183 protein-coding genes and 17 pseudogenes are annotated in these 186,294 nt (G+C 64.7%); 109 read left to right on the top strand and 91 right to left on the bottom strand.

Annotated features, from left to right (window positions below):
• Positions 1-393 precede the first annotated feature (393 nt).
• Positions 394-1,464, top strand: a complete 1,071-nt coding sequence (locus N8A90_RS08195) for a GlxA family transcriptional regulator (RefSeq protein ID WP_262074214.1) — start codon at positions 394-396, stop codon at positions 1,462-1,464.
• Positions 1,465-1,480: 16 nt separating this feature from the next.
• Here N8A90_RS08195 and N8A90_RS08190 read toward each other — a convergent pair whose 3' ends face one another.
• Positions 1,481-1,753, bottom strand: coding sequence for a DUF4242 domain-containing protein (locus N8A90_RS08190; RefSeq protein ID WP_126124158.1), 273 nt, complete (start codon positions 1,751-1,753; stop codon positions 1,481-1,483).
• 350 nt (positions 1,754-2,103) lie between these two features.
• On the opposite strand from N8A90_RS08190, the gene N8A90_RS08185 reads away from it, so the two are divergent.
• From N8A90_RS08185 to N8A90_RS08175, 3 genes are all read left to right on the top strand, one after another.
• The gene (locus tag N8A90_RS08185) at positions 2,104-2,439 is read left to right on the top strand and encodes a DUF2282 domain-containing protein (protein ID WP_262074208.1); all 336 of its coding nucleotides are present in this window, start codon (positions 2,104-2,106) and stop codon (positions 2,437-2,439) included.
• A gap of 63 nt (positions 2,440-2,502) precedes the next feature.
• Entirely contained in the window at positions 2,503-4,245 is a 1,743-nt protein-coding gene (locus N8A90_RS08180; RefSeq protein WP_262074206.1) for a DUF692 family multinuclear iron-containing protein, read from the top strand.
• The gene (locus N8A90_RS08175; RefSeq protein ID WP_262074204.1) at positions 4,239-4,709 is read left to right on the top strand and encodes a DoxX family protein; all 471 of its coding nucleotides are present in this window, start codon (positions 4,239-4,241) and stop codon (positions 4,707-4,709) included. Before N8A90_RS08180 ends, N8A90_RS08175 begins: the two co-directional genes overlap by 7 nt.
• A gap of 941 nt (positions 4,710-5,650) precedes the next feature.
• Here the strand turns inward: N8A90_RS08175 and N8A90_RS08170 are convergent.
• Entirely contained in the window at positions 5,651-6,364 is a 714-nt protein-coding gene (locus N8A90_RS08170) for a patatin-like phospholipase family protein (RefSeq protein WP_262074416.1), read from the bottom strand.
• Between the two features lie 33 nt (positions 6,365-6,397).
• Between N8A90_RS08170 and N8A90_RS08165 the strand changes: the two genes are divergently transcribed.
• On the top strand, positions 6,398-6,571 hold the full coding sequence (locus N8A90_RS08165; RefSeq protein ID WP_262074202.1) for a hypothetical protein: 174 nt from the start codon (positions 6,398-6,400) through the stop codon (positions 6,569-6,571).
• 55 nt (positions 6,572-6,626) lie between these two features.
• Here N8A90_RS08165 and N8A90_RS08160 read toward each other — a convergent pair whose 3' ends face one another.
• Together N8A90_RS08160 and N8A90_RS08155 are read right to left on the bottom strand one after the other, a co-directional pair.
• The gene (locus N8A90_RS08160; protein WP_262074200.1) at positions 6,627-8,354 is read right to left on the bottom strand and encodes an FAD-dependent oxidoreductase; all 1,728 of its coding nucleotides are present in this window, start codon (positions 8,352-8,354) and stop codon (positions 6,627-6,629) included.
• A 168-nt stretch (positions 8,355-8,522) separates the two neighbouring features.
• A complete protein-coding gene (locus N8A90_RS08155; RefSeq protein WP_262074198.1) occupies positions 8,523-9,512 on the bottom strand; it encodes a tripartite tricarboxylate transporter substrate binding protein in 990 nt (329 codons plus the stop codon).
• Between the two features lie 134 nt (positions 9,513-9,646).
• Here N8A90_RS08155 and N8A90_RS08150 point away from each other — a divergent pair, with 134 nt between their 5' ends.
• From N8A90_RS08150 to N8A90_RS08130, 5 genes are all read left to right on the top strand, one after another.
• Positions 9,647-10,573 carry a LysR family transcriptional regulator gene (locus N8A90_RS08150; RefSeq protein WP_262074196.1) on the top strand — a complete coding sequence of 309 codons (927 nt, stop codon included), beginning with the start codon at positions 9,647-9,649 and terminating at the stop codon, positions 10,571-10,573.
• 96 nt (positions 10,574-10,669) lie between these two features.
• Positions 10,670-12,031 (top strand): aromatic ring-hydroxylating dioxygenase subunit alpha, encoded by a 1,362-nt coding sequence (locus N8A90_RS08145; RefSeq protein WP_262074195.1) that lies wholly within the window; start codon positions 10,670-10,672, stop codon positions 12,029-12,031.
• Positions 12,032-12,035: 4 nt separating this feature from the next.
• Positions 12,036-13,034: a PDR/VanB family oxidoreductase gene (locus N8A90_RS08140; RefSeq protein ID WP_262074193.1), complete on the top strand. Its 999-nt coding sequence runs from the start codon at positions 12,036-12,038 to the stop codon at positions 13,032-13,034.
• Between the two features lie 15 nt (positions 13,035-13,049).
• On the top strand, positions 13,050-14,459 hold the full coding sequence (locus tag N8A90_RS08135; RefSeq protein WP_262074191.1) for an MmgE/PrpD family protein: 1,410 nt from the start codon (positions 13,050-13,052) through the stop codon (positions 14,457-14,459).
• Positions 14,460-14,496: 37 nt separating this feature from the next.
• Positions 14,497-15,318 (top strand): 3-ketoacyl-ACP reductase, encoded by an 822-nt coding sequence (locus N8A90_RS08130; protein ID WP_262074189.1) that lies wholly within the window; start codon positions 14,497-14,499, stop codon positions 15,316-15,318.
• Positions 15,319-15,358: 40 nt separating this feature from the next.
• On the opposite strand, the gene N8A90_RS08125 is transcribed toward N8A90_RS08130, so the two are convergent.
• A complete protein-coding gene (locus tag N8A90_RS08125) occupies positions 15,359-16,099 on the bottom strand; it encodes a hypothetical protein (protein WP_262074187.1) in 741 nt (246 codons plus the stop codon).
• A 239-nt stretch (positions 16,100-16,338) separates the two neighbouring features.
• Here N8A90_RS08125 and N8A90_RS08120 point away from each other — a divergent pair, with 239 nt between their 5' ends.
• On the top strand, positions 16,339-17,319 hold the full coding sequence (locus N8A90_RS08120) for a Bug family tripartite tricarboxylate transporter substrate binding protein (RefSeq protein WP_262074186.1): 981 nt from the start codon (positions 16,339-16,341) through the stop codon (positions 17,317-17,319).
• 239 nt (positions 17,320-17,558) lie between these two features.
• On the opposite strand, the gene N8A90_RS08115 is transcribed toward N8A90_RS08120, so the two are convergent.
• Together N8A90_RS08115 and N8A90_RS08110 are read right to left on the bottom strand one after the other, a co-directional pair.
• The gene (locus tag N8A90_RS08115) at positions 17,559-18,704 is read right to left on the bottom strand and encodes an acyl-CoA dehydrogenase family protein (RefSeq protein WP_262074185.1); all 1,146 of its coding nucleotides are present in this window, start codon (positions 18,702-18,704) and stop codon (positions 17,559-17,561) included.
• Between the two features lie 3 nt (positions 18,705-18,707).
• Positions 18,708-20,363 carry an FAD-binding protein gene (locus N8A90_RS08110; protein ID WP_262074183.1) on the bottom strand — a complete coding sequence of 552 codons (1,656 nt, stop codon included), beginning with the start codon at positions 20,361-20,363 and terminating at the stop codon, positions 18,708-18,710.
• Positions 20,364-20,440: 77 nt separating this feature from the next.
• Between N8A90_RS08110 and gcvA the strand changes: the two genes are divergently transcribed.
• Entirely contained in the window at positions 20,441-21,328 is an 888-nt protein-coding gene (gene gcvA / locus N8A90_RS08105) for a transcriptional regulator GcvA (RefSeq protein WP_262074182.1), read from the top strand.
• A 15-nt stretch (positions 21,329-21,343) separates the two neighbouring features.
• Here gcvA and N8A90_RS08100 read toward each other — a convergent pair whose 3' ends face one another.
• Positions 21,344-22,435 (bottom strand): Bug family tripartite tricarboxylate transporter substrate binding protein, encoded by a 1,092-nt coding sequence (locus N8A90_RS08100; RefSeq protein ID WP_262074180.1) that lies wholly within the window; start codon positions 22,433-22,435, stop codon positions 21,344-21,346.
• A gap of 197 nt (positions 22,436-22,632) precedes the next feature.
• Here N8A90_RS08100 and N8A90_RS08095 point away from each other — a divergent pair, with 197 nt between their 5' ends.
• The 10 genes and pseudogenes from N8A90_RS08095 to N8A90_RS08055 all read left to right on the top strand — a co-directional run bounded on the left by N8A90_RS08095 (position 22,633) and on the right by N8A90_RS08055 (position 30,528).
• Positions 22,633-23,838: a CaiB/BaiF CoA transferase family protein gene (locus N8A90_RS08095; protein WP_262074178.1), complete on the top strand. Its 1,206-nt coding sequence runs from the start codon at positions 22,633-22,635 to the stop codon at positions 23,836-23,838.
• Between the two features lie 101 nt (positions 23,839-23,939).
• Positions 23,940-25,097 (top strand): alpha-hydroxy acid oxidase, encoded by a 1,158-nt coding sequence (locus N8A90_RS08090; protein WP_262074177.1) that lies wholly within the window; start codon positions 23,940-23,942, stop codon positions 25,095-25,097.
• A 94-nt stretch (positions 25,098-25,191) separates the two neighbouring features.
• Positions 25,192-25,452 (top strand): LysR family transcriptional regulator, encoded by a 261-nt coding sequence (locus N8A90_RS08085; RefSeq protein ID WP_262074176.1) that lies wholly within the window; start codon positions 25,192-25,194, stop codon positions 25,450-25,452.
• Positions 25,443-25,670, top strand: a pseudogene (locus N8A90_RS25465) (LysR substrate-binding domain-containing protein); the annotation flags it as partial. The gene N8A90_RS08085 and the pseudogene N8A90_RS25465, both read left to right, overlap by 10 nt.
• Positions 25,671-25,710: 40 nt before the next feature.
• Positions 25,711-26,420 (top strand): annotated as a pseudogene (locus N8A90_RS08080) (IS30 family transposase); the annotation flags it as partial.
• A 156-nt stretch (positions 26,421-26,576) separates the two neighbouring features.
• Positions 26,577-26,837 (top strand): hypothetical protein, encoded by a 261-nt coding sequence (locus N8A90_RS08075; protein ID WP_262074175.1) that lies wholly within the window; start codon positions 26,577-26,579, stop codon positions 26,835-26,837.
• Positions 26,838-27,093: 256 nt separating this feature from the next.
• Positions 27,094-28,836 carry a PAS domain-containing protein gene (locus tag N8A90_RS08070; RefSeq protein ID WP_262074174.1) on the top strand — a complete coding sequence of 581 codons (1,743 nt, stop codon included), beginning with the start codon at positions 27,094-27,096 and terminating at the stop codon, positions 28,834-28,836.
• The gene (locus N8A90_RS08065) at positions 28,796-29,110 is read left to right on the top strand and encodes a response regulator (protein WP_262074173.1); all 315 of its coding nucleotides are present in this window, start codon (positions 28,796-28,798) and stop codon (positions 29,108-29,110) included. Before N8A90_RS08070 ends, N8A90_RS08065 begins: the two co-directional genes overlap by 41 nt.
• A gap of 238 nt (positions 29,111-29,348) precedes the next feature.
• Positions 29,349-30,021, top strand: a pseudogene (locus N8A90_RS08060) (tRNA-uridine aminocarboxypropyltransferase).
• Between the two features lie 162 nt (positions 30,022-30,183).
• On the top strand, positions 30,184-30,528 hold the full coding sequence (locus tag N8A90_RS08055; RefSeq protein WP_262074172.1) for a GFA family protein: 345 nt from the start codon (positions 30,184-30,186) through the stop codon (positions 30,526-30,528).
• Positions 30,529-30,641: 113 nt separating this feature from the next.
• Here the strand turns inward: N8A90_RS08055 and N8A90_RS08050 are convergent, their stop codons facing one another.
• Positions 30,642-31,232 (bottom strand): cupin domain-containing protein, encoded by a 591-nt coding sequence (locus N8A90_RS08050; protein WP_262074170.1) that lies wholly within the window; start codon positions 31,230-31,232, stop codon positions 30,642-30,644.
• 346 nt (positions 31,233-31,578) lie between these two features.
• Here N8A90_RS08050 and N8A90_RS08045 point away from each other — a divergent pair, with 346 nt between their 5' ends.
• The 13 genes and pseudogenes from N8A90_RS08045 to N8A90_RS07985 all read left to right on the top strand — a co-directional run.
• Positions 31,579-33,180, top strand: a complete 1,602-nt coding sequence (locus N8A90_RS08045) for an ABC transporter substrate-binding protein (protein ID WP_262074168.1) — start codon at positions 31,579-31,581, stop codon at positions 33,178-33,180.
• A gap of 66 nt (positions 33,181-33,246) precedes the next feature.
• Complete coding sequence (locus N8A90_RS08040) at positions 33,247-34,314, top strand: ABC transporter permease (protein WP_316044011.1); 1,068 nt, start codon at positions 33,247-33,249, stop codon at positions 34,312-34,314.
• Positions 34,301-35,152, top strand: a complete 852-nt coding sequence (locus N8A90_RS08035; protein WP_410087649.1) for an ABC transporter permease — start codon at positions 34,301-34,303, stop codon at positions 35,150-35,152. Before N8A90_RS08040 ends, N8A90_RS08035 begins: the two co-directional genes overlap by 14 nt.
• Positions 35,149-36,183, top strand: coding sequence for an ABC transporter ATP-binding protein (locus N8A90_RS08030; protein ID WP_262074165.1), 1,035 nt, complete (start codon positions 35,149-35,151; stop codon positions 36,181-36,183). The genes N8A90_RS08035 and N8A90_RS08030 overlap by 4 nt, the downstream gene beginning before the upstream one ends.
• Positions 36,164-37,135, top strand: coding sequence for an ABC transporter ATP-binding protein (locus tag N8A90_RS08025; RefSeq protein ID WP_262074164.1), 972 nt, complete (start codon positions 36,164-36,166; stop codon positions 37,133-37,135). The genes N8A90_RS08030 and N8A90_RS08025 overlap by 20 nt, the downstream gene beginning before the upstream one ends.
• An 87-nt stretch (positions 37,136-37,222) precedes the next feature.
• Entirely contained in the window at positions 37,223-37,477 is a 255-nt protein-coding gene (locus N8A90_RS08020; RefSeq protein ID WP_262074163.1) for a hypothetical protein, read from the top strand.
• A 4-nt stretch (positions 37,478-37,481) separates the two neighbouring features.
• Positions 37,482-37,952: a (2Fe-2S)-binding protein gene (locus N8A90_RS08015; protein WP_262074162.1), complete on the top strand. Its 471-nt coding sequence runs from the start codon at positions 37,482-37,484 to the stop codon at positions 37,950-37,952.
• Positions 37,939-38,937, top strand: a complete 999-nt coding sequence (locus tag N8A90_RS08010) for an FAD binding domain-containing protein (protein ID WP_262074161.1) — start codon at positions 37,939-37,941, stop codon at positions 38,935-38,937. The genes N8A90_RS08015 and N8A90_RS08010 overlap by 14 nt, the downstream gene beginning before the upstream one ends.
• On the top strand, positions 38,934-41,198 hold the full coding sequence (locus N8A90_RS08005) for a xanthine dehydrogenase family protein molybdopterin-binding subunit (protein ID WP_262074160.1): 2,265 nt from the start codon (positions 38,934-38,936) through the stop codon (positions 41,196-41,198). The genes N8A90_RS08010 and N8A90_RS08005 overlap by 4 nt, the downstream gene beginning before the upstream one ends.
• Before the next feature lie 234 nt (positions 41,199-41,432).
• Positions 41,433-41,813: a transposase gene (locus N8A90_RS08000; RefSeq protein ID WP_262074159.1), complete on the top strand. Its 381-nt coding sequence runs from the start codon at positions 41,433-41,435 to the stop codon at positions 41,811-41,813.
• On the top strand, positions 41,810-42,145 hold the full coding sequence (gene tnpB, locus N8A90_RS07995; RefSeq protein WP_262074157.1) for an IS66 family insertion sequence element accessory protein TnpB: 336 nt from the start codon (positions 41,810-41,812) through the stop codon (positions 42,143-42,145). The genes N8A90_RS08000 and tnpB overlap by 4 nt, the downstream gene beginning before the upstream one ends.
• A 71-nt stretch (positions 42,146-42,216) precedes the next feature.
• Positions 42,217-43,782 carry an IS66 family transposase gene (tnpC, locus tag N8A90_RS07990; protein WP_262074155.1) on the top strand — a complete coding sequence of 522 codons (1,566 nt, stop codon included), beginning with the start codon at positions 42,217-42,219 and terminating at the stop codon, positions 43,780-43,782.
• Between the two features lie 203 nt (positions 43,783-43,985).
• Positions 43,986-44,194, top strand: a pseudogene (locus tag N8A90_RS07985) (integrase); the annotation flags it as partial.
• Between the two features lie 360 nt (positions 44,195-44,554).
• Here N8A90_RS07985 and N8A90_RS07980 read toward each other — a convergent pair.
• The 4 genes and pseudogenes from N8A90_RS07980 to N8A90_RS07965 form a co-directional block, all read right to left on the bottom strand.
• Positions 44,555-45,139 (bottom strand): annotated as a pseudogene (locus tag N8A90_RS07980) (class I adenylate-forming enzyme family protein); the annotation flags it as partial.
• 12 nt (positions 45,140-45,151) lie between these two features.
• A pseudogene (locus N8A90_RS07975) lies at positions 45,152-45,403 on the bottom strand (ATP-binding cassette domain-containing protein); the annotation flags it as partial.
• Entirely contained in the window at positions 45,286-45,888 is a 603-nt protein-coding gene (locus N8A90_RS07970; protein WP_262074153.1) for an ATP-binding cassette domain-containing protein, read from the bottom strand. The pseudogene N8A90_RS07975 and the gene N8A90_RS07970, both read right to left, overlap by 118 nt.
• Positions 45,889-45,974: 86 nt before the next feature.
• Positions 45,975-46,292: pseudogene (locus N8A90_RS07965) on the bottom strand (DDE-type integrase/transposase/recombinase); the annotation flags it as partial.
• Between the two features lie 336 nt (positions 46,293-46,628).
• Here N8A90_RS07965 and N8A90_RS07960 point away from each other — a divergent pair.
• The 8 genes from N8A90_RS07960 to N8A90_RS07925 all read left to right on the top strand — a co-directional run bounded on the left by N8A90_RS07960 (position 46,629) and on the right by N8A90_RS07925 (position 54,169).
• Entirely contained in the window at positions 46,629-47,414 is a 786-nt protein-coding gene (locus tag N8A90_RS07960) for an ABC transporter substrate-binding protein (RefSeq protein WP_262074152.1), read from the top strand.
• A 16-nt stretch (positions 47,415-47,430) separates the two neighbouring features.
• Positions 47,431-48,102 carry an ABC transporter permease subunit gene (locus N8A90_RS07955; RefSeq protein ID WP_262074151.1) on the top strand — a complete coding sequence of 224 codons (672 nt, stop codon included), beginning with the start codon at positions 47,431-47,433 and terminating at the stop codon, positions 48,100-48,102.
• Between the two features lie 6 nt (positions 48,103-48,108).
• Positions 48,109-48,795 carry an ABC transporter permease gene (locus N8A90_RS07950; protein WP_262074149.1) on the top strand — a complete coding sequence of 229 codons (687 nt, stop codon included), beginning with the start codon at positions 48,109-48,111 and terminating at the stop codon, positions 48,793-48,795.
• 5 nt (positions 48,796-48,800) lie between these two features.
• Positions 48,801-49,388 carry a hypothetical protein gene (locus N8A90_RS07945; RefSeq protein ID WP_262074147.1) on the top strand — a complete coding sequence of 196 codons (588 nt, stop codon included), beginning with the start codon at positions 48,801-48,803 and terminating at the stop codon, positions 49,386-49,388.
• Positions 49,385-50,140: an amino acid ABC transporter ATP-binding protein gene (locus N8A90_RS07940; protein WP_316044010.1), complete on the top strand. Its 756-nt coding sequence runs from the start codon at positions 49,385-49,387 to the stop codon at positions 50,138-50,140. Before N8A90_RS07945 ends, N8A90_RS07940 begins: the two co-directional genes overlap by 4 nt.
• Before the next feature lie 243 nt (positions 50,141-50,383).
• Positions 50,384-50,974 carry a chorismate mutase gene (locus tag N8A90_RS07935; RefSeq protein WP_262074146.1) on the top strand — a complete coding sequence of 197 codons (591 nt, stop codon included), beginning with the start codon at positions 50,384-50,386 and terminating at the stop codon, positions 50,972-50,974.
• 179 nt (positions 50,975-51,153) lie between these two features.
• Positions 51,154-53,301 (top strand): aminodeoxychorismate synthase component I, encoded by a 2,148-nt coding sequence (gene pabB, locus N8A90_RS07930; RefSeq protein WP_262074144.1) that lies wholly within the window; start codon positions 51,154-51,156, stop codon positions 53,299-53,301.
• On the top strand, positions 53,294-54,169 hold the full coding sequence (locus N8A90_RS07925) for a DMT family transporter (RefSeq protein WP_316044009.1): 876 nt from the start codon (positions 53,294-53,296) through the stop codon (positions 54,167-54,169). The genes pabB and N8A90_RS07925 overlap by 8 nt, the downstream gene beginning before the upstream one ends.
• Positions 54,170-54,206: 37 nt before the next feature.
• On the opposite strand, the gene N8A90_RS07920 is transcribed toward N8A90_RS07925, so the two are convergent.
• On the bottom strand, positions 54,207-54,827 hold the full coding sequence (locus N8A90_RS07920; protein WP_262074142.1) for a hypothetical protein: 621 nt from the start codon (positions 54,825-54,827) through the stop codon (positions 54,207-54,209).
• Positions 54,828-55,265: 438 nt separating this feature from the next.
• On the opposite strand from N8A90_RS07920, the gene N8A90_RS07915 reads away from it, so the two are divergent.
• Positions 55,266-55,922, top strand: coding sequence for an acyl-homoserine-lactone synthase (locus N8A90_RS07915; protein WP_262074141.1), 657 nt, complete (start codon positions 55,266-55,268; stop codon positions 55,920-55,922).
• Between the two features lie 13 nt (positions 55,923-55,935).
• Here the strand turns inward: N8A90_RS07915 and N8A90_RS07910 are convergent, their stop codons facing one another.
• The 9 genes and pseudogenes from N8A90_RS07910 to N8A90_RS07875 form a co-directional block, all read right to left on the bottom strand.
• Positions 55,936-56,649 carry an autoinducer binding domain-containing protein gene (locus N8A90_RS07910; RefSeq protein WP_262074140.1) on the bottom strand — a complete coding sequence of 238 codons (714 nt, stop codon included), beginning with the start codon at positions 56,647-56,649 and terminating at the stop codon, positions 55,936-55,938.
• Between the two features lie 739 nt (positions 56,650-57,388).
• On the bottom strand, positions 57,389-59,338 hold the full coding sequence (locus N8A90_RS07905; protein ID WP_262074139.1) for a DUF3363 domain-containing protein: 1,950 nt from the start codon (positions 59,336-59,338) through the stop codon (positions 57,389-57,391).
• A gap of 757 nt (positions 59,339-60,095) precedes the next feature.
• A pseudogene (locus N8A90_RS07900) lies at positions 60,096-61,163 on the bottom strand (IS110 family transposase); the annotation flags it as partial.
• 444 nt (positions 61,164-61,607) lie between these two features.
• A complete protein-coding gene (locus tag N8A90_RS07895; protein ID WP_262074138.1) occupies positions 61,608-62,129 on the bottom strand; it encodes a S26 family signal peptidase in 522 nt (173 codons plus the stop codon).
• Positions 62,126-62,521 carry a DUF2840 domain-containing protein gene (locus tag N8A90_RS07890; RefSeq protein WP_262074136.1) on the bottom strand — a complete coding sequence of 132 codons (396 nt, stop codon included), beginning with the start codon at positions 62,519-62,521 and terminating at the stop codon, positions 62,126-62,128. The genes N8A90_RS07895 and N8A90_RS07890 overlap by 4 nt, the downstream gene beginning before the upstream one ends.
• Before the next feature lie 98 nt (positions 62,522-62,619).
• On the bottom strand, positions 62,620-62,916 hold the full coding sequence (locus N8A90_RS07885) for a helix-turn-helix transcriptional regulator (protein WP_262074134.1): 297 nt from the start codon (positions 62,914-62,916) through the stop codon (positions 62,620-62,622).
• Positions 62,917-63,008: 92 nt separating this feature from the next.
• Positions 63,009-63,605: a DNA -binding domain-containing protein gene (locus tag N8A90_RS07880; RefSeq protein WP_262074133.1), complete on the bottom strand. Its 597-nt coding sequence runs from the start codon at positions 63,603-63,605 to the stop codon at positions 63,009-63,011.
• Between the two features lie 40 nt (positions 63,606-63,645).
• Positions 63,646-63,822 (bottom strand): annotated as a pseudogene (locus tag N8A90_RS25460) (transcriptional regulator domain-containing protein); the annotation flags it as partial.
• A 104-nt stretch (positions 63,823-63,926) separates the two neighbouring features.
• Entirely contained in the window at positions 63,927-64,076 is a 150-nt protein-coding gene (locus N8A90_RS07875; RefSeq protein WP_262074132.1) for a hypothetical protein, read from the bottom strand.
• A 419-nt stretch (positions 64,077-64,495) separates the two neighbouring features.
• Here N8A90_RS07875 and N8A90_RS07870 point away from each other — a divergent pair, with 419 nt between their 5' ends.
• The 6 genes from N8A90_RS07870 (at position 64,496) to N8A90_RS07845 (ending at position 66,738) form a co-directional block, all read left to right on the top strand.
• On the top strand, positions 64,496-64,762 hold the full coding sequence (locus tag N8A90_RS07870; protein ID WP_262074131.1) for a hypothetical protein: 267 nt from the start codon (positions 64,496-64,498) through the stop codon (positions 64,760-64,762).
• A gap of 855 nt (positions 64,763-65,617) precedes the next feature.
• Entirely contained in the window at positions 65,618-65,851 is a 234-nt protein-coding gene (locus N8A90_RS07865) for a hypothetical protein (RefSeq protein WP_262074130.1), read from the top strand.
• Positions 65,848-66,048: a hypothetical protein gene (locus N8A90_RS07860; RefSeq protein WP_262074129.1), complete on the top strand. Its 201-nt coding sequence runs from the start codon at positions 65,848-65,850 to the stop codon at positions 66,046-66,048. Before N8A90_RS07865 ends, N8A90_RS07860 begins: the two co-directional genes overlap by 4 nt.
• 13 nt (positions 66,049-66,061) lie before the next feature.
• Positions 66,062-66,346, top strand: a complete 285-nt coding sequence (locus N8A90_RS07855; RefSeq protein ID WP_262074128.1) for a hypothetical protein — start codon at positions 66,062-66,064, stop codon at positions 66,344-66,346.
• 9 nt (positions 66,347-66,355) lie between these two features.
• A complete protein-coding gene (locus N8A90_RS07850) occupies positions 66,356-66,610 on the top strand; it encodes a hypothetical protein (RefSeq protein WP_262074127.1) in 255 nt (84 codons plus the stop codon).
• A complete protein-coding gene (locus N8A90_RS07845; protein WP_262074125.1) occupies positions 66,607-66,738 on the top strand; it encodes a hypothetical protein in 132 nt (43 codons plus the stop codon). Before N8A90_RS07850 ends, N8A90_RS07845 begins: the two co-directional genes overlap by 4 nt.
• A 44-nt stretch (positions 66,739-66,782) precedes the next feature.
• Here N8A90_RS07845 and N8A90_RS07840 read toward each other — a convergent pair whose 3' ends face one another.
• Positions 66,783-67,292, bottom strand: a complete 510-nt coding sequence (locus tag N8A90_RS07840) for an H-NS family nucleoid-associated regulatory protein (protein ID WP_262074124.1) — start codon at positions 67,290-67,292, stop codon at positions 66,783-66,785.
• 620 nt (positions 67,293-67,912) lie between these two features.
• On the bottom strand, positions 67,913-68,221 hold the full coding sequence (locus N8A90_RS07835) for a DUF736 domain-containing protein (protein WP_262074123.1): 309 nt from the start codon (positions 68,219-68,221) through the stop codon (positions 67,913-67,915).
• A 709-nt stretch (positions 68,222-68,930) separates the two neighbouring features.
• Between N8A90_RS07835 and N8A90_RS07830 the strand changes: the two genes are divergently transcribed.
• Entirely contained in the window at positions 68,931-69,227 is a 297-nt protein-coding gene (locus N8A90_RS07830) for a hypothetical protein (protein WP_262074121.1), read from the top strand.
• Positions 69,228-69,288: 61 nt separating this feature from the next.
• Here N8A90_RS07830 and radC read toward each other — a convergent pair whose 3' ends face one another.
• Positions 69,289-69,873: a RadC family protein gene (radC, locus tag N8A90_RS07825; RefSeq protein ID WP_410087648.1), complete on the bottom strand. Its 585-nt coding sequence runs from the start codon at positions 69,871-69,873 to the stop codon at positions 69,289-69,291.
• A 515-nt stretch (positions 69,874-70,388) separates the two neighbouring features.
• On the opposite strand from radC, the gene N8A90_RS07820 reads away from it, so the two are divergent.
• Both N8A90_RS07820 and N8A90_RS07815 read left to right on the top strand, forming a co-directional pair.
• A complete protein-coding gene (locus tag N8A90_RS07820; protein ID WP_262074116.1) occupies positions 70,389-70,658 on the top strand; it encodes a type II toxin-antitoxin system prevent-host-death family antitoxin in 270 nt (89 codons plus the stop codon).
• A gap of 7 nt (positions 70,659-70,665) precedes the next feature.
• Positions 70,666-70,983: a CcdB family protein gene (locus tag N8A90_RS07815; RefSeq protein ID WP_262074114.1), complete on the top strand. Its 318-nt coding sequence runs from the start codon at positions 70,666-70,668 to the stop codon at positions 70,981-70,983.
• 85 nt (positions 70,984-71,068) lie between these two features.
• Here N8A90_RS07815 and N8A90_RS07810 read toward each other — a convergent pair whose 3' ends face one another.
• The 7 genes and pseudogenes from N8A90_RS07810 to N8A90_RS07785 all read right to left on the bottom strand — a co-directional run bounded on the left by N8A90_RS07810 (position 71,069) and on the right by N8A90_RS07785 (position 74,766).
• Entirely contained in the window at positions 71,069-71,773 is a 705-nt protein-coding gene (locus N8A90_RS07810) for an SDR family NAD(P)-dependent oxidoreductase (protein WP_262074113.1), read from the bottom strand.
• 14 nt (positions 71,774-71,787) lie between these two features.
• Positions 71,788-72,123, bottom strand: a complete 336-nt coding sequence (locus N8A90_RS07805; protein WP_262074112.1) for a 4a-hydroxytetrahydrobiopterin dehydratase — start codon at positions 72,121-72,123, stop codon at positions 71,788-71,790.
• Between the two features lie 142 nt (positions 72,124-72,265).
• Positions 72,266-72,594: pseudogene (locus N8A90_RS25455) on the bottom strand (IS3 family transposase); the annotation flags it as partial.
• Positions 72,595-72,711: 117 nt separating this feature from the next.
• Positions 72,712-72,936, bottom strand: a complete 225-nt coding sequence (locus N8A90_RS07800; RefSeq protein WP_410087647.1) for an FCD domain-containing protein — start codon at positions 72,934-72,936, stop codon at positions 72,712-72,714.
• A gap of 77 nt (positions 72,937-73,013) precedes the next feature.
• Entirely contained in the window at positions 73,014-73,244 is a 231-nt protein-coding gene (locus N8A90_RS07795) for an FCD domain-containing protein (protein WP_262074111.1), read from the bottom strand.
• A complete protein-coding gene (locus N8A90_RS07790) occupies positions 73,238-73,576 on the bottom strand; it encodes a FadR/GntR family transcriptional regulator (protein WP_262074110.1) in 339 nt (112 codons plus the stop codon). The genes N8A90_RS07795 and N8A90_RS07790 overlap by 7 nt, the downstream gene beginning before the upstream one ends.
• Before the next feature lie 47 nt (positions 73,577-73,623).
• Positions 73,624-74,766, bottom strand: coding sequence for an MFS transporter (locus N8A90_RS07785; protein WP_262074411.1), 1,143 nt, complete (start codon positions 74,764-74,766; stop codon positions 73,624-73,626).
• Between the two features lie 200 nt (positions 74,767-74,966).
• On the opposite strand from N8A90_RS07785, the gene N8A90_RS07780 reads away from it, so the two are divergent.
• The 6 genes from N8A90_RS07780 to N8A90_RS07755 all read left to right on the top strand — a co-directional run bounded on the left by N8A90_RS07780 (position 74,967) and on the right by N8A90_RS07755 (position 81,489).
• Positions 74,967-75,677, top strand: coding sequence for a FadR/GntR family transcriptional regulator (locus N8A90_RS07780; RefSeq protein ID WP_262074109.1), 711 nt, complete (start codon positions 74,967-74,969; stop codon positions 75,675-75,677).
• Positions 75,678-75,742: 65 nt separating this feature from the next.
• Positions 75,743-76,693: a carbohydrate ABC transporter permease gene (locus N8A90_RS07775; protein WP_262074108.1), complete on the top strand. Its 951-nt coding sequence runs from the start codon at positions 75,743-75,745 to the stop codon at positions 76,691-76,693.
• A gap of 16 nt (positions 76,694-76,709) precedes the next feature.
• A complete protein-coding gene (locus N8A90_RS07770; RefSeq protein WP_262074107.1) occupies positions 76,710-77,519 on the top strand; it encodes a carbohydrate ABC transporter permease in 810 nt (269 codons plus the stop codon).
• 49 nt (positions 77,520-77,568) lie between these two features.
• A complete protein-coding gene (locus tag N8A90_RS07765; RefSeq protein ID WP_262074106.1) occupies positions 77,569-78,921 on the top strand; it encodes an ABC transporter substrate-binding protein in 1,353 nt (450 codons plus the stop codon).
• A gap of 14 nt (positions 78,922-78,935) precedes the next feature.
• Positions 78,936-80,342 carry an amidase gene (locus N8A90_RS07760; RefSeq protein WP_262074105.1) on the top strand — a complete coding sequence of 469 codons (1,407 nt, stop codon included), beginning with the start codon at positions 78,936-78,938 and terminating at the stop codon, positions 80,340-80,342.
• Positions 80,343-80,388: 46 nt separating this feature from the next.
• Entirely contained in the window at positions 80,389-81,489 is a 1,101-nt protein-coding gene (locus N8A90_RS07755) for an ABC transporter ATP-binding protein (RefSeq protein ID WP_262074104.1), read from the top strand.
• 70 nt (positions 81,490-81,559) lie between these two features.
• On the opposite strand, the gene N8A90_RS07750 is transcribed toward N8A90_RS07755, so the two are convergent.
• Complete coding sequence (locus N8A90_RS07750; protein ID WP_262074102.1) at positions 81,560-81,775, bottom strand: hypothetical protein; 216 nt, start codon at positions 81,773-81,775, stop codon at positions 81,560-81,562.
• Positions 81,776-82,165: 390 nt separating this feature from the next.
• Between N8A90_RS07750 and N8A90_RS07745 the strand changes: the two are divergent.
• Positions 82,166-82,354: pseudogene (locus N8A90_RS07745) on the top strand (transposase); the annotation flags it as partial.
• Between the two features lie 97 nt (positions 82,355-82,451).
• Here the strand turns inward: N8A90_RS07745 and N8A90_RS07740 are convergent.
• Positions 82,452-82,631, bottom strand: a complete 180-nt coding sequence (locus N8A90_RS07740; RefSeq protein WP_262074428.1) for a hypothetical protein — start codon at positions 82,629-82,631, stop codon at positions 82,452-82,454.
• Positions 82,632-83,209: 578 nt separating this feature from the next.
• Between N8A90_RS07740 and N8A90_RS07735 the strand changes: the two genes are divergently transcribed.
• The 4 genes from N8A90_RS07735 (at position 83,210) to N8A90_RS07720 (ending at position 86,389) form a co-directional block, all read left to right on the top strand.
• Positions 83,210-83,866, top strand: coding sequence for a TetR/AcrR family transcriptional regulator (locus tag N8A90_RS07735; RefSeq protein WP_262074100.1), 657 nt, complete (start codon positions 83,210-83,212; stop codon positions 83,864-83,866).
• 96 nt (positions 83,867-83,962) lie between these two features.
• On the top strand, positions 83,963-84,958 hold the full coding sequence (locus N8A90_RS07730) for an ABC transporter substrate-binding protein (protein ID WP_410087653.1): 996 nt from the start codon (positions 83,963-83,965) through the stop codon (positions 84,956-84,958).
• 11 nt (positions 84,959-84,969) lie between these two features.
• Positions 84,970-85,923, top strand: a complete 954-nt coding sequence (locus tag N8A90_RS07725) for an isopenicillin N synthase family dioxygenase (protein WP_262074098.1) — start codon at positions 84,970-84,972, stop codon at positions 85,921-85,923.
• Positions 85,924-85,999: 76 nt separating this feature from the next.
• On the top strand, positions 86,000-86,389 hold the full coding sequence (locus N8A90_RS07720; RefSeq protein ID WP_262074097.1) for a VOC family protein: 390 nt from the start codon (positions 86,000-86,002) through the stop codon (positions 86,387-86,389).
• 274 nt (positions 86,390-86,663) lie between these two features.
• On the opposite strand, the pseudogene N8A90_RS07715 reads toward N8A90_RS07720, so the two are convergent.
• The 5 genes and pseudogenes from N8A90_RS07715 to N8A90_RS07695 all read right to left on the bottom strand — a co-directional run.
• Positions 86,664-87,818, bottom strand: a pseudogene (locus tag N8A90_RS07715) (IS1182 family transposase); the annotation flags it as partial.
• A gap of 30 nt (positions 87,819-87,848) precedes the next feature.
• Positions 87,849-88,160 carry an HU family DNA-binding protein gene (locus N8A90_RS07710; protein ID WP_262074096.1) on the bottom strand — a complete coding sequence of 104 codons (312 nt, stop codon included), beginning with the start codon at positions 88,158-88,160 and terminating at the stop codon, positions 87,849-87,851.
• Between the two features lie 83 nt (positions 88,161-88,243).
• A complete protein-coding gene (locus N8A90_RS07705) occupies positions 88,244-89,794 on the bottom strand; it encodes a UxaA family hydrolase (protein WP_262074095.1) in 1,551 nt (516 codons plus the stop codon).
• 90 nt (positions 89,795-89,884) lie between these two features.
• Positions 89,885-91,030, bottom strand: coding sequence for an L-talarate/galactarate dehydratase (locus N8A90_RS07700; RefSeq protein WP_262074094.1), 1,146 nt, complete (start codon positions 91,028-91,030; stop codon positions 89,885-89,887).
• A gap of 62 nt (positions 91,031-91,092) precedes the next feature.
• Positions 91,093-92,052: a Bug family tripartite tricarboxylate transporter substrate binding protein gene (locus N8A90_RS07695; protein ID WP_262074093.1), complete on the bottom strand. Its 960-nt coding sequence runs from the start codon at positions 92,050-92,052 to the stop codon at positions 91,093-91,095.
• A gap of 224 nt (positions 92,053-92,276) precedes the next feature.
• On the opposite strand from N8A90_RS07695, the gene N8A90_RS07690 reads away from it, so the two are divergent.
• Together N8A90_RS07690 and N8A90_RS07685 are read left to right on the top strand one after the other, a co-directional pair.
• Positions 92,277-93,302, top strand: coding sequence for a LacI family DNA-binding transcriptional regulator (locus N8A90_RS07690; RefSeq protein ID WP_262074092.1), 1,026 nt, complete (start codon positions 92,277-92,279; stop codon positions 93,300-93,302).
• Positions 93,299-93,403 (top strand): annotated as a pseudogene (locus N8A90_RS07685) (IS5/IS1182 family transposase); the annotation flags it as partial. The gene N8A90_RS07690 and the pseudogene N8A90_RS07685, both read left to right, overlap by 4 nt.
• Before the next feature lie 279 nt (positions 93,404-93,682).
• Here the strand turns inward: N8A90_RS07685 and N8A90_RS07680 are convergent.
• The 7 genes from N8A90_RS07680 to N8A90_RS07650 form a co-directional block, all read right to left on the bottom strand.
• On the bottom strand, positions 93,683-94,654 hold the full coding sequence (locus N8A90_RS07680) for an MlaA family lipoprotein (protein WP_262074091.1): 972 nt from the start codon (positions 94,652-94,654) through the stop codon (positions 93,683-93,685).
• Between the two features lie 58 nt (positions 94,655-94,712).
• Positions 94,713-95,510: a MipA/OmpV family protein gene (locus N8A90_RS07675; protein ID WP_262074090.1), complete on the bottom strand. Its 798-nt coding sequence runs from the start codon at positions 95,508-95,510 to the stop codon at positions 94,713-94,715.
• 1,045 nt (positions 95,511-96,555) lie between these two features.
• Entirely contained in the window at positions 96,556-97,947 is a 1,392-nt protein-coding gene (locus N8A90_RS07670) for a sensor histidine kinase (RefSeq protein ID WP_262074088.1), read from the bottom strand.
• On the bottom strand, positions 97,944-98,609 hold the full coding sequence (locus N8A90_RS07665; RefSeq protein WP_262074087.1) for a response regulator transcription factor: 666 nt from the start codon (positions 98,607-98,609) through the stop codon (positions 97,944-97,946). Before N8A90_RS07665 ends, N8A90_RS07670 begins: the two co-directional genes overlap by 4 nt.
• Positions 98,610-99,309: 700 nt before the next feature.
• Positions 99,310-100,512, bottom strand: a complete 1,203-nt coding sequence (locus N8A90_RS07660; RefSeq protein WP_262074086.1) for a CaiB/BaiF CoA transferase family protein — start codon at positions 100,510-100,512, stop codon at positions 99,310-99,312.
• Complete coding sequence (locus tag N8A90_RS07655) at positions 100,509-101,330, bottom strand: MaoC family dehydratase N-terminal domain-containing protein (RefSeq protein ID WP_262074085.1); 822 nt, start codon at positions 101,328-101,330, stop codon at positions 100,509-100,511. Before N8A90_RS07655 ends, N8A90_RS07660 begins: the two co-directional genes overlap by 4 nt.
• Positions 101,331-101,338: 8 nt before the next feature.
• Entirely contained in the window at positions 101,339-102,337 is a 999-nt protein-coding gene (locus N8A90_RS07650) for a Bug family tripartite tricarboxylate transporter substrate binding protein (protein ID WP_262074084.1), read from the bottom strand.
• A 143-nt stretch (positions 102,338-102,480) separates the two neighbouring features.
• On the opposite strand from N8A90_RS07650, the gene N8A90_RS07645 reads away from it, so the two are divergent.
• On the top strand, positions 102,481-103,410 hold the full coding sequence (locus tag N8A90_RS07645) for a LysR family transcriptional regulator (protein WP_262074083.1): 930 nt from the start codon (positions 102,481-102,483) through the stop codon (positions 103,408-103,410).
• An 83-nt stretch (positions 103,411-103,493) separates the two neighbouring features.
• Here N8A90_RS07645 and N8A90_RS07640 read toward each other — a convergent pair whose 3' ends face one another.
• Complete coding sequence (locus N8A90_RS07640; protein WP_262074082.1) at positions 103,494-104,393, bottom strand: LysR family transcriptional regulator; 900 nt, start codon at positions 104,391-104,393, stop codon at positions 103,494-103,496.
• A 164-nt stretch (positions 104,394-104,557) separates the two neighbouring features.
• Between N8A90_RS07640 and N8A90_RS07635 the strand changes: the two genes are divergently transcribed.
• The 4 genes from N8A90_RS07635 to N8A90_RS07620 all read left to right on the top strand — a co-directional run bounded on the left by N8A90_RS07635 (position 104,558) and on the right by N8A90_RS07620 (position 107,395).
• Positions 104,558-105,190: an NADPH-dependent F420 reductase gene (locus N8A90_RS07635; RefSeq protein ID WP_262074081.1), complete on the top strand. Its 633-nt coding sequence runs from the start codon at positions 104,558-104,560 to the stop codon at positions 105,188-105,190.
• A 32-nt stretch (positions 105,191-105,222) separates the two neighbouring features.
• Positions 105,223-106,056 carry an isochorismatase family protein gene (locus tag N8A90_RS07630; RefSeq protein WP_262074080.1) on the top strand — a complete coding sequence of 278 codons (834 nt, stop codon included), beginning with the start codon at positions 105,223-105,225 and terminating at the stop codon, positions 106,054-106,056.
• Between the two features lie 258 nt (positions 106,057-106,314).
• Positions 106,315-106,608 carry a XapX domain-containing protein gene (locus N8A90_RS07625; protein WP_262074079.1) on the top strand — a complete coding sequence of 98 codons (294 nt, stop codon included), beginning with the start codon at positions 106,315-106,317 and terminating at the stop codon, positions 106,606-106,608.
• 88 nt (positions 106,609-106,696) lie between these two features.
• The gene (locus N8A90_RS07620) at positions 106,697-107,395 is read left to right on the top strand and encodes a YoaK family protein (protein WP_262074078.1); all 699 of its coding nucleotides are present in this window, start codon (positions 106,697-106,699) and stop codon (positions 107,393-107,395) included.
• A gap of 306 nt (positions 107,396-107,701) precedes the next feature.
• Here N8A90_RS07620 and N8A90_RS07615 read toward each other — a convergent pair whose 3' ends face one another.
• From N8A90_RS07615 to fghA, 4 genes are all read right to left on the bottom strand, one after another.
• The gene (locus N8A90_RS07615; protein ID WP_262074077.1) at positions 107,702-108,718 is read right to left on the bottom strand and encodes a GlxA family transcriptional regulator; all 1,017 of its coding nucleotides are present in this window, start codon (positions 108,716-108,718) and stop codon (positions 107,702-107,704) included.
• Positions 108,719-109,215: 497 nt separating this feature from the next.
• A complete protein-coding gene (locus tag N8A90_RS07610; protein WP_262074076.1) occupies positions 109,216-109,614 on the bottom strand; it encodes a VOC family protein in 399 nt (132 codons plus the stop codon).
• 50 nt (positions 109,615-109,664) lie between these two features.
• Positions 109,665-110,774: an S-(hydroxymethyl)glutathione dehydrogenase/class III alcohol dehydrogenase gene (locus N8A90_RS07605; RefSeq protein ID WP_262074075.1), complete on the bottom strand. Its 1,110-nt coding sequence runs from the start codon at positions 110,772-110,774 to the stop codon at positions 109,665-109,667.
• 55 nt (positions 110,775-110,829) lie between these two features.
• On the bottom strand, positions 110,830-111,735 hold the full coding sequence (fghA, locus tag N8A90_RS07600; RefSeq protein ID WP_410087652.1) for an S-formylglutathione hydrolase: 906 nt from the start codon (positions 111,733-111,735) through the stop codon (positions 110,830-110,832).
• 292 nt (positions 111,736-112,027) lie between these two features.
• Here fghA and dctP point away from each other — a divergent pair, with 292 nt between their 5' ends.
• Together dctP and N8A90_RS25450 are read left to right on the top strand one after the other, a co-directional pair.
• Entirely contained in the window at positions 112,028-112,606 is a 579-nt protein-coding gene (gene dctP, locus N8A90_RS07595) for a TRAP transporter substrate-binding protein DctP (protein WP_262074408.1), read from the top strand.
• 350 nt (positions 112,607-112,956) lie between these two features.
• Positions 112,957-113,163 carry a TRAP transporter small permease subunit gene (locus N8A90_RS25450; RefSeq protein ID WP_410087646.1) on the top strand — a complete coding sequence of 69 codons (207 nt, stop codon included), beginning with the start codon at positions 112,957-112,959 and terminating at the stop codon, positions 113,161-113,163.
• A 406-nt stretch (positions 113,164-113,569) separates the two neighbouring features.
• Here the strand turns inward: N8A90_RS25450 and ypfH are convergent, their stop codons facing one another.
• From ypfH to N8A90_RS07575, 3 genes are read right to left on the bottom strand one after another with little or no spacing between them, the layout of a single operon-like run.
• On the bottom strand, positions 113,570-114,190 hold the full coding sequence (ypfH, locus tag N8A90_RS07585) for an esterase (RefSeq protein WP_262074074.1): 621 nt from the start codon (positions 114,188-114,190) through the stop codon (positions 113,570-113,572).
• Positions 114,183-115,088: a DODA-type extradiol aromatic ring-opening family dioxygenase gene (locus N8A90_RS07580; protein ID WP_262074073.1), complete on the bottom strand. Its 906-nt coding sequence runs from the start codon at positions 115,086-115,088 to the stop codon at positions 114,183-114,185. The genes ypfH and N8A90_RS07580 overlap by 8 nt, the downstream gene beginning before the upstream one ends.
• Positions 115,066-115,503 (bottom strand): DoxX family protein, encoded by a 438-nt coding sequence (locus tag N8A90_RS07575; RefSeq protein ID WP_262074072.1) that lies wholly within the window; start codon positions 115,501-115,503, stop codon positions 115,066-115,068. The genes N8A90_RS07580 and N8A90_RS07575 overlap by 23 nt, the downstream gene beginning before the upstream one ends.
• Positions 115,504-115,924: 421 nt before the next feature.
• On the opposite strand from N8A90_RS07575, the gene N8A90_RS07570 reads away from it, so the two are divergent.
• From N8A90_RS07570 to N8A90_RS07540, 7 genes and pseudogenes are all read left to right on the top strand, one after another.
• Positions 115,925-116,119, top strand: coding sequence for a tautomerase family protein (locus N8A90_RS07570; protein ID WP_262074071.1), 195 nt, complete (start codon positions 115,925-115,927; stop codon positions 116,117-116,119).
• 586 nt (positions 116,120-116,705) lie between these two features.
• A complete protein-coding gene (locus tag N8A90_RS07565; protein WP_262074070.1) occupies positions 116,706-117,059 on the top strand; it encodes a putative quinol monooxygenase in 354 nt (117 codons plus the stop codon).
• 5 nt (positions 117,060-117,064) lie between these two features.
• Positions 117,065-118,072, top strand: coding sequence for an alpha/beta fold hydrolase (locus N8A90_RS07560; RefSeq protein ID WP_262074069.1), 1,008 nt, complete (start codon positions 117,065-117,067; stop codon positions 118,070-118,072).
• A gap of 34 nt (positions 118,073-118,106) precedes the next feature.
• Complete coding sequence (locus N8A90_RS07555) at positions 118,107-118,721, top strand: nitroreductase family protein (RefSeq protein WP_262074068.1); 615 nt, start codon at positions 118,107-118,109, stop codon at positions 118,719-118,721.
• A gap of 295 nt (positions 118,722-119,016) precedes the next feature.
• Positions 119,017-121,410 (top strand): membrane-bound PQQ-dependent dehydrogenase, glucose/quinate/shikimate family, encoded by a 2,394-nt coding sequence (locus N8A90_RS07550; RefSeq protein ID WP_262074067.1) that lies wholly within the window; start codon positions 119,017-119,019, stop codon positions 121,408-121,410.
• Positions 121,411-121,419: 9 nt separating this feature from the next.
• Positions 121,420-122,403, top strand: coding sequence for a zinc-binding alcohol dehydrogenase family protein (locus N8A90_RS07545; RefSeq protein WP_262074066.1), 984 nt, complete (start codon positions 121,420-121,422; stop codon positions 122,401-122,403).
• Positions 122,404-122,427: 24 nt separating this feature from the next.
• Positions 122,428-122,658: pseudogene (locus tag N8A90_RS07540) on the top strand (antibiotic biosynthesis monooxygenase); the annotation flags it as partial.
• Positions 122,659-122,853: 195 nt separating this feature from the next.
• Here N8A90_RS07540 and N8A90_RS07535 read toward each other — a convergent pair.
• The 7 genes from N8A90_RS07535 to N8A90_RS07505 form a co-directional block, all read right to left on the bottom strand.
• Complete coding sequence (locus tag N8A90_RS07535; protein WP_262074065.1) at positions 122,854-123,942, bottom strand: DMT family transporter; 1,089 nt, start codon at positions 123,940-123,942, stop codon at positions 122,854-122,856.
• Between the two features lie 55 nt (positions 123,943-123,997).
• Positions 123,998-124,300, bottom strand: a complete 303-nt coding sequence (locus N8A90_RS07530) for an antibiotic biosynthesis monooxygenase family protein (RefSeq protein WP_262074064.1) — start codon at positions 124,298-124,300, stop codon at positions 123,998-124,000.
• Positions 124,297-125,214 (bottom strand): NAD-dependent epimerase/dehydratase family protein, encoded by a 918-nt coding sequence (locus N8A90_RS07525; protein ID WP_262074063.1) that lies wholly within the window; start codon positions 125,212-125,214, stop codon positions 124,297-124,299. Before N8A90_RS07525 ends, N8A90_RS07530 begins: the two co-directional genes overlap by 4 nt.
• Positions 125,215-125,229: 15 nt before the next feature.
• Entirely contained in the window at positions 125,230-127,110 is a 1,881-nt protein-coding gene (locus N8A90_RS07520) for a TRAP transporter large permease subunit (protein WP_262074062.1), read from the bottom strand.
• Positions 127,111-127,122: 12 nt separating this feature from the next.
• Positions 127,123-128,130, bottom strand: a complete 1,008-nt coding sequence (locus N8A90_RS07515; RefSeq protein ID WP_262074061.1) for a TRAP transporter substrate-binding protein — start codon at positions 128,128-128,130, stop codon at positions 127,123-127,125.
• Between the two features lie 89 nt (positions 128,131-128,219).
• Positions 128,220-128,993 (bottom strand): SDR family NAD(P)-dependent oxidoreductase, encoded by a 774-nt coding sequence (locus tag N8A90_RS07510; RefSeq protein ID WP_262074060.1) that lies wholly within the window; start codon positions 128,991-128,993, stop codon positions 128,220-128,222.
• 5 nt (positions 128,994-128,998) lie between these two features.
• Positions 128,999-129,418: a VOC family protein gene (locus N8A90_RS07505; protein WP_262074059.1), complete on the bottom strand. Its 420-nt coding sequence runs from the start codon at positions 129,416-129,418 to the stop codon at positions 128,999-129,001.
• A 495-nt stretch (positions 129,419-129,913) separates the two neighbouring features.
• On the opposite strand from N8A90_RS07505, the gene N8A90_RS07500 reads away from it, so the two are divergent.
• Positions 129,914-130,789: an IclR family transcriptional regulator gene (locus tag N8A90_RS07500; RefSeq protein WP_262074058.1), complete on the top strand. Its 876-nt coding sequence runs from the start codon at positions 129,914-129,916 to the stop codon at positions 130,787-130,789.
• 285 nt (positions 130,790-131,074) lie between these two features.
• Here the strand turns inward: N8A90_RS07500 and N8A90_RS07495 are convergent, their stop codons facing one another.
• The 3 genes and pseudogenes from N8A90_RS07495 to N8A90_RS07485 form a co-directional block, all read right to left on the bottom strand.
• The gene (locus N8A90_RS07495; RefSeq protein ID WP_262074057.1) at positions 131,075-131,269 is read right to left on the bottom strand and encodes a CoA transferase; all 195 of its coding nucleotides are present in this window, start codon (positions 131,267-131,269) and stop codon (positions 131,075-131,077) included.
• Between the two features lie 160 nt (positions 131,270-131,429).
• Positions 131,430-131,599, bottom strand: a pseudogene (locus tag N8A90_RS07490) (IS630 family transposase); the annotation flags it as partial.
• A gap of 64 nt (positions 131,600-131,663) precedes the next feature.
• Positions 131,664-132,578 carry a LysR family transcriptional regulator gene (locus tag N8A90_RS07485; protein WP_262074056.1) on the bottom strand — a complete coding sequence of 305 codons (915 nt, stop codon included), beginning with the start codon at positions 132,576-132,578 and terminating at the stop codon, positions 131,664-131,666.
• Positions 132,579-132,644: 66 nt separating this feature from the next.
• Here N8A90_RS07485 and N8A90_RS07480 point away from each other — a divergent pair, with 66 nt between their 5' ends.
• Entirely contained in the window at positions 132,645-133,631 is a 987-nt protein-coding gene (locus N8A90_RS07480; RefSeq protein ID WP_262074055.1) for a 2Fe-2S iron-sulfur cluster-binding protein, read from the top strand.
• 2 nt (positions 133,632-133,633) lie between these two features.
• On the opposite strand, the gene maiA is transcribed toward N8A90_RS07480, so the two are convergent.
• The 9 genes from maiA to N8A90_RS07435 all read right to left on the bottom strand — a co-directional run bounded on the left by maiA (position 133,634) and on the right by N8A90_RS07435 (position 141,973).
• Complete coding sequence (gene maiA, locus N8A90_RS07475; RefSeq protein ID WP_262074054.1) at positions 133,634-134,272, bottom strand: maleylacetoacetate isomerase; 639 nt, start codon at positions 134,270-134,272, stop codon at positions 133,634-133,636.
• A 5-nt stretch (positions 134,273-134,277) separates the two neighbouring features.
• On the bottom strand, positions 134,278-135,189 hold the full coding sequence (locus N8A90_RS07470; protein WP_262074053.1) for a Bug family tripartite tricarboxylate transporter substrate binding protein: 912 nt from the start codon (positions 135,187-135,189) through the stop codon (positions 134,278-134,280).
• A 191-nt stretch (positions 135,190-135,380) separates the two neighbouring features.
• Positions 135,381-136,505 (bottom strand): cupin domain-containing protein, encoded by a 1,125-nt coding sequence (locus N8A90_RS07465; protein ID WP_262074052.1) that lies wholly within the window; start codon positions 136,503-136,505, stop codon positions 135,381-135,383.
• Between the two features lie 32 nt (positions 136,506-136,537).
• Positions 136,538-137,245 carry a fumarylacetoacetate hydrolase family protein gene (locus N8A90_RS07460; RefSeq protein WP_262074051.1) on the bottom strand — a complete coding sequence of 236 codons (708 nt, stop codon included), beginning with the start codon at positions 137,243-137,245 and terminating at the stop codon, positions 136,538-136,540.
• 53 nt (positions 137,246-137,298) lie between these two features.
• On the bottom strand, positions 137,299-138,573 hold the full coding sequence (locus tag N8A90_RS07455) for an NAD(P)/FAD-dependent oxidoreductase (RefSeq protein WP_410087645.1): 1,275 nt from the start codon (positions 138,571-138,573) through the stop codon (positions 137,299-137,301).
• Between the two features lie 27 nt (positions 138,574-138,600).
• Entirely contained in the window at positions 138,601-138,915 is a 315-nt protein-coding gene (locus N8A90_RS07450; RefSeq protein ID WP_262074049.1) for a non-heme iron oxygenase ferredoxin subunit, read from the bottom strand.
• A 9-nt stretch (positions 138,916-138,924) separates the two neighbouring features.
• On the bottom strand, positions 138,925-139,398 hold the full coding sequence (locus N8A90_RS07445) for an aromatic-ring-hydroxylating dioxygenase subunit beta (RefSeq protein ID WP_262074048.1): 474 nt from the start codon (positions 139,396-139,398) through the stop codon (positions 138,925-138,927).
• Between the two features lie 4 nt (positions 139,399-139,402).
• Positions 139,403-140,734: an aromatic ring-hydroxylating dioxygenase subunit alpha gene (locus N8A90_RS07440; RefSeq protein WP_262074047.1), complete on the bottom strand. Its 1,332-nt coding sequence runs from the start codon at positions 140,732-140,734 to the stop codon at positions 139,403-139,405.
• A gap of 330 nt (positions 140,735-141,064) precedes the next feature.
• The gene (locus N8A90_RS07435) at positions 141,065-141,973 is read right to left on the bottom strand and encodes a LysR substrate-binding domain-containing protein (protein WP_262074046.1); all 909 of its coding nucleotides are present in this window, start codon (positions 141,971-141,973) and stop codon (positions 141,065-141,067) included.
• A gap of 449 nt (positions 141,974-142,422) precedes the next feature.
• Here N8A90_RS07435 and N8A90_RS07430 point away from each other — a divergent pair, with 449 nt between their 5' ends.
• The 4 genes and pseudogenes from N8A90_RS07430 to N8A90_RS07415 all read left to right on the top strand — a co-directional run.
• A complete protein-coding gene (locus N8A90_RS07430) occupies positions 142,423-142,692 on the top strand; it encodes a type II toxin-antitoxin system prevent-host-death family antitoxin (protein ID WP_262074044.1) in 270 nt (89 codons plus the stop codon).
• A 7-nt stretch (positions 142,693-142,699) separates the two neighbouring features.
• A complete protein-coding gene (locus N8A90_RS07425) occupies positions 142,700-142,921 on the top strand; it encodes a CcdB family protein (RefSeq protein ID WP_262074043.1) in 222 nt (73 codons plus the stop codon).
• A gap of 460 nt (positions 142,922-143,381) precedes the next feature.
• Entirely contained in the window at positions 143,382-143,633 is a 252-nt protein-coding gene (locus tag N8A90_RS07420; RefSeq protein WP_262074042.1) for a hypothetical protein, read from the top strand.
• Positions 143,634-143,774: 141 nt separating this feature from the next.
• Positions 143,775-143,945: pseudogene (locus N8A90_RS07415) on the top strand (salicylate hydroxylase); the annotation flags it as partial.
• Between the two features lie 559 nt (positions 143,946-144,504).
• Here N8A90_RS07415 and N8A90_RS07410 read toward each other — a convergent pair.
• The 3 genes from N8A90_RS07410 to N8A90_RS07400 all read right to left on the bottom strand — a co-directional run bounded on the left by N8A90_RS07410 (position 144,505) and on the right by N8A90_RS07400 (position 145,354).
• Positions 144,505-144,663 carry a hypothetical protein gene (locus tag N8A90_RS07410; RefSeq protein ID WP_262074041.1) on the bottom strand — a complete coding sequence of 53 codons (159 nt, stop codon included), beginning with the start codon at positions 144,661-144,663 and terminating at the stop codon, positions 144,505-144,507.
• Between the two features lie 65 nt (positions 144,664-144,728).
• A complete protein-coding gene (locus N8A90_RS07405; RefSeq protein WP_262074040.1) occupies positions 144,729-144,923 on the bottom strand; it encodes a hypothetical protein in 195 nt (64 codons plus the stop codon).
• 212 nt (positions 144,924-145,135) lie between these two features.
• Entirely contained in the window at positions 145,136-145,354 is a 219-nt protein-coding gene (locus tag N8A90_RS07400; protein WP_262074038.1) for a hypothetical protein, read from the bottom strand.
• 249 nt (positions 145,355-145,603) lie between these two features.
• Between N8A90_RS07400 and N8A90_RS07395 the strand changes: the two genes are divergently transcribed.
• Complete coding sequence (locus tag N8A90_RS07395; protein WP_262074035.1) at positions 145,604-146,008, top strand: hypothetical protein; 405 nt, start codon at positions 145,604-145,606, stop codon at positions 146,006-146,008.
• A gap of 20 nt (positions 146,009-146,028) precedes the next feature.
• Here the strand turns inward: N8A90_RS07395 and ybaL are convergent, their stop codons facing one another.
• The 3 genes from ybaL to phbB all read right to left on the bottom strand — a co-directional run bounded on the left by ybaL (position 146,029) and on the right by phbB (position 150,315).
• Positions 146,029-147,720, bottom strand: coding sequence for a YbaL family putative K(+) efflux transporter (gene ybaL / locus N8A90_RS07390; protein WP_262074034.1), 1,692 nt, complete (start codon positions 147,718-147,720; stop codon positions 146,029-146,031).
• Positions 147,721-147,860: 140 nt separating this feature from the next.
• Positions 147,861-149,369, bottom strand: coding sequence for an anion permease (locus tag N8A90_RS07385; protein WP_262074033.1), 1,509 nt, complete (start codon positions 149,367-149,369; stop codon positions 147,861-147,863).
• A 208-nt stretch (positions 149,370-149,577) separates the two neighbouring features.
• The gene (gene phbB / locus N8A90_RS07380; protein ID WP_262074032.1) at positions 149,578-150,315 is read right to left on the bottom strand and encodes an acetoacetyl-CoA reductase; all 738 of its coding nucleotides are present in this window, start codon (positions 150,313-150,315) and stop codon (positions 149,578-149,580) included.
• A 133-nt stretch (positions 150,316-150,448) separates the two neighbouring features.
• Here phbB and N8A90_RS07375 point away from each other — a divergent pair, with 133 nt between their 5' ends.
• The 6 genes from N8A90_RS07375 to N8A90_RS07350 are packed head-to-tail and all read left to right on the top strand — an operon-like array spanning position 150,449 to position 155,602.
• The gene (locus N8A90_RS07375) at positions 150,449-151,477 is read left to right on the top strand and encodes an ABC transporter ATP-binding protein (RefSeq protein WP_262074031.1); all 1,029 of its coding nucleotides are present in this window, start codon (positions 150,449-150,451) and stop codon (positions 151,475-151,477) included.
• A 41-nt stretch (positions 151,478-151,518) separates the two neighbouring features.
• Positions 151,519-152,817 (top strand): ABC transporter substrate-binding protein, encoded by a 1,299-nt coding sequence (locus tag N8A90_RS07370; protein WP_262074030.1) that lies wholly within the window; start codon positions 151,519-151,521, stop codon positions 152,815-152,817.
• Between the two features lie 16 nt (positions 152,818-152,833).
• On the top strand, positions 152,834-153,730 hold the full coding sequence (locus tag N8A90_RS07365) for a carbohydrate ABC transporter permease (RefSeq protein ID WP_262074029.1): 897 nt from the start codon (positions 152,834-152,836) through the stop codon (positions 153,728-153,730).
• Complete coding sequence (locus N8A90_RS07360; protein ID WP_262074028.1) at positions 153,727-154,563, top strand: carbohydrate ABC transporter permease; 837 nt, start codon at positions 153,727-153,729, stop codon at positions 154,561-154,563. Before N8A90_RS07365 ends, N8A90_RS07360 begins: the two co-directional genes overlap by 4 nt.
• Positions 154,560-155,426 carry an endonuclease/exonuclease/phosphatase family protein gene (locus N8A90_RS07355; protein WP_262074027.1) on the top strand — a complete coding sequence of 289 codons (867 nt, stop codon included), beginning with the start codon at positions 154,560-154,562 and terminating at the stop codon, positions 155,424-155,426. The genes N8A90_RS07360 and N8A90_RS07355 overlap by 4 nt, the downstream gene beginning before the upstream one ends.
• Positions 155,427-155,437: 11 nt before the next feature.
• The gene (locus N8A90_RS07350) at positions 155,438-155,602 is read left to right on the top strand and encodes a hypothetical protein (RefSeq protein ID WP_262074026.1); all 165 of its coding nucleotides are present in this window, start codon (positions 155,438-155,440) and stop codon (positions 155,600-155,602) included.
• A 43-nt stretch (positions 155,603-155,645) separates the two neighbouring features.
• Here N8A90_RS07350 and N8A90_RS07345 read toward each other — a convergent pair whose 3' ends face one another.
• The 3 genes from N8A90_RS07345 to phnD all read right to left on the bottom strand — a co-directional run bounded on the left by N8A90_RS07345 (position 155,646) and on the right by phnD (position 158,733).
• The gene (locus N8A90_RS07345; protein ID WP_262074025.1) at positions 155,646-156,455 is read right to left on the bottom strand and encodes a hemagglutinin repeat-containing protein; all 810 of its coding nucleotides are present in this window, start codon (positions 156,453-156,455) and stop codon (positions 155,646-155,648) included.
• 198 nt (positions 156,456-156,653) lie between these two features.
• Entirely contained in the window at positions 156,654-157,772 is a 1,119-nt protein-coding gene (locus N8A90_RS07340; RefSeq protein ID WP_262074024.1) for a phosphate/phosphite/phosphonate ABC transporter substrate-binding protein, read from the bottom strand.
• Positions 157,759-158,733, bottom strand: a complete 975-nt coding sequence (gene phnD / locus N8A90_RS07335) for a phosphate/phosphite/phosphonate ABC transporter substrate-binding protein (protein WP_410087651.1) — start codon at positions 158,731-158,733, stop codon at positions 157,759-157,761. Before phnD ends, N8A90_RS07340 begins: the two co-directional genes overlap by 14 nt.
• Positions 158,734-158,939: 206 nt before the next feature.
• Between phnD and N8A90_RS07330 the strand changes: the two genes are divergently transcribed.
• The 6 genes from N8A90_RS07330 to N8A90_RS07305 all read left to right on the top strand — a co-directional run bounded on the left by N8A90_RS07330 (position 158,940) and on the right by N8A90_RS07305 (position 166,289).
• Positions 158,940-160,859, top strand: a complete 1,920-nt coding sequence (locus N8A90_RS07330; RefSeq protein ID WP_262074023.1) for a hybrid sensor histidine kinase/response regulator — start codon at positions 158,940-158,942, stop codon at positions 160,857-160,859.
• Between the two features lie 195 nt (positions 160,860-161,054).
• Positions 161,055-161,933 carry an ABC transporter substrate binding protein gene (locus N8A90_RS07325; RefSeq protein ID WP_262074022.1) on the top strand — a complete coding sequence of 293 codons (879 nt, stop codon included), beginning with the start codon at positions 161,055-161,057 and terminating at the stop codon, positions 161,931-161,933.
• Positions 161,930-163,933 (top strand): ATP-binding protein, encoded by a 2,004-nt coding sequence (locus tag N8A90_RS07320; protein WP_262074021.1) that lies wholly within the window; start codon positions 161,930-161,932, stop codon positions 163,931-163,933. Before N8A90_RS07325 ends, N8A90_RS07320 begins: the two co-directional genes overlap by 4 nt.
• A 122-nt stretch (positions 163,934-164,055) precedes the next feature.
• Positions 164,056-164,286 (top strand): hypothetical protein, encoded by a 231-nt coding sequence (locus N8A90_RS07315; RefSeq protein ID WP_262074020.1) that lies wholly within the window; start codon positions 164,056-164,058, stop codon positions 164,284-164,286.
• Positions 164,287-164,361: 75 nt separating this feature from the next.
• Positions 164,362-165,066, top strand: a complete 705-nt coding sequence (locus N8A90_RS07310) for a glutathione S-transferase N-terminal domain-containing protein (RefSeq protein ID WP_262074019.1) — start codon at positions 164,362-164,364, stop codon at positions 165,064-165,066.
• Between the two features lie 149 nt (positions 165,067-165,215).
• A complete protein-coding gene (locus N8A90_RS07305; RefSeq protein ID WP_262074018.1) occupies positions 165,216-166,289 on the top strand; it encodes a hypothetical protein in 1,074 nt (357 codons plus the stop codon).
• Positions 166,290-166,459: 170 nt separating this feature from the next.
• Here N8A90_RS07305 and katE read toward each other — a convergent pair whose 3' ends face one another.
• Complete coding sequence (gene katE / locus N8A90_RS07300; protein WP_262074017.1) at positions 166,460-168,640, bottom strand: catalase HPII; 2,181 nt, start codon at positions 168,638-168,640, stop codon at positions 166,460-166,462.
• Positions 168,641-169,167: 527 nt separating this feature from the next.
• On the opposite strand from katE, the gene N8A90_RS07295 reads away from it, so the two are divergent.
• Complete coding sequence (locus N8A90_RS07295) at positions 169,168-169,989, top strand: transglutaminase-like domain-containing protein (RefSeq protein WP_262074016.1); 822 nt, start codon at positions 169,168-169,170, stop codon at positions 169,987-169,989.
• A gap of 6 nt (positions 169,990-169,995) precedes the next feature.
• Here the strand turns inward: N8A90_RS07295 and ligD are convergent, their stop codons facing one another.
• From ligD to N8A90_RS07280, 3 genes are all read right to left on the bottom strand, one after another.
• Positions 169,996-172,557: a DNA ligase D gene (ligD, locus tag N8A90_RS07290; RefSeq protein ID WP_262074015.1), complete on the bottom strand. Its 2,562-nt coding sequence runs from the start codon at positions 172,555-172,557 to the stop codon at positions 169,996-169,998.
• Between the two features lie 10 nt (positions 172,558-172,567).
• On the bottom strand, positions 172,568-173,521 hold the full coding sequence (locus N8A90_RS07285) for a Ku protein (protein ID WP_262074014.1): 954 nt from the start codon (positions 173,519-173,521) through the stop codon (positions 172,568-172,570).
• A 91-nt stretch (positions 173,522-173,612) separates the two neighbouring features.
• Positions 173,613-174,569: a succinylglutamate desuccinylase/aspartoacylase family protein gene (locus N8A90_RS07280; RefSeq protein WP_262074013.1), complete on the bottom strand. Its 957-nt coding sequence runs from the start codon at positions 174,567-174,569 to the stop codon at positions 173,613-173,615.
• 87 nt (positions 174,570-174,656) lie between these two features.
• Between N8A90_RS07280 and N8A90_RS07275 the strand changes: the two genes are divergently transcribed.
• Positions 174,657-174,929 (top strand): hypothetical protein, encoded by a 273-nt coding sequence (locus N8A90_RS07275; protein WP_262074012.1) that lies wholly within the window; start codon positions 174,657-174,659, stop codon positions 174,927-174,929.
• Here N8A90_RS07275 and rpe read toward each other — a convergent pair.
• Complete coding sequence (gene rpe, locus N8A90_RS07270) at positions 174,919-175,614, bottom strand: ribulose-phosphate 3-epimerase (protein ID WP_262074011.1); 696 nt, start codon at positions 175,612-175,614, stop codon at positions 174,919-174,921. The two genes, N8A90_RS07275 and rpe, sit on opposite strands and share 11 nt — an antisense overlap.
• A 50-nt stretch (positions 175,615-175,664) precedes the next feature.
• Here rpe and apaG point away from each other — a divergent pair, with 50 nt between their 5' ends.
• The 5 genes from apaG (at position 175,665) to thiL (ending at position 181,639) form a co-directional block, all read left to right on the top strand.
• Complete coding sequence (gene apaG / locus N8A90_RS07265; RefSeq protein WP_262074010.1) at positions 175,665-176,060, top strand: Co2+/Mg2+ efflux protein ApaG; 396 nt, start codon at positions 175,665-175,667, stop codon at positions 176,058-176,060.
• Positions 176,061-176,257: 197 nt separating this feature from the next.
• Positions 176,258-178,225 carry a site-specific recombinase gene (locus N8A90_RS07260; protein WP_262074009.1) on the top strand — a complete coding sequence of 656 codons (1,968 nt, stop codon included), beginning with the start codon at positions 176,258-176,260 and terminating at the stop codon, positions 178,223-178,225.
• Positions 178,222-179,496 (top strand): cation:proton antiporter, encoded by a 1,275-nt coding sequence (locus tag N8A90_RS07255; RefSeq protein WP_262074008.1) that lies wholly within the window; start codon positions 178,222-178,224, stop codon positions 179,494-179,496. Before N8A90_RS07260 ends, N8A90_RS07255 begins: the two co-directional genes overlap by 4 nt.
• A 38-nt stretch (positions 179,497-179,534) precedes the next feature.
• Positions 179,535-180,659, top strand: a complete 1,125-nt coding sequence (locus N8A90_RS07250; protein WP_262074404.1) for a YbdK family carboxylate-amine ligase — start codon at positions 179,535-179,537, stop codon at positions 180,657-180,659.
• Between the two features lie 5 nt (positions 180,660-180,664).
• Entirely contained in the window at positions 180,665-181,639 is a 975-nt protein-coding gene (gene thiL, locus N8A90_RS07245; RefSeq protein ID WP_262074007.1) for a thiamine-phosphate kinase, read from the top strand.
• 28 nt (positions 181,640-181,667) lie between these two features.
• On the opposite strand, the gene N8A90_RS07240 is transcribed toward thiL, so the two are convergent.
• Positions 181,668-182,153, bottom strand: a complete 486-nt coding sequence (locus N8A90_RS07240) for a DUF2165 domain-containing protein (protein ID WP_262074006.1) — start codon at positions 182,151-182,153, stop codon at positions 181,668-181,670.
• Positions 182,150-183,610, bottom strand: a complete 1,461-nt coding sequence (locus tag N8A90_RS07235) for an MFS transporter (RefSeq protein ID WP_262074005.1) — start codon at positions 183,608-183,610, stop codon at positions 182,150-182,152. Before N8A90_RS07235 ends, N8A90_RS07240 begins: the two co-directional genes overlap by 4 nt.
• Positions 183,611-183,703: 93 nt before the next feature.
• On the opposite strand from N8A90_RS07235, the gene N8A90_RS07230 reads away from it, so the two are divergent.
• Positions 183,704-184,378 carry a helix-turn-helix transcriptional regulator gene (locus N8A90_RS07230; protein WP_262074004.1) on the top strand — a complete coding sequence of 225 codons (675 nt, stop codon included), beginning with the start codon at positions 183,704-183,706 and terminating at the stop codon, positions 184,376-184,378.
• 63 nt (positions 184,379-184,441) lie between these two features.
• Here the strand turns inward: N8A90_RS07230 and N8A90_RS07225 are convergent, their stop codons facing one another.
• Complete coding sequence (locus N8A90_RS07225; protein ID WP_262074003.1) at positions 184,442-185,152, bottom strand: DUF3053 domain-containing protein; 711 nt, start codon at positions 185,150-185,152, stop codon at positions 184,442-184,444.
• A gap of 99 nt (positions 185,153-185,251) precedes the next feature.
• Here N8A90_RS07225 and N8A90_RS07220 point away from each other — a divergent pair, with 99 nt between their 5' ends.
• Positions 185,252-185,839, top strand: a complete 588-nt coding sequence (locus N8A90_RS07220) for a phosphatidylglycerophosphatase A (RefSeq protein WP_410087644.1) — start codon at positions 185,252-185,254, stop codon at positions 185,837-185,839.
• Positions 185,840-186,050: 211 nt separating this feature from the next.
• Positions 186,051-186,223: pseudogene (locus tag N8A90_RS07215) on the top strand (IS110 family transposase); the annotation flags it as partial.
• Positions 186,224-186,294: the final 71 nt, after the last annotated feature.

The raw sequence follows: 186,294 nt of genomic DNA, 5'->3' as shown, positions 1-186,294 counted from the left end.
GCTGATGCTGATGCTGATGCTGATGCTGATGCTGATGCTGATGCTGATGCTGGGTGCATTGTCGACGCACAGAGCGAACGGGCCTGAAGATTGGCGGCGTTCACCCGCATCGAGGCCATGTGGTGCGACCTCGCGATGAGGCAAGAAAGCGCCGTGCACGCTCGCGGCTTGCCCGCCCCTCCCGAATGTCACTATCGCCCGGCAACAATGACAATATCGACATGTCGCAGGGCAGGAGCACTCGACGATCATTGTGGAATTCGGCCCGCGCCGCATTGCAAGCCCCGGAGATCCACTGCAGGTGCAACGCCCCGCTCCGCCGCCAGACAAGCCCGCCATACACGACTCCGGCGGAGTCCACGAACGCTTTCCTCGACCAAACTTCGCAAGCCCATGATGACCGCCCTGCCTCCCAAGCCCAGCCGAGAAGCGCCCGAGATCAAGCAGTTCGGCTCGGTGATCAACGTCACGGTCGTTCTGACCGAGGCCAGCTTCGCATCCACATCGATTGCGCCCATCGAGATCTTTCACTCGGCAGGCAGACTGTGGAACCTGTTCCACGGCGAGAACGCCAAGCCGCGATTCCAGGTGCGCGTGGCCTCCGTCGATGGAAGCAGCGTCTTGACGCTCTGTGACGTGGGCATCGTTCCGACGTGCGCGATCGAGGAGATCGTCGACATCGACATCATCATCCTGCCCGCCTCGGGTCTCGATGTTCAGGATCGGATCGCCAAGACGACGACACTGCTTCCCTGGCTGCGCAAGTGGCATCAGAAAGGTGCCTACATCGCCGGCATCTGCACCGGCGTGGCCATCCTCGCGGAGAGCGGCCTGCTCGATGGGCGACAGGCCACCACGCACTGGGCCGTGGCAGACATCCTCAAGGAAAAGTACCCTGCCGTCCTTTGGCAGCCGGACCAGTTCATCACGGAGGACGGCCAACTCTACTGCAGTGGCGGCGTGTACGCCTCGATCGACCTGAGCCTGTTCCTCGTCGAGAAGCTCTGCGGTCACGAGATCGCTCTGAAATGCGCGAAGTCCCTGCTGCTGAGCATGCCCCGAAGCAGCCAGGCAGGGTACGCCGTCCTGCCGCTGTCGCTGCCACACTCGGACGCCAAGATCCGAGAGACGGAGGAGTACCTGCAAGCCCACATGGCGCGCGACATCTCCATCGACTTCATGGCCGAGCGACTCGGCATGGGGCCGCGCAGCTTCATCAGACGTTTCAAGGCAGCGACGGGCCATGCTCCGGGCGCCTACCTGCAGTCTCTGAGAGTGGCGGCGGCCAAGGAACTGCTCGAGAACGGCAGCATCCCCGTTGTCACCGTCTCATCCACTGTCGGCTATTCCGATCTGGCCTTCTTCAGGCGTATCTTCAAACGCCACACCGATCTGACGCCCACCGAATACCGCGAGCGGTTCGGAAAGATGAGCTTTGAACGTGGTGCGCTGATGGGCGGCTGAGCAGACCAGGAGCCGCTCAGGGCGCGCTCATCGGATCGATGATGGCGCTGACTTCCGTGATCTTGGTGATCGGAAAGCCGCTCAGCTTCGCATGCGCCTTCAACGAGTCTTCGCCGTCGGCGCGGAAGACGCAGAACGTCTTGTCCGCGACGACGAACGACTGCTCCCATTGCACCTTTCCGGCCAGTTCGGTGATGGCCTCATTCCCGGCTTTCGCAGTCGATTGGAGTTGTTCGGCATCCAGGCTGCCAACGCCGGGAATGTCTCGTTCGATGAGGTATCGCTTCATGGTTGTTTTCACGAGGTAGTTAGGGTGTTCGAATCATGATGAAGAGGCGGCCGACGGGATAGACGCCGATGCTGACAAATGAGGGCGGCAAATCTGTCTCGATCACTCACGGACGACGACGTAGCCCCTGATCGCACCAAGTGCGCTTGTCACGATCGCCACCGAAGTCTGTCGAACTCGCCATCTGGCCTGTTCGGGCTCGATCCCGGACCATTGCGGTGCTGCTCGTTGCTGTCCTCGCTCTCGAGGCGCAACGTCGCAGCACCAGTCTCGCGGACCCCGCGAGTTCGTCCTCTGGAGAGGCTCCCCGCAACGGGTTGTCTCTCTAACCACTGTCTGGAAGAAAAGTCATGTCCATCAACAAATCGTCCCCCCTGGCCATCGGCGCGTTCGTCGCGGCCCTCGGCCTGATCTCCGCCACCGCAGCCAACGCCCAGGAGTTCACCGCGCAGCAGAAGAAGACCCAGGCCGAGAACACCGTCATCGTCAAGTCCGGTAAGCTCGAGCCCTGTTTCGGGACGGCCGTCAAGGGTCACAACGATTGCTTCGCGGGCCCTGGAACGACCTGCGCCGGCACCAGTACGACCGACTGGCAAGGCAACGCGTTCAAGCTCGTCCCCAAGGGCAGCTGCACGACTATCTCCACGCCGAACGGTCCGGGCAGCCTCGCACCCAAGTCCGCTTGAGTTGACTCATCCGTCGGGACGACTTCACTTGTGGAGTCGTCCCCCGATGATCGGAGCCCGAACGTGAACGATGTGTCGACCTTCTTCCCCTGCAATGCGCAATTCGCACGCGCAGGCGTCGGCTTGAAGCCGGAACACTACCGAGCGATCCTCGACACGTTGCCCGATATGGGCTTCTTCGAGGTGCATGCCGAGAACTACATGGGCGCAGGCGGCCCGCCGCATCGCTATCTGACTGCGATCCGTGAACGCTACCCGCTGTCGATCCACGGCGTCGGGTTGTCAATCGGCACTGACAGGCCATTGGCCCGTGACCATATTCTGCGGCTGAAGGGTGTGGTGGACAGGTACCAGCCCGCCTTCGTTTCCGAGCACCTCGCGTGGTCGACCCACGACGCGGGCTTTCTGAACGATCTCCTGCCAGTGCCGTACACGAAGGAGGCACTCGCCCGCGTGGTGAGCCACATCGACGAGGTGCAGGAAACCTTGGGCCGCCAGCTGTTGCTTGAGAACCCGTCCACCTATCTGGCCTTCGCCGAAAGCACCCTGTCGGAGACCGACTTCATCGCCGCAGTAGTCAAGCGCAGCGGCTGTGCGCTCTTGCTCGATGTCAACAACGTCATCGTCGCCTCGGCCAACCAGGGTGGCGACCCCATTGCCTACCTGGAAGCCTACCCGCTCGACCATGTTCGGCAGATCCACCTCGCCGGACACTTGCAGGAGGCAGACGAATTCGATCGCGCCTTGCTGATAGACACGCACGACCGTGAAGTCGGCCCGAACGTCTGGAACCTCTATCGCCACGCCATTCGCCGCACCGGCCCCGTTCCGACCCTGATCGAGTGGGATGCCAACGTTCCAGCCTGGCCCGTGCTCATGGCCGAGGCAACGCAGGCGGAAAAGATCATGCTGGAAGAAGCCACCGGGCGACGGAGGCCGCCGCGCCTCCACCGCGCACCGTGTCGGCCCTCCGCGACCGCCCCCTCCGGCGGCGGCGTCCTTGTTCGCCCGGAGAGTTTCTTCCGGCGTCAGGCGGCATTCTGTGACGCGCTGCTTGACCCGGCGCTTGCGGTTCCGGAAGGCCTCGTCGGCCCGGATGGCAAATCAAGCGTGCGGCGCTTCAACGTCTATCGCAACAACGTCATCGCAGGATTGACGGGCACGCTCGAAGCCGCCTTCCCGGCGGTGGTGCGCATCGTCGGCGACGAGTTCTTCGCCGCCATGGCACGCACCTACGTGGCGAACCATCCGCCAACCTCCCCCGTCATGCTCGATTACGGCGGCGGGTTCCCCGACTTTGTCGACGCATTCAAACCTGCAGTCACGAGCCTTCCCTATCTGCCCGATGTGGCCCGGCTTGAACGGGCGTGGCTCGAGGCCTATCACGCGGCCGAGACGCAGCCCCTTTCCGCAGAGGTGCTCGCCGCATTCAGTGCACAAGATCTGATGAATCTCCGCGTCGAACTGAACCCGTCGCTGCGCATCGTCTGCTCGCCGTTCCCGGTGCTCACGCTCTGGAAGACCAACATCGCAGACGGTGAGCCGGCCTGGGTCGACCTGGACGCTGGCGGCCAGGACGTGCTCGTCGCCCGGCCCGGCGCGGATGTCGTACTTCGATCGCTGCCGCTCAGCGGCGCCGTGTTCATCCAGGCGCTGGGCAGAGGCCTCTGTGTGCTCGATGCGATGGAGCAGGCGGTGACGGCCGACGACCGATTCGATTTAGCCATCAATCTCGCGGGGCTCGTCGAAATGGGCGCGCTCATCACGCCCGATCTTCAACCAAGCCGGAGCACCCAGTCATGGTGACATTCAAAACCTTCGTTGCCACTGCGTTGGAGTGGGTCCGAACAGCCGGGGTCATCGCCGCGCCGCCGGCGGCTCGCATCGCGTTGGCACTGCCCTTCCTGCGTTCCGGGATGACCCGTTGGAATGGCTTCTTGTCTCTGTCGCGGGCCACCACATTCCTGTTCGAGGAACAGTTCCGGCTCCATCTATTCGGCGGAACGTACAGCCTTCCATGGCCTGGTCAGCTCGCTTGCTTGGTCGGGCTCGCCGAGATCGTCCTTCCGGTTCTGCTGATCGCCGGCATGGCAACGCGCTTCTCGGCGCTTGGGCTTTTGCTCATGACAGGAATTATCCAACTCGTGTTTCCGGAGGGCTGGTCCAACTTCCATCTGTATTGGGCCGCCTTGGCGCTCGCTGTCATGGCCCTGGGCCCGGGGCGACTCTCCCTGGACCACCTCGTAAAGCAGCGCGAATCTTCAATCTGACGATGCATGCCTCTCCTGCAGGGTCGGGACTGCGAAGCAGCCACTGTCGCGGGCAGAAGGTGCGCCGTCGTCTTGGCGCACAAAATCCGTGCGTATCGGTCGGTGCCAAGCGGTGTGTCAGCGCCAGATGGTCTGGTTCAGGTTAGCCTACGGCTGCGCAGGGTCGCTGACCCGACATAGCATCCTGCCGTATTGGCAACGATCTGCGCCTGCGCAAATGCTTCGCCACCGCGTTACGGAGCGCAAACTCGGAGCACCCCTCAAAGTCTCCTCAGCCCATCTCTGGTGCTCGTGGAGGGGCAAGTGACGTCGATAGAACGGCCGGAGGCCTGCGACGATCGGGTAGTCAGGCTTGATGCGGTGCCGACATTGCGCAACAGGTACTACGGAATTCGCTCGGATACGCTGCAGTGTCCTGCCGCCCCACTCGATCATCTTGGAAGCCTGAAAACCCGCATCAAACCTGGACTTCGACGAAAAGCTGCGGCGCTTTACCGTCAGTTTTACCGTTGAACTGAGTGCTCGAAAGAGCATTTTTTACAGATTGCGATAGAACACTCTTTATCGCGCTGCAGCATTCACACGCAGATGGCATTGTCACGCGCTTGCGCCAACGAGCGAGGCGAATTGCAGTTATGTTGGGAGGTATTGACGACGGTTATTTTCCAAGCAGCCTGATTCGCTCCTGAAGCGCCAGAGCCGTGGGATCGCTGCCGCTGGCCAGCGTGGCGGCGACGCGAGGAGCGCCCCGCGCAGGGCAGTTCTTTTTGCCAGCAGCGGGTCATCCCCGATTAGCGAGGTATCGACGAGCCGATCAGCGCCTTTTGTGTGGTGCCGAGATGCGCATGGCGCACGGGATCGTCCGGTTCCCGCAGGCAGCAGTAAGCATCGAACGCCAAACGGTCCTCGAAAGCTACAGGCTAGGATTGCGAGTCGGAGGGTTAAGGCGCTAGCACCACCTTGGAATGCTCAGAGCTCCAGCGGTTGATCAGATCGAGGACCGCAGGCATGGAAAGCACTGCAGCGTCGTAACCGGCCCGGATTGATGCATCGCGTTGAGCTGCGCTCTTCATGTCGGTGACGCTGACGCTGGGTGCGATGATCACATCTGCCTCCGCGATCTCCGCACGGCTCACCAGACACGTTTGTGTCCGGGCGATCTGGAAAAAAGTGGTCAAGAAAGACCCACCGGTCTGGCGCGGGCTCTTGCAGTAGATGTCCACGCCGATGACCACGTCAGCGCCCATGGCGCGCGCGAATCGCACGGGGACGAGGCTGGCGATCCCGCCATCGACCAGCAGCCCGCGCACGGATTCAACTGGCTGCATGGCTCCGGGCACGGCCGCAGAGGCACGCACCGCCATCCCTGCATCGCCCTTGTCGATGAGAACAGGCTCGCCCGTGTCGAGGACGGCAGCCACCGCGCCGAAGCGCCGCTGCATCAACTCGATGGGGGTGTTGCGTGCCATCGTGGATACCCACTGCGTCAAGGCATCGACCCGCATGAAAGATGCCTTGCTGATGCGCCAATCCGTGAGACTCGAGTTATCGAGGTTCTCAGTCAGATGCCGGATCTCTGCCGGGCTCCGGCCGCTCGAATAGGCCGCGCCGAAGACCGCACCGGCAGACGTGCCGGCAACAACCTCGACATTGATGCCCGCCTCTTCAAAGGCCTATAACACACCAACATGGGCGTACCCGCGCAGGCCGCCGCCGCCGCCGCCGCCAAGGGCAAGGGCAAGGGCAAGGGCAAGGGCAAGGGCAAGGGCAAGGGCAAGGGCAAGGGCAAGGGCAAGGGCCACGATAGGACCGGGGGACTTCGTCTTCACCTTAGTCCAGAACTTTCACACGACGCTATCTAAGATATGCCGCCATGCAGGCACCCAGTGGTCACTGTGGCACAGTACCCAAATCTGACTACTTTGTTGGGCGGGCACCAGCGACGTGAAGGGCCGCGATATAGCCAAAAACCATAGCTGGGCCTAGGTTTATGCCCCCGGAAGGATAGAACCCTCCCATCACGCTGACCATGTCGGCGCCCGCAGCATAGAGCCCGGGGATGGGTCGGCTTGCCGCATCAAGGACTCGTGCATGCCTGTCCGTTTGCAGGCCGGCGAATGTGCCGAAGCATCCCGGTTGCACCTTTACTGCATAGAACGGGCCTGTCTCGATGGGCGCCACGCAGGGGTTGGGACCGGTGTGCGTCGGGTCACCGCCTTTCCGGTTGAACGGTGTGCCACCACGGTGAAACGCGGGGTCTTTGCCTCGCTGGGCATGCAGATTAAACTCTTTGACGGTCTCGGCAAGACCCTGCGCGTCGATACCGCAAGAATGTGCCAACTGCTCCAGCGTTTCGCCCCGCTTGAGATAGCCGCTGCGAATGTGTGAGGCCATTGGCAATGGCGCAGGTCGGGCGAAGCCGAGACCGTAGCGACGCTGAAAACGGTGGTCGCAGATGAGCCACGAGCAGACTTCGTTTCCTGCTGGTATTCGATCGAACATTGCCGTGACGTAGTCGTAGTAACCGTTGGCTTCGTTGACAAACCGCTTGCCACTACGCAACACGCCGATGATGCCGGGCTTGCCACGGTCGATGATGTGCGGGAATCGGCCGAAGCTGCCGTCACGATAAGGGACCTTGGACACGGGCGCCCAGGCAGCCGGTGACTGCAGCGTACACACAACATGACCACCCACGGATTCGCCTAGGCGAAGACCATCGCCGGAGCACGGAGTGGGCGGGAGGGCGAGATGCTCATGGTCAGGGCGCGCGAACAGTGCGCGACGCCGGGCCGGATCATGGGGGAAGCCACCAGTCGCAAGCATCACGGCCCTGGCCCGTACACGGAGCTCTCCCGTTGCGGTACCCAGCACTGCGCCACAGACCTCGCCTCGCTCCACGCTCAGACGCGACACAGGCGCTGAATCGAGCAAGTGCACGCCGAGATCGGACGCGGACCTGACCAGGCGGGCGACGAGGGCGACGCCGTTGACCAAGTGCATGGCACGGCCGTAACGGCCGAGATCGTAGAGATGAGTGAGGACGCGCCTGGCCACATGCATCAAGGCGCGTGGAGAGCGGCTACATGTCATGAATGCTGTTAGGTCGTCACCGGCCATGATCGGCATGCCCATGAACGATGTCTCGCGCATGGTTTTTCGCAGACGGGGCAACAGGTCGATGACCTCGCGCGCTGCATAAGGGGCTGCAATGACCTGGTGACCGCGAGAAGCCGCGCCTAGCGTGTCGCCATGCATGTCGGGAATCTCGTTGCCATCGGCGAACTGCAGCGCAGTATGCTGTTCGAAGAATTCGACCACGTGCGGACAGGCTTCGAGAAAGGCGTCCACAAGCTCGGCGTTAAATTGCTCGCCCAGTTCGTTGGACAGATAGTGGCGGGGTTGCTCGATCTCTTCCTCGATGCCGGCGCGGCGCGCCAACGGGTTACGCGGCAGCCACATCCAGCCGCCGGACCAAGCCGTCGCCCCACCGAACACCGAATCCTTCTCGGCCAGGATGACTTTTTGTCCATGCCAGGCAGCCGTGACGGCGGCCGACAGACCCGCGGCACCGGAACCGACGACCAACAGATCGCAGCTGAGATCCGAAGGAAGATTTAGGTGTTGAGTGTAGGCGGAGGGCATCGGGCAGTCCAAAGAGCAGGCGAACAGGAAATTCGGCGTTGCCGGCTGTTGAGAATCGGTTTTATTGGCACGCCACCCAGGGCGTCAGCAGCACGTCTAGCGGGTGCCACTCCACCGGCATTTTTTGGTTAGGATGCTGCCGCGCCACTGCGCCGCTGCGCTACCGCTCTACTGCACCTCAGCCCCAGAGGCCTTGACCACCGCGCCCCAGCGCGCCGTTTCGCGTGCCATGAATTCAGCGGCCTGGTCCGTCGTGCCACCTGTCGGCTCGGCGCCAAGCGCCGCCAACTTCTGTCGAACGTCGGGCATGGCAAGTGCTGCATTGACCGCGCGATTGATGCGATCGGCGACATCCTTGGGTGTACCGGCGGGTGCGACGATGCCGACCCATGCGGAGAATCCGAGGTCTGGAAACCCTGCCTCCGCCGCTGTGGGGACCTGAGGCATGCTCTCCAATCGTTTGTCGGTGGTGACAAACATGGGATGGATCCGCCCTGACTTGAGGAAGGGCGTGCTGGTGATCAGCGTGTCAAAGAAGATGTCGACCTGGCCACTGATGAGGTCTGTCATGGCCTGCGATCCTCCCTTGTAGGGGATGTGCAGCAGTTTGACCTTCGCAAGGTCGGCGAACCAATGCGCGCCGAGGTGGCCGATGGTGCCGCTGCCGCCCGAGGCGTAGGTCACCTTGTTCGGGTTCGCCCGAGCGTACGCCACCAGTTCGGAAACGGTCTGGTACGGAGCCCCTGGGCGTGAAATCATGATGAAGGGGACCTTGCCCGCCATGACGACCGGCACAAGATCGACCTGCTTGTAGGGCATCGTCTTGTAGAGCGAGGGATTGACCGTAAAGCTGTTGCCAACCATCGCGATGGTGTAGCCGTCGGCCGGCGCCTTGGCAACGATATCGGTGCCCACGTTGCCCCCTGCCCCCGCGCGGTTGTCCACAACGATCTGCTGCCCCAGCAGTTCGGACGTCTTACTGGCGACGATGCGCGCGATGCCATCGGTGGTGCCACCTGGCGCAAACGGCACAATCATGCGCAAAGGCTTGACGGGATACGCCTGCGACTGCACAGCGCCTGCCGCACCCAGCAACAGCGCGGCGGTGGCAGCACTGACGACGATCTTTGGAAAGCGGTGGGAAAGCAGCGCGCGCATCGTTTGTCTCTTTTGTATGGGAACAGCGAGACCGATTCTGCTGGGCGCCTCCACAGGCAGTCCAATGAGTATCGGCGCGGCCGCGCATAACACACCGTTATTCAACGGGTGCCTGCTTGCAGCAGAATCGACTCATGACCTCCATGCCTTCGACCAAAATCGCCTTGGCGTCCCCGGTCCGGACGCGGATCATCGAGCATGATCTTTTGCGGGTTTTTGTCGCGGTTGTCGACTACGGCGGTTTCACTGCGGCGGCGACGATTCTTCACCGAACGCAGGCTGCGGTCAGCCTGCAGATCAAGCGCCTGGAAGAAACAGTGCAGGTGGCGCTGTTCCAGCATCCTCGCCGCGCCGTGCAACTGACTCCGCGTGGCGAGCTGCTGCTGGAATACGCGCGACGCATGATCAGTCTCAATGACGAGGCCTTGAGCGCCATCCGTGGCGACGAGGTCACCGGTCGCGTCCGCATCGGAGCTATCAACAATTACGCCAGCGGCATCCTCCCGCCACTGTTGGCTGAGTTCTGTACCATTTACCCCGAGGTGCAGATCGAAGTGCACACCGGCGTCGCCGCCGATATGGAAAAAAAGCTCGGCAGCATCTATGACCTCACCATCAACCTGCACACACCAGGCACAGGCACCGGCGTGCTCATTTCGCAGCAGGAGCCTATTTGGGTGACGTCACTGCACAACTCACCGGACCGGCGTGACCCGTTGCCGCTGGCCCTGCTGCCCAACGGCTCGCTGTTTCGTCGCTACGCGCTGCAGGCCCTTGCCCAGCAGGGTCGAGCCTGGCACCTGGCCCATGAGAGCACCAACATCGCAGCAGTGGAGGCTGCTACGGCGGCGGGGTTGGCGATCACCGTGTTCCAGCGCAAGAGCGTGGACTTCAATCGACTGCGCGAACTCACCGAAGCGGAAGGATTCCCCAAGTTGCCCGGTGCAGACGTGCGGCTCGAGATCGCGGAGCGCTTCCTGCCGCAGGCGGCGGTTCAGTTGCGCGCGTTTCTGCTGGAGAAGTTCGCGCAACGCGTGAACAGCGCTGAAGATTCTTCATAACGCGGGCTTATTCGAAGACATCGAATTCTTCGTTGGTCGGGGCATGGTCCGGTTCCTAAACTTGGCCGTACTGCAGCCTACTGAAGGATTCCACACATGCTGACCCAAGAACAAAACGACCTCCTCACACGCGTCGGCCCTGGCACGAAGATGGGGGACTATCTTCGTCGCTACTGGATGCCGATTGCAGGCGTGAGCGAATTCGACCAACGTGCCACCAAGCCGGTTCGGTTGTTCGGCGAAGACCTGGTGCTGTATCGCGACTTGAGCGGCAACTTCGGTCTTGTGGCGCGGCAATGTGCGCATCGCCGTGCTGACCTGGCGCATGGCATTGTCGAAAAATGCGGCCTTCGCTGCAACTACCACGGTTGGACTTACGACGGCACGGGCCAGTGCATTGAGCAGCCGTTCGAAGACACTTCCGCACCCGAGCGAAACATCAAGGCGAGCATCAAGATCGCCGGCTATCCGGTGGGAATCCGCGGCGGGATGGTGTGGGCTTACATGGGTCCGTTGCCCGCGCCCTGCCTGCCTGATTGGGAGCCGTTCTCGCGCCCGAATGTCTTCACCCAGATCATCGTTTCAGAAGTCCCGTGCAATTGGCTGCAGTGCCAGGAAAACTCGATCGACCCTGTGCACTTCGAGTGGAATCACGAATACTGGGACAAGCGGCTGCGCGAAGGCGAAACAGCCAACGCCGGCCCAAAACACACCAAGCTGGATTTCAGTGAGTTCGAGCACGGCTTCGTCTACAAGCGTGTGCGCGAAAACAGCGACGAGTCTCACCCCTTCTGGACCATCGGGCGCGTGGCGCTTTGGCCCATCGGCTTCTTCCTGGGTGACCACTTCGAGTTCCGCGTGCCCATCGACGACGAGAACACGCTCAGCATCGCCTGGCGCCTCACGCATGTACCCAAAGACCGCGAGCCCTATGTGCAGAAGTCCATTCCGACCTGGTACGGCCCGTTGAAAGACGACGAGGGCGAATGGATCACGAGCCACGTACTGAACCAGGATTTCATCGCCTGGGTCGGGCAAGGCCGAATCATGGACCGCACCCAGGAGCGGCTCGGGGCGAGCGACCGCGGCATCGTGATGGTCCGACGCCGCTTTCTGGCCGACCTCGAGGAAGTGGCGCAAGGCCGGGACCCCAAGGGTCTGATCCGCGATCCGGCCCAGAACGTATGCGTGAAGTTGCCCATGGCCAATCACGACACCACACTCAGGGGATTTACCACCGCCGAGATCATGGCAGATCCGCGGCGGCGTGCCTTCCTCACTAGCTTCTATCTGCAGGCTGGCCAGCCCGAGTGGGTCAAGCGTGCAATGTCCGAAGCGATGGGCGTGGACTATGGAGACTTCAAGGGCATTGCCCAAATGGCGCCGGGCCGGAGCGTGAACGCGAGCGAGACAAAAGGTCGCCCTGCCGGCGAGCACGTCGGCGTGCACCCCGCGTGAGCCGATGAGCGACGCTACAAGCCTGTACGCCATCGTCACCGACAAGCACGCCGAAACGCCGGACATCTGCGCCATCGAGCTACGCGGCGCGGGAGGTCGGCCATTGCCCGACTTTTCCGCCGGGGCTCACGTCGAAGTCCGGCTGCCAGGCGGCCAAACACGCTCCTACTCCCTGTGCAACGCACCCTCAGACAGGGATCGTTACGTGCTCGGCGTGCACAAGAGCCGCACCTCGCGCGGCGGCTCGCGTGCCATGCACGAGGCCCTCAGGGTCGGCGACACGCTGCAACTCAGCGCACCGCGCAACTTCTTCGCGCTGGCGCCTGAGGCGGACCACAGCGTGCTGGTGGCCGCAGGCATCGGCATCACGCCTATCCTGAGCATGGCCGAGCACCTTTCGACGAGCGGTGCGAGCTTCGAGCTGCACTATGTCGCGCGATCGCGCGACGCAGCGGCCTTTCTTCGCCGCATCGAGGCATCCCGCTTTGCGAACTGCTTGCGGCTGCACCTAAGCGGGTTGGCGCTGGCGTCTAAAGGCGCCTCTGCAACTCCACGCGCATCGCGGATCGACCCTATCGCCCTGCTGCCCTCTCCGCGTGAGAACTCGCATGTCTACGTGTGCGGACCCGCGGGTTTCATGGAAGCCGTGCTAGCCGCTGCGCGCCAGGCCGGCTGGGCAGCGGCGCAACTGCACCAGGAGCACTTTGCGGGGTCGGTCATTGGGGCAGCCGCTGCGGACAGCTTCGAAATCAAGTTGGCACGGTCCGGTCGTACCGTTGCCGTGGGCCACGAAGAATCGGCTGTGCAGGCATTGGCGGCTGCTGGTGTACATGTGCCCACCTCGTGTGAGCAGGGCGTTTGCGGAACCTGTCTAACGCGCGTACTGGACGGCGAGCCCGACCACCGCGACCTCTTCCTCAGTCCCGAGGAACAGATGCGCAACGATCAGTTCCTGCCGTGCTGCTCGCGCGCCAAAACCGCCTGTCTGACGCTCGATCTCTGATCAAGATCCATCTTTATGTCGAATACCGATTCCCACGCGCAACACCCTCAGGCGATATTTGCCGCGCTCTCGGGATTCGTCAACGACCTGACGCTCGAAGCGCTGCCTGTATCCGTGGTGCAGCGAGTCGACCTCGTGGTCATGGACCTGATCGGCTCCACCTGGTCGGTGCTGGGCGGCCGTGGGGCGCGCGCGCTGTGGCGATACTCGCGCACCATGAATCCCAGTCCCGAGGCCACGCTCTGGGGCACACCGCACAAGGTCGCGGTGGCGGAGGCAGCCACCACCAATGGCGCGCTCGGTTACGAGGCGGAGTTCGACGACGGCAATTCGCTCGGCGGTCACTGGGGCAGTTCAAGCATTCCCTCCATTCTGGCGCTGGCGCAACGCAACGGCGCCTCCGCCGCCGAGGTGGTGTTGGCCATCGTAGCTGCCTATGAGGTCGGCAACCGCGTGAGTCGGCTTGTGGCGAAGGGCCTGCTGGACCGCGGCATTCACTTTCCGGGCACCATGGGCGCCCTGGCGGCCATCGCCGGCGCCGGCCGCATCATGCGGCTGGACCGTGACACGTTGGCCGGTGCATTGGGTCACGCCGCACTGCTGCCGGTTGCTCCCTACTTTCCGGGACACGTGGGCGCGGACACCAAGAATCTCTATTCGGGCTGGCCCAACCACTGCGGCATCCACTTCACGGCGCTGGCGCAGGCAGGCTACCTGGGGCCTGCCGGCCTGCTCGAAGGGCGCGACGGCCTGGCGAGCGCGCTTGGCTGGCAGGGCAAACCTGAAGAACTGGCCGCCTTGGCTCTGGGCGGCTTGGGTCGGAACTGGGCGATCTCGGAAACGTATTTCAAGGCCTACCCATGCTGCCGCTGGCTGCAGGCGCCAGTGCAGGGGGTGCTGGACCTCATGGCCAGCAATGGTCTCAGCCCCTTCGACGTGGCCGACATTCGCGTGCTCGGAGCTGCCTTTCTGGCAATGTATGCAACCGGAGAACCGTGCACCTTACCGATCCAGGGCAAATACAGCCTGTCGTATTGCGTGGCTGCGGCGGCCGTGCGCGGAGCGCTTGGGCAGGCCGAGTTTGACCAGGCGGCCCTGGGCGATCCCGTCATCGCCGAGGTATCGCAGCGAGTGGAGTTCGGCGTGGACGCGCAGCTGGAAGCGCAGTTTCCGGGCCGCTATGCCACCATCGTCGAGCTGGCATTGCGCGATGGCCGCAGGCTTCGTTCGCAGAACGTTCCGCCCTGGGGCCCCGACAACCCGCCAGACCTCGACGCGCTTGCGGGCAAGTTCATGCCCATCATGCGTAAGGCCTGCAGTGATGCGCTGGCAAACGACTGGCTTGCGCTGTTCCGGCGCGGCCTGCTGGCCGACCCACACCTCACAAGATTGTTCGAGCTGCTTCAGCGCTCGGTGGTCGATTGACGCGATTTTCTTTTCATCACATGAGGAATCTTGGCCTATGACATCCCACACCAACCGCGTTGCCGTCGTCACCGGAGGACGCCGCGGTATCGGCCGCAGCATCGCGCTCGCCCTCGCAGACGGAGGCTGGGACATCGTCGTCGTCGATCTGGTGGACGACGAAGCCACCCATCAGACCCTTGCGGCGTTGGACAACCGGAACGTGCGGCATGCCTTCGTGCAGGCCGACATGGCCGACGTCGGCCTCGCTGCGGACACGTGCAGGCAGGCCATGACTGCATTCGGGCGCATCGACGCGCTGGTCAACAATGCCGGTGTGCAGGTGCAGGACCGTAACGCCGACATCCTCCACGCGACGGTGGAGAGCTTTGACAGGCTGATCAATGTCAACCTGCGCGGGACGTTCTTCCTGACGCAGGCGTTCGCGCACGCGCTGATTGCGCAGGCGCTGCCCGATGACGCGTTCTGCTCCATCATCACGGTGTCGTCGTCCAACGCGCTGCACGCCAAGACGCGCGGTGCCGAGTACTGCATCTCCAAGTCGGGGCTGTCCATGATGAACAAGGTCATGGCATTGCAGCTTGCGCCGCACGGGATCGCCTGTTTCGAGGTGCAGCCTGGCCTGATCAAGACCGACATGAACAGGTCGATGCACGAGGTGTACGAGCCCATCGTGGCGGGCGGCCTGACGCCGATCCGGCGCTGGGGCTATGGCGAGGACGTGGGCCGCACCGTGGCGACACTGGCCAGCGGCGGCCTGCCCTTCTCAACCGGACAGACGCTTTACGTCGACGGCGGTCTGCATATCCCCAAGAGCCCTTTTGAGAGCCCGTTCGTGCGGGCTCACCTGCCAGGCTGACGCAGGCACGAGAGGCCTGCCACCCGCGCCGCGCTGAAGATCAGCGCGGCATCAGGTCCAGGCGGGAAGCCGGTCGGGCGCGAGCCTTCACGTCAGCGTGCAGCACGTGCGATACGAGCCGGTAACCACCGGCCTCTCGCCACAGGGGCGGGACGCGCCAATGCGACGCGTCCACCGATTCCACGAGCTGCGACAAGGACTCGAAGCGGTCGGCCTCGAAGCTTTCGACGATGCCGATGTATTCGGCACCGGTCGGCGCATGATCGACGTTGCCCAGGGCTTGTGGACCCACGTTCTCCACGCGCTGGATGCGCACGCGCGTCAAACCCAGCGCCGTGCCCGCCCGCAGCAGATGGTCCGCCATGCCTTGAAGCTCCCCTTGGCTGGGTGCGGCGTCCTGCAGCCAGACCCAGCGCACGAGCGAAGCCGCGCAGCCCAGCACGCTGCCGGCCTGCACGGCCACCGGCCCGGTCTTGCGCAGGAAGTTGGAGAACGAAGGCCGCATCAGCGCACTCCATGGGGTGGGGTTGTCGACGAGGTCATGGTACTCGGGGCTTTGCAGGCAGGCGAGGTTCGTCATTTCATACAGGGTGAAGTAGCGAACCTGGGCATCGGTCGCCGCCACGTAGCGCGTGCCGGACACATAGCCGGGTACCCACACCCGCTCGGGAACATGCTCCAGTGTGTGCCATTGGTTGTATTCGTCGATTCTGTGGGCCGCGATGTCGTTCCACAGGCACAGCAATGCGGCCGACTCGTTTTTTGGCGTGTTTGGGTTCATGACAGGCTGAATATTTGAGGCTCTGCATTTTTGCAACACGCGTGGGCTTTCGCCAACGCGTTTTTCTTATGCATGGATAAGCGGGATCGTTAAAAGCGCCAGTGACCACAACCGGGGGCGGGAACCCCGCAACTCGATAATTCCTGCTTATGCACGGCCTGTCGTGAACTAGTTTTGTCGGACTCTGCGTCCTCAATACCATGCACCCGGCGTGCATTCAATATAAGGAGACAAAATCCATGATCATCGGTCGCTTCAAGAAGGGGTTGCTGTGTTCAATGGCTGTGGCGTGCGCGTTGCTTGCCACCGGCACAACAGCGCAAACCTGGTCACAGAAGCCGATCACCATCGTCGTAGGCTTTGCGGCCGGCGGCCCTACAGACATAGTCACCCGCGTAGTGGCAAAGGCATTGGGCGATGAGCTTGGCAAGCCTGTCATTGTGGATAACAAGCCCGGTGCGGGCGCCACGATCGCTGCCGCTCAAGTGGCGCTGAGTCCGAATGACGGCCACACGATGCTTTTGGTCGTACCAGGCCTCACGGGGGCGGAGAGCCTGTTTCCCAATCGAAAGTACGACCTCACGAAGGACTTCGCAGCGGTCTCCTTGATCGGCACCTCACCGAACTGGCTGCTCACGTCTGCGGGCAGTGCGTTCAAAGACCTACAGGATGTGGAAAGGCTGGCCAAGGCAAATCCGAGCAAATACTCCTACGGTCAAGGTGCGACGGGTGGAATCTCCCACCTCACCTCCGAGTGGCTCAACACCTCCAAGGGATTGAGCATTGTGCAGGTGCCGTATCGCGGCAATGGCCCGGCGTTGCTCGACTTGGCAGGTGGTCGGATCGACATGATGTTCGATCAGCCGATCAGCTCAGAAGCATTCGTGACTTCCGGCAAGTTGCGTCCGCTAGCCGTCACTTCACCCAGTCGGTTGCCCGCTTACCCCGACGTACCCACGATGGAGGAGTCGGGCTATCCTGGCTTCGTCGTAGAGGTCTGGTACGGACTCGCCTTCCCTGCGCGAACGCCGGCGGCTCTGATAAATGCTGTCAACGTGGCACTCAGACACGGGCTGGGGAGGAACGAAGTCAAGGCAAGTCTTCTTCGCGCAGGTGTGAACCCACAGACTAGTACGCCAGAAGAATTTCAGCTCCGTATCGTCAGCGAGATCGAGCGCTGGAAGCAGGTAATAAATCGCGCCAATATTAAGGCGCAGTAATCTGCGTCTATAGCGCACGAGAATTTGTCTGAGAGATCCACGCTTCGAGATACCTATGATCATCAATATCGATTTGACGCTCGTCAGTCGTATAGCCTCCGCGGCAGCGCACAGACTCGAGGGCTCTCATCCCTGGCGATGAAGTCCCAGAGCATCTCGTGCGCATAGGCCACGCATATGTCCACCTTCTTGTCCAGTCGTGACTCACCAAATGTGTCGACGACATAGTCACAATGTCATCAAGAGAACGCGTCAATACCGGTAAGTTTTCTTCCAATGATCAGTTGGTTGATTTGCGTTGTCCCATCTGGAATGCTAAGCATCCGTGCGTTGCGAAAGTGGCGTTCAACCGGAAACTCTTTCGTAAGGCCAAAAGCACCATGCACCTGTATAGCCTTCGATGCAATTCTCTGAACTGCCTCGGTGGTAAAGCTTTTGGCGATGGAAGCTTCTAGCTCACAGCGCCGGCCTTGCGCCATCATCGACAGTGCGCGGTACACGAGCAATTGCGATGCCGCCAACTCCGATGCCATCTCCGCCAACATCGCCTGAACAAGCTGATGACCTGCGATGGGCTTACCAAACTGGCTTCTCTGCTTCGAGTACTCGATGGCATTCTCCAAGGCCGCCCGGCCAATGCCGAGTGCCAGGGTCGAAACAAAACAGCGCGAGCGATCGAACCCTTTCATGGTCTCACGCAGCCCGGAGCCAATCTCCCCCAACAGATTTCCTTCAGGAACGACAACATCGTTGAATTGCACTTGGGCCATGGGCCACCCACTGATGCCTAGTTTCTGGATTTCCTGCGCCTCGAAACCATGTTCCTCCCTGTCCACCAGGAACATCGAGAACTCATTTTCGTCAGTCTTCGCGACCACCAACACGACATCTGCGATGGTGGCATTCGAGATCCACATCTTCTCGCCGGTAATGCGGTAGTACTTGCCATCCCTGACGGCGCGGGTCCGCATTTCCCGGACGTTGGAGCCTATGCCTGGTTCACTGATAGCCGAACAGCCAATGACCTCGCCGGCTACCATCTTTTCAAGATACCGTGCCTTAATCTCTTCCGAGCCGTTTGAGTGAACCTTCAGTGCGGCTCCTTCGGCAACCCATGCCAGACCCGCTGCGTCCGGTGAAGTGCGCGACAGTTCTTCGAACAGCAATCCACTTGTCAGAAAGTCGAGCCCCATACCACCGCCCTCTTCCGGCACCCAACCCGAACCGACCCCGAACGGCACCATGGCACGCATGAGCTCATGGGCAGCTTCACGATCGAATGGCGAATCCATGTAAGGAGCCGCAAGGGGGGCGACATCTCGCAGAACCGCTCGACGCCACCCGTCCAACGCCATGGTCTGCTCTTCATTAGGTTCGAAATCCATCGCCTATTCCTTCGTTACTTCAATGGTTCTAGATGCAAGGCGCCCATCTGCTTCCTTGCGGTATTCGTTGTGGACGAGCCAGTTCAGTTCGTCGGTCGCCGGAAAGTCTGTTCGCTGGTGCGCTCCCCGACTCTCGGTGCGTAGAAGCGCAGAGCCGATGACGGTCGCCGCGACATCCGTCATCCGTCTCGCTTCCATCAGCTCCACGGCACTTGGCAGAGAGTCGCTTCGCGCATCCAGGAGTTCCTGGCGTATTTTTCCAATTCCCACCAACCCTTCTTCAAGCGAGACCGCTGAGCGCCAGATGCCTGCGGCTTTGGCCACGGTGTCCCGAATCTCATCCTTCAGGCGCCTCGCTTCGTCGATGGGAAATTGCCCGCTACTGAGCAGTTTTTGCTCCACCGCGCCCTCCATGCCACTCCAACGACCGCAATAGGACGGACGAATGCATCTGGCGGCGCTCCGGCCTGCCAAAGCGCCGAACACCAGGGTGTCAGAGCATCCATTGCCGGCGATTCGACTGGCTCCGTGAACACCGGCAGCAGATTCGCCGCCGGCATACAGGCCAGGAACACCCGTGGAACCGCGCTCGTCGATCGCAACTCCGCCCATGACGCTGTGAGCACCTGGCGCCACGATGGGAGATCGCGTCGTAGGTTCGAGACCCGCACCGCGTAATCTGCTGCAATGCGAGATGTAGCTCTCCAACTTTTCCCTCGGCACTGTCGTAGTATCGAAGATCACGCCCCCGGGGAACAATCCACGCCCTTCGTCGATTTCCCGCTGGATGTGCAGCGCCATCTTGGCCTTTTCAATGTGCTTCTCCCCGTGCGGCGGGTTGACACGCAGCATGAAGCGTTCGCCAATGGCATTGCGCAGTTGAGCACCGTCACCCAGCATCGCTGTGGGCATCTCCATTCCTCGGCACTGCTCCGGCCAAATCGTCACCACAGGCTCAAACTGCACGAACTCCATGTCGATCAGCGCGGCCCCTGCGTCGAGCGCAAAGCCCAGTGCATCCGCGGCCACGTCAGCCGGATAGGTACTGTCCGCGAACAAGCGGCCAATGCCGCCCATGGCTAGCACGGTCGCACCGGCACGGATGGAGGTCAGTGTCGCGGTATGCGGCTTCCACAGGAGCGCGCCGGCAACCGCATCGTTGTCGCGCAGAAGGTCGATGGCTCTGAGCCCTCCGAAGATCGACACGCCAAGCTCGCGCGCGCGCTTCTTGAGCGCCTTCATCAGGGCGCTGCCCGTACCTTCAGCGATGTATAACGAGCGTGGATAGGTATTCCCAGAAAGATGTCGCTGAGCGATCCGACCGCCTGATTGTGCGAAGGGCACACCCAACACGCTGAGTTCGCGGAAGGCGTCGATGGATTCCTCGGCAAGGATGCGGACCAAGGGCCTCTCATTCAATCCGTATCCTCCACGCACCATGTCCTCGGCGAATACATCTGGTCCGTCTCGCTCATCGGCCGAGCCGATGGGAGAGTTGAAGCCGATCACATAGGGCGAAGCCCCATGCCCTTTGTGGGCCAGTACCACTTCCGCCCCGGTCTCACGCGCGGCTATAGCAGCGCGGAAGCCCGCAATCCCACCGCCCAAGACCAGCACGTCGGTCTGAATTGTTTCCCTGTCGAGCCCCTGCTGATTCACTTGATTCCCTCATTCGGGCTGTGTTGTGCCTTCCGGTACGACCTTATGATCGACAGCTGACCTGAAAGCTGACGCTCATGACTTGGCAACTTCCCTCTCTCGCTGCACTGAGAACCTTCGAGGCCGCGGCCCGCCACATGAGCTTTACCAAAGCGGCGGAGGAACTTCATCTCACGCAGAGCGCGGTCAGTCGACAGATACGCACCATGGAGGAATACCTCGGGGTATTGCTGTTTCAGCGCGTCAAGCAACGCCTGGTGCTCACTGAGGTTGGCCGCAGCTACTTGATCGAGATTCGCAGTGCTTTGGAGCAGATGCAGGAAGCCACCGTAAACTTGCTTGCGCACCGGGGCCGGGGAGGCATGTTGGTGCTGGCAACACCGCCGGCGTTTGCGACAAAGTGGCTCATCCCCCGCTTGGCAGACTTTTATAAGCTCAATCCGCAAATTGTCATCAACCTTGTGACGCGGGCCAAGCCGTTTGACTTTTCCACGGAATCGATCGATGCGGCGATCCACTACGGAAACAACGACTGGCCTGGCGTCCTCTCTGACCGATTGATGGGTGACGACGTGGACATAGTGTGCTCTTTGAGCTACGCTAATGTCCGCCCACCCATACGCAATGCCAAGGATCTGGCCCTGCATGTCTTGCTGCAGCAAAGTACCCGGCCCCATCTCTGGCATGACTGGATGGAGACGAGGGGCGTTTCTCCATATAACGCTTGGTCCGGCCCCCGATTCGAGCACTTCTACATGATGATGCAGGCCGCGATCGGCGGACTGGGCATCGCATTGCTTCCAAGAATGCTGGTCAAGGATGACTTGGCCGAGGGGCGCTTGATCGTGCCTTTCGATGGCAGCCACAAGAGTCGGGACGCCTATTGCCTCGTGTACCCGCCCGAGAAGCGAAACGACCCGAAGATCGAAGTCTTCCGAAGATGGCTGACCGGGCAGTCCTCCTAAGCCTCTCACTGCGTCTCAATCGAGAGTGATGTTCAGGCGGCGTACGATCTTGCCCCAGTAGTCGGAATCCTTCACGACGGTCTGCTTGAGCTCTTCAGGGGTAGACGGCCGAACGACAACTCCCAGGTCTGCCAGCCTCTTGCCAAAATCTTTGCGCAGACCGTCCGTTACAATGGAGTTGATCTTGTTGATGATGTCGGCCGGTGTTCCAGCCGGTGCGAACAACGCATACCAGGTAATCGATTCAAAACCTGGGTATCCCGCCTCGGCCACCGTGGGCACTTCCGGCAGAACCGAAACACGCGATTTCGAAGTCACCGCCAGCGCGCGGATCTGACCGGATTTGATCAGTTCCAGTACCGCGGGCACTTGGTGGAACATGAGCTGAATCTGCCCGCCCATCAGATCCGTCACAGCCGCGGAAGACTGGCGATACGGGACGTGAATCATCTTGGTTCCGGACACATTCATGAATTGCTCCGCCGCCAGGTGCATGGACGTTCCGTTACCGCTGGTACCATAGTTCAATTCGCCGGCCTTACCCTTCAAATAGTCGATGAAAGACTTCGTGTCTTTCACGGGCAGATCCTTGTTCACCACCAGCACGTTGGGGATGTCGCCCATGTTGGTGATTGGGGCAAAGTCCTTCAGGATGTCGTAGGGCAGTTTCTTGTACAGCGACGCGTTGATCGCGTTTGTGCCGGCGGTACCTAGGTAAAGGATATAGCCGTCGGGCGCCGCCTTCGCCACAAACTCGGTGCCGATCACGCCGCCTGCACCGGGTTTGGATTCCACAAAGCAGGCTTGCTTGGTGGCGGCGGTGATGAGTTCGCCAACGCCGCGTGCAAAAGTGTCTGTCGCTGCGGCGGCGGAGAAGCCGTGAACTATCCGGATGGGTTTGGAAGGCCATTGCGGACTCTGAGCCCAAAGTCCAGTCGGCACGGCGGCGGCCATGGCTAGCAGCGTGCGTCGCGTTGTCTCGATCATGTGGTTTTTCCTGCTTCGTCTGAAAGTTGTGGTGACCCAGTGGACCGGGGCATCGTCTCCGGCAGGAATTCTCATGGCCTGCTGCTCCTGGAGGCAAGCGACCTGAAGTTGCGGGTTCATGAGTACAAATCATGACTCACGATGGCGCCCCCATCGCCCTCACATAATCGCCCTTGCGGCGCGGGCTTGCGGGCAAAAGGTTGATGCGCCTGACTCATGATCCAGTGCGCCTTGGTCGCTTTACCAAGAAGGGGTCCAGACTCAGAATCGACGCTCGGTTCCCGTTTCGGGCCGTGACCCCGCCTTATGGATCAAGTGTGACACCCCTCTCCCCCAAACCCCTCGCAGGCCTCAAGGTCATTGATTTCACACGCGTCTTTGCGGGGCCGTACTGCACGATGCTGCTCGCCGATCTCGGCGCCGATGTCGTAAAAGTAGAGATTCCTGGCGAAGGCGACCCGCTCCGCCGACAGGGTCCTCCGTTTCACCACGGGATGGGAATCACCTATCTCGCGGCGAACAGGAACAAGCGCTCGCTCACCCTAGACATGAGTCAGGCCGAGGGCAAGAAGGTCGCCAGCAGCCTCTGCAAGAAGGCAGACGTCATCGTCGAGAATTTCCGGCCCGATGTGATGGGGCGTCTTGGAATCGGCTACGAAGCCATCTCAGCCCACAACCCCAAGGTGATCTACGCGTCGATATCCGGGATGGGTGCCACGGGCCCGGACATGAACCTGGGCGCCTTCGACCTCACGATCCAGGCCATCGGCGGATACATGAGCATCACCGGCGAGCGTCACGGCGAACCAATCAAGCTTGGTACATCAGCCTTCGACATCGTTGCTGGCATGAACTGCTATTCCGGCATCCTTGCAGCGTATATCCAGCTTCTGCAGTCAGGCAATGGTCAGAAGGTAGAGACCAGCTTGCTGGAAGGCGAAGTCGCCTTCTTGGCCAATGCCGGCCTGGAATTCCTGCTCACCCGCAACAACCCGGTCAAGTGGGGCTCCGAACACGCACAACAGGTTCCTTACAAGGCCTTTGAAACCGCCGACGGGCATGCGGTCATTGGAGCTGCGTACCAGAATATTTGGGAAGCCTTCATGGGGGTGCTCGGCAGAGCAGATCTCATCTCGGACCTACGCTTCTCAAATCTTGAAGGACGCATTACGAACCGCGACGAACTCTACAGCCTGATCGACCCCGAAGTGCGTAAGCACCGTACAGCCGACCTGCTCGAGCGCTTGTCTGCAGCCAAAGTTCCATGCTCTCCGGTCAACAACATCGATCAGGTATTCGCCATGCCCCAAGTCCAGCATCGCGGCATGCAAACCGCGGTCTCGCACCCTTCGTACGGCACGTTGGCGCAGATTGGTCCCTCGACGAAGTTCTCAGCGTTCGATGTTTCCGAGGGCTGGACTGCCCCGCCCCTTCTCGGCGAACACAGCGCAGAAGTCTTGCGTGAATGGCTTGATCTGCCCTCTTCTGACATTGACGTCCTCATCGAGCATCGGGTGATATGAAATCTGGACGCACTCCGCCACGCGTTCGCGGCCGCCACTCGCCTTGATGCAGTCACCGGCTCCGCGCGCCAAGCGCTCTCAATTCACGCTTCCTTCATGTCATGACCTATAACCTCAGGCGCGTATACGCTCTCGACGATTTCGAGGCCCCTGCACGCAAGCGCTTGCCGCGCCAACTCTTCAGCTACATAGCCAATGGCGCGGACGACGAGCAGTCCTTGCGCAACAATCGCAAGGCGTTCAACGACTTTTCCTTCGTTCCTCGCATGCTCGAGGGCGTAGCGAACCGGACGCAGTCCATCGAGCTCTTCGGCCAACCATACAGATCGCCGGTCGGCATATCGCCCGTTGGCCTCGCTGCAATGTGGTGCTACCGCGGCGACTTGGTGCTGGCGAAGGTAGCCGAAGAATGCCAGGTTCCCGCTATCATGAGCGGCGCCTCGTTGATTCCAATGGAAGACGTCGCCAAGGCCGCGCCTGGCACCTGGTTCCAGGCGTACATGCCGGGGGACGCATCGCGCATAGAGGCCCTGATTCACCGGGTTGCTAAGGCAGGCTTCCGCACATTGGTCATCACAGTCGACCTGCCTGTGCAGGTTAATCCCGAACGCTACGCCCGCAACGGCTTTTCGACGCCGCTACGCCCGAGTACCAGGCTCGCATGGGACGGGCTTAGTCATCCGCGTTGGTTGATTGGGACGTTCCTGCGCACGCTGGCCAATCACGGCATGCCGCACTTCGAGAACTGGCGTGCCGAGCGCGGTGCGCCGATCCTGGCCGCGACAGTCGAACGGGACTTCCAGGCGCGCGATCATCTCTCCTGGGCTCATCTCAAAATGGTACGTGACCTTTGGAAAGGTCCGCTCGTAGTCAAGGGGATCCTGCGTTGTCAGGACGCTTTGATTGCCCAAGACCTCGGTGTCGACGGCATCATTGTTTCGAACCATGGCGGCCGGCAGATGGATGGATCCATCTCACCGCTCAGAACACTCGGCGAGATCACCAAAGCTGCGCCAGCATTGACCGTGATGGTCGATAGCGGTTTCCGGCGTGGCACCGACGTTCTGAAGGCGCTCTCCTTGGGAGCTCGCTGTGTTTTTATCGGCCGCTCTTTCAACTATGCAGCCGCTACCGCCGGTGCCCCTGGCGTGCGTCATGCCCTCGGCATCATGCAGACAGAGATTCAACGCAATATGGCCTTGCTCGGGATCAACAAACTCGAAGAGCTCGATGACTCGTTCGTGCGGCCCACTGCATGACCCGCCAGCCGCACTCGGGGTCTGCATGCTGAATTCGCGTTGGCCCAGCTTGCCGGTGCAGTGAAGAACAGCGGCCCGAAGTCAAAGTGAACCGATGGACGCCAACTCTCTTGAGATTTTCTATACCGTCGCGCACAGGGGAAGCATATCGGGCAGTGCCGGTGAATTGGGCATGGAGCCATCCACACTGACGCGACACATTGGCCGCCTGGAGCAGGATGCAGGGGTAAAGCTGTTTCACCGGAGCGGCCGGAGGATGGTATTCAGCGATGCGGAAGCACCTCTGCTTGAGGAAACCACGAAGTTTGTCGATGCACTCAACGCACTCGCCGCGCCGCCGCCGACATGGCTGTAGAGGGCCCATCGAGGATCGTCGTGGCAGCCCAGCCAACCATTGCACAGGTTTGCTTCGAGCCGGTAACACACGCACTCCGCGCCAGATTTCCACGCGCACGTCTGCAGGTAATAGAGGGATTCGGCCACGAAGTAGTCAGTTGGCTTCAGGCGGGCAAAGTCCATGTGATGCTTCTCTACGTCCCGAGCCGGACGCAGATCGTCGAATACGAGTTCCTGTTGCAGGAAGCTCTTCACTGCGTCCTTCCCGCCGGCTACTTATCCATGCGACGAGAGCCACCCCGTGTCACACGAGACCATCTACCGCAGCCTCTTCATTCAAGAGGTAGCCGTGCGGCGGCACGAGCTCGGCGCGTGGCGCCTTGAAGAAGGAATTGCTGCAGCATTTGAGACAGACACGCGGCATGCGCCGATCCCGGCATCACACGCAAAAGACCGATCCATGGACAGATCGTTGGCGCTGTCTCGATCAGCGAGCGGCCCGCATCGGTGGAGGATCGCGCAGTACCAGGCCACTGGGAGGGAGACCTGGTCTTCGGTAGCCACAACAGCCAGATCACCACACTGGTTGAACGCCAGACGCGGTACGTCATGCTGGTGAAGGTGGACGGCAAGGACACCGAAACGGTCGTCAACGCGTTGATCAAGAAGGCTCGAAAACTCCCTCAAGAGCTCTACAAATCGCTGACGTGGGATCGAGGCAACGAGATGGCCGGCCAAAAGCGCTTCACGCTCGCCACTGTCATTCAGGTCTACTTCTGTGATCCACGAAGCCCTTGGCAACGTGGCAGCAACGAGAATACGAACGGCTTGCTCAGGCAGTACCTTCCAAAGGGCGTCGACATCTCGAGCTACTCACAAGCCAAGCTCAACGCATTGGCGCGACAATTGAATGAAAGGCCGAGAAAGACCCTCGGCTTCCACACGCCGGCTGAGATGTTCGGCCTGACCGTTGCATCGACTGGTTGAATCCGCCAGCGATTGCCGTCGTAGACAGCTCACTGCCGAGAGGCGCTGATCGGCCACGAGCGGACGGCGTCGCGGTCAAGCTCCCGAAGGAGTGCGAGCACCGTGTATTCTCAAATCATGCCCACCTTTGCGACCTCGAAGAGCCGAAGCTCGGACTTGACCTCGATGCTTGTCGCCGCCGGCTACTCGGACCTGCGAACTCTTGGCCGTGAGGTCTGCGGCATCAAGCGATTCAACTTCACTACGGCTCTGGTGGTGGGCCTCGATGCCGCAGGCTACCAGCGTCGCTATTGCTTCGAGCACGATGCAGACGCACGCGCTGCGCTGCTCCAATGGAATGGCGATGGGCACCCGAGCGGCCCATGGATAAAGTGCAAAGGCGCTGGCATCGACCTTTTGAATCCGGAATGGCGCTAAGACGTGGCCGCCCGCATGCAGCCAAGACCGGACCTCTTCGGAGAGTTTCCAAAAGCGCGGTATGCGCAGGTGTCGCCCAGAGGAAATAAAGTCTGAACGCTGGCTGAACAAGGCGCAGGGAAAACTTGATGGAACCTCCTGTATTCTTGATTTGACTCAAGGATTTTCTGTCGGGGCGATGGATAGACTATCCCAAGCGACTGTCGGCGCCGCCACTGGGTGTCGCAGCTCATTCGCAAGATTGGAGCGTGACACCATGCAAGTTGCAGATTCCGAATGGAAGTTCTCGGACCCCATTTGGGCCATCCTTGAGAGCGTGCCATCGATGCTCGCGTATTGGGATACCGACCTTCAGTGCCGTTTCGCAAACAAGGCCTACGAGAGCTGGTTCGGCGTCACTGGCATATCGCTTTTCGGCTCCTCTCTCAAGGACCTGCTCGGGCCCACCCTGTTCGCACTGAACGAGCCGTACATCTTGGGCGCCCTCAGAGGTGAGCCGCAGCGCTTCGAGCGCTTAGTGCCCGGGCCAGGCGGAGTCAACCGACCGTCACTGGCCTCGTACATTCCTCACTTCGTCGATGGTCGCGTGGCCGGCTTCGTTGTCGAAGTGACTGACGTCTCCGCGCTGTTTGAAGAACGTGAAGGCCTCAAACGCCAGGTTGGGGAACTCAAGCACGTCAGCGGTTTGTTGCAGCGGACCGAAGCAGCGTTGAAAGATGCTCAGCGCCTTGCCGAAACTGGGAGCTGGCACTGGGAGGTCGACACCGACATCATGACGTGGTCGGACCAGCTCTACGAGCTTTTTGGCCTCAACCCTGCGATGCTGCCCCCAAACTATGCGGAGCATTCCAGCCTATTCCCGACGTCGAGCTGGCTGCGCTTGGAACAGGCTGTGCTGCGAGCCCTGGCGTTTGGCGACCCATACGTACTGGAGTTGGAGTTTTTCCATTCAAGCGGGCGGCGGGGCTGGCTGGAGTCGCGGTGCACAGTCGAGCGCGATGAGCAAGGAAAGATTGTTGGGCTACTTGGGACCGCACGAGACATTACAGCGCTCCATCGTGACGGGCGTCCGCTAGAGCAAGACAGGCGAATCGACGAGCTCGAAGCCGCGCTCGCTACGGCGACCCAGCGAACTCGCACATTGGAGGCTGCATTTACCAGAGCAAGGGCCTTGGAGGCGGTGGGCACTATGACAGCAGGCATTTCGCACGACTTCAACAACGTGCTGTCCGCGCTGACCGGTGCGCTCCAGGTTCTGAAGTTGACGACCGCGGAAGAGCGTTCGCGCTCCTTGGCGGAGCGTGGTCAGCAAGCCGTCAACCGTGCGGCAAGCCTGGTTCGGCAGCTTATGGATATCTCCAAGGTGCATGCGCCCGCGACGAGAGTTGTAAATCTGGGCGACCTTCTTCGAGACTGTCTGGACTTCTTCCGGGTTGCTGCGGGGTCGCGTGTCCAAGTTGTATTGGAGAGTCTGAACTCTGCTTGCGTGCTCGTCGACGCGTATCAGCTCGAGGTGGCTCTGTTGAACCTCGTCATCAATGCCCGTGACGCGATGCCTACTGGGGGGGTGCTTACCTTCAAAGTGACCGAGGAACCGAATGAGGGACACCTTACCATGCTTGCTCCGCGCGTCATGGTTGGCGTCTCGGTCCAAGACACTGGCTCAGGGATGTCGCAAGGAACGTTGGCGCGTGCGCGAGAACCATTCTTCAGCACCAAGGGCGATAACGGCGGCACCGGGCTGGGCTTGCCCATGGTGCACGCATTCGCGCAGGCTGCGGGGGGGAGCTTCGTTTTGGAAAGCACGCTGGGCTCCGGGACCACAGCCACAATCCTTCTTCCGATGGCTGAAGCCGCCGACGACCATGGAGCTCTGACCACCGACGAGCCCGTGGACCACAGGCTACACGGCAACGCCACGATTGTACTGGTGGATGACGATGACCTCGCGCCACACCTTGGCGGCCTATCTCAGAGAGCTCGGCTATCGAGTTTCTGAGATGAGTTCGGCGCAGGATGCCGAGGCCCACATCAAGCAACCACTGAATCAGGTCGATTTGGTCATCGCAGACGTGGCAATGCCAGGAGTATCAGGCGATGCCTTTGCGAGTTGGCTTTCCATTGAACGTCCAGAGCTGCCGGTCATTCTGATAACCGGTGGACAGTCTGATGCGCTCGTGTCGAGCTCCGCGCCAGTCCTGACCAAACCGTTTGCCATGTCGGAGCTTGCCCGGGCAATTCTGGAGCGGCTCGGTAGGAGATACGGCTCCTGAGAACCAGATGGCGGCTGGGCGCATTTTGAGCGAAGGCCCTAGACGACAATTTAAGCTAAAGCCGAGGTTCGGAGGTGGACGTCGCTGGCTGGCTTGATGAGCCCGTGCTTCCGCTTTAGCGGATGGTGTACAGCCGCCCGAAGCGGTCTTGCGACCTTGTCCAAAGCTGCCAGTCGTCGCGCCAAGGCTGAGCGACAGCCCCTTCCACGCACCGTCTTGCCAGGTGCGCTGACTAAAAATCCAGCCATGTCCGCCGCTTCAGTCGCACGCCCCCAGTGCACCGCGTGCCTGCGCCCGCTCCGCCGCCTGCATTTGCCGCTGGGTCGCGCCCACAGCCCACGCGGTAGAGGTAGTGGTGCTGCGGCACCCGCTGGAGGTCTACCAGGCCAAAGGCAGTGCCCACCTGCTGCACCTCAGCTTGGCGGACTGTCGCTTGGTGGTGGGTGAGGCATTTGCCGCGCCAGTCTGCCCGATTGACAGCAAGCACACGCTGCTGCTGTATCCGGACAGTCCGCGCGATACCGCCCCGGACCTGCGGGTCCCATCGCCGCTACCACCCGAGTGGCCGCAAGCCCAGTCGCGCCTGCGCCTGGTCGTGCTGGACGGCCTGGCGCAAAAGCCAAAAGAGACTCTGCCAAAGCCCGCCACTGCAACATTTGCCCCGCTTGGCCCTGCGCAACCTGCCGCCTTCGCGCTACCGCATCCGCAAGGCCCGTGGGCCTGAACAACTGTCCACGCGAGAGGCGACCTGCTACGCCTTGTGCCAACTGGAAGGCGGTGCGGAGCGGTTCCAGCCCTTGCCGGATGCCTTCGACGGGTTTGTAGAGTCGTGGAGCAGGCTGGGGGCCAGCGAGACGCGCGAATTGACAAGTCCTGTCCTCGACAAAGGGTTACGGGGTTCATTTAATTGAACAGCCGAGTCGCTGGTTCCGGCCGGATCAAGCCGTTGGCTTCATGTACGCAGGGGCCTGCGCATGGCTCGCGTATGCCCCGTAGCGAACGTCCGATGGGTCGTATTCCGATGAGAACTGCACCTTGCCCGCAGCATCGGCGCCGGCTTTACTTGCGATGACATGCTCGACAAGGACGGCGAGCAGCACCAGAGCGCCGGCCAGCGCGATTTCTGCGGTGTCTGCGGCGGCGCCCTGTGGATGTGGGATCCGACATGGCCCGACCTGGTCCACCCGAACGCCGGCGCGATCGACACGCCGCTGCCACCGCCACCGGCCAACGTGCACGCGTCCCTGGACTCCAAGGCCTCGTGGGTCCGGATGGAAGGAAAGGAAGGCGACGAACGCTACGACACCTTTCCCGATTACTCCCTCGCGGAATGGCACGAGAAGCACGCACCGCCGCGGGCGGACGAAGTGGCGACAGGCCCCGACAAGGCCGATACCGAGCCCGCAGCGCCGCGTTGACGCGCGAGACACCGGCATCTGGCCGGTATCGAGCCATGCGCAATCACCCGACTTCCAAATCACCGCCACACAAAGTTCGCAATGAAGGCATCCGCTGTCGGGGTCGCGGACCTTTACCCGGCCTCCTCAGACTTGATGATCCACATGACTCGCGTGGTTCCAGGCGCAACGTTGGTGAAGCGATGCGGTTGCGCACTGTCGAATTGAAAAGAATCGCCCTCATCGAGAACGTACCGCTGCTCGCCCACTTGCAGTTCGAATTTTCCTTGCAGCACCATCCCGCACTTCTCGCCGACGCGGCGCCATGGGTCGGCACCTGAACTACCACCAGGCTCGATGCTCAAAATGAGCATTTCGAGCTCGCGGTGACCTGCCGGGGAAAGCAGTTCTTTCGTCAGGCCGGATTCACTGAACAGCAGCGTCGATCGTTGATGAGCACGCGTCACGACCGCGCGCTCCTGGCTCTGCCCCGCGTCCGTGTCGAAAAAGCTCGCGAGCGGCACACCCAGTGCGATCCGCAGCCGATCCAGCGTTTTTAGTGAAGGTGAAGTCTTTCCTCGCTCGATGTTGCTCAGCATTCCCACTGAAATCTGGCTCCTGACGGAAAGCGCCGCCAACGTCATGTGACGTTCTGCACGCAGCTTGCGCAGGCGATCGCCCAACCCTTGCAACGTCTCAGTATCCAAGTCGTCATCGACAACCATGTGGCTTCCCATCCGTGATCGAACTAAGAAATGGCCGGCGGCCCCTCCGTCCAGCGCCGACACTTATATCACTGATGAACGTGCCTGCCGATTTGCGTATTCCCGGGTTGAATATTTTCACTGAGAAGATAACTTCTCGGTGCATTAGGCGCATCGTTTTGGGGTTTTAGGCTCCCGTTTGGTTCGGACCCGCCCCTGGTTTCCCTCCAGCATGTTCTAGGAAGGGTCGAGCCATACAGCGCCAGTCGCAGCGGCCGGAACGATTTGAATTTTCACTATCAATGAAACTGGCCCGGAATTTGCAATGTCACCGTCGTCTCGCATCCCTCACCTCAGGAGTATCCGAATGAAGTCAGTCCAGCGTCTTCGCCATCTCGCCTGTGCGCTAGCGGTCGTTCTGGCAACAACCACGGCCGGTGCTGCGCCGCAACCGGGCGGCACCGTGGTGATCACCACATCGCCCGAGCCCGCCTTGATCACCAATGCGCTGAGTTCCGCCCCGACCACTGCAGAACTGGCCACAAAGATCTTCGACGGCCTGCTCGAATACGACATGAATCTGCAGCCCAAGCCGTCCCTCGCAGAATCCTGGACGGTCAGCCCCGATGGAAAGAAGGTCACCTTCAAGCTGCGTGACGGCGTGAAGTGGCACGACGGCAAGCCCTTCTCGAGCGCCGACGTGCAGTTTTCTCTGCTCAAGGTCATCAAGGAATACCACCCGCGTGGCAAGGGCAACCTGGGGCCGGTGACCTCCATCGATGCGCCGGACGCCCGGACCGCGGTGCTCAACCTGGAGTACGCCTACCCGCCCCTGCTGATGGGGCTTTCCAGTCTCGAAGCGCCGATCGTTCCGCGTCATCTCTATGAGGGAACCGACTTCCGGAACAACCCCGCCGTCAACCAGCCGATCGGCACCGGCCCGTTCAAGTTCGTCAAGTGGGAGAAGGGCAACTTCATCGAGTTGGCACGCAACGAGAACTACTGGCGGCCCGGCCGGCCGTACCTCGATCGCCTCATCTTCCGCTTCATCGCCGACGGCGCGACGCGGGCTGCGGCCGTCGAGCGCGGCGAGATCGACGTGGCCACTTTCGGCACGATCAATCCGGTGGAGATGCGCCGCCTGGAGAAGCTCCCCAACCTCACGATCGCCAAGGGCGGTTATGAAGCCATCGCTCCGGTCATGATGCTCGAACTCAATGTCAAGCGGGCACCGCTGGACGACAAGCGGGTTCGTCAAGCCATCGCCTATGCGATCGACCGGAACTTCATCACGAAGAACGTCTGGTACGGCTTCGGGAAACCCGCCGTCGGACCGATCTCGTCTTTCGTCAAGGCGTCGGGCGCCTACACCGACCAGGGCGTCATCAAGTTCGACGTGAAGGATCGACTGGAGATCGCCAATCGTCTGCTGGACGAGGCCGGCCTCAAGCGCGGCGCCAACGGCATGCGTACGAAGATCATCCACGACGTCTCGCCCTTCGGTGAAGACTATCGCCGCATGGGCGAATACCTCAAGCAGGCACTGGCTCGCGTGGGCATCGAAGTTGAACTGCGCAGCCGCGATTACCCGACCTTCGTACGCCAGGTGCACAACGAGTACGACTTCCACATGACGTCGACCTGGTCCATCGGAATGGCGGATCCGACGCTGGGCGTGCAGCGCCAGACCTGGTCCAAGATGATCAACCCGAAGGTGCCTTTCGGCAATGTCTCGCAGTATGTCAACCCGGAAGTAGATAAGCGCTGGGAAGCCGCTCAGACGGAGACCGACCGCGCCAAGCGCAACCAGTTGTTCCATGAGCTGCAGCGTCTGCTGGTCGACGACAGCCCGATCATCTGGTTGATGGAAATGGACCTGGTGGCCGTGCAGAACCGGCGCGTCAACGACCTGATCACCTCCCCGCTGGGCCTGCGTGGCGGCTTGTACGACACCTGGGTGAGCCGCTAGACCCAAGCCGTTTGCACCCGTCGGCGCTTCGGCGTCGACTCACCTGCTCTTCGAATCATCAGGAGAATGCCAATGTGGGCATCGCGAGGAAGGTACGTCCTGGGTCGTCTGATCCACGGGCTGCCGATTATCTTGGCCATCGTGGTCGTCAACTTCTTTCTGATCCGGCTGGCACCCGGCGATGCGGCACAGGTCATGGCCGGAGAGTCTGGCGCGGCCAGCCCGGAGTACATGGCGCAGATCCGGGCCCAGTTCGGACTGGACCAGCCCATGTACGTGCAGTTCCTGTCGTACATGAAGAACATCCTGGTCTTCGACATGGGCTACTCGTTCCGCCATTCGCGTGGCGTGGCCGGGCTCATCTTCGAACGCCTGGGCGCCACCGCCCTGCTGATGGCCGCTTCGATGGTCATCTCTGTGGGCTTCGGCATCCTGCTGGGTGCGATTGCCGCCGTGCGCGACCGCACCTGGGCCGCGAACCTGATCGTCACCTTTGCGATCGTCACCTATGCCACGCCACTGTTCTGGGTCGGTCTGATGCTCATCATCGCCTTCGCAATCCATCTGCCGTGGTTTCCGACGAGCGGCATCTCGGTGGTCGGAGCAACCACCACCGGCGTGCGCCACGTCCTGGACGTCGCCCACCACCTGGTGCTGCCCGCGCTCACACTGTCCTTCTTCTACATGGCGCTCTACACGCGGCTCATGCGCTCGTCGATGCTCGAGACCCTGCGGATGGACTTCATCAACACGGCGCGCGCCAAGGGGCTCGCCAACGGAAAGATCGTCTACCGTCACGCGCTACGCAATGCGATCCTTCCGGTGCTGACGATGGCCGGCGTGCAGGTCTCGAGCATGCTTGGCGGCTCGGTCATCGTCGAATCCGTCTTCGGCTGGCCAGGCCTGGGCCTGCTCGCGTTCGAGGCGCTGTTCTCGCGCGACCTGAACCTGCTGCTCGGGATCTTCTTCCTGAGCTCGATCCTGGTGGTCATCACCAACGCCATCGTCGATGTGGTCTACACCGTCGTCGATCCGCGCATCGAGCTGCGCAAGGCTCCCGCACGCCGCAAGTCACTCCTCAAAACCGGTCTCCCGAGCGGCGCCGCTAGCGATTCAATCCATGTCAAGCCCTGATATTCTTTTCAGAGCACCCGGCCTGCTAGTCCGGATGCTGCGCACGCCGCAAGGGGCCATCGGCCTCCTCCTGCTGGTCTTCGTCGCAGGACTCGCGCTCGGCGCGCCATGGCTTTTTCCCGAGGGCCCCTACGACATGCTGGGCGCGCCGTTCAGCGAGCCCTTCGGCGAATTCCTGCTGGGCACCGACATGCTGGGGCGCGACATCGCGGCCGGCATCGCCTACGGTGCGCGCATTTCCCTGATCGTCGGGTTCGTCGCCGCACTCGTGATCGTCGTGCTCGGCACGGTGGTCGGCGGCGTCGCCGGCTACTACGGCGGGCGGGTCGACGCGGCGGTGATGCGCGTGACAGAGTTCTTCCAGACCATCCCGACGTTCATCGGCGCCATCGTGATCGTGGCCGTGCTCGGCTCGACGCTGCCCAATGTGGTGGGCGCCATCGCGATCGTGTCATGGGCACCGCTGGCACGGCTGGTCCGCGCCGAGGTCATCAGCGTGAAGAACCGTGAGTTCACCTCGGCCTGCCTTGCGCTGGGCATGAGCGACATGCGGATCATGCTGGTGCAGATCCTGCCCAACGTGCTCTCCACGATCACCGTCGCAGGCTCGCTGATGGTCGCCACCGCGATCCTCTTCGAGTCCGGGCTGTCCTTCCTCGGCCTGGGCGACCCCAACATCATGACGTGGGGCTTCATGATCGGCGCGGGCCGCGCCGCGATCCGCACCGCATGGTGGATGGTCACGATTCCCGGCATCGCCGTGCTCCTGACCGTGCTGTCGATCAATTTGATCGGCGACGCATTGAACGAAGCATTGAACCCAAGGCACAAGTCATGAGCCGTTCAGAGACCATTCTTCAGGTGCGCGGCCTGCGCACCGAATTTCTCTCCAGGTCGGGGCGATGGTTTCCGGTCGTCAACGAAGTCGACCTGCATGTCTCGGCGGGTGAAACGCTGGCAGTGGTCGGCGAGTCGGGATGCGGCAAGAGCATGCTAGCGTACTCGATCATGCGGCTGCTTCCCAAGCGCATCGCACGCAACGCAGGCGGTCAGGTGCTGCTGCGCGACCGCGATCTGCTGGCGCTCGACGAGCCGCAGATGCGCGCCGTGCGCGGCAAGGACATCTCCATGGTGTTCCAGGAGCCCATGACGAGCCTCAATCCGCTGATGACTGTCGGTCGTCAGATCATGGAGAGCGTGATAGAGCACGAACCCGGCTCAGCCGGGTCGGCGCACCAGCGCGTGGTGGACCTGATGAACCTGGTCGGCATTCCGGAACCGGAAGTGCGGTTCCATCAGTACCCGCACCATCTGTCGGGCGGGATGCGCCAGCGCATCGTGATCGCCATCGCGTTGGCCTGCCGCCCCCAGGTCCTGATCGCGGACGAGCCCACCACCGCGCTCGACGTCACGATCCAGGCGCAGGTGCTCGAGTTGATCGACCGGCTCAAGCGCGAACTCGGCATGGGGGTCATCCTGATCACCCACGATCTTGGCGTCGTGGCGGAATGGTCGCAGCGCGTGATGGTGATGTACGCAGGGCGCAAGGTCGAAGAGGCGGACGCCGAGACCTTCTTCACCGCGCCGACACATCCATACAGCCGCGCACTGCTTGCCAGCGTGCCGCGGCCCGACATGTCGGTCGATGGCGACTTCGCGCCGCTCAACGAGATCCACGGCACCGTCCCGCCGCTGGACCGCCTCGGCGGAGGGTGCGCGTTCGCCGAGCGTTGCAGCCGCGGCGACGTCTCCTGCACCGCCAGCACCCCTCCACTTCAACCGCTGGACTCCTGCCTGGTCGCCTGCTTCAAGGCCGGAGCCGTCGATCCCCTTCCCACTGGAACCGTGCATGCACCCGCCATTGCTTGACGTCAAGAACCTGGTCAAGTACCACGCCACCCAGGGTGGCATGGTCCGTGCCGTGGACGGGGTCGACCTGCAGGTCCGGGCAGGCGAGACACTGGGCCTGGTCGGCGAATCGGGCTGCGGCAAGTCGACGCTGGGCCGCACGATCGTGCGACTGCACGACCCCGACGAAGGCAGCATCACTTTCAAGGGCGAAGACATCAGCCAGCTGTCGCGTCGCGAACTGCGCCCGGTCCGGCGTCAGATGCAGATGGTCTTTCAGGACCCCTACGCGTCGCTGAATCCGCGTCGCACGATCCGCCAGATCCTGACCGAGCCCTTCACCGTCCACGACGTCGGTACACGACGCGAGCAGGCCGAGCGCGTCGAGGCGCTGGTCGCGCGGGTCGGACTTCACCCTGACCACGCCGACCGCCATCCGCACGAGCTCTCTGGCGGACAGCGCCAGCGTATCTCGATCGCGCGTGCGATCGCGCTGGAGCCCAGTCTTGTGGTGTGCGACGAACCCGTGTCGGCCCTGGACGTTTCGATCCAAGCACAGATCATCAACCTGCTGCGCCGGCTCCAGTCCGAAAGCGGCTCGGCCTACCTCTTCATCTCCCACGACCTGTCGGTCATCGGCTACCTGGCGGATCGCATCGCCGTCATGTACCTTGGAGAGATCGTCGAGATCGCACCCAAGCGTTTGCTGTGGCAGCAGCCGCTGCATCCCTACACGCAGGCGCTGTTCTCCTCCATCGCCGAGCCCTTGCCGCCCAGCGTACCTCGCCGTGCGCGCGTCTCGATGAAGGGCGACCTGCCCAGCCCGTTGAATCCGCCGTCGGGCTGTCGGTTCCACACACGCTGCCCGCACGTCATGCCGCGCTGTCGCGATTCGGCGCCGCCGCTGCTGGGCGTATCCCAGGCCGACAGCGACGTGCATCGCGTGGCGTGCTGGCTCCATCAGGCGGCCTGAGGACCGCTCCGTCGCTCCCTTTTCTTCCATCCGGTCTGAGGCACCCGCCCAGCTCGCTTTCTGTTTCACAACCTCAAGAGGCTCTTCATGCAATACATCTCCGCGCGCATCCGACCCGCCAAGGTCTTCCACGGCTACGACCAGGCGGGCAAGCTGGTGACGGCGGCCATGCCCAACGAGCACTTCGTCGAGAAGGTCATCAAGATCGAGCGCATCCTCTCGATCACCGAGGACCACATCTTCATCCAGTGCCCGCACGACACCGTGCAGAACTGGGAATACGAGGGTGGCTTCGACGCGATGAAGGGTCGCCTGCGTCAGGCGGGCCTGCTGATCGACTGACGCCATGAAAGCCGAGGTCGCCTTCAACGTCAACGGTCGCCCCGCGGTGTCCGAGGTGGATACGCGCACCACGCTGCTGGACCTGCTGCGCGAGCAGCTGGGTCTCACGGGCGCGAAAAAAGGTTGCGACCACGGTCAATGTGGCGCCTGTACGGTCCTGGTGGACGGACGTCGCTCACTGTCGTGCCTGCGACTGGCGGTCACGCTCGAAGGTCGCAGCGTGACCACCGTGGAAGGTCTCGGAACTGCCGAAGCGCTGCATCCTGTGCAGGCGGCCTTCGTGCGCCACGACGCGCTCCAGTGTGGCTTTTGCACACCGGGCCAGATCATGTCGGCCGTCGAAGTCGCGGCCGATCCCTGTGCGACGAGCCGTTGCGCCATCCGCGAGCTGATGAGCGGCAACCTGTGTCGGTGCGGCGCCTATCCCCACATCGTCGCGGCAATCGAGGAGGTTCGTGGCCATGGTTCCGTTTGACTACCTGCGCGCAGGCAGCATCGAGGAAGCACTGGCACATATGGGCAGGCCGGGACTTTGCGTACTCGCAGGCGGTACCACGCTCGTAGATCTGATGAAACTCGGTGTCGAGACGCCGACCACGGTGCTCGACATCACGGCGCTCGAACTCGACGAGGTCACCGTGGAGGATGGCAGGCTGCGCATCGGCGCGTTGGCCAACCAAACGGATGTGGCGCGGCATCCGCTCGTGAGGTGTCATGCCATGGCCGTGTCCGAAGCCCTGCTCTCAGGTGCGTCGGGACAGATCCGCAATGTCGCCACCATCGGCGGGAATCTTCTGCAACGCACGCGCTGCACCTACTTTCGCGGGGCCGACTGGCGCTGCAACAAGCGCAGTCCCGGCGCGGGCTGTGACGCCATCGATGGCGTCAACGGCGCTCATGCCGTGCTCGGCGTGAGCCGGGCCTGCAACGCGGTTCACGCATCGGACTTGGCGGTCGCGCTGCTCGCGCTGGACGCCCATGTCCACATCCGCAGTCTGCGCGGCACGCGACGACTTCCTTTCGCGGACTTCTATCAAACGCCGGGCGAGACGCCTCAACGCGAACACGTGCTGGCTGCCGACGAGCTCATCACCCATGTGGACCTCCCTGCGGGCGGGACGACCTCGGCCTCAGGGTTGCCGACGTCGGAGCGGGTCAGCGGCTATCTTAAGTTGCGTGGCCGCGCCTCGTACGAGTTCGCCACCGCGTCGGTCGCCGCATCGCTGTCGAGGGAGGGCCATCGGATCGGCGATGTCGCGATCGCGCTGGGCGGCGTCGGCACGGTGCCGTGGCGCATCCCGGCCGCGGAATCGATCCTCCGGGGACAAGTCCCCACGCCAGCGCTCCTGGAGCGCTTCTGCGATGCGCTTCTTGCTTCTGCCTGCCCGACTTCTCAGAACGCGCACAAGCTCGACATGGCACGCGGGGCCGTGCGGCGGCTGCTGGAGATGCTGCATTGAACCCAGCCCAGAACCAGGACCCGTCCGGCGAGAAGCCGCCGAACGACGCGACTTTGTCTCTTGTTGGGCAGGCCGTGCCGCGCGCCGATGCAATCGCCAAGGTCACGGGATCGGCGAGGTACGCAGCCGACGTACAGCGTGCCGCAACCCTGCACGCGGTGGGCGTGCGCGCCAGCATCGCTAAGGGCACGATCACCCGCTTGAGCACGCGCACCGCAGAGGACGTGCCGGGGGTAGTGGCGGTCTATACGCATCTCGACGCAGCCAGGCGGATCGGCTGGCATCCCGGCGCCGAAGCCGCGCGTCTGAGCGCCGAGGAGTTGGGGCTTGGCGCGCTGGCGGACGGGGCCGAGCGACGGCTCCAGGCCTGGCGGCCGCTGTGCACGCCCGACATCCACTTCGGCGGCCAATGGATCGCGGTAGTGGTTGCCGAATCGTTGGAGGACGCGCGGCTGGGTGCACGGTGCATCGAGGTGGGCTATGACGCGCAGCGTGTCGCACTCGCCCTCATCCAGCCCGGTGAACAGGTGCTGGAACCGGGCTTTTTCTTCGGCGAGGAAATGCAGGTGAGTGCGGGCATGGTGCCCGCACCCTCCTCCACGGTGCACCGCGTCGAAGCCACCTATGAAACGCCGACCCAGCACCACCAGCCCATGGAGCCGACCGCGACCTTGGCGTTCTGGGAGGGTGATCACGTGACGGTGCACGATTCGACGCAGGGTGTGGGTGCTGCGCGCGATTACATTGCCGCGTCCCTCGGCGTGGCGACCGAGCAGGTCAGCGTCAAGTCGCGCTTCGTCGGCGGCGGCTTCGGCAGCAAGAACCAGATGTGGCCGCACCAGGCGCTGGCCGCGCACCTTGCACGCGCGCTGTCGCGGCCCGTCCGGCTTCAACTCTCACGTGCCGACATGTCGGTTGCCACGGGGCATCGTGGCGAGACCCGTCAGGACGTGCGTTTGGAGACCGATGCGTCCGGCCGCTTCGCATCGGTGTGCCATGACACCTGGACGCCAACCTCCTTGCACGGCGGTTTTTTCGAGCCCTGCGGCTTGAACACGCTGGCGCTGTATCCCACGGCGCATCTGGAAGTCCGCCATCACGTGGTGCGGCGTCCGATTCCCACACCCACGCCCTTCCGGGGGCCGGGCGAGACCCCCGGTTCGTTTGCGCTTGAGTCGGCGGTCGACGAACTGGCATGCCAGATGGGACAGGATCCCATCGATTTCAGAGTTCAGAACTTTCCGCACCGCGACGCCCTGCACGACCGTGACTGGTCGTCCATCCACCTTGCGTCCTGCTACGAGCAGGGCGCGAAGAAGTTTGGCTGGTCTGTGCGAGCGCCGCAACCCAGATCCCGGCGTCAAGGTCACGAGTGGGTGGGCTACGGCATGGCGACCACTGCCTATCCAGCCCCCGCATTGCCAGCAAGCGTGCGCGTCACGCTTCATGCCTCCGGCTACGCCCTCATCGAGACCGATGCGACCGACATTGGTACCGGCATGGCCACGATCCTGGTGCAAGTGGTAGCGACCGAACTCGCCCTGCCTTCGAGCGCAGTGAAGGTGGCGATGGCAGACTCCGACCTGCCTGCAACGCCGACAGCGGGGCGGTCCAAGTCGACGGCCAGCGTGCTCCCCGCGGCTCAGGCTGCCTGCACCGAACTACGCCAGAAGCTCGCGCACCGGCTGGCGGTGACGCAGGTGCGCCCCGCGACCGAACCAAGGCCTGACGACATGCTGGCGCAACTGGCTTTCCTGCGCCTGCCCACGGTGGAAGCCACGGCCCGATCGGCCGGCAAGCCGGACACGCAGGCCCTGAGCTTCTATTCCTTCGGCGCACATTTCGTGGAGGTTCGCATCGACGAGGAACTCGCCCGGATCAGGATCGCCCGGGTGGTCAGTTCGTTCGACTGTGGACGCATCGTGAATCCGTTGCTTGCAGCCAGCCAACTCAAAGGGGGCATCGTGTTCGGGCTCGGCATGGCGCTCATGGAGCAGACGGCGTTCGACCCCAACGTCGGTCGGATCATCAACGACAACCTGGCCGACTACCACTTGCCCGTGAACGCGGACGTACCCGACATCGAGGTGCTGTTCGTCGGCGAGCCCGACCTGCGCTTCAATGCGCTCGGAGTGCGCGGTCTGGGCGAAATCGGCGTCCCTGGTGTCGCGGCCGCGGTGGCGAACGCCGTCTTCAACGCTGTGGGCCGCAGGGTGCGCCGCCTGCCGATCTCCGCACGCGATCTGCTTCCGGCAAAGTAGCAGTCGCGCCCGTCAGACCCTTCAGCAGCTCCAGGGAGTTTACGAGGGTCAGCTCCCACATGCGATCAACTCCATCAAACCCGCTCGCAAAAGATGCGGCGTTCCCCTTGATGGCTGCTTTCTAGCTCGTCCTCAGCGCACGGCAGAGATATTCCGCTAAGTGCCGCCTTAGCTCGGTAAGCGCGCGGTGAAGTCATCTTGATTGCCTGAGAGTTGGCAGGCATCGTGTCCGCGATGAATGATGTGGACACGATAGATGGTGTGGTTAAGCGGGCCACCCGTCGCAGGCACAGCGCGCAGTTCAAGGCGCAGGTCCTGGAAGCGTGCCGGCAACCCGATGCGTCTGCCGCGGCGATCGCGAGGCTGTACAACCTGAACGCGAACGTGATGCACAGGTGGCGCGCCGACGATCGCAAGGCGGCGTCGCCGAAGTCGACTGACGCTGCGACCTTGCCGATGCCCGACTTCATCGCACTCGATGTGCAGCCTGAAGCCCAGATGCCGGCTCGCGACATCCGCGTTGAACTGAAGCGAGGCAGCGTCACCGCAGTCGTGCACTGGCCTGTGGAGTCGGCCTCGTCATGCGCAGCTTGGCTGCGCGAGTGGCTGCGTTGATCCGCGTCGACGCCGTGTGGCTGGCCACCGAGCCGATCGACATGCGCGCCGGCATGGAGACGGCGCTCGCGCGCGTCGTGAAGGTGTTCGGCTCCGCGCAGCCACACCATGCCTACCTGTTCGCCAACCGACGGGCCAATCGCATGAAGGTCCTCGTGCACGATGGCATCGGAATCTGGCTGTGCGCACGTCGTCTGCACCAGGGTCGATTCCTCTGGGCTAACGCGGGCCTGGGCACGCAGATGGCGATGACGCGTGAGCAGCTCGACGCGCTCGTGCTCGGGTTGCCCTGGCAGCGCATAGGTTCAGCGGGCGTCATTACCGTGGTGTGATCGCACGGCAGCCGTGCAATTGCGGCAAACGCCGATGACACTCACACGCTCGGGCGGCATTCTGCGTGCTCATGGTGGACGCCGAACAACTGAAGGGCCTCAGTGCAGAGCAACTGCACGAGGTGACCCTCCGGCTCATTGATGGCTTCGCCGAGCAGCAGCGCTTGCTCGAGGCCAAGGACCGCTCGATCGAGACGCTCACGCGCGAGATCACGTTCAAGTCCACCAAGGTCGACCAGCTCACCCACGAGCTCGCACAGTACAAGCGCCTGCGCTTCGGCAAGAGCAGCGAGAAGCTCGACGCGGCGCAGGCCAGCCTTCTGGAAGAGACGCTTGACGCCGACCTGGCCGCCATCGAAGAAGAGCTCAAGCAGCTTCGCCCGCCGCCCAAGACCGAGGACAAGCAGCAGCCGCGCCGCACGCCTCTCCCGGCAAACCTGCCGCGCGTCGATATCCACCACGAACCCGAGTCGACCACTTGCACGTGCGGCTGTGCGCTCAGGCGCATCGGCGAGGACGTGGCCGAGAAGCTCGACTACGTTCCCGGCGTGTTCACCGTCGAGCGGCATGTTCGAGGCAAGTGGGCGTGCGCGAATTGCCAGACGCTGATCCAGGCGCCGGTGCCGGCCCAGGTGATCGACAAGGGCATCCCCACGGCCGGCCTCCTGGCGCAGGTGATGGTGGCCAAGTACGCCGACCACCTGCCGCTGTACCGCCAGGAAGCGATCTTCGGGCGTGCCGGCCTGGCCATCCCGCGCTCGACGCTCGGTGCGTGGGTCGGCGCCTGTGGCGTACGCCTGCAACCACTGGTCGATGCGCTCAAGGACGCCATCCTTGCTCATCGAGTGCTGCATGCCGACGAGACGCCGGTAGCGATGCTCAAGCCTGGCACCGGCAAGACGCACCGCGCTTACCTGTGGGCCTACACACCAGGCGCCTTCGAAGGCATGAAGGGCGTGGTCTACGACTTCGCCGACAGCCGGGCTGGCCAGCATGCTCAGGACTTCCTGGGCGAATGGCGCGGCGCGCTCGTATGTGATGACTACTCGGGCTACAAGGCCCTGCTGGCCAAGGGCGTCGTCGAAGCTGGATGCTTGGCACACGCCCGGCGCAAGTTCGTCGAACTGCACACGGCCAACAAGAGCCAGATCGCCGAGGCAGGCATCCAGTACTTCGCCCGGCTCTACGAGATCGAGCGCGAGGTGAAGGATCTGGACGCAGATGAGCGGCATCGCATCCGCCAAGCGCGAGGTCGGCCGATCGCCGAGGCACTGCATGCCTGGATGATCGCGCAGCGGCTCAAGGTCCCGGACGGCTCAGGGACAGCCAAAGCACTGAACTACAGCCTGAAGCGCTGGGCTGCACTGACGCGCTACCTGGACGACGGCAAATTGCCTGCGGACAACAACTGGGTGGAGAACCAGATCCGGCCTATTGCCGTGGGCAGAGGGAACTGGCTGTTCGCTGGGAGCCTGCGTGCTGGTCAACGCGCCGCAGCCGTCATGAGCTTGATCCAATCAGCCAAGCTCAATGGGCACGATCCATATGCCTATCTGAAGGACGTGTTCCTACGCCTGCCGACGCAGCCGCATAGCCGCATCGACGAACTGCTGCCGCATCACTGGCAGCTGAGCTGACGGCCTGCTCGCGATGGCCGCACGCTGCGGCCATCGTCAAGATGTGTTCGCCGCGTGCTTACTTAGCTCGTCGACGCGTGAGGCATCCGCTTGTCCATCCGTTAAAACGGACATCCGGTTCTTCGGAACGACAAGCATAGCGTTGGACACCAACCTCAATGACGTGCACTCTTTCTGGTCCCTCAACTCGATGGGAGACCATCATGGGATTAGAAGCCAACATTGTTCGTCGTGAACCGTGGAACAAGGGAAGATCGTCGTTCAGAAGGCGCCCTTCAAACCAAAGGATATCTGAGCGCTCCGAGTCCGCTTCCAAATGGAAAATCGGATCCGCGAACTCGCACTCTTCAATCTGGGAATCGACAGCAAGCTTCGCGGCTGTGATCTCGTTTCACTCAAGGTGCGCGACGTCATATTGCTACGCTGGCTGCGCAGTTCGGGCTGATTTTTGTCCTGGCCGCAACTGCGGTGCCGGCGCTGCGCCAGGGCTCAATGCTGTTGGCGTCGATGCAGAAATGAGCCCCTTTTGGCTCATGTGCCGACGGCCCCGTGAGCCACACGAGCGGCTCTCAGACCCGCACGCCTGTTGGACGCCAGGGATAAACAAGTGGCGCAGTCGAAGGTCGGCGCGGTGGCTCACTCCGGTCTCGGCAGCAACCGGCCGATCTCCATTCTGCTCTGCGCTCACTGCCTTGCAGTCAGCACCAGTGAGCTTGCCTTCCCGAGCTGTAGCTGCTGCGCACCCATGCCTGCGTGGCTGCGCGAGCCATGCTCACGCAGCCTTCAGAAGCCGCCGCAACACCTTGCCGGTGCCTGTGGCGGGCAGCAATTCGCGCAGTTCAAGTTGCCGCGGCACCTTGTAGTGCGACATGTTCTCGCGGGCCCACGCAAGCAAGGTGTCGCAGTTGAACGGCTGGGCGGCATCGCCGCTTGGCACGATGAATGCCTTGACCACTTCGCCCTTGACCGCGTCCGGCACGCCGATGACGGCGACCTGCCCCACATCGGGATGCAGGATCAGGATCGACTCGACCTCTTCCGGGAACACGCTGAAGCCGGAGATCTTGATCATTTCCTTGATGCGACCGATGAAGGTCAGGTAGCCCTGGTCGTCCATCTTGCCGATGTCGCCGGTGTGCACCCAGCCGTCGCGGAGCACCTCCGCGGTGGCTTCCGGCTTGTTCCAGTAGCCATGGAACACGCCGCGGCTGCGCACCACGATCTCGCCGGTCTGGCCGTTCGGCACCATGTGGCCGTCGAGGTCGACAATCTTCAGGTCCACGCCCTTGCCCGGGACGCCGTTGGTGCCCCAGCGGATGCCGTCACGCGGCATGAGCACGTCGTTGGTGTGGGTCTGGCGGTGCCGCTCGGCCAGGCGCGGAAAGCGCTCGTAGATCCCCTCGAGCCTGGCGCGCGCTTCGGCTCGCGTACGGCGCGGCGTCTGCAGCAGGCCCAGGCGCAAGTTCTCTTCCACGGTCAGGCCGGGGAAGATGCGGCGGTCCTTCAACACCAGGCCGATGCCGTGCCGACACACCTGCTCGGGCGCGGCACCAGTGAAGTCCTGCTCGGCGAAACGCAAGCGGCCGCGCGTGGGCTGGACCCGCCCTGCAATCGTCTTGATGACTGTGGCCTCCCGACACCGTTGCGACCGAACAGCCCCACCACTTCACCGGCCTCCACGCGCAGGTTAATGCCTTGGAGCACGTGGTTCGGACGGTAGCAGGTAGGTACCTCCGTCGATTCGAGCATGTCTCGGGATCCTCGTGTCTCTCGCCGCAATAGGCGGCCCGCACGGACGGGTTGGCGCGCAACGTCGCCGGTGCGCCCTCCGCGAGCGTCTGCCCCTGATGCATCACGATCACGTGAACAGACAGCGCCATCAACAGGTCGACGTCGCAATTCGGGCTGGCCGACAAGCGCGACGAGTTGGCGCGAAGAACAGGTTGATGATCTGGAAGAGCGCGCCAAGCCAGCCGCCAGCATCTGGCGCGGTGCGGCGCCGGTCAGTTCGCGACCTTCGAACATCACGGTGCCGCTGCTCGCACGGATGGCGTCGCTGATCAGGTTGAACAAGGTACTCTTGCCTGCGCCATTGGGACCGATCACGGCGGTGATCGCGCCGGCCTGGGCGTCAAACGCCACACTCGGGTAGCAATGAAAAAGCGGAAAGGCGCGTTGACAGCACCTCGCTGGGCGTTGACCGGGTCGCCTGACTGCCGTTGACGCCGTCGGCCGCCGCCTGCGTCGTCGCTCATTCTCGATAGCCAGCCTGGCCAACGGTAGTGCCCGCCGCGATCAGCGTGGACTACTGGCCGATCAACTGTATCTGCCACGGTCTCGATGGCTGCATCCAGCATTGTGTCGAAGAGCGCGGCGTTCGGATTCGTACCGATGGTCCAGCTCACCACCATCCCGTCGAAGCAGTCGATGATTGGCGACAGATAGACATTGCCGGCGGAGATCTGGACCTCCGTGATGTCAGCGAGCCATTTCTCATTGGGCGCCACGGCCTGCCGGCTAGCACTGGTACCGCTAACGCGGCCACAGAGATCGTCTTTCATATCGAGTCGTCGCCGTAACGATAGCGATCCGTCCGGCCATCTATCCATCGCGGTAGCTCCTTCACTGTTCCCGAGGGTCCGGCGCGATTCTCAGTACCGCTTCCATCTCGATACCTTCGATGCAGTTTTACTGTCATGCAAGGGCTGATTGCTGTTCGGAGCGTACTCCGAGGACCAACTTTCGACACTCAGCCGAACAACCGTTTGCTTGGCGCGCAAGCGTTGTGCGTGTGCTGATTTCACTTGACGATCGTGCCACTGCATCGATCTCTTCAAGGTCATCTCATGAACTCATTCGCACGTTGTCTAAAGATCCTGCGTCAATGGATCTTCCTAATAACGGCGTCTTTACTCTGGGTCGGCGTCGCTCAAGCGCAGGACAACTATCGCATCGCAACCGAGGGCACCTATCCACCCTGGAGCTTCAAGGATGCACAGGGAACGCTGCAGGGCTGGGATGTCGACATCGCGAACGCGCTGTGCGAGAAGATGAAAGCCCGATGCGAGATCGTCGCCCAGGACTGGGACGGGATGCTGCCGGGCCTCATGTCCCGAAAGTTCGACCTGATCGTCGCCAGCATGGCGATCACCGAACAACGCCGCCAGCGCGTGGCCTTCTCCACCAAATACAAGGAGACCGTCTCACGGTTCGTCGCCCGCAAGGACGCCCCTGCGGAAGTCAGCCCCGAGGCGCTCAAGGGCAAGTCGATCGGCGTGCAACGCGGCTCGATCCAGGCCGCCTACTTGAGCCATGACTACAAGAACTCGGACCTGCGCTTCTACGACACCCCACAGGCCGCCGAACTCGACTTGGTCGCAGGGCGCGTCGAATACATCTTCGGCAACATGGTGACGTACTTCGTGGGCTTCATGAAGACGCCCGAAGCGCGGAACTTCGCCTTCGTCGGCCCGGAATTCAAGGGCGGGCTTCTCGGCGAAGGCAATGGCATCGCCGTGCGAAAGGATGATCCGAAGACGCTCACGAAGGTCAACGCGGCCCTCGAAGCCATCCGCGCCGACGGGACCTACGACCGCATCACGGCGAAGTACTTCCCCTTCAAGCTGATGTAGCTCGGAGGCAAGAGAAATGGAGATCCTTCATGGCTACGAAGGTCAGTTGCTGCTGGGCGCCCTGACCACATTGAAGCTCGCGGCGGCCGCGCTTTTGCTTGGCACGCTCCTGGGCATTGGCGGCTGCTGGCTGCAGCTCTCGGGATATCGACCCTTACAGGCGCTGGGCTATGCCTACGCCGCGGTCGCCCGAGGCGTACCGGATCTGCTGATCGTCTTCGCTGTGTTCTTCGGCGGGTCGCTCACGCTGGCCACCCTGACCGGCCGACACGTCGAGGTCGACACGTTCGTGGCGGGCGTCGTCGCGCTGGCCCTGTCCTTCGGCGCCTACGTTGCCGAGATCGCCCGCGGCGCCCTGCTGGCGGTACCCACCGGGCAACGAGAGGCCGCTCGAACGCTGGGCCTGTCCCGATTCCAGACGCTTTGGACGGTCGTGTTGCCGCTGGCCGCCCGTGCGGCGCTGGCTCCCTTCGGCAACCAATCGATCGTGCTGCTCAAACAAACGTCCATCGTTTCCATCGTGGGGTGCGACGAACTCATGAGAAAGGCTGCCGAAGCTTCGGGCTCCACGCGCCAGCCGTTCACGATGTACTTGGCGACAGCTTGCATCTACCTGGCACTGACCGCCTTGATGACGCTCTGCCTCGAATGGGCCGAGCGCGAGACCTTGCCCCTGGCGGCGAGGTGATCCGACATGTTCGACCTCGCCCTCCTCTGGTCCATCTTTCCTGCGCTGTTGACCGGCGCCAGGCTCACGCTGGTGCTCACCGCGTTGGTCATTCTCGTGGGCATCGCACTGGCGTTGCCGGTCGCCCTATGCAAGAACTCGGGGTTCCGGGGACTGCGCGCCGCGGCCAATGCCTACGTACTGTTCTTTCGGGGTACCCCGGCGCTAGTGCAGCTGTTCCTTCTGTACTACGGCGCAGGTCAATTCGAGTTCGTGCGCGATTCGCATCTGTGGCCGGTCCTGCGGGACCCGTTCTGGTGCGTCGTGATCGCTCTCGGCCTCAACTCGGCGTCCTACGCCGGCAAGACCCTGGCCGCCGCGCTCGACGCCATTCCAAGGGGGATTCGTGAAGCCGCCTTCGTGCTCGGGCTCAGCCGGGCACACGCGTTCTGGCGGATTGATCTGCCCCTGGCCATGCGAACAGCACTCCCGGCCCTGGGCAACGACGTCATCCTGACTTGCAAGGCGACCTCGCTGGCCAGTACCGTGACGCTGCTCGAGCTGACTGGCACTGCTCGCCTTCTCACGTCCGAGACCTATGCGCCGTACGAGGTCTTCTTCGGTGCCGGCCTCGTCTACCTCGCGATCAACTATCTCCTGATGTCCAGCCTGCGCAGGCTGGAACGCAATCTCAACCTCCAGGCATCCCCATAGCCATCATGAAGTTCATCACCCTTGGACCCGCCGGCAGCAACCACGAGTTCGTGACGCTGCGCTATCTCGACTTTCATGGGCTGCTCGACCGTGCCACGGTGACGCTGGCTGCCGACTTCGCGCAGTGCGCTGACGCGGTGTTGAATGGTAGCGCCGATTTTCTGATCCAGTGCGCCGTGCACCCGGCCTGCACGGCGACGATGGGAAGATTCTTCGAAGGACTGTTCGCGATCGACACGTTCATCTCGCCCAGCCAGGATCTTGCGATTCTCCAGCGCAACGACGCCGTTCAGCCTCGCTCGCTGGCGGTCATGCGTCCGACCCTCGACTACATCGATGCTCGACAGTGGGAGCGCATCAAACTGGTGGGGACCGTTGCCGAAGTGACCAGCGGCTTGCTGGCCGGCAAATATGCCGCTGGCCTGGGCTATGCAGCGGCGGCTCAGTCGCATCCCGACATCCTGCACGTGACGCAGTTCATCGGGACCGTGGACGATGCGTGGATCGTCTACGGCCGGGCCCGGGTGAGCGGAGGAAAACTTCTGGCATGGCGCGACAGCCCCGCCGGCCGGCTCTATGGGCGGGCGGCATGATGATGATGGCTGAACCCATCCGGCCGCTGGTGGTCAGCGTCACAAAGGTCTCAAAGCACTTTGGGACCCATCAGGTGCTCCGCGAGATCGACATGACCGTGAAGGCCGGCGAGCGAGTGGTCGTGTGCGGGCCTTCCGGATCTGGCAAGTCGACGCTCGCGCGCTGCATCAGCGGCTTGGAAGGCTATGGCAGCGGCATCGTGAGCGTCAACGGCACGACGATCACGCCGCAGATGCGCCACAAAGATCTGGTCGCGGCCAGCATCGGCATGGTTTTCCAGCAGTTCAACCTGTTTCCGCATCTGACGGTGCTGGAGAACTGCACGCTGGCTCAGTCCTGGGTGCTGCGTCGATCGAAGAGCGAAGCGCGTGAGACCGCGTTGGCGCATCTTGCAAAGGTGCGGCTGGCCGACAAAGCCTCGGCCTATCCGGCCCAGCTCTCAGGTGGCCAGCAGCAGCGCGTCGCTATCGCCCGCGCGCTGTGCCTGAACCCGTCGGTCATGCTCTTCGACGAGGCCACCTCCGCGCTGGACCCCGAGATGGTCAAGGAGGTGCTGGAGACCATGATCCTCCTGGCACGCGATGGCATGACGATGATCTGCATCACGCACGAGATGGGCTTCGCACGTGCGGTCTCGGACAAGGTGGTGTTCATGGACGCCGGACGCATCGTGCAGGAGGCCTCGCCGGACGTGTTCTTCAGCGCGAACACGGATCCAAGGATTTACAGGTTCCTCAGCCAGGTCTTCTGAGTTCACGCAGAGCATGGCGTCGACTCATGAACCGAGATTCCCGCCTGGGCTTCGACGGATCAAAGTTAAGGCGCGAATCGTTGGTATCTCGCGCGCTGCCCGCTCAGCATCCGCGCTCCCTGCGTGCGTCCGCATTGAGTCGGAAAGAAGGTCTATGGCGCAAGAATACCTCTGGCCTTTATGCCACGGCCTGATCCAGCAGGTTGCCGGGTCTACGTTTTCCGAATCACTCAAGGAGTATCTATGCCGAAGTTCGCTTTCTCTGATCGAGGCCATTTTTTTGGCGTGATCGCCGTCTGCGTGTTCCTGGCCTCCTGTGCCAACGCACAGCCCGCACCACCCAGCGACTTTTCACGACTCGTCGACCTAAGTGCCGCTCGCCTCGAGATCTCACGCCAAGTCGCGCTCACCAAATGGGATAGCGGCTTCCCGGTTGCCGATCCACCCGGTGATCCACGCGAGCAGCAGGTCATTGCCGCCGCAGCCGCTGAAGCGGCGAAACGTGGTGTCTCGCCGGAACTCGCCGGCGCATTCTTCGCGGACCAGATCGAGGCGAGCAAGCTGATCCAGATCGCACTCATGACCAGTTGGCGGCGCGCCGGTGAGGCGCCGACGGAGCCGCGCGCCGACCTGAGCGGGCAGCTGCGCCCGGCCCTTGACCGGCTGCGGCCGATGTTCATCGAAGAGCTGAAGGCGACGCAGCGCCTTCGCGAGTCGCCCGAATGCAGAAGCCGATTGGCGAACGCCACCGCCGACCTCGCCAGGATCCGCCACATGACGCCTCTGTTTGTCGTGGCACTGGACCGGGGACTGGCACGCGTATGCGGTGATTGAGCCTGCGCAGCGTCGCTACCAATCAGAGCGCATTCTCGACCTTGCCCCAGAACGAATCGGCGCATTGCGCAGCCACGTAGCGAGTTCGCGCGCCGCGGCGCCCCTACCTGATCGAGCAGTTGTGCATCAGGGCCGAACGGCAAACGATGGAAGTGCCCCAACTTTCAAGAGAGACGGCCATGCGCACCCTCCTCATCGACAACCACGATTCGTTCACCTATAACCTCTACCAGTACCTTGCGGCGGCCAACGACGAGGAGCCCCTCGTCGTCCGGAACGATGAGATGCCCTGGGAAGCGATCGAGAAGCTCGGGTTCGACAACATCGTGATCTCCCCCGGTCCCGGCAGACCGCAGCGCGCAACCGACCTCGGCATCTCTGCTGACGCGCTGCGATACGCGGACGTGCCCGTGCTGGGTGTGTGTCTGGGACACCAGGCGATGGCGCATGCCTGCGGCGGCACGGTGGATCTGGCGGTGCGGCCGATGCACGGCCGCCTCGACCGGATCTCCCACGCACAGAAGGATTTGTTCCGCGGCATTCCGGACCGCTTCGAAGCCGTGCGTTATCACTCACTGGCCGTCACCGAGCTACCGAGTTCGCTGGAGCCGCTGGCGTGGGCCTCGGATGGCACCTTGATGGCGCTGCGGCATGTGGCTCGCCCTTGGTGGGGCGTCCAGTTTCACCCCGAATCGATCTGCACCGAATTCGGCGCACGGTTGCTGCGCAACTTCCGTGACTTGACACAGGAATGGCGCAACGCGTCTCATCGCCCCTCCGCATCGGCCGGTCCCGCGTACGCCATGCCCTTCGGTGAAGGCCGCCTGCATTTGCACGTCGAGTGGCTCGACACGGTTGTCACGGCCGAGGACATGTACGTTGCTGCGTTCAGCGCATCACCGACGTCGTTCTGGCTCGACAGCAGCTTGACGGACAGTGGACGGGCGCGCTTCTCCTTCATAGGCGACGCTTCCGGACCGCGCGCCGAAATAGTCGGCTACGACGCACAGCACCGCTGTGTCGAAATTCGCCGCGGCACTGCATCCGAGGTGCGGGCAGAAAGCGTGTTCGACTACCTGCAGACGCAGTTGGCGCTGCCGCGTCCCGTCGCCCCCCTCCTCCCCTTCGATTTCCATGGCGGCTTCGTCGGGTATTTCGGGTATGAATCCATGTCCGACCCGACCGAGCGCCCGCCTTGTTTGAACGCCATGCCGGACGCAGCCTGGATCAGGGTCGACCGGTTCATTGCCTTCGACCATGCGGAGCAAGTCACGTGGGTCGTCTGCCTCGACACGCAGCATGTCTCCGAAGCGAACCGGGAATGGATGCGGCGAATGCGAGAGCAACTCGCCGCTCGGTCCAACATGCCACCGGATGCACCCGAAGCGGCGCAGCCGCCGGCCGCAGGGCTTGGAGCGCTCGCATGGCGGACCTCGCTCGCCGCCTACCGAGATCTGATCGTGGAGGCGCAGGCTCAGATTCTGCAGGGCGAGACCTACGAGGTCTGCCTGACGAATCAGTTGCAAGGCGTTGGGGTGATCGAGCCGCTCGGCGTCTACCGGCTGCTTCGTCGGCGCAATCCGGCGCCCTACGCCGCCTTCTTGAAGCTGACCGATCAGGCAGTCCTGTGCGCCTCGCCCGAGCTGTTCCTGCGCATCGGGCAGGATCGCTCCGTCGAATCCAAACCGATCAAGGGCACGGCGGCGCGGGGCGCCACAGCGGAGGAGGACCAAGCGATCAAGGACGAGCTGGCGCAAGACGAGAAGACCCGAGCCGAGAACCTGATGATCGTCGACCTCTTGCGCAACGACCTCAACCGCGTGTGCGATGTCGACAGCGTGCACGTTCCGAGCCTTTTCAGCGTGGAAACCTACGCGACGGTGCATCAATTGGTCAGCACGATCCAGGGACGCCTACGCAGGGACCGCACGGTCATCGATTGTGTGCGCGCTGCCTTTCCAGGCGGCTCGATGACCGGCGCCCCCAAGGAGCGCACGATGCGTATCCTCGAAACCCTGGAAGAGGGGCGTCGCGGCGTCTATTCCGGCAGCCTGGGCTACCTGTCGTTCGGCGGCGCCGCACAACTCAACATCGTGATCCGGACGATTATCAGCACACCCTCCGGGATATCGATCGGCACCGGCGGCGCCATCGTTTCGATGTCAGACCCGGACGCCGAAGTCATGGAGATCGTTCTCAAGACACATGCGTTAACCGATGCGCTGATAGCAGCCGGCGCAGCGGCCACCGAGCCCGTTCCACCGAGCGCCCCTGTTCCGCCCTCCGCCACGAACACGCTCGACCACGGCAACGCCTCAAGTGACTGATCCCGCAGTGAACCGTCGAGGCATCGTCCTGATGCTGATGGCAATGTTTGCCTATGCGCTCAACGACGCCTTCGTCAAGGGAACAGCGCATGCATTGCCCGCCGGTCAAGTGCTTGCCGTGCGCGGCGTGTTCGCGACAGCCTGCGTGCTTTTGGTAATGCAGGCCAGGCGACAACCGGCATGGCGGGGGCTCGCATTTCACCCGCTGCTGGCATTGCGTTGCGGTCTTGAGATCACGACGGCACTTTCGTCGGTCCTGGCGCTCACTCGTGTGCCGCTCGCCACCGTCACCGCGATCATGATGTCTGCACCGCTCATCGTCGGCATAGTGTCCAGTGCGCTCGGGTGGGAATCCTGGCAGCCCAGGCGCTTGGTACTGACGCTCATTGGTCTTGCGGGCGTCCTTGCCATCGTGCAGCCCTGGAGCCGTTCCATTGCGCAGGGCTCCGACACGGGTATCGGCTTTGCGGCGGTCTGTGCACTTTCGCTCGCCACCCGTGACCTGGTCACACGACGCCTGCCGAGTGCGATCCCCTCGGGCAGCGTGACGATGCTCATCACGGCGGCTGTCTGTGCTGCAGGCTTTCTGGTAGGGCTGAGTGAGCAGTGGCCACCTCTGCGCGCATCGAGCGCAGGACTCCTTCTGCTGGCTGCCGTTGCCACGGCCGCCGGGAACCATGCGCTGCTCGCTGCTTGCCGCAACACTGACCTGTCCGTGGTCGCGCCGTTCCGCTACAGCATGGTGCTGTGGTCGATGCTGTTGGGTATGCTTTTCTGGAACGAATGGCCCACCGATTCAGCCGTTCTCGGCATTGCCCTCGCAGCCACTGCCGGCATCCTCGCGAGCCGCCGTATGGAAAACCGTTGATGCCTGGAATCCAAGACCGGCTTCAAACACCGGCCCATCAGGATCCGCCACAGTTCGGAGATCGATCCATCCCGAGCCAGTATTGGTGAGCCACTGGACTATCGCGCCAGACAACCGCGTCCCCTTTGTCGACCGCTTCTCGTCCATAGACAATCCACGCCTCGCAAGTCGTTCCGATCGAAGCGAGCACCTGCCACTCGTCACAATTGGCGAGCGCGAACGACATGAACACGATCCCCGCTTCATACCGGCGAGCCCGAAGACCGTTCTGCACAGCGGCAACGCTGGATTCAAAAATTACTTCGCTCCAGCAGGAAAGATCAGCATCGTTCTGGGAGGCGGGCTGCACAGCGACGCGCTCACGCCCATCTCCGGCCTTTCGGGCCCGAACCAGCGCCATGGGTCGGCTCGGAGAGATGAAAGCATCCACGACAACCAAGCGAGGGCGATAGGTGCTCGCGATCTCGGCTGCGGCAGGATGGACCGCACATTGCAGCAGGTAGTCCGCTCTTCCGTCGACCACGTCACGCGCACCACAGTGGAAGTCGTCAAAGACGATCAGGCGCGACGCCTCCGTGATGCCGTGCGATGCGAGGTACCGCTGCAACACGAAATGGTGATCGCTGCCCTCGGGACCGAGCGTTGCAAAAGTGAGCATGGTGGTCTTGAGCGTAGATAGGTCAGATTCGCTGAGAGCACATCTCGATTGCCCCGCATCCGAGGGGCCGTTCTCAGGACGCTGTACCGCCACCGGGCCGTTTTGCCGACGCATGAAAGTACGCTGAAAGCGACCTCAAGGCATGAGCGAGGTGGTCAGCCGGCCGCATCTTTGCCGCTAAAGCATTCGAGCGCAATGGATGTTTGCGATACGCAGTTTCGCCCTTCCCACCGGTCCATCGCTGTGCATTGCCGCGTGTGGTGAGCAACCGGCGCACCGCAAGCAAAACACCGAAGCCTCGTTGCACGCTTTGCATTGCGTAGATCGCGGAGTTCCGCGTCGTGAAATCCACCAACAACCGAGCAACCCCTCTTACTTCAGGTAGTACCCAGTCAGCTGTCGGATGCTTCTAATGCCTCCAGGGAAAAGGAGCGCATCATGAGGATCATTGCCGGAACAGCGCACAGCATGCCAGCAGGACTGCTCTTCGACATCGCGAGGTATCGCCATCGCGTCTTCGTGGAACATCTGGGCTGGCAGTTGCACACCGCTGGTCGACTCGAACTCGACGAGTTCGACCATCGCGACACCTGCTACATCGCTGCCATCGATGCGGGCGGTGCAGTGATCGGAACCGCGCGCTTGTTACCGACCGACCGCCCGTACCTGCTTGCCGATGTCTTTCCCCAGTTGATGGGCGACGCGCCCTTGCCCCGCTCCGCCACTGTTTGGGAGATCTCTCGTTTCTCGGCCATCGACCCACGATCGCCCATGGCATCGCCGACGTCCAACTTCGCGTCACCGCTTGCGCTGGACATCCTGGCTGCCGCCATGCGGATGGCGTCGGACGCAGGCGCGCAGCGTCTGATCAGCGTGTCTCCGCTGGGCATCGAACGCATTCTCCGACATGCAGGCGTGAAGGCAGAAAGAGCCAGCGCGCCAAGAGAGGTCGATGGGCATCTGCTTTTTGCGTGCTGGATCTCCGTGGACAGGCAGTGGCGGTCGCTTCCAGACATTGGTCGTCCAGTCTCGGGAAAAGACTACGCGGAGACGTCGCCTCACCAACTCGAATGCAGTGCACCTGGCCTGCCCTGAGCCTGCCTATAGATCACCCATCGAGCAACCCCAGACGCGTTGCACGTGCGGCGGCAGCCACCTTGTTGCCTGCACCCAACCGTGCGATCGCGTTCTTGACGTGGAAGTGAACGGTGTGCTCGGAGACGCCGAGAATTCGCGCCACCTGCGCGGAGGTTTTCCCATCGGCTGTCCACCGCAGGACTTCGATCTGTCTGGCCGTGAGCAGAACTTCGCCGCCGGCCTGAGATCCCAGCAGACGACTCGACAGTTCGAGATGCGCCACGTTGGCGAGCCAGCGCCAGAGGGGGTCATTCACTCGAATCTCGCGCGGGGAGATTTCCTGGTGGGATCGGGCGATCGACAGCATACCGATGCGACCACCACCATCGAAGCACGACTGCGCCCAACCGATACGCAGCCCAAACGACTGCGCTTCGTCCCAGAGTTGTGGTGTCGTTCTGAACGTCCGGGCACTCCATACCTGTGGGACAGGCGTTCGACGCCCATGGATCACGGTCGGGTCGATCGAGATATAGCCTTGCTCCCGGTATCGATCGACCCATCGATCCTGATAATTGCTGAGCGTTATGAAACGCGGCCGGGTGAAAGGAAGGGGCAGCCGCAGACCATATGCCCAATGCTCGAAGCCGAGTTCACGCGCTCCGTAGCCAATCAGATTGCCCACCTCCTCCGCAGTGCGGGCTGCGGCCAAGCGGGTGTTCAGCATTTCGAAGAATGGTCTCACGACTACTCCTGAGCACAGCAATCGGCTTGAACGAGCGTCGCGCTTAGCGCCTATGCGACGGCCCACAGCCCCATTGCCCTGAGCGCGGCATCCGGCTTTCGGATGCGCGGGCTGCGAAAGCACGCAAATATCATGCCGGACACGAGGGACGGTCCCGCTGAAGTGCCCCGGTAGCTGATGAAGAAAACAAGCTCGCTCCTTCTCGACCTGAGCACCGCGGTGATGGTGGATTCCACGATCAGCAAGCCCCTGATCGGCTAGGCGATCGTTGATCTCGACCACCGCCTGATAGCCAGCGCGAACGGTACGTCGCGTCGCTGCGCGTTAGCGAAGACCGACTGTCAGCGCGGTCCGCCGGCTTCTACAGCTGCGAGCCCCAAAATCTCCACCACCGTCGTGAAGCCCGGGGGAGCTCAGGCAGCGCCAACTGACTCGGCCTCTGCCTGCGCCTCTGCTCGACCTCCAGCGCATGAGCGATTCCGAACGCCTCGCGATCGCCAAGGCTGGCGCGCGAGCGCCACAAGGTCGCAAGACGAACAAGCTCGTCATCGGGTACATGGGCTAGATGAGCAAGAGGGCGTTCGGAACTCATGGCACTCTACGATACAGATCTCGTGACTTGGGGACATTCGAGGTTCCCACAGGTTGCCTGAAGGTCCAACTCCCACTGTCGAGAATGTCACCGGGCAGCGCGTCAAACAAGAGCCCGAGCAAGGCAGCAGTACTGACTCCGACAACATCAGAGAGAACGGCCACGCTGCCTGCCAAAGTTCCACGTGACCGACGAACCGCGCGCCACGGCCGATACCTGCTGCCCCATGCGCCGCTCGATCACCGGCCGCCACGGCGCCAGGCTGAAGCCCATGCCGTCGTCAAGCACGGCAAAGCGCCCGCTGGCAAGCTGGATGGACCGGCGATAGATGCCGCTGACTTGCTGGCCGTCCCGCAGCGGCCTGTAGGTCTGGCCGGTCTGTTCCTGCAATGACTGTCCGGCGGCTGCCAGTTCGCGATCGCGCAGCGTTGCCAGCAGGTTGCGCGCGAGGACTACGCGCTGCCCGCGGCGTTCGGCCAGGCCGTGCTCGGCGAGGAAGTCCGCGCGGGATTGCATCGCATCGCGCACCGCCGCGCCGAAGCCCCGATTCGCGACGCCGACGTCGGTCACCAGGTTCCGGTCCAGCCAGGTCGCGCCGAGGGCTCGGACCTGCTGCTCGATGGGAAGATGCGAGCGCAGCTCGATCACCCAGCCATCCGTTTTTCGCGCGTCGTGCTGCTGGGCGCTCTGCACCAAGTTCGCCGGGATGTTCCAAATGCCATCGGCCATGCGTTCGACAAGACCCGCGCGGCGCAAGGCTTCGAGTCTGCGCACATGAACCTCGACGGTGGTCTGTGGATCGCCATCACCGGCTTGTCGAAGTTGGCTCAGATGGTCCGCTACGCGATAGATACCGTTCTCCGACACCGCAGCAATCGTCCGATCCACTTCCCTCCCCGGTCGCTGATGCCTGGCCTCCACGATGGCGTACATCGGAAGCTTGGCCAGCTCGGCGCTGGGCGGCAGCTTCAGGTAGTGCGCGCGGCCATCAATGCCGTCGACCACCAGAAAGCCGCGGTCGCTCAGTTCATCGGTCAATCCCTTGCCGATGATGCGACCGATCACAGGCACGGCGCTGGCCTCCTCTGTGCCATGCACCACGAGTTCACGCTGCGGGGCTCCAAGTGCGCGCCGCATGGCGTCCAGCGCGTCCTCGCGCTCGCCCATCGCACCGAGAGCGGCCGCCATGCCGGGCTGGAGCCTCCAACGATGGGCGCTCACCCGCTCGGCCAGTCCCATTCCTTCGAGACGCTGCAGCCTGGCGCGCAATACGTTCTGACGCGCCCGATCCGGAGAACAGCCCGTCAGGTCGATGGCGCCTCCTCGGTCGGCTTGCCGGATCAGCGTCCGGTCCAGGCCGGTGAGCCGCTGCTGATCCAGCTCTCGCACCAAGCTCTGTCGCATCTCGAGCTCGGTGCGCGGCCCCAGCCATTCGGTGGCGATCTCGCTCGCGCGCATGCGCATGCCGTGCGCCATGTAGTCCGGGGAGATCACCAGATCCTCCCCGCTGGCGGTCCTCCCGTTCAGCACGATGTGGGTGTGGGGGTTGTCCGTGTCCCAGTGATCGACGGCCGCCCAGTCCAGCTGGGTCTCCAGGTCGATCTCCATGCGGCGCATGAGCTGACGGGTGAATCCCTGGAGGTCTTCCAGTTCCAGCCCATCCTCGGGCGCCACAATGAAGCGGAACTGGTGGCGGTCGCCCTGTCCGCGCTCCTGGAAGGCCTTCAGGTCGACCTGGTCGGTGTCGGCACCGTAGGCCTGACCCTTTTGTCCATCGCGCGTGACGCCATCGCGCTCGATGTAGCGCAGGTGGACGGCGACGGAGTTCACACCAGCGCGCTTGAGCACGACGAAGCGGCTCTTGATGACGACACGCCGGGCCTTCGACCCGAGGCGTTGTCCGACCGTTGCAGCTGCTACCCTCCCCCGCCCAAAAGTGCACGCTGGTCGCCGCCCCTCCTGCTTGCCGGAACGCTTCGCTCCGGTCTTCGAGACTTCCTTGAGCACCTGCGAGATGAAGCGCTGCGAGCGTGGCCCGCCCCGCGACCTTGGTGCCGCCGGTTTGACGCGGAAGCGGTCGTCGTCACGGCTCGCCATGACGAAGCCCCCAGCGCACCTCGGCGTTGTCAGCCGCAAGCGGCACGCTACAAACGCCGCAGTCATGCGGGGTCCGGTGTCCGCAAGGCACGCGCGAGGCCCCTCGCGGTGCCGCGTCAAACCCACGTGCAGACTGGGCTTCGGGGGCACGACGTGCCGCCCCTTTTATCTGGCCCACCTAATCGGGGCTCCATTGTTGACCGGATTTCTCATGCGATTCTCCTTCACGACATCGTCGTCTGCACGTTGAAAACGCGCGCATGCGAGCACCGTGAAGTGCATGTGCGCGCACCATTGAATGCATCGCCGACTGCGCACGATGCGCAGCCCGACTTGCTTCGGGATCGTGCGTTCGGGTGGTCGAGTGCCGGTGCGCCGGGCACACCTCCGCGCTCATCGAGGGCCTGGATTTGTCGCTGCACAAGCCTCTTGGGTGGCAGCGCGAGTGGCCATCGAGGCGCATGTCGCCATCGGTCGGACGGGGCCGTGTCACAAGCACTCGAGCGTGGTCCGCTTGCGCGGCCACAGGCAAGATATCGAGCTTCCCGTCTTTCATGGTCTGCACCAACTCTCTCCAGTTCACGTCGGAACGCCTTGACCCTCGCGGGTGTTCAGTGGATGTCGCCAGCGCTGCGACGAAGCTGCTGCGCTGATGTGCCGCGGGCTGTCATTGGCCTGCTCCTGCAGGTGCACCGGCGATGACTAGATGGCCATCCGGCGTCGGCAGCGCCGCCGTCTTCGCCAGGCGCCCCAGGTGCTTCTGATCCTTCTTTTGGGCGCGCCGGCTGCACTCCTCGGATGACGTGCCCGCACCACCGTCGTAGCAGGTGCCGTCGCTCCACATCGCGTGCATGATCACTGCCAGCTTGCGCGCCACGGCCACCGCAGCTTTGTGATGGCAACTGCGCTTGGCGATCTGCAGACCCCAGCTTTTGACCTTGTCCTGTCCTCGGAAACGCTTGAGCAGCACGGTGGCCGCTTCGAACAGCGAACGGCGCACATCCGGATCACCGGCCTTGCTGATACGGCCCTGGATATCGATGGACGTGCCCGACTGCCATCGCCTGGACGTCAGCCCGAAGTACGCGGCGACATCGCGCGAGCGCTTGAAGCGCGACGGATCCTCCACCGCGGTGCGGAACGCCAGCGCCGTCACCGGCCCCACGCCGGGGATCGCCATGAAGCGCCGGCACAACTCGTCCTGGGCCACCTGCGTCACCACCAATTGGTGCAAATGAAGGTATTCCCTCCACAGCGCCGCGCGGGCGGCGAGCATGCTGTCCATCAGCTCGGCCGTGAACGCATCGCCGACCACCGCGGCGCGCACGGCCGCCTCGAAGCTGGCGCGTCCGACCTTGTGCAGGCGGATGCTGAACGCCTTCAGGGAGTGGCGGATGGCGTTCTCCAGATCCAGGAACTTGCGCTTGCGATTGCGCCGGTGCGTGAGCAGCAGGCGCAGGCGGTAGCACGCCTCGCTCTTGATGTAAGCGCTCTTGTACCAGCCGGTGCGCACCAGGTGGGCGATGCCCAGCGCATCGGCCGCGTCGGTCTTGTTGCGCTGCGCCTTCAGTGCCGAACGCACATGCGTCGCCTCCAGGCACACCATGGGCAGGCCCAGCGCGAGCAACTGCGGCTGCAGCCATGGCGACAGTGCGCCAGCCTCATGCCCGACGCGGCGCAGTCGTCGCAGGAACGGCGCCAGGGCCGCGCGGATTGCCGCCGGCTCAGTCTCCGCCGTGGTGCGCAAGAGCACCTGACCATCGCCATCGACCACGCAGATGGCTGTTTCCGTCACCGAGACATCAAGTCCACCGAAGTATTGCATCGCCGCTCTCCTGCTACGTTGAACAGGCCGATCAGTATGCGCGGCCGCGCCCGCGTTCGCACCCCGTGCGGACGCACTCCCGCGCTGCCGCGGCGCCTGATTGGGCGCGCTTGCCCCGATTACCGCAGCACTCCATCTCCGGTCCTTGTATCTGCTCCCTGCCCCGACCCGCCGCCAGCCGCGCACAGGAGGAATGGTGCTGCCCGAGGGGTAGCTCGGATGCAACGGGTGCTGCATGCTGTCTTCCATCGCTTTGCACGACTGAGTTCAGCCTACGTGCATGTGCGGATGCAGTTTGACGACACGAGCGGCGCGCGGGTTCGCACTGCGTCGGCACGTCACCAATGGAGCTTCGGACCAGGCTCGACCGCGTTGTTGGCGACGAACAGAACACTGACGCGAAGACGCACCGCAGCTTGTCGATGTGCGCACCAGGGTGGGATCTCATGGCGCGCTCCATGTCCACATCGGCCGTGCAATTCCCACCACGGCAGACCTCGCGATAGGACCGAAATAGCGGCTGTCGAACGACGCCGAATGGGTCACGCCGAGCAGGAACAACTCATTGTCGGCAAGAACGCGACACTGCTGCCAGACGGGTAATGGCCGCTGGTTGCCGTCAAGCGTCCGCACGGTCGCCACGGCGAGACCGTCGATGCGCACAACGTGTTCTCGAACACACACCGATTGCGGCGCCACGGCGCCGATGCGCTTGAGGATCGGCACACCAGCCGGCAGATAGCCACGCTGCGCCGCGAGGGCCGACGCGTGGGCGGGAAGTCTCGCGAGCACGATGCCGCCCACCTGCAGAACGTCGTCATGTTCGACGTGACCGACGCGATACCACCCGCGCGGCACGCTGTCGCTCGGGTTGTAGACGATGCTCACCGGTAGCGTCATGAGGGCTGGCAGGCCGAGCGCTGCCAAGCCGAAGCCCATCCACGCGAAAAGCATGCGGCGCTTCATGCCAGCGCTGCGCGCGCAGGATGCGCCGGATGCCGCCCTGCCGTGCATTCGGGGCACGGCAAGCGTGCGACCAGCCTGTTGCCGATCGTGTGCCAGAGGGCTGCCGCCACCGCGCGAGGATCGATGCCCACCGTCGCGATGGCGTCGAGCAATTCGAGCGCCGCCTTGACCTGCGACTCGTCATCGACACGCAGCAGCATGCGCGCGCCTGGCATCACGCCAGCAACGCGCGCGCTGTCGTACGTACCACCGATCGCCCTCGGCGTTCGGAGCGCCACGAGCGTCCAGAGACTCGTCCCATCGTCGCTGCCGTTCCACTTCAATCGGCAGCAGACGGCCAACGGCGCAACCATTGCCATGCGTGGCCGACGCTGAGGAATGGTTTCGCGCACCGTCATCTCCAAGTGCCGCTCAACCTTCACACGGTGCTCGACAAATTGGCGTGGAGGGGTCGGCCACGGCTTCGGGCGCGCTGCGCGAATGGACGTGCTCAGCGCACCGAATGGCGCTGCACGTAGCCGGGGTCGGAGGTCATGCCGTAGGTGTGGTTGTCTGCCCAGGCACGCAGGTCGGCGGTCGCGTAGACCACGCGCGCGCCGAGCTTGCGAAAGCGCGGCCCACCGCCCAGCACGCGCTGCTTCTCCAGCGTGCGTGGCGACAGCCGCAGGAACGCGCCGGCCTCGTCGGTCGTCAGGAACTCGGGATTGCCGGGTGCAGCGGGAACCACGGCAGGCTGCGGCGCAGCCGCTGCGGCCGAGCGTGAAGGGAACGAACTGCCAGTTGCCATGAGGGCCTCCATCGCTGTGAGTGGGCCGCAAACCACTCGCAACCCGATGCAGGCAGTCTCGGGATCGCAGTCCGATTCGAGAAGGGAGATCTTCAGTGCAGCGTTTCGTCTCCAGGCGTGTTCGCTCCCGTGCGTTGGACGCCCGCGAGCGCCAGATAGCCTCCATCCCGATACGCCCGGGCGCGCCGCAGCAGGTGCCGAACCTGCGCGCGCAGCTCACCGTCCGCATGCCATCGCAACACAACGACGCTCAGGCCGAACAGGATCTGCGCAATCTCACGGTGCGACGCTCCGGCCTGCGCGGCATCGAGCGCCTGCAAGGCGCGCAGGTGCAGCAGCGCCGAACGGGTGACGGCGCGCGCGGATGCAGCGGGTGGGGCATGGCCCGCCAGGGCCTGTGCCTGCACATGGAAGTGGGCGATCTGGCCACGCAACTCGGGACCGAACGGAACGGTGCATACATACACAACCCCATCGGCAAGGTCATCGGCCAACGCCATCTGCAAGCGCCGCGTGGCAACATCGGCTGCCACCATCAGCCCAGTGGTGCGGAGCGCGAGGCGCTTGCGGCCCGGCATTCGCCAGAGATCGAAACCGTCCCGCACCGACCGATGCGCTGCCGAGCAGGATGCGTGCGCGGCGCGCACGTGCAGCAGTTCGTGGACTGGGATGTCCCAGAGCGGCTGCACCTCTCGCGCATCGTGATGCGGGTCTTCGGCGCCATCGCAACCCCCAGCGCTCGGAACATGCCGTGCGTCGCCGTGCTACCCATGCAGCCCGGTACTGCCAATGGCGGCGCAGATACTCCCAGGCGAGCCCCGGCCCGTCGAGATCCAGGATGTACAGATACGCCGCAGAGACGCCCCATGGCTCGCGTGGCGGATCGTCGACGTCGTATGCAATCATGAGCAGCCTCCTGCTGATCGCAGGAAACTGTCACAACGCAAATTCGATCGGGTCGCCTTTGCGGCGATGTGACGTCGCGCGAACGACGGCACGGCGGGCTTGCCTCAGTCGTTGAGCGAGCCGTCGCGCAGCGCATCGACCGCGTGAGCTGACAGCGGCTGACGCGCCTTGAACTGCGGATCGGCCGCGATGCGCCGGCCCTCCTGGGCCACGCCGTTCTCGGGCCTGGACAGGCTTACGGTCCTGTGTCGCATCACGTCGAGTCACAAGCAACAAGACAAGTCCATCGATCGTGCGGAGCCTGACGACGGACACAGTCGACGATTCGCCGGGCGCACGCACCTTGCCGTTGGCATGCAACTGACACCCAACCGGGGCGGCCCGCGGCGGGATTCCCACTGGGGGCACTGAGTCAACCCATCGCAACAGCTCGTGCGTTATTCCACAAAGCGAGGAATTTCGGGTCGCGAGGCGCCATTTTCGAGGCAGCGTTGTGAGCAAGGTCCTCGCTTGGAACGAGCGCAAGGTGCACCATGAAGAGCCAGGCCCCGCTTGGTTCTAAACGAAGCGAGCAAACTACATGGGAAGAATTCTGCGAACCTGGACTTTTTGGATTCACTCCCATCTGCGAGAGGAATGCCGTGAGCACCTCGAGGCAACCAAGCTACAGGAAATGAGAGCGGCCCAAGGCAACAAGCGGGCTGCGGCTCTTTTCCGTGATCGCAACGATGGCACCACTGTCGTCGTCGTCATGTCGATCTGGGACTCGATGGACAGCATCCGTGCTTTCAGCGGCGGAGATCCCGAGCAGCCATCCATCGATCCTGCGGACCTTCCAAAAATCTTCGACAGAGATCACAAGGTAGGTCACTACTCGATGTCTGATGCCAACGTCCGCGCCCTGCTTCCTCCCGAATGGCAACAAGACGTCGATCAGTGATCATCGGCTCTGGCCCGCCCACGGGCCCACAGTGAAGCGACAGATTCTCGAAGCAGGAATGCCGTGCCTGATCAAGAAAGATGGCACCAAGCGCCATCACACGCGGACTGCGCATTCCGTCGGTCGCTCGCCCGCTCCAGCTACATGACCGGGTCTTCGTAGCCAAGCGGCGGTCGCCGAATGGGCGAATCATCTATCCGTCAGCACTCGGTCTGGAGGAGACCTCCGCCTGATCATCGGCTGGCCTGCTTCTGACCGTTCGCGCTCCGCGCAGTTGCCCCGAACGCCAACCGCTCAGGCGGCGCGCATCCCGCCACGTCTGACTGCATCACCGGTTTAAGCCACTCTGCGGCAGCTTGGGTAGGTCGCATGGCCCGCAAGTGTCCGTCGTGACTCAGTTCGGTCGCGACGGCCTCCAGTTCCACTGGGTCGACGGTCCGCCAATGCCGCTGCAGCCCATGCGCACAAGCAGCGATCCATTCAGTTTCAGGCATGTCGTCCATGCCACAAGCCTAGCAAAAAGCTGTATATTCGTACAGTCATTTCGATGTTCTGCTTTCCGTGCCAAGACGGCTTGCGTGTGCCCCACGAACAGTGAGGCCCCTTGCTGCTCGGCACGCCTCGGATCACCAGGCCGGCGTGTGGCAAGACCCGATGCCTGGCTTGGCTTCCGATCCCTTGCTGCTGCACGACACGGGCGGACGGCATTTCGATCGTGGGGACCAAGCTGGAGTCCACCAAAGGCGGACACAAGCGCTGGGAGCGCCGGCTGTGCTCGGTGGCGAGGACACGGAGGCGGAATGGGAGCGAACGTGATGACGAGCGCCAATGAGTGATCACCGACAAGGAGCAGTGATGGAAGATGCCATGCAAGTAGACCCTGAGCGTGCTGCCACCCTGCGATGGGTCAAGTCTTTCATGAAGGCATGGGTCCAGATCGACCCCGCGCCTGAAGACGTCGACACACACGCCGTTGCTGCGCTGGCCTGCCACCTGTACTCCCGCAACATGGACTTTGATGCGCGAGTCGTCGCGCAGCGCGAGTGGGAAAAGGACGGCGGCGTGTCCTGCTACGGCGCTCTGTCATGACGCATCCGACCCTTCTACGCATACCCGCCTGGTACAGCAAGACGACGTTCGAAGAGATGCCGTTGCGCCTGCCGCAGGACGCCTATGCGATCACCACCATCGGCGACCGCGTGCGCGTCACCGAGGCAGCCACCGGCGAGCTCGTCTATGCGGGTATCGGACCGGTCGAGATCGTCAAATCACCCACGCCTTTGTGAAAAGGAGATCCTCATGACGTTCACCGCCAAGCTCCGAGAGTTTCCAGGCCTGCCGCCTGACTACATCGCGACAGCCGAGAAGCGTTTCCGCGCCACCCTTGAAAAGGAACTGGGCGACAACGTCGGGCGCGTTCTGAAGGCGTACTCGAGCGCGGCCGAGTCCGGCATCGAAGAAATGAACGAGGACGAACGCGCGCTGGCGAGCGCCTGGCCCAAGGCCTACGAGAAGGCCAAGAGCGCCGGCTTCCGCGACCTGGGAGCGGCTGACGAAGCCTACTTCGAAGTGCGCCTCGGCTAAGGTGGCGCCATGTTTGTGGCACACCTCGAAACCACCACCGGAAAGACGACCATCGGTCTGGTCGACCTGGACCCCGACGACATGGACAGCGCGTTTCATGCGCTTGTTGGCATGTTGAGTCAGTTCAGCGATCCGATCGTCATGACCAATGACCATGTCGAGATCTTCGAAGCGCCGCCCGGCACGGCGGCGAACCTGACCTTCAAACATCTGGGTCCTCGGTCTGCCGAGTTCGCAGATCAGGGGCTTTCGCCACCTCGATGAACGAGAACCTGCTCCTGAAAGTCTTCCAGTGCCCGACGGCTTTCGATGCCGCCGAGCCGGGCCGGATCAAGGCAGAGTTCGAGTGCTTCCTGCTGGTCGAAGAAGGCTCTGTCGACACCACCGCATAGCAAAGCGATTTCGCCGTTGGTGGTGCGTCGCAGGACGCTGTCGGCTAGGCGACGAACTGATCCAGGCTTGCGCCGGCAGCCAGTGCATCCTTGAGCCAACGCGGCTTGGGGCCCATGCCACTCCAGGTGTTGCCGTTCTCGTCCCTGTAGGAAGCCTTGGCTTTCCGTTTCGCCACGGGCTTTGCTGAGTCTGGGGAATGCTTGGATGCCGTGACGCCGGTGGCAAATTCCTCGAGCGTCTTGCCTGCGGCCAGTGCATCGCGAAGCCAGTGGGGCCGAGGACCGCGACCGAGCCACTCGTTGCCTTGACCGTCGGCGTACTTTGCTGACGTTGGCGACTTCTTAGCCTTCGACGCAGCACGCGTGCGGGACACCAGCAACTTACCCTTGGCAGAGCCGGTGCCGAATCCGAGTTGCTCAGCCGTCAGGCCATAGTGTGTGATCGCCACCTTGATACGCCCGACCACACCTTCGACCTCTTGATTGCGAAGCTTCTCGGCCTGGCGCTGTAGCGTTTCGATCTGCTTTTGGATTTGCTTGTAGGTTTGGGTCATTCGTACCATTCTGAAGAATCGGAGGCGCTACTTTAATGCGCGTGCAAATGCGGGGGTTTTCAACACGCTCAACTGCGCAGGTGACTACTGTCTTTGGGGGGCAGACGCAGCTGTCGGGATTGAGGACGGCCGCTGGAGATGGGCCTACACCAATCGCAGGCCTTGATCTCGAGAACGTCGTGCAAACGACGAGGAAACAGCAACCTGCCCTCCCCTTCAGAGACGCCCCACGCAAACGCAAACGCAGTGCGCAGCGGCGAAGGCGCGCAGGCGTCAGCGATCTGCGCCCGCCGGGGTCGAGACGCCGCGAGCGGCTCGATGCGCAGCACGAGCGCGCGGTCCGCATTGCCGGAGATGCACAAACCGGGAATCGGGGAAGTGCGTCCACGCAGAACGCACTGCCACAGATCCGATTCATATTGCCGTGCAGCCAAAAAGAAGGACGTCGTCGGACTCGACGATGCCACGAGGCGCACAAACGGAATGCCCCCTGCGCGTGCATCCGCCATAAGGTGCGCCCGAAAGAAGAAGTCAGGCGCCCGCCGAGACTCGCAACGTCCGGCCCGTCGGCACGAAGAGCACAAGAAGGCACCCCGCCCGCGGGGGGGTGCCGAGCAACCTCAGTCGCCCTTGCTGCGCGACCAGATCAGGCTGTACTCGCCAGGCTCGCCCTCGACCAGGCGAGCATAGAGGGTCGCCGGAAACGACGGATCATCGAGCGTCACCGACAGGTAGGGCCGGTCGGCCTTGCTGATCTTCTTCCACGCCGCGCCGATCTCGAGGCCGTTGCCCGCGACGATGCGGAAGTCCGGGGCGTTCTCGCTCGCCTTGTCGCTGGAGACGATCCTGACCTTGACGTTCAAGGTCAGGGTGCGAACCGTGCCGACGTAGCCGTTGCCCGATGCAGTGAAGTTGCCAATGGTGCTCATGATGAAGTCCTTTCGAGGTTGACCAGGTCCGCGACCATCGCGGCCTTGGCGTGAACCGGACGGCGCGGTGCCGGGCGCGACGCACCCGCATGCAATGAAGGGCCGCAACGCAGTGGAGGACCGGCAGGACCGAGAAATTTGCCTCGCGAGGAAGACCGCAGGTCGGGGAAATTTGTCGGGCAGGCCGCTTGCGGCGAAGAAGCCCGAGGCGCACCGAACGCAGAGAGCGTGTGCCGTGCCCCTGCCAGGATTCACGGCAAATACAAGGCCACGGGCGTGGACCTGTCCTCGCCAGGACGCATGAGCCAGGCCTCCTCCCGCAGCAGGAGCCCTCCCGCACGGATTCGGCCGCGGCCGAAGACCGAGCTGCCCGAACGACGGAGGCACGAGAACGCCCTGCCGCAGAAGCGGCGCACAGGATCGACATCGGCTGCGCAGGATCGGACCGCATGGTCAGAGGTCCTATCGGCGAGCATCCCCGTTGTTCAAGTGGCATGACCGCCAGCATGGGGGACGGCGCCGACTCCCTCCACCCAGCGCAGCATGGTCCAGCGTAGACGCTGACCCGTACGGCCGGCGGTGCCACTGCGAAGGAAAACCCGAGATCGATCGCGCGTCCTGCCAGAAGATCAGGTCGGACAGAACGCGCTCACGCGTCCGCCGAGGGCCTGCGTCATTGACACAGGTACGGTCCTTGCTGGGACAGCGCATGCTCAGTCTCGACCACAAGGCCGCTCTGCTGCGCCGGGCGGGCTTCCCCGTGCCTGCCGCACCGGTGAACTGCACGGCGTGGTCCTCCGCGGCGTGCAACGACACGGGCTCAGCAGGCCCGGCGACGGGCGACGACGCCTGCGACCGGTGGCGCCAATCCATCGATTCCCTCTTCGTGGCGCATTCGATCGCGCGCGCCATGCGCAGCCTGCAGCAGGAGGAACTGCGCTTGCGCGACGCGATGGCGCACTATCTGCCGCAGCAGAGCCGGCCCACTGCGCAAGAGGACCTTTGAGGCTGCGGCGAGGAGGGCCGACTCGCGCGGCCAGCCCCGGGGCTCGCGCCCCCTCACCGCTTCAGAGCAACCCGCGCTGAGCGAACGACAGTGACGCGTTGCCCGCGATGATCAGGTGGTCCAGCACCCGCACGTCGATGAGCGACAGCGTGCTGCGCAGGGTCTCGGTCAGCATCTCGTCGGCGCGCGACGGATCGGTGCTGCCCGATGGATGGTTGTGCGCGAGGATCACCGCCGCCGCGTTGTGGTGCAGCGCCCGCTTGAGGATCTCCCGCGGGTAGACGCTGGTCTGCGTCAGCGTGCCCCGGAAGACGTCCTCCACCACGATGAGCTGGTGCCGCGCATCGAGGAAGACCACCACGAAACTCTCGTACGCCTGCCCCGCGAAATGCAGCTTGAGGAAGTCGGTCACCGCCGCCGGCGAGTCGAACACCGGAGCGCTGGACATCGCCTCGGCCAGGAGCGCCTGCGCCAGGGCCAGCCCGGTCGAGAGTTCCTGGCAGCCCGGCAGCCCGGAATCCCTGGCGAAGGCGGCCAGCCGCTGCAGCGAACGCCCGTGCGCGTCGTAGAGCGGTGCGGCCTGCTCGCCGAGGAAGACCCGCAGACAGCCGAGGATGCGCTGCTGGATCGGCGTGTAGGAAGGCAAGGTGGAAGCGACTGCGGCAGCGGGAGCGGGAGCGGGAGCGGCAGTAACTGCGGGAGTGGTTTTGGACGACATGGCGACCTCCGGGATGAAGACGCAGGGCGGATTGCCTGCGCCACCGAAGGACCTCGCCGCAGCGCAGCGCTCAAGGTCGCCGCAGGCGCGCGGGGACCGCGCCGAGCACGCGTGCGCGCGCAGGGCCTTGAACGCGAGAACGGTGAGGTAGCGTGAGCGCACACAGGCAAGCCCCCCACCCTCTCCTCCCCGGACCCGTGCCCGCTCCTCCTTCGCCGAGTTGCCTGGAAGGCTGCGCAGCAGTCCCCGAAGGGGATGAGCGGCCAGCGACACCTGCAAGGGAACGACCGCCGCAGGCGGGCGGCGCCAAACCACTGCGCCTGCCACATCCACGTGCCAGCAAACACCGGCGCGGGACGGGCCCATTCCGAGCAACAAGAAGTTGCCCGGACTGCAAGCCTGAATGGCTAAAATGGCCATTCCGCACCCACCCGAGTCCGATCATGCAAGTCAGCGCCACGGATGCCAAGAACCGTTTCGGCTACTACCTGGGCCAAGCCGAACGCGAGCCTGTGCAGGTCATGAAGAACGACCGCGTCGCGGTCGTGATGATCTCGGCTGCCCGTTACGCCGAACTCGAAGCACTGGAACAGAAGAAGACGCTTGGCCAACGCAAGCGCGAATTCAACGAAACCTACGCGGAATGGATTGCTGCCCAGAACGGGCTCGTCGAGCGCGTCGGCGTTTTCGGCGAAGACTACCGTCCCTGGTGATCGTGCAATGGCCCAGTTCGATGTCTATGCCAACCCGTCCAAGACCCAGCGTGGCGAGATCCCCTGGATGGTGGACATCCAGAGCGACATCCTCGACAAGCTCCCGACCCGCCTGGTGATACCGCTGGCGCTGCGTGCCCACATGCCGGCGGCGATGCCGCGGTCCCTTTGCCCCAGCATCGGCTGGAACGGAACGACGCTGGTGGCATTGCCGCATCTGGCGGCCCCCTTCCGGGTCAAGGATCTGGGCCCTGTGCACGGCAGCCTGCGACCTCAGGCCAGTGAATTCGTGGCTGCGCTCGACGCGGTGGTCAGCGGAATTTAGGCGCTCCCTGCGCGCTGGCTCGCCAGAGCAACGCTTGGGTATGGGACAGGAATCCAATTGGCGGCATTGGCCGCCGATGATCCGATCAGACCAGGCCGGTGACCGGAAGTGCCACACCGTGAATGGCGCGAGCGCCTTCCCATGCCAGGAACATCACCGCATTGGCAAGTTCACTCGGCGCGACCCACCGCGTCGGATCCGCCTGCGGCATGTCGGCACGATTCTGTGGTGTGTCCAGAATGGTGGGAAGCACGCAGTTGACATTGATCCGGTGCTCGCGCAGTTCCGCCGACATCGATTCGGTCAGTCGGATGAGGGACGCCTTGGAGGCGGCATAGGCCCCCATGCCCGCCCCTCCGCGTAGCGCCGCATAGGCGCCGACATTGACGATGCGACCACCCCCGCCATCGAGCATGGCGGGCACCACCGCGGCCGACATGTGCAGGACGGACCGGACATTGACGTCGAAGAGAAAATCCCAGGTCTCGGGTGTCGTCTCGTGCACAGGGGCGCCCATGCGAAAGCCGCCGGCGAGATTGCACAGGACGTCGATCCGGCCGAAGCGTGCAAGCGCAGCGGCCACCGCATCGGACGCATCGCCAGGGCGTGTGAGATCCGCCTGAATCCCGAGCGGCTGACGCTTCCCGGCGGTCAGGGCGGCGTCGAGGCCATCCCCGTGACGATCCAGGAGAACCAGTTGAGCGCCCCGATCGGAGAACGAGCGGGCGACAGCGCGCCCGAGGTTGCCGGATGCACCTGTGAGCATCACGATCTGGTTGTCGAAATTCATCGGCTCACTTACTTTCAGATGGCTGCCGCGGGACGTCCTGCAGACTCGGCTGGAGCGAAGGCCGCGTACACGCGGTCGATGAGCGCAGACAGCGTGGCATCGTGCGTCGACAAGCCGTGCACGTCATGCGTGGTCAAGACGATCCTCACCCGGTTGTGGACGTTGGACCATTCGGGATGATGGTCCAGCCGCTCGGCGGCCAGAGCGATCTGGGTCATGAAGGCGAAGGCCTCTGCAAAGCCTCCGAACACGAACTCCCGGGTCATCAGCCCTCCTCGATCCGAACTGAATTCCCAACTGGGCGATTGCCCGCGCAAGCGGGCGACTGCTTCGGCATCTAGGCGTCTCATGGCGGTGGATGTTAGAGACGCGCTGCCGCCGCATTCATGCAAAGTAGCGCCGCCAAAGCCGCTCGAACGCAGGATTCCTGCGTCCGATAGATACCAGGCTCGTACGCTGCAGCCATCTGGCTGAAACCAGCCGCGGACGATAAGCGTCTGGCTGCGTCTCAATGGAGCAACTGATGACCAGACCGTCGACGCAGTCGACAATGGGCCAAAGGTCATCTTGGTGACGGGGATCTGGAACTCCGTGGTGTGGGCGAGCCCCCTTCTCATCGGGGTCGCTACCCGAAAGTCGCGATGGATGAGGTTCCAGGGAGCGGGACTGATCCCCAGGATAGGAGCCGTGCCGACCCCGCTTCGATTGGGCCACTACAGGCGCTCCTGCCTCATCGACCGCTGCACAACCTTCTGCGAAAAGGAGACGCGCTGCCTGGCCAGCGATGCCTGCAACCTGCGGTCGCCGTCGCTCTGACGTGACAGGCGCGTGTTGAGCCGCGCAACCAGATCGCGCTGAATATGAGCGGATTCGTCCGTCCGCGGATCACCCAACAAAGTCGCAGATGAACACGAGCCGACGCTCCTGCAGCGCTGCTGCTAGAAGATGCGCAATGCCGACACCACGCGGCGGCGTTCTCGACCGTTGATCAGGTGAATGCGCATTGCAGCACGCGCGGCGTCCACGTCCTGAGTCCGGATGGCTTCGACGATCCGGGCATGTTCTCGCAGCACTTCGCTCCCCCAACGGCGAGGTTCAGGCCCGGCACTCCCCGCCTCGATCAGCGACGACGATACGCAGTGCGGCCCAAAGGCTTCGAGCACAGCCGCGAAATGCGGGCTGTGGGCCGCCCACGCAATGCCAAGGTGGAACTGGAAGTCGGCCGGCGCCGTGTCGACACCTATTCCAATGCCTCCCGGAAAAGCCGAAGCGATGTGTCGAGAGCGGCCAGGTTGTCAGACGTACGCCGCTGAGCAGCCAGCGCCGCCGCTTCAGACTCGAGGCCGGCGCGCAGTTCCAGCATGGTCAGCGCCTCCGCCAAGCTGTCGTCCGGCCCCGTGTCGGGTGCGAAGGGCTTGGCACGGGTGGCACCGACCACGAAGGCGCCGACGCCTTGCCGCGTCTTTACCATGCCTGCCGCCTGCCGCCCAGGCGCGACAGCGCTTCGCGAACGACCGTCCGGCTGACACCGAACTCCTTTTTCAAAGCCGCCTCCGTGGGCAGCCTGTCGCCGGTATGCAGCGGGCCCAGTCGCATTCGACGACCGAGTTCGTCGACCAGCGACAGCGCGAGCGAGCCACGCGCCGACCGTGCCCTGGTACCGCCGGCGATCGGCATGTCGTCGTCCGGGTCGTCCGGGTGGTTCCGGTCTTCCCCCACACCGAGGTTTTGCTTCACACACCGCGCGGGGCGCATCACGCTGACGGTGGTCCAGGGCGCGTACGTGACGGCGGGCGCGGCCATCGCCAAGATCGACTGACGGAAGGGGCGGGCGCGACGGTGCGCCCGTGTCATGACGTGCCGGCCCGCGTCGGCGCCGGTACCACGGCGATCACGGTGACGATCGCCAGCAGCACGGCGGCCAGCGCGTAGATCAGCGTCGGTGACCAGACCGGCAGCACTAGGCCGGCTACCAGCGGGCCGACGCCGGCGCCGATGTCGCGCCACAGGGAGCGGGCGACCAGCGCCTCGACCCGGTCGGGTCCGGGGAAGCGTCGCGCCACGATCACCGGCAGCAGTGGCAGTTGCAGCGCGCGCAGCGCCAGAATGGCCAGCGCGCCGGCCACCAGCCAGCCGGCACCAAATGCCAGCAGCGCGAGCGCCGTGCTCAGGCTCAGCATGAGCAGCATGCGTTCGGCGCCCCAGCGGCTGGCGGCATGGCCGCCGGCCGGGCTCAGCAGAATCTCGGTGAGGTAGCGCGAGGCCATCAGCATCGCGGCCGCATACAGTGGCGACTCGATGCCCGACGACTTGGCCAGGTACGTGAGTCCGATCAGGAAGAGCCCATCGAGCACCATGCCTTCGACGAACGCCCACGCGTCGAGGCCGGTCGGCATCCCGAAGCGACGAATCTTCGGCACCTCGACACGCGGTACAAGCACGGGCAGGGCACGGCTTGCGAACAGGCCGCACAGCGCGGCCAGCGCCGCCATGACGAAAATCGCGCGCGGACCCCATTCGAGCGTGACCCAGGCGCCCAGCGGCAACGCCACCATCGGCCCGAGCGCGGCCAATGCGCGCGAGATGCCGGCGCGGCGTGGCGCGCCGTCGATCTCGGCCACGGCCAGTGCCTGGTTGGACAGGTTGAACGCGCCGTAGCACAGCCCCCAGACGAGCCGTGCGCCGATCAGCAGCCAGAAGCCCGACAGCGTCGCGTAGGCGATGCAGCAACAGGCCGCGGCGATCAGTGCCCAGGTCAGCGTGGGGCGGTCGCCGCGCTCCGCATAGAACTTCGCGACCCGGCCGTAGCCCGCGATGCGGACCAGCCGGTTCGCGGCCAGCAGCACGCCGACTTGCGTCAGGCTGAGCCCGAAGTCGGATGCATACAGCGGCAGCAGCAGGTAAAGCAGGCTGTCGCCGGGAGCGCCGGCGGTCATCGCCAGGGCTGACAGCGCGGAATTCCGGTTCGCGCTCTGGAGCGACGCTTCCTTCATGGTGCGCACGGTGCACCGCCATGGATCACTAGCGTCACCAAGGACGGGATAAGGGGTGCCCACCGAATTGGTAAGGCCAATAGAAGCTTCATGGTCAGGCCACTTTACCGGGTTTACCCGCAAATTGTGGCTGGATTCTTGCTAAGTGAGGGATGAGTGCCTGATTCCGAGAGAATTGGTAAGACCAAAACGAGGACATCTTGATCGACCACCTGAAGCAAGTGGACAGCCGGCGGCTGTACCAACGGATCGCAGACCAGATCCGCGCGCTGATTGAAAGCGGCAGCTATCCCGCGGGTGCCCGTCTGCCGCCGGAGCGCGACCTCGCCGTCCAGCTCGGCGTCTCTCGGCCGTCGGTGCGCGAGGCGCTGATCGCGCTCGAACTCGACGGCAGCGTCGAGGTCCGCATGGGCGCGGGCGTCTACGTGTGCAACCTGCCCGCCACCAGCAAGCAGCCGGTGCCTGCGATGGGCGAGAGCCCGATCGAGCTGATGCAGGCGCGCGTGGTGCTCGAGGGCTCGGTGGTCATGATGGCGTGCGCCCGTTGCACGCCCGATGCGCTGGCCGCCTTGCGCGAATCGCTCGACGGCATGCGCAATGCGATCGCCGAAGGCAGCTCGCCGCTGCAACACGACCGCCAGTTTCACCTGGGCATCGCTGCGATGTCGGGCAACACGGTGCTGACGCGGCTGATCGGCGAGCTCTTCGACGAGCGCCACAGCCCCATTTCGTCGCGGCTCAGCGGGCGCGCCGAAACCCCGCAGACTTGGAGCGAGGCGGTCGACGAGCACGAGGCGATCCTCCGCGCGCTCGAGGGCCGCGATGTGATGGGCGCCCACACCGCCATGTGCCGTCACCTCGGTGCGTCGCAGCACCGCTGGACCGAGCCCAGCCGGAAGGAGTGGTCTTGAGCGCCCCTCGCCGGCGCGACGCCGGCAATCGCCCCTTCAGAACACAGCAGGAGTTCGATTTGTCAATGAGTGATTCCCAGCCGCTGGACGGCGTTGCCGCGCGAGCGTCGGTACCTGGCCGCAGCAGCCTTGCGCGCACCCGGACCTGGGCCCGCGAGCGCAGCCAGTTCATCACGCTGATGCTGATTCCGCCGATCGTGCTGCTGGTCGGGCTGATCGCCATGCCCTTCGTCATCGGGCTCGGGCTGAGCTTCACCGACTACATGCTGTCGAACCCGCCCGCGCGATTCAACGGCTTCGGCAACTACCTCGAGATGTTCAAGTCGGGCGAGTTCTGGGCGGCGCTCAGGCTCACGATGCTCTTCACCGTCATAGCCGTGGCGGTGCAGACCGCGCTCGGCGTCGCCCTGGCGGTGCTGCTGCACGAGGAAACGCGCCACGTGCCGCTGCTGCGCATGCTCTACCTGCTGCCGATGGCGGTGACGCCGGTCGCCGCGACCTTCACCTTCCGCATGATGTTCAACCCCAGCCTGGGCGTCCTCAATTACCTGTTGGCGCTGTTCGGGCTGCCGCCGCAGGACTGGCTGGGCAACGGCACGATGGCGCTGGTCTCGTTGATCCTGGTCGACACCTGGCAGCACACGCCCTTCATCCTGCTGATCGTCGGCGGCGGACTTGCGTCGCTGCCGGCCGAGCCCTTCGAGGCCGCCAAGATCGACGGCGCGACGGCCTGGCAGACCTTCACGCGGATCACGCTCCCGCTGCTCAAGCCTTTTCTGGCGATCGCGATCCTGTTCCGCTCGATCGACGCCTTCAAGACCTTCGACATCATCTTCGTGCTGACCGCCGGCGGCCCGGGCACGTCGACCACCACGCTCAACGTCTACGCCTACAAGCAAGCTATCGAATTCGTCTCGCTCGGCTACGGCGCTGCGGTGGCGATCGTGATGATGCTGATCGTGACCATCGCCGCGCTGGTGTTCCTGCGGCGTTCGCGCCTCATGACGGTGGCCTGAGGGCGGGAGAGAAAATATGTTGCTGACCATCCTGCGCCGCACCGTGCTCTGGGCCTTCGCCGTCTGGTGCGTGTTCCCCATCTACTGGCTCTTCAACACCTCGTTGAAGACCACCGTCGATGCGATCGCCCGACCACCGACCTTCCTGTTCAAACCCACGCTCGGCAACTACGCCGAAGTGCTGGCCGACGCGAAGGTGCATGCGTTCCTGACCAACAGCCTAGTGATCGCGCTGGGCACGGTCTTCGTCGGCTTGCTGATCGGCGCGCCCGCGGCCTACGTGCTCGCACGGCACCGTTTTCGCGCGGCCGGCGGCATTGCCTTCTGGATCCTCGCGACGCGCTTCACGCCGCCGATCGCCATGCTGATCCCGTTCTTCATGGTCTTCTACAAGATCGGCCTGCTCGGCACCCATCTGGGGCTGGTGATTGCCCACACGGGGCTGAACCTCGCCATGATCGTCTGGATCATGCGAGGCTTCTTCCAGGACCTGCCGCGCGACCTGGAGGAGGCCGCCTTCATCGATGGTGCCGGCCACTTCAAGACCTTCGTGAAGGTCATCCTGCCGCTCGCCTGGCCGGGCATCGCAGCGGTCGCGATCCTCACCTTCCTGTCGTCATGGAACGAGTTCCTGTTCGCCATGGTGCTGGGCGGCTCCGACATGATGACCGTGCCCGTGGGCATCTACGCCTACATCGGCTTCGAACAGATCGAATGGGGCCATCTGTCCGCCGCCGCCATGCTGATGCTCGCGCCGGTGATCCTGTTCATCCTGCTGTTCCAGCGGCAACTCATCCGCGGCCTCACGCTGGGCGCCGTCAAGTGATCCTTCTCTTTTCCTTCCATTCCAACTCGCAAACCCCAAAGGATTTCCAATGAGCCAGCCCTCGTTCAGTCGTCGTTCCTTTACCGCTTCCATGGTTGCCGGCGCATCGCTCGGCACGATGGGTTTCGGGCCCGCGTCGGCGCTGGCGCAGACCGACATCAAGTCGCAGTACACCTCGGCCAACATGGACTGGAAGCAGGCCGCCGGGCAGACCATCGTGGTGGGCGGCGCCAACCATCCGTGGTCGGCCGCGATCCTGCCCTTGCTGCCGCAGTTCACCGAACTCACCGGCATCAAGGTCACGACCGACTTCCGCTCCGAGACCGAGTTCCTGACCGCGCTGCCGATCAAGCTGGCCGGCGGCAGCCCGAACCCCGATGTCTTCATGTACCTGTCGTACGGCCAGGGCGTGACGGCCGGCTGGCTCGAGCCGCTCGGCGCCTACTACGGTGACAAGAACCTGGTCGACATGGCCTGGTACGACGAGGCCGACGTGCTGAAGACCGCGCGCGACTACCCGGTGTGGCACGATAAGGAACGCTATGCCTTCGCGATCACGTCGGAAGCGCAGACCATGTTCTACAACACGGAACTGCTGCAGGCCAAGGGCCTCGCCGTACCCAAGACCTTCGACGAACTGCTGACCGCCACCAAGGCAATGAAGACCGGCACAACCTCCGGCATCGCGATGCGCGCGAAGGCCGCCGGCAATGCGCTGTTCCCGCTGACCGGCTTCATCTTCTCGCACGGTGGCCACCTCATGCAGAACAACCGCGTGGTGTTCGATTCACCCGAAGCAGTCGCCGGCGTCGACATGTTCACGCGCCTGCTGCGCGAGGCCGGCCCGGTCGGCGTGAGCAACTACGACTGGTACGAGGCGCTCGGCGACTTCATGCAGGGCGCGACCGCGACCAGTTCCGACAGCAGCAACTTCGCCACCGACATCTCGAACCCCGAGAAGAGCAAGGTGGCGGGCAAGACCACCTTTGCGCTGTTCCCGCATCTCGCCGGCAAGCCTTCGCTGCCCAACATGTCGCACTGGCAGGCGGCGATCAATTCCAAGTCGAAGGCCAAAAAGGCCGCCTTCCTGTTCATGGTCTGGGCCACCAGCAAGCCCACCAATCTGCAGGCCTCCGCGCGCGGCCTGGCGACCACGCGCGTGTCGGCCTGGTCCAGCGACCCGTTCAAGAAAGCCTTCGGTGCCCAGGCGGCCGAAGCCGCGCTTGGCAACCTGCAGGCCGCCGATGCCGACCTCGCCAAGCGCGCCCGTTTCCATCCGCAGGCGCCGCAGATCCTGAATGCGCTGGCCATCGGCATGAGCGAGGTGCTGACGGGTATCGACAAGCCGCAGGTCGCGCTGAGCCGCGCCGCGGCCAAGGCCAACGCCGCCATCCGCACGTGAGGGCTGCGCGACCCATGACCGAGCTGTTCCGCCTTTCCGCCACCGAGCTGCTGGAGGGCTTTCGTCGCCGCGATTTCTCGCCGGTGGACGCCACCCGGTCCTGCCTGGACCGCATCGCGCAGGTCGACCCGGTGCTCAATGCCTTCGTCCTGGTGGACGAGGCACGGGCGCTCGTCGATGCGCGCGCGTCGGAGCAGCGCTGGATGAAGGGTGAGCCCCAGGGCTTGGTCGATGGCGTGCCGACGACGATCAAGGACCTCTACGCGACCCAGGGCTGGCCCACGCTCAAGGGCTCGCGCACGGTCGAGCGCGACCAGGCCTGGGACGTCGACTCGCCAGCCGTGGCCCGGCTGCGCGAGCACGGTGCGGTGCTGCTCGGCAAGACCACAACCACCGAGTTTGGCCACAAGGGCGTGGGCGACAGCCCGCTCACCGGCATCACGCGCAACCCTTGGAACACGGACCGCACGCCGGGCGGATCGAGTTGCGGCGCGGCCGTATCCGCCGCCGCCTGCATGGCGCCGCTGAACCTCGGCGGTGATGGCGGCGGGTCGATCCGCATCCCTGCGTCGTTCTCCGGCGTGTTCGGCATCAAGCCGGGTTTCGGCCGGGTGCCGAGCGCACCGGCCGGGCTGATCGGCTCGATGTCGGCGTCCGGCCCCATGACGCGCAGCGTGCGCGACGCCGCCGCGATGCTGCAGGTGCTCTGCGGCGACGATTCGCGCGACTGGATGGCGCTGCCCGATCTGCAGCTCGACCTGCCGGGCTCGCTGGAGCAGGGCGTGGCCGGCCTGCGGATCGCCTACGCGCCGACGCTCGGCGCAGCGCCGGTGAACCCCGAGGTCGCCGCGGCCGTGGCGCGCGGCGCCGACACCTTCCGCGCACTCGGCGCCACAGTCGACACCATCGCCTTCGACCTGCCCGGGGCGCACGAGGTCTACTACGCGATCAACTCGGTCGCCTTCGCGCACACCGTCGCTTCGGTCGACGAGGCCCGGCGCCCGTGGATGGACCAAGGCCTGCGCGTGCTGGCCGCCGACGGTGAGCGACTGTCGTCGGTCGACTATGCGCAGGCCCTGCATCTCGGCCGCAGCAGGATCGGCGCTGCCATGCGCAAGCTGCACGAAACCTACGACCTGCTGGTGCTGCCCGCCGTGCCGATCGTCGCCTTCGATGTCGGCCTGGATTTTCCCGGCGACCGCGGCGGCGAATGGCGTGCCGACTGGACGCCCTTCGCCTTCCCCTTCAACCTCACCGCGCAGCCGGCCTGTTCGATCCCGTGCGGACTCAACAGCGAAGGCATGCCGATCGGCCTGCAGATCGTGGGCCGCCGCCGCGAAGAGGCCCGCGTGCTGGCGGCCGCTCGCGCCTATGAGAGCACGCGGCCGTGGGTGATGCCCGACTTCAACTTCAAGCGCTGAGCAGTCGCTCCAGCGCCGACATCCAGATTCCGGAGAAAACGCCCCCATGACCCAGGTCACCATCCAAAACGTCGTCAAGGACTACGAAACCTACCAGGCCGTCCGCGGCGTGAACCTCGACATCGCACCGGGCGAGTTCCTCGTGCTGGTGGGGCCGTCGGGCTGCGGCAAGTCGACCATACTGCGCATGATCGCGGGCCTGGAGGACATCAGCTCCGGCGAGATCCAGATCGGCGATCGCGTCGTCAACGACGTGCCGCCACGCGACCGCGACATCGCGATGGTGTTCCAGAACTACGCGCTGTATCCGCACATGAGTGTGTACGACAACATGGCCTTCGGCCTGCAACTGCGCAAGCTGCCCAAGGCGGAGATCGAGCCGCGCGTGACCAAGGCCGCGAAGATTCTCGACCTGACCTCGCTGCTCGACCGCAAGCCACGTGCTTTGTCGGGCGGGCAGCGGCAGCGCGTGGCGATGGGCCGGTCGATCGTGCGCGATGCCAAGGTCTTCCTCTTCGACGAACCGCTGTCGAACCTCGACGCCAAGCTGCGCGTTCACATGCGCACCGAGATCAAGAAGATCCACCAGACCGTGCGCACCACGACGATCTACGTCACGCACGACCAGGTTGAGGCCATGACGCTGGCCGACCGCGTGGTTGTCATGAACCATGGCGTGATCGAGCAGGTGGGCACCCCGCAGGCGCTGTACCGCAATCCGGTCAATCGCTTTGTCGCCGGCTTCATCGGATCGCCAGCCATGAATTTCCTGCCGTGCATGCTGGCATCCGGCGGCGAAGGTCTGGTACTGCGGCTGCCTGACGGCCAAGTCCTGCCGGTGCCGGCCAGTCGTACGGCTCGTTACGCGGCACAGGCGAGCACCTCGCTCGAACTGGGGCTGCGGCCGGAACACCTTACGAACGTCGGTGGTGAAGGCCTGCGCGACGGGGCCGCGAAAGTGAATGCGCTAGTCGAAGTGGTCGAGCCGATGGGCTCCGAGACCCTGCTGCACGCGCGCATCGGTCAGGTGCTCGTCATCGCAAAGTTCGATGCCGATCTGGACGTCGCGCCCGGACAGACCGTGCAGCTGGCCGCCAACCTGAGCCACATGCACCTCATCGACAAGGAGAGCGGCCGCGTGATTTGAATGACGCACCGGCCGGCGATGGGCGCGCGCCCTGCCCGGAACGTCATGCCTGGCACGCGCTGCGCCCGTATCAAAGAATGATGTTGTTCTTCGGTCGCAGCAACGGCAGCAGGTCGGTGTCGCCGAGCAACTCGCGCGTCTCGACTTCGATCATACGGCCGATCTGCGCGATGGGCACGTCGTTGGCGCCGCCTTCAAACGGGTTCTCGGCGCTGGCGCCGACCTGTTCGAGCATGGTGTACATCCACGAGATCATCACGCCGAAGGGGATCACGAGCCACACCATGTGGCGCTTCATCCAGCCGTCGGCGATGGCGTTGAGCGCGTCGATTCCTTGAGCAATCCGAAACGCAGACGAAGCGGATGAAGAGCGTGGTGATGATGGCGTAGCCGCATCGATACCGGCTTGGTGCTCGATGCAATGGTGATGGCCTTGTGGTGACGTCACGGGGCTCCAGCAGACTCGAATCTCTCGCATCCCGCTGAGCTTATCGAAGCGACTCGGCGGTATTCATGTACCCGCGCACGGTCCAGGCGTTTTGGCCGGCCCGCGCGCGTCGTGAGGGCTTTGCCGCTGATCCCAAGCGCCCAGCCCAACCCGCTGAATAGGTGCGAAGTTGGGGAGTCGTCACCCAGATTTCTCCGAAAAGGTGGAAGATGAAATCGGAGGTGTTTCATGGGAACGAGAAGGCAATTCAGCCGAGAGTTCAAGCTTGAAGCAGTCAAGCTGGTGAAGGAGCGAGGTGTGGCAGTGGCGCAGGCTGCACGAGACCTTGAGGTGCACGAGAACGTGCTGCGCAAGTGGATACGCGATGCGGCGGTCGACCCGCAGCATGCATTCCCCGGGCAAGGGGTCATGAGGCCTCGGTCTTGAATTCTTCGAGGTATCTCTGCTTGCTCACGGCACCTCCTATTGGACCTCAGGTTTGAGGCTCAGAGGTGTCTAGAAAATCCGGGGCGATTCAGGCATCGGCTAGGAACACGCTGCTCTGCTCGTCGGCGAACAGGTCGCGGCGCACACTGCCTCCCGCCTGCTCGTAAACGTCCAGCCTGACGAAGCGCGCCACCGGGTCACGGCCCGCGTCGATTTCCTCCTGCGTCAGGTGATCTCGCAGCGCATCCGGGCTGCTGTAGGGAGGCACAGTTAGTGCGCCTCGCTCAGGGCTATTGAGCTAAGCGGATCGAAGTCGGTAAGCGTTTCCCACGAGGGGGTCGCTGTCGCATCCTCCGGCCGGCCGCCTTCGGCCAAAACTTCCGATGGGGTGCCCAGGAGCCTGTCGCTGCGAAGCCATGACGGGGTCGACTTGCCACTGACCGATTGATTGAAAGGGATCGAGGATTTGAGCGTTCAGGTGTAGACGATGGTCCGGATGAAGCCGCAAATGTCTCCTGCGCATCACAGCGCGTCCAAAAGCGTGGCTCTCCGCTCCGTCTGACCAATGCGTGCAGCGCCGACCTTCGGGACGGGATGGACTGCGTAGAGAAGCGTGAACTGCACCGAGACGTTCTAGTTCAACGACACCAAAGACCGAGATACTCTGCGCTTGACAAAACGGTCCGATCAGAGCATCGGACATTGACGCAATCGAACGCCTGGTTCAGATGGTGCGAAGCGCGGCGCGCAAGTGACCCTTTGCAGACTTGGCGTCAGCGCGCTTGGGATTTCCAGATCGAGACGGCCCACGGCTAGGATGTCAGCCGTTCTCTCGAGCCGACACGTATGCCGCCAGCCACAGCCTCCTCCAAGACCAGCACAGCGCCGCGCAAGCGGCACCGCGAATCGCGCGACATCAATCTGGAGCGCATAAGGGCCGCGGCTGTCGCAGAGTTCAGCCTGCATGGCTTGCGAGGCGCGACGACGGACGCCATAGCACACCGCGCGGGCATGACGCGCCCGCAGCTGCATTACTACATTGCCGGCAAAGAAGAACTCTACGAAGAGCTGCTCCAGTCCGTGCTGGCGCAGTGGGCCGAGGACAAGTTCGACCACGCGAGCGACGACCCGGAGGCCGTCCTGCGCAAGTACATCGCGGACAAGGTTCGGCACGCTTCGGAACAGCCTGAGTTGGCGCGCATGTTCGGCCTTGAAATGTTGAGCGGCGCACCGAACCTGGAGAAATACTGGCCCAGCGCCGTCCAGATCACAAAGGCAATGGCAAAGACCATCGAACGGTGGATCCGTGAGGGCCGCATGAGAAAGGTCAACGCGCATTTGCTGCTGATGAACATCTGGGCCATGAGCAGCCATTACGCGTTTTTCGCAGTGCAGGTACAGGTAATGTCCGATGCATCTCCGCGCGTGAAGATGGATCCTGAGGAAATCAGGCGCGAGATCACGAACTTGGTGCTCGCTGGCTGCGGCTTCGCCCTGACCTAGTGCCTTGACGCCTTGAGGTGGCGGTGTGAAGGGTCGAAATGCAGGCATTTAACTTGCTTATTCTGACTATTCAGTCAAACTAACCGTCAGGAACCGATCGTGAACCACTCCTCTTTCCGAGCGTCCGACGTAGCCGGGCTGGCCATCGCATTGCTTGCCAGCTTGCCGGCACAGGCCGAAGAGCCATTTGTCTTCATGACGAACTGGTACGGACAGGCCGAGCACGGCGGCTACTACCAGGCACTCACCACGGGTCTGTACAAGGAGGCCGGGCTTGACGTGACCATCAAAATGGGTGGTCCGCAGGTCAATACGCTGCAGCTGCTGGCCGCCGGCCAAGCCGACTGCATCATGGGCTCCTCCGACATCCAGGTACTCAAGATTCGCGAACAGGGCGTGCCAGCTGTCACCGTGGCTTCAGTGTTTCAGAAGGACCCGCAGGGCATCGTTGCGCACACCGATGTGAAGAAGCTTGAGGAGCTCAAGGGCAAGACGATTCTCATCGGCACAGCGGGCCGGAGCACCTACTGGCCGTGGCTCATCGCGAACTACGGGCTGAAGGAAGACCAGGCCCGGCCATACACCTTCAATCTCCAGCCGTTCATCGCCGACGCGAACACCGCAGTGCAGGGCTACGCAACGTATGACCCCTACGCCACGAATAAAGCGGGCGTGGACATCAGCTTCCTGCTCTTCTCCGATGCCGGCTGGCCTCCATATGCCAACACGGTGGTGTGCATGGAAAACACCATCAAGACAAAGCCGAAGGCCGTTGCCGCGTTCGTGAAGGCGTCCATGATGGGGTGGAAGAGCTACCTCGGCAGCGATCGTTCAGCGGCCAACGCCATGATCAAGAAGGACAACCCTCAGATGACGGACGGGCAAATGGACTTCGCTGTGAGCGTCATGAAAGAGCGCGGATTGGTTTTTGGCGGTGATGCCTCCAAGAGCGGAATCGGCACGATCACGGAAGCGCGCCTGAAGCAGACCTACGACTTTCTGACTGGCGCCAAGCTGATTAATCCGTCGAGGGTGGACTTGCAGAAGTCCTACGACCTGCAGTTCGTACAGAACCTGAAGGTCATGCCTTGAGGAGCACAGTCGTGACGTCTTATTTGCCGATCATCGATCTGACGGCCGCGAAAGCCGGTGAGGCGAAGGCCCTCGCGGAGACCGCCTATGCCATCGACGCAGTGTGCCGCGAACACGGATTCTTCTACGTTGTGGGCCATGAGATTCCGCAGGCGCTCGTCGACAGCATGTTCGCCCGCTCCACGTCGTTTTTCAGCCTGTCCGAAGACGTAAAGCAGAAATCGCACGTTCGAAACTCGCCGTACCGACGCGGCTACGAGTCATTGGGACACCAAAGTCTGGACCCCGGGAAGCCCTCAGACTTGCTTGAAGCGTTCAACATCGGACTGAATTTCGACCCGGGCGCGGAAGGTGCGCCACGGCGGGGCCCCAACCAATGGCCAGATGCTGACATTGCGCCCGGCCTCGCCGATACGGCAACTCGCTATATGCAAGCGCTGGAGAGTCTTGCTCGACAGCTGATGCGCCTGATGGCGATCGGACTAGGGCTGCCAGGCGAATATTTCGAAGCCTCGATGAAAAGCCCAGTGCCCACACTGCGATTGCTCCACTATCCCCCTCAGCCGGCGATCGCGGAGCCCGATCAACTGGGCTGTGGTGCCCACACAGACTGGGGTGCGCTCACACTCCTGGCCCAAGACGCATGCGGTGGCTTGCAGGTTGCCGACGCGGAAGGGCGATGGCACGAGGTGCAGCCCATCGAAGGCAGCTTCATCGTGAATCTGGGAGACCTGATGGCGCGCTGGACGAACGATGCGTATCGATCGACAGTGCACCGGGTCATCAACCGCGTGAGCGGCCGAGACAGATACTCGTTGCCTTACTTCTTCGACATCGACTACTTCAGCCAGGTGAGTGCTTTGCCCGGCTGCTATGGCGAGACAAACCCGCCGAAGTACCCGACCGTGACCGCTGGCGAGCATCACCAAGAGAAGATGCGGCAGGCGCGCGAGGGGTATCGATGAGCGTAGCTTGCACAAGACGATCAAGCCAACGATGCCGCGCCGTGGGCATCGGCTTCGCGCACGCGGAGATCTCACCGTGAAACTCTGGTTCAACCTTCTCTGCAAGGACATCGAGGCGCAAAAGGAGTTCTATCGCAAGCTTCTTGGTTTGGTCGAAATCTCAGAAAGCCGGACAGCCATCTACCGCGCTTTGGACGGCCCCCATTTCCAGCTCGGCTTCAATGCGCATGCGGCCTATACGCTTTTGAATCTTGAGCCGCCGGCTGCATCCGTTGGGGCATTGCGGATCTCGAGCTTTCCGACATTTGTGTTAGACGAACCGTTGAAGGTGGATGCAACCTACTTGACGGCCGTCGAGCTCGGCGCCACCGCGCTGAAGGAACCCTTTGATTCACACTATGGCCAACGTCAGATGGTGCTTGCCGACCCCGAGGGAAACGTGCTCCGCTTGGCCGCTGCTGCTTGACCTTGATGGACGAAGGCGGCGTGACGAAATTTCGACTCAACAAGGCCGGTCAACGCACACGAACATCATCTGATCGACCGCTGTAGCGAGTTACATACGGCGGCTTCGGGCCGAGGCTGTGTGTAAGTAAACGCCTTCGGCGAACACCTATACGGAGTACGCACGTTGTGAGTTGCGCGATGGGCCTCACAGGACATTCAGCAAGCGGTCGACCGCGCCTGATGCTCCCTTGGAACGCTGCACGACGCTGGCCACGCCCCACAGAAGAGGTCCAAGCCCCCACCAGCCGCATCGCCCGCATTGTTCCTGCAACGCCCAAGATTCTCATCACCCGTTTGAGGTTGTCAGCAAGCACGTGAAGACTCATCTCCGTCCCGACGTGTTCCATATTCGTCATCAGGAAGTGCGTGGAGCCCATCCAGTGCTTCAGCGTGCCGAACACATGCTCGATGGTCGCGCGTCGCAACGTCATCGCATCGGGCTTGCGGTCCAAGCGCTGCTGCATACGATCGATCACGGCTTCATGTTCCCAGCGGCGAATCCGTCGGGCGGATGAAGTCGTGCACTGAGCCTTCAGCGCGCAACCTGGACAGGCATTGGGCCAGTAGAGGCGAAGGTCCAGGTTGTCCTCCCACCTGCTGAACCGGTAGATGGCTCGCTCACCGGCAGGGCACAGGTACTCATCGTCCTTTGCGATGTAGATGAAGTCGGCCTTGCCGAAGCGACCATGCGCCTTCGCGTTGGAGGTCATTGGCTTGGGAACGAAGGCAGTGATTCCTGCATCCTCGCAGGCCTTGATCTCCAGGCTGTTGAAGTACCCGCGGTCGGCGAAGGTCTGCAGCTTGGTCTTGCCCATGGCCTCGCGTGCAGCCACTGCCATTCTGGTGAGCTGAGTTCGATCGTTGCCGATGTTCGTGACCTCGTGGGCGACGATGAGGTGGTGCTTGCCCTCGACTGCCGTCTGCACGTTGTAGCCGACCAGACCTGTGCTCTTGCCGGACTGAAGCATCGAGCGCGAATCAGGATCGGTCAGTGAGCGCTGTTGACCTGGTTCGCTCTTGAGCTGCTCCTTGGTCTCGTCAAGTTGCCGCATCCGTTCGCGCAGCTTGCCGATCTTCTCCTGCAGGCGATCGGTCCTGGCTTCGAGGTCGGCGGGCTGGACGCGGTCCGCGGTTTCCAGTGCGTCGAGGTAGCGCTGAATGCTCTGCTCGATCTGCTCCTTGCGAGCATCGATCTTGCCCGGCGAGAAGTTGCGATCGCGGCTGTTGACGGCCTTGAACTTGCTGCCGTCGATGGCGACCACGGCCTGAGAAAAGAGCTTCATTTGCCGGCACAGCACGATGAAGCTGCGGCACACGTTGCGAATGCCTTTGCCGTTGTCACGGCGGAAGTCGGCGATGGTCTTGAAGTCCGGTGTCAGGCGGCCGGTCCGGGCGGCTTGTGGATAGGGCTCGGCAGTTTACCTACCCGCCTTCTCGGCCTTGCGCTTAGCGGCCTTCGGATCCACCACGGCTTTGAACTTCGCGCCGGCCACGAACTTGGGCACGGTGGATGCGGGAATCTTGATGGCAGCGCCCGTGGCAGGGTTTTTGCCGGCGCGCGCGGCGCGCTTGGCGGACTTGAAGGTGCCGAATCCGACCAGCTGCACGGCATCGCCCTTCTTCACGGTGGTCTGGATGGTCTCGATCAGCGTGTCGAGCACGGCATTGGCGGCCGTCTTGGACAGATCATTCTTGGAGGCGAGGATTTCAACGAGTTCAGCGCGATTCATAGCTGCAAAGTGAAGGAGGATAGAGGAACCTAGTTTATATCCGAGGCAGTACGCTGTCCCTTTTGAGGCCAAGCAGGATAGGCTCAGCATGAAAAGCAATGCCTGAATTTTCCCGGTCTCGCCATCCCTGCCACCGATGAGCTTCTCGCCGACATCATGGAAGCGTAATGCTGGACCTGCCGTCGCGCTTTGCCGTTGCACAGGAGACAACCCCGGCTGCATTTATCAAGATGCGGAGTTGGCTCTTTGGATACGATCCAACTGCGATGGATCAGGGACATCATCGTCAGGATGTCGAGTGCATCCTGTTCTGACATGGGCCAGTTCGTTTTGGCAGCTTGGGCCAACGGGTTGCGCACAGCCCTGGCCGGCGTGGCGGCGTAGAGCAGGCCCTTCTGCTTCGCCTTGTCGCCCGGCGACACCACGCCCGAGATCGGCGCGCTGCCGCTCTTGACGATCGAGCCCATTGCCTTCTCGACGATGTTCGAGAGGCCGCCCTTCTTGTTGCCGGGCGTGGTGTTGGCGCTGCGGTCGACGCGCCCCTTGTCCAGGTAGGCGTCGTACCAGGCCATCTCGCGGATCATGGCGTCGGCCACGGCCGGCGTGGTGGCGCGCGAGGTGAGCTGGTCGATGCCGTCGCGCACCTCGGTCACTTCCGAGAACATCACGGTGGCGCCGGCGCGCACCAAGAGGTCGGTGCAGAAGCCCACGGCCGGGTTGGCGGTCACGCCCGAGAAGGCGTCGCTGCCGCCGCACTGCACGCCGACCACCAGCTCGCTGGCGGGCACGGTTTCACGCCTACGCGCGTTGAGGCGTTCGAGGTGCTCCTCGGCCTGCCGCAGGATCGAATCGATCATCGACATGAAACCGACGTGCGCATCGTCCTGCAGGCAGACCACGTCGAGCGGGCTCTCTGCGCTGACGCCGACATCGGCCACGTTGCGTTCGTCGACCAGGGGGATCGAGCCCGGCGGCAACAGGCGCTCGGGCTGCAGCTTCTCGCAGCCCAGGCTGATCACCATCACCTCGCCGCCGAAGTTCGGGTTGAGGCTGATGTTGCGCAGCGTGCGGATCGGGATAACGGCGTCGGGCGCGTCGATGGTCACGCCGCAGCCATAGCTGTGCGACAGGCCCACCACGTCGTCGACGTTCGGGTACCTGGGCAGCAGCTCGGCCTTGATGCGCTGCACCGCGAAGTCGACCACGCCGGCCACGCACTGCACCGTCTGCGTGATGGCCAGGATGTTGCGCGTGCCCACCGAACCGTCGAGGTTGCGGTAGCCCTCGAAGGTGTAGCCCTCCAGCGGCGCCATCTCCGGCGGCTTGACGGTGGCAATGGGCAGGCCGACCAGCTCGCGCGCCGCGGGCATCTGCAGCAGGCGCTCGTGCACCCAGCTGCCGGCGGGAATGGGCTTGAGCGCATAGCCGATTGGCACGTTGTAGCGCCGCACGACGCCACCCTCGGCGATGTCCTCGAGCGCCACCTTGTGCGCCTGCGGCACCTTGTCGACCAGCGTCAGCCCCGACGCCAGCACGGTGCCCGCCGGCAGGCCCCCGTCGTTGGCGACGATGGCGACGTTGTCGGCCGCATGCATCTTGATGTGCAGTGGCGGTGAAGCGCTTGTTTCATTCATGGGAATCTCTCCGTTGAACGCCGGTCCGGCACGGTCGGCGTGGTGCGCCGGACGGCCTTCGAAAACGGCGGTCGGTCCGGGGTTGCCGGCTCAGGGGCGCTTGCCGGTTTCGGCGGTCTCGCGCGTCCAGGCCCGGGCCTGCTCGCTGAGGCTCAGCCCGAGGCCGGGCCGTGTCGGGACGAGCATGCGGCCGTCCTTGATCTCGAGGCGCTCGTTGAAGAGCGGCTCCAGCCAGTCGAAATGCTCGACCCAGGGCTCGCTCGCATAGACCGCGCCGAGGTGCACATGCAGTTCCATCGCGAAATGCGGGCCTAGGCTCAGGCCGGCATGCTCGGCCTGGGCGGCGATCTTCAGGAACGGCGTGATGCCGCCGACGCGCGGGGCGTCGGGCATCAGGTAGTCGGCGGCACGGTGGCGAATCAGTTCGCCGTGTTCGGCGGCGCTGGTGAGCATCTCGCCCGTCGCGATGGGCGTGTCGAAGGCGGCGGCCAGCGCGGCGTGGCCTTCGAAATCGTAGGCGTCGAGCGGTTCCTCGATCCACACCAAGTCGAACTCCTCGAACACGCGGCACATGCGCTGCGCGGTCGGACGGTCCCACTGCTGGTTGGCGTCGACCATGATCGGCACGTGATCGCCCAGGTGCTTGCGTACCGTTTCGACCCGGCGGATGTCCAGGGCGCGATCGGGCTGGCCGACCTTGAGCTTGATGCCGCCGATGCCGCGCGCGATCGAGGCGCCGGCATTCACCACCAGTTGCTCTATCGGCGTGTGCAGGAAGCCTCCCGAGGTGTTGTAGCAGCGCACCGAGTCGCGCTGCGAGCCCAGCAGCTTCGACAGCGACAGGCCGGCACGGCGCGCCTTCAGGTCGTACAGCGCCACGTCGAAGGCGCCGATGGCCTGCACCGCCATGCCGCTGCGGCCGACCGAGGCACCGGCCCAGCTGAGCTTGGTCCAGAGCTTGGAGATGTCGCTCGGGTCTTCGCCGATCAAGGCGGGCGCGATCTCCTTGGCGTGCGCGAACTGGCCGGGGCCGCCCGCGCGCTTGGAATAGCTGAAGCCCAGCCCGCGGTGCCCGTCCTTGGTCTCGATCTCGGCGAACAGCATCGCGATCTCGGTCATCGGCTTCTGCCGGCCGGTGAGCACCTTGGCGTCGCTGATCGGGTTGGCCAGCGGCAGGTAGCAGGAAGAGAGTCGAACCCAGGCGATGCTGTCGCCGGACGCAGATGCGGTCGTCATGTGTGGTCTTTACGGAAGCGCGGGATGGGACAACGGGGGCACGCCGTGCCCCCTTCTTTCACTCACTCGATCGTGATCTTTCCGGTGTCGATCACCTGCTTCCAGCGGGCGTATTCCTTCTGCTGGAACTCGGCGAACTGGGCCGGCGTGTTGGCGACCATCTCGAAGCCGATCGACGTGAACTGGTCCTTGACCTTCGGGTCGTTGAGCGCCTCGACGAAGGCCGCGTGGGCCTTGTCGCGCACGGCGGGCGACAGGCCCTTGGGCGCGACGATGGCCTGCCAGGACGCCACCTCCACGTTCTTGACGCCGGCTTCAGCCAGGGTCGGAACGTCGGGGAAGATCGGCGAGCGCTTCGGGCTCGTGATGGCCAGCGCGCGCATCTTGCCGCCCTTGATGTACTGCGCCACCGAATTGACGTTCTGGAACGAGGCATCGACCTGCCCGCCCATCAGGTCGGTGTGGGCCGGCGCGCCGCCCTTGTACGGCACGTGGATGCCCTGGGTGCCGGTCTGCTGCCAGAACAGCTCGGCCGTCAGGTGGTCGCTCGAACCGTTGCCGGCCGACGCGAAGGTCATCTTGCCGGGGTTGGCCTTCTCGTAGGCGATCACGTCGGCCACGCTCTTGTGCGGCGAATTGGCCGGCACCACGAGGATGTTGGGCGAGGCCACCGCAACGGTGATCAGGTCGAAATCTTTCAGCGCGTCGTACTGCAGGCCTTTGATCAGGTGCGGCACGATGACCAGCGGCCCCAGCGACGTGACGAGGAAGGTCGCGCCGTCCGGTGCGGCCCGCTTGACCAGCGTCGCACCGATGGTGCCCGTGGCGCCGGCCCGATTGTCGATGAGGAACGATTGCTTGAACTTCTCGGTGAGCCGGGGGGCGATCGCCCGCGCCACCTGGTCGGTCGAGCCGCCGGGCGGGAACGGAACAACCAGCGTGACCGCCTTGTCGGGCCAGGCCTGAGCTTGCGCGGCCAAGACGGCAACGCCGAGCGCGAGGGCGGTCAAAAGTCTTTTCATGATGTCTCCTGTTCGAGGGACGCCGGCAGCGGCTGGAAGCCACGGACGACCGGGTCACCCATCGCATTCGCAGCCGACCCCGGCTCTGTGGAGGAGAAATGATATCGTTGTCATTTTAGCGATCAAGGCGATTTTCTTCGGGGTTTTCCCGGGCTTTGCGGGGTTTGCTATCGTTGTCGCCAGCGCGTGTCGAGCCGACGGCCCGCGCCCTTCCAGAACCTCCCATGAACGCTGACTCCCCCGCCAAGCCGGCGACGCTGCACGACGTTGCCAAGGCCGCGGGCGTGTCCCTCATCACCGCCTCGCGCGCCCTGAGCAATCCGGGCATCGTCTCGGACAAGACCATCGCCAAGGTGCAGGCTGCTGCCGAGGCCACGGGCTACATCCCCAACCTGCTGGCAGGCGGGCTCAAGTCCAAGCGCAGCCTGATGGTCGCCGGCATCGTCCCATCGCTGAGCGTGTTGCAATTTCTTCCAACGGTGCAGACCCTGACGAACGAACTGGCCGCTGCCGGCTACCAGCTCATCCTCGGCCAGACGCAGTACGACCCCGCGGTCGAGGAGTCGGTGCTCAACACCATGATCGGACGCCAGCCCGACGGCATCGTGATCACGGGCCTGGTGCGATCGCAACGGGCGCGGGACCGCCTGCGTCGCTCCGGCATTCCGGTCGTCGAGACCTGGGACCTGACCGACCAACCGATCGACATGCTCGTCGGCTTCTCGCACCGCAAGGTCGGCGAGGCCGTGGGCGCCTATTTCATGGGAAAGAAGTGGCAGCACATCGGCGTCGCCAGCGGCGACGACCTGCGCGCCCGCATGCGCCGCGAGGGCTTCCTGGCCGCGCTGGGCCGCGAGGTGCCCACTGCGCTCGTGCCCGCGCCCAGCAGCCTGGAGCGTGGGCGCCTTGCGCTCGTGGAGCTGCTGGCGTCGGACCCGAAGCTCGAGGCCGTGTGCTGCAGCTCGGACCAGTTGGCGCATGGCGTGATGGTCGAAGCCATGGCGCGCGGCATGCGCGTTCCCGGAGACCTCGCAGTTTGCGGCTTTGGCAATGCCGACTTCGGCGCGCACATGCTGCCGTCGATTTCTACGGTGCACGTGGACGGCCCCGAGATCGGCCGCTTGGCCGCCCGTCTGATCGTCGACCGCTGCCGCCAAGCACCTATCTCAAAGCGAGTGATCGACGTCGGTTTCCGGATGATCGAGCGTCAGAGCACTGCGGGCATTGGAACTTCATCAGGCAGGACATGAGCCAACGCAGCGTTGCCAGCGCCGAGTAAACGTTGAAGAAGAAGCGCACGCGGCGCGAGAAGTCCCTCGCCGAAATGGAACGCGTCGTGCATTGGTCGCGATCTCCGGCAGCTTCGCAGGGTGCAGAACATAAGCCCGTCCAAAGGGGCAGATAGGCGCAGGTACTTTCGCCCCCTGGTCATCATGCAGCAGGGTCGTTCGCCCTGCCCCCGCCGATCGGTCGTCTTGCTCAGCATTCGTTACGGCCCAATCCCTGGCGGGACCGCTGTGCTCTGCCATGCGAAGCATGAAGCCGCCTGCTGTGCGGCCGTCGTGCGGCGAGTTCCTTGGCCTGAGTGCGGATTGGCTCCAAGGCGACATCGATCACATCGGCTTCCCGATCAGTTGTGGTTCTGGCTCAGATCCTGTTCTATCTGCCGATTGCGTCGTTGCGCCCAGGCATCGCGCACGAAGGTGTAGTCGTCGAACGCGTCCTTTCGGACTGGGTCTAGGGGAAGCATACGGGCGCGGCCATCGACCATTTGCATGATCTGCAGCTTGTCCGCGATGCTTGATTTGTCGATCTGACCGATCGGCGACAGCGCTTGGTCACCAACGATGGCGACGGTGTCGCGTACCGTGCGTGGCCCGAGCAGCGGCACCACGAGGTAACGGGAGTCGCTCCATCCCCAGGTCGCCAGCGTCTGGCCGAAGTCCTCGCCATCGCGCTTGGGCATGCCGATATGTGTGGCCGGGTCGAACACGCCCGCGATGCCTGCCGTGGAATTGACGACGAACCGCCCGAGCGACTGTCCGGCTTGGCTTGGTCGACCTTGTAGCGCCTGGTTGACGGCGGTGAGGGGCAAGCGAAGGTTTCCGAAGAAGCTCGATACGCCAGATTGCACGGGTGCGGGCGTGATCTTGTCATAGCCCATGGCCACGGGCCGCAGCACGAAACGATCGAGCATGCTGTTGAACCCGTGCACCTTGCGATTGAACCCCTCCCACGGGTCGCGCACGGGTGGCTTCGCGTACAGCGCCTCGTCGTCCTTCTCGGCTTGCGTCATCGGCCCGGGCGCATTCACATTGGCCATCGATGCCGGCGCGGAGGCACCCGCATGCGACAGGCTGATCTCCCCGATGGCTCCGTTGACCGTGCTGTCTTGGTCAGCAGCGGGTGTGCTCTGTGCAGGCGGAGGCACGATGTTCGTTGATGGCGCTGGCACCACGACCGCTGAGGCCACCCACGTGACGGATGTGGAAGGTCGTGTGTTGTCCGGCTCAGCGGCAGGTCGCTGCTTGACTGCGTCGTTGGCGCATGCGCTGGTGCCTAGCACGATCGCCGCCAGCGCGATGGTAGAGATGGTTTTCATCTTGAGATCTCCTTGGCCATGGGCGGTAGGCGCCCATGGCTCTTGGTTGAAGGGCGCGTCAGAAGCGGTAGGCGTAGCCGAGCGCGAGCGTGGTCCCGGTGGCTTTTCCCACCAACGGACTGTCCTTGACGGAGTCGCCGAAACGCGTGGCACCGACATCCACGAACACCGTGTGGTTGCGCGACGGCGAGTAGTCCATGCGCAGGCCAAACTGCAAGTTCGCGGTGGCCTTTCCCTCGTGGAAGGCGCGACCAACCCTGGCTTCGGATCGCCGCACGCCGTAGTAGTAGTCGACGTACTTGTCGTCGACCCACTCCGCGGCCAGGCGTGGGGTGAAGCCGAACTTGCCGGCCGCGAGCCGACGGTCGATCTGCAGCTTGGCGCGCATGCCCTTGCTGTTGCCCATGGCATCGGCCAGCACTTCGCCGCTGAGGTTCGCGAAATCGCTTTTCCAGGTCACTGCGCCGCCGGCCCAGAGGCTGGACTTACGCTCATCCATGCCGCTGAGGACTGGAGAATCCTTGGCCTCGTAGCCATCACCCGACCATCGGGCGCGCAGTCGGAATGAGAGCGCGTCGGTCGAGTACAGCTTGACGTCGAACGTTGGGACGGTGGCGCTGATCCACTTGCTCTCGTACGACACCAATGGAAGGGGGAGCACCTCACGATCGAAGTCTCGGTAGGGCTTATCGACTACGACCGCGCCAATGCCCAGGGCCCACTGCCCGCTGCCGTCATTGGGCTGGCTGTCCTGTGCGAAGGCCGACGGCGTCCAAGCGGCGGAGAGTGCGGCGGAAACGATGAAGATCAGCTTGCACGATGCCAGCGGAAGACGGAAGAGCTTTTGTTGAGACATGGTTTGGTCCTTTCTGTGACGCATTGGGGGAAGAATTTCGTTGCTCTTTGCAGCTAAGCCGCAGGCGTAGAGCGGGCTGGGCCTCGTCCTACCTCAGGGTGGCCGAGTGGGCTCGGTGATGTAGCGCTGCCCAGCACCGCGTCGAGTTCGGGGTGATCGCCGAAGTGCGGCTGTGCGCACACGAGGCAAGTTCATGGATGCATCCCTTCGGCGACGAATGCGCGGGAGCGCGTGATGCCTCCCGCTGCGCCGTTCGCCACGCTGCCCGTTGGGCGAGGCGAGCATCCAGCTGTAGATCGATCACAGACAGACCACGCACCTGGAGCGTCAACATCGCATACTCGACCGACAGAATCGAACTCTTAGTGACGGGTTGGGGCAGTGGGGAACTGAAGCCACCGCGGGTGTCGGCACGCGTCAACTCGCCGAAAGTGGCGCTGCTTACCTCGTGCTCGGGCGACCGGTTAAGGTTGGGTCGCACAACGATCTCGGGGCGCTCCAGGGGGTCGGCGCTGCGAACGCCGGACTGCCCTCCCGCACGAGGCTCCTGGCTCAAGTCATCCGGCATCAATCTTCCAATCTCGTGGCGCGCCAATGCGGCGCATTTGTGAGATCCGGATACTGCCCAAGCGGATTTAGGGGCTCTTTAGAATTGTTAGGAATTCTTTAAGAAGAGGGGAATTCAGCAAAAAAAATCAAGTGCAGCCGCCTGGCCAGCCAGGAGGCCACTCACAAGTTGCTCGAATCACCCCATTGAACAACGCGATGTGGATCGGCCAGCCACTCCAGTGCGCGTCAATCTTGTGCTATCTGGGCTTGGCGTTCCAGGACCGGTGCAGCAAGGTTGCCAATGCCCAGCGCACCCAGTCCGTGTTGAACGAACGCATGGCAAGGGTTGCTCTAGAGCGCGCAAATCGCATCGTTTCCCGGGTCATTCCGGACCGGCACGCCCTGGACCCGCTGCTTCATCGTTCAGCCGAACGCCCCCAGACGAGCGTCCCAGCAGAAAATCGAAGGTCCGCCGCCCGCGTGGTACGCGGGTAGATCAGCCAGGGTGCCGTTGCTCGACGACGCCAGGAAACACGACGCGCACCATCAATCCTCGGTCTTCCAGCCCGGTCTCGGTCTGGACCGTGGCATTGTGCGATTCGGCAATGTTGGCTACCAGCGACAGGCCGATGCCGCTGCCGCGCACGGGCGTCCCCGCGACCCGATGGAAACGCTCGAAGATGGCCTCGCGCTCCTCGGCCGGAACGCCCGGGCCGTCATCTGAAACTTCCAGATAGACCATGCGCGCGAGCTCGCTGCCCTCGGTGGCTTGGTAGCCGCAGCGCACAAGCACATTGCCACCCTCGGCGGTGTAGCGCATGGCGTTGTGCATCAGATTGCGCAGCAGAATGCCAATCTCATCAATGTCGCATAGGATCGTGCAGGGATGCACATCCAGGAAGAGCGAGCGCTGATTCAGGTCGGCGTAGACCTCGAATTCCTGGGCTACGTGCTGCACCAGTTTGCTTAGATCCGCCGGTGTGTGTTTGGGGGCTTTTGCACCGGCATTGATGCTCGCCAGGTCCAGCAACTGCTCGGACAGCCGGGTGCTGCGCCTGGCGACCACCAGCAGCTTTCTGAGTGCGACATCTTTGTCTTGGGGATTGGTGGCTTGCAATGCGATCTCGGCGTGCGCCTGCAGGGCAGATAACGGCGTGCGTAGCTCATGGGCCGCATCGCCAATGAAGCGACGCTCGCCTTCGATAGCCTCGTCCAGTTGCTTGAGCACGTGGTTGAAGGAGTCAACCAGCGGGTGCAATTCCCATGGCAAGCGGTCCAGCGGCAAGGATGTGAAATCGAAGGGGCGACGATGGCGCATTGCCGCCCCGAGTGCGCGCACGGGCCTGAGCGTACCTTGGGTCACTAGCCACATGATGAAGCCTGCAATCACGAGCAGAACAGTTGCGAGCACGAGTGCATGCGCTGCCTCGTGGCGCATGTCCGCATCTACGACACTTTGCAGATTCCCAACTTGGACGGTCACCCGCCCAGTGCTGTCGGAGGCAGAGTACACGCGCCATTTCTCTTCCTGTACGAGGGTAGAAGCCGCACCGTCGGCAAAGTCAGGCTGTAGCGGCGACTCGGGCGAACCGGGAGTGCTGGCGACCATCCGTTCGCGATCGATCCAGATCTGGAATACCAACTGTTCGCGCTCGGTGCCGACGGCCTCGCGCAGCTTGAGGCCTGGCCTGCCTGCTCCATCGAAGTGGCTATCGGCAGGGATCGTGACCAGCAGTTGAGTGGCAATGGCCGCGAGCTTCTCGTCCCAGGTGCTGGTGCGGTTGAGCGAGAACTGCGTGAGCACGGCTCCAACCACCACGGTCCAGCACAGGGCAATGACTGCGACGATCACCACGATCAGTTGCGCGTTGAAGGAGCGGGACTTCATGCGGTTGGCTGCCCAATGACGTAGCCGAGCCCGTGAACGGTCCGGATCAGATCGTCACCGAGTTTGCGACGCAACTGGTGGATGAACACGGCGATGGTATTGCTCTCCACGTTGCTGGCCGTACCGTAGACGATGTCGTGCAAATGGTCGCGCGTGACCACGTGGCCGGGCCGCTCCACCAGGGCGAGCAAGGTGCGATATTCGTGGGCACTGAGGACTACCTCGACACTGGCCTTCGTGACGACGCGCTTGCTGCGGTCGATGCAAACGTCCCCACGAGTAAATACTGGAACAACACGCCCCTGACTGCGGCGGATGACCGAGCGTACGCGTGCCCAAAGTTCGTCGAACTGGAACGGCTTGACCAAATAGTCGTCAGCGCCCGCGTCGAGGCCGACGATGCGCTCGCTAAGCTGGCCACGCGCGGTGAGAATCAGCACCGGCGTGGGGTCGTAGCGCCCACGCATCGAGCGCAGCACCGACAGCCCCGAATCTCCGGGAAGACCAATGTCGAGCAGTACGGCAGCATAGGTGTGATCCACCAGGGCACTACGCGCCAAGTTTGCATCGCCGACGTGGTCGATGTGCCATCCGCCCTGGCGCGCGCCGTCGCAAATAGACTCACCCAACATCTGGTCGTCTTCGACGAGGAGCAGCTTCATTTCATATCAATCCATTCCTGAGCATTTGCTTTTAAGGAATCATGCAGCAAGCTCGTTAATAATTTTTTAAGCCCGCAATTTCCGACCGGTGCTTGGACTCCCGCCTTCCCGCGCTGGGCATCCGCTTCCTATAAACGTGACGAGCGGTCAATCGCATAGCGCTATGAAGGCAAAGTGGTGACCCTTGTACCAGGGGATTTACTGCAGTTCGATGCGCCTGCGCTGCAAGGCCTCGAAACCATCGAGGGAGAACTGTGAGCTATCTGCCCGCGTTTGACGATGCAGGCGTGGAACCGGCTCGAGCCTCTGTCAACCTGCCCCGCGGAGAACCTCATGCTCTCGTCGCCGAAGGCCGCCAAGCTCCCCTATCGCATCCCGGGAGCCGCGCGGCCGCTCCCTGTAGCGCGGGGTGTCCCGCGGCTCGAGGCAAGCGAAACAATCTTCTTAGTGGCCCTCGCAATATCTGCTCAGCCGTTCGCCCGGCAGAAGCGTAGAGCGAAAAACCGACAATCATGTCGACGCACGGTCCGCTCAGACTCCAAGTCTTGACAACGGGGATCGAGCCGGCCTCCACCACCCCCGATCGTTGCTGACTCCCTTTCATCCGTATCGACGTCGATCCGGGGCCTCGGCGTGCAAGTCGCAGCGCAAGTGTTGGCGCATAGTCAGGCCGCGGATTCGGGCGCGTCCGCCGCGAGCGCTAATTCGTCGGTACGGCCGTCAGGATGCCCACCATTCGTTCGATGCTCGCGTCGGAAAGGCCCAGTTCCGAGAGGACAGCCGACGTTTCCCAGCCACGGGGCTGCGCGGGACCACGAAGTGGCAGGTACTGATCATCGACCTTGATCGATGCACGGAGGACCTTCGTCGCGCCCTCCGTAGGATGCTGCTCTTCCCGCAGCAGTCCGACCGCCTGCAGATGAGGGTCGTTCGGCAGCGATTCGAGGGTGTGACACGGCTGGGCCGCGATGTCAGCATCCTGCAGCAGTCGCAGCCACTCATCGGTGGTCTTGTGCGTGAGCGGTGCGCCTCGTACCTCGAACCACTCGGCCACATGGCGCGCCCGGGCCGACACGCTATCGAACCTGGGATCGTTCTGGAGATCATCCCGCTCGGTCACCGCCAGAAAGGCACGCACCTGTGCATCCGTGTTGACAGTAAAGGATATCCATCCATCCGCTGTCGCGACCGGCTTGTTGTGCGGACTGAGCAGTCGAAGGTCCCCGGCGGGACCCACGGGCGGATCGAAGGTGGCCTGCGCCAGATGTTCCTGGAGCACAAACGCCGCCATGGTCTCGAACATGGGGACCTCGATGCTGCAGCCGCTTCCCGTCTCGCTGCGCTGCACCACCGCGGCCAGGATGGCCCCGGCTGCGATCTCGCCGGCCACATGATCGCAGATGAGCATCGGCACGTAGGCGGGTGCCCCGTCACGCCGCATCGCCAGACCGGCCATCCCCGTCGCGCCTTGGATGACGCTGTCGTACGTGGGTTGTCCCGCGTAAGGGCCTTCTGTCCCGTAGCCGGTGATCAGGCAGTAGATCTTGTTCGGATAGCGCGCCCGCACGGCGGCAGGGTCGAGTCCCAGGCGCGCCAGCGCGTCCGGCCGCATGTTCGCGACAACGACGTCCGTGGTCGCCAACAGGCGGTCCAGGGCTTCCCTGGCTTCCGGCGTCTTCAGGTCAAGACAGACGTTGCGCTTGCCCCGGTTGAGGTGCAAGTAGGTTCCCGAATGCTGACCGGTCGGCGATGGCCCACCGAGACCGCGCATCAGATCGCCGGCCGGACTCTCGACCTTGATGATCTCGGCGCCGTACTGGCCGAGTCGCCAAGTGGCGACCGGACCGACCACGACACTGGTCAGATCCAGGACGCGAATTCCCTTGAGTGGTTCGAAGCTCATTGTGTCTCCACTTCCATTCTTGCGCAGAGCAGCCCCTGGTCGTCGAGAGCGCTCACCCGCCATGCCAGGCCGACCTTCTCGGCCACGATCGTGAGTGGTCGATCGCAATACAGCGGTGCGAGATGCCGCGTCTGCAAACGAGAGGGCGTTGCCGCCAAGTCATGCCTCACGAACTGCGTCATCAGCAGTGTGATCAGGCCGCCGTTGACCACGAGATCCGGCAGAGCTTCGACCTCTTGCGCATACTGCCGATTAATGTGGATCTTGTGGGAGTTGAAGCCGAGCGCCGAATACTGAAAGAGCAACGTCTCGTCGGGCACGATCGTCCTGTGCGCACTGCCCGGTGCCGGGGTGTACGCCATCTCAGGGCGTTTCGCCGCTGCACGCCCGCGGTCCGCCGCGAGCAGCGCGTAGGTTTGCGTTTCCGTCAGCACCAGCTCATCGCGAAGCTTCAGCCGGTGACCGACTGTGAGGAGCGCCATCGGTCCCGACGGGCCATTCTTCTCAACGATATCCTCGATCCGGCTGGACCGCCGAAGCGTTGCACCGATCGGGATATCCCCCAGGTAGTCGACGGTGCGGCCCGCGAGCATCAGACGAGGCAGTCCCAGGTCAGGAATGGGCACGCCAAGGCCGGGGAAGCCGTCGCTGCGCAAGGCCTTTCTCGGTGTGTCCGCGCCAAGCAGAATGAACTGCCACCCGCGCGGCAACGCAAGCCCCTCGTGCATCGCGTCCGGCTCCTGGTCCAGCATGGCGGCCACCCGCCGTGCCGTGGGCAGAGAGCAGACTTCGAGCCGTTCGATGACGTCCGAGGCCACGTCCGTTCTCACTCACCAGCCTTCACGTCGGCCTTGCGAACGATCTCTTCCCACTTCGTGCGCTCGGCCGTGATGTACTTGGCGAACTCCTCGGGCGTCGAACCCACGGGCTCGGCGCCCATCTCCACGTACTGCTTGTGCACATCTGGCTGCCGGAGCGCTTGCGCGGCCTGGGCCGCCAGCTGATTAACAATGGAAGCGGGGGTGCCACGAGGCGCCCAGAGGCCGTACCACGTGCTGATGTTGAATCCCGGCAAGCCCGATTCGGCCACCGTGGGCACGTCCGGCAAGGCGGTGGAGCGCTTGGCGGTCGTCACCGCCACCGCGCGAAGCTTTCCTGCCTTGATGAAGGGCATGGCCGAAGGCATGGAGTCGAACATCAGCTGAATTTGACCGCCCATGAGGTCCGTCAGGGCCGGCGCACTTCCCTTGTAGGGCACATGCTGGAGTGGGACCCTGGCCGTCAGCTTGAACGATTCGCCGGCCAAATGCTGTGACGAGGCATTGCCCGGCGAGCCGAAGTTCAAAGGCTCGCGCTGGCTCTTCGCCAAAGCAATGAGATCGGCGACCGTCTTGATGGGCGAGGCATTGTTCACCACCAGAACGAGGGGTACATCCGCCAGCTGGGTGATGGGAGCGAAGTCCTTGATCGCGTCGTAGCGCATCTTGGGCGTCACGATCGGCGTGATGATGTGCAGCGACGCGTTCGAGAGGATCGTGTAGCCATCGGGTGCGGCGCGAGCGACCGCCTCGGCGCCAATCATCCCGCTGGCACCGGCTCTGTTGTCGATGACGAAGTTCTGGCCCATCGCGTTGCCCATCTTGACCGACACGACCCGGGTGAGCAGATCCGTGGGCCCGCCGGGTGGGAACGGGAGCACCAGCTTGATGGGCTGCTTGGGATAGTCCTGCGCGGCACTCGTGCCGGGTAGCGCGCTGAACGCGACCAGGGTGGCACCCGACAGGAGCCACGCCCCGCGGGTGAGGAGGGATCGAATGGTGCGCATGAATAGTCTCCGTTCTTGTTGCGTGTTTTCGCAGAACCCCGCTTCCGGCACGTTCCCGTTCGGAAGACAAAAGCCTGTTCGCAAATTCTATTTATGCGCAATCCACGCGACAATCATCGATTCTGTGCCATGCGTGTTGAATCATGATTGACAATAACCTGGATCTGAATCTTGTTCGTCTGTACGTGACCATGGTGGAGTCACCGTCGCTGACGGCTGCTGCGGCGAGCAGCGGCATGACGCGTTCCAACACGTCCAAGCGCCTGAAAATCCTCGAGAAGGCCGTTGGCGCCCAGCTGATGCGACGGACGACCCGCCATGCAGAGCTCACCGAGGCGGGTCACCTTCTGTACGCCCATGCGTTGAGGATGCTGGAGGAACTTAGCTCGGCGACCACCTCGATCGACAGCCTCGGCAAGACCGTGCGTGGGGACGTCCGCGTTCGTCTGCCCACCGGCCTCGCCCACCTTTACCTCACGCCAGTACTGCTGGATTTCGCCCGCAAGCATCCCGAAATCTCACTACGGGTTTTGATCAACGACAGCATCGGTGACCTGATTTCAGCCGAAGTCGATGTTGCGCTGAAGGTGACCTCGCAACCACCCGAGGATCATGTCGCCCGCCGCATCTGCGGTGTGGGTTGGTGCCTCTGCGCAGCCACTCCCTTTTTGGAGGCACACGCGCCGATCATCAACACGACCGACCTCGAGCGCTGCGACCTCATCACGCCACAGTCGCTGGGCAGGCGCTTCAACCTGAAGCTCACGATCGCTGGCGACACTCAGACTGTGCGCGTGAGCCCGCGCATTCAATCGGGTGACTACCCCTTCCTGTTTGAATCCATGATGGCCGGGCTCGGCGTGGCACTTCTGCCGCGCTACGCCGTCTGGCGGCAGATTCAGGCGGGGACGATCCGAGAGGTCCTGGAGAACTGTGATGCGGAGGGGGTCGGCGACAGCATCTACATGATCACCACATCAACGCGCTTCCCCACCGTCGCAACGCGGACGCTGATGGATTTCATCAGCGAACATCTCGAAAGCCAAGCCCCCAATTGGAAGAAGCAGGCCTGAGCATGGATGGGCTTTGCGGTGTGCCCCACCGGCACGCGCATGCACTTGAGCTATCGGCGATCGCCACGGAAGGCGGGCGTGCCTCACGTCGCGTCGGACGAGGACTGTTGCCAGGGCGGGATCTGCAATGCTTCAACCAGGAAATCCACGAGCCGCCGCACCTTCAGCGGGAGTTGCTTGCGCGTGGGATAGACCGCGAAGATGCCGAGCTCCACGGCCTTGAACTGCGGCATCAATTCGATCAGAGTCCCCGCGCGTAAGTCCTCGTAAACCAGAAAGTCGGGCTGCATGACGATGCCCTGATGCGCCAGAGCCGCCGCACGGCACGTGTCGCCATTGTTCGCGTGGATGCGCGGACGCGTGCGGACCGTCAACTCGCCTTCTGGCCCCTGAAAACTCCACACATCCCCGGACGACCAGTAGCTGTACGAGATGATGTCGTGACGCACCAGCTCATCGGGCGATACAGGGGTGCCGTGATTCCGCAGATAGGCCGGTGATGCGCACAGCACCATGCGCGTTCGAGCCAACGTTCGACTGATGAGATTGGAGTCAGGCATCCGTGCGATGCGCACCACGAGATCGTAGCCTTCCTCGACCACGTCGATCACCCGATCCGACAGGATGATGTCCAGCGTCACCTGCGGATTTTCCGCGGCGAAGCGACCCCACAAGGCTGCCAAGTGCAACGCGCCAAAGGTCTGCGGGGCGCCGATGCGAAGACGTCCGTGCGCCTGCCCGATGCTGGAGGCCACTTCGGCGTCGGCCTCTTGCACGGCCAGCAGGATCTCCTTGCACCGCTGGAAATAGGTCTGACCTTCGCCTGTGAGCGAGAGCCGACGTGTCGTGCGCTGCAGCAGCCGCGTGCCGAGATGCGCTTCGAGTTCGTTGACCTGCCGGGAGACCGCCGGCTTGGATAGTCCACTCGCGTCCATGGCCCCCACGAAGCTGCCAGCCTCAACCACCGCAACGAAGGTTTTCATGGACTGAAGCAAGTTCATAGTCTCTTATTTCAACACAGTATGTGCCATCGCCTGACATTTATCTCGACATCAACCCCCAATAAAGTCGCTCTCGAACCAGCCCGGCTGGCATCCATCGACGGGATCAAGCCCTGTCAAACCGCTCACACACAAAGGAATTCATCATGAAGATCACACTCGTCGGCGCCGGCAACATGGGCGCGGGCTTCGTCAAGCAGCTCACCCTCGCGGGCCACAAGGTCACCCTGACGGCACGCGACCTCGGCAAGGCACAGGTGCTCGCCAGTGCACACGCCGGCGCGACGGCGGCAGCCGCCACTGATGCGCTGTCCGACTCGCAGGTCGTCATCCTCGCCACGGGCTATGGCGATGCCATCGCGGCCCTCAAGGCACTCGGCCCCCTCGAGGGTCGCATCGTGATCGACATCACCAATCCGCTGACACCCGACTACATGGGACTCACTCTAGGTCACAGCACCTCTGCCGCGGAAGAGATCGCCAAGGCCGTGCCAGGCGCACAGGTGGTCAAGGCCTTCAACACCGTGCTGGCACAGGTTCTGGCCGAAGGCCCTGCCTTCGCCGGTGGCCAGACGGTGCCGGTCTTTCATGCCGGCGGCGATGAACAAGCCAAGCAGACGGTCCGCGCGCTGATCGAGAGCATGGGTTTCCAGGCCATCGACGCAGGCGACCTGAAGAACGCTCGCTATCTGGAGCCCGTAGCGGGTCTCAACATCTATTTCGCCTACGGCGCAGGGCAAGGGACGCAGATCGCCCCGACCTGGATCCACCGCGCCTGAACCGTCTTCCCAATTCCCCGAAAGCAATTCACATGCAAATCAAACTGACCCAAATCGTCGCCGCCATCGCCTTGGCGGGTTCGGCCACCCTCGCACTCGCGCAAGAGCGTCCCGCGGACATCGTGAGCCCGATCACCGACAAGGCTTTGCCGACCAAGGCCAGTGCGGCCGACGCGCGCAAGGCGGGCCGCGCCGCGTATGAGAAGCCCACGCCGGAGAACAGCATCATGCTGTTCATCGACCACCAGGTCGGACTGATGGCGAGCGTCCGCGACTTCGCTCAAGCATCGGGCTACAAGGCCAACGTGGTGTCGCTCGCGCAGATGGCGAAGGCCCTGAAGATTCCGGTCCTCCTGTCCTCGTCGAATGCCCAGTGGCAGAACGGCGACCTGCTGCCGGAACTCAAGGAAACCTTCAAGGATCAGCCGATCTATCGGCGCACCGGCATCATCAACGCCTATGAGGATCCGACCTTCCGCAAGGCCTTGGAGGACTTGGTCGCCAAGACGGGTCGTCGGCACATCATCATCTCTGGCGTGACATTGGGTACGTGCGTGGCTCTGCCGACGTTGGCGATGGTCAACGACGGCTACGTGGTCCACCCCGTCGTGGATGCGTCGGGCGCCTGGAGCAAGTACGAAGCCGAAGCTGCGATGCAACGCATGAGCGCCGCAGGTGCGCAGCTCAACACCGTCTACGCGCTCGGCGCCGAGCTCCAAGCCGATTGGAAGCTTCCCTCGGCCAACGACATGCTGCCGCCGTTCATCAACGGTTTGCCGGAGTACGGCTGGATCGTGCAGCAGTTCTGGAACAACGCTGACCCGGCCAAGCGCCCGGTGAAGGATCCCTTCGGTCTCGTGAAGTAAGCCAGCTCCCTGCCACGCTTAGCGTGCGGCGAGTCAGGCCACATGACCCCGGCTAGCACGTCCTGCAACGCGCACGAGGTCCACCCCGAAAGGCCAGTGGCGATCGGTGTGTCGGGCGGCATCGTTGGGTCACCATCTCACGCCGTGTTGCCCACGGGCACGGCCGTGCGGCTTCGTCTTTCTGGGTAGAGCAGCACAAGCCGCGCCGCAAGCTCTCTCTAACTGCCTAAGTGCACACCAACGCAAAGGCGTTTACTCATGAAAGCCTATGTCATCGCGCTGGCGGTTGGGCTCGTTGCCGGATTGCTCTATGGAGGCCTGGGTGTCAAGTCGCCCGCGCCGCCGGTCATCGCGCTCGTCGGATTGCTCGGCATGCTGGGTGGAGAGCAAGCTGTCGGGTGGGCACGCGTCCGATGGTTCAGCTCAGCGCAGACCGTGCATGCCACGAGCATCATCATGCCGCCGCACCGGTCGGATGGTCGCTCCGCGCGAGCGATGCCAGCAGCTTCCGAGAAGCATCCGTTCGCGGATGGTGAACGCTCTGATAGCTGACACACCCGCCTTCGCCAGATCAACGCGGCGCGCCTCTGCATCGCTGTGCATTGACCGACCTGTCCTTATCAAACGCAGGAGCCAAATCATGACCGCCATTCAAGCTGCTGACACCGGTGAGGCGACTCTGGACGCGCGCACGGGCAGCGTTCTCCTGTCCTTCGTTGCAGGCTTCGTTGACACCGTGGGCTTTGTTGCGCTCTTCGGGCTGTTCACCGCCCATGTCACTGGCAACTTCGTTCTGATCGGTGCGGCGGCCGCTGGGTCCGGACACGCGAGCGTGTTGGGAAAACTGCTCGCGTTACCTGTGTTCGTGCTTACCGTGGCGCTCACCCGTACCTACCAGCTGCGCTGCGCGCGCCGGCTGATTCCTGTGGTACGTCCGTTGCTGACGACACAGCTGCTGTTCCTGTTGGCATTCATGCTCGCTGGCATCGCCGCCGGGCCCTTTGATCAGGCGGCTGCCATAGCGCCAGCATTGATCGGGCTTCTTGGCGTCATTGCCATGTCGATTCAGAACACGGCATCACGCAGCGTGTTCTCCGCGATGTCGCCCAGCACGGTCATGACAGGGAATGTCACGCAGCTCGCCATGGATGCAGTCGATTGGCTCGCCCATGCCCCCTTGGCTGATGACGCGGCCAAGCGGATTCGGAAGAACTGGCCTCCAGTCGCAGCTTTCGCCGTAGGCGCGCTGGGGGGCGGGTTTGGCTTTTCGGCGTTCGGTTTCTGGGCCTTGATCGCTCCGATCACAGCGCTGACAGCGGCTGTGCTACGAGTGCGCTAAATCGCGTGGACCAATGAAATTGGTCGACGACCTCTACGGTGACCGGGCCAGGGCCGGTGTCCTGTCGGTGGGCCGCAGCAACGTCGATCGCACACGCTGCGTTCCGAAGCCCGCGCCACCGCTCGCTCGAACGTCGCTGTAATGTGCGCATCACACTAAAGGCGAGAAAGCCCGCTTCCGAAGGGGGTGGGCCTCTTTTTGGGCGTCGTGCAACTGGTACGGGAGCGCCGGGCATGAGTCCCTCGCGAGGGTCAGCTTGCCGGTGGTCGGCGACGAACCGGCTGACGTTGCAGGCGTCGAAGGAATTCAATCCGGAGCTGTCGCGCCTCGTGCCACGCTCCCAAAGCGTGCCCGATAGTCATCGGGAGAGATCCCAAGGCGCTTGGAAAAGAGCTTTCGAAGGGATTGCTCCGAAGCGAAACCGACACGGCCGGCGACGGACTTCAGCGGCAGGTCCCCCTCTTCCAATATTCGTCGTGCGGAATCGATGCGTACCGTATCAATGAATGTCAAGGGAGATACGCCAACCTCCTTGACAAAAACGCGCCTGAAATTTCGCTCGCTCATGGCTGCACGACTCGCGAGATCAGCAAGAGCCATCGGCTGGTCGATGTGAGACAGGATCCAGTCCTGCGCTTGCCGGATGCCAGGGTGACTGGTGCTCTGGCTCGCCAAATGGACGCTGTATTGCGATTGCCCGCCTGGCCGCTTCAAATAGACGACAAGGTCCCGAGCGACCTCCAAGGCGATCGAACTCCCGAAATCTTCTTCCACCAATGCGAGCGCAAGATCGATGCACGCCGTGACACCAGCGGAAGTCCACAGATGCCCCGATCGCAGGTAGATTGCATCGGCCTCCACGTTAACCTCCGAGAATCGGCGCTGGAGCAGACCGGCGACGCTCCAATGTGTCGTGGCTTCCCGGCCATCGAGCAGTCCCGCTTCGGCCAGAAAGAAGCTGCCCGAGCACAACCCCACCAGACGATCCATGCGCGACGCGACGTTGCGCGCCCATTCGACCAGGCGCGCGTTGGCGGCAAGGGCTTCCTCGATGGCGCGAGCGCCGACGAAGACGGCGATGTCCGGCAGTTCCCGTTCATCCAGCCGCTTGGTGGCCTGAAGCGACATGAGCATGTCTGACCTCACTTCCCCAACGGAAGAGGATGCCACCGTGATTTGGTAACCCCGCGGCCGCCCGTTCAATGCGAGATGGATGTTCGCGTACTCAAACACGCTCATGGTGCCGATCGCTTCCAGCGCCTTGAAGCCCGGGTAAACGATCAGATCGACATGGCGTAATCGGGTGGAGACATGATTTGTCATGGTGGGACGGTAACGCATCGCAGCACTGCGTATACGAAGGCGCACCAACTCGGGACACTGTACCCGTCCGTCCAAACCATTTCGATGCCGCCCAACCCCACAAAGATCGTGTCCATCCCAGCTAGGTGGACACGATGGAAAGCGAGCGGAAGAGTACCCCGCGCCGGCGCAGCGCGGCGATGAAAACGCGGTCGTCAGTTAACGCGATCCACCGGTCGGCTTTGTCGCCAAGGTGGCGATGTCGCATGGCGTATATGCCGAGCTCGCCATCGCTGGCGCCATTTGGCACATTCCACAGCGCCGGCGGGTGACCGCCAGCGAGTCGGCGTCATCCCTCTGTCGTGGACCTCACCATTGCGGCGGCGACAGGTCCAGCAACGTCGGCGAACGTTCGCACCGACCTGCGCAGCAAGACGCGCTCCTGCCCAGCCTCCCACACCCAGTCCTAACCAGACTTGAATGATCGAACCATGCGAGAAGGCAGCGACTTGGAGGCTTCAGACAAAGGCGTAGGAACAGACCTTGTTGCCGGCCGGGTCACGCAGATATGCGGCGTAGGCGCCAGGCAGATGCCCACGAGGACCGGGTTGGCCTTCGTCCGTGCCGCCAGCGGCAAGACCGGCAGCATGGAAAGCATCCACTTCGGCGGACGTGGCCGCAGCGAAACCTACCGTGGCGCCGTTGCTCGAAGGCGCATCACCATTGCCTGGACGGGCGATGATGAACGCGGGCTTGTCGCGTCCGAACAGAATCCAGCCATTGCCGAAAGGCCCGAGGTTCTTGATACCGAGGGCGCCCAGCGCTGCGTCGTAGAACGCAGCGGACTTTTGCAGGTCGGATGCGCCGAGGAACACATGCGAGAAGATGCCGTCGCCAGAGATCACGGAAGTTGTCATAAAGAATTCCTTCAGTTGAAAGTTGAGCGGATTCGCTGATTTCTCAGCGATCAGAAGCGCACCACGCTTCGGATGGATTTGCCTTCGTGCATCAGGGCGAAGGCTTCGTTGATGCCGTCCAGGCCCATGGTGTGGGTGACGAAAGGCGCCAGTTGGATGTCGCCGCGCATCGCCTCTTCGACCATGCTTGGCAACTCGGAACGGCCCTTCACGCCGCCGAAGGCGGAGCCCAGCCATTTGCGGCCAGTGACGAGCTGGAACGGGCGCGTCGAAATCTCCTGGCCCGCTCCGGCCACGCCAATCACGACGGACTGGCCCCAGCCGCGGTGAGCGGATTCGAGCGCGGCACGCATCACATGGACGTTGCCGATGCACTCGAAGGAGTGGTCCACGCCCCAGCCGGTCATCTCGACGATGACTTGCTGGATCGGCTTCTCGTAGTCCTTCGGGTTCAGGAAGTCGGTCGCACCGAAGGTACGTGCAAGGTCGAACTTGGCAGGGTTGGTGTCAATGGCGATGATGCGTCCGGCCTTGGCCAGCTTCGCGCCCTGGATGGCCGCCAGGCCGATGCCGCCCAGACCAAACACGGCCACTGAGTCGCCCGGCTGCACCTTGGCGGTGTTCTTCACCGCGCCGAGGCCGGTGGTGACGCCGCAACCCAGCAGACAGACCTGTTCTGGGTTCGCGTCCGGGTGGATCTTGGCCAAGGAGACTTCGGCGACGACCGTGTATTCGCTGAAGGTCGAGCAGCCCATGTAGTGGTAGACCGGCTGGCCGTTGTAGGAGAAGCGAGTGGTGCCGTCAGGCATTACGCCCTTGCCCTGGGTGGCGCGCACGGCCACGCAGAGATTGGTCTTGCCCGACTTGCAGAACAGGCACTCGCCGCACTCGGCGGTGTAGAGCGGAATGACGTGGTCGCCGGGCTTGACGCTGGTGACGCCCTCGCCTACCTCCACGACGATGCCGGCGCCTTCGTGGCCCAACACCACGGGAAACAAGCCTTCTGGATCATCACCGCTCAATGTGAAGGCATCGGTATGGCAGACGCCCGTGTTGGTGATGCGTATCAAGACCTCGCCCTTGCGGGGCGGTTCGACATCGATCTCGACGATCTGCAGGGGCTTGCCGGCTTCGAAGGCGACGGCTGCACGTGATTTCATGGCGTTGGGTCCTTGGTGATGGTTGGGTTCGTAACAGGCGTTGGAAGCGGGGCGGCTAGCGCGCTCCCGAACTCAAAACGTTGGCGTGATGGGCCAGGTGGTCATCGATAAAGGTTGAAATGAAGTAATAGCCGTGGTCGTAGCCCACGTGTTGCCGCAGGTTCAGTGGCTGCCCGACCTCTGCACAAGCGGCGGCCAACAGCTCCGGCTTCAGTTGGTTGTCCAGCAGGAATTTGTCGTCCAGGCCCTGGTCGATAAGGATGCCGTCGAGGAAGACCGCTTGGCCACGCGACCGGATCAGCTCGGTCGCGTCATGCGCGGCCCATGCGGCCTGGTCGTCGCCGAGATATCGGCTGAAGGCCTTACGGCCCCAGGCACATTGGCTGGGTGCCGCGATCGGTGCCAAGGCGGATACCGAACTGAACAGGTGGGGATGCCGTAGCGCCAGCGTCAAGGCGCCGTGGCCACCCATTGAGTGGCCGAGAATGCCGACCTGATCGGACCGCAGCGGCAGCTTGGCGCACGCCAGGGGCAGAAGCTCGTCCACGATGTGGCTCTCCATGCGCCAGTGGGTCGACCAGGACGCGAGCGTCGCGTCAAGGTAGAAGCCGGCACCGATGCCGAAATCCCAGTCATCCTTCGCGGTGGGAATCGCTTCCACGAGGGGACCGCGAGGACTGGTGTCCGGAGCAAGGAGCGCGAGACCCAGGCGGGCCGCGGCGCGCTGAGCGCCGGTCTTCATCGCGAACGTCTCCTCGTTGCATGTCAGGCCTGCGAGGAAGACCACGACCGGCACCGGTCGCATCGCCGCCTCGGCTGGCAGGAAGATGGAAAAGCGCATCGGGAGGCCCACCTCCCGCGAAGCGAACTCGTAGAAGCGCTGAATGCCTCCAAAGCTGAAATGCTCGGCCAGCACTTTGAGCGTCCCTGCGGTGCAAGTCTGATTGCTTTCGGCGGACAGCGGGCTGGACGCAAGGTCTCGAGAGGTCACGAGTTCGGCTGCAATGGGTTGGACTGAGTTCACGACAGTGGCGGATTCGGTTGCATTCGGAGGCAGCTTGTGGAAGGCCTGTTGCTGCAAATGTAGGTCGACGCAAGCGCGGATACGGCCATCTGAGATTCGATGGGGGCTTGTTGGCCGCGACGTCTGCCAAGTTGGCCGAATCGGCGCGCACCAGCTGTGCATCGGGCACGACCGTGAAAGTTCGTCGATCAACGAGCGCCCTTATGCGCCCGAAAAATCGTTGGATCTGGTGGTGCCTTCAGGCTTCAGAGCCCGAAGCGAGCGGAACGGCATCGATCCTGGACGCGCCGGCATCCACCCGGGCCCCAACGAGCGGCGGCGCGGTCGCCGTGTGACGGCCGCGTCTATTGCGACCCTGCCGATGAAGGCCGGCGCTCAACGCATTCCGGTCGGAGAGCTGTACACGGCGCTGCAAACCAAGGTGGTGGACGGCCAGGAAAATGCGCTCCCGCTGGTGAAGTCCAACAAGCTGTACGAAGTCCAGAAGTACTGCTCCTATACATCGCACGTGTGGGACTGCTTCACGCTGGTCGGCAACAAGCGAAACTGGAATGCCCTGCCCGAGGACCTGCGCCAGCTGGCGACTCAGATCTTCGATGCCAACGCCCTCAAGCAGCGCGAAGCGCACGCCGTTCTCAACAAATCCCTGGAAGCGAAGTTCAAGAGTTCGGGCATGCAGTTCAACCTGGTGGACGCCAAGCCTTTCCGCGAGGCTCTCCAGAAGGCCAACTACTACAACGACGGGCAAAAGAAGTTCGGACCGAAAGCTTGGGCCTTGCTCGAGAAGTACAGCGGCAAGCTTGCCTGAGCGCGGCACTGCGACCTCGATCTCGCTGGCGGACACCGCCTGCACGCACCGCCCTCGAACAGGGGCGGGGCACTCGCATTCGCGTGGCCCACGTGGTGAATAACGTGAACGAACTGGAGACAATCCCGTGGATCCGATGATGCATTCCGAGCGCCCGGCTTTGGCGGCTTCCCTTGCTCGGCCGTCCAGCGCCTGGCAGCGCAGTGTGGGGCATGCCGATCGGCTGCTTGCCATAGTCACCGAGGTGCCTGCAGCGGCGCTGGTTCTGGCGGAAGTCCTCGTCCTGCTGTCCGGGGTCTCAGCCGTTATGTGTTCCACCGCCCGTTGGGATGGACCGACGAACTCGCTCGATGCTCTTCCTCTGGCTCGCGATGCTGGGTGCCGTCATTGCGCATCGACGTTCGTCGCACATGCGCATGACGGCGCTCCTCGACATCGCCTCGCCCGCAACCCGGGCCTTCCTCGATCTGTTCGCAGCGGTCGCCTCAGGCGCATTCCTGCTGCTGGCTCTAAGTGCCACCGCGCTCTTGGTAATACTCCAGAAGCATCGAGGCTGAGGGCGGTCACCACGGGGAAAAGTACAACAGGCGATTTCGCAAGGCACCGACTAGGCGCAAACGGAGAAATCGCCACCATCAGCGCCCCGCGACGATCCGGAGTTCTGACCGCGCCTCTTCTTTTCTGACGAGACGTCCAAATTGCCATCCAGAAAATGGTCGCGCCAGGCATAGGCCAACGCGCCCAGCGCTCGCAGGCCACCGGATCTACCACGGCGTCATCCACGCTAAGCTGCGGAGCTGCAGGTGCGTCGGGCGCGTCAACTGCATCCCGAGTTCCTCCTGGGGGACATGCGCTCGAGCGTCGCCTGGAAGATGCGGCGCGCTAGGACCAGGCGGTCGTCGATGTCCGGCTCCCCGATGAAGCACTCCCGAAAGCGCGAATGCACGAGTGCGCTTCGATCGATTACACCGCCTTTATCCGCCTGAGCAGCGTGTCGATCATCTCTTCATTGGTGCCGTGCCCGAGATTCGGAATCAGATCGATGCTGACTGGGACGCCCAGATGTTCGAGTTGCCGGGACGCGGCGGCCGAAAGTGATGGGTCGATCACGGCGTCGCGGGCGCCGTGCAGGAAATGAAAGACCTTGGAGGTCGGTGCTGCCTTCGGAAGCTGCACAAAACGACCGGCAATCGACACCACGTGGCTCGCCGGAGCGTCCGGCAACAGGCCGGACTCCAAAGCCATGATCCCCCCCTGAGAAAAGCCGACCAGCATTGTTTGGTCTGGCGTGCACCGATGGATGCGCTGCAATTCCCGGATGGTTGCGACATAACCCTTCATGGCAAGCATGACGCGGTCACGGCGGTTCTCCTCGGTGACGCCCCGAACCGAAAACCATTGGTAACCCGCACCCATGTCGCAGCGATCCGGGCTCGGTACGCTGATCACGGCCGCTCCTGGAAGTGCGGCGGCCAGCCGTCGAGCCAGCGGGAGCATGTTCTCCGGAGTGCCGCCCACGCCGTGAAACAGCAGCACCAGCCGGTTTGGCACAGTCGGTTCCTGGATGACGATGGCCTCAGACATTTGCTGCTTTCATGGACTCCAGAGCGGCAGTGTCGGAGGTCTGCCCGTTGAAGACATAAGACTCCATCGAAAGCACGCCGTGTGTAAATCCGCCGTCGAGCACATCGGCTTCGATGGGCTGCCCGTCGACGCCGTCAGCTGCGCCCGCAGCGACCACAAGCGGCAGGAAATGCTCACTGGTCGGATGCGCACGCTGCGCGTGAGGGGCCAACTCGAGTGTCTGCAAGAGACGCCTCCTGTCGCCCGAAGAGACGGTGTCGCGTACCCAGGCAACGAACTCGCGGGCGTAGGCAGGCTCTTGCCCGTTCCTGGATCGAAACTCGTAGAGGTTGTGTGTCAGGCTGCCGGAGCCGACGATCAGCACGCCTTCCTCGGACAACGGCGCAAGCGACTGCCCGAAGGCGTAGGCGGTTGCGCCGTCCAGCCCCTGCGGCATGGACACCTGAAAAGTCGGGACGTCGGCCAGGGGGTAGAGGTGGCACAGGGGAACCCAGGCGCCATGGTCGAGGCCTCTCTTGTCATCCGGCGCAACCGACCACCCCGCCGCTCTGAGCAGACTTTGCGCCCGCGCCGAAAAATGTCGATCGCCCGCGACCGGGTAGCGCAGTTGATACAGCACAGGCGAAAAGCCTCCGAAATCGTGAATGGTTTCCGGCCGCAGCGCTGTACCCACTCGCACATCGGGCGTCATCCAGTGCGGCGATACGACCAGTACTGCCTTGGGCTTCGGCAGCGTTTGACCCAGTGTGGTCAATTGAGCGCCGGCGGGGCCGGGCTCCAGCGCATACGTAGGCGCCCCATGGGAGATGAAGATGGTGGGAAGTTTTTGCATCGCGAGTTCCAGGTAATGAGGGTAAAAACCGGAACCGAGACCCTCACCGCTGGAGAGCGCGGTCAACCGAAGCTCGTCCACCGCCGCTGAAGACGAGCGATGAAGACGCAGCGAACAGTGCCAAGGCGTATTCGATTCCTCCCTTGTCGGCAAAGAATCCCTTGCTGATGTGCACGGACAGGATGGCAATCAACATGGTGAACGCAGTCACGGCACCGGCGGGACGCACCATCAGGCCCAGGACCAGCGCAACGCCGCCGAAGAACTCGGCCGAGCCGGCAAGGAATGCCATCAGCGCACCGGGATGCAGGCCGATAGAGTCGAAGAACTGACCGGTCCCGGCGAGGCCATAGCCTCCGAACCATCCAAAAAGCTTCTGAGATCCGTGTGCCGCGAAGATGATGCCGATCAGGACACGTAGCACCAGAGGGGCGATGTCGTTTGACGTCGAGACGAGACGATTGAGTTTTACGGAGGTCATTTGAGCCTTTTGACGTAGACAGAAGCAATGGAAATTGCAGATGACGCAACTTTATCCATGGCAGTCCACGCAATAAACTGCCTCAACTGAGATTGATTGTTCCGAGCATCGAGACAAACCCGTGGGTAAGTTTGCCGAGATGCGCGCTTCGATGCGGTCGTAAACGCTGGCGCCTTTGTGATGGCAGCCGACGTCTTGCAGGTTCCGAAGGTAGCAGCTCACGCTCGGTGCACCGTTGCCGCAGGCCCGACGGCAATGCACAGGCCAAGGCCTGAGCAGGACCGACGTGGCTCATCGTGTCATTCTGGGATACTCAGTAGTGAATTTTGGTTGATTCAGATCGTTCGGTTCTACTTTACGATGAACTCCTCAGGCAGCAGCCCAACAGCTGCCACCACTGCATTTCATCAGGAGTTCTCCCATGCCCGTCGTTCGTGTCAGCTGGTTCGAAGGAAAAGACCAAAAGCAGAAGGCTGCTGTCGCCGCCGAAATCACCAAAAGCATCGTCGACAACACCGGCACCGATCCCAACTACATCTACGTGATCTTCGAAGACGTGAAGGCATCTGACTGGGCGGGGGCCGGCAAACTGTTCGGTGAAGCCACGCCCAGCTGAAGACAAGTCTGCGTTGCAAACCGGCTTTTCGCGGGACGCCATCGGGTGAGTGGTCTAGTGAGGGGATTGCGTGAAGCCAATCCCCTGCCTGCCTGCGGCATGGATCCTATCGTTGGCGACCTAGTGAACGAGGACTTCCGAGCCACGAGGCTCTGGCAGCCGATATCGCGGCGAACGCCGCCAGGGCCGACGACCTCGCCTCTGTGGCACCGATCGCCGCCAAGAGGGTTCGAGCGTGTAGTGAACGATGCTCGGAGCAACATCCTTTCATCAAAGGTCATCGACGCTGCGACACCCTTCATCGTCGCTCCTGCAGGAAATGCGCGCGCCAGCCGAATACAACCGCGCTTGCTCCAGCACCAAGCGGGGTCCGTGCATAAGTGGTCTGTCCGACGCTGATTCACGACGTTGCCCGAGCGCTCCTCACCGACGGCAGCGACAGCCGCCCCAAAGCCGGAAGGCACGCGACGAGCCAGGTGCGAGCCTCGCCATGGTTTGGTTGCGACTGGATCCGCGACGAGTTGCCACTTTGGCCCTTCAACATTTTTCGACAGGCTAGCCTGCCTCACGTCAACTACTCAACACCATGTCCGCCTACGTCTCCAACCTCTTCACCCTTGCAATTGAGCCCAAGAACTTTCCAGCGTTCGCGGCGCTGGTGTCTGAGATCGTCGCTGCTACCCAAAAGGAGCCCGGCACGCTGATCTACGAATACTCGGTCAACGCCGATCGCACGGTGGCCCACATCCTGGAGCGCTACCGCGCAGATTCGGTGGTCAGTCACGTCGACACCACCTTCGCACCGTTTGCCGAACGTTTTTTGAGCCTGGCGAAAATCACCGGTCTGGTGGTCTACGGCAACCCGGACGCCGAGGTGCGCAAACGCCTCGATCCGTTCAATGCCATCTACATGGAGTCCTTCGGCGGCTTCAGCCGTTGAAGCGAATGAAGCAGATGCGAAAGACACTTCGCTCCATCGGCGCTTCGGTGCTCCTGGCCGCGCTCTCGAACCTGGTGGTCGCCGCACCGGCGATGACCGTTCTGGGCCGCGATTTCACGTTTCCCAACGCCATTGCGGGCATGCCGCAGAAGCTCTCGGACTTCCCTGGCCTTCAGGTGAACTCGTTCACCACCAACGACGGCGTGAAGCTCGCTTACTGGGAAGCTGGTCAGGGCGAGCCTTTGGTCTTCGTACCGGGTTGGTCGGCAAACGGAGCCCAGTACATCAACGTCATGTATCTGCTGGCGCAGAAGTACCGCGTCTACGTGCTGGACCCGCGCAACCAGGGACTTTCGCAGAAAGTCGATTACGGCAACCGCATTGCCCGCCATTCGATGGATCTCCATGAATTGGGTGAGCATCTTGGCATCAAGTCTGCAGCCTATATCGGCCATTCCATGGGCGCTGCGATCCTGTGGAGCTACATCGATTTATTCGGTACCTCCAAGATGCGCAAGGTCGCCTTCGTCGACGAGCCGATCAGCATCTATTCCCATTCGGACTGGTCCGAGCAAGAGCGCCGTGACGCCGGAGGCACCACCACGGCGCCCGAGCGCATGGTCGCGGCCTTCACCACGGGCGGTCCTGTCAATGCTTTGGTGACAGACCTCAAGGTGTTCGAACGCTCGCAACTCACCGACTCGCCTTACTACCGAAACTCCGAGAGTTTCGCCTCGGCGTTCATCAAGAGCGATCCGGCTGCTTTGGCACGTGTGCTGTTCAACCACACGGTCAACGACTGGCGCGACGTCGTGCGCCACAAGATCGACATCCCCACTGCCATCTTCTCCGGCGAACAGAGCAACAACCTCCCCAGCCAGCGGTGGGCCCAGTCCGTGGTGCCCGGAGCCACGCTGTTCTCGTACACGACCGCCGAGCAGGGTGACCATTTTCTGATGTTCAAGAACCCGGTGAAGTTCACGCAAGACCTGCAGCTCTTCCTGGCGCGCTGAACGCCTCCTCTTTCGAACCCAACAAAGCACTCCCATGACGACCATCGAACAACTCATCAAGAGCCGTACCTCCGCCAACAGCTACGACACGCGCCGCAAACTTTCGGGCGAAGAGATCGCTCAACTGATCGAGCTCGCCACCTACTCGCCTTCGGCCTTCAACTTTCAGAACTGGAAGTTCATCGCGGTTCATACCGATGACGCCAAGAAGCGTCTCCTGCCGCTTGCGTACAGCCAGCCCAAGATCGTCGAAGCCGCGGTGACGTTCATCGTGTGCGGCACGCTCGAGCCGCAGCTGGGCCTGCCCTCGGCCCTCCAGCCTTCCCTCGATGCCGGCATCCTCGACGAAGCGACCGTCAACGGTTGGGTGGGCGCTGCCAACGGCATGTACATCGGCAATTCGACAATGCAGCGCGACGAGGCCATTCGGTCTGGCGCCATGGCGGCCATGACCCTGATGCTCGCCGCACAGGGCCGCGGCCTGGTGTCGTGCCCCATGATCGGCTTCGACCCGGCAGGCGTTGCCGCCGAGTTCGGCTTGCTCGTGACGGACGTGCCGGTGATGCTCATCACCGTGGGTCACGCCGCAGCGGGCAACTGGCCGCAGAAGCCACGCAAGGATGTTGAAAAGGTTCTTTCTTTCGCGTAATCAGCCTTCGAGAACTCACAGGCGCGCAGTTGACCGGCCCGGTCAATGACTAGCGCCATGTGCTCAGGCACAAGATTCCACCTCTTCGTCGGCAGATCAGGGGCGACCATTTCCAGAGGTTCAAGAAGCCGCTCAAGTTTGCGCGCGAAGTTCGGTCGTTCCTGGAACGCTACCCGGCGCAAGGCCGCTTGCTAGCGGACTCGGGGACCATCCCCGAGACCTATCGGCCGTTCGAAGCCATCCCTCGGACTGACGGTGCACACGCTGTCTCGTCCAACATTTTGTGAGTCACGTCATGTCGTTCGTCAGCTCCTCGGCCCATCAAAAACCGACTGCGGTTCTCAGAACGGGCGTGTACGCCCTCGGGGTCCTCATTGCGCTCGTGGGCCTCTACTTGGTCTATGCCGGGTCCCAACTCATCGCGTTGGGCGGGTCGCCGTACTACCTGCCGGCCGGCCTGGTCCTGTTGGGCGTCGCCATCCTGTTGTTCCGCCTCGACGAAAGGGCGGCTACGTTGTACGCGGCGTTCTTCGCAGCCACCGCGGTATGGGCCGTCTGGGAGGCAGGGCTCGCGTTCTGGCCGCTTGCGGCGCGGCTTGGCATGTTCGCTGTGCTGGGCGTGCTGGTGGCGATTTGCATCCCGTTCATGCCGCAGGCTCGTGTCAGCCAGCGCAGCCGGCGCCTCGCGTTCGGCGTCGCAACCCTCATGACCGTGGCGCTGCTTGCCGCCTTCATCACCGCCTTCTTCCCCATCTGGATCGTCAAGCCAGGGCAGGCGCCCCAGGCCGCCGCAGACTACGCGCCGGGGAATGAGCCGAAGGACTGGGTCGGCTTCGGCCGTACGCCATCTGGCGAACAGTTTTCGCCCGATGCGCAGATCACGAGCGCCAACGTCAAGCAGCTGGCGGTGGCCTGGACAATGCGCACCGGCGACATATCGGCCGATGGCCGCGAAAACCAGAACACGCCGCTGCAGATCGGCAACGTCCTCTATCCCTGCACTCAAACCGGACAGGTCTTTGCCCTGCGGGCGCACACCGGGGAAAAGCTGTGGCACTTCGATCCCAAGGTAACCCCCGCCTCGACTGCCAACTGGATGCGCTGCCGTTCGCTGGCGTACTACGAAGTGCCGGGCATCGCCGACAACGCACCGGGCAAGAAGCGTCTGTATCTCACCACCGGCGACATGCGACTGATCGCACTCGACGCCACGAACGGCAAGCCCGTGCAGGACTTCGGCCGTGAAGGCACCGTTTTTCTGGCGAAGGGCATGGGCCAGGTCATCCCTGGGTTCTTCAACCCTACCTCGGGTCCTCTGCTGGCAGGAAGCAATCTGATCGTCGGAGGCTGGGTAATGGACAACCAGTCCGCCGACGAACCGTCGGGCGTGGTTCGCGCTTTCAGTGCGGCCACCGGCGAGCTCGCATGGGCATGGGACGTGGGTCGGCCCGGAAAAATGGGCGAGCCTGCCGAGGGCGAGACGTACACCCGCAGCACGCCGAACATGTGGGCGACCCCAAGCTACGACCCGAAATTGAACATGGTCTACCTGCCCACGGGCAACGGCACACCCGATCTCTTCGGCGGCGAACGCTCGGCCGCCACCGACCGGGTCAGCACCTCGGTCGTCGCACTCGACGCCACCACCGGTCAGGAGCGCTGGACATTCCAGCTGGTCCATCACGATGTCTGGGACTACGACCTGCCCTCCAAGCCGGTGCTGTACGACATGCCAGACGGCAAGGAAGGACGCATTCCGGCGCTCGTGCAGGCTGGAAAGAACGGTCAGATCTATGTCCTGGACCGGCGGTCAGGCAAGCCGATCACGGCAGTGCAAGAGCGCGCGGTGCCGACGAGCGGGGTACCTGGCGAGCGCCTGTCGCCCACCCAGCCATACTCGGTCGGCATGCCCTCGATGCGTGACGCCGTCCTGACCGAAGCGACGATGTGGGGCATCACGCCGATCGACCAGCTGAACTGCCGGATTCAGTTCAAGGGGCTTCATTACGAGGGCGACTACACGCCTCCGCAACTCACGTGGTATCTCGAGAGCCCGTCCTGGTACGGCACGACGAACTGGGGTGGCCAGTCGATCGACAAGCAGCATGACATCATGATCGTGAACGACATGCGAATCATGATGAAGGGGCGTCTGCTCAGTCGCGAGGTCGCTGACACGCGCTTGGCGGGCAAGAAGACGGCGGGCGTGGGCGGGGTCATCCCGATGTTGAAGACGCCCTATGGAGCCGAACGTGGCATGGTGCAATCGTTCCTCGGCGTGCCATGCACCAATCCACCCTTCGGTACTATGGCCGCCATCGACATGACCACCCAACAGGTGCTGTGGCATCGCTCCCTGGGCACACCCGAGCAATTCGGACCGCTCGGCATGAAGACCCATCTGCCGATCGAGCTCGGCATGCCGACGTTGGGTGGAGCAGTCACCACAGGTGCGGGACTGGTCTTCTTCTCGGCAACGTCCGACTACTACCTGCGCGCGCTCGACGTGAAAACCGGAGATGTTCTGTGGAAGAGCCCGCTTCCCGTCGGGGGAGGATCGACCCCGCTGGTATTCACTTCTCCGGAAGACGGCAAACAGTACGTTGTCGTCACGGCAAGCGGTTCTCGCTCGGCTCCCGATCATGGTGACTACATCATCGCGTATGCGCTGCCTGGCAAGGCGCCCTGAGGAATGCACATGAGCGGATCGATGAGAGCGGTGGTGATGCACGAACCGGGCGGGCCCGGTGTGCTGAAGATCGAGCAACGCGGCATACCGCGTGCGCAAGCTGGGACAGTGTTGATACGGGTCGAAGCTTTCGGCCTGAACCGCTCCGAGCTCTTTACCCGACAGGGTCACTCGCCCGGCGTTAATTTCCCGCGCGTGCTGGGGATCGAAGCGGTCGGCACCGTCGCCGATGCGCCGGGCGGCGAATTCGAACATGGGCAGATGGTGGCGACGGTCATGGGCGGCATGGGGCGGTCTTTCGACGGCGGCTACGCCGAGTACACCTTGGTACCCGCGCATCAGGTGCAGGCCGTGCAGACCGGGCTCCCGTGGGCGCAGCTCGGCGCGCTGCCCGAAATGCTCCAAACAGCATGGGGCGCCCTGTTTCGCGCGCTGCGGCTGCGCAGCGGCGACCGTTTGCTCATTCGAGGGGGCACGACGTCCGTGGGGCTCGCCGCTGCTTCGATCGCCAGGGCGCACGGGGCAGAGGTCGGCGCGACATCGCGCAACACGGCCGGCGAAGCACGGGTCGTCGCAGCGGGCGCAGACCGATTCTTTCTCGATGACGGCGCCATCGCAGAACGCGTGCGCGCGGAATGGTCCGGCGGGGCCGACAAGGTGCTCGAACTCGTAGGTACAGCCACGCTCGCAGACTCGCTGCGCTGTGTCCGAGAGCCTGGAACCGTCTGTATGGCGGGCATGGTGGGAGACCGCTGGTCGCTCGACGACTTTGCACCGATGGACTTCATTCCAAGTGCCGTGTCGTTGACCACCTATTCGGGCGACGTGCGCGATTTCATGGCCACTCCGCTCCAGCAACTGGTCGATCAGGTCGAAGCGGGTGAGCTTGCAATCGGCCCGAGCCGCATATTTCACCTGGACGACATCGTGGAGGCCCACCAAACCATGGAATCGAACACGGCCCAAGGCAAGATCGTGGTGCTGACACGTTGACCCGACGCAAGGCTTGGAGGACATATGAGTGAACACGCCGTGACTGTGTTGATCAGTCGCAGTGCCAAGGCCGGCTGCGAAGCCGATTTCGAGCGCGTGACTGCGGCTCTGATGCGAACTGCCGAGGGCTTCAACGGCTGCCTGGGCGCCCAACTGGTTCATCCCGGCGAAGACCCCGAAGTGGCAGACACGATGTATCACGTCGTCCTGGCGTTCGACCACCAGCACAACCTGGACGCTTGGCACAACTCGCCGGAGCGGCAGCAGGGTCTCGCAGCCGCCGCCGCTTTCATCGAAGGCCCACCCAGGATCAAGCCGATGATCGGCCTGGGGCTGTGGTTCCGCACCACTCCGCAGGCTCCGCCGCGCTGGAAAGTGGCCGTCGTGACCTGGGTCGGCATCTGCCCCACGGTCTACCTGCTGTTTCTTTTGATGGGGGACCGCCTGCAATCATGGTGGCTCCTGCCGCGCACGATGGTGCTTACCGTCGCGGTCGTCGCTGTCATGACATGGGTCGTCGCGCCTCAACTGACCAAGCTCTTCAGGCCTTGGCTCTTCTCCAAACGCGTGGCGCTGTGAGCAGCCGGATGGGCAGGGAGGCTGATTCGGCGCTTTGACCTCTGGCTTGCTGTCGGAGGAGCGCAGAAGCTTGGGCTGAACAACCAACGCCAGCAATGCAACGAACAAGCACACCATCGCGCTGATCTCGAGCGGCCCCAGCGGCTCGTGGCGCACCGCGGCGCCGGTGGCCATGGCAACCATCGGCACCATCACGGTGGAAAGACCCGAGGCGTTCGGCGGCACGCGATCCGCGATCGAGAACCACGCCACGTTCCCGATCGCCATCGGAACCAGCGTGATGTAGGCGATGACAGCAAGTGACGGCCATGAAGGCATGAAAGGTTCGCGGTTGCCGAGCATCAACGCAGCGACTGTCAAAGGCGTGGAGGCGATCAGCAGCTGCCACCCTGTCGACACCAGCGGTGTGACCGTGAGCCCCGCCCGGTCAAGAATGAGCGTACCGCAGGCCCACCCCATGCCGGCAGCGATGCCGAGAATGAAGCCCAGCGGCGTCGAGGCGTAGCTCGCGCGCGCAGCGAAGCCCAGGATCGCAACGCCGCAGGCGGCGAGCAGCACACTGCACATCAGCCGCCTCGACGGGGTCTTCCCGAAGACGATCCATGAAAGAACCGTCGCCCAGACGGGCATGGTGAAGCCCAGTACCGCCGCCTGTCCGGACGGAATCAGCACGGCGGCGTAGGTACTGCAGACATTCCAGACGACAAGGTAGGCCAACGCAGCGGCCACCAGGTAGGCACGCTGAGGTCGGGGAACGCGAAGCGACTGGCCCTTGATCGCGGCAAAGCCAAGCAGTGCCGCGCCCGATCCTGCCAGGCAGATGGCGCGAAACGTCCACACCGACACTTCGCGAACCGCCAGCGGAAACAGCACCCAGTTGGTCCCCCACAGCAGCGTGAGCACAGCGACCAGCGGAACCACCTTGGCCAACGAGCCGGAGCCGTGAGTGCCCTCCTTCATCGGTCTGGTTTGTCGGCGATCCCCGAACCCCGGCGTCGTTGTCCGGCCGTCGGGCTCACGAGCTGGCTGCGGAGAGACTGAAATGCTCGACGAATGGAGGCTGGGCGAAGAAGGGGCCCACGATGGCGCGCCATTCGGCATGTGCAGGCGAAGCCCGAAATCCCACGGTATGGTCCTCCAGGGTGTCCCAATGAATCAGCAGCACGTACCGATCAGGGCTCTCAATGCTGTGTCGCACCTCGTACCGCCGGAAGCCCTTGGACTTCGAGAGCACCGCATCCAGACCATGCTGGGCTGCTTTCTCGAACTCGGCCGCCTGGCCCGGATGGATGCGGATGTCGGCGATTTCCAGAATCATGGGTGCTCCTCGTTTTCGATGGGCATTTCTTCGCGGATCCAGGTCAAGGCGGAATCGTGGCGTGGATTCCACCCGAGCTCGCGTCGCGCGCGGCGCGCGATCACGCGGCTGTTGCTGCCGAAGGTATAGAACGCTCGCGTCGTCCCCCACAGCCGCGCCGCGTCCTCGGCCGGAATCGACTCAACGCCGCTCAATCCAAGGCGTTCAGCGATGGCACTGCCGATGGCGGCGAACGAGACCTCGCCGTTCTCCGCGAAATAGAAAGCGCCACCTGGCGCGTGGTGCAACGCCAACAGGTAAAGGTCCGTGAGATCGTCGATGTGCACCGTGGACCAGCGGTTGACGCCTTCACCGACCACCCGCGCCACCCCCTGGGCGCGGGCCTCGCTCACGAGGAAAGGGATCTGGATGCTGTGCCGATTCAGCCCCTGGCCCACGCCGTAGATCAGGGTTGGACAGACGACGATGCTGCGCACCCCGCGGCTCGCGGCGGATTGCACGCTCTGATTGAGCGCGTGCCGCGCAAGCTTGGCGGGTGCCACCACGAACGGGGTGTCCTCGTCGAAAACCGCTTCATTCACCGAGCCGCCGCGCGCGTCGTCACCGATCACGCTCGAGCCGCTGGTGTGGATCAACGGCTTGCCGCTGCCTTCCAGCGCGCCGATCAGCGCTTCGACGCAACGGCGGTCGTCGGCATTGGCCGTGTTGATGACGCCGTCTGCCCGTCGCGCTTCGTTCGCCAGGATCTGCTCGTCCTCCAGGTTGCCCAGGACGGGCGCGATGCCGCGAGCGCGCAGGAGCTCGGCCTTGGCACGGTCGCGCACCAGTCCTCGCACCCCGTGCCCCTCCGCTACCAGTCGGGCCGCGATGTTGCCGCCGATATACCCCGAGGCACCCGTCAGAAAGATGTTCATGCCTGATCCTGCTCCTTACAAGGCGAAAGTGGAAAGCGCTGGCACGCAGGCGATGATGATCACACCGACGAGCAAGGCCATGATGTATGGCCAGATGGCACGCATCACCTCTTCCGGCTTGCCCTCCCCGATCCGGCAGGCCACGTAGAAGCCGACCCCGACCGGGGGCAGCATCAGTCCGATGTTCATGGACGAGACGATCACCATGGCGTACTGGATGTCGTGGATGCCCAGCTTCTTGGCGATCGGGAACATGATGGGTGCCAGCAGCAGCACCGCAGGCAGGCCTTCGAGCAGGCATCCGAGGACGATGAAGATCACGATCGACGCGGCCATGAAGGCGATGGATCCGCCTGGCAACGTCGTGAGGAACTGCGACATCACCTGCACGACGCCGCTTTGGGTGATTCCCCAGGCCATGGCCGACGCCGTGCCGAGGATCATCAGAATCGCCCCGCTCAGCGCTGCCGTCTCGACCAGCATCCCGTAGAGCGTCCTCCAGCGCAAGCCACCGTAGAGCACATGACCGACGATCATGGCGTAGATCACGGCAATGGTGGACACCTCGGTTGCAGTGGCCACGCCCTCGCCTACCGCACTGCGGATCAGGAAAGGAAGTGCCAGTGCAGGCGCCGCAACCAGAGCCAGACGTCCAATACGGTTCCATGGCGGGCGCTTCGTGCCGTCGTTTTGCTCGTTTCTCGCCTTCCAGCGAGCCACCGCCACGAGCGTCAACAGCAGCACCATCGCAATCACGAAACCACTCTGGAACAAACCGGCGATCGATACTCCCGCCACCGAGCCCAGCACGATCAGCACGATGCTGGGCGGCACTGTGTCCGCCATCGCGGCGCCGGTTCCAAGAAGCGCCACCATCTCCGGGCGCTTGTTGCCGCGACGTGTCATCTCCGGAAAGAGTGCGGGGGCCACTGTGGCCATGTCGGACACCTTGGAGCCGGAAATGCCCGAGACGATGAAGAGCGAACCCAACAGCACATAGGACATCCCTGCCTTGATATGCCCAATGAGCGCCGCGAGGATGTCGATGATGGCCTTGCCCATGCCCGTGGCATCGAGGACGCACCCCAGCAGCACGAACACCGGCACAGAGACCAGCACGAGATTGGACATCCCCTCGTCCATGCGACCGACGATCACGCCGATCGGCACCGACGTGCCAAATGCCAGATAGCCCATCACACCAAGCCCGAAGCAGAACGCAATAGGCGCGCCCGCGGCCAGCAACAGTGCGACGACGACAACCAAGAAGAGCACGAGGCTGCCGATCTTGAACTGCGAGATCACCGGGGAGAGAAGGTAGAAGGCCAGGACTGCTGCGCCGACCACGGCAACAGCGGTGGCCAGCGGCGTCCTTCCGATTGTCCGCACTGCGTGCTGGACAACAATCGCGAGCATCAGCAGCACACCGGCCGCAATGGCACCCACCCGAAAGCTGTTCGGGATGTGGAGAGTCTGCATCTCGATGATCCACTCCTGCTTCGCATGCTCCATCGCCGGGGGGATGAGCGCGACCAGGAAGACGGCAACGCAGACGAGGGCGATAGCATTGACGAACTCGCGACTCCTCGCCGGCAGCATGTCGACAAAGGTCGCCAATCGCAAATGCTCGTTGCGGTACATCGCGATGCCCGCACCGATCATTCCGACCCAGATGAAGGCCATCGACACCGTCTCGTCGATCCAGTCAATGGGCCTGGAGAAGACGTACCGAGACACCACACCGCCGAACAGGAGCAAGACGATTCCAGCGATCAATGCGGCCGCAATGATCTCGAGAGGAACGATCCAACCCGACTTTGGCGGGACCCGCTCCGCCGTCGGAAACACGCCGTCTTCCAGCAACGGCATGGCACCCGCTTGGCTTGCGTGAGTCATGTCGTGTCCTCTTCAGGCGAGCTTGCCGGAGTACTTCTCCAGCAGCACCCAGGTTTCCTCACCGAACTTGCTCTTCCATTCCTTGTACGCCCCGGCCTTTTGAAGGGCTTCGCGGAACGGCTGCTGGCTCACCGCATTGAAGGTCAAGCCGCGCTTGGTGAGGCTTTCCTGCAATGAACTGTTGAGCGTGGCCATCGCTGCGCGCGTTTTCACGGCATGGGACTCGAAGGCGCGCGTTGCGATCTGACGCAGGTTTTCGGGCACCGCATTCCATGCTCGCGGATTCGCCGCGATCCAGAAGCACTCCCAGGCGTGGCCCGTGAGGGAGCAGTACTTCTGGACCTCGTAGAAGCGCTGCGCCTCGATGATGGCCAGTCCGTTCTCCTGCCCGTCGACCACCTTGGTTTGCAATGCCGTGTAGGCCTCGCCGATGCCGATGGTGGTCGGAGACGCTCCGAGCGCCTTGAATGTCTGCTGGAGCACAGGCGTTGCCGGGACCCGAAGCTTGACACCTTGCAGATCTTGCGGGGAATTGACAGGCTTGGTGCTCATCGTGACATGGCGAAAGCCGTGATCCCACGCCTTTCCCACCGGCACCAAGTTGACCTTGGTGAACCCCGTACGAATGTGGTCGCCGAGATCACCGTCCATTGCGCGGAACGCGGTCTGCAGATCGGCAAACACGAAGGGCGTCACCGAGACAGCCGCGCTCGGGATGAGCGTGGCGAACACCCCACTCGCGGTGGACATCATCTCGATGGCACCCGAGCGGACTTGCGAGATCATGTCCGTGTCACTGCCAAGCTGGCTGTTCGGGAACACGTCGATGGCCAGCTGTCCGTTGGACTCCTTGAGAATCTCGGCGCAAGCTGCTTGAAGGCCCACCACCGTGGGATGCGACTGCGCGAGCGAGATGCCCAGCTTCATGGATATCTTGTTACCCTGCGCGAACGCGAAGCTCGGCAGGGAAGCGGCCGTGGCAGCAGCTGCCAGCGTCTTGAGAGCGAAACGACGTTGCATGTGGATGTCTCCGATGGGCCCCGCGGCCTCTTGGTTTTTAAAGCGCGACGTGCGCGCGGTTTGAAAATCAGTCTCGGCTCACGCAGCCGCTAGTGGATATGGCTGCCGCCGTTCACGTCCAAGGTGGCTCCCGTCACGTAAGCCGACAGGTCCGAGGCGAGAAACAGACAGGCCCCGGCGATGTCTCGCGCCTTTCCTGCTCGTTTCAGCGGAATGGCGGCCACGATCTCCTTGAACTGGTCTTCGGTGACGTTGCCGTCCAACATTCCGGTCTCTGTCATCGAGGGGCAGACCACGTTGGCGCGCACACCCTGGGGACCGAACTCGCGTGCCACGGAGCGCGTCAGACTGATCACGCCACCCTTGGACGCGGCATAGTGCGCGCCACCGACAAGACCTCCGCCGCGTTGCGCCGCCACCGAGGCCAGGTTGATGATCGTGCCACTCTTACGCTCGCAAAGGACAGGCAGAACGCTCTTGCAAAGGTTAAAGGTTCCCTTCAGATTCACAGCGGCTACCAGATCGAAGTCCTCGTCCTGGATCTCCAGCAAAGGCTGTGATTTCACGACCGCGGCGCTGTTGACCAGGCAATCGATGGCGCCATAGCGCGACAGCACCTCGCTGACCATCTTTGCGCAATCATCGAAGTCGGCGATGTTGCACTTCACTCCGATCAGTTCCACGTCCCGGCCGACGGCCTTTTCGATGGCCGACTTGATCTCAATGCCCAAGGCTTCGGTCATGGTGACATCGACCACCGCGAGCCTCGCGCCATGCTCGGCGAACAGCGCTGCCGTTGCATACCCGATCCCTCGCAACGAAGCCGCTCCGACGATGACGCAGACTTTGTCTTTGACGAGCATGGCTGTCACATGCCGGGCTGATGGACTTCGATGACATTGCCGTCCGGGTCCTGCAGGAACACCTGGTACCACCCCGCAATGGCCCACTTGCCGTAGTCGGAGTAGCGGATGCCGAGCTCGTCGCACTTGCGCATGAAGCCCTTGATGTCGTCTGTGCGAAAGCAGAAGTGCCCACGCGCCATCGGGTTGACGATCTGCTTCATCTTGAAGCCCGTGTCGATATCGCGTTCGGCCCAGTGAAACTCGATGGCGCCATCGCTCAGAAAGTCAACCTTGCCGTTGTAGCCGGTGCGGTCGCTGCTGGCATCGACCCGTGTGTGCTCCTCGTCCTTGATCGTTCCCAGGTCGAACAGCGTTTGATAGAACTTGGTGAGGCGGGGCAGGCTGTCCGTGCAGAGGTTCATGTGGTGGAACTTGAAATTCATGTCGCATCCTTGAGTAGTCGGGTGTGGGGCGCGGGACCGACACGGTCATGCAGCGCGGCTCGGGCCTCGAGACAGCCGTATGGGGACCGGTATCGAAGCTCAGCGTCACGATATTTCGATTCATCTATGAAGTCAATGATGCATAGGTGAAAACACCTATCCCCATTTAAGGAGGTAACTCACAATCGTTTCCGGCCCGTAGGCTTCATGGATGCATGCCAGATTGCATAAGGAAATCGATCGCGGAATGGCGGCGCGCCTCGATCGCAAGATTCACGCGTCGCGTCCTTCTCCGAGTCCTCCTGCGTCTATTGCCTTCTTTGCCTACATTGCGGACGAAGCGGGTCACCTTGAGGCCTCATCGGGGCAGCCCGCGCCCGCGCAGGCGCGAATCAACCCGGAGTTCTTTAGGGATGCATTGTTGATTTCATTGGTACGATGATCCGGGGCGCACAGCGTGGCGGCCCCTCTTCCACCGAGATGCGAAAGTTGGCAATGAAAGACGATCTGAGCGACCTTGAACCGGAAGGCCGCAGCTATGCGGCGCCGGCGTTGGAAAAAGGCCTGGACATCCTGGAGATCCTCTGTACGAGTGAGGTTCCGATGTCGCAGAAAGAGATTGCACAGGTGATGGGCCGCAGCGTCGGCGAGATCTACCGGATGCTCGCTTGCCTTATTAGCCGCAACTATGTCGCACCCGTCGACGAGAACAGCTACGCCATCACGACCAAGCTGTTCGAACTATCCCACATCAATCCACCGACCCATCGCCTGTTGGTGGAAGCCGTTCCCATCATGCAACGGCTGGCCAGCGAGCTCGATCAGTCGTGCCATCTCACCGTCTATGGGCAGGGCAAGCAGATCGTGATCTGCAAGGCCGATACGCCGAGTGGAATGGGGTTTGCAGTCAGGGTGGGCGCAGAGCTGGACGTGCTGATCTCCGCTTCGGGCCGCGTGCTGCTCGCCTTTCAGGATCAGGAAACGCGCCGACTGCGGATCGAGGAATCTGTGCAACGGCGTCCCGGTCAAGCAGATCCGCAAATCGAGAGCGTTCTGGATTCGGTGCGAGTCAGCGGCTTCGAGTCCATCCCAAGCGTCCAGGTACGAGGCCTCTATGCCGTGAGTTTCCCGATCCTCGACACCCAGGGTCACGCAATCGCAGCCTTGACGGTCCCGTATGCGGAGCGTATCGATCAAAATCAACGCAAGTCCATCCCACAGGTGCAAGAAGCATTGGGAGTTGCTGCGCGAACGCTTTCCGCCCGCGTCGGCGGGACCAGCATTGCACAGAAAACGCCGCAACCAACGAATCCTGTCGTTCGTCCGGCAACCGAGTCATCAGCACCACGGTCACGCCGCCCGCGCTCATAGGGCGCACGCCGGCCGGTGCATGTCTATGCATCCTCATGGGCCCCTTGGCGCTACGCCGGCCTGAACATACTGGACCTCAAGGGCGCCCATCTCTGGGCACACGCCGTCCGGTCAGGGCATTTGAAACTCGGCTTCAAATCGTCCGCTGTCCCTACTTCGTCTGCGGGGCGGTCACAACACCCGTCATCCGCTCGATGCTTTCATCGGGGAGGCCAAGCTTCGAGAGAACGGCCGCTGTTTCCCATTCATGATGGTTAGGTGGGGCCTCGAAGCGGCAGGTACGCGTCATCGACTCTCATCGAGGCGCGAAGGACCTTCGTCCTCCCCCTTTGTTGGATGCCGCTCCTCCTGCAACAGTTCAACAGCCTGCAAATGGGGATCGCCCTGCAGTGATTCGAGGGTATGGCAGGGTTGCGCCGCGATGTCGGCGTCCTGCAGAAGTCTCAGCCACTCGTCGCTGCTCTTGTGCGTGAGCGGCACCTCGGACCTCGAACCACTCGGCCACATGGAGCACACGACCTGACACGCCGTCGAACCTCGGATCGTCTAGAAGCGCATGCCGCTCGGCGACGGCCAGGAACGCACGCATGGCGCTTTCAATCTTGGGCGACGGTGCCGGCACGACCGCACTTCATCGCCAGCCCTGGTGCGTGCGGTGGAGGGCCTGAATCTGGCTCTTCTTGTCGCAACTGAGTACGAGGGCGTGCTCGGGCGGTTCATGTACAGGCCCACGACGTCCAGCGACTTGTCCTCGAAGCGCAGATCGCGCGAGAGCTTGAAGGTGCGGCTCAGATGAGGCTTCAGGCCGTTGCTCGGCCCAACGCGGCGAATGGTCGTCGCACCGACGCGCAGGTACTCGACTGGCGGGCGCAACTTAACTCGCCTGATCCGCCCCGAACAGCTCGAACACCACGCTTCGCAACCACTGATTCATCGGCTCGCGGTGTACCTTGGCATGCCAGAACAGATTAATCGGCGCTTCGGGCAGATTGACCGGGTGCGTGCGCAGCGTAAGGTCAAAAGGGTCGACCAGCTTGAGCGCCAGGCGCTCGGGCACGGTAGCCACAAGTGCCGTACTTTGCAGGATGTGCCCAACGCTCACGAAATGCGGCACCCTCAGCCGCACGACGCGCTCGATGCCAGCCTTCTGAATCAGTTCATCCACCTTGCCGTGGCCGGTGCCTGCGGCCACGATCACCAGGTGCTCTGCGGCCTTGTAGTCGGCCAAGCTCAACCGCGGCCGGTCCAGTGCGTGGCCCTGACGGAACATGCAAACATAGCGCTGACGGAACAGCCTCCGCTGGAAGAAGCCCGCCTTCAACTGCGGTAGCAGACCGAGGGCCAAGTCGACCCGGCCGGCCTCCATGTCGTCGCGCAGGTTGGTCGCGTGGTTGCGCACGGTGTTCAATGTCACCCCGGGCGCCTCGCGGCCCAGGCGTTCCAACAATGCCGGGAGGAAGACGATCTCGCCGATGTCGGTCATGCCGAGGGTGATGGTGCGCTTGAGCGCGGCCGGTGCAAACTCGGCACGCTGGTTCAGGCCGCTGTGAATCATGCTCAGCGCATAGCCCACGGGCTCGTCCAGTTGCTCGGCGAAGGGCGTGGGCACCATGCCGCCAGCGGTTCGCAGGAACAGCTCGTCGCCGAAGATGCGACGCAGCTTGGCCAACGAATTGCTGACGGCCGGCTGCGTTAGCCCCATGGTCTCGGCCACTTTAGACACGCGCCGTTCCACCATCAGGTGGTGGAACAGCACCAACAGGTTCAGGTCGATGTCGGACAATTCCATTGCTGGATGGTATTGCAACCCATGAGCAGTGGGCACAATCTGCTGAGCCACCCCAAGCCACTGTTTATGGACATCCTCGTTCAGCCGCTCAACCGCACGATCCGCGTGGCCCCCGGCGCGAATCTGCTCGAAGCCCTGCGCGCGGCCCAAGTGCCGATGTCCTATTCTTGTCTGTCCGGCCGCTGCGGCATCTGTCGCTGCCGCGTACGCGACGGCGAAGTGTTGGACGGCGGACGCGAGCAGCAGCATCCGTTGGATGGGATGGATGGTGTTGTCCTGGCCTGCCAAACCTACATAACCGAGCCGTGCACGATCGAGGTGCCCACGCCCGAAGACGCCGTAGTGCACCAGGCACGCGTGCTCAAAGCCACAGTGATTGGCATCGAGCCGCTGGCGGCGGACGTCCGCCGCCTCTTGCTCAAGCCCTCCAAGCCGATTGCGTTTTCCCCCGGCCAGTATGCGAAGATAACTTTCACGCCGGCACACGCCCGGCCCTACTCCATGGCTGGCCTGCCGGGTGACGAGCTGCTTGAGTTTCATGTGCAGCTGATGCCCAAAGGAAGGGTCAGTGCCTACATCGCTGAAAAGCTCAAGATTGGTGACGCCGTCAAGGTTAGCGGGCCGCTTGGCGCTGCCTATCTGCGCCAGCATCACACCGGGCCGGTCCTCTGCGTGGCCGGTGCCACGGGGCTTGCGCCAGTCCTCTCCGTAGTTCGAGGCGCGGTGTTGGCCGGCATGCGCAACCCCATTCATCTGTATTTCGGCCTGCGCTCGCCGCGCGACCTCTATGGCCTGCCCTGGCTGGAGCAGCTGAGGTGTATGCACCCCGCGTTGCACGTACACGTGGTCGTGGCCTCGGGCGCCGACACCGCCACACAGCGTCCCGGGTTGGTCACCCAGGCCATTGCGAACGACCATGCCAGCCTGCGTGGCTGGCACGCTTACCTGCGCGGCTCACCGCCGATGGTCGAGACCACAACGCTGATGGCGCTTCGCAAAGGCGTCGACGCGGCGCACATTTATGCCGATGCGTTCTACACGCAGGGAGACTGAACTTAACTCGCATCAGGCTGCGAGCTAGGTGCCGCCTTTCGAAACGCCTCCAACCGCCCACACGCGACATCCACCGCCTGAATGTGCGGCCAACGCGTTATGTCCACATTGAAACGGCGCGCACTCTCGACTTGCGGCACCAGGTAGACATCGGCCAGCGTGGGACTGCCGTTGAAGCAGAAGTCCCCGCGCCGCGTGTCGGCCGCAAGGAAGGCCTCGATGGCGTTGAAGCCCGCGCTGATCCACGTGCTGCACCAGTCATTCACCACCGCTTCGTCCGCGCCGAAACGGTGGCGCAGCGCTTCGAGAATGCGCCGGTTGTTGACGGGATGAATGTCGCAGCCAACGATGGCTGCGAGCGCGCGCACCTGTGCGCGCTCGTCGGCACCACTGGGCAGCAGCGGCGGATGTGGATAGCGCTCTTCGAGCCACTCAATGATCGCCGGCGACTGTGTCATGAGTCGGCCATCCGATTCGAGCACCGGCACGAACTGCTGTGGGTTGACCGCCTTGAACGCCTCGGCGAGGTGGTCCTCGCGCCGCAGGTCGACCGCAACCTGCTCGTGGGACAGGCCTTTCAGGTTCAGCGCAATACGCAAACGGTGCGAGGTGCCACTGCGGAAGAAGGAATAGAGCTTCATTGCAATCAATCCAGGGCGATCTTGGCTCGCTTGACGACCTCGCCGAACATGCGCGAATCGCGTTTCATGGCCTCGGTGAGTTCGCTGGGCGGGCCGATGTAGGGCTCGAAACCGAAGGTCGCCAGCCGATCCTTGACTTCTGCAGTCGCCAGCACGTTGCCGACATCGGCGTTGAGCTTGTCAATCGTCGCCTTCGGAGTGCCGGTGGGAGCGAACAGGCCAACCCAGGTCTTCACCTCGAAGCCTGCCGGGCCGCCCGCCTCGGCGACCGTCGGGACATCGGCATAGCCCGGCAGGCGCTTGGGTGCCGCGAGTGCCAGGAACTTCACCTTCTTCGCCTGGTACATCGGTCCGGCGGTTGCCGCCGTCCCGAAGGCCCACTTGATGTCGCCGGTGGCTACGGATGTGTAGACGCTGCCCATGTCCTTGAAGGGCACATGCATCATCTTCGAATTCGTTGCCGCCTCGAGCATCGTCGCGCCGACATGCGCCACGCTGCCGATGCCCCATGAGCCGTAAGTTATGTCGCCGGGCGCAGCCTTGGCCGCCTTGATCAGGTCACCCACATTGTTCCAGGGCGAGTTGGCGGCCACCACGACGAAGAAGTTCGTGAAATAGACCGGTGCCACCGGCTCGAAGTCTTTCACCGGGTCGTACGGCAATTGCTTGAACACGTGCGGCTGCAAGGCCATATGCGTGTTGTCCACCTGAAGCAGGGTGTAGCCGTCGGGGGCCGCCCGCTTGGCGTCGCTGATGGCGAGGAAGCCGTTCGCACCTGGCTTGTTGTCGATCACAAGTTGCTGACCCCAGCTGCGCGACAAGCGCTCGCTCAGGATGCGCATCACCGCGTCGGGGCCACTGCCCGGCGAGTACGGCGCCACCGACCGTACCGGCTTGACGGGATAGGTCTGAGCCACGGCGCTCGTCGGATGCGCAGCGGCCACGAAAACGAGCGCGCAGAGCGCACTGACAGTGCGGGAAGTCGGTTTCCGAATGGCGTTTCTCATAGCTTTGTCTCTCTTGAATTGGTGGCCGAGTTTGGCCGGTTGAAATTTGGCTGGATCCGTAGTTCGACGTGGGGGGGGCGGGCGTGCCGAGCGCTGCCTGTTCAGCCGCTGACTTCGACCCGGTTCGCATGCAGCGCCTCGAAGATGGGCGCGTCGCCGAAGCGGAACAGGTCCAGCGCGCTGCCCGCCCCCGCTTGTGCCGAGAACGGTTGCCACGAGGGCACGACGAACAGATCGCCGCGCGCCACCTGCCAGCTGTGCTCGCCCACGGTCACGGTGCCGCTGCCATCAAAGACCTGGAACACGGACGAGCCGACCTCTCGTTGCACCCGCGTCGACGCGCCCGCGCGCACGCGATGCATCTCGGTGCGCATTGTGGGCAGCACGTCCCCACCGGTGGTGGGATTGGTGAAGCGCACGGCCGCATGGCCAGGGCTCAGCGTACCGGCCTGCCCTTCACTCTCCAGCGCGAGCTGGTCGGCCAGCGCGCGGTCGGTGTCGACCCAGCGGTAGGCCAGGAGCGGCGTGGCGCGTTGCGCCGCCATGCCGGAGACGGGGCGCAGGCCGGGGTGCCCCCACAGCCGCTCGGAGTAGGAGCGCTTGGCCGTGGTGCGTTCGGCCGGCGCGATCTTCTCGCGACCCACTTCGAAGAACTGGCTCTCGGTGTAATAGGAGAACGGAATGTCCAGCCCGTCGATCCAGGCCATGGGCGCCGTGGCCGCGTTGTGGTGGGCGTGCCAGTTCCAGCCCGCCTGCGGCAGGAAGTCGCCGCGCGACATGCGCACCGCGTCGCCGTTGACCACCGTCCACACGCCCTCGCCTTCCACCACGAAGCGGAAGGCATGTTGCGTGTGGCGGTGCTCGGGTGCGTCCTCGCCCGGCATCAGGTACTGGATGGCGGCCCACAGCGTGGGCGTGGCGAAGGGGCGCCCCCCCAGCGCAGGGTTGGCCAGCGCGATGGCTCGGCGTTCGCCGCCACGGCCTACGGGCACGATCTCGCCGGCCTGCGCCGCTAAGGCCTTCAGCCGCTCCCAACGCCACAGATGGGGCACGGCCTTGGACTTGGGGTGCCGGGGCATCAGGTCGCCGATCTCGGTCCACAGCGGCACCAGCAGCTCCTGTTCGAAGCCGCGGTAGAGCTGCTCCAACGCGGGCGAGGGGTCGGGTTGTCCAGGTCCCGCGACGGCGTGCAGCCGCACGGGAGATGGGATCAGGTCGGTGGTCACGGTGGGTTTGTCTCCTCTGGTTCAGCGATGCGTCACTCAGCCGGGCCGACGTTCAGCACGATCGTGCCCACGCCGTCGATCTGGCCCTCGATGCGGTCACCGGCCTGCACTGCGCTCACGCCCTCGGGCGTGCCGGTGAAGATCAGGTCACCAGGCAGCAGGTGGTAGAACTTGGACAGGTCGGCGATCAGCTCGGGGATGTTCCAAATCAGCTTGGACAGATCGGACTTCTGCCGCACCTTGCCGTTGACCGACATCGACAAGTCGCCCTGGCTCAGCACGGTGTGCGGCATGGGCACGATCTCGGAGACGATGGACGACTGCTCCACGTCCTTGCCCAAATCCCAGGGGCGGCCCTTCTCGCGCGCCACGAGTTGCAGGTCGCGGCGCGTCATGTCCAGACCGCAGGCGTAGCCGTAGATGAGGCCGGGCGCATCCGCCTCGCTCACGCGAAAGCCGGGGGCGCCGATGGCCAGCACCAGCTCCATCTCGTGCTGGTAGTCCCTGGTGCCGGGGGGGTAAGCCACAGTGGCCCCGGATTCGACCAGCGTGGACGGCGCCTTGGTGAAATAGAACGGCACTTCGACCGACTTGTCGACCGGGCGGCCCATCTCGACGGCGTGCGCGTGGTAGTTGCGCCCGACGAAGAACAGGCGCTGGATCGGCAGGCGCTCGCTGCGGCCACGCACGGGCAGTGAATAGACAGGCGGCGGGGTCCAAAGGTAGTGGGAGGTGGTCATGGGATTTCCTATCGGGTTGTGTGTGGGTGAGGAATCGAGCGTTGGGGCTGCCGTCAGATCTTGGACATCGGCGTTCCCATATCGGCCAAGCGTTCGGCGTCGACAGGCTTGCGCTGCTCGATCAACCGGCGTGCAAAGCGCAGGTCGCGCGCCGCGTTGGGGCCGATGGCGGCCTGCACCACGTCGCCAGCCAGGTAGAACAGCACGAAGCTGCCGTCGGCTGCGTCGCCGCGGCGCACCACGCGGTGTGCGGCGGTCGGTATGCCGTAGATCTGCAGGTTCATGCCGTACTGGTCGGACCAGAACCAAGGCAGCGGCTGGTAGTCGACCATGTGGCCCAGAGCCGAGCGTGCGGCGGCAATCCCCTGCTCCTGCGCGTTCTGCCACGACTCCAGCCGCAGCCGGCGACCGGCCCACGGGTTGGGCGCGACGGCCACGTCGCCGGCGGCGAGGATGTCGGGGTCGGACGTTCGGCATTGCGCATCAACCACCACGCCGCCCTCGCATTCCAGGCCCGCCTCGCGCGCCAGTTCGTCATTGGGCACCAGGCCGATGCCGATCACGATGGCGTCGCACCGCAGAGCAACGCCGTCAGCGAGCAGGACTTCCGGACGGCCGTCTGCCGCCTGAGCAAAACCAAGGACACCCGCGCCCAGAAGCACGCGCGTGCCCTGGGCGCGGTGCAATGCCAACAGGTGCTCGGAGATCTCGGCCGGCACGGTGCGTTCGCACAAGCGGCTCTGGGTTTCGACGACGACCACCTCGGCACCCTGCTGGCGCGCGGTGGCGGCCACCTCCAGCCCGATCCAGCCGCCCCCCACCACGACGACGCTGCGACCAGGGCCTAGGAGCGGTGCCAGTGCCAGTGCGTCCTCGATCGTGCGCAGCGTGTGCAGCGGCACCTGGTCAGCGCCGGGCAGCGCAAGCCGGCGGGCACGCCCTCCGGTGCACAGGATCAGCTTGTCATAGGCCAGCGCCTCGCCATCGGTCAGCAGCACTTCCTTGACGGTGCGGTCGATCCGGCGCACCTGCGCGCCGGCCCGCCATTCCAGGCCCAGGGCCTCGAACGCCTCGGACTTCATCAGCCGCGCGGTCTCGGGCAGCGCCGCGCCGGACAGCACGGCCTTCGACAACGGTGGGCGCTCGTGCGGCGGGTGCATCTCGTCGCCAATCAGCACCAGCCGGCCGGCGAAGCCTTCGCTGCGGAGCGTCTGCGCTGCCCAGCCGCCAGCTTGGCCGGCACCGATGATCACGATGGTGCGCGGAGCGGTGTCTGCACCGGCATTCGGGTATGCGGCGGCCGCGACCTCGGGTCGCACAGCAGTCATTGGAGTCTCCTTGAGAGCGGTCGGCGCTCAGTCGAGGGCCAGCCAGACGCGGCCGCCCTCGATCTTCACGGGGTAGCTGCGCAGCGCTTCGGTCACAGGGGCGCAGGTGGCCTGGCCCGTGCGCACATCGAACTTGCCCTGGTGCAGAGGGCACTCGATCTCGTGACCTTCCAAAAAACCGTCGCACAGTCGGGCGTGGCCATGGGTGCAGATGTTGTCGGTGGCGAAGACTTCGCCGTCGACGCCGTACAACGCAATATCACGGCCCGCGATGGCCAGGCCGATCACGTCATCCTGCGGCACGTCGTCCTGCGCGGCCGCATCGATCCAGTTGATGGTCATGGCGGCTCCTCAGATTGGGTAGATCAGCGAGTTGGGGATCATCTCGCTGTCGTAGACGACCAGGCGCACGGCAAACTTCAAGCCTTGGGGCGTGCGCACCACTTCGTCGAGCGTGCGGCCGACGTTGAACACGGTCGATTCTTTCGACAACCTCGTACGGAACACGGAATAGTTGGCCTCAGCGTAGATGCGGCCATCGGCCTCGATCTTGTGCACGAGCGGCGCACCGACCACATGGCGCTGGTAGTAGGGGTCGTGGAACAGCGTCTCGCGGATGCCGTAGACACGGTCCTTGAGCATCCCCTTGCTGTCGAAGGCCAGCGTGGCCAGCGGAAAGCCCCGTTCATGGTTCTCGCGCGGCTGCAGTTTGTAGACGCAATCTTCGACGAAGAACTCGGGCCAGGCTTCCCATTGGGCGGCGCTCAGCACGGACGCATAACGCGCGTAGAGCTGCGTCAGTTCGTAGTAGGTCTGGGGATCCATGGATTCAAACCTCCGTCGATTGCGGTTGCCCTGCCGTCACGCTCGGGTGGCCAGGCAGTACCTCCGGCTCCATCACCTTGCGCCAGTACTCATACATGCCCCGTATCAACGTCTCTGTGACCATATGGTCGGTGTCACCAACCTCGCGTCCGCCCAGTTCGGCGAGCGTGCGGTGCGCGGGTTTCGTTTCGAAAGCTTCCTGCGACCATTCGATCACCTCACCGTCGTCGGCCGAAACGAAGCCGGCCGGGCCGAACAGGTTGGCCTGGCGCAAGCGGCGCTGTGTCATCTCTTCGCTATCGTCTTCGAAGCCGAAGTGCGTCCACACGAAATCGAAGGCGCCGTGCCCGTCCGGCTGAATGTGGCGTGTCGACACGCTGTTGACCTGCTGCTGGAAGATCACGCTGGGGAACACAGTCATCATCACGGCCGTCGGCGCGCCCCACCAGTCCTCGTGCACGATGTCGAGGAAGCGCGGGTCGTTCAGTTCCATGCTCGCCTTGAAGCTGGAGACTTGCGTCACGTCGGCAGACTTCTCGGCAGCCTTGCCGGCCGCGCCGCGCGTGGAGACCATGGCCGCGTGGCGGTGGTGCGCATCCATCAACAGCTGCGATTTGTTGTCGGCACGCCAAAGTCCGAACGTGACAAACCAGGTGTGCAGCAGGCCCGGGTGGTACGGGTCTTTGATGTTCTCCTGCATGAGCTTCCAGTTGCCTGGAATGCGCTGGCGGTTGTAGCCCAGGATTTTGAGCTTGCGGCCATCGAACAGGCGATCGAAATAACCCACGATCACGGGACCGAGGAAGTCCTCCAGCGGCTCTACGTCATGGTCAAACGAAGCGAAGACGACCCCGCCGCGAGTCGCCACCTTCAGCTTGGTCAGTCCGTGGTCGGCGGGCTTGAAGTCGGCCGGCATGCCTCCGTTCACCTTGCCGTCCTGCTTGACGCCACGGCGGAAAGGCACGCCCTGCAGGTCGCCCGACAGCGTGTAGTTCCACTGGTGATAGGGGCAAGTCAGACTCTCGCGATTGCCATGACGCTCGCGGCAAAAGGCCATGCCACGGTGCGCACAGACGTTCTCGACAACGTGGATCGAGCCATCCTTATCGCGCACCAGCAGCACCGATCGTTCGCCGATGACGGTGCGCTTGAAGTCGCCCGCATTGGGGATCTCGGCTTCGAGACCGACGTAACACCAGTGGCCGTTGTAGAACAGCCGGTCCAATTCCCTGCGATAGAGGTCTTCATCGGTGTAAGCCTGAAATGGGATACGGCTGGTGTCGTCGTTTTCCCAGCGGATCTGCCTGGGAAAGACCGTGACGGGGCATTCATGCATGGATGTCTCCTTGTTGTTCGGTCGGTACGGCGCGCGGGATGCCGCGCCGCAAGACAGGGGATGCGCTCGCCGTCGGGCTCGTTGGGGCAGACGAAGCGCACCTCATGTCTCTGACGTGGATCATTCGTGACTGGGTGATATCAGTCAATCCATGCGCAGTGATGAGTCACATCACTGGCGTGAATTTCGCTAACGCCCGATACAGCGCGAGGGACCTTGCTTTGGATGTCGCTACTCGATCCGGCGCACGGTGGCCAGCGCCGCATTGCGCTCTCGAGCGGGCCGCTCAATGGCAGCCGCGCAGCGCCCCACGCCAGCTCCCCCGAGAGCTCAGTCCAGCCGACCCTGCGCGGCGTACCCGACGAGCGCATCGACCACATAGCGCAGACGAGGGCTGAGATGCCCCTGATGTGGCCAGACGGCATGGACCTCCACGCCCGCGCCCGAATATTCGGCAAGCACGACTTGGAGGTGTCCCGCCTGGATCTTCTCGCGGACCACCGAAAGCGGCATTTGCACCAGTCCGAGTCCGGCGGCCGCCGCGTCGACCATGGCTTCTCCATCGCTCAGCTGGTGCGTGGCCGGTGGCATGTACGTCTTCTCGATCCCACCTTCGAGAATGGTCCAGCTCAAGGGAGGGCCGTTGAACGTGCCGACGACGCACCGATGTTCATCAAGCTGCGCCATCGTTGTCGGAGTGCCGCGCTCCTTCAGATAGCCCGGCGAGGCGCAGATGACGCGCGGCTGGGTGGCCAGATGGCGTGCGACCAGATGACTGCTGTTTCCCAAGGCTCCGAAGCGGATGGCAAGGTCGACATCGTCGCGCAGCAGGTCGCTCGTGGCGTCTGTGAAGGTCAGCGTCAGGCTGATGCCCGGGTGAGGGCGGACTATTTCGATCAAGGCCGGCAGCAGTACGCGCCTGCCGAAGGCCACGGGCACGTCGATATGCAACCTTCCGCCCAGCACCTGGCTGTTGGAGGACAGCGCGGTCTGGGCCGCAGTGACCTCATCCAGTGCGGCGAGGCATGCTGAAAGGTATGCCTCGCCGTGCGCGGTCAAGCGCGTTAGACGCGTGGTCCGGTGAAAGAGCTTGAAGCCGAGCCGCTCCTCGAGACGCGTGATTGCCTTGCCAACCGCAGACTTCGTGAGACCGAGCTGCTCCCCCGCTCGGGTAAACGTGCCCGAACGGGCTGCGGTCACGAAAACCGACACACCTGCAAATGGGTCTTCCTTGTCCATTGAATCCCTCAGGGAAACTCTTTTCGGTGATTCGAGCGATTATTGCCCGATGCTCTACTTTGACATTCTTCCGCTTTTCCACCGTCGTCGCCCCCTCAACGGCATAACGAAAGTGTCGTCACGGCCCAGCTGCCCTCCAGGCAGACTTGGCTAGTGCACCACATCAAAAATAGCTGTGGCAAAACAACATGCGAACTCGCGGGTGAGTGCCACGGAACCTAACAGCAAGGGACCAGCCGGCTCATCGAAAGGCAGGTTTTAAAGGCCAAGCAGTGAGCAAGCACTGCCCCGACACTGGCTGGCGTGTGAAGGGTCACCGCTCGGGGATGAAAGTCGTGAACAGCAGCGAGGGGCGTGCGGGTCGCGCGTTTCGATTTGATCCAGAAGCCCTTGCCCAAGCCCCGCGGAGAATGGCTAAAATGGCTAATCTTGCACCCAGGGGCCTATTCATGCAGGTCAGCGCCACCGATGCCAAGAACCGTTTTGGCTACTACCTGGGTCAGGCTGAGCGCGAGCCAGTGCAGGTCATGAAGAACGACCGCGTCGCGGTCGTCATGGTTTCCGCCGCCCGATACGCCGAACTCGAGGCGCTGGAACAGAAAAAGACGGACGGCCAGAAACTGCGCGAGTTCAACGAAACCTGTGCGGAATGGATTGCCGCACAGAACGGGCTCATCGAGCGCGTGGGCGTTTTCGGCGAAGACTATCGTCCCTGGTGATCGTGCCGTGGCACAGTTCGACGTCTACGCCAATCCTTCCAAGACCCAGCGCGGCGAGATTCCATGGATGGTGGACATCCAAAGCGACATCCTCGACAAACTCCCCACCCGCCTCGTGATGCCGCTGGCACTGCGTGCACACATGCCGGCGGCGATGCCACGGTCTCTCAGTCCGATCATCGGCTGGAACGGATCGACACTGGTGGCGCTCCCGCAATTTGCTAGCTGAGTTCCCGCCTCTGCCTCGAGACCATTGAATGGCGGCATCTTTGTAGCGCGACGAATCCACCGCCTGAGGCAGTACGGCTTGCATGCTGGCGGCTCTGCCTGGCATGTGACAGCGCCCAGATTCATTGGGCCATAACTGTGCCTCAAACAGGCTTTTTCGGGATCGGCAAGCGCTGCAAGTCGTTGATTTCATTGACTTTTAGCAGGCCCGAATTCGCCTGCGAAACCGGCAGCGTGGCGAGGGATCCGGGTCAGTGGCGAGCACCGCCCTGAATCGTGGTGACGGCGGCAGCTTCGAGGACCTCACGTTGTGAGGGGCTGCCCTTCAGGGGCCCTCTACCAACCGCTGCGCTTGCCGTCACCGCCGCAGTATAGGCAGCGTGAGAAGTCAGCCCGATGACGCTCGGCACCTGCGAGACGGACGGCGGCGTGCTGCCGATGCCGCCCGCGACAATGCAGCCATGAGCAACATTTACGACGCCGTCACCAAGGCAGTCTCGGCGCATTGGAAGGCGCACGACAAGAAGTACCCGCAGAAGCTCGTGCTGTCGCCCGAGCAGCGCAGCGCGTTCATCCGCATGCGCAACCTCGGTCGCGATCCGGGCGACGAGATCCACGACACGCATTTCATGGGCGTGACGATCGAGGAAGTCGCCGGCGCGCCCGGCTACCTGGTAGCGGTCGACGGTGGGCAGGTCGCGCTCGAGGTTTAGCAGCCCCCCAACGAGCCTTCCCGGTCATAGGCCGTCCGTTTTCGAGTGACGCGGACAGCCGCTTCGGGCGGCGGATTCTACCGGTCGATGCAACACATTCGCTGAACATCTCAGCGGGTGTGTGGAAGCCGAGCGTCTTGCGCGGCCTCGGGCGAGGTGATCGAGTTCTCGCAGCAAGGCTTCGAGCAGAAGCCCTCCACCGAACGCTGGCCGAGCTCGGTGGGGCACGAGGTCGGCGACACCGACCACATGGTGACCGAGACGCTGATCCGCGGCATGTACGCCTACTGGCGCGAAGTCATGGAGGCCTGACCCCGTGAACGACATGACCGAAACACCCCGTGTGGCCGCGACTTTCGCGCCGGTCACTGTGGACCTGCAATGCTATCCGGTGCGCATCGAAGGCGGGCGCGTGTTCCTGCAACTCGCCGAGTAGGCGGCGCCAGCGGATCAGGCTTCCGGCAGGGCCGCACCGCGGTGCCCGACTTCGAGGTGGTAGAGACGCGCGTCGGCCCGGTGCCCGTCGCGGAATGAGCGGTTTTGCCTTGAATTCGCGCTCAAGCCAGACGCCGCTCGCGAGCACGAAACGGTAGAGGAAAGGCGGACTGCAGCAGCTACATCGCAGCGAAGCAAAGCGGCTGCAAATCGAGTGGCTTAGGGTGGATCCGCAAAAGCAGTGCACACGACGTGCACACAGGCGCCCCTAAGTATTTGATTTTTATCAGGTTTCCGACTTATCCATCATCGGGGCGACGGACAGCCGGTCTGCGCTAAGTTCTTGATCTGAAAGCATTTTCTCGCGCATTATGCAATGCCGCCCCGGCGGACGCGTCAAGACGGTCGCCACCCGCCACGGGGGGCAGGTGTTGCTTCACAGCGGCGACGAAGGCGGCTGCACGTTCTGGTTGGTGCTGCCGAAGCGCGCCGCGGTCGAGGCGTGAGCTTCGGGTCGCGCCAGTCGATACCCGACGCCGGGCACGCTGTCGACTCGCCACTCGGGATCGGCGTCGAGGACCAGCGCGCGCCGCACGCGAGAAATCCTTGCATGGAGCGCCCTCTTCCCATCGGGAAGACCGCGGGCCCCGAGGATGCCCCTCAGGCCGCCCGATGGCTTGCCACGAGAGAAACCGGGCAGACCACCACCAACAGCTCGAACTGGTCCAGCCGACCGCCGAGCGCGCGCAGCGCACGGCGCGGGTTTTCTCTCGCGGCATCGGAGGCGCCCACCAGGGCCGTGTGGCACCGTCGACGGGATGAACCGTGGGCTTTCGCGATGGCCATGTTCACCATGCGCATCGTCCGCCTGCCGCGATGACGGCGCCGGCTCCAGCCGGGAGAACTGCGGCGAGTACGTCGCCCCCTGTATTGCGCATTGGCCCAGACGCCTCCAAACCCCGCGAACAGCAACATGGTTCGCGACCGGAGAGTCAGTCTAGAAGTGCAAAGCGCGCTTCACCAGCGATCTGACGATCGCTTGGAATCAGGGGTGTTTCGAGCCGCGGTCAGTCGCGCGGGCCGTGGTTGCCGAACATGCGGCGCATCGCGGCGAGCCCGGCCACCAGCGCGTTGGCATACGTGGCGTAGGGGTCGGCGGAGGACTCGACGGGGAGGTAGGGCAGCGCCTCTTCCATGGCGTAGTCGGTGGCTTCCATCAGGACCCAGTAGAACTCGCCATCCTCGAGCTCGTGCACCGTCAACGCGATGTTTCGCAATGGGGACATGGGCTGGGGGAGTGATGGATCAAGAGCACCCGCGCATCGTATGCACGGCGCCTGAAAACGCCTGCGGAGAAAGTCACGGTCTATTACAAATGTCAATCGATGCCATTGAAATGCCTGTCGTTGTCGACAACAACGGGCATTTTGCACACATGGCTCGCTTGTTTCTCCCTACACCGCCGCGCACCGCGGGCGGCCTACGCTCGCAGCGCTCGAAGCACCCTGTGAACCATTGCGATGGAGAAACGCGCCATGAGAAATTTTTCGCTCGACCCCAGCATGACGGCCACCATCGGCGGCGCCTTCTATCCCACGGGTTATTCCATGGTGATGTTTCCCGACCCCGACGATGCCAGGCAGGTGGGCCGGCAATTGGTCGAGAAGGGTTTCAGCGCCGACGCGATCTACCTGATTCCGCCGGATATCCTGCTGTCGCAGATCACCCCGACCGCCAGCGACGCCGACAACCCGCTGCCGAGCGCCGGCACCGAAGGGGCGACGGTCCGCGCCTACACCAAGCTCGCCCGGGAGGGCCATGCGGCACTGCTGGTGAAGACCGAGGACGAGGAAGCCGCCGAACGGCTGATGGCGGTCGTGCGCACGGTGCCCTACTCCATCGCGCAGCGCTACCGGATGCTGGTGATCGAGGACCTCTGAGCGGCAACCGCGCCGCCCGCTCACGCCGGCCTTGCCCGCCGCACCACGTCGCGCGCCATGGCCTGCGCCAGTTCGTGCTCGCCGAGGAAGACCGTCACGGCGGCTTCCTGCGTCAGCAGCCGCGCCTCGTCCTCGTTGTGGCTGCGGATGACCGTTTCGATATCGGGGTTGAGCGTTCGCGCCGTCTCGACCATCTGCCGCACGTTCATGGCATCGGGGGCAGCGATGACCAGCACGCGCGCCCGTGCAATGTGCGCCTGGATCAGCACGGCAGGCTCCGAGGCATCGCCCCACACCGCGGCCACGCCCTCGGCGCGCAGCTTCTCGACCAGCTCGCGGTTCTGCTCGGCCACCACGAAAGGGATGTGGTGTGCCGTGAGCGCCGCGGCGATGCGCCGGCCGACCCGCCCGTAGCCCACCAGCACCACCTGGCGCGACAGGTAGCGCGCCTCGGTCGTCGTCGGCAGTTCGGCCAGCGGATCGTCACGCGCCTGGAGGCCGCGCGCGAAGGACGAATGGGCATGCAGCCACTTCTGCAGGGGCGCGATCAGGCTGAACCACAGCGGGTTGGTGGCGATGGAGATCAGCGCGCCGGCCAGGACCAGGCTCTGGCCTTCGGCCGGCATCAGCTTCAGCGACACGCCCAGCCCCACCAGGATGAAGGAAAACTCGCCGATCTGCGCCAGGCTGGCGCTCACCGTCAGCGCGGTGTTCAGCGGGTAGCGGAAGGCCAGCACCAGCACGCAGGCGGCGATCGACTTGCCCACCACGATGACCAGCACCACCGCCAGCACCTGCAGCGGCCGCTCGATCAGCACGGCCGGGTTGAACAGCATGCCGACGGAGACGAAGAAGAGCACGGCGAAGGCGTCGCGCAGCGGCAGCGATTCCTCGGCGGCGCGCTGACTGAATTCGGATTCGCGCATCACCATGCCGGCGAAGAAGGCGCCCAGCGCGAAGGACACGCCGAAGAGCGCCGCCGATGCGAAGGCGATGCTCACAGCGGCGGCCACCACGCACAGCGTGAACAGCTCGCGCGAGTTGGTGCGGGCGACCTGCCAGAGGATCCACGGGAAGGCGCGCCGGCCGACCACCAGCATCAGCGCCACGAAGCCGCCGACCTGCAGCAGCGTGACGCCCAGCGTGGTCCAGATCGCGCCGGCGTCGGCACCCTCGGCCGAGCCGCCCAGCGTGCTGGCCAGCGGCGGCAGCAGCACGAGCACCAGCACCATGGCCAGGTCCTCGACGACCAGCCAGCCCACGGCGATGCGCCCGGTGTAGGAATCGAGCAGCCCCAGGCTCTCCAGCGCGCGCAGCAGCACCACCGTGCTGGCCACCGACAGCGCCAGCCCGAACACCAGCGCAGCGCCCACCGGCCAGTCCCACCAGAGCGCCAGCGAGCCGCCCATCAGCGTGGCCACGGCGATCTGCACCAGCGCGCCGGGTACGGCGATCTTGCGGACGGCCAGCAGGTCGTCGAGCGAGAAATGCAGGCCGACGCCGAACATCAGCAGCATCACGCCGATCTCGGCGAGCTGCGCGGCGATGCCGGCGTCGGCCACGAAGCCGGGCGTGAACGGCCCGATGATCACGCCCGCGAGCAGGTAGCCCACCAGCGCCGGCAGGCGGATGCGCACCGCCAGGAAGCCGAGCACGAGCGCGAGGCCCAGGCCGGCCGCGATGGTGTTGATCAGGGAAACGCTGTGGGGCATCCGGGGGGGCGCTGGGCGGTCGAGAGGGCGGAAATCCGGGGCGCTTGCCGCCGATGCCGGCGGCAAGAGGCTGCCGTGACTTTAGCGTCCATCGCGCCGGCGCCCCGCGCGCCGGCAGAAAACCCCATCGCCCGGCCCGCTCACCAGAAACCCAGAACCTTCCACCAGGCCGTGCCGACGACGGCGAAGACGAGCAGCTCGACCACGCACATCACGAAACCCACACGCCACCACAGGCCCATCGTGACGTAGCCGCTGCCGAAGATGATCGGCGACGTGCCGGTGGCGTAGTGCGTCAGCGTCATCATGATGGCCGAGCCGGCCGTCATCATCAGCATGAAGGGCACCACGTAGGCGGCCGGAATCAGCTGCGCACCGACGCCCAGGAACGCGAGCAGCATCGCGCTGACATGCGCCGTGGTACTGGCGAACAGGTAGTGAGAGAACACGAAGACCAGCACCAGGATTGCGGCGATCGGCGGCCAGCCCATGCCGCTGGTGACGATGGCGCCCTTCATGCCTTGGGAGAACCAGGCGATCACGCCGACCTTGTTCAACTGCTCGGCCAGCATCACCAGTGCGCCGAACCAGATCAGGGTGTCCCACGCGCTCTTCTCGGACAGCACGTCGTCCCAGTCGATGGTGCCGGTGATGATCAGCACGAACAGGCCGACGAAGGCGACCACCGTCGGGTCGAGCGTGAAGGCGGGGCCGAACAGCATCGCCGGCACGTTCGCCCACAGCACCAGCAACAGAGCGAAGGTGCCCAGCATGACTTTCTCGCGGGGCGCGAGCGGCCCCATCGTCGCGAGTTCGGCGCGCGCGTAGGTCACGGCGTCCGGCGTGGCCTTCAGCTCGGGTGGCGACAGCAGGTAGATCACCAGCGGCATCACGAGCAGGCAGACGAGGCCGGGCAGGACCATGCACAGCGCCCAGGTCGTCCAGGACAGATGGAAGCTCTGGTGGGTCGCCTTGGCGACGTAGTCCACCACCAGCGGGTTGGGGGCCGTCGCCGTCAGGAACATGGCCGACGTGATCGGATTGGCGTGGTAGTTGACCAGCGCCAGGTAGGTGCCGACCTTGCCCTGCGTGCCCTTGGCCGGGTCCGAGTCGAAGGCCGTCGCGATGGACTTCATGATCGGATGCACGATGCCGCCGCCGCGCGCCGTGTTGCTGGGCGTGAAGGGCGCCAGCACCAGCTCGCAGATGGCCAGGCCGTAGCCGATGCCGATCGTGCGCTTGCCCAGCAGCGAGATGAAGATCAGGCCGATGCGGCTGCCCAGGCCGGTTTTCTTCAGCCCGCGCGAGATCAGGATCGCGACCACGATCAGCCAGATCAGCGGGCTGGAAAAGCTGCCCAGCGCATCGGTGATCGCACCTTTGGACGAGGTCGAGGTGACCTGCGTCAGCGAGACGATCACGATGGCCATCATCGCCATGACGCCGATGGGCATGACCTTGAGGATGATCGCCACGATCGTGGTCAGGAAGATCGCCACCAGGCGCCAGGCATCGGGCGTGAGCCCGTCGGGGCGGGGAATCAGCAGGAGCGTCGCCAGCACGGCGGTGGCGATCAGCGCGGGGACCAGTTTGAAAGGCACCGCTTCGTTGAAGTAGCGCAATGCCGCCTTGAGACGGGTGTAGTTCATTCGATTCTTTCCGAAGTGCCGGCAGGCCAGCCACGTTCGGCGCTCCGTGTCGCCGGCGGGTACGTGCAATCTAGGTGTTAACCCGCGCCGCCGGTTGACCGGCGTCAACTCCCGTCGCCTTGGCGGCCGCGTCGGTCACCCTGGCGTTGTGGCAGCGACAAAAAGGAAAACCCGCCGCAGCGGGTTTTCGGCGACACCTCGGGCCGCGTCAATGCATGTGCAGGCCACCATTGACCGAGAAGTCGGCGCCGGTGGAGTAGCCGCCTTCGTCGGTCGCGAGCCACGAGATGATCGAGGCGATCTCGCTGGGCTTGCCCAGGCGCTTGACGGGGATGGTGGCGATGATCTTGTCGAGCACTTCCTGGCGGATCGCGTTGACCATGTCGGTGCCGATGTAGCCCGGGCTCACGGTGTTGACCGTCACGCCCTTGTTGGCCATTTCCTGCGCCAGCGCCATCGTGAAGCCGTGCATGCCGGCCTTGGCTGCGGAGTAGTTGGTCTGGCCAGCCTGGCCCTTGGCGCCGTTGACCGAGCTGATGTTGATGATGCGGCCCCAGCCCTTTTCCACCATGTCGGCCACCACCTGCTTGGTGACATTGAACATGCTGTTGAGGTTGGTCTCGATGACGGCGCTCCAGTCCTCGGGCGTCATCTTGAGGAACATGCGGTCGCGGGTGATGCCGGCGTTGTTGACCAGCACGTCGATGCTGCCGTGTTCGGCCTTGGCCTTGCTGAAGGCGTCGACGGTCGAATTCCAGTCGCCGACATTGCCGACCGAGGCGTAGAAGTCGAAGCCCTGCGCCTTCTGCTCGGCCAGCCACTTGCCGTAGTCGCGCGTCGGGCCGCACCCGGCGATGACGGTGAAGCCGTCCTTGTGGAGGCGCTGGCAGATGGCGGTTCCGATTCCCCCCATGCCACCGGTGACGTAGGCGACTTTTTTGCTCATGAGTGTTCCTTGGATTGGTACGAGGCCTGGACAGGCCGAATCACTGTAGCGAAGTTTCTCACGGCCTCCGGCCCAGGAAAACACTGACCTGCAAGGGCAACACAACTGTCACATCTCGTTCCTACACTGCGGCATGTCTTCGATTGCCCTGAACGGGGTCGCCAAATCATGGGGCGACAGCACCGCGCTGCACGCCGTCAGCCTCCAGATCGCTTCCGGTTCCTTCTGCGTGCTTCTCGGCCCGTCGGGCTGCGGGAAATCCACCACGCTGCGCATCATCGCGGGGCTGGAGACGGCCACGCAGGGGCAGGTGTTGATCGATGACAAGGACGTGACGGATCTGCCGCCGGCGCAGCGCGGCATTGCGATGGTGTTCCAGAACTACGCCCTCTTCCCGCACCTGAGCGTGGCCGACAACATCGGCTTCGGCCTGTCGGTGCGCAAGGTGCCCGCCGCCGAAAGCGCCGAACGCCTGCGCAACGCCGCCGCCCTGCTCGGCCTCACGGCCCTGCTCGACCGCAAGCCCGGCCAGCTCTCCGGCGGCCAGCAGCAGCGCGTGGCGCTCGGCCGCGCGCTGGTGGCGCAGGCCAAGGTCTGCCTGATGGACGAGCCGCTCTCGAACCTCGACGCCCAGCTGCGCCAGGACATGCGGCGCGAACTGCGCGAGCTGCAGCAGAAGCTGGGCCTCACCGTCGTCTACGTCACGCACGACCAGACCGAGGCGATGAGCATGGCCGACCAGGTGGTGCTGCTGAACCAGGGCCGGGTCGAGCAGGCCGGCACGCCACGTGCGCTGTATGCGCGCCCGGCCACCACCTTCGCGGCGCGCTTCATCGGCACGCCGCCCATGAACCTCGTCGCGCTCGAAGCCGACGGCCGCATCGCCGGGAGCGATGTCGCGTCGGGCGCGCCGGCCGCGAAGGCCGTGCAGTTGGGCGTGCGCCCCGAGGCGATCACGCTCGCCGCCGACGGCATCCCCGCCGTGGTGCAGAGCGTCGAGTACCTGGGTGCCGACCTGGTGCTGCGCTGCGCCGTCGGCAGCGAAGTGCTGCTGGTGCGCGCCGCCGGCGGCCATGTGGCCACGCCAGGCGAGCGCGTGCACTTGCGCTGGTCGCCCGACGAGGCCCACGGCTTCGGCGCCGACGGCCGGCGCATCGATTGACCCACGAACACCCATTTTTCATCCGAGGAGAGAGTTCCACCATGCGACGCAACACCTTCGTCCAGACACTGGCCGCCACCGCCCTGCTCACCGGCTTTGCCGGATTCAGCGGCTTTGCGCAGGCCCAGGCCCCGGTCGACCTGCAGTTCTATTACCCGGTCGCCGTCGGCGGCCCGATCGCCAAGACCATCGACGGCTTCGCCGAGGGCTTCATGAAGGAGAACCCCGGCATCAAGGTCACGCCGATCTACGCCGGCACCTACCAGGAGACCATCGTGAAGGCGCTCACCGCGCACAAGTCGGGCACGCCGCCGGTCACCTCGGTGCTGCTGTCGACCGACATGTTCACGCTGATCGACGAAGACGCCATCGTGCCCTTCGACAACTTCGCCAAGACGCCCGAGGACAAGGCGTGGATGAACGGCTTCTACAAGGCCTTCATGGCCAACAGCCAGACCGGCGGCAAGACCTGGGGCATTCCGTTCCAGCGTTCGACCGTGGTCATGTACTGGAACAAGGAACTCTTCAAGGAAGCCGGCCTCGACCCGAACAAGGCGCCGACGACCTGGGCCGAGCTGAAGGACGCCGCCACCAGGCTGACGAAGAAGGACGCGAGCGGCAAGACCACGCAATACGGCATTCAGATTCCGTCGAGCGGCTTCCCGTACTGGCTGTTCCAGACGCTGACGACGCCCAATGACGCGATCCTCGCCAACGCGGCCGGCACGCAGGTCAAGTTCGACGACCCGAAGGTCATCGAGGCGCTGCAGTTCTGGGTCGACCTGGGCAAGGCCGGCATCCACCCGCCGGGCGTCGTCGAATGGGGTACTACGCCGAAGGACTTCTTCGAGAAGAAGGCCGCGATCATCTACACGACCACCGGCAACCTGACCAACATCAAGGCGAACGCCAAGTTCGACTTCGGCGTGGGCATGATCCCGGGCAACAAGCGCAAAGGCTCGCCGACCGGCGGCGGCAACTTCTACATCTTCAAGAAGTCCACGCCTGCCCAGCAGGAAGCCGCCTTCAAGTTCGCCAAGTGGGTGACGCAGCCCGAGCGCGCCGCGCAGTGGAGCATGGAGACCGGCTACGTCGCCGTGTCGCAGGCCGCCTACGACACGCCGACGCTCAAGAAGTACGGCCAGGACTTCCCGGCCGCGCTGGTGGCGCGTGACCAGCTGCCGGTGTCGGTGGCCGAGTTCTCGACGCACGACAACCAGCGCGTGACCAAGGCGCTGAACGACGGCCTGCAGGCCGCGCTGACCGGCACCAAGACGCCGGCGCAGGCCATGCAGGATGCGCAGAAGGAAGCGGATCGCATCCTGCGCGCGTACAAGTAAGCGGGTCACTTCGAGCATGCGCGGCAGTCCTTCGTCCCATCGCCAGAGCCACCCGGCCGGCCAGGCGTGGCTGCTGCTCATGCCCGCCCTGCTGGTGCTGATGGCCTTCACCCACTGGCCGGTCATCGGCACGCTGTGGCACAGCTTCCAGTCGACGCCCAAGGGCGGCAGGCCGGCGGTCTGGGTGGGCCTGGAGAACTACCAGGTCATGCGCGACGACCCGGTGTTCTGGAAGGCGCTCACAAACAACCTGTGGTTCGCCGGCGCCACCATCCCGCTGTCGATCGGCCTGGCGCTGGCGATGGCGCTGTGGGTCAACGAGCGCATCGCCGGGCGCACCTTCCTGCGCATGGCGTACTTCACGCCGACGGTGCTGCCGATGATCGCGGTCGCGAACATCTGGCTCTTCTTCTACACGCCGCAGTACGGGCTGCTCGAGCAGGTGAGCAGCGCGCTGGGCTTCGGCTCGCACAACTGGCTGGGCAGCCCGAGCACCGCGCTCGGCGCCGTCACGCTGGTGGCGGTGTGGAAGGAAGCAGGCTTCTTCATGATCTTCTACCTGGCCGCGCTGCAGTCGCTCAACCCGAGCCTGCGCGAGGCCGCCGCCATCGAGGGCGCTTCGCGCTGGTACTTCTTCCGCCGCGTGCAATGGCCGCTCTTGATGCCGACCACGCTCTTCGTGCTGATCAACTGCGTGATCAACGCCTTCCGCATGGTCGACCACCTCTTCGTGCTGACGCGCGGCGGGCCCGACAACGCGTCGACCCTGCTGCTCTACCACCTGTACGAGGTCGGCTTCAACTTCTGGGACACCGGCTACGCGTCGGCGCTCACCATGGTCATCATCGTCGTGCTGGTCGGCGCCACGCTGCTGCAGTTCTTCGTGCTCGACCGCCGGGTGCACTACCGATGATCCGCGCGCCGTCGCAACGCCTGGCGTACAACGCGCCGACCTGGCTCGACACGGTGGCCGCCTGGCTGCTCGCGTTGCTGTGGGTGCTGCCGCTGATCTACACCGTGTGGACCGCCTTCCACGCGCCCGAATACGCGGCGCGCTTCACCTGGAACGCGCCGCTCACGCTGGCCAACTTCGCCCGTGCGTGGGAAGCCGCGCCGTTCGCGCGCTACTTCCTCAACACCACGCTGCTGGTCGTGATGATCCTGGCGGCGCAACTGGTGCTCAGCACACTGGCCGCCTACGCCTTTGCACGCTACGAGTTCCGCGGCCGCGACATCGCCTTCTCGCTGGTGCTGGTGCAGCTCACGGTGATGCCTGACCTGCTGCTGGTCGAGAACTACCGCACCATGGCCAACCTGGGGCTGGTCGACAGCCTCTTCGCCATCGGCCTGCCCTACTTCGCCTCGGCGCTCGCCATCTTCCTGCTGCGCCAGACCTTCCTCGGAATCCCGAAGGAACTCGACGAGGCCGCGCGCATGGAAGGCGCCAGTGCCCTGCAGACGCTGTGGCGCGTCTACGTGCCGCTGGCCAGGCCGATCTACGTCGCCTTCGGGCTGGTGTCGGTGAGCTACCACTGGAACAACTTCCTCTGGCCACTGATCGTGACCAACAGCGTGCATGCGCGGCCGCTCACCGTCGGGCTGCAGGTGTTCTCGTCGGTCGACCAGGGCATCGACTGGTCGATCATCACGGCCGCCACGCTGATGACCTCGGCGCCGCTGCTGATCGCCTTCCTGCTGTTCCAGCGGCAGTTCGTCCAGAGCTTCATGCGCGCGGGGATCAAATGAAGCTCGTCACCTGGAACACCCAATGGTGCCGCGGCCTCGACGGCACCGTGAGCGTGCAGCGCATCGTCGACGGCGCGCGCGCGATGGCCGACTTCGACGTGCTGTGCCTGCAGGAAATCGCGCAGGGCTACGCCGACATGCCCGGCGGCCCCGGCGACCAACCGGCCGAGCTGCAGGCGCTGCTGCCGGGCTACCAGCTGTTCTTCGGGGCGGCGGTCGACGAGTTCGACGCCACCGGTCGCCGCATGCGCTTCGGCAACCTGATCGCCACGCGGCTGCCGGTGGCGCAGGTGCAGCACCACGCGCTCCCCTGGCCCGCTGATGCTGGCGTGCGCAGCATGCCGCGCATGTGCACGGTGGTCACGGTGCAGAGCCCGGCGCTCGGTGCGGTGCGGGTGATGACCACGCACCTCGAGTACTACTCCAAGACCCAGCGCATGGCGCAGGCCCGCGCGCTGCGCGAACTGCATATCGAGGCCTGCGGCCATGCCGCGGCACCACCGCTCGACGACGACAGCCGCTCGCCCTTCCAGACCAAGGTGCACACGCCGCACGCGATCCTATGCGGCGACTTCAACCTCGGCCCGACCGAGCCGGAGCACGCCGCGATCCAGCAGCCCTTCGGTACCGACGGCGCCGACGGCACCCAGCGCCTGCACGACGCCTGGCGCGTGCGCCACGGCGACGCGCCGCACGCGCCCACCTTCCGCCTGTTCGACCGCACCTACGGCCCCGAGCCGGTGGCCTGCGACTTCGTCTTCGTGAGCGAGGGGCTGGCGCCGCGGGTGCGCCGGATCGAGGTCGACCTGCAGACACAGGCGTCGGACCACCAGCCGGTGGTGGTGGAGTTCGGTCGGGACTGAGCCGCAGCACGATGGCGCGCCCTTCGGCGACGCACCCGTTGCTGCCGTCGCCGGTACGCACCTGCGCGTTGCCAGCAACACCCGAGATCCCCGATGTCGTGATGCTCGTGCTGCCGCTGCTCGCCTTTCCGGCGCCGACCGACGATGTGCTGTTGTACCCCGCCGCGACGCTGTAGCCCGACGCGTTGAACGTATCCACGTTGACCACATCGCTCATCGTCAGACTGCCCGTCGTGAAGCTGTTCTTGCCCCATCGACCGCCTGGTCCGTGCTCGCAATCACCCCACCTACAAGGTTGGTGTTGCCGACCACCTTCACATCGAAGCCACCGTCACCGGCCTGAATGCCGCTCTGCTCGGTCACGCTCGCGTAGCGGCCCTTGCCACCCGCGGTGTTCACGCTGCCCCCGGCCACCACCGGCGTGCCGTAGCACCAGAAGTAGCAGATGCTCGCGTCGAACCCTCCGCCGCTCTGGTTGGCTGTCGCCGTGCTGGTGTCTTGTTCGCTCTGGATGCGCAGGTCGCCGCCCACTTCGGCCTTGACCGTCTCGGCCTGGACCACCGCGCCGTCAAGCGTGGTGTTGCCGCCGCTCTTGATCGTGGCCATGTTCGCGGCTGTCACATAGGAGTTGACGTTCGTGCTGTCGCTGCCCGAGCCAGTGCCGCGGTTGCTGCCCGCAGCCAGGTCGATCGTCACGCCGTTCTGCGCACCGACGCTGTTGACGCCCTGCGTGCCCAGGCAGCGGCCGAGGGGGCTGTCGTCGTTCTGTTCACCGGCGGCTTCGGGCAGAAGCCATTGGAAGCCGTCGGCGTGTTCGCCGTCGAGCACCAGGCGATCGATGCGCAAGCACGGGGCTTCGGCGTCCGGCAGGCGTCCAGCGCCGCGCTCGGGGGCCGTGGGCAGGCGCACGTCGATGGCGCGCTCCTGCTGCTCGCGCAGGGCGCGTTCGCGGTCCTGCTGGCGCTGTTGCTCGATGAAGGGCTGGGGGGCGGAGGGGGCGGTCTGTGCGGCGGTGCCGCTGACAGCCACCAGGAGGCCGAGGGTTGCTGAGGTTCGGCGAAAAACACCGTGGCGAGCACAAAAAACGGACGAACTTTGAAGCGGCATTGCGGGCAAAAAGAAGCGACCCACGTCGCACCCGCGGAATTTTCTGGTTACATCTGAGAATTAATTGTCACCAATCATTGCCTGCATGGTCTATGCCGAGATTCTTCCAAAGATTGTGAATTAGTTGCAATTGAGCGCTGCAGGCTTTGAATTCTTTGGTTCGCACTTCTCCGCAACCGCCGCCCCACCCTCGCCTTTCAGCAAAGCAACCTGCCGCGCATGGGCCTGTTCGATGCGTTGAAGCCGCGCCTGCTTCGCTGCGTCGCTCACCCAGGCGGCGTTCATGGCACGCTGCCATGCCAGCTGGTATTCCAGCTCGGCCGCGGGCAGCAACGCGCTGTCATCCTCGGCCTGGTAGCCGAGCGTGGCGCGCAGCGCCTTGAGCACGTCGCGCTCGGCATCGCCACGCGGCCCGCTGGCGCGGCCATAGCCGCTGAGAAAGGCCTGGAGTCGCCGATGAAGTTCGGGGGAGCTGTCGCGTCGCATGACGATCTGCGCCGGCGGCGTGGGGGCCGATGTCCAGATCACCTGCAACCGCGCCGCCTCGATCGGGAACTGCTCGCGAAAGCGCTCCAGGTCGGTGGTGTTGTTGGTCGCCACGTCGGCGTCGCCGTTGGCGACGGCCAGCGCCGTGGCCTGGTGCGTGTCGATCAGTTCGCTGCGGAATGCCGTTTCGATGGCGATCCGGTTCGGCAGGAACAACTCCACCTGGGGCAGGATGAAGCCCGACACCGAACGGCTGTCGCCGCGGGCCAGGCGCCAGTGGCCGGGGTTGGCCAGCAGGTCGGCCAGGCGGGTGAACGCGCCGTCCTTGCGCACCAGCAGCACCGCGCGATGCTCCGGGTCGCCCTCGTGCCGCCGCACCTGCGCCAGCACGCGCATGCGCCGCTGCAGGACCGCATCGAGCGCCATCTTGGCGGTGAGCATGGCGATGTCGACCTCGTCGCGCTGGAGCGCCTGGCCGAGCGATTCATACGAGGTGACCGAGAAGCCCGTGACCGGCCGCCCGATGGCGCGACTCATGTCGGCCAGCAGCGGTGCCCACCGGTCGCGCGACTCGACCGCGCCGCCGAAGGGCAGGATGCCGAAGCGCAACGGGGCCGACGACGCGCGCTGGCGTGCGCTGCCCTGCGCCCACGCGGTGCCGGCCCACGCCAGCGACAACGCGGCGGCGCATCGGCACAACGCGATGCGCCGGGATGCCGTGCTGCGCGACGCCGGCCCGCTAGCGCTCGGCACGCAAGGCCTCCCGCTGCTCCGCATAGGTGCTCTCGATGCGCTGCAGGCGCGCCTGCCTGGCCGCTTCGTTGACCCACTGCGCGGTGTTCGCGTTCTGCCTGGCCAGCTGGTAGGCCAGCGTCGCCGCGGGCAGCAGCGAGCTGTTGTCGGCCGCCACGAAGCCCGCCAGATCGTGCAGGGCCTTGAGGTAGGCGCGCTCGGCATCGCCGCGCGGGCCCTTGCTGCGCGCGTAGTCGACCAGGAAGGCCTCCACCTTGCGCCGGAACTCCGGCGGATCGTCGCGCCGCACCACGATCTGCGCATGCGGAATGAGGTCCGACGCCCAGATGACCTGCAGCCGCGCGGCCTCCGACGGGAACTGCAACTGGAAGCGCTCGAAGTCGGCCGAGTTGTTCGTGGCGACATCGGCCTCGCCGTTGGCCACGGCCAGCGCGGTGAACTGGTGGGTGCCCACCACCTCGCTCAGGAAGCGGGTCTCCATCGCGATGTGGTTCGGCAGGAAGAGCTGCAGCTGCGGCACGATGAAGCCCGAGACCGAGCGGCTTTCGCCGCGCGCCAGGCGCCAGCGCTCCGGCTCGGCGAGCAGCCCCTTGAGCGTGCTGAAGGGACCGGTCTTGCGGGTCAGCAGCAGCGCCCGGTAGCCCGGCAGGCCATCGTGCCGCGTGACCTGGGCCACCACGCGCATGCCGCGCTGGGTGACGGCGTCGAGCGCCATGCGGCCCGACAGGAAGGCCATGTCGACCTCGTTGCGCTGGATCGCCTGCTCCAGCGCCTCGTACGACGTGACCGACAGCACGCTGATCGGCCGCCCGACGGCACGGCTGAGATCGGCCAGCACCGGGTCCCAGTCGTTGCGCGATTCGAAGGCGCCGCCCAGCGGCAGGATGCCGAAGCGCAGCGGCGCCGCCGCGCTGCCGCCCTGTGCCTGCGCAGCCCCCTGGCACGCCAGCGCCAGCAGCAGGCCGAACAGCACGCGCCACAGCCCCGACGAGCCGTCGCGGCGGCCCACAGAGGTCGTGAAACAGAGGCAATCTGCAGACATCGGGTGGGAAGACAGGTCCGCCGAAAGGCAGACTGGTCATGGAAGAGTCTCAGGAACACAATTAGAAACCAACTCTGCGCCAGATTTGTGAGCTTTTTCACTGCGTCATGGCCGCCGTGCATCCATTGAACACGGAAACCGCCCCGGGAGGCCCGCACCCGCCACCCTGGCACTGGCGCGTCCTGCATTGCCTGACGCGGCTGTCGCTGGCGCAACAGCTGATCCTGCTGGCGGTGCTGCCGGCCACCGTGGCGACGCTGGCCGCGATCGCCGTGCTCACACGCCAGCACCTGGACAACGTGACGGAACTGATGCGTGCCAACGCCCAGACGGTGGCCCTGCAGGTGGCCACCGTGGCCCAGGGGCCGCTGATGCACATGGACCGCCGGGCGCTGCTGCGCATCGCGCAGTCGGGCACGTACCAACCCCATGTGCAGCAGGTGCAGATCTGGTCGGACGACGGCGAGATCGTCGCCAATTCCGAAACCACCGACCGCGCCCGCACCCAGGGGCTGCAGGTGGTGGTGCCGGTGCCGGCCGACGACGGCCGCCGCGCCGGGCAGGTGATGGTCGAGATCAGCCTCGACGCGGTGGAGCGCGCGCGGCGCTCGGTCGGCATCAACGTGAGCCTGGTGCTGGCGGCGGCGCTGTTCGGCGTGGGCCTGTCGGGCTGGTGGGCCGCCCGCCGCATCAGCGCCCCCATCGGCGCGCTGGGAGAAGCGGTCGACCGCCTGGGCGCGGGTGAGGAAGCGAGCGTTGCGGTCGAGGGCACGGCCGAGGTGCGGCGCCTGCAGAGCGGCTTCAACCAGGCGGCCGGCGCGCTGGCCGAGAGCCGGCGCCTGATGGAAAGCCGCATCGCCGACGCCACCGCCGAACTCGCGCGCAAGAACCAGCAGCTCGAGGTGGCGAGCCAGGCCAAGACCCGCCTGCTGGCCGCGGCCAGCCACGACCTGCGCCAGCCGCTGCACGCGCTCACGCTGTTCTCCGACGGCCTGGCCAACGGCGAGACCGACCCGGTGCGGCTGCAGCGCATCGGCCATATCCGGCAATGCGTGGAATCGCTCGACCGGCTGTTCTCCGAGCTGCTGAATCTGTCGCAGCTCGACGCCGGCGTGCTGCAGCCGCAGTGGTCGGACTTCCCGCTCGACCGGCTGTTCGACGAAATCAGCCGCAACTTCCGCGCGGTGGCCGAGGCGCAGAACCTGCGGCTGGTGGTGCGCAAGACCGACGTCTGGGTGCGCTGCGACTACGTGATGCTCTCGCGCATCCTCAACAACCTGGTGTCGAACTCGCTGCGCCACACCCACGAAGGCGGGGTGCTGGTCGGCGCGCGGCTGCGCGGCAACGGCGTGCGCATCGAGGTGCTCGACACCGGCGTGGGCATCGCGCCGCAGCATCAGGCGCGGGTGTTCGAGGAGTTCTTCCAGATCGATGCGCACAGCCGGCCCGGCGAGCGCGGCGCCCGCGGCATGGGGCTGGGCCTGGCCACGGTGCAGCGGCTCGCCGGCTTGCTCAACACCTGCGTCGAGCTCAGCTCGCGGCCGGGTCGCGGCACCAGCGTGCGCGTGCTCGTGCGCCGCATCGCGCCGGTGCTCGCGCCACCGGCGATCGCGGCGCCCGGCCTCGTCGAAGAGGCCGAGCCCTGCCTGCACGGCGTGCGCGTGCTGGTCATCGACGACGAGCGCAGCATCCTCGAAGGCCTGCAGGTCGCGCTGTCGAGCTGGGGCGCCGAGGTGATGGCCGCGCAGAGCCGCGCCGAGGCGCTGGCGCTGGCCGACACCTGGACGCATCCACCCGACGTGGTGGTGAGCGACCTGCTCCTGCAGGGCGGCGACAACGGCCTGGACGTGCTGGCCGCGCTGGAACGCCACCCGCGCGGCATCGGTGACGGCACCGCACGCCTGCTGGTGACCGGCGAGACCAAGCCCGACCGGCTGCGCGAAGTGGCGGCGTCAGGCGTGGCCGTGCTCTACAAGCCGGTCTCACCCCGGGTGCTGCGCCAGGCGATGCACGCGCAGCTGGCCCGCGTGCGGCAGCCCCTCTGAGGCCTGCGCCCCCGTTGGCCGGCGCGCCCCCCGGCTATGGCGTTCGCGCTAGGCCGATCGGCCGACCGCCTGTGCACCACTTCACCATGCAGACCGGTGCCGGGCATCGACATAAGCCCTCTGCCTTATCGCGCTGCGAGAGCGGGCTCCGTACAGTGGGCCGTCCCCCTCTTCGCTGCGCATGCAGCCCCTTTCGTGACGCTTCTTCTCCCCTGCCTCCGCGCGTTGCGCATGGCCCTGTGGTGCCTGGTGCCGGCGTGCACTGCCCTGTCCGCGAGCCACGCGATGGCGGCCGGCCTCACCGTGCTGCTGGCCGACGACTCGGCGCCGCACGCCGAGTTCGCGCGCCACATGCGCGACACGGTCGACGATGCGCCCATCACCGTCGCCGTCGGCATGGCCGCGGCGCGTGCGGCCATCGACCGCCCGGGCGCCGAGCCGCTGTTGCTGGCGATGCTGACCCAGCTCGACTACGAACGCCTGCGCGGCGACCCCGGCCTGCTGCGCGCCGACCGCCGCGTCGGCGTGCTGCTGCGCGACCCGGCGATGGCCGACCAGCTGGCGCTGATCGACGCGGTGCTGCCGCAGAAGCGGCGCCTCGGCGTGGTCGCGACCGCTGAATCCGGACCGCTGGTGCGCGAACTCGAGCGCGCCGCCGCGGGCTGGGACCTGAAGGTGCAGTACGCCCCCAGCCCGACGGCGCTGGCCGCCGCGCTGCGCCTGGTGGTGGCCCGCAGCGACGCGCTGATGGTACTGCCCGACCGCATCGGCGACAGCCAGGCCGCGACGCTGGCCGTGCTGCACGCCGGCGCGGGCGCCACGCTGCCGGTGTTCGGCACGAGCGACGGGCTGGTGCGTTCGGGCGGGCTCGCGGCGGCGGTGTCGACGCCGACCCAGCTGGCGGCGCAGGCGCGCGCCTTCATGCAGAAGCTCAAGCGCGGCACCGGGGGCGTCGTGCTGGTGGAGGCGGCCACGCCGGCCACCGTGCGCGTCAACACCACGGTGGCGCGCGGACTGGGCCTGCGCCTGCCCGACGAACGCGAACTGACCGAACGGGTGACGGCGCCGCGATGATGCGCACCAGCAGCCGCCTCCTGCCACCGGTGCGACTGCCGTTGCGCGCGATGGTCGACAGCCCGTCCGAACGCGCATCGCTGCCCGAAACCGTACCGCCGCTGCAGGTGCGCGGCAGCCTGCGGCGCGACCTGCTGCGCCTGGGCATCGGCCCCTGTGCCGTGCTGGCCCTGGCCCTGACGGCCTGGTTCACGCACGGCCGGCTCGCCACGCTCGACGCGGCCTTCGACGCCGAAGGCCAGGCCGTCGCACGGCAGGCGGCGGCGATGTCCGACCTGAGCCTCTACGCGGGCGACCTGCCCGCCCTGCAGAACGTGGCCAACGCCGCGCTGCGCGGCGGCCAGGTGGCGCGCATCGAGATCAGCAACAGCGCCGGCGTGTACGTCACGGCCGGCCCGCCGGCCACCGCTGCCCGCGGCAGTGGCGCGCTTCGGGTGTTCACTGCACCGGTCACGCTGCGCGAAGCCTCGCGCGCCAGCGCCTTCGCGCCCGACGGCGCCACCGCCGGCGCCACACCCATCGGCGTGGTGCAGGCCTTCCGCGACTCGACCGCACACGGGCGCGAACGCACCCGGTCGCTGATGGCCGGCATCGGCATCGCGCTGATCGCGCTGCTGGCCGCCTGGGCGGCGGTGCGGCACATGGCCCGCGCCGTGGCCCAGCCGCTGCGCCGCATCTCGCGCACCGTGGCCGCGCTGGAAGCCGGGCATTTCGAGGCGCGCTGCGACGTGGTCGGCGACCCCGCCGCGCTGCGGGCGCAGCCGACCGGCCGGCACGAACTCGCCGCGCTGGCCGGCGACATCAACCGCCTGGCCGAGCGGCTCCAGCACAACCAGCAGGTCAGCGAAGAGCGCGTGCGCGAAGCCACGGCCGTGGCCCTGCAGCGCATGGCCGAAGCCGAACAGGCCGCCCTGTCGCGCGCCCGTTTCCTCGCCGCCGCCAGCCACGACCTGCGCCAGCCGCTGCATGCGATGGGCCTCTTCATCGACGGCCTGCTGCCGAGCGCGAGCCCGGCGCAGCGCCCGGCCGTGCTGCGCCTGCAGGAAGGCACCGCCTTCATGGGCGTGCTGCTCGACGACCTGCTGGAGATCTCGCGGCTCGACGCGCAGGTGCTCACGCCGGCCATCACCGGGCTGTCGCTCGCCGCGCTGTTCGACCCCATCGCCGCGCAGCACGCCGCCGCGGCCGCCGAGGCGCAGGTGCGGCTGCTTTGGGACGACCGCGGCCTGGCCGTGCGCAGCGATGCGGCGCTGCTGCAGCGCATCGTCGGCAACCTCGTGAGCAATGCGATCCGCCACGCGCCGCCCGGCGGCACCGTGCTGGTGACGGCGCGGCGGCGGGCCGGCGGCGTGCGCATCGAGGTGCGCGACAACGGCATGGGCATCGCGCCCATCCACCAGGCGCGGATCTTCGAGGAGTTCTACCAGGTGGCCAACACCGAGCGCGACCGCCGCCAGGGCTTCGGCCTGGGGCTGGCGATCTGCGCACGCATCGCGGCCCTGCTGGGCACGCGCATCACGCTGCGCTCGGCCCTGCAGGCCGGCAGCACCTTCGCGCTGCTGCTGCCCGAAGTCCCGCTCGCCCACGTCGCGCCGCCAGCGCCCGAACCGGCGGCACCGGCCCCCATGGCGGGCCTGCGCTGCCTGGTGGTCGACGACGACCCGGCCATCCTCGACGGCAGCCGTGCGCTGCTCACGCAATGGGGCTGCCACGTCGACACGGCCGACTCGGCGGCCGCCGCCATCGCCTGCCTCGACGCACCCGGCGTGGCGTACGACGCCGTGCTGTGCGACCTGCAACTGGCCGACGAGGACGACGGCCTGACCGTCATCGACGCCGCCCGCCGGCTGCAGCCCGGCGCGCTGTCGGTGCTGGTCTCGGGCGCCACCGGCCCCGAAGTGCTGCAACGCATCCGCCACGGCGGCATGACGCTGCTGACCAAGCCGGTCGCGCCGGCCAAGCTGCGGGCGCTGCTGTCGACGCGGCGGCGGGTGGGGTGAGCTGCCGGCCGGGCACACTCGCCCGCCATGCCGTTCACTTCCGAAGACTTCCTGGCGCTGGCCCGGCGCAACCCCGTCAACGGCGCGTTGCTGGCGCGGCTGCGCGCGCTCGACCTGCCCCAGTGCCACCTCACCGCGGGCTGCCTGTTCGAGGCCGTCTGGGCACCTGCATCGGCATCGACGTGGCCGATGGCGCGCTGTACGCGCCCGACAGCCTGCAGGACCTGGCAGACGGCGTCCTGCTGATCAACCCGCGCCATGCGTTGCCGGACCTGTTCCGCGCCAAGGCCGCGAGCTACCAGGCCCGCTGGCCGTGGCCCAAGGTCATCGCACCCGATGCGGCACCTGCTTGAACGACGGACGGCAGAATTCACCGTGCCGACCGGCGCGTCGCATTCGACGCCACCCCCGCTTTCCCAAGGACATCCATGACCGATCTTTCCGCCTTCCCCATCACCCAGAAGTGGCCCGCCCAGGACCCCGACCGTCTCCAGCTCTACTCGCTGCCCACGCCGAACGGCGTGAAGGTGTCGATCCTGCTGGAAGAACTCGGCCTGCCCTACGAGCCGCACCTGGTGCGCTTCGACCACGACGACCAGATGTCGCCGGCCTTCCTGTCGCTCAACCCGAACAACAAGATCCCGGCCATCCTCGATCCGCACGGGCCGGGCGGCCAGCCGCTGGCGCTGTTCGAGTCGGGCGCGATCCTGGTGTACCTGGCCGAGAAGACCGGGCGATTCATTCCGCAGGACGCCGCCGCGCGCTACGAATGCCTGCAGTGGGTGATGTTCCAGATGGGCGGCATCGGGCCGATGTTCGGCCAGCTCGGCTTCTTCCACAAGTTCGCCGGCAAGGACTACGAGGACAAGCGACCGCGCGACCGCTACGTGGCCGAATCCAGGCGCCTGCTCGGCGTGCTGGACAGGCACCTGGCGGGACGCGACTGGATGCTGGGCGCGGACTACTCCATCGCCGACATCGCGATCTTCCCGTGGGTGCGCAACCTGGTCGGCTTCTACGAGGCGCGTGAACTGGTGGGCTTCGACGACTTCGCCAACGTGGCACGGGTGCTCGCGGCCTTCGTCGAACGGCCCGCCGTGGCGCGCGGGCTGCTGATTCCCAAGCGCGACTGATCACCCCTCACGCCGGGCGCGAGTGCCACCAGCCGACGGCGAAGCGACGCGATGCGCCTTGGCCTACACGGCAACGCGGGAACCGCCAGCAAGTCAGTTCGCATGCGGCGGGCACGCTGACCGCTTCTGATTGCTTTCGTCGTCTGTTCATGCGCCTCTCCCATCGTCTCCACCCTGCGTCGATCGCGCGACCGCTCCCCCATGCCGTGCTGATCGGCACGCTGCTCGGCCTGAGTGCTTGTGGCGGTGGCGGAGGGGGCAGTCCGGATGCTGCTCCGCCCGCGACGCCCGCGGTCGAGACCACGGTCCAGGCGTCGGTCGACGAGCTGCCGCCGTCCGGCTATCCCGCGGGTTCGGGCGAACTCGCGGCGTGGACCTATTTCCAGGCGGCACGCACGCAATGCGGCTTCGGCGCGCTCGAACAGAACGTCGCGCTCGACACCGCCTCGCGGGCTCACGGCCAATACCTGCTGGCCGAAGGCAGCGATGGCGCCTATGCCACCGGGCACGCCGAGGCGAACCTCAACAACCCCTTCTACACCGGCGCACTGGCGGCCGACCGCGCCCAGTTCGCGGGCTACGGCCCCTACGTCGTCGAACTGCTGACCGCATCGACCGAGACCTACGTCTCGGCCACGCCCCCGCGCCAGCCGACGGCGGCGCAGCGCGGCGAGCGCGACATGCGTTCGCTGCTCAACTCGGTCGCGCACCTGCGCGGCGCGATGACCGCCGCGCGCGTCGGCGGGCTGGCGGCGGTCACGAAGGAAGACCGGAGGACCGGGCCGGACGGCTTGACGACGCTGGTGGTGAACCAGCGCCTGGGCATGCTCGTGGGCCGCCAGGAAAGCGCTCCGCTGCTCGGTGCCGGCAAGGTGGCGAGCTACCCCTGCGAGGGCAGCATCGGGATCGACTACGCCTTCGCGCCGGCCACCGAAGAACCCAACCCTTTCCCGCGGATCACCGACCCCGCGGTGCAGATGGGTCCGCCGATCTACCTGCGTACCGACGAGGGCGGCGAGCTGCTCGTCACACGCTACACGCTCACGGACAGTGCCGGCAACGTCGTGCCCGTTCGGACCCATGCGGTGCCGCAAAGCGGCCACGAGTTCTTCATGGTGCCGCGGTCCCAGCTGGCGCCCGACGCACGCTACAGCGTCGACCTCGAGGGCACGGCGAACGGCGCGAACTTTCACCAGCAGTTCGACTTCCGAACCCGCTCCTGACGGCCTGCGCCCGGTGGCTCAGTTGTCCACAGCGCTGCACGCCACCCGCAGCCGATGAAACCGGCACGGCCCAGGCCAGGGCACCCGCGGAACTGGCTTGGCCAGGCCGCCGGGTGCGCCCCCTTGAGGGGGAGGCGGCGACACGCAGTGCGCCGCATCGGGGGTGGACTTCAAGCAGGCACGGCGTCGATGTTCGCGCGGTCCCAGTGCCGATGCCTGGCGATCGCCGCGATGAAGGCGGTGGCGATCTCGGTGGCGGCCGTCGTGTCGCCCAGGTTCGTCACCGGTGTCTCGGCCACCACCACACCCGCCGGCGCCACCGCGGGGGCGCGGCCCACGCCCACCATCGACAGCAGCTCGACGCCCTCGCCCACGGTGCAGATCGCCTTGCAGTGCTTGAAGGCCTCCAGCGCGAAGTGCAGCGCCTCACCGTTCTGCCGCAGCGCCGCCGCACCGTCCTTGCCGGCCGGGATCAGCACGGCGTCGAACAGGATCGAGGGCATGGCCGCGAAGGTCGCGTCGACCTCGATCTGCCGCTTCGACGCGCTCGCCACGGTGCCCAGCCGCGGCCCGATGACCTTGCATTGCGCACCGGCCGCTTCCAGCGCCTCGCGGATCGGCTTCAGCGAAGCCGAATCGACCCCGTCGGCCACCAGGATCGCGATCTTGCGCGTCTTGACGGAACCATCGCCCGTGTCGGCCATGCGCAGCGCCGGCGACTCCTCGATGGCCAGCGCCATGCGGTGGCCGCGGAAGCCCGGCCGCCCGGCCGCGGCCTTGGCGTCGGGCGCGCCGATGCCCAGCGGCTCGGCCACGCGGCGTGCCAGCTTCTCGTCGACGTGCGCCAGGTTGTCGACCATGCGCTGGCGGATCGCCGGCACCTCGAGCTTGGACAGCTCGAAGCGGAAGGCCGCGACGATGTGTTCCTTCTCGGCCATGCTCTGGCTGTTGAAGAACAAGCGCGCCTGCGTGAAGTGGTCGTCGAAGGACGCACTGCGGCGACGGATCTTCGGCGGCTCGATCTCCTCGGGAAAGGACTGGAAGCCGCCGCTCTCGCCGTCGACGCGGAACTCCGTGCCGTTGGCCAGCGTGTTCGGTTCGTAGGCGACCTGGCCGCGCGCGATGGTCTGGCGGTGCATGCCGTCGCGCTGGAAGTTGTGGAAGGGGCACACGCCCTTGTTGATCGGCAGCTCGTGGAAGTTCGCGCCACCGAGCCGCGAGATCTGCGTGTCGGTGTACGAGAACAGCCGTCCCTGCAGCAGCGGGTCGTTGCTGAAGTCAATGCCCGGCACCACATGGCCGGGGTGGAAGGCGACCTGCTCGGTCTCGGCGAAGAAGTTGTCGGGGTTGCGGTCGAGCACCAGCTTGCCGATGCGCTGCACCGGCACCAGCTCTTCAGGGATCAGCTTGGTCGGGTCCAGCAGGTCGAAGCCGAGCGAATGCTCCTTGTCCTGCGGAATCATCTGAACGCCCAGCTCCCACTCGGGGAAGTCGCCGTTCTCGATGGCTTCCCACAGGTCGCGGCGGTGGAAGTCGGGGTCCTTGCCCGCGAGCTTCTGCGCCTCGTCCCAGGCCAGGCCGTGGATGCCCAGCTTGGGCTTCCAGTGGAACTTGACGAAGTGCGACTCGCCGCGCGCATTGACGAAGCGGAAGGTGTGGACGCCGAAGCCTTCCATCATCCGGTAGCTGCGCGGGATGGCGCGGTCGCTCATGGCCCACATCAGCATGTGGGTGCTCTCGGGCATCAGCGAGGCGAAGTCCCAGAAGGTGTCGTGCGCGCTCGCGGCCTGCGGCATCTCGTGATGCGGCTCGGGCTTGACGGCATGGATCAGGTCGGGGAACTTCATCGCGTCCTGGATGAAGAACACCGGCATGTTGTTGCCCACCAGGTCGTAGTTGCCATGCTGCGTGTAGAACTTGACCGCGAAGCCGCGCACGTCGCGCACCGTGTCGGCCGAGCCGCGCGAGCCGGCGACGGTCGAGAAGCGCACGAAAACGGGCGTCTTCTGTGACGGGTCCTGCAGGAAGTCGGCGCAGGTGAACTGCGACATCGACTTGTAGACCTGGAAATAGCCGTGCGCCGCCGCACCGCGCGCGTGCACCGCGCGCTCGGGAATGCGCTCGTGGTCGAAGTGGGTGATCTTCTCGCGGAGGATGAAGTCCTCGAGCAGCGTCGGCCCGCGCACGCCCGCCTTCAGCGAGTTGTGGTTGTCCGGGATGTGCAGGCCCTGATTCGTGGTCAGTTGCGACGTGGTCTCCTGGGTAAAGCCCGCCAGCTGCAGTTGCTTGCTGTTCGGGCCGTCGCTGGCCTTCGGGCGGCGTCCGGCCGCTGCCCTGTTACGTGGGGTCATTCTTGTCCTTGGAAACGATAAAACGGTGCCCACGGCACCGGGGATAACTCAGTTCGGCTCGGTGTCCAGGAACATGTCCAGCGCATTCACCAGCCCCACGAGGCCGACGACACTCGCCACCGCGGCCACGGTCCAGAGCAGAACCCCGTCCATGAGGGGGCTGTTCAGCAAATTGACCAAGGGGAAAAGATCCATGGTGGCCTTCGGGAAGATGGGAGGGAGAACGGCATGGCCGGCGGTGTCGGCCAGGTGCTCCTGGTTGCGGCGCCCTGAGAGGCTAAGGTGTGCCCGACACGCGCGCCGTAGTGGTCACGCGCTCGCGCGTGTGGGAGCGCGCGGCCGATCCCGGTAGGAGCGGGCCGACGCATCAGCCTCGGCCTACGCCTGCTCGCGGCGCGGTGACGCGCCCGTGTCGCCGTTGCAGGCCTAGGATCAGGGGCCTCGCGCGCACGCCGTCTTCTCATGGCAACGGGCACCGGGCACCGAACCTGCTTTACCTCTACACCTCATTCTTGCGAAGCGACGCCATGTTCATCCAGATCGGCTATGACATCGAGATCGGCGTCACCGCGCCCACCGCGCTCATCTACATGCTTCGCGTCCACCCGTCACGCAGCGGCGACATCCACGCCGGCGAGAACATCACCATCAGCCCGCCGCTGCCGACCGACCACTACCAGGACAGCTTCGACAACTTCTGCGCCCGCGTGCATGTGCCCTTCGGCGTGAACAGCGTCCGGCTGCGCAACAACGCCGTCGTGTACGACACCGGCTGGCACGACCCGGTCGACTACGGCGCCGTCGAGCATGCGGCCGCCGATCTGCCGGTTTCCACGCTCCCTTTCGTGCTGCCGAGCCGCTACTGCGAGGTCGACAGCGAACTGCTGGCCTTCGCCTGGTCGCAGTTCGGCAACGTCACGCCGGGCTGGCACCGGGTGCAGGCGATCTGCGATTTCGTGCACAACCACCTGCGTTTCGACTACCAGCAGGCCCGCGCGACGCGCACCGCCCTCGAAGGCTTCCGCGAACGGGTGGGCGTGTGCCGCGACTTCACGCACCTGGCGATCACGCTGTGCCGCTGCATGAACATCCCGGCGCGCTACGTCACGGGCTACCTCGGCGACATCGGCATCCCGCCGGTGCCCTCCCCGATGGACTTCAGCGCCTGGTTCGAGGTCTACCTCGGCGACCGCTGGCACACCTTCGACGCGCGCCACAACATGCCGCGCATCGGCCGCATCGTGATCGCGCGCGGACGCGACGCGGCCGACGTGCCGATCACCATGGTGTTCGGTGCCAACACGCTGAACCACTTCGAGGTGGTGACGAACGAGGTGACGAACGGCTGAGCAGGCTCAGTTTCCGGCGGGCGAGAAGCCGACCAGCTTCATCGGCTTGGCCAGGCCCTTGCGCCCTTTCTCCCAATCGCGCCAGGGCTCGTTGCCGACGGCGAAGCGTGCGGGCGCGGTCTGCAGCGTCCAGTGCGCGCCGGAAGTGAGCGACGCCAGTTCGTCCCACGCCACCGGCACCGACACGCCCAGCCCCGGCCGCGCACGCACCGACCAGGCGGCGACGGTGGTGGCGCCGAAGCCGTTGCGCAGGTAGTCGACGAAGATCCTGCCGACGCGGTTGCGCGGGCCGCTCTTGGCGACGAAGCGCTCCGGAATGGTCTGCGCCAGGTGCTGCACCACGGCCTGCGAGAAGCCCTTGACGTCGTCCCACCCATAGTGGCGGCGGATCGGCACCAGCACGTGCAGGCCCTTGCCGCCGCTGGTCTTGAGGAAGCCGACCAGGCCCAGTTCGTCGAGCAGGGTGCGCATCAGCAGCGCGGCCTCCTGCATGTGCGTCCAGTCGACGCCCTCGCCGGGGTCCAGGTCGAAGGTCATGCGGTCGGGTCGGTCGATCGCGCTGGAGGTGGCGTTCCAGGTGTGCAGTTCCACCACGTTCATCTGCGCCGCGGAGACCAGCCCCTCGGCGCTGTCGATCTGCAACAACGGCTCGTGCTCGGGGTCGAGCGACGGGTCGAGCAGCGTGATGCCCGGCAGGTCCGTGCCCTTGGCATGCTTCTGGAAGAACAGCTCGCCGCCGATGCCTTCGGGCGCACGCACCAGCGACACCGGGCGGCCCTGGAGGTGCGGCAGGATGAGCGCCGAGGCCTGCACGTAGTAGTCGACGAGCCCACCCTTGGTGGCGCCGCTGTCCTTGTCGATCACGCGGTCGGCGTGGGTGATGCGAGAGGTGGGCATCGGGTTGGCTTTCTTCGTGACAGCTTTCTTCGTGACAGTCTTCCTGGAGGCGGCCGAGGACTTGGCCGTCTCGACAACGGCTACCGCCTTCTCGCGGGTGATCTGCCGCGCCGGCTTGTCGGTGCGCAGGCCCTGGAACACGCTGTGGCGCACCCGGTTCTCGCGCGTCCATTCGCCGAAGCTCACCTCCGCGACGAGTTGCGGCTTGACCCATTGCGCCTTCACCGAACGCGGCACGCCGGCATCGCCCTCGACGAAGGGCGAGCGGTCGGTGGCCAGCTTGTCCAGACGCGCCTTGATGTCCGCCAGGCGGCTGCCGTCGAAGCCGGTGCCCACGTTGCCGCAGTAGTGCAGCGCGCCCTTGGCGTCGTGCACGCCCAGCAGCAAGGCGCCGAAGCCGGCGCGCGAGCCCTTGGGCGCCGTGTAGCCGCCGATCACGAATTCCTGCCGCTGATGGCACTTGAGCTTGATCCAGTCCGACGAGCGGCGCGACACGTAGGGCGAGCCCTTGCGCTTGCCGATCAGGCCCTCGAAGCCCAGTGCGCTGACGGAGGCGAGCAGGTCGCGCGGCGGCGCGTCGAAGGTCTCGCTCAAGCGCAGGCGCGGCGCGAGCTCGTCGGTCAGCAAGGCCGCCAGGCGTTCGCGCCGCGCCTGGACCGGCTGCTCGCGCAGGTCTTCGCCGTCGACGAAGGGCAGGTCGAAGATCCAGTAGACGATCGACGCGGTGGCACGCCACTCGAAGGCGTTCTGCAGCGCCTGGAAGTCGGGTGCGTCGTTCTGGCCCTGCACCACGATCTCGCCGTCGAGCCAGGCCGAGCGCACGTCGAGCTGCGCCAGCGCGTGCGCGAGTTCGGGCAGCTTGTCGGTCCAGTCGTGGCCGTTGCGGGTGAAGCAGCGCACCTGGCCGTTCTCGATGCGGGTGAGCAGCCGGTAGCCGTCGAACTTCAGCTCCCACAGCCAGTCGGCGGGGTCGCTGGGCGGCGCGGTGGCCAGGGTCGCGAGCTGGGGCGAGAGGGTGGCGGGCAAGGGCACGGCGCGGCCCGTTCGTTTGCGCGGCGCGGACGGCGGCGCCGCAGCCTCCGGGTCCGGCTTCTTCGCCCGCAGAGGCGCGTCGACGGCGGCGCCGGAAATCACGCTGTCCGGCAACGCCTCGGTCACGTCGTAGTCGTCGAGCGCGCGCGCCTCGGCGTCTTTCTCCTTGATCAACAGCCAGGGCTCCTGCTTCTCGCCCTTGCCGCGCATGCGCACCAGCGTCCAGTGGCCGCGCAGCTTCTCGCCACGCAACTCGAACTTCAGCTTGCCGGCCGCCAGCGCCTTGTGCGCGTCGCCGTCCGGCTGCCACTCGCCGCGGTCCCAGACGATCACAGTGCCGGCGCCGTACTGGCCGGGCGGGATCGTGCCCTCGAAGTCGCCGTAGGAAATCGGATGGTCCTCGACATGCACCGCCATGCGCTTGACCTGCGGATCGAGGCACGGCCCCTTCGGCACGGCCCAGCTCACCAGCGTGCCGCCCAACTCGAGCCGGAAGTCGTAGTGCAGGTGGCTCGCATGGTGCTTCTGGACCACGAAGGCCAGCACGCCCTTGCCGGGCGTGCCGCCACTGCGCGGCTCCGGCGTCTTGGCGAAGTCGCGCTTGCGGTGATAGGAAGCGAGTGCCTCGCGCGCGCCCATGGGCGACCCCTCAGGCGGCGCGCCGCTTCGCGGGCGCCTTGGCGGCCGCGGTCTTGCGCGCAGGGGTTTTCCGGGCCTTCGCCACGGTCTTCACCGCCGTCCTTGCAGCGGTCTTTTCGGGGGCCTCCGCGGCCGGCCTGCCGCCCTTGCGCAGGCTGCGCTGCAGCAGTTCGGTCAGGTCGATGATCTTGGCCCCGCCGCCGCTGCCGCCCTCCTCCGACGGCTCGGGCTGGGTCACGGATTCGGTGTCGCCGGCCGCGACCTTCAGGTCGACCAGCCGCATGATCTCGTCCTTGAACGAGTCCTTGAATTCGTCCGGGTCCCAGTCGGAACTCATGTCCTCGACCAGCTCGCCGGCCATCTTCAGCTCGCGCTCCGACAGGCCCGCCGCCTTGGCGCCCTCGGCCGGCAGGGGCAGGTCTTTCCAGGGCCGGATGTCCGCGCCCCAGCGCAGCAGGTTCAGCACCAGGCCCGGGCCGGAGGGCACGAGCACGGCGAGGTGCTGCTTGGTCTGGATCACGACACGGGCCACACCCACGCGGCGGGTGCGCTGCAGCGTCTCGCGCAGCAGCGCGTAGACCTTGGCGCCGCGGTTGATCGGCGCGACGTAATAGGGCCGCTCCAGATAGACGAAGGGGATGCTGTCGGCCGGCACGAAGGTCTCGATCTCGACGGTCTGCGTGGTCTTGGGGTAGGCGGCGGCGATCTCGGCGTCGGTCAGCACCACGTACTGCCCGTCTTCGTACGCGATGCCCTTGACGATCTGCTCACGCGCGATTTCCTTGCCGGTCTTCTTGTTGATACGCTTGTAGCCGACCGGGTCCATCGTGCGCTTGTCGAGCCAGTCGAAGTCGATGCTGTGGTCGGTCGTGGCCGAATAGAGCGCGACCGGGATGTGCACCAGGCCGAAGCTGATGGCGCCTTTCCACAGGACGCGGGGGGCGGGTGAATGCGAGGCGGGCATGGGAGATCCTCCAGCATTGAAAGGTACGTCGCCCTCCTCGGGGTCGATGTAGGAACGCCGCCTCGCCCGCCGTCGGCCTAAGAGCAGGCGCCTAGAGCCGCCGATCGCTCTCCACCGCGAAGTAGAACCACTCCGCGCCCGGCTGCGCCTCGGTGTTCGGGAAGATCACGAAGCCGTCGCGCTCGGCCTGCAGCACGCGGCCGTCGGCGCGCACGGCGATCGGCTCGCCCTTGGCCACCGGGTCGAAGGTGGCCCATTCGCGCACGAACTGGTCTTCCTCGTCGTCGCGGTCGGTCACGCTCATCAGACGCAGCAGCGCGGGCTGCGGCGGTGCGATGGCGTCGCCATCCACCATCCCGAGCAGCCGCAGCGCCGCATGGATGGCCGCGTGCGCCACCTCGGGCGCGGCCGGGTCGCTGTGCTGCCCGCATTCGAGCGTCACGCCGTAGCCGCCGCGGCTGCGCATGTATTCGTTCGTGCCCCAGCCGAAGGCCAGCGCCGCATCGTCGGCCGGCGTGCCGCCCGCGCGCTGCGCCAGGCCGGCCGCATAGATGTCGAGCCAGCCTTCGACCACACGCGGCGTGCCGATGTGCAGCGCCAGCCGGCCCTCTTCGGTGGCGCGTGAAAAGGGTTCGAGCGTGCCGGTGTTGTCGCGCGGGCCAATCATCGCGAAGGCCTCGCCCGCGCTCTGGAAGGAATGCAGGTCGAGCAGCACCTCATGGCGGTCGAGCAGCGGGCACAGCAGGTTGGTGATGCGGGCCTCGTAGTCGGCCGGCACCTCGCTCGGGCGGAACGAGCGGTTGAGGTTGCGCTCGCCCTCGCGTTGCATCAGCCGCCGCGCCAGCGGGTTGGCCACCGGCACCAGGGTGAGCTGGCCGCGCCGCAGCGTGAGCGCACCGCTGTCGAGCTCGGCGACGGCGCGCTCGATGCCGACGGTGCCGCAGGTCTCGTTGCCGTGCACCCCGCCCAGCACGATGAGCCGCGGGCCGGGCTCGGTGGACGCGAAACTGTGGATGCGCAGGGTGTCGTGAAGAAGGGTGTCGGCCATCGCCGACGATCCTACAGCGGCCGGCCCGCCGGTCCTACCGGGCTTCTCCGCGCGGTGTGCCACAAGAAGCAACCACAGGAGCAAGCCATGGCCACCCGCCCACGAAACAAGGACAACCAGCCCCGCGACACCGATGCCGTGCGCCCCGACCAGGACGGCAAGACCAAGGTCGAGCAAGGCGGCGAATCGGCACCGAAGCTGCCGCACGAACGCGACGAATCGTCGGACAGCCAGCAGAACCAGGACGGCTCGGCCACCGAACTCGGCAGGCGCGCCCACGACGACGTGGAACGCGGCGTGGTCGACACCAGCCGGGGGGTGGAGGCCGACCGCGTCTACAACGACAAGGTCAGGCCTTGACGCTCGCGAGATTGGCGCGCATCGCGGCGACCACGCCGGCGTAGTCGGTGGCGTTGAAGATCGCGCTGCCCGCCACGAAGGTGTCGGCACCAGCGGCGGCCACGCAGGCGATGTTGTCGGCCTTGATGCCGCCGTCGACTTCCAGACGGATGTCGCGTCCACTCTGTTCGATGCGCTTGCGTGCGAGTTCGATCTTGCGCAGGGCCGAGTCGATGAAGCTCTGGCCGCCGAAACCGGGGTTCACGCTCATGATCAGGATCAGGTCGATGTCGTCGATCGCCCAGTCGAGCGCCTCGAGCCCGGCACCGGGGTTGAACACCAGCCCCGGCTTGCAGCCGGCGGCGCGGATCGCCTGGATGCTGCGGTGCACATGGGGCGATGCGTCGGCGTGGAAGCTGATGTAGTCGGCGCCGGCCTGGGCGAAGGCGGCGGCCAACGCGTCGACCGGCTGGATCATCAGGTGCACGTCGATCGGCACCGGCGTGCCGTCGGCCTGCTTCGCATGCGGCTTGAGGGCCTGGCAGACCATCGGGCCGAAGGTCAGGTTCGGCACGTAGTGGTTGTCCATGACGTCGAAATGGATCCAGTCGGCGCCGGCGGCGATCACGTCGGTCACTTCGGCGCCCAGGCGCGCGAAGTCGGCGGACAGGATGGAGGGCGCGATGCGGTAGGTGGGGCTGCTCATGGCGGCGATTGTCGCAGCGTGCCGGCCGGCGCAGCCGTTACCATCCCCGCATGTCCCAGCCCGCCATGCACGTCGCCGTCGAGCCGCGATACCTCGCCGACCAGTCCTCCCCCGAGGACCACGTCTACACCTTTGCCTACACCATCACCGTGACCAACACGGGCAAGGTGCCGGCGCAGCTGATCGCGCGCCACTGGCTGATCAACGATGTGTCCGGCCACTCGCAGGAGGTCAAGGGCCTGGGCGTGATCGGCCAGCAGCCGCTGCTGGCGCCGGGCGAATCGTTCCGCTACACCAGCGGCTGTCGCCTGCAGGCGGCCAGCGGCACCATGCACGGCAGCTATTTCTTCGTGAGCGAGGCGGGCGACCGCTTCGACGTGCCGGTCCCGATGTTCCTGCTGGAAGCCGACGCCCATGGCGCCCCGGCTTCGCGCGTGCTGCACTGAGACGCTGTGAACGAATCATCCACGCCCGCTCGACGCGCCCTGACGACGCCCCTCGTCGTTGCAAATGCTCGCCATAGCCCGAGCTATGGCTGCGCTTTGCGCCTCGATGGACGCCGCCCTGGCGCGCCGCTCGGACGCGGCCCATTCATTCACAGCGTCTGACGCGCGCTGTCCCCCGCCTCGCACGCCGGCCACGGATGAGCGCCCCGCGCGATCTGTCGACCCTGCTCGCCCGGCTCGACCCGACGGCGGGCGTGGCCGCGCGCCATGTCTGGCTGATCGAGCTCTTCGACTGGCTGCGCGGCGACCGCAGCACGCCCAACGCCGCGGCGGCGCGCGTCGGCCTGCTGCTCGACGCCATCGACAGCCGACCCGCGCTGCGCGCCCAGGCGCAGGCCTGGTGGGCCGCCTTCATCCGCGACGTCGACCTGACCACGCTGCTGGCCGACTACGGCTTCGCGCCGCGCACCGCCTTCCTGAGCGAGCTGACCGAGCGCCTGCGCCGCAAGCTGCTGCCCGGAACGCCCGAGACCACCGACGCGTCGGAGCTGTTCCGCATGGTGCTGCCGGGCGATTTCGACGCGCGCTGGATCGCGCTGCTCGACGACGCGGCGCTGGCACGCATCGGCGCGCTGCTGGCCGACGCGCCGGCCACCGATGCGCCGCGCTGGCGCCACACCGTGATGGACGCCGTGACCTACTGCAGCAGCCAGGTGGTCGCGGCCGGGTTCTCACCCGAGCTGCGGCTGCGCATGAGCGATGCGGCGCGCACGGCGCGCCCCTTCCACGCGCTCATGGCCGAACTCGACGACCTGCGCGACGCCATGTTCGACACGCCGCACGAGGAGACCGAATTGCAGGCCGCCTTCATCGCGTTCCGCGACCGGCTCGACGCCTGCCGCGCCGCCGCGGCCTCGGTCTACACGCACCTGGAAGACCACGGCATCTCGGTCGGCCTGGTGTTCCGCGTGCGCCAGCTGCGCGAGCGCGTGCTGCGCATCCGCGAGCTGCTCGACTGCCTGATGGCGCCCGCGCCGCACGCCAGCGTGGCGCGGCTGGTTGGTCGCCTGGTGGCGGCCGGCGGCGAGCGCAACAGCCTGCGCGCACTGGTCGCGACCAACTCGTCGATGCTCGCGGCCAAGGTGACCGAGCGCAGCGCCGAGGCCGGCGAACACTACATCACCCGCGACCGCGGCGCCTACCTGCAGATGGTGCGCAAGGCGGCCGGCGGCGGCGCGCTGACGGCGCTCACCGTGCTGCTCAAGTTCGGCATCCTGGCGCTCGGCCTGTCGGCCTTCTGGGCCGGCCTCGGCGCGGGGCTGATGTACGCGGCCAGCTTCGTCGCGATCCAGCTGCTGCACCTGACGCTCGCCACCAAGCAGCCGGCCATGACGGCGCCGGCGATGGCCGCCAAGCTGCGCGACCTGAAGGCCGACGGCGCCATCGACGATTTCGTCGACGAAGTGACGCACCTGGTGCGCTCGCAGGTGGCGGCGGTGTTCGGCAACGTGGGCACGGTGGTGCCGGTGATGCTGGCCATCGGCGCCGGCACGCAGTGGGCCCTGGGCCGGCCGCTGATCGACGCGGCACACGCGCGGGAGGTGCTGCACGGCCTCTCCCTGGCCGGACCGACCCTGCTCTATGCCGGTTTCACCGGCCTGTTATTGTTCGCGGCCAGCATCGTGGCGGGCTGGACCGAAAACGCCTTCGTCCTGCACCGCCTGGATTCCGCCATGCGTTACAACCCCCGCATCGGTGCCGTGCTCGGCGCCGAACGCGCCCGCCGATGGGCCGACTTCATGCGCACACACATCTCCGGTTTCGCGTCGAACATCTCGCTGGGCCTGATGCTGGGCCTGGTGCCGGCGTTCGCCGCCTTCTTCGGCCTCGGGCTCGACGTGCGCCATGTCACGCTGTCGGCCGGCCAGATCGGCGCGGCCGCCGCCTCGCTCGGCCCCGCCGTGCTGCACGAGCCCGCGCTCTGGTGGGCCGTGGCCGCCGTGCCGGCCATCGGCGCGCTGAACGTCGGCGTGAGCTTCTACTTCGCCTTCCGCCTGGCCCTGCGCGCGCACAGCGTGAGCGGGCTCGACCGGGCCCGCATCCGTCATGCCATCGGGGCGCGCATGCGCAGCCGGCCGGCGAGCTTCTTCCTTCCTTCCCGATGACTTCCTTCATTCCCGCCGACATCCTCGGTTTCTGGGCCGACTGGGTCCGCCCATCCGCCGGCCTGCCCACCGTGCTGTGGTCGCTGCTGCTGGCGGCCGCGGCCGCTTCCGGCCACCTGGTACAGCGCTACATGGGCATGCCCAAGGTGGTGGGCTATTCCATCGTCGGCACCGTCGTCGGCCTGGCCGGCTTCGAGGGCGCGCTGTGGCCGCTGCAGGGCATTCCGCTCTTCCTGCTGGAACTCGGCGTCGCCATCGTGCTGTTCGAGGCCGGCGGCCGGCTGCCGCTGCGCTGGTTCCGCCACAACCCGATGGTGCTGCTGCAGAGCCTGCTCGAATCGGCGCTGACCTACTTCGGCGTGTTCTGGACGCTGCACTGGCTGGGCGTGCCCAACCCGGTGGCGAACCCGGTCGCGCTGATGGCCATCGTCGCCTCGCCCGCGGTGCTCAGCCGCGTGGTGATGGACACGCGCGGCTCCGGCCCGGTGACCGAGCGGGCGCTGACGCTGGCCACGCTCAACACCTTCTACGCACTCGCGCTCGGCTATGCGCAGGCCGGCCTGCTCGAGCGCGGCCCGGCCGGGCTCATGAACAAGCTCTACCCGGTGCTGGTGGTGCTGGGCGTGTCCTTCGTGGTGGGCGCGGTGCTGGCGCTGGCGCTGCGTTCGGCGCTGCGCGTGATGAGCCCGACGAGCGAGAACACCTCGATCCTGCTGCTGGCGCTGATCGGCGTCGGCGCGGCGCTCGCGGCGCATTTCGGCGGGGCCGCGCCGCTGGCCGCGCTCATCGGCGGCATCCTGCTCAAGCAGCTCAACCCCAAGCCCTGGGCCTGGCCGCGCCAGCTGGGCACCGCCGCGTCGCTGCTGACGATGCTGATGTTCGTGCTGGTGTCGATCGTCGCCGCGCAGGGCGACTGGAGCCTGCCGGTGGCGAGCCTGGTGCTGGCGGTGATCGGCGTGCGGCTGCTGGCCAAGATCGCCGGCGTGGCCATCGCCAACCCCGGCAGCGGCGCGAGCTGGAAGCAGGCCTTCTGGGTCGGCTGCGCGATGTCGCCGCTGTCGTCGATCGCGCTGCTGATCGCGTCGAACTTCGCCACCGCCTCGCCGCTGCTCGGCGCGATGATCTCGCAGATCGCGCTGCCGGCCATCCTGGTGATGGAGGTGGTGGGCGCGGTGCTGGCCACCGTCGCCATCCATGCGTCCGGCGAGAGTCTCAAGCCCTGGCTGCCCGATGTGTTCCGCGGCATCGACGAACGGGAGACGCAACGATGAGCATCGCGAACCTGCCGAAGTCGCCGCGCGATCGCACGATGGCGCTCGAGCCCTTCAACAAGTCCGAGGCGCTGTCGCTCGGCGTCGAGCTCGAGCTGCAGCTGGTCAACACCCACGACTACGACCTCGCGCCCTATGCCGAGGACATGCTGCGCCTGATGGCGCAGACCCCGCTGCCCGGCAGCGTGGTGCCCGAGATGACCTCGAGCATGATCGAGATCTCGACCGACATCTGCCACTCGGCGCAGGACGTGATCGACCAGCTCACGCCGATCCGCGACGCGCTGGTGCGCAACGCCGACAAGCTCAACATCGCGGTGGTGGGCGGCGGCACGCACGCCTTCCAGCAGTGGCACGAGCGGCGCATCTACGACAAGCCGCGCTTTCGCGAGCTGTCGGAGCTGTACGGCTACCTGAGCAAGCAGTTCACCATCTTCGGCCAGCATGTGCACATCGGCTGCCCCGATGCCGACGCCGCCCTGCTGATGCTGCACCGCATGTCGCGCTACATCCCGCACTTCATCGCGCTGTCGGCCTCATCGCCCTACGTGCAGGGACAGGACACGCAGTTCGACTCGGCCCGGCTCAATTCGGTGTTCGCCTTCCCGCTGTCGGGCCGCGCGCCCTTCACGCTGTCGTGGCGCGAGTTCGAGGTCTATTTCGCCAAGATGACCCGCACCGGCGTCGTGCGCAGCATGAAGGATTTCTACTGGGACATCCGGCCCAAGCCCGAGTTCGGCACCATCGAGATCCGCGTGTTCGACACGCCGCTGACCGTCGAGCGCGCCGCCGCGCTGGCCGGCTACGTGCAGTCGCTGGGCGCCTGGTTCCTGCAGGAGCAGCCCTTCACCCCCACCGAGGACGACTACCTGGTCTACACCTACAACCGCTTCCAGGCCTGCCGCTTCGGGCTGGACGCGGTGTACGTCGACCCGGCGACCGGCGAGCACATGTCGCTGCGAGAGCACATCCTGATGACCATGACGCAACTCGAATGGCACAGCGAAGCGCTCGGCGCCACGTCGTCCATCGCGCAGTTGCGCACCGACGTCGAAGCCAGCCGCAACGACGCGCGCTGGCTGCGGGAGAAGCAGGCCAAGGAGAACCTGCTGGCCGAGGTGGTGCGGCAAGCGGCGCTGCGGTTCAGGAACCCGACGAAATGAGCGCGATGGGCGAATTCGATCTGATCGCGCGCTACTTCGCGCGGCCCGCCAAGCGCTCGCCATTGGGCACCGGCGACGACTGCGCGCTCCTGGCACCGGCACCGGGCATGCAGCTGGCTGTGTCGACCGACATGCTGGTCGAGGGCCGGCACTTCCTCTCGACCGTGGACCCGGCCCGCCTCGGCCACAAGGCGCTGGCCGTGAACCTCAGCGACCTGGCCGCCTGCGGCGCGAAGCCGCTGGCCTTCACCCTCGCGCTGTCGCTGCCTGCAGTCGACGAAGGCTGGCTCGAAGGTTTTTCGCGCGGCCTGTTCGCGCTGGCCGACGCGCACGACTGCGAGCTCGTCGGCGGCGACACCACGCGCGGCCCGCTCAACATCTGCATCACCGTGTTCGGCGAAGTGCCGGCGGGGTCCGCGCTGCTGCGCTCGGGCGCGCGGGCCGGCGACGACCTGTGGGTCAGCGGCACGCTGGGCGATGCGCGGTTGGCGCTCGAAGTCTTCCGCGGCACGCTCGAATTGCCGTCCGAACTGTTCGCCCTGGCGCGCGCGCGCATGGAAATGCCCGATCCGCGCGTGGCGCTGGGCCAGGCGCTGCGCGGCATCGCGAGCGCGGCCGCCGACGTGAGCGACGGCCTGCTGGGCGACCTGTCGCACATCCTGCGCGCCAGCGGTGTGGGCGCGGTGGTCGACGCCGACGCCGCGGCCGGCTGCATCGCAGCCTGCGCCCACCCGGCCTTCGACCGCGGCGTGCTCGGCGACGAGCTGCAGCGCCTGTACGCGCTCTCGGGCGGCGACGACTACGAGCTGGTGTTCACCGCGCCGGTCACGGCGCGCGAGGCCGTGGCCCAGGCCGGCCGCGCGAGCGCCACCGCGGTGACGCGCATCGGTCGCATCGAGGCCGACGCCGGTGTGCGCATCGTCGATGCGGCGCGCGTGCCGGTGGAACAGCGATTTACCTCCTTTGATCACTTCGTCTGAGGCAGCGTCGGGCGCGTTGCCCGCATCGTCAAGCCGATACGCCGAAGTGCAGCACCCCGAAGGCCGCGAGGATCCACAGCAACAGCAGGAAATGCGTCTGCTGCAGCGCCTCCTGCCGGATCCAGTAGGCCGTCGCCAAGCCGCCCAGCAGCATCGCCATCACCGCGGCCGACAGAGCCGCCAGGCCGAAATCGAACCAGGGCATGGCAGGCGCGCGCGTGCCGTGGACGGCCCACAAGGTGCAGCCCGTCCAGAGCGCGACCGCGGCGACGATTTGCAGTAGCACCACGACGATCAGGCCCAGCCGATGCAGCAAGGGCGAACGGATCGCACGGCGACGCAAGGGCGTGTCGATGGCCGGTGGCTCGGCCAGCAGCACCATCGACAGCGTGCGGCCGACCGCCGCGGCGGCGCCTTGGAAGTCGTGCAGGTTGTTGATCACGGCAAGGCTGGCCCAGAGCGCCAGCCCCAGCGCTTGCGTGCCGACGAACAGGGCGACGGTGTCGATGCTCATGCGTCACCTCGCGCCGCACGCACGGCCAGCCATGCAGCCGCCAGCGGTGCCAGTGCAAAGCTGCCGAACAGCCACAACGCCGCCGACTGCGCGCCGGTCACGCCACCGGGCACGGTCAGCCCGGCCGCGTTGGCCACCAGGCCAGCGATGGCCGCACCCACCGCCATGCCATAGAGTTGCACGGTGGTGATCGAGGTCGAGGCGACGCCCTCCTCGCCCTGGGGCGCGAGGGCCATCACGCGCGTCAGCAGGTGCGGCCAGCCGATGCCCACGCCCAGGCCGACGGCGCTCAGCGCCAGCGCCATCAGCACCAGCGTCAAGCCGGGCGCCAGCGCGCCGCTCGTGGGCACGGCCCAGGCCAGCACGCCCAGACCCAACGCCGACAGCACCGGCCCGAGGCACAGCACGCGGTTGGCTGCGGCCCCTTGACGTCCCGACGAAGCCAGCGAGCCAACGCTCCAGCCCGCCGCCATGGCGGCCGTGAGGTAGCCCGCGGTCAGCGGGCTGTGGCCCTGCAGCAGTTGCAGGAAATAAGGGACGAAGATCTCCGTGGTGGTGCCGACCAGCAGCAGCGCGATGGCCGCGTAGATCGCACCCAGCGGCCGGCCCAGCGCGTAGGCGCCGGTGGGCAGGAGGCGCACCGCGGCGCGGCGGTCCTGACGGCTGGCGAGCCAGCCCAGCGCCAAGCCGAACAGCACCGCGACCGCCTGCGCCACCAGCGAGGCCAGCAACCCGCCCGCGGCGATCGCCAGCACCGACAGCGTCAACAGCGCAATCTGCGGTGCGGGCACGCGCGGCAGCGTGTCGGGCCGCTGGTGCTGCACACCGGCGCTGGACGATAGCTGCCAGCTCACCAGCAGCCCCTGCAGCACGGCCAACGGCAGCAGCGCCCAGAAGGCCCAGCGCCAGTGGCCGGCCTGGGCGAACAGACCGCCCACCGCAGGGCCGCACAAGGTCGCGACGCCCCACATGCCCGAGACCAGCGCCACCGCGCGCGGCCAGAGCCGCGACTCGAACACTCGGCCGATCAGCGCGTAGCTCAGGGCCGCGAGGATGCCACCGCCCAAGCCCTGCACGGTGCGCCCGACGAGCAACCAAGGCATAGCCAGCGCGGTCGCACAGCCGACCGAGCCCGCGGCGAACACTCCCAGCGCGGCCAGGCAAGCGCCGCGCGGGCCCAACGCGGCCAGCAGGCGCACCGACAGAGCAGCACCGACGATCGAGCCGACCACGAACAGCGTGGTGCTCCAGGCGTACCAGTCGAGCCCGCCGAGCTCGCGCACCACCGAGGGCAGCACGGTGGTCACGATGTGCACGTTGACCGCATGCAGCGCGACGCCGCCGGTCAGCGCCAGCGCACGCCAGCCGTTGCGACCGGTGAAGAGCTCGGACCAGCCGGCGCTGAGGTCTGGGCCGGGAGGAGAATTGTCGGCGTCCGCCGAGGCTTGTGAGGTCATGCGTCGTTCGCCGGGCGGGCCGGCGTTATTATCAAAGCTATATCTTGGATAATAGTTCCGGCCACAAAATTAAACAAGCAATTACTTGCATAAATGGAAGCCGACCCCACCGCCACCGCAGACCGCCTCCTGTTCGCCTTGAAGACGCGCGGGCCCGCCGCGACCGCCGCGCTCGCCGCCCAGCTGACGATCACGGGCGAGGCCGCGCGCCAGCAGCTGCAAAAGCTGCAGGCCGCGGGTCTGGTCGAGAGCCGGCTGCAACCGCAGGCCGGCGCGGGCCGTCCGCGCAGCGACTGGGCGTTGACGGCCACGGGCCACGCACGCTTCCCGGATACCCATGCGCAGCTCACCGTACAGCTGCTGTCGACGGTGCGCGAAGTGTTCGGCGAGGAAGGCCTGGATCGCCTCATCACCACCCGCGAGCAGGCGGCGCTTACTGTTTACCTGCAGGCCTGCGACGGCATCGAGGCGCTTGAGCCGAGGCTGCGCCGGCTGGCCGCGCTGCGCGACGCCGAGGGCTACATGGCGCGGGTCGAACCCGACGGCCGCGACTGGCTGCTGATCGAGGACCACTGCCCGATCTGCGCTGCTGCCACCAGTTGCCTGGGCTTCTGCCGATCCGAACTCGAGGTCTTTCGCGAGGTGACCGGCCCGCGCGGCGCGCTGCAGCGCGAGGAGCACCTGATCGCCGGTGCGCGGCGCTGCGTCTACCGCATCACGCCGGTCGAGACACCTGCTCTATCCAAGAGACGCAACACGTCGAAGTAATGCCGGTGGCACGGCACTTCGGTGCGTTCGACCACCTCGCGTGAGGTTTCGCGCCGCTCCCGCTCAGGCGCCTCGAACTACCATCTGCAGTTTCTGCTGCGCCGCCTTGATGGCGGTCGACTGGCTGTTGAGCTGCTGCAGCCGCTTGTTGAGCTCGGTCTGCACGGCCGGGTCGGTCACGCTGACGGTGCTGCCCGAGATCTGGATCTTCGACTTGTTCTGCTCGATGTAGCTGCCGACGGCCAGCGCACTGTCGAACATGGTGTCGAGCGCGGGGAACACCTCCTTGAAGGTGGTGGAAGGCACGGTCACGGTCTTCTCGTAGGCCTTGTCGTAGACCTGCTTCAGGTCGTCGGGCTGCTTGAGTTGTGCGTGCGCGGCATCGGCCGTGGTGGTTTGCTGGTCGAGCGCGGTACGCAGGCCCGCCAGGCCGTCCTTGGCAGCCTTGATGTCGTCGCGGCGCGAGACAAGGTCGCTGACGGAACGCAGCCCACCCTTGGCGATGATCTGCGTCATGGGCTGGCCCTCCGACTTGTTCATGCCTTCGTTGAAATCGGTGATCACGGCGTAGTGCTGTGCATAGTCGCCGAAAGAAGCCTTTTCCTCCGCACTGAGCGCCGGCACACGAATGCCGGGTTTGTCGAGTACGCGGGTTTGCAGGAAAGTGGCGAAGGCCTTGCGCTGGTCTGCCTCCTTGTTGCCGCAGGCCACCAGCGCAAAGCTGAAGACCACGAGGAGCGACAGGGCCCCAAGACGTTGAACGATGGATCTCATGAGGCCGTGCTCTCCCGTTTGTCGTGAAAAGAAAGTTATAGGGAGCGCCTCTGGGCGTCGAGGCGGCTCGCGGCCCGAGATGCGCGACACTTCGACGTGATGTCCACCGCACCCGAATCCAGCACCGTGCCGCCCCCGGCCTCCTTTCCGCCTTCCGCGCTCGCCGCCCCGATGCACCCCACGGTCCGCTTCATGCTCTCGCACCCGGCGCACCTGATCGCCCTGGGCTTCGGCTCCGGCCTGCCGCGCATCGCCCCCGGCACCGTCGGCACGCTGTGGGCCTGGGCCGCATTCGTGGTGATGCAGCTGTGGCTGTCGCCGGCCGCCATCGGCGGGGTCATCCTGGCGTCGCTGCCGATCGGCTGGTGGGCGTGCACCGTGACCGCCCGCCACATGAACGTGGCCGACCCCGGCCACATCGTGTGGGACGAGGTGGTCGCCTTCTGGCTGATCCTCTGGCTGGTCACGCCGGCCGGACTGTGGGCGCAGCTCGCCGCCTTCGTGCTGTTCCGCATCTTCGACGCGGCCAAGCCCGGCCCCATCGCCTGGGCCGACGCCCTGTGCAAGCAGAAGGGCGCCGCCGCCGAGGACATGCGCTGGGCCATCGCCGGCTTCGGCATCCTGTTCGACGACCTGGTCGCCGCCTTCTGCACGCTGCTCGTCATCGCGCTGTGGCGGGCTTGGTGACGTAGGGAGGCACAGTTAGTGCGCCTTGCTCCAAGTCATTGAGCCAAGCGGATCGAAGTTGGCGAGCCTTTCCCACGAGGAGGTCGCTGTGGCATCCTCCGGCCGGCCGCCTTCGGCCAGAACCAATGGGATGGACGCCCCCACCCGTACCGGTATCGATGTGCCAAAGTGGAAGTGTCAGCAACCACTTGAACTGAAAGGGGCGTCCACCATGAAGATTACGACTGTTGGCATTGACCTGGCAAAAAAGTGTTCCAGGTTCACGCAGTGGATGAGCATGGCAAGGTCGCGTTGCGCAAGCAACTGCGGCGCGACCAAATGACGGCATTCTTCGTGAACTTGCCTCGGTGTCTCATCGGCATGGAGGCGTGCGGCAGCGTGAATCGCCCCGGCATTCGCGGAGGCTGTTTGGTTTAAGTCAGGCCGTCACCGAGATGGCCTGACTGGCGAGTTGC

Origin of the sequence: Variovorax sp. N23 (assembly GCF_025486315.1) — a bacterium.
Taxonomy (GTDB): domain Bacteria; phylum Pseudomonadota; class Gammaproteobacteria; order Burkholderiales; family Burkholderiaceae_C; genus Variovorax.
Note: the sequence above shows the minus strand (reverse complement) of the source record. Positions and strands in the feature narration are given on the sequence as shown.

Coding starts and splice junctions, on each gene's coding strand:
- N8A90_RS08195 (WP_262074214.1), top strand. CDS start 394: ATGATGACCGCCCTGCCTCCCAAGCCCAGCCGAGAAGCGCCCGAGATC.
- N8A90_RS08190 (WP_126124158.1), bottom strand. CDS start 1,753: ATGAAGCGATACCTCATCGAACGAGACATTCCCGGCGTTGGCAGCCTG.
- N8A90_RS08185 (WP_262074208.1), top strand. CDS start 2,104: ATGTCCATCAACAAATCGTCCCCCCTGGCCATCGGCGCGTTCGTCGCG.
- N8A90_RS08175 (WP_262074204.1), top strand. CDS start 4,239: ATGGTGACATTCAAAACCTTCGTTGCCACTGCGTTGGAGTGGGTCCGA.
- N8A90_RS08165 (WP_262074202.1), top strand. CDS start 6,398: ATGGGCGTACCCGCGCAGGCCGCCGCCGCCGCCGCCGCCAAGGGCAAG.
- N8A90_RS08160 (WP_262074200.1), bottom strand. CDS start 8,354: ATGCCCTCCGCCTACACTCAACACCTAAATCTTCCTTCGGATCTCAGC.
- N8A90_RS08155 (WP_262074198.1), bottom strand. CDS start 9,512: ATGCGCGCGCTGCTTTCCCACCGCTTTCCAAAGATCGTCGTCAGTGCT.
- N8A90_RS08150 (WP_262074196.1), top strand. CDS start 9,647: ATGACCTCCATGCCTTCGACCAAAATCGCCTTGGCGTCCCCGGTCCGG.
- N8A90_RS08145 (WP_262074195.1), top strand. CDS start 10,670: ATGCTGACCCAAGAACAAAACGACCTCCTCACACGCGTCGGCCCTGGC.
- N8A90_RS08140 (WP_262074193.1), top strand. CDS start 12,036: ATGAGCGACGCTACAAGCCTGTACGCCATCGTCACCGACAAGCACGCC.
- N8A90_RS08135 (WP_262074191.1), top strand. CDS start 13,050: ATGTCGAATACCGATTCCCACGCGCAACACCCTCAGGCGATATTTGCC.
- N8A90_RS08130 (WP_262074189.1), top strand. CDS start 14,497: ATGACATCCCACACCAACCGCGTTGCCGTCGTCACCGGAGGACGCCGC.
- N8A90_RS08125 (WP_262074187.1), bottom strand. CDS start 16,099: ATGAACCCAAACACGCCAAAAAACGAGTCGGCCGCATTGCTGTGCCTG.
- N8A90_RS08120 (WP_262074186.1), top strand. CDS start 16,339: ATGATCATCGGTCGCTTCAAGAAGGGGTTGCTGTGTTCAATGGCTGTG.
- N8A90_RS08115 (WP_262074185.1), bottom strand. CDS start 18,704: ATGGATTTCGAACCTAATGAAGAGCAGACCATGGCGTTGGACGGGTGG.
- gcvA (WP_262074182.1), top strand. CDS start 20,441: ATGACTTGGCAACTTCCCTCTCTCGCTGCACTGAGAACCTTCGAGGCC.
- N8A90_RS08100 (WP_262074180.1), bottom strand. CDS start 22,435: ATGAACCCGCAACTTCAGGTCGCTTGCCTCCAGGAGCAGCAGGCCATG.
- N8A90_RS08090 (WP_262074177.1), top strand. CDS start 23,940: ATGACCTATAACCTCAGGCGCGTATACGCTCTCGACGATTTCGAGGCC.
- N8A90_RS08085 (WP_262074176.1), top strand. CDS start 25,192: ATGGACGCCAACTCTCTTGAGATTTTCTATACCGTCGCGCACAGGGGA.
- N8A90_RS08070 (WP_262074174.1), top strand. CDS start 27,094: ATGCAAGTTGCAGATTCCGAATGGAAGTTCTCGGACCCCATTTGGGCC.
- N8A90_RS08055 (WP_262074172.1), top strand. CDS start 30,184: ATGCTCGACAAGGACGGCGAGCAGCACCAGAGCGCCGGCCAGCGCGAT.
- N8A90_RS08050 (WP_262074170.1), bottom strand. CDS start 31,232: ATGGTTGTCGATGACGACTTGGATACTGAGACGTTGCAAGGGTTGGGC.
- N8A90_RS08045 (WP_262074168.1), top strand. CDS start 31,579: ATGAAGTCAGTCCAGCGTCTTCGCCATCTCGCCTGTGCGCTAGCGGTC.
- N8A90_RS08040 (WP_316044011.1), top strand. CDS start 33,247: ATGCCAATGTGGGCATCGCGAGGAAGGTACGTCCTGGGTCGTCTGATC.
- N8A90_RS08035 (WP_410087649.1), top strand. CDS start 34,301: ATGTCAAGCCCTGATATTCTTTTCAGAGCACCCGGCCTGCTAGTCCGG.
- N8A90_RS08030 (WP_262074165.1), top strand. CDS start 35,149: ATGAGCCGTTCAGAGACCATTCTTCAGGTGCGCGGCCTGCGCACCGAA.
- N8A90_RS08025 (WP_262074164.1), top strand. CDS start 36,164: ATGCACCCGCCATTGCTTGACGTCAAGAACCTGGTCAAGTACCACGCC.
- N8A90_RS08020 (WP_262074163.1), top strand. CDS start 37,223: ATGCAATACATCTCCGCGCGCATCCGACCCGCCAAGGTCTTCCACGGC.
- N8A90_RS08015 (WP_262074162.1), top strand. CDS start 37,482: ATGAAAGCCGAGGTCGCCTTCAACGTCAACGGTCGCCCCGCGGTGTCC.
- N8A90_RS08010 (WP_262074161.1), top strand. CDS start 37,939: ATGGTTCCGTTTGACTACCTGCGCGCAGGCAGCATCGAGGAAGCACTG.
- N8A90_RS08000 (WP_262074159.1), top strand. CDS start 41,433: ATGAATGATGTGGACACGATAGATGGTGTGGTTAAGCGGGCCACCCGT.
- tnpC (WP_262074155.1), top strand. CDS start 42,217: ATGGTGGACGCCGAACAACTGAAGGGCCTCAGTGCAGAGCAACTGCAC.
- N8A90_RS07960 (WP_262074152.1), top strand. CDS start 46,629: ATGAACTCATTCGCACGTTGTCTAAAGATCCTGCGTCAATGGATCTTC.
- N8A90_RS07955 (WP_262074151.1), top strand. CDS start 47,431: ATGGAGATCCTTCATGGCTACGAAGGTCAGTTGCTGCTGGGCGCCCTG.
- N8A90_RS07950 (WP_262074149.1), top strand. CDS start 48,109: ATGTTCGACCTCGCCCTCCTCTGGTCCATCTTTCCTGCGCTGTTGACC.
- N8A90_RS07945 (WP_262074147.1), top strand. CDS start 48,801: ATGAAGTTCATCACCCTTGGACCCGCCGGCAGCAACCACGAGTTCGTG.
- N8A90_RS07940 (WP_316044010.1), top strand. CDS start 49,385: ATGATGATGATGGCTGAACCCATCCGGCCGCTGGTGGTCAGCGTCACA.
- N8A90_RS07935 (WP_262074146.1), top strand. CDS start 50,384: ATGCCGAAGTTCGCTTTCTCTGATCGAGGCCATTTTTTTGGCGTGATC.
- pabB (WP_262074144.1), top strand. CDS start 51,154: ATGCGCACCCTCCTCATCGACAACCACGATTCGTTCACCTATAACCTC.
- N8A90_RS07920 (WP_262074142.1), bottom strand. CDS start 54,827: ATGCTCACTTTTGCAACGCTCGGTCCCGAGGGCAGCGATCACCATTTC.
- N8A90_RS07915 (WP_262074141.1), top strand. CDS start 55,266: ATGAGGATCATTGCCGGAACAGCGCACAGCATGCCAGCAGGACTGCTC.
- N8A90_RS07905 (WP_262074139.1), bottom strand. CDS start 59,338: ATGGCGAGCCGTGACGACGACCGCTTCCGCGTCAAACCGGCGGCACCA.
- N8A90_RS07895 (WP_262074138.1), bottom strand. CDS start 62,129: ATGAAGCGCCGCATGCTTTTCGCGTGGATGGGCTTCGGCTTGGCAGCG.
- N8A90_RS07885 (WP_262074134.1), bottom strand. CDS start 62,916: ATGGCAACTGGCAGTTCGTTCCCTTCACGCTCGGCCGCAGCGGCTGCG.
- N8A90_RS07875 (WP_262074132.1), bottom strand. CDS start 64,076: ATGCGACACAGGACCGTAAGCCTGTCCAGGCCCGAGAACGGCGTGGCC.
- N8A90_RS07870 (WP_262074131.1), top strand. CDS start 64,496: ATGAGAGCGGCCCAAGGCAACAAGCGGGCTGCGGCTCTTTTCCGTGAT.
- N8A90_RS07865 (WP_262074130.1), top strand. CDS start 65,618: ATGGAAGATGCCATGCAAGTAGACCCTGAGCGTGCTGCCACCCTGCGA.
- N8A90_RS07860 (WP_262074129.1), top strand. CDS start 65,848: ATGACGCATCCGACCCTTCTACGCATACCCGCCTGGTACAGCAAGACG.
- N8A90_RS07855 (WP_262074128.1), top strand. CDS start 66,062: ATGACGTTCACCGCCAAGCTCCGAGAGTTTCCAGGCCTGCCGCCTGAC.
- N8A90_RS07850 (WP_262074127.1), top strand. CDS start 66,356: ATGTTTGTGGCACACCTCGAAACCACCACCGGAAAGACGACCATCGGT.
- N8A90_RS07845 (WP_262074125.1), top strand. CDS start 66,607: ATGAACGAGAACCTGCTCCTGAAAGTCTTCCAGTGCCCGACGGCTTTC.
- N8A90_RS07840 (WP_262074124.1), bottom strand. CDS start 67,292: ATGACCCAAACCTACAAGCAAATCCAAAAGCAGATCGAAACGCTACAG.
- N8A90_RS07835 (WP_262074123.1), bottom strand. CDS start 68,221: ATGAGCACCATTGGCAACTTCACTGCATCGGGCAACGGCTACGTCGGC.
- N8A90_RS07830 (WP_262074121.1), top strand. CDS start 68,931: ATGCTCAGTCTCGACCACAAGGCCGCTCTGCTGCGCCGGGCGGGCTTC.
- N8A90_RS07820 (WP_262074116.1), top strand. CDS start 70,389: ATGCAAGTCAGCGCCACGGATGCCAAGAACCGTTTCGGCTACTACCTG.
- N8A90_RS07815 (WP_262074114.1), top strand. CDS start 70,666: ATGGCCCAGTTCGATGTCTATGCCAACCCGTCCAAGACCCAGCGTGGC.
- N8A90_RS07810 (WP_262074113.1), bottom strand. CDS start 71,773: ATGAATTTCGACAACCAGATCGTGATGCTCACAGGTGCATCCGGCAAC.
- N8A90_RS07805 (WP_262074112.1), bottom strand. CDS start 72,123: ATGAGACGCCTAGATGCCGAAGCAGTCGCCCGCTTGCGCGGGCAATCG.
- N8A90_RS07795 (WP_262074111.1), bottom strand. CDS start 73,244: ATGGTAAAGACGCGGCAAGGCGTCGGCGCCTTCGTGGTCGGTGCCACC.
- N8A90_RS07790 (WP_262074110.1), bottom strand. CDS start 73,576: ATGGCCGCGCCCGCCGTCACGTACGCGCCCTGGACCACCGTCAGCGTG.
- N8A90_RS07785 (WP_262074411.1), bottom strand. CDS start 74,766: ATGAAGGAAGCGTCGCTCCAGAGCGCGAACCGGAATTCCGCGCTGTCA.
- N8A90_RS07775 (WP_262074108.1), top strand. CDS start 75,743: ATGAGTGATTCCCAGCCGCTGGACGGCGTTGCCGCGCGAGCGTCGGTA.
- N8A90_RS07770 (WP_262074107.1), top strand. CDS start 76,710: ATGTTGCTGACCATCCTGCGCCGCACCGTGCTCTGGGCCTTCGCCGTC.
- N8A90_RS07765 (WP_262074106.1), top strand. CDS start 77,569: ATGAGCCAGCCCTCGTTCAGTCGTCGTTCCTTTACCGCTTCCATGGTT.
- N8A90_RS07760 (WP_262074105.1), top strand. CDS start 78,936: ATGACCGAGCTGTTCCGCCTTTCCGCCACCGAGCTGCTGGAGGGCTTT.
- N8A90_RS07755 (WP_262074104.1), top strand. CDS start 80,389: ATGACCCAGGTCACCATCCAAAACGTCGTCAAGGACTACGAAACCTAC.
- N8A90_RS07750 (WP_262074102.1), bottom strand. CDS start 81,775: ATGGTGTGGCTCGTGATCCCCTTCGGCGTGATGATCTCGTGGATGTAC.
- N8A90_RS07735 (WP_262074100.1), top strand. CDS start 83,210: ATGCCGCCAGCCACAGCCTCCTCCAAGACCAGCACAGCGCCGCGCAAG.
- N8A90_RS07710 (WP_262074096.1), bottom strand. CDS start 88,160: ATGAATCGCGCTGAACTCGTTGAAATCCTCGCCTCCAAGAATGATCTG.
- N8A90_RS07705 (WP_262074095.1), bottom strand. CDS start 89,794: ATGAATGAAACAAGCGCTTCACCGCCACTGCACATCAAGATGCATGCG.
- N8A90_RS07700 (WP_262074094.1), bottom strand. CDS start 91,030: ATGACGACCGCATCTGCGTCCGGCGACAGCATCGCCTGGGTTCGACTC.
- N8A90_RS07695 (WP_262074093.1), bottom strand. CDS start 92,052: ATGAAAAGACTTTTGACCGCCCTCGCGCTCGGCGTTGCCGTCTTGGCC.
- N8A90_RS07690 (WP_262074092.1), top strand. CDS start 92,277: ATGAACGCTGACTCCCCCGCCAAGCCGGCGACGCTGCACGACGTTGCC.
- N8A90_RS07680 (WP_262074091.1), bottom strand. CDS start 94,654: ATGAAAACCATCTCTACCATCGCGCTGGCGGCGATCGTGCTAGGCACC.
- N8A90_RS07675 (WP_262074090.1), bottom strand. CDS start 95,510: ATGTCTCAACAAAAGCTCTTCCGTCTTCCGCTGGCATCGTGCAAGCTG.
- N8A90_RS07670 (WP_262074088.1), bottom strand. CDS start 97,947: ATGAAGTCCCGCTCCTTCAACGCGCAACTGATCGTGGTGATCGTCGCA.
- N8A90_RS07665 (WP_262074087.1), bottom strand. CDS start 98,609: ATGAAGCTGCTCCTCGTCGAAGACGACCAGATGTTGGGTGAGTCTATT.
- N8A90_RS07660 (WP_262074086.1), bottom strand. CDS start 100,512: ATGAGCTTCGAACCACTCAAGGGAATTCGCGTCCTGGATCTGACCAGT.
- N8A90_RS07650 (WP_262074084.1), bottom strand. CDS start 102,337: ATGCGCACCATTCGATCCCTCCTCACCCGCGGGGCGTGGCTCCTGTCG.
- N8A90_RS07645 (WP_262074083.1), top strand. CDS start 102,481: ATGATTGACAATAACCTGGATCTGAATCTTGTTCGTCTGTACGTGACC.
- N8A90_RS07640 (WP_262074082.1), bottom strand. CDS start 104,393: ATGAAAACCTTCGTTGCGGTGGTTGAGGCTGGCAGCTTCGTGGGGGCC.
- N8A90_RS07635 (WP_262074081.1), top strand. CDS start 104,558: ATGAAGATCACACTCGTCGGCGCCGGCAACATGGGCGCGGGCTTCGTC.
- N8A90_RS07630 (WP_262074080.1), top strand. CDS start 105,223: ATGCAAATCAAACTGACCCAAATCGTCGCCGCCATCGCCTTGGCGGGT.
- N8A90_RS07625 (WP_262074079.1), top strand. CDS start 106,315: ATGAAAGCCTATGTCATCGCGCTGGCGGTTGGGCTCGTTGCCGGATTG.
- N8A90_RS07620 (WP_262074078.1), top strand. CDS start 106,697: ATGACCGCCATTCAAGCTGCTGACACCGGTGAGGCGACTCTGGACGCG.
- N8A90_RS07615 (WP_262074077.1), bottom strand. CDS start 108,718: ATGACAAATCATGTCTCCACCCGATTACGCCATGTCGATCTGATCGTT.
- N8A90_RS07610 (WP_262074076.1), bottom strand. CDS start 109,614: ATGACAACTTCCGTGATCTCTGGCGACGGCATCTTCTCGCATGTGTTC.
- N8A90_RS07605 (WP_262074075.1), bottom strand. CDS start 110,774: ATGAAATCACGTGCAGCCGTCGCCTTCGAAGCCGGCAAGCCCCTGCAG.
- N8A90_RS25450 (WP_410087646.1), top strand. CDS start 112,957: ATGCTCTTCCTCTGGCTCGCGATGCTGGGTGCCGTCATTGCGCATCGA.
- ypfH (WP_262074074.1), bottom strand. CDS start 114,190: ATGTCTGAGGCCATCGTCATCCAGGAACCGACTGTGCCAAACCGGCTG.
- N8A90_RS07575 (WP_262074072.1), bottom strand. CDS start 115,503: ATGACCTCCGTAAAACTCAATCGTCTCGTCTCGACGTCAAACGACATC.
- N8A90_RS07570 (WP_262074071.1), top strand. CDS start 115,925: ATGCCCGTCGTTCGTGTCAGCTGGTTCGAAGGAAAAGACCAAAAGCAG.
- N8A90_RS07565 (WP_262074070.1), top strand. CDS start 116,706: ATGTCCGCCTACGTCTCCAACCTCTTCACCCTTGCAATTGAGCCCAAG.
- N8A90_RS07560 (WP_262074069.1), top strand. CDS start 117,065: ATGAAGCAGATGCGAAAGACACTTCGCTCCATCGGCGCTTCGGTGCTC.
- N8A90_RS07555 (WP_262074068.1), top strand. CDS start 118,107: ATGACGACCATCGAACAACTCATCAAGAGCCGTACCTCCGCCAACAGC.
- N8A90_RS07550 (WP_262074067.1), top strand. CDS start 119,017: ATGTCGTTCGTCAGCTCCTCGGCCCATCAAAAACCGACTGCGGTTCTC.
- N8A90_RS07545 (WP_262074066.1), top strand. CDS start 121,420: ATGAGCGGATCGATGAGAGCGGTGGTGATGCACGAACCGGGCGGGCCC.
- N8A90_RS07535 (WP_262074065.1), bottom strand. CDS start 123,942: ATGAAGGAGGGCACTCACGGCTCCGGCTCGTTGGCCAAGGTGGTTCCG.
- N8A90_RS07530 (WP_262074064.1), bottom strand. CDS start 124,300: ATGATTCTGGAAATCGCCGACATCCGCATCCATCCGGGCCAGGCGGCC.
- N8A90_RS07525 (WP_262074063.1), bottom strand. CDS start 125,214: ATGAACATCTTTCTGACGGGTGCCTCGGGGTATATCGGCGGCAACATC.
- N8A90_RS07520 (WP_262074062.1), bottom strand. CDS start 127,110: ATGACTCACGCAAGCCAAGCGGGTGCCATGCCGTTGCTGGAAGACGGC.
- N8A90_RS07515 (WP_262074061.1), bottom strand. CDS start 128,130: ATGCAACGTCGTTTCGCTCTCAAGACGCTGGCAGCTGCTGCCACGGCC.
- N8A90_RS07510 (WP_262074060.1), bottom strand. CDS start 128,993: ATGCTCGTCAAAGACAAAGTCTGCGTCATCGTCGGAGCGGCTTCGTTG.
- N8A90_RS07505 (WP_262074059.1), bottom strand. CDS start 129,418: ATGAATTTCAAGTTCCACCACATGAACCTCTGCACGGACAGCCTGCCC.
- N8A90_RS07500 (WP_262074058.1), top strand. CDS start 129,914: ATGAAAGACGATCTGAGCGACCTTGAACCGGAAGGCCGCAGCTATGCG.
- N8A90_RS07485 (WP_262074056.1), bottom strand. CDS start 132,578: ATGGAATTGTCCGACATCGACCTGAACCTGTTGGTGCTGTTCCACCAC.
- N8A90_RS07480 (WP_262074055.1), top strand. CDS start 132,645: ATGGACATCCTCGTTCAGCCGCTCAACCGCACGATCCGCGTGGCCCCC.
- maiA (WP_262074054.1), bottom strand. CDS start 134,272: ATGAAGCTCTATTCCTTCTTCCGCAGTGGCACCTCGCACCGTTTGCGT.
- N8A90_RS07460 (WP_262074051.1), bottom strand. CDS start 137,245: ATGACCACCTCCCACTACCTTTGGACCCCGCCGCCTGTCTATTCACTG.
- N8A90_RS07455 (WP_410087645.1), bottom strand. CDS start 138,573: ATGACTGCTGTGCGACCCGAGGTCGCGGCCGCCGCATACCCGAATGCC.
- N8A90_RS07450 (WP_262074049.1), bottom strand. CDS start 138,915: ATGACCATCAACTGGATCGATGCGGCCGCGCAGGACGACGTGCCGCAG.
- N8A90_RS07445 (WP_262074048.1), bottom strand. CDS start 139,398: ATGGATCCCCAGACCTACTACGAACTGACGCAGCTCTACGCGCGTTAT.
- N8A90_RS07440 (WP_262074047.1), bottom strand. CDS start 140,734: ATGCATGAATGCCCCGTCACGGTCTTTCCCAGGCAGATCCGCTGGGAA.
- N8A90_RS07435 (WP_262074046.1), bottom strand. CDS start 141,973: ATGGACAAGGAAGACCCATTTGCAGGTGTGTCGGTTTTCGTGACCGCA.
- N8A90_RS07430 (WP_262074044.1), top strand. CDS start 142,423: ATGCAGGTCAGCGCCACCGATGCCAAGAACCGTTTTGGCTACTACCTG.
- N8A90_RS07420 (WP_262074042.1), top strand. CDS start 143,382: ATGAGCAACATTTACGACGCCGTCACCAAGGCAGTCTCGGCGCATTGG.
- N8A90_RS07405 (WP_262074040.1), bottom strand. CDS start 144,923: ATGGTGAACATGGCCATCGCGAAAGCCCACGGTTCATCCCGTCGACGG.
- N8A90_RS07400 (WP_262074038.1), bottom strand. CDS start 145,354: ATGTCCCCATTGCGAAACATCGCGTTGACGGTGCACGAGCTCGAGGAT.
- N8A90_RS07395 (WP_262074035.1), top strand. CDS start 145,604: ATGAGAAATTTTTCGCTCGACCCCAGCATGACGGCCACCATCGGCGGC.
- ybaL (WP_262074034.1), bottom strand. CDS start 147,720: ATGCCCCACAGCGTTTCCCTGATCAACACCATCGCGGCCGGCCTGGGC.
- N8A90_RS07385 (WP_262074033.1), bottom strand. CDS start 149,369: ATGAACTACACCCGTCTCAAGGCGGCATTGCGCTACTTCAACGAAGCG.
- phbB (WP_262074032.1), bottom strand. CDS start 150,315: ATGAGCAAAAAAGTCGCCTACGTCACCGGTGGCATGGGGGGAATCGGA.
- N8A90_RS07375 (WP_262074031.1), top strand. CDS start 150,449: ATGTCTTCGATTGCCCTGAACGGGGTCGCCAAATCATGGGGCGACAGC.
- N8A90_RS07370 (WP_262074030.1), top strand. CDS start 151,519: ATGCGACGCAACACCTTCGTCCAGACACTGGCCGCCACCGCCCTGCTC.
- N8A90_RS07365 (WP_262074029.1), top strand. CDS start 152,834: ATGCGCGGCAGTCCTTCGTCCCATCGCCAGAGCCACCCGGCCGGCCAG.
- N8A90_RS07360 (WP_262074028.1), top strand. CDS start 153,727: ATGATCCGCGCGCCGTCGCAACGCCTGGCGTACAACGCGCCGACCTGG.
- N8A90_RS07355 (WP_262074027.1), top strand. CDS start 154,560: ATGAAGCTCGTCACCTGGAACACCCAATGGTGCCGCGGCCTCGACGGC.
- N8A90_RS07350 (WP_262074026.1), top strand. CDS start 155,438: ATGGCGCGCCCTTCGGCGACGCACCCGTTGCTGCCGTCGCCGGTACGC.
- N8A90_RS07320 (WP_262074021.1), top strand. CDS start 161,930: ATGATGCGCACCAGCAGCCGCCTCCTGCCACCGGTGCGACTGCCGTTG.
- N8A90_RS07310 (WP_262074019.1), top strand. CDS start 164,362: ATGACCGATCTTTCCGCCTTCCCCATCACCCAGAAGTGGCCCGCCCAG.
- N8A90_RS07305 (WP_262074018.1), top strand. CDS start 165,216: ATGCGCCTCTCCCATCGTCTCCACCCTGCGTCGATCGCGCGACCGCTC.
- katE (WP_262074017.1), bottom strand. CDS start 168,640: ATGACCCCACGTAACAGGGCAGCGGCCGGACGCCGCCCGAAGGCCAGC.
- N8A90_RS07295 (WP_262074016.1), top strand. CDS start 169,168: ATGTTCATCCAGATCGGCTATGACATCGAGATCGGCGTCACCGCGCCC.
- ligD (WP_262074015.1), bottom strand. CDS start 172,557: ATGGGCGCGCGCGAGGCACTCGCTTCCTATCACCGCAAGCGCGACTTC.
- N8A90_RS07285 (WP_262074014.1), bottom strand. CDS start 173,521: ATGCCCGCCTCGCATTCACCCGCCCCCCGCGTCCTGTGGAAAGGCGCC.
- N8A90_RS07280 (WP_262074013.1), bottom strand. CDS start 174,569: ATGGCCGACACCCTTCTTCACGACACCCTGCGCATCCACAGTTTCGCG.
- N8A90_RS07275 (WP_262074012.1), top strand. CDS start 174,657: ATGGCCACCCGCCCACGAAACAAGGACAACCAGCCCCGCGACACCGAT.
- rpe (WP_262074011.1), bottom strand. CDS start 175,614: ATGAGCAGCCCCACCTACCGCATCGCGCCCTCCATCCTGTCCGCCGAC.
- apaG (WP_262074010.1), top strand. CDS start 175,665: ATGTCCCAGCCCGCCATGCACGTCGCCGTCGAGCCGCGATACCTCGCC.
- N8A90_RS07260 (WP_262074009.1), top strand. CDS start 176,258: ATGAGCGCCCCGCGCGATCTGTCGACCCTGCTCGCCCGGCTCGACCCG.
- N8A90_RS07255 (WP_262074008.1), top strand. CDS start 178,222: ATGACTTCCTTCATTCCCGCCGACATCCTCGGTTTCTGGGCCGACTGG.
- N8A90_RS07250 (WP_262074404.1), top strand. CDS start 179,535: ATGGCGCTCGAGCCCTTCAACAAGTCCGAGGCGCTGTCGCTCGGCGTC.
- thiL (WP_262074007.1), top strand. CDS start 180,665: ATGGGCGAATTCGATCTGATCGCGCGCTACTTCGCGCGGCCCGCCAAG.
- N8A90_RS07240 (WP_262074006.1), bottom strand. CDS start 182,153: ATGAGCATCGACACCGTCGCCCTGTTCGTCGGCACGCAAGCGCTGGGG.
- N8A90_RS07235 (WP_262074005.1), bottom strand. CDS start 183,610: ATGACCTCACAAGCCTCGGCGGACGCCGACAATTCTCCTCCCGGCCCA.
- N8A90_RS07230 (WP_262074004.1), top strand. CDS start 183,704: ATGGAAGCCGACCCCACCGCCACCGCAGACCGCCTCCTGTTCGCCTTG.
- N8A90_RS07225 (WP_262074003.1), bottom strand. CDS start 185,152: ATGAGATCCATCGTTCAACGTCTTGGGGCCCTGTCGCTCCTCGTGGTC.
- N8A90_RS07220 (WP_410087644.1), top strand. CDS start 185,252: ATGTCCACCGCACCCGAATCCAGCACCGTGCCGCCCCCGGCCTCCTTT.